This is a genomic window from Thioalkalivibrio sp. ALJ12 (assembly GCF_000378305.1).
Classification (GTDB): Bacteria; Pseudomonadota; Gammaproteobacteria; order Ectothiorhodospirales; family Ectothiorhodospiraceae; genus Thioalkalivibrio.
In genome coordinates, this window is sequence record NZ_KB899538.1 from 900,001 (window position 1) to 1,126,538 (window position 226,538).

The window sequence follows — 226,538 nt, forward strand, 5'->3', positions numbered from 1 at the left end:
CAGGCTGATACTGCCCAAGAGTCCATATCGACGGCAGTGTTTGGCACCTCGATGTCGGCTCATCACATCCTGGGGCTGAAGCAGGTCCCAAGGGTATGGCTGTTCGCCATTTAAAGTGGTACGCGAGCTGGGTTTAGAACGTCGTGAGACAGTTCGGTCCCTATCTGCCGTGGGCGTCGGAGATTTGACAGGATCTGTCCTTAGTACGAGAGGACCGGGATGGACGCACCTCTGGTGTTCCGGTTGTCACGCCAGTGGCATTGCCGGGTAGCTATGTGCGGAAGGGATAACCGCTGAAAGCATCTAAGCGGGAAACCCACCTGAAGATTAGATCTCCCTGGACCCTCGAGGTCCCTAAAGGGCCGTTGAAGACTACAACGTTGATAGGCTGGGTGTGGAAGCGCGGTAACGCGTGCAGCTAACCAGTACTAATTGCCCGTGCGGCTTGACCATATAACACCCAAGGTGTTGATGGTGGTCTCGTCTGACACATCACTGTTGTACACATCACCTAGAATGCATTCCGAATTCAGATGACGCAGCGCACGCGCTGGGTGATCTGGCCAGTTTGTCTGGCGGCAATAGCGAGTAGGAACCACCCGATCCCATCCCGAACTCGGAAGTGAAACTGCTCTGCGCCGATGGTAGTGTGGGGCCTCCCCATGTGAGAGTAGGTCACCGCCAGGCATTAATCCGAAGCCCGGTTCCCAATTATGGGGGCCGGGCTTTTTTTATGGCTGACACGGCAGGCATGATGCTGAGGTGCGTTGTGCGCGGCGACTAGAGACGGTTTTAAGAGATGGCTCGAGGCAAGAAGCGGACAGATGGTGGTTTGGTGACGGTCGGGTTGGTGCTGATCGGGATCGGAGCCTACGCGGTTCTCGGAGGCGAGGTGGCGTTTACTCCGATTGCGCCCCGTGAAGGTTCAGGGTTTGGCGGGCCGGTCGCGACCATTATCGGGCTCGCCTTCATCGCGGTTGGCGTGTATTTCCTGCGGGAGTCGCGCCGTTAGCAATTGGACTGCATTGACGTGCTCCGATGGCGAACAAGTGCTCTTCAGCGGATGCAGCGCCAGTCGAACCCGTGGTCCTGGGAAGCGATCGCGATCTCGTCGCGACTGGCGCCGACCCCCTCGCACAGGGCCTGTTCAGCCAGTTCGGGGCGGTTATTGTCGCTCGAAAGGTGCATGCCGATCAGGTGTTCCAGCTGGGACGTGTCGGCGCGTTGAAGAAGGCGGGTCGCGTCGCGGTTGGGCAAATGTCCGTACCCGTCAGCAATGCGTCGCTTGAGCTTGGGAGGGTAACGTCCGGACGCGAGCATCTCCGGGCAGTGGTTGCATTCAAGAAGGAGGCCGTGGGCGCCGGAGGCCGTCTCGATCATGTGGGGCGAGATGTGGCCGGCATCGGTCATCAGGACGAGGCGCGACGCGCCGTCGGAAAAGGCGAACTGGGTCGGTTCGCGGGCGTCATGCGGGACTGTATAGGGGATGACCAGGGCGTCGTCCAGCTCGACTGGGAGGTCCGGCTGGATCTCTTCGAGGTGTGCAAATGCGCTGTCGCGTGCCGCCAGTCGGGTCCCGACTGAGGCGTAGACGCGCAGGCCATAACGGCGCGAGAGGGCCGGCGCGGACCCCAGGTGGTCGCCGTGTTCGTGGGTCACGAACACCCCATCGAGATCGGTGGCCGCGAGCCCCTGACGTGCGAGGCGCCGCTCGATCTCCTGTACGGAAAATCCGCAGTCCACCAGCAGGCGGGTCGAGCCGATCTCGACCACGAGCGCGTTGCCGCCACTCCCGCTGCCAAGTGAACAAAATCGGATCACGCACTGCTCCGAAGGTGAATGCAGGGTAGACGTGTGGACCACCCGGGCACGCTGTCAGGCCTAAGCGCCAAGGGGGAGCAGGTTGCTTCGCCCCGGCGCTTCTTCGCTGGAGTCGCCCCGGGCTCCGGGTGCCTTACCGCTGCATCTGAGTCTGAATTCGCTCCAGCACGAACTCGGCGTCGCGATCGCTCAGGCGGTCGCCTTCAATGTCGCGTGCCTCGATCAAGAGGTCGCCATCGCCCCGATCCTCCAACCGGACCTGGTAGCGCTCGTTTTCCCTGCGATCTCCACCGCGACCGAAGATGCGGCCGAAGAAACCGGGCTCGTCGCGGTCGCCGGTCATGTCGGGACGGTAGGTGACCTCGTAGATGCCGGCCTGGCGGTCCTGTTCATCCACCAGCAAGCCGGCGCGGTCCAGGAAGGTGCCAAGTTGGCGCCAGACCCGTTCATATTCACCGCCCAGGAGCAGGGCGGGCGAACCATCATGCTCCGTCATCTGCAGTTCGGTCGGGCGGTCGACGAGGGTCTCGGCAACCCGTGCGCCCCCTTCACCCGGATCGCCGGTGGTGAGGTAAACGAGCAGCCGGTTCAGCATCTCGGCTTCGAGCTCCGGGTCCGAGGGGCGCATGGCCCAGCGCCAGGACTGGCCCTCGGCCTGCTCTTCGGCACCTCGATGGGTGATGTAGATTTCCGACTGTCCGTTCACGCGCTCGACGCGCATCCGGTACTGGTCGCGGGTGTTGGCGTCGTATACGTTGCCAAGGGCGCGGGCGAAGATGTTCTGCGTGCCGCGCAGCGGGATGCCGGCTCGGTCTTCGGCCCACTCGGTCTGCATCACGCCCACTTGGGGTTCGTTGCGTTCCAGGCGGAGGTTCTGGCTGTCCCAGAAGGCGACCAGTCGATCCCAGATCTCGCCGGGATCGCCGTCAACCTGGAGCCAGCGCGTGCCTCCGTCGCGCATGAGCTGCACCTCGGCGGACTCCGGGAGTACCTGGGCGGTGCGGGTCGGGGCGCCGGGCTGGGCCTGCGCGGGTTGTTGCTGGCGCTGGGCGGTGTCCTGCTGCATGTCGCGGGCACTGATGCGGCCGCCCGGGTCATCGGGCAGGCGGTAGGCCCGCTCGGTGTCCGGCGCGATCAGATCCGGCGGGACTTCGAGGTCCTCCATCTGCCGGCTCATTTCGTATTCCGGGCCGGACTGGCGATCACCGCCCCAGCCTCCGCAACCAGCGACGGCGAGACCCGTGGCGATCGCGAGGGTGGCGCGCGTGGCGGAGTGATAGGGCTTGAAAGGCAATTTCATGATCGGACTCAGACCTCAATGCCGGCTTGGCGCATCGCGTCCAGTACCGGTGCATGGAACGGTTCGGAAAGGGGTGTCAGGGGCAGGCGAATACCTTCCTCTATCATCCCCATGCGCTGCAAGGCCCATTTTACGGGGATGGGATTGGCTTCGAGGAACAAGGCCGAATGCAGACCATCCAGCTGGCGATTGATTTCGCGGGCTTCGTCCGCGCGTCCCTCGCGCACGGCGCGGCACATGCGGGCCATTAGCGCCGGGGCGACGTTCGCGGTCACCGAGATGACCCCTTGTCCCCCGGCCAGCAAAAAGGCCAGCCCATTCGCATCTTCGCCACTGAACAGGTCGAAGCGGCCGCCCACGCGCTGGACAAGCTCGGCGGTGCGCTCGTTATTGCCCGTGGCCTCCTTGAGGCCGACGATGTTCGGGATTTCGGCCAGGCGTTCGACTGTCTCGGGGAGCATGTCGACGGCCGTGCGCCCCGGAACGTTATAGAGGATCTGCGGGATATCGACGGCCTCGGCGATGGCCTTGTGGTGCAGATACAGGCCCTCCTGCGTGGGCTTGTTGTAGTACGGGGATACCAGCAGGCAGGCATCGGCGCCGGCTTCGTGGGCACAGCGCGTGAGCGCGATCGCCTCGCGCGTGGAGTTTGCGCCGGTGCCGGCGATCACCGGCAGACGCCCGCCCACGGTCTTGACCGTATGGGCAATCGCTTCACAGTGTTCGTCGAAATCGAGGGTGGCGGATTCGCCGGTAGTACCGACCGCTACGATGGCGTCGGTTCCGGCCTCGATGTGGAATTCGAGGAGCCGATCAAGCGCCGGCCAGTCGAGACTGCCGTCCGCGTGCATCGGGGTCGCCAGTGCGACCATGCTGCCTTGAAACATCGACTCCTCCAGCGACGGTAATGGTGCAGTCTAACGGGCGCGCGACAAGGCGTTCAAGAAGCCGTGCGCAGACCCCGTCTGGATGGCGCCCGGACCGTTGGCGCCACCCAGGCGAGGTGGTATGTTCCCAGCCATCATGCCAGTGGATGCATCCAACCCGTCCAGCATTGCCTCAGGCCAGTGGCCGCCCGGCTGCGCTCTGCGCTCCAGGGGCCGGCATGGCTGAGGTCGTCGGGGCCGGCTCGCACACCCATCTGATCCTGAATCTGATCGGACCCGACCAGCCTGGCCTGGTGGCCGGCGTTACGCGTGTCATCGTCGATACAGGCTGCAACCTGGAGTCCAGCCGCATTACGACCCTGGACGGCTATTGCTGCATGGCGCTGAGCGCCAGCGGCAACTGGAAGACCCTCGCCACGCTGGAATCCCGCCTGGAACGGCTGGAGGCCGAGCTGGATCTCGCGATCACCGTGCGCCGTGGGCCGCTGGATGAATCCAGCCAGCCCGCGATGGCCTATGCGGTGGACGTGGTCGCGCTGGACGCCCCGGGGCTGGTCAATGCCCTGGCCGATTTCTTCACCAGCCGTGGTGTGAACCTGCGTGACGTACAGACGCGCGTCTACACCGCTCAGCACACGGGCGCGCGCATGTTCGCCGCCAACATGGTGGTGGACATCCCGGCGGGACAGCACCTGGCCAGCCTGCGCGGCGAATTCATGGATTTTTGCGACGAACTGAACCTGGACGGCGTGCTGGATCCGATCAAGGCCTGATTCCGATCCGGCGCCGTCCGGCCCCACCACGACACGGAGTGACACCTAATGACGATCGCCATTGACCAGACCGTTCCCGAAGACCTTCGCGTGCCCGCCACCGGCGAGCAGACCCTGGGCCCGGGTGATTTTCGCGGCAAGATCGTGGTGCTCTATTTCTACCCGAAGGACAGCACGCCGGGCTGCACCAACGAGAGCCGCGACTTTGCGGCCAACAAGGCCGCGTTCGACGCCACCGGCGCGGTCATCCTCGGGGTCTCGCGCGACAGCGTGAAGAGCCACGAGAACTTCCGCGCCAAGCAGGAGCTGCCGTTCGACCTGCTGAGCGACGCCGACGAGCAGTTGTGCGAGGCGTTCGACGTGATCAAGATGAAGAACATGTACGGCAAGCAGGTGCGCGGCATCGAGCGCTCCACCTTCTTGATCGACGAGCAGGGTGTGCTGCGCCGGGAATGGCGCAAGGTCAAAGTGCCGGGGCATGTGGACGAGGTCCTGGCCGCGGTACGCGAGATGGCCGGCCAGTGAGGCGCCCCGCGAATCCTTCGAGAGTACTGGCAGTAGACGTTCGCCCCATTTGTTTTCGACTCACCCCGGCCGCGGAGGCGCCATGAGCGAAACACCGGAGGACCCGAAACGCCTGTTTGTCCTGGACACCAATGTCCTGATGCATGACCCCACTGCGCTGTTCCGCTTCAAGGAACACGACATCTTCCTGCCCATGGTCGTGCTCGAGGAACTCGACCGTGGCAAGAAGGGGGTCTCCGAGGTCGCGCGCAACGTGCGCCAGGTCTCGCGCTTTATCGACGAATTGATGAGTGGCGCGACCCACGAGCAGATTGCCGCCGGGTTACCGCTACAGGCCGAATCGCTCAGCGAGTCTACGCTTGCACCCTCCGGGCGGCTGTTTTTTCAGACCCGCAATCTGACCTCGCGCCTGCCGGACTCGCTGCCCGGCTCGACCCCGGACAACGACATCCTGGCCACCGCCCAGGCACTCAAGACGGAGTGGTCGGACCTCCCGGTCACCCTGGTCTCCAAGGACATCAACCTGCGCATCAAGGCGGCGGTGATCGGCCTGCACGCGGAGGACTACTACAACGACCAGGTCCTGGACGACGTCAGCCTGCTGTTCTCCGGCATGACCGAGCTGCCAGCGGATTTCTGGGAGACCCACGGGACCAAGATGGACTCCTGGCAGGAGTCCGGCCGGACCTACTACCGAGTCACCGGGCCCCTGGTCAGCGAGTGGCAGCCCAATCAGTTCGTCTACCGCGAGGGGGAGAATCCGTTGTCTGCGATCGTGCTGGAGATCGACCAGCCGAACGAGTCCGCGGTGATCGAGCTGGTGGACGACTATATGACCCCGCGCCACAGCGTCTGGGGCATCAATGCCCGCAATCGCGAGCAGAACTACGCCCTGAACCTGCTGATGGACCCGGAGGTGGATTTCGTCTCCCTGCTGGGGGCTGCCGGTACCGGCAAGACCCTGCTGGCGCTGGCCGCGGGGCTTGCGCAGACGCTGGAGGACAACACCTACAAGGAGATCATCATGACCCGGGTCACGGTCCCTGTGGGCGAGGACATCGGCTTCCTGCCCGGGACCGAGGAAGAGAAGATGACCCCGTGGATGGGCGCGTTGATGGACAACCTCGAGGTCCTGGCCAAGTCCGAAGGTGCGGGCGACTGGGGCCGGGCAGCCACGAACGACGTGCTGACCAGCCGCATCAAGATCCGCTCGCTGAACTTTATGCGCGGGCGGACCTTCCTCAGCCGCTACATCATCCTGGACGAGGCGCAGAACCTGACCTCCAAGCAGATGAAGACCCTGGTTACCCGCGCGGGGCCCGGCACCAAGGTGGTGGCGCTGGGCAACATCGCACAGATCGACACCCCGTACCTGACCGAGACCTCGTCCGGCCTGACCTACGTGGTGGACCGCTTCCGCAACTGGACCCACAGCGGGCACATCACACTGACCCGCGGCGAGCGCTCGCGGCTGGCGGACTACGCCTCGAATCACCTGTAGACGGCGGGTAAGGTACGCTTGGGGGCGGCAACGGAGCGGGAAACGGGCACCGTCATTGCGAGGCCCCGCAGGGGCCGCGGCAACCTCCGGAAGCTGGTGGTGAGCCAGCTATGGAAGCAGATGGTTTCGGACGGAGTTCGCCACGTCGCTTCGCTCCTCGCGATGACGGTGCTTGTGGCGGGGCGTGGGGGTGGTGAAGCGAGGGAGGCTTAGCCGTCCTCGCTGTAGCGTACGCAGGCGCGGTCGGTCTCCCACAGGGTCAGCGCGTGCATGCGCAGGCCCGGGCGGTTCAGGCGCTCCGCCATCTGGCGGAAGAACCACTGTGCGATGTGCTCGGCGGTCGGGTTGACCGTGTCGAACGGCGGGACGTCGTTCAGATAGCGGTGGTCCAGCTGCCCGGCGATCTCGCGCGCGGCGGTCTTGACCACCTTGAAGTCCACTGCCATGCCGGCGTCATCCAGCGTCTCGGCCTGAACCTCGGCCTCTACCTTCCAGTTGTGTCCATGCATGTTCGCGCACTGCCCCGGGTAATCGCGCAGGGTATGCGCGGAGGCAAAGTCGGTCAGGACGCGGAGGGTGTAACGGGCGCTCATGGGTCGATTCCGGCAGGCGACGCTGGTGGTCGCGGGGTAACAGTCAGCCCGCGAAGCCTATCCGGCCGCCGGCGTCCGCGCAATTCTCCTGCCCGCAGGCGTGGCGAATCGCGGCCAGCACGCCCTCGGTGTCGAGGCCGCAGTCGGCCAGGATCTGTTCGCGCGAGCCATGTTCGGTGAAAACGTCCGGGATGCCCAGTACCTGGCAGGGCAGGGTCAGGCCCTCGGCGGAGAGCCATTCCAGCACCGCGCTGCCGGCGCCACCGGCGCGGGCATGATCCTCGAGCGTCACGAAGCCTTCATGGCGGGCGGCCAGCCGCGCCAGCAGTTCGGTGTCGAGCGGCTTGATGAAACGCATGTTCACCACGGTGGCGTCCAGCGCCTCGCCCGCGGCCAGGGCGGTCTCCAGCAGCGCGCCGAAGCTGAGGATCGCCAGGCCTTGGCCCTCGCGTACGACCTCGGCGCGTCCGACAGGCAGGGTCTCCAGGTCCTCGCTGCCCCCTTCCGGCAGGACGCCGGGGCCGCCCCCGCGTGGATAGCGCACCGCCGCCGGGCCCTCGTAGGCGTAGCCAGTGGACAGCATCTGGCGGCACTCGTGCTCGTTGGATGGGGCCATCAGCAGCATATTGGGGACGCTGCGCAGCAGCGCGGTATCGAACGTGCCGGCATGCGTCGGGCCATCGGCGCCGACGATCCCCGCGCGGTCCACCGCGAACAGCACCGGGAGGTTCTGCAGGGCGACGTCGTGGATCACCTGGTCCATCGCCCGCTGCAGGAAGGTCGAGTAGATCGCGACCACAGGCTTCTGCCCCTCGCAGGCCATGCCGGCGGCCAGCGTGACCGCGTGCTGCTCGGCGATGCCGACATCGAAGTAGCGCTCGGGGAACTGCTCGGAGAAGGCCACCAGCCCGGAGCCCTCGCGCATCGCCGGGGTGATGCCCAGCAGGCGGTCGTCGGCCGTGGCCTGATCGCACAGCCACTGGCTGAAGATGTCGGTATACGCGGGCGGCTTCGGCCCGGAGGGCGTCAGCCCGTTCTCCGGCTCGAACTTGGAGACCCCGTGGTAGCGGCAGGGGTCCTCTTCGGCCGGGGCATAGCCCTGTCCCTTGCGTGTGACCACATGCAGCAGTTGCGGACCGTGACCGCCGCGCAGGTTCTTCAGGATCGATACCAGGCCGTTCACGTCATGGCCGTCCACCGGCCCGAAGTAGCGAAAGCCCAGTTCCTCGAACAGCGTGCCCGGCACCAGCATGCCCTTCATGTGCTCCTCGGCTCGCTCGGCAAAGGCCTTCATCGGCGGGACGAACTCCAGCATGCGTTTGGAGCCCTCGCGCACCGAGCTGTACAGCCGCCCGGACAGCAGCCGGGTGAAGTACTGGTTCATCGCGCCGACGTTCGGCGAGATCGACATGTCGTTGTCGTTCAGGATGACCAGCAGATTACAGTCGAGATCGCCGATGTGGTTGAGCGCCTCGAAGGCCATGCCGGCGGTCATCGCCCCGTCGCCGATAACCGCCACATGGCGGCGGTCCAGTCCTGCGTGCTTGGCGGCGAGGGCCATGCCGGCGGCGGCACTGATCGAGGTGCTGGAATGCCCGGCCCCGAAGGCGTCGTACTCGCTCTCGGCGCGTTTGGGGAAGCCGGCCAGCCCGCCGTACTGGCGCAGGCTGGCCATCCCGGTGCGCCGGCCGGTCAGGATCTTGTGGGCATAGGCCTGATGCCCTACATCCCAGACGATGCGGTCGTCCGGGGTATTGAACGCGTAGTGCAGCGCGACCGCCAACTCCACGGTGCCCAGGTTCGCGGCCAGATGGCCGCCGGTGCGCGAGACGCTCTCGATCAGAAACTGGCGCAATTCGCCGGCCAGCCCCGGCAGTTCCGAGGCCGGGTGCGCCCGCAGGTCGGCGGGCCATTCGATTGCATCCAGCAGGGGGGTGGGGGTCATGGGCAGGCCGTGTCAGTTCATGCGGTCGACGATGTACCGCGCGAGGAAGCGAAGCAAGTCCGCCTCCTGGCCAAAGGGTTGCAGCTCGTCCAGCGCCTCGTCGACCAGGGCCACTGCGCGTTCGCGCGAGGCCTCCAGGCCCTGCAGCGAGGGGAAGGTCGCCTTGTCCAGGCGGGCATCCGCCCCGCAGGCCTTGCCGAGCACCTCCGGATCACCCTCCACGTCGAGCACGTCATCGCGGATCTGGAACGCCAGGCCAATGCATTCGGCGTAACGGGTCAGGTGGCCAAGGGTGTCCTCCGAGGCGCCACCGGCGATTGCGCCCAGGCGCACCGACACGCGGATCAGGGCGCCGGTCTTGAGCCGGTGCATGCGCTCCAGTTCCGCCAGATCGATCGGCTTGCCGCAGGCGCCGAGGTCGATGGCCTGGCCGCCGGCCATGCCGTGCAGGCCCGCTGCGTGGGCGAGCTCGGCCAGGGCATTCAGGCCGGCTGTGCCGGGCAGGGTGCGGACGCCGGCGGTCATGATCTCGAAGGCGCGGGCCTGCAACGCATCCCCGGCGAGGATCGCGGTGGCCTCGTCGAAGGCACGGTGGCAGGTGGGCCTGCCACGGCGCAGGTCGTCGTTGTCCATCGCCGGCAGGTCGTCGTGGATCAGCGAGTAGACATGGACCATCTCCACGGCCGCCGCCATCGCATCGAGCGCGTCATCGGGGGCGTTACAGGTGGCCCCGGCCGCGTATACCAGGACTGGGCGCAGGCGCTTGCCACCGGAGAGCGTGGCATAGCGCATGGCCTCGATTAGTCGCGGGTCCGGGGAAGAGTCGGCCGCGAGCCGCTGGTCGAGTACGGTCTCGATACGACGCTGATAGGCCTTCAGCGCCTCGGATGGATCTGGAATGCTCAAGGCCGGGTCCTAGAATGGGACGTCGTCGGGATCGGTGGGGGTGTCCGGTGCGCTCCCGGACGCGGCACCCTCCGCAGAAGGCTCGCTGGCGAGTTTCTCGATGCGTGCCTGGGCGTCGTCCAGCGCCTTCTGACAGCGGCCGACCAGCTCCATGCCGCGCTGGAATTCCTCCAGCGACTGTTCCAGGCCCAGGTCGCCGGACTCCATCCGTGCCACCAGGGCCTCCAGGGCCTCCAGGCTGGCTTCGAACTCGGCGGGGCTGTCGGTGGATGTGTCGGTCATGGTGTCGGATTACGTGTTGGGTTCTTATTGGATCGCGGGGGCTAAAAGGTGAGAAAGTATCCGATCCGCCGCGGCGAGGAAAGAAGCCGGGCGGCCGGGGGCTTGAGTTTCGTGACCGTGCCCCCACGGTCAGCGGGGCAATCGGTTGACATGCGACCGGGTGCTAACTAGAGTTTCGAAGTGTTTTAGACAAAGTCTAAATGCCCGATCCGCACAACGGCCGTACCGGTGTGTGGATCCTAACCAGCAAGAGGAGAGACCCATGGAACTGAAAGGTAGCAAGACCGAAGAAGCCCTCAAGGAGGCCTTTGCCGGCGAATCGATGGCCAACCGTCGTTACCTGTACTTCGCTTCCAAGGCGGACGTGGAAGGCTACAACGACGTCGCGACCGTGTTCCGTTCCACCGCCGAAGGTGAAACCGGCCACGCCCACGGTCACCTCGAGTACCTCGAGAGCTGCGGCGACCCGGCCACCGGCCTGGAATTCGGCCCCACCGCCGCGAACCTGAAGACCGCCGTTGCCGGTGAGACCCACGAGTACACCGACATGTACCCGGGCATGGCCAAGACCGCCCGCGACGAAGGCTTCGACGAAGTCGCCGACTGGTTCGAGACCCTGGCCAAGGCGGAGCGTTCCCACGCCAACCGCTTCCAGAAGGCCCTGGACCAGCTGGACGACTGATTGTCCGGTAGTAACGGAAGCACGCGGGGCCGCTACGCCGGCCCCGTTTTCCGGGAGGTACGGAACAGCCTGTGAAGTCAGCCCTGCGGCTGCGTTCGCATGTTGTTCCGTGTTTCCCTCGAAGCATCGTCACTGATACGGATACCGGAGGGATGCATGTCTGCGCCGACGCACCAACGTGAAGGAAGTCTGGAAGCCCCGACCCGCCATCCGCTGGACTGGAAGAATCCCGAGTTCTACAACGAGGAATCGTTGTTCGCCGAGCTGGAGCGGGTCTACGACATCTGTCATGGCTGCCGGCGCTGCGTCAGCCTCTGCAACTCCTTCCCCACGCTGTTCGACCTGGTCGACGAATCCGAGACCATGGAGGTCGACGGCGTTGATCGGAAGGACTACTGGAAGGTGGTGGATCACTGCTACCTGTGTGATCTGTGCTACCTGACCAAGTGCCCCTACGTGCCCCCGCATGAATGGAACGTCGACTTCCCGCACCTGATGCTGCGTGCCAAGGCCGTGCGTTTCCAGAAAGAGGGAGCGAAGGCCGCGCACAAGTTCATGTCCAGCACCGATACCGTCGGCAAGCTGGCGGGCATCCCGGTGGTTGCCGGCGTAGTCAACGCCGCGAACAAGACCGGCGCGATGCGCAAGGTGCTGGACAAGACTATGGGCGTGCACCCGGATGCCCCGGTCCCTGAATACCACTCGAGCAAGGGTCGCTCGCGCATGGCGAAGGTTGCCAAGGGAGTGAGCAACCCCGAGCCGGCCGGTGCCACCCAGGGCAAGGTAGCGCTCTACGCCACCTGCTACGGCAACTACAACGAGCCGCACCTGGTCGAGGACCTGGTCAAGGTCTTCGAGCACAACGGCATCGAGGTCACCCTGGTCGAGAAGGAGCAATGCTGCGGCATGCCCAAGCTCGAGTTGGGCGACCTGAAGGCCGTCGAGTCCGCGAAGGATGCGAACATCCCGGCGATGAAGCGCATGATCGACCAAGGCTACGACATTGTCGCGCCAGTCCCGTCCTGCGTGCTGATGTACAAGCAGGAACTGCCGCTGATGTTCCCGGACGAGCCCGATGTCGCCGCTGTACGCGATCGTATCTTCGACCCGTTCGAGTACCTGATGGAGCGCCACAAGGAAGGCAAGCTGAACACCGACTTCCCCGAGAAGCTCGGCAAGATCGCCTACCACGCGGCCTGCCACCTGCGGGTGCAGAACATGGGGCTCAAGACTCGCGACCTGCTGAAGCTTGTGCCGGATACCGAGATCGACGTGATCGAACGCTGCTCCGGGCACGACGGTACCTATGGCGTGAAGAGCGAGTTCTACGAGACTGCGGCCAAGATCTGTCGTCCGGTGGTGAACCGGGTGCAGAAGGCCGAGTCCGATCACTACTCGAGTGACTGCCCGATGGCCGGGCACATGATCGAGAACGGACTGCAGGGCAAGGGCGAGGACAAGGCGCCCGAACACCCGCTGACCCTGCTGCGCCAGGCCTACGGGCTGTAGCGCCGGGTATCGGTTACCAGAACACGACGTACGCCCGCCGAGGCGCCGCGGATGGAGACACGAAATGGCCAGTGACAGCTACCACGAACCCGTCGAGGAACTGAGCGACGAGTCGCGCGAGATGCATCGCGCCATCGTCTCGCTGATGGAAGAGCTCGAGGCGGTGGACTGGTATCAGCAGCGCATCGATGCCTGCAAGAACGAGGAACTCAAGGCAATCCTCGCGCACAACCGCGACGAAGAGATCGAACACGCGGTAATGGTGCTGGAGTGGATCCGTCGCCATAACCCGGTGTTCGACCACGAACTGAAAGACAACCTCTGGTCCGACAAGGACTACACGAAGAAGGGACACCACGACCACTGAGGGGTCCCGCGGACCAGTCCGACGTGACGGAGGTATCGAGATGGAGGCAAGTGTGGACAAGCTGAGTCGAAACGACCTGTATTCGCTGGAGAAGTACCACGAGGTGCGGCCCCAGTTTCGCAACGAGGTCATGCAGCACAAGCGCAATCGCGTGGTGCAGGTGGGCCCGGCCGTGACCCTGCACTTCGAGGATCGCAAGACCATGCAGTACCAGATCCAGGAGATGCTGCGGGTCGAAAAGATCTTCGATGCCGAAGGCATCCAGGACGAGCTGGACGCCTACAATCCGCTGATCCCGGACGGTTCCAACTGGAAGGCGACCATGATGGTCGAATACCCGGACGTGGACGAGCGCAAGGTGCAGCTGTCCAAGCTGATCGGGATCGAGCGCAAGACCTACGTTCAGGTCGAAGGCCACGACAAGGTCTACCCGATCGCGAACGAGGACCTGGATCGGGAGACCGACGACAAGACCTCGTCGGTCCACTTCCTGCGCTTCGAGCTGACCCCGGAGATGGTCTCCGCCGCGAAATCCGGTGCGGCCATTGCCATCGGGGTGGAGCACGAGAACTACAGCCACCGGCTGGACGCCGTCGCCGAGGGTGCGCGCGAATCGCTCGCATCCGACCTCGACGCCGTCAACTGACGCGGCCTTTTTGCCCGCTTCACCAAAGGCGCCTCCGGGCGCCTTTTTCGTTTCCGACTTACGTTGTGGCTGTTCAGGCTGGCCCTGGTTCGGCATCCGGTGTTTACGGTGCCTTCGTCCGGCCGCCAGCCTGCGCTGTCTCGGCAGCGCACCCCGAGGTACTTTCTTGCTTGCCCAAGAAAGTACCCAAAGAAGGGCACCCGGATTCCGCCCGGGGACCTTGCTCCAGGGCCCTCGGGCCGGCGGCGCTGAAACTCGCTGCGCTGTCGCTCCGCTCAGACAGTCAGCGCCCCCGTTTTTATTTTGAATCGTCCGTCCCGAGGACCCTTCCGCAAGGGGCTTCATACGGGGGGATAAGGTCAAGACAACGGCTGGCCTGATGTTCTTGCCGATGGATGGAGACAAGTTGTTCCAACATCCTGGGCACGCGCGGCCTTCGGCCCTGGCGTGCCGCGCCCGCAAGCGGGCGCCAGACCCCATCGTAGGATGTGATGAGCGCAGCGAATCGCATCAGGATTGCCACGGCGTCGGAACGGTGCGTTTCGCTGCGCTCAACGCACCCTACAGCGCGGGGCTTACCGCAGAGGCTGTGTTTTGACCTACCCTCCCGATATGAGCCCCTTGTGGAGGGCGTGACAGGCCGGGAGAAGGCGCTGACTGTCTGAGCGAAGTAAAAGGCGTAGCGAGTTTCAGCGCCGCTGGCCTGGCGCGTCCGGAGCAAGGTTCCCGGGCGAATCCCGGGCGTGTTTCTTGGGTACTTCTTTGCACGAGCAAAGAAGCCCGTTTTTGATCAACAACTGGCGCGGCGCGCTGGCGAGACAGCGCTTGGCAGTATGTGGACCGAAGGCACGTAAACACCGGATGACGAACGGTGCCTTGCCACAAGAGGCGGCGGGGCCGGGCGCTAAAGGGCGTCGAGGACTTCGGAGAGGCGCGAGACCGCGACCACCTCCATGCCCTTGATGGGCTTGCGCGGCGCATTGGCCGCCGGCGCGATCGCCCGCGTGTAGCCGTGCTTGGCGGCCTCGCGCAGGCGCTCCTCGCCGTTCGGCACAGGCCGGATCTCGCCGGCCAGCCCGACCTCGCCAAAGGCCAGCATCTCCTGCGGCAGGGGGCGGTCGCGAAAGCTCGACAGGGCGGCGGCGAGCATGGGCAGGTCGGCCGCGGTCTCGGTTACGCGTACGCCGCCGACCACGTTGATGAAGACATCCTGGTCGAACAGCGCGACGCCGCCGTGGCGGTGCAGTACGGCCAGCAGCATGGTCAGGCGGTTCTGCTCCAGCCCCACGGTGATGCGCCGCGGCTGCGGTGCGTGGCTCTCGGAGACCAGGGCCTGCACCTCCACCAGCAGCGGCCGGGTGCCCTCGCGCGTGACCATCACCACGGAGCCGGGCACCGGGCCCTGGTGGCGCGAGAGGAAGATGGCGGAGGGGTTGGAGACGGCCTTCAGCCCGTTCTCCAGCATCGCGAACACGCCCAGCTCGTTGACCGCGCCAAAGCGGTTCTTCACCGCGCGCAGCATGCGGTAGCGCCCGTCCGGGTCGCCCTCGAAATACAGCACCGTGTCGACCATGTGCTCGAGCACGCGCGGTCCGGCCAGCTGGCCGTCCTTGGTCACGTGGCCCACCAGGATCACGGTGATCCCGCGCTGCTTGGCCAGGCGCACCAGGGCGGCCGCACTCTCGCGCACCTGCCCGACCGAGCCGGGGGCGGACTGCAGTGCGGCGGTGTACAGCGTCTGGATGGAGTCGATCACCAGCACGCGCGGGCGTTCGCGCTCGCAGGTGGCGATAACGTTCTCCACCTGCGTCTCGGTCAGCAGGCGCAGCCCGTCGACCTCAAGCCCGAGCCGCCTAGCGCGCATGCTGATCTGCTGGGCGGATTCCTCGCCGGTCACGTAAAGCGTGTCATCGACCGGCAGCATGGCCAGCGTCTGCAGCAGCAGGGTGGACTTGCCGATCCCCGGGTCGCCGCCGAGCAGAACGACCGACCCGTGTACCAGCCCTCCGCCCAGGGCGCGGTCCAGCTCCGACAAGCCGGTGCCGGTGCGCGGGACCTCGCCGGCCTCCACCTCGCCCAGCCGGGTAATGCCGGCGACCTCGCCCGCGTAGCCGCCGCGCGGTCCGGACGGGGTGGCCGGCACGGCCTCCTCCAGGGTGTTCCAGGCGCCGCAGTCGCCGCACTGGCCCGCCCACTTGGGGCTCACCGCGCCGCATTCCCGGCAGACGTACTGGGTCTTGGCCTTCGCCATCAGGCTTCCTTGTGGTCCGGCGTGGCGGGCAGGTCGGGGGCGACCACGCGCACGGTGCGGATGGTGTTGTTCTTGATTTGCACGATGTCCATGACGACGCCGTTAATGCGCACGCTGACTGGCGCTTCGGGGATGCTCTCGAGGTATTCGACGATCAGGCCGCTCAGGGTCTTGGGGCCATCCACCGGGAGCTCCAGGCCCAGCGAGCGGTTGAGCTCGCGCAGGTGGATGCCGCCATCGACCATCGCCGAGCCATCCTCCTGGCGCAGCACGTCGTCGCTCATGGCCGGGGAGTCGGTGGTGAATTCTCCGACGATCTCTTCCAGGAGGTCCTCCAATGTGATCAGACCCTCGATGTCGCCGTACTCGTCCACCACCAGGCCGATCCGTTTTTTCTGTTGCTGGAAGTTAATCAGCTGGCGGTTTAGCGCCGTGCCCTCGGGGATGAAGTAGGGCGGGGTCAGGATCTGGCGCAGGTCTTCGGCGTCAAAGTCATCACGCTCGATCAGTGGGATCACGTCACGCCGGTGCAGGAAGCCGACGATATGATCCAGCTCGCCCTCGACCACTGGCAGGCGGGTGAAGCTGCCGTGCACCAGCTGCTCGACGATCTCGTTCCAGGGCTCGTTCAGGTCCACCACCACGATCTCGTTGCGCGGGATCATGATGTCCTCGACCGTAGTGCGTTCCAGGTCCAGCAGGTTCAGCAGCATGCGCTGGTGGTTTGCCGGGATCAGGGCGCCGGCCTCGGAGACCACACTGCGCAGCTCGTCGGTGTTCAGGGCCGAACGCTGGCCGGGCTTCATGTGCACCCCGAACAGGCGCAGTACGCCGTTGGCCAGCACATTGATCATCCACACCACGGGCCACATCACCTTCAGCAGCCCGCAGTAGATCCAGGCGGCGGGATAGGCGACGCGTTCGCTGTGCAGTGCTGCGAGCGTCTTGGGGGCGGTCTCGGCGAAAATCAGCAGGGTCAGCGTCAGCACCCCGGTGGCGATGGCCACGCCGGTATCGCCGAACAGGCGCCAGCCGATAAAGGTGGCGATCTGGGCGATCAGGATGTTGACGAAGTTGTTGCCGAGCAGGATCAGCCCGATCAGGCGGTCCGGCCGTTCCAGCAGGCGGGCGGCAATCGCGGCGCCACGGTGCCCGGTCTGGGCGCGGTGGCGCATGCGGTAGCGGTTCAGCGCCATCAGCGCCGTTTCCGATCCGGAGAAGAACGCCGACAGCAGGAACAGCACGAGCAGGGCGCCGAACAGGACGGACAGCGGGATCTCTTGCAACGGGATGGCCTGCGGTCAGGTGTGGGCGGGCTGACGGGGCTGCGTAGTCTGAATCATTTCAGGCAAGCGCCGCCGGGCTGTCAAGCCTGTCGGCCGGGAGCACCATCAGACGCGCCCGAGGATGATCTCCAGGACCAGCTTGGAGCCGAAATAGGCCAGAACCAGGGCGACAAACCCGCCCGTGGTCCACGCCAGGGCGCGGGTGCCGCGCCAGCCCAGGCGCCAGCGCCCGACCAGCAGGGTCGAGAAGATCACCCAGGCCAGCAGCGACAGGACGGTCTTGTGGACCAGGTGCTGGGCGAACAGGTCGTCCACAAATACTAAGCCGGAGAGCAGGCTGAGTCCGAGAAACAGCCAGCCGATGAAGATCATGCGGAACAGCCAGACCTCCATCGAGAACAGCGGCGGCAGGTGGCGCACGATCCCGGCCGTGTGATGGTTGTGCAGCGCGCGGTGCTGGGCCGTCATGACCGCGGCCTGGGCGGTGGAGAGTGCCAGGAAGGCCCAGCCCAGCGCCGAGAACAGGATATGCAGGTCGATCCCGGCCGAGGTCGCGTAGGACGTGTCGCCGTCACACAGTACCGCGGTCAGGGTGGCCAGTGCGGTCAGTGGCAGGATCACCACGCCGAGCACGGCTAGTGGGTGGCGTAGCGCGGTCAGCCACAGCAGCCCTGCAACCAGCCACATCGATGCCGACAGGGCGTTGCCCAGGCACAGGTTCAGCCCTGTCTCGGTCGCGACGAGCGGGATCAGGGCCCCGAGGTGCGCGAGCAGGGCCGCCAGCCACAGCATCAGCGGCGCGCGGGGCTGCCCGGCGGCCAGGGGCTGGGTGCGGGAGGCGACGATCAGGTATCCCGTGGTGGCGAGATACAGGGCGACGGCGAGCAGTCCGGCAACGGTGGTCATGGGCGGCGATTATCCCCGCTCCCGAGCCTGAATGCACATTCAGGGCGGCAAACCCGGATCGCGACTGGGGCCGTGCAGGCCGGGTGGCGGGGCCGGTATACTGTGCGGTCTTTCCCGGCATGGGCCGGGCCAGAACGAGCGAGACGAGGACAGACGATGTTCGACGGCCTTTCCAGCCGCCTCCAGGAGACCATGAAGCGCCTGAAAGGCCAGGCGCGGCTCACCGAGGACAATATTCAGGATGCCCTGCGCGAGGTGCGCATGGCACTGCTGGAGGCCGATGTGGCCCTGCCGGTGGTGCGCGAGTTCGTCAAGGACGTCAAGGAAAAGGCGCTGGGCCAGGAGGTCATCGGGAGCCTTACCCCGGGGCAGGCCCTGATCAAGGTCGTCCATGACGAGCTGATCGCGACGATGGGCGGGGAGAACGCCTCGCTGAACCTGGCGGTCCAGCCGCCGGCCGTCGTGCTGGTGGCCGGCCTGCAGGGCGCGGGCAAGACCACCAGTATCGGCAAGCTCGCGCGCCTGTTGCGCGAGCGCGAAAAGAAGAAGGTCGCGGTGGTCAGCTGTGACGTCTATCGGCCGGCGGCGATCCAGCAGTTGGAGACCCTGGCCGGGCAGGTCGAGGTCACGTTCTATCCCAGTGACATCAGCCAGAAGCCCGAGGCGATCGCGAGCGAGGCGGTCACGCGAGCGCGTCGTGACGGCACCGAGGTGCTGCTGGTGGATACCGCCGGGCGGCTGCATGTCGATGAAGACATGATGGCCGAGGTGAAGGCCCTGCATCAGGCGATCGACCCGATCGAGACCCTGTTCGTGGTCGACTCCATGACTGGCCAGGACGCGGCGAACACCGCGCGCGCCTTCGGCGAGGCCTTGCCGCTGACCGGCGTGGTGCTGACCAAGGCTGACGGTGACGCCCGCGGCGGTGCCGCGCTATCGGTGCGCCAGATCACCGGGGTGCCGATCAAGTTCATCGGTATGGGCGAGCGCCCGGATGCGCTGGAGCCGTTCCATCCCGAGCGTATCGCCTCGCGCATCCTCGGCAAGGGCGATGTCCTGTCCCTGGTTGAGGAGGCCAGCCGCCAGGTCGACCAGGACAAGGCCGCAAAGCTCACGCGCAAGCTGAAGAAGGGGCGCGGTTTCGACCTGAACGACCTGCGCGAGCAACTCGGTCAGATGCAGAAGATGGGCGGGATCAGCTCGATGCTGGAAAAGCTGCCCGGGGGCGGCAAGTTGCCGGACGCGGTGAAGAACCAGGCCAACGACAAGGAGATTGGTCGCATGATGGCCGTGATCTCGTCGATGACCGAGCACGAGCGGCGCCACCCGGACGTTATCAAGGGTTCGCGCAAACGCCGGATCGCCGCCGGATCTGGCACTCAGATTCAGGATGTGAATCGCCTGCTCAAGCAACATGCGCAAATGAGCAAGGCGATGAAGAAATTCTCCAAGGGCGGCGCATCGAAGATGATGCGTGCCCTGGGGGGCAAAATGGGTGGCATGGGTGGAATGGGTGGCCCCGGCGGGGGCATGCCGTTTCGCTAGTTAGCCGCTGTCACGGCCGCCGGCACCTTGTGCTGGCGGCGGGATTCGTTATAATCGCGCGTTTTCTCGAGAAAACGGACTCAAACGGGGTTCAACAGAACATATGGTTACGATTCGCCTGCTTCGCCGCGGCGCCAAAAAGCGCCCGTTCTACTCGATCGTCGTCACCGATTCGCGTAAGCGTCGGGACAGCGGTTACAAAGAACAGATTGGCTTCTTCAACCCGGTCGCCCGCGGTCAGGAAGAGCCGCTGCGCATTGATCTGGAACGCGTGGACTACTGGCTGGGCCACGGCGCCGGCATGTCCGAGCGCGTGAACCACCTGGTCAAGGGCTACCGCAAGCAGCAAGCCGCGGCCTGAAGCCGTCGGTTCGCTGATTACGCGTAGTAGACCGAACTCCGGTGATGAACGAGGCGGGTGAACGCATCCGCGTCGGACGCGTCTCCGGGGTGTACGGCGTGAAGGGCTGGGTCCGGATCTTTTCCGAGACCGAGCCGCGCGCCGCGATTGCCGACTTCCCCCGGTTGTGGCTGCGTTCCGGCGCCGGCTGGCGGCTGGCGGATGTCGAAGCGGGCCGGGCCCACGGGCACGGCGTCGTGATGAAATTTGCCGAGACCGCGGATCGCGAGGCGGCCTACGGCCTGATGGGCGCCGAGCTGGCGATCGAGCGCGACTGGCTCCCACCCGCCGAGGATGGCGAGTACTACTGGGCCGACCTGCTGGGCATGGAGGTCGAGCACCAGGACGGGACCGCGCTGGGGCGCATCTCGGGATTCATGGAGACCGGTGGCGCCAATGATGTGCTGGTTGTGCGCGGTGATCGCGAACGACTGATCCCCTGGGTGCAGGGCCAGTACATCCTGGATGTGGACCTGGAGGCTCGGCGGTTGCGGGTCGACTGGGATCCGGAATTCTGAGGCGGACGATGCGCTTCGATATCGTCACGCTGTTTCCGGAGCTGGTTACGGCGGTGGGCGAATCCGGGGTGACCGGGCGGGCGGTGCAGCAGGGCCGGCTCGCGCTGGAGACCTGGAACCCGCGTGACTGGGGGGCCGGTTTCCACCAGGCGGTGGATGATCGCCCCTATGGTGGCGGCCCCGGCATGGTCATGCAGTATGCGCCGCTGGCGTCCGCGCTGGAGGCGGCGCGGGCCGACGCGACGGCGCCCCTGCACGTGATCGCCCTGACCCCGCAGGGGCGGCCGATCCGGCAGGCCATGTTGCGAGAGCTGGTCAGGAAGCCGCGGGTGGCGCTGGTGTGCGGCCGCTACGAGGGCATCGACGAGCGCTTTATCGAGGCGCAGGTCGACGAGGAATGGTCGCTGGGCGACTATGTCCTGTCCGGTGGCGAGCTGGGCGCGATGGTGGTGATCGATGCCTGTGCGCGCCTGCTCCCGGGTGTGCTCGGTCATGCGGATTCCGCCGGGCAGGACTCGTTCAGCGAGGGCCTGCTCGACTGCCCGCACTACACGCGGCCAGAGGTGGTGGCAGGGCGTGCGGTACCGCAGGTCCTGCTGGGTGGCGATCATGGTGCCATCCGACGCTGGCGCCGACGCGAGGCGCTGGGGCGAACCTGGGAGCGGCGGCCGGACGTGCTGGCGCGCGAAGAACTCGGGGCCGAGGATCTGGCCCTGTTGGACGAATACCGTGTGGAACGCCGGAAGGGCGGTCCGCACACCGAAAGCGATGATTGAGGTCGAACGATGAACAGCGTGATTCAGCAACTGGAAGCCGAACAGATGAAGTCCGACGTACCGGACTTTGGTCCGGGCGACACCCTGGTGGTGCAGGTGAAGGTGCGCGAAGGCGAGCGTGAGCGCCTGCAGGCCTTCGAGGGTGTGGTGATCGGCAAGCGCAGCCGTGGCCTCAACTCGGCGTTCACCCTGCGCAAGGTCTCCTACGGCAACGGCGTGGAGCGTACCTTCCAGACACACAGTCCGCAGATTGCCGAGATCAAGGTGAAGCGTCGCGGCAAGGTCCGTCGCTCTAAGCTGTACTTCCTGCGGGATCGCACCGGCAAGGCCGCGCGCATCAAGGAAGATATCAAGGCGAACCGGAACGGCGCCTGATGACCGGGGTGGCCGCGCAGCCCCGCTCGCGCCCACCCGGTTTTCCGTTGTCGGCCGAATCGGCCATGCGAAGCCAGCGCTGTCTCCTGCCGGGAGTCGCGCTGGCTTTTGCGTGGCTGGAGTCCGGGCAGGGCGACCTGCTGGCCTGCGGCTGGCAGCGTCCCGACGATCCACCCGACCTGTCCCCACTGCGGGATATCCCGACCGCTGACCGGTCCCCTCCTGCCTTCGACCCTGCAGACTACGCCCGCGATCCGGGGCAGTGGCGGGCGACGCAAGCCGTACCACCGGGGACGGAGCACGCCCGCCGGGTCTGGGCCGCACTTTCGGCCATCCCCCTCGGCGAGGTGCGGACCTACGCGCAAATTGCCTCCCAGGTCGGCTCGGCCCCGCGTGCCGTGGGCCAGGCCTGCCGCGCCAACCCCTGGCCGTTGTTCATCCCCTGTCATCGCGTGGTGTCCGCGCGTCACCGCGGTACGCGCGACATTGGTGGCTACGCGGGTGATCAGGATGGCCCGTTGGCCGAGGTGAAGCGCGCCCTGCTCGTTCACGAAGGCGTGCTTCAGCTCGACTAGCGCTTTTTACTCCTGTCACTGGCAGTGCGCCGGTAGTGCGAGGCGCGGTTTCCTCCCCTTGTTCAAAGGCTTGCCAGGCATTACGCCTGGCCTGGCTCGTGCCGGCAAGCCGACACCACCGAAAATTCCATCACTCGGTGGAATAGAAGTCGCGTATGCTGCGTCTGCCAGACGGTGCTGGGCTCCGAGAATCCTTGAAAAACAGACTGTTAGAAAACGCTAATATAGCTTTTTGTGTTGACAGCACGGACCCCGGTTCAGCACTCTGCTACACAGGTCCGGGCCGCTCCGGCCACGGACCGTATCGAAAAAACCGTGTGATGGAGGTTTCCATGTTCAAGAAAGCATTGCTTGCGTTGCCCGTAGCAATGGCGGTCGGGGTTGCGGGTACCGCGGCCCAGGCAGAATGGCAGGATCCGAACGATGTCCTGCAAAAGCTGCTCGAAGCGCAGCCCGACTCGAAGTACCTGCATCAGAGTGAAATGAACATCATGATGATGCCGGACAACCCCGCCCTGTGGCTGCTGGATGACGGCGAGCGCCTGTTCTACGAAGAGCGTGGCCCGAACAATGCATCGCTCGAAAGCTGCGATTTCGGCAAGGGCGAGGGCGTCCTGGACGGCGCCTATGTCGAGCTCCCGCGCTACTTCGAGGACACCGGCAAGGTGATGGACTTCGAAATGCGCCTGGTGCATTGCATGAAGGAGATCCAGGGCTTCACCGACGATGATTCCGCTGTCTCCCAGCGTCACGGGTCCGGTTCGGACATCATGCGTCTGACGACCTACATCGCGCATCAGTCCTCTGGTTACGCGTGGAACCCGCCGCTGGATCACCCGAAGGAAAAGGCGATGCGTGACGCCGGCGAAGTCCTCTTCTTCCGCCGTGGCGGCGCGATGGATTTCAACTGCGCGGCGTGCCACGGGTCTTCTGGCAAGCAGATCCGTGCGTCCGTGCTGCCGGAAATGCGTAACTCGCAGGAGTGGACCAAGGCGGTTTCCTGGCCGGCCCACCGCGCGGGACAGGACAATGTCCGCAGCCAGAACCATCGTATCCGTGGTTGCGTATGGCAGATGCGTCATGCCGGTATCCTGCCGGATACCCCGGTGAACACCGCGCTGATCTCCTACTGGAATGACGCGGCGCGTGGCGAACCGGCCATCCTGCCCGACCTGAAGCGGTAACTACGGACGCAATAGGAGACATCAAGTATGTTTAATAAAAACACTGTTGCGGCCGGTGTAGCCGCATTTGCATCCGTCGCCCTGGCCGCTGGCTGTGCGGTCGCCGATGGCAACAAGGCGGATGACGTGGATATCACGGCCATGAGCGCCGAGGAGCTGGCTGAGCATCTCATCTTCGAGACCAACAGCTGGCGTGATCAGGAAATGCAGGAAGGCGGTGGCTGGCGCGACCGCATGACTCAGGACGAGATCCAGAAGGCCTGCTCGTTCGACTCCACCCGCAATGATCTGGACGGCGAGACGGCCGGCAAGGTTGTGGCTCTGGCGCGTGAGCAGTACCAGGCGCCGGAAGGCGACATCGAGCTGGGTGACTGGCGCAAGGGTGCCGAGCTGGCGGATTCCGGCTACGGCTACCGTATCGGCCACAACGTCGATGACCACGGCACCCGCGAGCAGGGTGGCAACTGTTACAACTGCCACGTGATGGATTCGAGCGTTTCGGTCCAGGGCACCATCGGCCCGAACCTCGAGAACTACGGGGCGCAGCGTGGCGACAGCCAGGAGATCCGCCAGTATGTGCATCAGGTGATCTCCAACCCGCATCAGTACTTCCCCTGCGGTGAAATGCCGCGTTTCCAGGGGCTTCTGACCGAAGAGCAGATCAGCCACATCATGGCCTACCTGCTCGATCCGGAGTCCCCGGTTAACAACCGGTAAGTCGTCTTGCACGACAGCTGCTCGGCCCCTTCGGGGCTGGTGCAGCAAGGCAGTAGAGCGGGTTGTCGCGCACGACGCGTGGCAACCCGCTTCCTTACGAATTTCTGCGGTTGGGTGCTTGCACGGCTCTTTTACGAGCGTGCCCGCCGGGCCGCACAGATGGGCTGAACAGGGGAACCGATGGACCGCGGGATTGGTGCGGGCACGGGCTAAGAAAAGCCATCGGTCATGACGGGCGTGAGGGGAGGCTCAGGGATGTTCAATAAGAAAAATCTGACTGCCGCGGTGGTGGTTTCGGCATCGGCGGCGCTGGCGGGTTGCGACCAGTTCTTCCAGGACGCCTCGGACCGCGAGGTCGACATCACCCAAATGAGCCCCGAGGAGCTGGCCGAGCATCTGGTGCTCGAGACCGATAGCTATCGCATGGACCAGGAGGTGCAGGAAGGTGGCACCGGCCGGGAGCGAATGCAGCAGGACGAGGTCCAGGCCTTGTGCTCGCTCGAAGGATCCCCGGACAGCGAAACCGCAGGCCAGGTGGTCGCGGCCGCGCGTGCCTCATACGAACGACCCGATGGCGGAGTGGAGCTGGGCGACTGGCGCCGCGGCGCCGAACTGGCCCGTTCCGGCTATGGCTATCGCGTCGGGCACAACAACGACGACCACGGCACCCGCGAGCCGGGGGCGAACTGCTACGCCTGCCATCAGATGGACCCGGCGGAAACCACCTATGGGACAATCGGTCCGAGTCTTGCAAACTACGGCCGCGAGCGCGGCACCGATGAGTCAGTGCTGAACTACGTCCATGAGGTCGTCAGTAACCCGCACCAGTATTTCCCTTGTACCTACATGCCGCGATTCGGGCGCAATTTCCTGACCGAGGAGCAGATCAGCCACGTCATGGCCTATCTGCTGGATCCCGATTCGCCGGTGAACCAGTAAACCGTTCACACGGTCGCGGGCGGGTCTGAGAGGGCCGGCCCCCTTGGACCACCGCGGGCTGCCCGCGGTGGTTTTTTTGTTTGCAGGGGCCGGGTGCTGGCCACGACTAGAGGACGTCGCGCGGAGCCTGCGGGCTTGAAAATGCGAACGCTGCCCCCAAGGTGCGTGCTGTAGAACCCATCCAAGCGCACGAGAGGAACGTACAGGACCATGACGGACACGCAGACCGCATCGGCCGCCGAGGGCCATACCGAGACCCGCCGCTTCGAGACCGAGGTCAGCCAGCTGCTGCAGCTGATGATCCACTCGCTGTATTCCAACCGCGAAATCTTCTTGCGCGAATTGATCTCCAATGGTGCCGACGCCTGCGACAAGCTGCGCTTCGAGGCGCTGGCCCAGCCCGACGCGATCCCGCAGCCGGCCGAGCTGGCGATCGACGTCGAGGTGGACAAGGAGGCCCGCAGCGTCACCGTGCGTGATAATGGCATCGGCATGTCGCGCGACGAGGTCATCGAGCACATCGGCACCATCGCGCGTTCCGGCACGAAGGCCTTCCTCGACAAGCTGACTGGCGACCAGAAGAAGGACTCGCAGCTGATCGGCCAGTTTGGCGTCGGGTTCTACTCCTCGTTCATCGTGGCTGATCACGTCCGCCTCGAGACGCGTCGCGCGGGGACGCCCGGGGAGGCCGGTACCCGCTGGGAGTCGCGCGGCGATGGCGAGTACACCCTGACCGACTGCGAGCGCCCCGAGGCCGGCACCGAGATCACGCTGACGCTGAAGGAGGATGCCGACGAATTCCTCGAGTCCTTCCGTCTGCGTCACATCATCAGCCGCTACTCCGACCACGTGGCGTTCCCGATCCGTATGCGCAAGGCCGATGACGACGGCAAGCCCACCGACGAGTGGGAGACCGTCAACCGCGCCAGCGCACTGTGGACCCGGCCGAAGAGCGAGATCAGCGACGACGAGTACCGCGAGTTCTACAAGCACGTCGCACACGACTTCGAGGATCCGTCCGCCTGGACCCACAACCATGTCGAGGGGCGTCAGGAGTACACCACGCTGTTCTACATCCCCAAACGCGCCCCGTTCGACCTGTGGGACCGCGACGCGCGCCACGGCGTCAAGCTCTACGTGAAGCGCGTGTTCATCATGGACGACGCCGAGAAGCTCCTGCCCAACTACCTGCGCTTCGTGCGCGGGGTGGTGGACTCGGCCGATCTTCCGCTGAACGTCTCGCGCGAGATCCTGCAGGACAACCGCCTGGTCGACTCGATCCGTTCCGGCTCGGTCAAGAAGATCCTCGGCCTGCTGGAGAGCATTGCGAAGAACGAGCCGGAGAACTATGCCGAGATCTGGCAGAACTTCGGCCGCGTGCTGAAGGAGGGCCCGGGCGAGGACCACGCCAATCGCGAGCAGATCGCGGGCCTGCTGCGCTTCGCCAGCACGCAAAACGATGACGACACCCAGAACGCCTCGCTGGCCGACTACATCGGCCGAATGAAGGACGGCCAGGACGCGATTTACGTAATCAGCGCCGACAACGCCAGCGCGGCGCGCAACAGCCCACACCTGGAGATCTTCCGCAAGCACGGCATCGAGGTGCTGCTGCTGTCCGACCGGGTCGACGAGTGGCTGCTCTCGCACCTGCGCGAGTTCGATGGCAAGCCGATCAAGAATGTCGCCAAGGGTGACCTTGATCTGGACAAGATCATCGGTGAGGACGCGGCAAAAGAGGGTGCCGCGGACGACAGCGCGAAGGCCGACGAGGATCTGGGCGACCTGCCGGAGCGCATCCAGGCCGCACTGGGCGAGCGCGTCGACTCCGTGCGCGCCTCGAAACGCCTGGTCGATTCGCCGGCCTGCATCGTGCTCGGCGAGCACGAAATGGCGCTGTACCTGCAGGAACTTCTGAAGCAGGCCGGGCAGGAGACCTTCTCCAGCAAGCCGGTGCTCGAGATTAACCCGAAGCACCCGCTGGTCGAGCGCCTGCGCGCGGCCGAAGGGGACGACTTCGGTGATCTGGCCTCGCTGCTGTTCGACCAGTCGCTGCTGGCGGAAGGCGGCCAGCTGGAGGACCCCTCCGGCTTCGTCTCGCGCCTGAACCGTCTGCTGCTGCAAAAGGCCTGATCACGGAACCGGGGAGGGTTGCCCCTCCCCCGGAAACCGCCCCGACAAAGGGTGGACCTGACGCCGCGGGGCCATGCGCGTTACCCTGTGCGGTTCACATATCGAGAGGGCGAAGCCCATGCAAGTTGCACAGAACGCCGTGGTGTCCATCCACTACACCCTGACCAACGATGCTGGCGAGACCATCGACAGCTCCGAGGGCCGCGAGCCGCTCGCCTATCTGCACGGGAATGGCCAGCTGGTTCCGGGTCTTGAGCGCGAGCTTGAGGGCAAGGCCGCCGGTGACAAGGTCCAGGCCAAGGTGGCGCCGGAAGAGGGCTATGGCGAGAAGATCGAGGCCATGGTGCAGGAGATCCCGCTGGAGGCCTTCCAGGGCGTGGACTCCGTGCAGCCGGGCATGCAGTTCCAGGCCGAGACCCAGAATGGCCCGCTGACCGTGACCGTGACCAAGGTCGAGGGCGATACCGCGACCGTGGACGGCAATCACCCGCTGGCTGGCGAGAACCTCAACTTCGACGTCGAAGTCGTCGAAGTGCGCGAGGCCTCCGCCGAGGAGCTGGAGCACGGCCACGCCCACGGCGTCGGCGGTCACCAGCACTGAGTTTGTTGTCAGGCCCTCGAGAGGCGCGCGTACGTCGCGTTTCCTGGCCTGCCAAGTGCTTTTTAAGGCCCCGCGAATGCGGGGCTTTTTTCGTCTGGCTGCGTGGAGCGGCGGTGCAGCGCACTTCTGCGGCATGCGAAACCCGTTCAATCGCTAATGGTGTTGCAAACCATTCTCAGTAATCGTATCGTCCGCCTCAGTAGCCAGGTAGACTGAGGAAGGCGATGATCGTCTGTATCTGCAAATCCGTTCGCGAGCGCGATATTCGGGAACTGATCGATTCCAGCCAGGAAGGCCTGCGCATGCGGGATCTTCGCGATCGTCTGGGCGTGAGTTCCGAATGTGGCAAGTGCGCTCGTCGAGCGAATTGCCTGCTGAAGGGGTGCTCCCGTGATACCGCCGCAAATGTGCTGCAGGTGTCGGGAACGCGCACGCCCCCGGAGCCTGCCGCCCGACCCGGCCCCGCCGTGGCCATGTAAGGCTGCCACCCGCTTTGTCGTATTGTATTGGAGCGCGGTGGCGGGTCTGCCGTGCTCGTTTCTTCTAGAGCCGCCGTCCGTTTTGCGGTGCCCTGCCGCGTTGGAGGCCGGGGCGTCGTCGGCATGGGCGGCGTGCATTTTCAGAACGCTCGGAGCTAAGCGATGAATTTCGACCAATGGATTCCATCGGAGCGCCTGGCCGGCTTTCTCGACGCGGGTGGGCCCGTCGTCCTGATCCTGCTGGGCGCCTCGGTGGTCGCACTGGCCTTTGTGCTGGTCAAGCTGTGGCAGTTGTGGCGCATGAGGGTCACCGATGTGCGTCCGGCGGATGAAGCGCTGAACCGCTTCCACCGCGGGGATATCCAGGGTGCGATCCAGTGTGCCGAGGCCACCCCCAATCCCGCCGCGCGGGCGGTGGCGCGGGGCATCCGGGGCCTGCAGGCCGGCGCGTCGGAGTCCATCGTGCGGGAGGAGGTCGTGCGCTACGGTAACGCGACCATCCAGTCCCTGCGTCAGGGGCTGCGGCCACTCGAAGTGATCGGCGCGCTGGCGCCTTTGCTGGGCCTGCTGGGTACCGTGATGGGGATGATCCGCGCCTTCCGAGCGATGGAAGAGGCCGGAAGTCAGGTGGACCCGGCGGTCCTGTCCGGTGGTATCTGGGAGGCCCTGCTGACGACCGCCGTCGGGCTGGCGGTCGCGATCCCGGTCGTGGCGGCACTCAACTGGCTGGAGACGCGGGTGGAGCGGGTCGCGCACCGCATGGATGATGCCGTGACCCGCCTGTTCACCGGGGGGCAGTACGCGGCCGTACCCCTGACCGCCGAGAGCCCGGTCCAACCGAGGCCTTCCGAGGCTGACGAGGCAAACTCGCCTGGGGGCGCTCTGCCCCGAACGGCCGATGCTGGACACTAGCCGCCCGCGCCGACGCAATCTGATCAGCCTCACTCCGCTGATCGATGTCGTCTTCATCCTGCTCGTGTTCTTCATGCTCGCCTCGAGCTTCCTTGAGTGGCGCGCGGTGCAACTCGAGGCGCCGGCCGAGGCCGGTGGGGCCGGCTCGATGGAAGGCGCCATGCTGGTCGAGATCCGGTCGGACGGGCTGCGGCTGGCGGGAGAGATGCTGTCGGAGGGCGACCTGCACGACCGTATCAGCGCGCGCGTGCGCGAAGAAGCGGACACGCGGGTCCTGGTGATGCCGGCCCCGGGGGTCAGCATGCAGGACACCGTCAACGTGCTGGAGGGACTCGCAGATGTTGGGGCGCGCAATCTTTCGGTAATCCGGCAGGCACAGCCATGATCGGACAGCGTCGCCACTTTCAGGTTGCCCATCGCCCGCGCAACGACGACGAGAGCATCCTGCCGCTGATCAACATTGTTTTCCTGTTGTTGATCTTCTTTATGGTGGCTGGCCAGTTGAGCGCGATCGATCCGTTCGAGGTCGAACCGGTGGAGTCGGCCGTGGATGGCCAGCCCGGGCCGGACGAGTTCATGGTGATCATCGGGACCGAGGGCCGGCTGGCGGTTAATCAGGATGAAGTCGATCTTGACGAAATGGCCGGCCTGGTACGCGAACACGTCGAGCGTCACGGAGATGCGGCCCGGGTCCGTGTGAAGTCGGATGGACGGGCGGAAGCCGTCGAGGTCGTCGGGGTGCTTGAACGCCTGCGCGAGGCGGGGATCGAGCGCATTGATCTGCTGACAGTACCGGAAGTCTGATGCAGCCGACGTTTCGACACTGGATGGTGGCCATCGTGCTGGCGGTCGCGTTGCACCTGCTGGTGGCGATGGCCTTCCTGCTGCGCGAGCCGCCGGCGGGCGCCGAGGATGCCGGAGTGGGCGGGCTGGAAATCTCCATGGCGGCCGCTGGTGGTGCTCCTCATGCCCAGCAGGCAGAGCCGGCCGAGACTACGGAGGCCGAGCCTGTAGACGACGAGCCCGTGGAGGCGGAGCCTGTCGAAGCGGTCGACGCGGAACCTGCGGAACCGGAACGTCAGCCCGTCGAAGAGGCCGAGGTTGTCGAACCCGAACCCGAACCCGAGCCCGAGCCCGAGCCCGAGCCCGAGCCCGAGCCAGAGCCAGAGCCAGAGCCAGAGCCAGAGCCAGAGCCAGAGCCAGAGCCAGAGCCAGAGCCAGAGCCAGAGCCAGAGCCAGACTCCGATGCGGACTCTGTGGAGGCCGCGGATGCCTCCCCGACGGATGAGGACGCCGAAGCGGTCGAGGACGACCCTGGCGACGAGGAAGCCGGTACTCCGGGTGCCGGTGCCACTCCTGCGGACGCTGATGCCGAAGGTGGTGGTGAGCCGGGTGTGGATCCCGATTATCTTGCGGAACTGCAGGCTTGGGTGGAGCAACACAAACGCTATCCGCGCCAGGCCCAGCGCCGCAGAGAAGAGGGCACGGCATCGGTCTGGTTGCGGCTCGATGGAGATGGCAACGTCGTCGACTATCGGATCGAGGAGGGATCCGGCAGCCGGATCCTGGATCGGGCGGTCGAGGAGATGGTCGAGCGCGCCGATCCGTTTCCGGCGCCGAGCGCGATCGATCGAGACGAGTTCGAGATCGTGGTTCCCGTAACGTTTTCCATTCGCTGACCAGGAGTGGAGCACCGTCACGGACACCGGCATGAGGACCGATGACCCGGACCTTGGCGGCAGACCCAGTTGAAAACGAGGACTTACCCATGCATTTACCAGGCAGGAGCATCCGGATACTGATCGCGGGCCTTTTCGTATTCGGCCTTTCGGGAAACGCGGCAGCCGAAGCGGACCCCGAGATCAGTGTCCAACTCAACAAGCTGGAAGCCGACGGTGATGACTGTCGTGCCCATCTGGTACTGGAAAATGCCCTGGGTGAAGCGCTGGAATCATTCCAGCTGGATATGGTGGTTTTCGACAAGGAGGGGGTTATTCAGCGCCGCACCGCAGTCGAACTGGCACCGCTGCGGGAGGGGAGCACTTCCGTGCGGGCCTTCCGGATGCCGGACACGGACTGCGACGGCATCGGGCGAATCCTGATCAACGAGATCGCCGCCTGCGAAGGCCCCGAGGGCGCGATAGAGGGCTGCGTCGATCGGCTGGAGATCGAAAGTCTGGCGGATGTGCCCCTGATTCGTTGAGGCAGGTGCCAGGAGATTACCGTGGCCTGTCCAGCCGGTTTCGCTGCAAATATAGATAATGGTGTTGCAAATCGTTCGCATTACCGATATTGTATCGACGCGTTGAGGGTGCCTTGCATCCGGGCGAAGCCGGGCGGGATAGTGGGGACGGACCCTGGCGGTCCCGGGGTCTCTTTAATCAATCCGGCGTTTGACCCGACCAACCCCAAAATATCTTCTCAGGAGAGTTCTGATGCAAGGCGATAAGGATGTAATTCGTTACCTCAACCAGGCCCTCAAGGGCGAGTTGACCGCGATAAACCAGTATTTCCTCCATTCCCGCATGTTCAAGGACTGGGGGCTGGAGAAACTGGCCGCGGCCGAATATGAAGAATCGATCGACGAGATGAAACACGCGGACGAGCTGATCAACCGCATCCTGTTTCTCGAAGGGCTGCCCAACCTGCAGGACCTGGGCACGCTGAGTATTGGCGAGAACACCCGCGAGATCCTGGAAGCGGATCTGGCGCTCGAGCATGCGGGTACCCCCATCTACCGCGACGCCATTGCCCACTGCGAGCAGGTGCGGGACTTCGTGACGCGGGATCTGCTGCAAAAGATCCTGGACAGCGAGGAAAGCCATATCGATTGGCTGGAGACGCAGCTGCAGCTCATCGATCGCATCGGTTTGCAGAACTACGAGCAGAGCCAGGCGAGCTCCGCGTCGTAACCGTTACGAGTACGACCGCCCCCGGGGCGGCCGGGGAGACAAACATGAGTTTCAGTGAAGGCGGGCGCATCCCGGCATCCAAGGCGTTCCCCCCGGCCGGCCGGGGCGTATGCGACGGCCCTGGCGCTGTGCCTAGGGAGGTCGCGTCGAGCGAATTGCTGCGCGACGCCGACCGTCTGTTTATCCGCCACGAGGGGCAGTGTTACACCCTGCGGGTGACCTCCAGCAAGAAACTGATATTGACCAAGTAGTTGTACTGAAGGAGTTTTCAGGCAAGCCAGCCAGCGCCGGAATCAGCCGGAGCCCGCCAGCCAGCCTCCCGTGATGCTGACCAGCCCTATGGTCAGTCGGACGTCTTTTACAGGGAGACTGATCATGATGAAGAAGCAATTGTTGGCTCTGTCGGTGGGGGCGGCGCTGGCAACCCCCGTAGTGTACGCACAGGAGGATCCCTCCAACGGCACAGAGCGCCTCTCGCCGGTCGTCATCACGGCGGGCGGTTTCGAGCAGGACCTCGAACAGGCGCCGGCCAGCATCTCCGTGGTGACGCGCGAAGAGCTGGAGCGCCGCGAGGTCACCAGCCTCGCGGACGCCCTGCGCGGGGTCGAAGGGGTGAACGTGCGCTCGCTGGATGCCCGCAGCGGCAAGACCGGCAATCAGACGATCAGCCTGCGCGGCCTGCCCGAGGAATACACCCTGGTGCTGATCGACGGTGTGCGCCAGAACGTCTCCGGCACCGTGGCCCCGAATGCATTTACGGATGCCTCCAGCGTGTTCATTCCGCCGGTTGCGGCCATAGAGCGGATCGAGGTGATTCGCGGCCCGATGTCCACCCTGTATGGCTCCGACGCGATCGGGGGCGTGGTCAACATCATCACCCGCCAGCCGGGTGACGAGTGGGAGGGCTCCGCAACGCTGGGGCATACGTTCCAGTCGGATTCCGACTTTGGCGGCTACTCCACCCTGGAAGGCTATCTTGCCGGCCCGCTGGTGGACGAACGCCTGTCCATGCAGCTGTATACGCGTCTGTACGAGCGCTCGGCCTCCAGCATCGACATCCCCGGCACCGAGCCCAGCCTGACCGACAACCGCACCATGGGGCAGAACCCGACGAGCGCGAATGTCGAGACCTTTGGCGGTCGCCTGCTGTTCACACCCAATGCGCAGGATGAATTCTCCCTGCGGCTGGATACCACGCGACAAAGCTATGACAACTCGCGCGGACAGCTCGGGCGCCTGACGGGCACGGGCGATTCACGCGAGGACTTCCTGCGCGGCTATTCGCGCGACCTCGAGTTCCAGCGGGATCAGGTGCGTCTCGGCCATCGGGGCGATTACGACTTCGGGACCTGGGAGACCACCCTGACCCAGGATCGGGTGGAGACGCTCGGGCGTACGATCAACGAGGGGGCCGTTCCGGATGCCTCGCGCGAAGGCGCGCCGCGAACGCTCCGGCTGGACACCACGATCCTGGATACTCAGGTGGTCACGTATCTGGATGACCACGTGCTGACGGTCGGGGGGCAGTATCTGCGTCCGAAGCTGGAAGACGGCATCCTGCCGGATTCGCTGTCTTTCTGGCAGTACAGCCTGTTCGTCGAAGACGAGTGGTTCATGACCGACCGGTTCACCCTGACCGGTGGTCTGCGGTTTGACGACAATGAAAACTTCAGCAGTCAGATCACGCCGCGCCTGTACGGGGTGTTCAGTGCGACGGACACCGTCACGCTCAAGGGTGGGATCGGTCAGGGCTTTCGCGCCCCGTATATCGAGCAGATCACCGGCGGGGTGATCGGCTATGGCGACGGTGGCTCCACGCCGCTGTTCGGCAACCCGGACCTGGAGCCCGAGCGCAGCACCAACGTCGAGTTCACTGTCGCCTATGACAACCGCCAGGATTTCTCGGCCCAGGCGACCGTGTTCCGCAACGAGCTCAAGGATAAGATCGAACGTGGCACCGGGGCCAATGAAGGCATCGACGTAAACATTGGCGAGTCCGTAGTGCGGGGGCTCGAGCTCTCGACGCGCTACCGCTTCGCACCCGACTGGGCGTTCTCGGCCAACTACACCTGGACGGACAGCGAGGTAAAACGGGGCGGGACCGCCGCCAGCAACGTCGGCGACCCGCTGGCCAGCGTGCCCGAGCACATGCTGAATGCCCGACTGGACTGGCAGGCGACCCCGCGGGTCGAGGCCTTCGCCGAGGCCGAGTACCGCTCCAGCGCCTTCCGCCCGCGCAATTATCACGAGCCGCAGGACGGTGGCAGCGCGCAAGGCGCCTACGATGCCCTGGGAGATTTCCACGGGTTCACGATGGTGAACGTCGGTGCGGCCTACCACATCTCCGAGAACGTCACGCTGAACGCGACGATCTACAACCTCTTCGACAAGGACTTCAAGGACTACCGGCCGTATGCCCGGGAGGACACCGGAGAAACCACCTTCAGCAATGTCTACAACAACATCTACGAGCCCCGGCGCCTGTTCGTTTCGCTGAATGCCCGTTTCTGATCGGTTGCCAGCGAGCCCGCCGAAAAACCGGACGTCGATCACAGTGTGGCAGGGCAGGTGCCTGGAGCGGCGATCATTCCGGTTTGCCGATGGTCCCAACGCCCGAGTCCAGCAAGCGGCGGTCCTCGACAGAGGTCGCCGATTGGACTATCTACGAGAAGGATCCATTTTCCGGTAAAGGAGCGAACCGATGCTCAACAAGTCTCGACTGACGATTTTCTTCCTGGCGCTGATGCTGGCGCTGGGCGGTGCCAGCCTCGCCGGCTGTGACAACCAGGGCCCGGCCGAAGAGGCGGGCGAAGACATTGATGACGCCATGGATGATGCCGGCGATTCGATGGAAGATGCTGGCGAAGAGATGGAAGACACCTTCGACAACTGATCGTTAGTTGTCAGGTTTTCTGATCCAGGAGGGCAGCGGCCATTGTCGCTGCCCTTTTTGTTTGCGGTGTTCGATGCAGTCGGTCGGACATAAAAAAGGAGGGGCCAGGCCCCTCCTTTTGTGTGCTTCAGGCAGGTGACAGGACTAGAAGTCCTGTTCGCCACCCTCGTCCGCGGGCGGTTCCATGCTGCCTTCTTCATCCGGCATCTGGCCGCCTTCCTGCGGGGGTTGCTGCTGTTGCATGCCCTCATCCGCCGGCGGTTGCATCGGCTCGCCACCACCTTGTTCCTGCTGCTCCATTTGTTGCTGCTCGAACTCTTCCATGTCCATGTCGCCTTCGCCGCAGCCGACCAGCAGGGCGAACGGGGCGATTGCGAGCGTCGCCAGAATTCCAGTGGATCGTTTCATAATGCCTCTCCTTGTTGTCCGAAGGCTTTGGGTGAGTCGTGCGTGAAAACACTCTGCTTTCCGTGCAGGGGACAACAACCGTTTTTATGAGTTCGACCCGATTTTTCGGCGCGTCCCTGGCTGTGCCGGCCGTCACGAAAGACTGTGTGCCAAATCGCCCTCTACATGAGGGGGCGTTAAAGTGAACTCACTACTACCCGGAGGGTCCCGGACAATACCGGGTTCGCAGGACAGACGATGGCTGATACTCCAGAACTGGAAAACCTCGTGGAGCAGGCCCGCAAGGCCTGGGGGCGCGGCGATATCGAGGCCGCGATCGACGGCTGGCGCGCCGGTGCCGCAGCTGGCGATGCCCGCTGCGCCTATAACCTGGGCGTCCTGGCCGACGAGGGGCAATATCAGCCGCGCGATCCGGAAGCGGCCGCGCGCTGGTACCGCCGGGCAGCGGAGGCCGGCTTTCCGGATGCGGCCTTCAATCTCGCCGTCCTCTACGAGCAGGGCGATGGCGTCGCCCCCGATGCCAACGAGGCCGCCCGCTGGTTTCACGTAGCGGCCGAGCGCGGCAATGCCCAGGCGATGTTCAATCTCGGGCTCAAATTCGACGAGGGGCGCGGGCTGCCTCAGGACGCCGAGCAGGCCGCGCAGTGGTATCTGCTGGCAGCCGAGGGCGGCGAGGGCCGGGGTGCTGCGAATCTGGGGCGGCTGTTTGCGATGGGCGAGGGCGTGGAGCGCTCGGACGTATCGGCGTTCAAGTGGTACGCGATCGCCGCCGAGATGGGCGTGGCCAACGCAGCCCGCTATCGCGAGCGCGTGGCCCGAGAGCTGTCTCCCGACGAGCGTTTGCATGCGGGCGAGAAGGCTCGCGAGTGGTTACAAAGCCAGGGGCAGCCGGTGACGCGGCTGCAATAATCGGCGGGGTTGGTGCTTCAGGTGGCGTTACTAGACCACCACGTTAAGTTCGCGCCGTGGCTCCTCGGTGGGGCCTGCCAGGCGCACGGCCAGTTCCACCCGGCGGCGCAAGGCCTCGACGCCGTCCTGTCCCAGCGAACTGCCATCACGAATCGCTGAATCGTCCTGCGTGTCGCCATCGCGGCGCATGCGGGCCGCCTCCTGCTCGGCGCTGATGCGCGCTCGGCTCGACAGTTCCTGTTCGGAACGCGCGCCGAACTCCAGTGAGCGGTCACTCTGATCGCCACCGCGGCGATCGCTATCCTGCTCCGCATCGTCCTCGATCGGGCGGCGGGCCTCGCCGGCCTCGGGGTCGTTCAGCGGGCGGTCAAACTCCGCGGGTGCCGAGGTCTGGCCGAGTCCCAGGCGATCGGAACCGGTCGGCCGCGTGCCGAGCGGGACTGCCGCCGAAGGATTGCTGACTGGGACTTCCATCGTCCGCCTCCCGGATTCCGCCGTCTCAGGCGCGCACGTCCAGCAGCGAGCCGATCATGCGATCTTCGGCCTGAAGGGTTTTCACCGAGGCCTCGACCTGATTCTGGCTCGCGATCATGCCGACCTGTGCGGTTGTGCTTTCGCGCCCGCCGGCCGGTTCGGTGGCCACCGTATGCGCCTGCTGGCGCAGGCTGGTGACACCGTTCTGGATGCCCGTCAGGGACGCGCTGCCATCGATCATCGGGTGAATCCGTTAAATGAACGTCTTGAAGATTATAGATCAATTACTTGGAAGACGCTTCATGCGTTGGCGAGACTGCCGGTCAGGGCATCGCGAACGGTGGAGCGGGCATTGGCCTGGCGCTGCTGCCATTGCGTCAGATCATCGCGTCGATCCTGTGCGGTCCGGCCCTCGGCCAGGCGTGCGAGTACCTCGTCGGCCACCTCTTCCGGCGTGCTGCCGCGCGAGACCAGGCCGGTGTGCTCGGCGGCCATCCGCAGGCGGGTGGCGGCATCCGGCCGAGCCGGGTCGTCCGCCGGGCCGCAGACGACGGCACTGCCGTGGGCCAGGGGCAGCCCGAGGTCCGGCGGCGTCTCGCTGGCGGCCAGTGTGCCGCCAGGCAGGGTGATGTGCGCGCAGCCATAGGCCGAGTGCAGGGTCTCGGGATCCTCGATGTAGTACACCCGGTTCTTGCGCGGCACAAAGGAGGTCATGAAGCGGTTGTGGCGGATGATCGGGAGTGAGTACTTGATCGCGTCGCGGTACACCGGCTCGTGGCGTTCGCGGTCTGCCGGCGCCAGCAGCAGGATCGCGGCGGTCTTGCGCAGCACGGCGAACAGCACCGCGAACGCAAAGGCCTCTTCGCCGGGCCCCGTGTTGGGGGCGAGCAGGATGGGGTGCCCCTTCTCGTGGTATTCGCGAAAGCGTTCGCAGAAGTCCGTGTCGGGCGCCGGGGCCGCGGGCAGCTCGACAGCCCCCGCGATCGGGTCGCCGATCACCTGTGTCCCGGGCGCGTTACAGGCCTGATCGCGCGCGGCGAAGATCCCGGCCCACTCGACGCCGGCAGGTGCGTCGCCCTCGGCGTTCATCCAGAGGCGAGGCGCGGTGATCGCGGCGAGTGGCGAGCCCAGTTTGCCAACCGGGCCGATGACGACCACGGCCCGTGGTTGCAGACGTGCCAGGCGCTCCCGGGCCAGGTCCGGTGGCAGCGCCACTGCGGGCCGGTCATCACCCGGGTCGGACAAGTCTCCATCGCGTTCGGCATCGGTTACGCCGAGCGTTAGCGGGCCCGCCTTGCTGGCCAGGTCGTCCAGCCAGTCGCCGGCGGCCAGCAGGGTCTGTTTCGGGGCCAGCACGACGATGCGACCGGCACTGCCGGCAGGCACGGAGCGGGCGGTGATCCAGGCGGACAAACGTGAGAACATGGCGGGCTGTCATCCGGTGGTCAACGGGAGGGCCGGCATTATACGAGAGCCGGCGCGTCGGGGCCGCCTCGCGTCGGGGAGTGCAAGGCATGCAGATACGCTGGATCGTGGGACTGATCGCGATGGCCGTGATCATGGCGCTGGCGATGTGGGTCTATTCCAACCCGGGCGGTCAGCGTACCCAGCAGTTCACCGACCTGCCCTGGCAGGTACAGGTGATCGACGAACAGCGCACCCGCGTGCTGGGCATTACGCTGGGTGAATCCACCATGGCGGACCAGATGGGCCGTCTGCCGGTGCCGGATATCCGCCTGTTCGTGGACCCGGACGGCAGTCGTTCAGTCGAGGCCTATTACGTGAACGCGCGCATCCCGCCATTCGAGACGAACCTGGTGCTGCGCCCGGATCTGGACGAGGCCGACCTCGATCGCATCGAGTCCCAGACGACCTCCGATCGGCCGATGCCCAGCGGGGCATGGCGCTACGGGCTGAGCGACGAGGCACTCAGTTCACTGGGCAATGTGCCGATCGTCGAGATGAGCTACATCCCCCGCGCGCGCTGGACCCACGACGTCCTGGAGGAACGCTTTGGCGAGCCGGCCGAGCGCATGCAGATCGATTCCGACCACAGCTACTGGCTTTATCCGGATCGTGGCCTGGCCATCATGGTGCCGCGCCGAGGACGTGTATTGATGCACTTCGTGACCCAGGAGCGCTGGGCCCAGACGGTGAGTCGCTTGCGTGATGAAGGACGGCGCATGCTCGGCGAGGATCATGAGTGATCCCGTCGACGGGGCCCCGGTCCCGTTCTGGGAGCGCCCGCTCGAGACGCTGAGCCACGCCGAGTGGGAGGCCCTGTGCGATGGCTGCGGCCGCTGCTGCCTGCACAAATTGGAAGACGAGGACTCGGGCGAACTGGCCTTTACCTGGCTGGCCTGCGATCTGCTCGACTGCGAGACCGGCGCCTGTTCGGACTACGTGAACCGGCGCAACTTCGTGCCCGACTGTATCCAGCTCACCCTGGAAGACCTGCCCAACTACCACTGGCTGCCGCCCACCTGCGCCTACCGGCTGCGCTTCGAGGGCCAGCCGCTGCCCACCTGGCACCCTCTGCTGACCGGCGATCCGGAGACGGTCAAGCGCGCCCGCGTCTCGGTGGCCGGAAGGGTCATCCGAGAGTGTGATGCCCCGGATCTCCCCCTGATCGACTACGTGGTCGACTGGCCCGGCCAGGTGCCGGAGTCCGCGCGCCTGTGGCGCCCGGTGGTACGGCTCTCGCAGGAGTAGGCATCGGTATGGCGGCGTTTGTTGACCTGTTCGTATACGGGACGCTGAAGCAGGGCTTCGCCAACCACCGCGCATTCTGCGCGCGGGCCCTCCGGATTCGTACGGCCAGCATCGCGGGGTCGATCTATGACCTGCCCGTGGGCTATCCCGCCGTGCAGGTCCCTGGCAGCAGCATTCTCCTGAAGGCCGGTCAGGACCCGGCCCGTGACGCGGGGCGTCAGCACCGCTTTCGGGGTCTGACGCAGCCAGTCCCGGAGGGGACGCAGGGGCTTGTGCACGGCGAGTGGATTCGCCTGCCCGATCCGCCACGGACCCTGCCACACATCGATGCCCTCGAGGGCGTGCGCGCGGACGGCCGCGGGGAGTATCGCCGTGCCCTGGTGCCCGCCTGGACCGAGGAAGGCCCGGCGGCCCTCTGGGTCTACTGGATGCCACGCCTGCCGCCCGGCGCGCGCCATCTGGCGGACGGCACCTGGCCGGCGCGGCCCTGAACCGTATGGCCCACTCACTGGTGGTGATTCTGTAGCGTCCGCTCCACGATCCGCGCGGGGTGTAGGATGCGGATGAGCGCAGCGAATCGCATCATTGGGGTTGAAGCAGGTTCCACGCTTGAAGCGATGCGATGCGATGCGCTCATCGCATCCTACGCTTTGCCTTGTGGTCTGAGTGCCGGATTATCCAGCAGCGGCGAGGAGTTCGCGGGCGTGGGTGCGGGTGGTCTCGGTGAGCTGGGTGCCGCCGATCAGGCGGGCCAGGGCCTCCACGCGGCGCTCGTCGTCCAGGGGCTGGATGGCGGTGCGGGTGCCGTCCTTGCCGTGCGACTTCTGCACCTCCAGCTGCTGGTGGGCCTGAGCGGCGACCTGCGCCAAGTGGGTTACGCACAGCACCTGATGGCGCTCGCCCAGGGTGCGCAGCTTGCGCCCGACGACCTCGGCGACCGCGCCGCTGATGCCGCTGTCGACCTCGTCGAAGATCAGCGTGGGCACGGTCTGCTGCTGGCTGGCCAGCACCTGTAGCGCGAGCCCGATACGCGAGAGCTCGCCGCCGGAGGCGACCTTTGCCATCGGCTGGGGGGCAGCGCCGGGGTTCGCGGCGACTCGGAACTCGATGTGATCCACGCCGTGCGCCTGCGGCTTGTCGGCGGGCTCGATCGCGATCTCGAAGTGGCCGCCGGCCATGCCCAGCTCCTGCATGGTGTCGGTGACTGCCTGACCGATGCGGCTGGCGGTCTGCTGGCGGGCCTGGCTCAGCGCCTTGGCGGCCGCATCAAAGGCGGTACGGGTCTCCTGTTCGCGCGCCTCCAGGGCCTCGAGGGTCTGGTCGCCGTTCTCCAGGGCGTCCCGCTCGGTCTGCAGTTCGTCGTGCAGGACCGGTAGGGCCTCGGGATCGACGCGGTGCTTGCGCGCCAGGCGCAGGTACTCGCCGACGCGCTGGTCCAGCTCGGCCAGGCGCTCCGGGTCCAGTTCGATGCCGTCGGCCAGCCGGCGCAGGGTGTCGCCAGCCTCGTCGATCTGGATGCGCGCGGATTCCAGTAACTCGACAGCCGGGTTGACCCGTTCGTCGTGCTGCGCGGCGTCTTGCAGTGCGTGCAGCACATGGCCGATCTGGGCATCGAGTCCGGCGTCGTCCTCGATCTGCTGGCTGGCGGCCTGCAGCGCGCTCAGCACCTCGGTGCCGTGGGCGAGCTGGTTCTGCTCGACCAGCAGTTGTGGGTACTCGTCCTGTACCGGGGCCAGTTCGGCCAGCTCGGTGGTCTGGAAGCGCAGCAGATCGAGGCGGTCGGAGGTGTCGGCCTGGCTCTCGCGGGCCTGCTCCAGCGCACGGGCGGTCTCGCGCCAGGCTTGATGGGCCTCGCGCACGCGGGACACGCGGTCGCCTTCGAGGAAGCCGTCCAGCCAGTGGCGCTGAGTGTCGCGCTGCAACAGCTGCTGATGGGCGTGCTGGCCGTGGATGTCCACCAGCCACTCGCCCAGCGTGCGCAGCTGGCCGACCGCGACCGGGCGGCCGTTGATCCAGGCGCGGCTTTTGCCCTGGCGGGTCAGGACCCGCCGCAGGAGCACCGCGTCGTCATCGGGGTCCGCCAGATCTTGCTCGGCCAGCCACGTGCTGGCCGAGCCCTGCTCGGGCAGGGCGAACTCCGCGGACAGATCGGCCTGCTCGGCCCCCTCGCGCACCATGCCCGCATCCGCACGGTCGCCCAGCAGCTGGCCGATCACGTCGATCAGGATGGATTTGCCGGCCCCGGTCTCGCCGGTCAGGGCGCTCAGGCCCGTGTCCAGCTCCAGTTCCAGCCGGTCGATGATCGCGAAGTCGCGGATGCTGATCAGTCGCAGCATGGCGGGATCAGGGCTGCTCGCCCCAGCGCAGCTTGGTGCGCAGGACGCGCAGGAAGTAGTGCTCGCGCGGGTGGATCAGGGTCAGGTTGCGCTCGCGGCGGCGGATGCGCACCAGATCGCCGGGGGCAAAGTCGATGTTCTCCTGGCCATCCAGCGCAATCTGGGCCGGCGACCGGCTCCCGCTGGACAGGCGAATCTCCACCGTGGAACGGCCGCTGACCACCAGCGGGCGGTGGTTCAGGCTGTGCGGGCAGACGGGGACCATGACCATCGCGTCCAGCTGCGGGGTCAGGATCGGGCCGCCAGCGGAAAGGGCGTAGGCAGTGGAGCCGGTGGGGGTGGCCACGACCAGCCCGTCGGCCCGCAGGCGGCCGATGTCCATGCCGTCGATCGCGGTGTCGAATTCGATGATGCGCACCACGCTCAGCACGTGCAGCACCACGTCGTTGAGCGCGATGCCTTCGTGGATGGTGACACCGTCGCGGATCAGCTCCGCCTCGAGCATCGCGCGCGGTTCCAACTCGTACGCGCCATCGAGGACCTCGCCCAGCTCCTCGCAGGCCGTCTCCGGCGAGACGTCCACCAGGAAGCCCAGTCGCCCGAGGTTGATGCCGAGTACTGGGGTCTCGTTGTCGGCAATCCGCCGGGCTGTGGCCAGCAACGTGCCGTCGCCGCCGATTACGACCAGCAGATCGGCGGCCTCGGCGAGTTCGGCCAGGGGGAGCAGGGCGATGTCGTCCGGACGGTCGAAGCCGGGGATGTCCTGCTCCATGTGGACCTGGCGGCCGCGCGAGTGCAGCAGCTCCACTAGCCGTGCCACCAGTGGGCCCGTGCGCGAGTCGCTGGTCTTGCCCACCAGCCCGATCGTCTTGAATTCCGGCATCATGGCGGCATTATCCGGAAAAGGGCGGGGGACTGCATCCGCGGTTTCTTGACGTCTCCCGGTGCGGATCGAACACTGGGCATTGTTACTCGCCCCCATGGAGCGCTGATCACCGATGGAAAACGCCGCGATCAATCTGGATGCCAGGGCCCGTACCCTGCTGCGGACCCTGATCGAGAGCTATATCCGCGACGGTCAGCCGGTCGGCTCGCGCACCCTCGCGCGCACCTCCGGGCTCAAGGTCAGCGCGGCCACGGTGCGCAATGTGATGGCCGATCTCGAGGACCTGGGCCTGATCCAGGCGCCGCATACCTCCGCCGGGCGGATCCCGACCGCGAGCGGCTACCGCCTGTTCGTCGACAGCCTGCTCGAGGTGCGCGAACCAACGGTCGAGGAGATCCGCGCGATCCAGTCGGGTTTCGACCCGAACGCGACCACCCAGGACTTGATGGGCGCGACCTCCAACCTGCTGTCGCAGGTGACGCGCATGGCGGGCATGGTGCGTCTGCCGCGCCACCGTAACGTGGCGCTCAGCCAGCTCGAGTTCCTGCGCCTGGGCGAGCGCCGGGTGCTGGCGATCCTGGTGATCGACGGCAAGGAGGTGCAGAACCGCGTACTGGAGCTCGAGCGCGACTTCGATCAGGACGACCTCCAGCGCATGGCCAACTACCTGAACGCACACCTGGCTGGCAAGAGCCTGCACGCGGTGCGCGATGCCCTGCTGCGCGAGATGCGCGACGTGCGCGAGAACCTCGATGCGATGATGCTGGCGGCCATTGATCTGGGCGAGAAGGCCGTGGCCGGCGAAGACCCGGACGATGTCGTGGTGGCGGGCCAGACCCACCTGCTCAGCTACGAGGAGCTGGCGGACATCGATCGCCTGCGCCAGTTGCTGGAGGCATTCAACGAGAAGCGCGAGATCCTCGGGATTCTGGATCAGTGCATCCGCAGCGACCGGGTACAAATCTTCATCGGGCGCGAGTCCGGGCTCGACTGGTTCGAGAACTGTTCGGTGGTCACCGCCCCCTACAGTGTCGACGGGGAAGTGGTCGGCGTGCTCGGGGTGATCGGGCCTACGCGCATGTCCTACGATCGCGTGATTCCGATTGTGGATGTGACCGCGCGCCTGCTGGGGTCGGCGCTTGGCGACCCGGTCCATGACACGAAATAGTCGGACGCCCTTGAAACCGCCCAGGGTGCCCCCAGAGTCCCGATAGTCAAACCGAATTGATCCGCGTGTGCCGCCCGTAGGGTCCGGCATGCGTTTTACTTTTTCACCGATTCTACGAGGCAGACATGTCCGATCAGCGTGAACCCCAGGAACCGGCGGAAGCATTCGAGGCCGCGGATTCGGAGCACACCCAGCCCGAGGGCGACGAGGCCGTTGAGGGTGTCGATGCCCGCCTCCAGGAGCTCGAGGCCCTGGCCGAGGAACGCCGCGACCAGGCACTGCGCGCTCAGGCGGAGCTGGAGAACCAGCGCCGGCGCTTCGAGCGCGAGCTGGAGAACGCGCACAAGTACGCGATGGAAAAGTTTGCCTCCGAGATGCTGGAGGTGGGTGACTCCCTGGAGATGGGCCTGCAGGCCGCCCGCGAGTCCAAGGATGTCGAGCGCATCATCGAGGGCGCCGAGCTGACCTTGAAAAACCTGAACCGGGTGTTCGAGAAGTTCGGCATCCAGGCCGAGGACCCGACCGGCGAGCGTTTCGACCCGGAACGCCACCAGGCGATGTCCATGCAGGAAGATCCGGAGAACCCGCCGAATACCGTGGTGGCCACCATGCAGAAGGGCTACCTGTTGCAGGACCGTGTGCTGCGCCCGGCGATGGTCGTGGTCTCCAAGGCGCCCACCTCGCCCAACATCGACGAGAGCGCCTGACCCGGTCTCTCCGGGACGGTTTTCGGGGCGCGTGACAGGGCGTCCCTTGAAAACGCGGCCGGGGGCCCCAGATTCCCGTACAAGTTGGCAGAGAGTTGTTCTCTGCCGCGCAAAAATTTTCGCATCAGGAGAATTCAGCCATGGGCAAGATCATCGGTATCGACCTCGGGACCACCAACTCCTGCGTCGCCGTCATGGAAGGCGACCAGGCCAAGGTCATCGAGAACGCGGAAGGCACCCGCACCACCCCGTCCATCGTCGCGTTCAGTGAAGATGGCGAGGTGCTGGTCGGCCAGTCCGCCAAGCGCCAGGCGGTTACCAATCCGCAGAACACCATCTTTGCGGCCAAACGCCTGATCGGGCGCAAGTTCGATGAAGGCGAGGTCCAGAAGGACATCAAGCTCGTCTCCTACAACATCGTGAAGGCCGACAACGGTGATGCGTGGATCGAGGTGCAGGGCAAGAAGATGGCCCCGCCGGAGATCTCCGCGCGTGTGCTGCAGAAGATGAAGAAGACCGCCGAGGACTACCTGGGCGAGACGGTGACCGAGGCGGTGATCACCGTCCCGGCCTACTTCAACGACTCCCAGCGTCAGGCGACCAAGGATGCCGGCAAGATCGCCGGGCTCGAGGTCAAGCGCATCATCAACGAGCCGACCGCGGCCGCGCTGGCTTACGGCATGGACAAGCAGCGCGGGGATCGCAAGATCGCCGTGTATGACCTGGGTGGCGGTACCTTCGACGTCTCGATCATCGAGATCGCCGAGGTGGACGGCGAGCACCAGTTCGAGGTGCTGGCGACCAACGGCGATACCTTCCTGGGTGGCGAGGACTTCGACAACCGCCTGATCGACTACCTGGTCGAGGAATTCAAGAAGGACCAGGGCATCGACATCAAGGGCGACCCGCTGGCGATGCAGCGCGTGAAGGAGGCCGCCGAGAAGGCCAAGATCGAGCTGTCCTCCAGCCAGCAGACCGAGGTCAACCTGCCGTACATCACGGCCGACAACACCGGGCCGAAGCACCTGGCGCTGAAGATTACCCGCGCCAAGCTGGAAAGCCTGGTCGACGACCTGGTCAAGCGCTCCATCGAGCCGTGCAAGGTCGCGCTGAAGGATGCCGGCCTGTCCGCCTCCGAGGTGGATGACGTGATCCTGGTCGGCGGTCAGACCCGCATGCCCAAGGTGCAGGAAGCGGTGCAGTCCTTCTTCGGCAAGGAGCCGCGCAAGGACGTGAACCCGGACGAGGCCGTTGCGGTGGGTGCCGCGGTGCAGGCTGGCGTGCTGGGTGGTGACGTCAAGGACGTGCTGCTGCTGGATGTGACCCCGCTGTCGCTCGGGATCGAGACCATGGGCGGCGTGATGACCAAGCTGATCGAGAAGAACACCACCATCCCGACCCGGGCCAACCAGGTGTTCTCCACCGCCGACGACAACCAGACCGCGGTGACCGTGCACGTGCTGCAGGGCGAGCGCGACATGGCCAGCGCCAACAAGTCGCTGGGCCGCTTTGACCTGCAGGACATCCCGGCCGCGCCGCGCGGTGTGCCGCAGATCGAGGTCACCTTCGATATCGACTCCAACGGTATCCTGAACGTCTCGGCCAAGGACAAGGCGACCGGCAAGGAGAACAAGATCGTGATCAAGGCCTCCTCCGGCCTGTCCGATGAGGAAGTCGAACAGATGGTCAAGGATGCCGAGGCCCACGCCGAGGAAGACAAGAAGTTCCAGCAGCTGGTCGGCGCGCGCAATCAGGCCGATGCCCTGGTGCACTCGGCCGAGAAGTCGCTGAAGGACCTGAGTGACCAGGTCTCCGACGACGAGCGTTCCGCGATCGAGGCGGCCGTCGCCGAGGTGAAGAAGGCCATGGAGGGTGACGACGTCGAGGCCATCGAACAGTCCACCCAGAAGCTGGCCGAGGCCTCCGGCAAACTGGCCGAGAAGGCCTATGCCCAGGGCGCAGATGCCGCGGGCGAGGCCGGGGCCGAGCAGGCCGGTGGCGAACAGCAGGCCGACGACGTCGTGGACGCCGAGTTCGAGGAAGTCGACGACGACCAGAAGAAGCAGGGCTGATGCCGCAGCCGGCGGGGCTTCGCGTCCTTCCGGTCCTGTTTGAACGCCGCGCCCGGGGTACTCGTGACTCCGGGCGTTTGCGTGAAGGCATTCCGCGTTCGCGCGAACGATCTACCTGGAAATGACCATGTCACAACGCGACTATTACGAGGTGCTGGGCGTCGCCAAGGACGCCTCGGCCGCCGACATCAAGAAGGCCTTTCGCCGCCTGGCGATGAAGTACCACCCCGATCGCAATCCGGGGGACGAGGAGGCCGAGGCCAAGTTCAAGGAGGCGCGCGCTGCCTATGACGTCCTCAGTGACGACCAGAAGCGTGCAGCCTACGACCGCTACGGACATGCCGGCGTCGATGGTGGGGCCGGGGGCTTTGGTGGTGGTGCCGGGGCCTCCAATTTCTCGGACATCTTCGAGGATATCTTTGGCGACATCTTCGGGGGTGGCGGTGGCCGCGCGCGCGGTTCGCGCGCATTCCGCGGCTCCGACCTGCAGTACAACCTGGACCTGACCCTGGAGGAGGCCGTATTTGGCACCGAGGTCAAGATCCGCATCCCGACCACCGTCTCCTGCGAGGCCTGTGACGGCTCGGGTGCCGAACCGGGTACTTCGCCGGAGACCTGTCCGACCTGTAACGGCGTGGGCCAGGTGCGCATCCAGCAGGGCTTTTTCTCGGTGCAGCAGACCTGCCCGCGCTGCGAGGGCTCGGGCAAGATCGTCGCCAGCCCCTGCAAGGCCTGTAATGGCAACGGCCGGGTGCAGGAGCAGAACACGCTGGACGTGAAGATCCCCGCAGGGGTCGACAGCGGTGACCGCATCCGCCTGGCCGGCCAGGGCGAGGCCGGCGTCAACGGCGGTCCGCCGGGGGATCTCTATGTGCAGGTGCGGGTCAAGCCGCACAAGCTGTTCCGCCGCGACGGATCGGATCTGCACATCGAGGTGCCGATCTCGTTCGCCACCGCCGCACTCGGTGGCGAACTGGAGGTCCCCTGCCTGGACGGCCGGGTGAAGCTGAAGGTGCCGGCCGAGACGCAGACCGGCAAGCAGTTCCGCGTCGGTGGCAAGGGCGTGCAGTCCGTGCACGGGGGGGGTGTCGGCGATCTGATCTGCCGGGTGACCGTGGAGACCCCGATCAACCTGACCAAGGAACAAAAAGCGCTGCTGCGCCAGTTCGAGGACTCGACTCAGGCGGGCGGCACCAAGCACAGCCCGCAGGCGCACTCCTGGCTGGATGGCGTGAAGGGCTTTTTCGAGGACCTGAACTTCTGGTCGAAATAGGCTAGGGAAACACTGATTTAATCGCACGTCCGCGTTGGTGCCCCCTGTTCCCCGATCCTGCGTTGCGCCGCTTGCGGGTAGAACCACTACCCGCTGCACGACGCGCCTTGTCTCGGAAAACAGGGGGCACCAACGCGGACGTGCGATTGAATCAGCGTCTCCCTAGGTCAGGTCGCCTCGAAGTCGAACGTCGGTTTGGCCAGGGGCGACTGGATGAAGTACCCCTGCACCAGGTTGACGTTCAGCCCGTACAGTACGGCGAGCACGCTGGCATCCTCGACGTGCGGCACGATCACCTGCTTGCCCTTGGCGTGCGCCGCGTCGACGTACTCGCGGATCGCCTCCTGGTTTTCCTCGTTCTCCGCCAGCCCCTCGACGAACGAGGGGTCGAGCTTGATGTGATCGGCCTCCAGGTGCTGCAGCAACTGGAAAGGGTTCAGGCCATTGCCGAAGTCGTCGATGCACAGGTGGCTGTGCATCTCGACCAGGCCGCGCGATACTTTCATCGCCGGCTTCAGGTTGGTGACCACGGTCGGCTCCTTGAGCTCGACCACGACGTTGTCGGCCGGGATGCGCAGGGCGTGCAGGTCATCGTTGAGCCAGCTGACCACAGTCGGGTCGCCCATTGAGCCGGTGCCCAGCTTCAGGAAAAACTGGGTCTTGGGCTGAGCCTTCAGGCACCCGGCGAGTTCGCCCAGCGCGGTCTTGACGATCCAGCGATCCACCGCCGGGGCCATGCCCGTGCGTTCGGCCGCAGGCAGGAAGGCAGATGGCTCGTGCAGGTGGCCGTCGGCGTCGCGCAGGCGCACGAACACCGAATAGCGCGGCCGGTCGTTGCCGTGCAGATGCACGATCGGCTGGAAGCGAAGCTCCAGGCGGTCATGGTCCAGGGCGTCCTGGATGCGCAGCTTCCACTGCTGGTCGGCCTGGCCCTGGGTCAGCTCGCCTTCGGCCGGGTGGTAGAAGCGATGGACGCCGCCGCCGGCCTCGACCGCCTCCTCCAGCGCCCGGTGGGCCTGGTCGAGCAGATCCTCCGTGCTGGGGGCGCTTTCGTCGGCGATCACGGCGCCGGCCGACAGGGTGCAGTTGGTCGACGACTGGTTGAGTTCGAAGACATGCCCGGTGACGGCCTGCATCAGGCTGTGGATGCGCTCCTCGACCTCCTGGCGGCGGGTCTCCGGCGCCAGGACACCGAAGTGTTCGCCCTCCAGACGTGCGGCAATGGCGGGTTCGGGGAAATGATCCTCGATGACTTTGCCCATGTCGGCCAGGAGCAGGTCGGCGGCCGACATCCCGACCTTCGCGCGGATCTCCGCGAAGCGGTCGACTGCCAAGGTCAGCAGGGCGAAGGGTTTCTCCGTCTCCTCGGCCCGGGTCTGAGCGCTCTCGATTGTGGACAGGAAGTGCTGGCGGTTGTACAGACCGGTGACCAGATCGCGCTGCGATAGGAAGTCGATTCGCTCCGCCAGCTCGGGGTCTTCCTGGCTGGCTTCCAGCTGGAGCTGGGTGCAGGCCTCGCCCTCCACGCTTGCGGCGGACAGGCGCAGGTCGGCCTCGAATGGCAGGCCATCGATACTCTGCAGGTGGAAGTGGGCGCGAGCCGTATCGCCTTCCTCGCCATTCTGGAAGCGGCGCAGCAGCGCCTTCATCTCGCCGCGGTTATCGGCCGTGACCAGGTCCATCAGTGGCAGCCCGTCGACCTCGTCCGGATCCTCGATACCGAAGCGTTCGCGCCAGGAGGCGTTGGCGTACAGGTGCATGCCCTCGTGGACATACGCGATCGCGTCGCGCGAGTTATCGAGCAGCAACTGGCAGCGGTTCTCCGACTCGTGCAGGGAGGCCTCAAGACGCTGGACACGCTGGCGCAGGCGCCGTTGTTCGGCCGCGCGGATGGCCATCAGGCTCGCCAGTTCCACCTGTTCGTGATCGACCACGGCGAAACTCCCGGCCTCGTAGTCCAGGACACGCTCGGGCTCCGGACGCTCGGTCAGCAGGACCAGCGGGATGCGGCGCCCACTGTCGCGCAGGGCCGTATCGACCACCTCTCGCGAGAGCACGAGACCGGGCTCGATCAATACGACCACGTCGTGTCGCGTGTTCTCCAGCGCGTTGATCAGGTCGTCCTGGGTCTCGACCTGCTCCGGGCGTACCGCGCTACCCCGCGTACGAATGCTGCTGATGACTTGCTCGGCGAGGTTCGGATTCGCCGTGACAAAGAGGATTCGGATGGTTTCGCTCATGCGGGTCCATTATTGCGTTCGCGCGGTGTGAGCGACAGCCCGGGCTGGGCCTGGTCAGTCACCGCTTCATTGGCTTCCATGTCATCGGGAGGCGGTTCTCCCAGCGTCAGATCGGTCATCCGGCAGCCAGTTTCGGTAAACAGTGTCGTACCGGTACGCTCGCTGTCCAGTGCCAGGACACGCGGGCGGCCCGCCAGCCAGCATACGACGCGGCTCTCGTGGTCGAACACCTGGGCCGGCATGAACAGCGCCGCCCCGCCACGATCCCTGCGCAGCGAGGCAAACAGACCCGGGTGCGCCGGGCCGGCCGCGCGGCCATTGCGATACTCCTGCAGTTGCACCGGCAGGCCGCGCTCGGCGAGAAATTCCACCCCGATGCTGATCTCGATGTCGCTTTCGTAGCGGATCCAGCGCAGGACCCCGATGGTCCAGTAGTGGTCGTCGGGGTGGCGCAGGGCGGCCAGGTCGCCAATCAGTAGTGACTGGCGGGGCTGGGCCAGCCGCAGGCGCAGTCCGCCCGCCCCGATGTCGTCCACGGTCCATTGCTCGGGGGGGTGCCGCTTGGTGATCGGGGTGCGGGGTTCGCCCGGACGGGCACTCTCCAGCCCGCGGCCGACGTTCTCCCAGGCGGCTGCGGCCGCATCGGGCGGCCCCTCAGCCAGTTTGCGCAGTTCCGACGGTGGCCGGTGTGGGCTCGCGGCATCCACCAGGGCGAAGTCCGAGCCGCGCTCGGCGGCGGTGGACATGTGGTAAACGCCCACTCGATCCGTGTCCCGGGTGACCCCGCTGGGGAGGGGCGTATGCGATGTGTCGCGCTTTCGTTCCTCCAGTTCCTCGCACAGGAAGTGCTGGATGCGCTTGATCCCCAACAGGCACAGGCGGTGCTGGCCCTCGGTGGTTTCGCGCGAATGCTGGCGGGTGGGCAGCTGCGACCAGAGCCGCAGCAGGCGTTCGGTCAGGCTGCGCTCGTCCGGGCGCCGGTGCGGTTCCAGGCGGCGAGGCGCCTCTCGCAGCTGCTCCAGCACCGGCCCGAGTTCGACACAACAGTCACCGTGCAGCCGCGCGTGCTCGCGCAGTGTCAGCCCCGGAGGGTGGGCGCTGTCGAGGGCCGCACACAGGACCGGGAGGTCGGGGTGCGGGGTCGCGGACAGCCCTTCGGCGCAGGACAGCGGCAGACGGTCCAGCCAGCGAGCCAGCAGGTCGACCTCGCCCACCTCCAGGGCATTGGGGTCGCTGCCGCCCAGCAGCATCAGACGTGCCGCCAGGGTCTCGACCGGGGCCATGGACAGGGGCCCATAGCGAGGCTCGTCGCGCGGCTGTGCCTGCGCGAGGTTCTGTGCGCGTGCCCATGACAGGAGGGCGTAGGTACGCTGCCAGAAGTCATCCGGGAGCGGTTGATACAGGCGCCAGTGGTGTACGGCCTGGGCGGCGCTCAAGGCCAGGGCGGCCTGCAGCGCACGCGCACTGCGTTCGCTCTGCCCGTGGTGTTCACGGGCAATCAGGAGCCAGGCGGTAAGCAGGCTGTCCAGTGCCTCGGCCTGTTCGCGCGCGCGCTTCAGGCTGCGCGCTCCCAGGGGGAGCATGCGCTGGGAAAGGGATTTCCCGGTCCGCTGTAGCAAGGGCAGCAGGGGCTCCTCCAGCAGGGTGATCAGCGAGTAACGAACCCCGGGTTGCAGCGCGAAACTGTTCAGTTCTCTCAGGGCCTGACGCAGATGGGAAAAGGCCGAGTCCGGGTCGGCCGACGGGAGCGCTCGACACCACTGGCGCAGGCTGCGCGGCTGGCGATGCGGGAAGCTCTCGGGGCCGGCCGTGCGGGTGGGCAGTTTGGGCAGGGTGTCGGTCATGAGGGGGTCTGGAGGTTGCACCGTTAGTGGCCGGGCATCCGTTCACTGTAGCACCTCCCGAGGGGGCTGCTAATCAAGGCCTCTGTGCGCGCCTTCATAGCCCGGCCCAACGGGGCGTCTTGCCGGGCTCGCCCGGGACCTCGCGGACCAGGCGGGGCACCAGGTAGCCGGGCAGCCGGGCATGCAGGGCCTGGTGCAGCTCCAGCGCGCGCTGTTCCGTGACCTCGAAGTGGGCGGTGCCCCGTGTGCGGTCTAACAGGTGGAGGTAGTAGGGCAGGATACCGTGGCGAAAACCGTCCTCCTGGAGCTCGCACAGGGTGTCCGGGTCATCGTTGATCCCGGCCAGCAGTACCGCCTGGTTCAGCAGTGTGATGCCGCGCGCGCGCAGACGCGCAAGGGCGGCGGCGGCCGGGTCGGCAAACTCCCTGGGGTGGTTGGCGTGCAGGACCAGTACATGATGCAGGCGTCCCTTGCCCAGCCAGTTGAGCAGCTGGTTGTCCACCCGCTCCGGCAGGACGACCGGCAGCCGCGTGTGGATGCGCAGGCGCTCGAGGTGGGGGATGGCCTCCAGCCGCCGGACCAGATCGGCGAGGCGGGGATCCGACAGCGACAGGGGGTCACCGCCGCTCAGGATTACCTCGCGGATGGAGCTGTCGGCGTGGATGTAGGCAAGCGCTGGCGCCCAGTCCTCCTGGGACGCGTTGTGCTCGGCATACGGAAACTCGCGGCGGAAACAGTAGCGACAGTGCACCGCGCAGGCCCCGGTCGTCAGCAACAGCACGCGACCGTGGTACTTGTGCACGAGACCCGGGGCGGCCAGGGCGTCGTGGTCGCCCACCGGGTCCGCCACGAAGCCCGGGTGTTCCTCGCTCTCCTGCTGCTGCGGGAGGACTTGCAGCAGCAGCGGGTCTTGCGGGTCCGCCTTGCGCATGCGTGCGAGGTAGCTCCTCGGCACGCGCACCCGAAACAGGGTATGGCCCGCGTGCAGGCCGGGCAGGTGAGCCGGGTCCAGTTCCAGTTCGCGGGCCAGGGTCTCGGGGTCGCGGATCGCGCGGGCGAGCGCCTGCTGCCAGGCCGGGGTGGTGTCCCCCGTGTGGGTTCGGTCGCTCGGCTGGGTTCCCCGCGGCGTGCGCGTTATCATGATGGGCTTTGTGGGCATGGCGGACTCGTTAGTGGGCGGTCATGTCCGCGCCACGCAATCGCTTGAGGACTGACGCGCAATGGCAACCTACAGTACCAACGAATTCAAGGCCGGTCTCAAACTCCTGCTGGATGGCGACCCGCAGGCCATCGTCGAGAACGAATTCGTCAAGCCAGGCAAGGGCCAGGCCTTCAACCGCGTCAAGCTGCGCAACCTGCGCACGGGGCGGGTGCTGGAAAAGACCTTCAAGTCCGGTGAGTCGGTCGAGGCGGCCGATGTCATGGATACCGAGATGCAGTACCTCTACAACGATGGCGAGTTCTGGCATTTCATGGTGCCGGACACCTTCGAGCAGTACGCGGTCGGCGAGGCCGCGCTCGGTGGCTGCGGTCAATGGCTGAAGGAGCAGGACGTCTGCACCGTAACCCTGTGGAACGGCGAACCGCTGTCGGTGGTGCCGCCGTCCTTTGTCGAGATGAAGATTACCCAGTGCGACCCGGGCGTGCGCGGTGATACCGCCCAGGGCGGCACCAAGCCCGCAACGCTCGAGAGCGGTGCGGTGGTCAAGGTCCCGCTGTTCGTCGAGGAAGGCGAGACGGTCAAGGTCGACACCCGCTCCGGCGAGTACGTCTCGCGCGTCTGATTGCCGCGGGCGGCCGGGCATGACTGACTGGCGACCGGGCGCCGCGGCGGCCCGGGAGGCGCGCGCGCGGCTGCTGGCCGGCCTGCGCGGGTTCTTTGCCGCACGCAATGTGCTCGAGGTGGAGACCCCGATACTGAGCCGTGGCGCGCCTCTGGATCCGATGGTCGAGAGCTGGACTGCAACCAGCCCGGACGGCGCCAGTGGCTATCTGCAGACCTCGCCGGAATACCCGATGAAACGCCTGCTGGCGGATGGCGCACCGGACATCTACCAGCTCGCGCGCGTCTTTCGCGGTGGCGAATCGGGGCCCCGTCACAATCCCGAATTCACACTGCTGGAATGGTACCGCCACGGGATGGATCATCACCGTCTGGCGCGCGAGGTGGTGGCCCTGATCATGAACCAGGCGGCGCTGGATACGCGCTGGAGGCGTCCGGCCCGCCTGCGCGAGATCTCGTATCAGGCGTTGTTTCAGGAGCATCTGGGTGTGGATCCGCTGGTGGCGGATGCCGACGAACTGCAGGCCGTCGCGGCACGGCAGGGGCTGGATATCGAGGGCGAGCTGGATCGTGATGCCTGGCTGGATCTCCTGATCAGTCTGGCGATTGCACCGGCGTTTCCGGGCGACCGGCTCACCGTGGTGCACGACTACCCGGAGAGCCAGGCGGTGCTGGCACGTCCCTGCGAACATGATGCCCGGCTCGCGGCGCGCTTCGAGGTGTACTGGGGTGCGCTGGAACTGGCCAACGGCTACCACGAGTTGAGCGACCTCGCCCAGTTTCGCGAACGTCGCGATCGCGACCAGGCGCTGCGCAGGCAGCGTGGCCAGGTCCTGCCCCAGCCCGATGCCCATCTGGAGGCCGCGCTGGCGTCGGGGCTGCCCGAGTGTGCCGGGGTGGCACTGGGGGTCGATCGTCTGCTGATGCGGCTGCTGGGGGTGGAGCGTATCGAGCAGGTGATCGATTTCCCGTTCGAGTCCGCCTGAGGCGGTTTGCGGGTTTGTCCGGCAGGGCCGGCGTTGCGCCGATCCGGGGCTTGTCAGCCCCCCCGTTGCGGGTGACTATTGTGGCGTCGATCCGGTGTCTGCTTCGGGATGGTAGCTTCGATGCGCAAGTGTTTTTTCTGGTTCTCCCGACGGTCGTTCCGCCGGGCCTTGTCTCCCTGGACGCTGTGTGTCGCGCTGTTGCTGGCCGTGCAGCCGGCGCAGGCGCAGTTCGAACACCTGCCTGCGCCACTACAGCGGGCAATCCAGGCCCAGGGGCTGTCCCCCGACTCAGTGGGTCTCTGGGTGCAGCGGGTCCCGGACGGGGCCGTGCTGGCCCGGCTGAATGCCGATACCCCCTATAACCCGGCCTCCACGGTCAAGCTGGCCACCTCGCTGGCGGCCCTGCACGAACTCGGCCCCAACTACACATGGACGACCGAGATCTGGGCCACCCGCCCGATCCAGGACGGTGTACTGCGTGGGGACCTGGTGATCCGCGGGACTGGCGATCCGGGTATGGTGAGCGAGGAGTACTGGCGCATGATCGGCGAGCTGCGCCGAACCGGGCTCAAGCGCATCGAGGGCGATGTGATCCTGGATGCCAGCCACTTCCAGCTCCCGAATGGGAACCCTGGAGACTTCAACCGTCAGCCACTGCGGGCGTACAACCAGCTGCCGTATGCCCTGCACGTGAATTCCAATTCCCAGCGCTTCCACGTGCGTCCCGAGCGCCGCGGCAACGGCATCGACGTGGTGGTCGATCCGCCGCTGCCCGGGCTCGAGGTCGTCAACCGTCTGCAGCCGACCCGAGGGGGGTGTGGCGAGTGGCAGCGGGGTATCCAGTTCAATGTCGATCAGGACGCCCAGCGGGTGACCTTTTCCGGTCAGTACCCGGTGAATTGTGGCAACTACGAGATGTTGCGCTCGGTACTCTCGCCGGAGGCCAATCATGCCGAGATGTTTCGCATGGCCTGGGATCAATGGGGCGGCGAACTGACGGGCAGGGTGCGTACCGGCGTGCTGCCCGTGCTGCATGACGAGCCGATTGTGCGCCATCGCTCGCGGCCCCTGTCCGATCTGATCCGGGTGTCCAACAAGTGGAGCTCGAATGTCATGAGCGATCACTTGCTGCTGACCCTGGGGGCGCGCAAGAACGGCCCGCCCGCGACGATGGACAAGGGGCGCGAGGCCCTGGTCGACTCACTGCGCGATCTGGGGGTGGATGTCGGCGGTATGGTGGTCGACAACGGTTCGGGCCTCAGCCGCGATGCCCGCATGACCGCGCGCCAGCTCGGCGAGATCCTCGAGGCGGGCTGGAAGCACCCGCATCGGCCCGAGTTCCAGTCGTCCCTGGCCCTGTCGGGGCTGGACGGTACCCTGCGCAACCGTTTCCGCAATGGCGACCTGCGCGGGCAGATGCACCTGAAGACCGGGCACATCAACGAGGTCTCGGCGGTGGCGGGCTATGTCCGCACGTCCAGCGGCGATGACGTGATCGTCACAGTGCTGGTGAATGGGCCGCGTGCGCATATCGGGCATGGGCGCAATCTCCAGGATGCGGTCCTGGAGTGGGCGCACGGGCTCTAGGGAAACACCGATCTCAGGGTTTCCCTGGTTTAGCGGGTTTCGACCTGCCAGTTCGAGAGCACCGGTTTCTTCGATACCTCGACGTCCAGGCTCTCCAGCCACTGGGCGACCACGCGGTTCGAGTTGTGGCGCAGGGTGTAGGCATCCGGATGGTGGACGAAGCTCATGCCCCAGGCCGCGGAGTCGACGCGCTCGTCGGCCCCTTCTTCCCATATGGCCTCCAGCTTTTCGATCAGCGCCTGCGCCCGCGTGGCGGGGACCTCGATGTGGTGGATGTCCTCCAGCGGGACCCGCAGACCCCCGCGCACGGCAGTGTTCAGGTCGGCGCCCTCAAGTTCCTGGCGCCCCAGTGCTGCACGGGTCGAGGCGAAGACGGCCGCGAGCATCGCGCCCGGTCCGGTATTGCGTTCGACATAGAACGACCAGTCGCCATAGGAATAGCGCAGCCAGTGCCCGGGCGGCTCGGTCGGCAGCACCAGGCTGGAGTGGCGGCCGTGGTCGAGCACGGCCACGGTCACCGGGTCTTCGGGCTCCGCCGGGGCCTTGAGGGTGGTCGGGGCGCAGCCGGACAGCAGCCCGGCCAGGCCGATGCCCAGGATCAGGTATAGCCAGTGTGTGGTCTGCCTTGGGCGCATGGTTCGGGGGCCTTTGGCTGTGTGTGTCGACGATCGCGACAGCCGATCGCATCGTTGTCCGTCACCCGTTCGGGCGGGTTCCATTGACGCGGTTCGCGTTGAGCGAGATTAGCATGGCCGGGAATGGGGACGGCGAGTGCGTTCGCGACGGTCGTACGGCACAATGGCGGCCGTGTTTCCTCGCGGAAGGTGACAGTGGAAGATCAAACGGCAGTCGGGCTGTGGACGGCCCTCGGGATTCTGGCAATCGTGGTGGCCGGTCTGGTGGGCTTCTGGGTCGGCCGCGTGACCAGTGACGAACGCAAACTGATCCGCGAGCTGGAGGAAGAGCTGGATCGGCGCATGCAGGAGCTGACGCGCTATCGCGGTCAGGTCAACGATCACTTCGATCGCACCGCTACCCTGTTCGCCACCATGGCCGGTTCCTATCGCGACCTCTACCACCACCTCGCCCAGAGTGCGGAGGAGTTGGCGGACAAGCCGACCCGGGACCGTCTGGAGGATCGTGCAGGACGTCTGTTGTCGAACGTGCCGAATCGTGATTACGGCGACAGTCCGAGTGAGGGCCGCGGTCACCGTGAACGCGACTCGGAGCCGGAGGGCGATGCACCCGACCGGCGCTACGAGAGCGACTACCGCGAGTCCTCCGACACCGAGCAGTCGCCGTCGCGTCCGCGGGTCGATTAGGCGGGCGAATACTCCTTCCGCTGGCGAGGTGTAATCGCGGGAGCGGACGAAAGAAAGGCCGGGCGTATGCCCGGCCTTTCTGTTTGTCGGGGTGGCTATACGGGGGTAACGGGATTAGAGCGCCGAGATTTCCGCGCGGATCTGGTTGTCCAGATTCTGCACCCAGTTGTTGTAGTTCGGGTGAATGCGGCCATCCTCGTAGTCGAGGTTCGAGCTGTCCTTGTAGCGGATGCTGTACGCCCCGTCGCTGTAGGGGATCTCGACCACTGCAATATGGTCGCGCAGCGACAGCCGACCTTCGAGCAGGCCGGGCTCGGTTTCGCTCATCTGCCAGCCCAGTGCCGCGCCGGCATTGCGGATCGCCTGTTGCATCTGCTCAGCGTTCGGGCGCTCGCCGTGCACATCGGTGACTGTGGTGTCGCTGACATCATGCACCGGTGCGGTACCGCGGCAGCCCGCGAGTACGAGTACGCTGGCCACGAGCAGGATCAGCAGGAGTCTTGCAGACATTGGTGTCGTCCTTGATGGTGGATGATCACCTCGCAGTGTAGGCAGCGTGACCGCGAATTGCCATTCCCGCCCTGGAAAAAGGTTTGTGAATCCGACCCTTGCGGTGATTTTCAGGGTCTGCGCAGCAGTCCCAGGTGCCTCAATAGACCGAGCGGGTGCAGGCCACGTGCCAGCAGGCGCAGGGCGACCATCTGGATAATGCGCAGGGTGTCGGTGGCGGCCCGAAAATGGCTGGCGCGGTGCTGGTCCGGATAGATGCAGCGCACGGGCACCAGGGTGACCGGGAAGCCCAGGCGTTCGGCCTCGATCAGGGCCTCGCTCTCGAATACGAAGCTGCGGCGCGCGCCATGGGGTAGTTGCAGTTGCTGCAGCAGTGCTGCCGGATACAGACGAAAGCCGGACTGCGAATCGCGCAGGGGTTGCCCCGAGGCCCAGCCTATCCAGAAGTCGGCGGTGCGGTTGCCGAACAGGCGCAGAGGGGGCGTTGTTTCCCGGCCCTTGAGCCGTGCCCCGATCACCAGATGATGGGGGTGGGCGTGCCCGGCGGCGATCAGGTTCGGGATCTCCGAGGCATCGTGCTGGCCGTCCGCATCCAGCGTGATGATGGCATCCGCTCCCTGTTCCAGGGCGTACTGCATGCCCGTCCACAGCGCGTTCGCCTTGCCACGGTTTTCCGGCAGCCGCAGGACTTCAATCACCCCGGGTTCGGTTGGGACGCGGTCGGCAGTGCCGTCTCGCGAGCCGTCGTCGACCACGAGTACCCGGTCGACATGGGCTCGCGTGGCCGCGACGACCGCGGCGATCGTGGGGGCCTCGTTATGGGCCGGTATCAGTGCGTGGACGGCCGCCATCGTCTCGGGTCAGGCCAGCGCGCCATTGATGCCGATCACCTGGCCGGAGACATAGCCGGCCTGCTCGGAGGCCAGATACGCCACCAGTCCGGCGACCTCCTCGGGGCGTCCGGCGCGCTGCGCGGGCACCATGCGCCTGATCGTCTCGGCGTCGAAGCTGGACTCGCTCATCGCGGTCTCGATAATCCCCGGCGCGACCGCATTGGCCGTGATGCCGCGCGACCCGACCTCCTGCGCCAGCGAGCGGATGGCCCCGTGCAGTCCCGACTTGGCCGCGGCGTAGTTGGCCTGGCCGCGGTTGCCGACCACGCCGGCCACCGAGGAGATCGCAATCACGCGCCCCCAGCGGGTCGTGATCATCGGCAGCAGCAGTGGCTGGGCCACGTTATAGAACCCGTTCAGCGCGACATCGATCGGGCGGGCCCATTGTTCCGGGCTCATGCCGGCCAGCGGGGCGTCGTCGTGCACGCCCGCGTTGTGCACCAGGATCTGCACCGGCTGCGCAGCCGCGACGGGCTCCAGCTGCGCCCGCGCGGCATCGGCGTCGGTGATGTCGAAGACCAGGACATCCGCCTGACCGCCGTCGGAGTGAATCTGTTCGGCCAGATCCCAGGCGGGGCCCGGGTTGCGGTGTGCGTGCAGCAGGACCTCGCAGCCGCTATCGGCCAGAGCCCGCGCGATGGCCTGGCCGATGGCGCCGCTGGCGCCGGTGATCAGTGCGCGATGGCTCATGTCGGGGTGTCCTCGGTTTGCAGGATCACGGTCGCGCGCGCGGACAGGACGGGCTCGCCGTCGGCCGATACCTCGAGATCATAGATGGAGCTGTAGCGATCCGACATCACGCTGTGGGCTGTGATGTCGAGGTCCGCGTTCAGGTCGTCCAGCAGAGTCCGGTGCACGCGCAGGTTGCGGACCGCGGCCAGGAAGCCGGCCTTGGGTGGTCCGGCATCGGCCAGCAGGGCTCCATGCACGGCCATCGCTTGGGCGCCGTACTCCAGCGCCGACAGGGCCGGGAGCCCGGTGGTGTTGCGCAAGGGGTTTTCGGGAGCGCGGTGGCTGATGGCGCGGCAACGGATCGCCTGTTCGTCCCATTCGACCACGGCCTCCAGCAGGCACATCGCGCCTGCATGCGGCAGCAGGCGGCAGATTGCCTCGTGGTTCAGTTGGGGGCTGGCGGCCTTCATGCGGGATCGTCCTGATCCGTTGTTAATGCGAGAGGCGAACCACCGGGAGATCAGGGCGTGACGCGGATCTCCAGTGATCGTCCCAGCGGCGCGGCAAGCGTAACATGACCGCCTTCGCCGCGCGCGAGCACCTCCAGCAGGGGCAGGGCGCGGGCGGCGGGGTTGGTGCCGCGCAGGGCCTCGAGTGAATCCTGGCGGCAGGGGGTGGGATCGCCGCCTTCTCCCAGCGCCAGCTCGAGTGTGGGCCGCCCGGCGCCCGCGGGACTCAGGCGCAGGCCGACGGCAAACGGCTCGGTGATGGGGCGTACACGCCGGAATGTGACCATGGATGCGACATCGTAGGCGGCCAGCAGGACGTCGCCACCCTCGGCCTCCAGCAGCCCTGCCGCCAGCGTCGCATTAAACCCGGAGATGGCCGTTGCCGGGGCCGGATTCGCGGTCGCGATCGACCAGTTGCCGGCCGGTGCGTTGTGGACCGAGTTATGGAACTGCACGGGCGAGACCATGGGCTCCGCCTGTGTCAGGGCCTCGCAGATACGGTCGATGATATCCATATCTCCAGAGGACGAGGCGAACACCGAGCGCAGCTGGCTGCGGTCGCAGTCGGCCGTGGCCTCCTCCGCGACCTTCAGCGCCAGGCGAATCGTGTCCGTCGTGCGGCGGCGCTCGTTGGCCGGCAGCAGGGTGGTCGACGGGATGGCCACCGGCGCCCGCTCATGGGGTTCCTGCCCGGCGAGGATGTGGCGCGCCGAGGCGAAATCGGCCAGCCCCGGGCCCAGCAGGCCGATGGCCGCAATACCAACCTTCATGCGGCCTCCAGCAGCAGGCTGCAGTTGTTGCCGCCAAAGCCGAATGCGTTCACCAGTACGTGCCGGATGTCGCGTTCCTCAGCGGCCCCTCGGGCGTCCAGTTCAAGCCCCGGGTCCAGGTGGTCGAGCCCCGCCGTAGCCGGCACGAAGCCCCGCTCCAGGCTGGCCAGTGCCTGCGCGACCCCGACGGCGCCGGCCGCCCCGAGGGTATGGCCGGTCAGGCCCTTGGTGCCGGTGGCGCGGCTCTTTGCGCCAAACAGGCGCGCCAGGGCGCGCGCCTCGGAGCGGTCGTTGGCCGGGGTCGCGGTGGCATGCATGAGCACATAGTCGATGGCCTCGGCGGACCGCTGTGCCCGCGCGAGGGCCTGCTCCATCGCGCGCGCTGCACCGAGTCCTTCCGGATGCGGGGCAGACATATGGTGGGCATCGCTGGATTCGCCGTGGCCGACCAGTCGAGGGCCGGCGGCGTGGCTGTCGGCCCTCTCCAGCAGGAAGAATCCGGCGGCCTCGCCGATCGAGATGCCGGCGCGTTCGGCATGCAGCGGGCGGCAGGGTCCCGGTGCCACGAGTTGCAGCGCGTTGAACCCGTGCAGCGTCATCCCGCAGAGGGTGTCGACACCGCCGACCACCGCGGCATCGCAGAGCCCGGCCGCAATAAAGCGTTCGGCATCGGCAAAGACCTTGGCGCTGGACGAGCAGGCCGTGGAGACCACCATCGCTGGTCCCCGCAGTCCGAGCCGGGTGCCGACGAAATCGGCCAGCGAGAACATATTCTGGGTGTGCTGGTAGTCGTAGTCCGGTGGCAGGTCCCCGGTGTCCGGGTCGCGGCGGTGGTAGGCCTGCTCCGTCGCGGCGATCCCCGAGGTGCTGGTCCCCATCAAGACCGCAATGCGTCCGGCACCGTAGCGTTCGCGCGCGATCTCGACGGCCTCGATGAAGCCATCCTGGCGCAGCCCCAGCTCGGCCAGCTGGTGGTTGCGGCACTGGAATGGGGCCAGGTGATCCGTCAGCACGATGTCCTCCACACCCGCCACGCGCCCGATGTGGGTGTCCAGCTGTACGGAGTTCAGGTCGCAGGCGCGCAGCCCGCTATGCCCTTTTTGCAGTGCGTCGGCATTGGCCTGGCGGCCAGTTCCGGTGGCGGCGGTCAGGGTGTGGGCGGAGATTACGAGTGGATTCATTCGGCGGGCTGCGATTGGCGGGACTGTTGGCGGTGGGGTCAGGGATTGTTAGTGCCTACTGTACGGCGCGACAGGGGGGGCTGCGCCAGAAGCGCGGCTGCGAGAAAGGAAAATACCACGCCCAACACCACGGTGAGCCCCATGGCCCGCAATACCGGAAGACTGGAAAGGGCCAGCAGGCCAAACACGGCCACGGTGGACAATGCGCAGATGCTGACCGAAGCGGCCGTGTTCTGCCGTGCCTTCAGGTCTCTCAGCGGACGGCTGAAAAATACGGCGTAGTCCAGGCACAGGCCAACGATCAGCAGCAGCGCGATCAGATGGAAAAGGGACAAGGGAATCCCGAGCAGGATCAGCGCAGCCACGGTCAGGACCAGCCCGCTCCCTACCGCGGTCAGGATGCGCAGGCTGCGCCCGGGGGCGCGGGTGACCAGCAGCAGCAACAGGGCGACGGCCACCACGCCGAGGGCCAGCCGCTCCAGTGCCTGATCGCGGAATCCGCTGACCAGGTCCTCCGAGGCGCGCAGGAAATCCACGTGCTGCACGCCCACATCGGCCAGGGCGGGCAGGTCCGCTAGCGGCTCCCGCTGCAGCCATTGCCTCACCGCGGTTGCATCCTCCATGCCGCTTAGCCGTACCCAGGCCATCCAGTCGCCGCGGTCCTCGTCCGGCATCAGCAGGGTGCCTGCCGTCTGACGCAGCGGGCCGTCGGGCAGTGTGCCCGGGCTCAGCGGCTCCAGGTCACGGGTCCGGGCTACATCCTCCAGAAAGGGATCGAAGGCATCCGTGCGAAAGCCCAGCCCGTCGACGGCGGTATCCAGCCGTTCGCGCAGGGTGTCCGTGGTGGGCAGGGAACCCTGGCGTGCGCGCTGCAGTGCCTGGCTCGGCAGGGCCTGGGCCGCATGGTCGTAGGCGGTCAGCGCCCCCTGGTTGCGCAGATCTTCAAGGCCCGGGGTCAGTGCCTCGGCGGCCTGCAGCGCCCGTTCGGGGTCGGGTGCGGTGATCAGCAGGGCATGGCGGATATCCGGAAGCCCCAGGGCGTGGCGCAGTTCGCGGTCGCGGTCGATGTGTTCCTGCGGCACCGGGTGCAGTGCGCCCAGGTTGTCCTCCCAGGGGAACGGGTCGGCGCTGGCGATGACCACCAGCGCCCCCAGCACGGAGGCGGCCAGGATCCAGCGCGCCGTCACTGGCGGCTGCGTCAGAGCGGTCGGTATCGGCAGGCGGGCCGGGGGTACCCCGTCACGCTGCAGCGCCTGCGGCATCAGGCGGGGCAGTACCCAGCGCGTGGTGATCGCGGCCACGCCGACGCCGGTCAGCACGAACAGCCCGAGCTGGGCCATGCCGGAAAACCCCGTGATCGCCATCAGCGCGTAGACCAGTACCGTGCTCCCGGCACCCAGGCCAATCGCCGGCCACAGCTCGCGCGCCACGCCGCGCATCCCGTCACTCGGGGGCTGCCGGCTGTGCGCGAACAGGTGCAATGGGTAGTCGAGCGCGATGCCCAGCACGGTAATGCCGAACGCCAGTGCGATCCCGTGCAGGTGGCCGAATACCACGGTCACGACCGCCGCCCCGGCCAGGATGCCGGTGGCCAGCGGAACGGCCGCGAGCCAGACCGGGTGGGGGTGGCGGAATACGACCAGCAGGAGTGTGGCCAGGGCCAGGCTGGCGGCCAGGCTGAAGGTGGTGATCTCGCCGCGGATGCGCCCGCGTGATTCGACCGCAATCACCGCGGGCCCCGCGACGAGCAGGTCCAGATCGTCCGTGTAGTCGGCAAAGGCCTCGTCCAGTGCCTTCAGGAGCGACTCCTGACCGTCCAGGTCCATGCCTTCGGCCGCGCTGTGCAGGACCAGCAGGGCCCGATCGCGCTCGGGGTCGACCCAGACGCCGTGGCTGTCGCGTTCGCCCCCGCCACCGGCCTGTCCCAACTGCTCGAGCACCACCAGTGATTCGCCCGTGGGGTCGCGGCCGATCAGTTCCCGGGGCATCAGCGGGGCGGCACTACTGAGGTCCTCCCGGCGTTCCCCGAGCCGGTCGCGCAGGGTGTCGACCGAGAAGCGCTCCGGGGTGACCTCGGGGCTCAGGAGATAGCGGTGCTCAAGCAGGAAATCCAGGGCGGGGTCATCCGGGTCGAGACGCCCGTTGTGGATCTCCGCGACCGCGGGGTGGTCGCGCAGCGCCTGGACCAGACGGTCGCTGGCATCCGCGCGTGCCTGGCTGTTCCCGCCTTCGATGCCCAGCAGCAGGACCTGTCCGGCCGGGCCGCCCCCGGGGTCCAGCGCAATCCCGGTCTCGGTGACCGGCTCCGGGGTGAAGCCCTGGAGGTCGGTGACCAGTTCGCCCCGCCACAGCAGGATGCTGGCTGCCACCAGCAGCCCGATCAGCCAGAGTGCCGGTCCCGGTGACAGGGGGAAGCGATTCGGCACCAATCAGTCGCCGTCTTGCGGATCGAGCTGCATGCGGCTGTGGCGCCCTCCGGATTCCTCGGTGTCCAGACGCAGGAGGGCACCGCCCTCGCCCTGGAGGTCGAGTCCGAGGATCATGCGACGAAGGGCGCGGTCACGCGGGGTGAGTTCCAGCCTCCAGGCCTCCAGGTCGCCTTCGGTCTCGACCTCGAAGTGTTCTTCCAGTCCCTCGCGTTCCCCCTTGGCGAGGGAGCGGAACAAGGCGGCAAACGCGGCCAGGCCCGGCTGCTCGTCCAGGTCCACCTCGCGGCTGGAGCCTCGGCGCTCCACGATCACTTCGCGCCCCTCGATCCGCACGCGTTCGCCGCCGTCGCCATCCATCCGGCGCTCCAGGGTGTCCGGTGGCTCGAACACCAGCGTGCCGGTCCGGGTCTCCGGGAATTCGAGCAGGGGGTCCTGGCGGGTTTCGCGAAAGTCGATACGTGAAGGCGGATTGTCGGCCAGTGCCTCCAGGATCTGGTCCAGTGTGTCGCCGGAGGTCTCCGCCTGTGCGAACAGCGGGCAAGTCAGCAGGAGCACCGCCAGGGCCAGTGCCCGGACCCCGGGCAGTTGCCGGAAGCAAGGCTTAGCGAGACGAGTCATTCCAGAAATCATAGAAGTTGAACCAGTTGTACGGGGCCTCGCGCACGCGTGCCTCGAGGCGATCGGCGTAGCGTTGCACCCATTCGGCCAGGGCCTCTTCGCGTCGGCCGCGGGGCGCCTCGATGACGTCGGCAAAGCGTTCAAAGACGATATCGTAGCGATTGCCGCCGCGATAGAGGCCGAAGCACAGGATGACCGGGACCTTCAGAACGGCGGCCATTAGCAGGGGGCCCTGGGGAAAAAAGGCCCGTCCCCCGAGGAAACGACATTCGACCATCTTGTCGCTCTCGGCCACGCGATCGGCCAGGGTGGCCACAATCCCCCCTTGTTCCAGGCAGTCGCGTGCGTGCAGCAGGGTCTCGGTATCGCCCAGGGGGATGACCGTCGCGGCGATCTCGGGGTTGAGCGCCTCCAGCAGTTGGGTGATGCGCTGATTGTGATTGCGGTACATCAGCACGCGAACGGGAAAGTCGTTTTTGCCGACCGCGAGTACCCGCAGGGCTTCGAAACTGCCCAGGTGTGCCCCCAGCAGCAGGGCCCCGTGGCCACTTTCGACATGTTCGAGGAAGATCTCGCGATCGTGAACCTGAAGATCCAGGCACTCGTCCTTGCCGGCCAGCAGGAAGACGCGGTCCAGGATCACGGCCGCGAAGCTGTGGAAGTGCCGGGCAATCTCGCGCAGGCGCGGTTCGCGTCCGAGCACGCGGCGCAGGTAGTCCCGGCTGGACCCCCGGGACTTGGGAGCGAACAGAAGAAAATAGGCGGTTATCGGGTACAGCAGTACGCGCCCGGCCGGTCGCCCGAGATGCAAGGCAACCCACAAGATGATGCGCAGCGCCAGGGGGGACCCTCGCTCCCCCTGGCTGAACCACCCCCGGCTCACGCCGGTTGTCCGGCGTCGTGCAGTTTCAGTTGCCCGCTACACAGGAGTTCGGGGGGCTCCGTACCGTCGCGGATAACGCGGAATGCGCGCAGGCCGCTGGTACCAGGGGGGTCAATCTCCACCCGGAAATCGACCTCCGGGAGCAATGGCGCCAGGAACTTGGCCCGTGGCAGGGCCGCCACCGGCCCCAGGCCGCTTCCGCGCGCGACGGCGTCCACCGAGCCCAGGATGACCACGCCCGGTACGACGGGCTGACCGGGGAAATGCCCGGGCAGTGAGGGGTGGCTGGCCGGGATGCGGCGCGTGGCAATGATTGGGGCCATTGTTCAGGCGCACTGACCGTGCTGATCCAGCAAGTCCAGCAGGACCTGGCGCGGGAGCTTGCCCGTCGCGCTGCGGGGAAGGGCATCCACCATCACCAGGGGGCGCGGAAGGAACAGCGGGTCCGTGGTTTCGGCCAGTGCGGCCAGGATCTCGGCCTCGGAGCGCTCCGGGGCGACCACGATCGCAGCCAGACGGGCAGTCCCGCTGTCCTGTCCGGGGTTGGGCGGGATGAACACGCCGTCCAGTACCCCGGGGATGGCATTCAGGCGCCGGTTCAGCTCGGCAAGAGAGGCGCGCTTGCCGGCGATATTAAGCTGATCCGCCAGGCGCCCGCGCATGCGGAAGCGCCGGGCATCTTCCCGTTCGATGCGGTCGGGCAGGGGGACTGGTGCCGGGTGCTGGGGCCCCTGTACTGCCACCCGGTCGCTGTCCTGGGTTGTCAGGGCAATCCCGTCATAGACCGTCCACAGGAACTCCCGGGCCGTCTCGCGGCTGGCGATGGCCCCGGCCTCGGTGCAGCCGTAGATCTCGCGGACGGTCGTGCCAAACAGTGTTTCCGCGGCCCGTGCGCGGCCTTTTTCCAGTGGGGCGGTGGCGCTGAGGATGCGCGCCGCTCTGGGCCAGGTCAGCCCCGCCCGCAGGCAGGCGTCCAGGTGAAACGGGGTCGTGACGAGGTTTGCCGGGGCATGCTCGGCCAGGGCCTGGCGGATATCGTCCGGGAAGAACGGGCGCTCGGCCAGCAGCGTGCAGGGGCCGAGCAGGGCATACAGCACCGTGGACTCCAGGCCGTACATGTGTTGTGCGGGGACCGTTCCCACCAGTGTTCCCCCGTCGGCATCCAGTCCGAAGCGGCGCAGGGCCTGTGCGGTCACGACGTGAAGGCTGTTCCAGCTCCTGCTGTGGGCAGTGGGCTGTCCGGTGCTGCCCGAGGTATAGGCATGCACCGCCATCTGATTCGACGGGATCTCGGGGGTCGCACCCGCATTGTGGGCGTGCCCTGTCCCGTCCGCGGTGACGGGAATGACGGGGATGGTGACACTGAGGTCGCGCTCGTCCACCAGTGCGTGCGCGCCGGGATGACGCTCGGCGATCTCGCTCAGGGTTGTCCGGGCGCGGTTCGGGGGGAGGATGTTAGTGCCCCCGCGCAGCAGGATCGCGGCAAACGCGACGGCAAAGCGATAGCGATCCTCGCACAGGTTGAAGTGGGCTCCACCGGCCGGGATTCGCCGGGCGAGGGCGCGGACATCCGCCAGAAACGCGGTCCGCGAGACACAGCGTCCTGCCACCCAGGCCAGTGGCGTTGGGTGGTCGGCAATCAGCGCTTGCGTGTTCGAGTCCCTCATCGTTGTCTCAGGATGTGGCGGTGGTCGGCGCGTGCCAGCGCGGCGAGGTAGGGCAGGAAACCCGCCCGTGGTTCGTCGCACAGGAGCCAGCGCCGTAACGGATATTCCAGCATGAACAGCGCCGCCAGGAACAGATAGTTGATCCCATTTGCGAACAAGGCCCAGGTGGTGGTGGATACCGCCACCGCCAGTACCGCCGACAACAGGGCGAGTCCACCGCACAGCAGGGCCCAGGCGGCCGTCAGCCGCCGCGTATAGCGATGCACCGGCGTGCTGTCGGAGGCGCCCATGGCCAGCGCATACCGGGTGATCAGGGGTGTGGAACCCGGGCGCAGAGAGCGGGCAAACAGCCATGCCAAGCCCCCCTGGATAAGCACCGGTACTGCATAGATCAGCCATTTTCCGGCCGGCTCGGTACCCAGAAGCAACACTAGCACGGCCAGCACCAGGGCTATCACCCCCCGGCCGAGCACGGGCAGGGCCGGCCAGGCGAGGACCAGTATGAGCAGCGCCAGCCACGCCAGTGGCAGTCGCGGCAGCTCCAGGAAGCTGCCCGCGATCACGGCCACCGGGTAGCCCAGGGCTACCACGGCGGCGATCCGGGTACTCACGACGTGGCTCGGTGCGCCTCGATATGGGCGGTCAGGGCCCGCAAGGATGCGAAGATCTGGCGGTTGTTCTCGTCATCGGAGCGGATCTGCACGCCATAGGCACGCGAGATGGCCAGCGCCAGCTCCAGTGCATCGATCGAGTCCAGCCCAAGCCCCTCGCGGAACAAGGGGGCCTCCGGCTCGATGTCCTCGGGGCTGACCTCTTCGAGATTCAGACTGTCGACGATCAGCCTGGCGACTTCCTGTTCCATTGCGGTTTGTGCTGCCACGTCTCTCCCCTAAATAGCGGCGTAATCCGAAATCGGCTCTCCCTGTGCGAAGGTGCTGGGCTTCCCGCGCACCTTCCAGCCCGGGGCCGATGATACGCAACCCCAAGGGGGCGTGGTACCCTCCAAATGCAGGGAACAAGCGGTTTTGCGGGGCGGGCCGGCAGAGTGGGCGCTCTCATGGGATGAGACGACTCGGCCGCCAGCGAGCCGCCAGGGGGGGGGATATGGGGGGCAAGTCGTGATCGGCGGCCGAGTAGGACTGCGGCGCGTCGGGCCGGATGGGCTGCTGACGTTTGGGTTGTCCAATCTGGTCATTGTGCTGACGGCGGGGCTTAGCTGGCTCGCGCTGTGGGGTCGCATGCAGCTCTGGGTGCGCGGTCTGCACTGTCCGGGGCGGGCACCCTGGATCATTGTCCTGGGGCAGCAGTTACAAGAGGGGCGTCCTGGGCCGGGTTACCGGCTGCGCCTGTTGCGGGCCCTGCGCTTGCTGCGGCGCGACCCGGAGGCCCGCGTTCTGCTGTTGGGGGGGTATACCTCGCCGGAGGGGCCCAGCGAGTCAGCCGCAGGGGCGGCCTTCCTGCGCCAGCGCGGCATCCGGGCCTCTCGCATCTTCTGTGAAGAGGACTCGCGGCACACCCTGGAGAACCTGCAAAACGCCCGCGACCTGCTCGCCCAGCGTACCGGCGGCAGCCTGCCGAGCTGCGTGCTCGTGACCAGTCGCTTCCATCTGCCCCGGGCGGTGGCCATCGCGCGCGGGGTGGGACTCGAGGTCTGTCCCTGCCCTGCCGAGCACTCGCCGCGAGTGCCGCAGCTGCGGCTGGCACGCGAGATCTGGATGTTGCACTGGTACCACACCGGGCGGCTGTTCGCCCGGCTGATCCGCCATCAGGGGATGCTCGACCGGATCAGCTGACCCGCCCTTTGCAGTAGCGGTCGCAGCCGCTACATCGCGCGGATGCGTTCGCGCTGGGCGGCGAGCTGGTCGCGGGTGGCCTGCATCTCGGCGACGCGGTCGCGTTCCTTCTGCACGACCTCGGCCGGGGCGCGGTCGACGAAGCTCGCGTTGGCAAGGCGCTTTTCGCTCTGCTCGAGGTTCTTGTCGAGCTTGCCGATCTCCTTGTCCAGGCGGGCCAGCTCGGCATCCTTGTCGATCAGCCCGGCCAGCGGGATCAGCAGCTGCATCTCGTCGACTAGGGCCATCGCCGATTCCGGGGCCTCGTCGGCGGCGTCCAGCCAGGTGACGCTCTCGGGTTTCGCGAGGAACTCCAGCAGGCCGCGGTGGCGCGTGTAGCGCTCCTGGTCGGCCTCGCTCCAGTTCTTCACCAGCACCGGCAGCGGCTTGCCCGGGGCGATGTCCATCTCCGCGCGGATGCGGCGCAGCCCGGTGATGAAGTCCTTGACCCAGTCGAGCTCGGCGGTGGCGGTGGCGTCATTCGGGAAGCCGTCCTGCGCCGGCCAGCGGCACTGCACCAGGAACTCGATGTCATCGCCGATCCCCGCATGCGGCTTTACATTGGTCCAGATCGACTCGGTGATGAACGGCATAACCGGGTGCAGCAGGCGCAACAGGGCCTCGAGCACAGTGACCAGCGTATTGCGCGTGGCGCGCTTGACTGCATCCGGGGTGGTGTCGTCGTTCAGTACCGGCTTGGTCAGCTCCAGGTACCAGTCGCAGTAGTCGTGCCAGGTGAATTCGTACAGCGTCTGCGCGGCGAGGTCGAAGCGGTAGGCATCGAGCTGCTGCGTGGCGGTCGCGGCGGTGGCGGCCAGGCGGTCGAGGATCCAGCGATCGGCCAGGGTGCGGTGTTCCGCCGTGTCGGTGGCCGCCGAGCAGTCGTGGCCCTCGACGTTCATCAGCACGAAGCGCGAGGCGTTCCACAGCTTGTTGCAGAAGTTGCGGTAGCCCTCGATGCGGCCGAGGTCGAACTTGATGTCGCGCCCGGTGGTGGCCAGTGCCGCGAGGGTGAAGCGCAGGGCGTCGGTGCCGAACGCGGGGAAGCCGTCGGGGAAGGCCTTGCGCGTGGTCTTCTCGATCTTCGCGGCCATCTGCGGCTGCATCAGGCCCTGGGTGCGCTTGGCCACCAGGTCGTCGGCGCTGATGCCGTCGATCAGGTCAATCGGGTCGATCACGTTGCCCTTGGACTTGGACATCTTCTGGCCTTCCGAGTCGCGGATCAGGCCGGTGACGTACACCTCGCGGAAGGGCACGTCGCCCATGAAGTGCTCGCCCATCATGATCATGCGGGCGACCCAGAAGAAGATGATGTCGAAGCCGGTGACCAGCACGCTGGTCGGGTAGAAGGCGCGCAGCTCCGGCGTCTCCTGCGGCCAGCCGAGGGTGGAGAACGGCCACAGCGCGGAGGAGAACCAGGTGTCCAGTACGTCCTCGTCCTGTTCCAGCGCCACCTCGGCGCCCAGGCCGTGCTTCTCGCGCACCTCGTCCTCGGAACGCCCGACGTACACGTTGCCATCGCTGTCGTACCAGGCCGGGATGCGGTGGCCCCACCAGATCTGGCGCGAGATGCACCAGTCCTCGATGTTGCGCATCCACTCGAAGTAGGTCTTCGACCAGTTCTCCGGCACGAAGCGGATGCGCCCGTCTTCCACCGCCTTGATCGCCGGCGCGGCCAGCGGGCCGGCCTTCACATACCACTGGTCGGTCAGATAGGGCTCGACCACGGTGCCGGAGCGGTCGCCGCGCGGGACCATCAGCTTGTGGTCGTCGATCTTCTCCAGCAGCCCCAGGGCGTCCAGGTCGTCGACGACCTTCTGCCGCGCCTGGTAGCGGTCCAGGCCGCGATAGGCCTCGGGTACGTTGTCGTTCAGGCAGGCGTCGATGGTCAGGATGTTGATCACCGGCAGGTCGTGACGCTGGCCCATCGCGTAGTCGTTGAAGTCATGCGCCGGGGTGATCTTTACGCAGCCGGAGCCGAACTCGGCCTCGACGTAGTCATCGGCGATAATCGGGATCTCGCGCCCGACCAGCGGCAGCTTGATCGTCTGGCCGATCAGGTGGCGGTAGCGCTCGTCCTCCGGGTGCACCGCGACGGCGGTATCGCCCAGCATCGTCTCGGGGCGCGTGGTCGCGACGGTCAGGTGCCCGGAGCCGTCGGCCAGCGGGTAGCGGAAGTGCCACAGGTGGCCGTTTTCCTCCTCCGACAGCACCTCGAGGTCGGACAGCGCGGTGTGCAGCACCGGGTCCCAGTTGACCAGGCGCTTGCCGCGGTAGATCAGGCCCTCTTCATGCAGGCGCACGAAGACCTCGCGCACCGCCGCGGACAGCCCGTCGTCCATGGTGAAGCGCTCGCGCGACCAGTCCACCGAGTCGCCCAGGCGACGCATCTGGCGGGTGATGGTGCCGCCGGACTGGTCCTTCCAGTCCCAGACCGCCTCGAGAAACTTCTCGCGTCCGAGGTCGTGGCGGCCCTTGCCGTCGGCGGAGAGCTGGCGCTCGACCACCATCTGGGTGGCGATCCCGGCATGGTCGGTGCCGCCCTGCCACAGGGTGCGGTCGCCGTGCATGCGGCGGTAGCGGATCAGGGTGTCCATCAGGGTGTGCTGGAACGCGTGCCCCATATGCAGCGTTCCGGTCACGTTCGGCGGCGGCAGGAGGATGCAGTAGCTGGCCTCGCCCGACTCCGGCGGCGCGAAGATGTTCGCAGCCTCCCAGCGTTCGTACTGGGTCTGCTCGATGCTCTTGGGGTCGAAGCTTTTGTCCATGATCGCGGGCGCGCTCGGGTCGGAATGGGCGAAAGCCGCGCATTATAACGGCGCGGCGCGTGCGCCGCCCGCTGCCCGCTCATGTGTTTACATTGGTTTTGTCTGGCCGCCTGCCCAGTAGTGGCTGGGCCTGGTTCGGCCTCGGGTGTTTACGGTGCTTTCGTCCGGCCGCCTGCCTGCGCTGTCTCGGCAGCGCGCCCCGAGTTACTTCTTTGCTCGTGCAAAGAAGTAACCAAGAAACACGCCCGGGATTCGCCCGGGAACCTTGCTCCGGACGCGCCAGGCCGGCGGCGCTGAAACTCGCTGCGCCTTTGGCTTCGCTCAGACAGTCAGCGCCTTCTCCCGGCCTGTCACGCCCTCCACAAGGGGCTCATAACGGGAGGGTAGGTCAAAACAGGCGGTATTCGAGCACCCGCGACAAGCCCGAGCTGTAGGGTGCGTTGAGCGCAGCGAAACGCACCAGCCAACGTCGGGGCAACCCTGATGCGATTCGCTGCGCTCATCAGCATCCTACCTGCCCCCTGGCGCCCGCTCGCGGGCGCGGCACGCCAGGGCCGTAGGCCGCGCGTGCCAAGATGTTGGAACATCTTGCCTCCATCCACTCGCACGAACCTCTGGATCGCCGTTGTCTTGACCTTCTCCCCCCGTATGAAGCCCCTTGCGGAAGGGTCCTCGGGACGGACGATTCAAAATAGAAACGGGGGCGCTGACTGTCTGAGCGAAGCGAGTTTCAGCGCCGCCGGCCCGAGGGCCCTGGAGCAAGGTCCCCGGGCGGAATCCGGGTGCCCTTCTTTGGGTACTTTCTTGGGCAAGCAAGAAAGTACCTCGGGGTGCGCTGCCGAGACAGCGCTTGGCAGGCGGCCGGACGAAGGCACTCGGAACACCCGAGGCCGAACCAGGCCCAGCCTGAAAGCGGTGAGAGCTTGGCTCAGGTGGTGGCGAGCCGGTGGAGCAGCTCGCGATAGCCGGTGCGGTAGTCGGGGTAGCGCAGGCGATACCCGCTGGCATGCAGTCGCCCGTTGCGGCAGCGCTTGCCGCGGACGTCGCCAGCCGGCATCGGCGGCGTCCCCGGCGGATCGAGCTCCATCTCCTGCGCCAGCCAGCCGAGCAGCTCGTGGCGCAGGGCCGGTTCGTCATCGACGCCCAGATAAAGCGGCTCGGGGTCGTCCAGATGAAACAGGTGGGTCAGCAGGCCCACGCAGTCCTCACGGTGGATGCGGTTGGTCCAGACCGGTGCTTCGTGCTGGCCACGCACGCCCTCGCGGACCTTGCGCAGGTGGTACTCGCGCCCCGGACCATAGATGCCGCCAAAGCGCACGACCACGCCGGCAAACGGGCTGTCGGCCAGCAACTGCTCGGCCTCCAGCAGGCAGTGCCCGGAGAAACGGGTGGGCTCGGCCGGGCTGGTCTCGTCCACCCAGCGCCCGTCGTCGGCGCCAAAGACCGAGGTGCTGGAGACGAACGCGATGCGGCGCGGATTTTGTTTGGCCTGCTCCAGAGCGGCCAGAGTGTTGCGCAGGCCGTCGACATAGGCGCGGCGGTACGCGGCCTCGGTGAACTCGCCCGGGGTGGCGATGAAATAGACGGTGTCCAGAGCCGCGGGGAGCGGCGGCAGCGCGTCCGCGCGGGCGAAGTCGCCGGCCAGCGGCTGGATCGGTTCCGGGATGCGCTCTGGCTGACGGCGCAGGCCCCAGACCGCGTGCCCCGCTGCGGCGAGCTGTTCTCCGACGCCGACGCCGAGATCGCCGCAGCCCATGATCAGGATGTTGGCCATGAATCAGTATCTCTCTGGGTGCTTTCGCAACCTAACGTTTCGGCGTACGGAAGACCAGTCCCAAAGTATGGGTTCGACCCGGGGCAATGGCTCGGGCATGCTGGCGGCGACGTCGATCAGGGGAGGTATCGCTTGGGCAAGGCCAGCCGCAGGAAGGGGAATATATGCGCCTGTGGATCCGGGCTGGACCGGGCGGCCTGCTGCGGGCAGTACCTGGACGGCGCGGCTGCGGCCCCGACGGCGCAGGCGCTGATGCGCTCGCGCTATGCCGCCTTCGTGGAGGGGCGCGAGGACTATCTGCTGGCCACCTGGGCCGCCGCGACGCGACCGGAATCCCTGGTGCTGGAGCCGGGCCAGCGCTGGCTCGGTCTGGCGATCCGCGCGACCGAGGCGGGCGGGCCGGAGGATCAGGAGGGCTGGGTCGAGTTCGTCGCCCGCTCGCGGGTACGCGGCCAGGGGGTGCGCCTGCACGAGCGCAGCCGCTTTCGCCGCGAGGACGGGCGCTGGGTCTATGTGGACGGCGAGTTCCCGGGCGCATGATCGATGGGGATCGCCCAGCCGGTTCGCCGGTGGATACGGCACTGCTGGAGCGGGTGCTGGAGGCGCTGCGCGGACATCCGTGCGGATGTACGGAGCATGCGCTGATTGCGCAGCTGCGCGATCTGGAAGTGGAGCCGTTCGCCGCGGCGCGCCTGCAGGAGCCGTTGAGCCTGTTCCAGACCCACTTTGTGCTGTTCCACTGTCTTTACCGGCTGCGCGACATGCTCGCGGGGCAGGGCGAGTGGCTGCGTATCCATTGCCTGGGTATCGGGATCGAGCCGCTACAGGCGGCGGACATGGGGTCGGACCTGCCGGCGCGGGGTGATCCACTGCGGGCCTACTACCTGGATCTGACGCGGCTGGAGGGGATGGATGCGGCCGCGGTGGAGGCGCTACTGGGCGAGTTCTGGGCGCATCTGGCGCGTGACGAGCGGCGCGAGCAGGCGCTCGAGGTGCTGGGGCTGGAGGATCCGGTTGATGCGGCGGCGATCCGGCAGCAGTACCGGCGTCTGGCGCAGCGTCACCACCCCGACCGGGGTGGTGACACAGCCGTCCTGCAGCGGATCAACGCGGCCCGCTGGGTGCTGCTGGCTCAGGGCAGTTAGTCGTCCGAGTCGGACATCGTGGTCACGAAGGCCTGTTCCACGGTGAAGTTGCCGACCCCCTTGTAGTTGGTCTGGGTCCAGCCGTGGTCGACCAGCCACTCGCTCATCTCGCGGTTCATCGCCGGATTGCCGCAGAGCATCACGCGGTCGTGCTCCGGATCCGCCGGGGGCAGGTTCAGGATCTGAAACAGCTCGCCGGAGCGGAACATGTCGGCGCCGCGCTGGTTGTTGTCGTACGGCTGCTGCGCGATCGGGCAGGCGAAGTCGTGGTTCTCGCGGGTCACCGTCGGCACGTAGCGCAAGCGATTGCTGATGCGCGACTCGATCTCCTGGCGGTAGGCCAGCTCCTCGACGGTGCGCACGCTGTGCACCAGTACCGCGTTCTCGAAGTGCTCGAACAGCTCCGGGCTGCGGATCAGCGAGATGAACGGGGCCAGACCCGTGCCGGTGGCCAGCATGTACAGGGTCCGCCCGGGCTGCACGTAGTCGAAGGTCAGTGAACCGGTGACCTTGGTGTTGATCCAGATCGAGTCGCCGGGGCCGACCTGGGCCAGGCGACTGGTCAGCGCGCCGTCGGGAACGTGGATGCTCAGGAACTCCAGTTCCTCGGCCTCGGGTTCGGAGACGATCGAGTAGGCGCGCGGGATCAGTTTGCCCTCGGGGCGCAGACCCAGCGTGACGAACTGCCCGTTCTTGAACTGCAGGCCTTCGGGGCGCGTGGTCTTGAAGCTGAAGGTCTTGTCCGACCAGCGATGGGTCGAGGTGATCTGTTCTTCCGAATACGGCATGGGGTCCCACGGTTGATCAGTTGAGATGGGCCGCACGCTAACAGCTTGCCGCTGGCAAGGCGAAAGCGTCGGCTATCTCAAGGGTTGAGGCGCGCGAGCCGGGATTCAAGCCTGATCAGCGGCCGGCAATTTCCGCGAGGTAGTCGGCCAGCGGAATCGGCCTGGCCAGGTGATAGCCCTGGACGAAGTCGAGCCCGATCTCGCGCAGGTGGTGCATGGTCTCCTCGGATTCCACGCACTCGGCGATGGTGCGCAGCCCGAGCACATGGCCGACGCGGTGGATCGCGGTGACCATCGCCGCATCGACCGCGTTGGTCGCGATGTCGCGCACGAAACTGCCGTCCACCTTGAGGAAGTCGACCGGCAGGTTCTTCAGGTAGCCGAACGAGGACAGCCCGCTGCCGAAGTCGTCCAGGGAGAAGCGGCAGCCCATGTAGCGCAGCGCGCGGATCAGGCCCTGTGCGCGGTCGTGATGACTGATCGCGGCGGTCTCGGTGATCTCGAAAATGATCTGCTGCGCCTGAATGCGGAACTGGCTCATGCGGCTGGTGATGAATTCGAGCATCCCGTCCTGCGCCAGCGACTGCCCGGACAGATTGATCGACACCACGACTGGGGCATGATCCGGGTTCTGGTCCCGGTGATCGGCCAGCTGGCGGAACACGAGTTCGACCACATGGCGATCGATCTCGGGCATCAGGTGGTAGCGTTCGGCAGCCGGGATAAAGGCGCCCGGGGTGATCAGGGTTCCGTCTTCCCCGTGCAGGCGCAGCAGGATCTCGACATGGTCCAGCGGCAGATCGGCGCCGTTCAGGGGCTTGACCGGCTGGGCATAGGCGACAAAACGGGCATCCTCCAGGGCCGCACGCAGACGGCCGACCCATTCCATCTCGCCATGGCGTCGGCGCAGGATCTGGTCGGAGGGCTTCCAGGTATAGAGCCGGTTGCGCCCGAGATCCTTGGCCACGTAGCAAGCGGAATCCGCCTGGCTGAGGACCTCCGGAAGGTTCCGGCCAGGGCCCTCGATCGGGACCAGGCCGATGCTCATGCCCACATCAAAGCGGCGGCCCTCCCAGGAGAAGCGCAGACCCTGGGCCGTGGCCAGTAGTTTCTTGCCGATGGCCTCCGCGCGTTCCACCGGGCAATGCGTCAGTAGCAGGCCGAACTCGTCACCACCGAGACGCGCCAGGGTGTCGCTGTCGCGAATATGGGCGGGCAGCAGGTCGGCCAGTTCGCGCAGTAGCGCGTCCCCGGCCTGATGGCCGCAGGTATCGTTGATGATCTTGAACTGGTCCAGGTCCATATAGAACAGCGCGTGGGGCGTGTCGCCCTCCTCCAGGGTGCGCAGGGCCTCGTCCAGGCGCCGTTCGAACTCGCGGCGGTTGCACAGGCCGGTGAGCTCGTCGTGGGTGGCCTGGTGGTTCAGTTGCTGGGTCATGCGCCACAGCTCGGTGTGGTCATGCAGCACGACCACGACCCCCTCGCTGTGGTGGTCCGGTCGCCGCAGGGGCGAGACCAGCAGGCGGACCACGCGGGCCGCACCGTCCGGGCGGCGCAGCACGCGCTCCGGCGACTCCAGCGTCATACCCGTCTCCAGGCACTGCGTGACCGGGTTCATGACCCGGTGGCCGGTATGCGTGTCCTCGAGCTCCAGCACCTCGTCGAGACGCTGGCCCTGGACCGCCGTGGCGTCCACGCCCAGCAGGTCGCGCGCCGACGGGTTGAGATAGGTCAGGCGCCCGGTGGTGTCCGCGGTCAGCACGCCGTCGCTGATGGAGTGCAGCGTGGTCAGGAGTCGGTCGCGCTCCGAGGCCGTGGTCGCCTCGGCCGCGCGCAGCGATGTGATGTCCCAGGCGACGCCGAGCACGCCCGGCTGAAGTGACTGGGCAATCTCCGACGGCATCCATGAGATGGAGAAGTGGCTGTCGCCGACCTTGACCTCGGTTTGAAAGCGCTCTCCGGCGAGTGCGCGATCGATTGCAGACAGGATGGCCGGGTGGTCGGCGTACAGCCGGCGTGCGTCCTGCCCGACGACCTCGCCGGGTTGCAGCCCCAGGCTGTGCAGTGCAGCCCCCTCGGACAGGGTGAAAACACCATCCGGCCCCAGCCCGAACAGGATCAGCGGCGCGTGGCGGATCGTGGCCGAGAGCTGGGTCTCCAGCTCGTGCAGGGCCTGCTCGGATTGCTGCTGTCGGGTGATGTCGCGGACCGTAGTCAGGACCTCGATATCCTCCCCGGTATGAATCGCGTTGATATTGATCTCGGCCGGAAATTCGCCCCCGTCTCGTCGGCGGTAGCGCGTTTCAAAGCGGGCCGGCAGGCGCTCGTCGGGCTGGCCGTGAGCATGGTCGACGTCGGCTTGCGTGGCCTCGAGGTCGATCGCGGTGATGTGGATGCCGTCGGTCAGTTCGCCTTGGGCGTAGCCGAGCAGGCGCGATGCGGCTTGGTTTGCCGCGACGACATGGCCCGCTCGATTGAGCACCAGCTGCGCCTCCGGTGCCTGGTCAAACAGGCGCTGAAAGCGGGTGCTGTCCGGATGATCGGGCATGGCGACAGGATGAGTCCTTTCTTAGGGTGCCGGGGTCGCAAGTGGGTCCGCTCCCGAGTGTCACCTGTCGCGTGGGTGCTGGCAAGCGCTGGTCGCCGGTTATTGTCCGGGGGCCTGTGTGAGACGGGAGGTGTGGTCCGCGGGCGGCGATGACGCGGGACTGCGCAATCGTTCGAGGGCCCAGCCGACGTGTTCGCGTACCAGGGCGGAGGGGTGGTCGGCGCGGGCGCGAAGGGCCGTCTCGGCCTCCGCGGAAGCCGGGCCATTGCCCAGGGCGACCGCCAGATTGCGCAGCCACTGCTCGTGGCCGATACGGCGGATGGCCATGCCCTCGGTGCGTTGCAGGAAGGTGGTCTCGTCCCAGCCGAACAGTTCCACCAGACTAGCGGCATCCAGTCCGTGGCGGGCGACGAAGTCGGGTTCCGCGGAGACCTCGGCAAAGCGATTCCACGGGCAGACCAGCTGGCAGTCGTCGCAGCCGTAAATACGGTTGCCGATCAGCGGGCGCAGCTCTTCGGGGATCGACCCCTTCAGCTCGATGGTCAGGTAGGAGATGCAGCGCCGGGCATCCAGGTCGTAGGGCCCGCGAAAGGCCTGCGTCGGGCAGATGTCGAGGCAGGCGGTACATGCCCCGCAGTGTTCGCCAACCGGGTCGTCCATCGGTAGCGGCAGGTCCGTAAACAGCTCGCCCAGAAAGAACCAGGATCCACTCTCGCGGGCGAGCAGGTTGGTGTTCTTGCCGATCCAGCCGAGCCCGGCACGGGCGGCCAGGGCCTTTTCCAGAATGGGTGCGCTGTCGGTGAAGGCACGATAGCCGTGCGGTCCTGCTGCGGCCTCGATGCGCCGGCCCAGTTCGGTCAGGCGCTTGCGGATCAGCTTGTGGTAGTCGCGGCCGAGGGCGTAGCGGGAGACATAGGCGCGGTCCCGTTCGGCCAGCTGGATCGCCGGGCGCCGGGTGCGCGGAGGAAAGTAGTCCATGCGCACGCTGATCACGCGTTGTACGCCCGGCATCAGTTGTGCGGGATCGTGGCGCAGTGCGGCGCGTTCGGCCATCCAGCCCATCTCGCCGTGCGAGCCTTTCTGCAGCCAGCGGTCCAGGTGCTGGCGGTCCACCTCCGGGACCGTGGCCGGCGCGATGCGCAGGGCCTGGAAGCCCAGCTCGCGGCCCCAGGCCCGAATCTGTTCGGCCAGCGCGTCACATTGGCGTGGATCGAGAGGCTCAGGCACGATTTCGGCAATCATACGATCGGGGCAAGAAACGTGAATGATGGACCCGGGGTGATCCCCCTGACCAGCGCGCTCTACGACAGCGAGGGCATGCGGGCCCTGGATGCGGCCGGCATGGCCCTGCCGGAGATCGCGCCCGGGGAATTGATGGAGCGCGCCGGGGCGGCCCTGCTGGCGGCTGTCAGGGCCCACTGGCCCGAGGTGCGCCGGCTCGGCATCCTCTGCGGCCCCGGCAACAACGGGGGCGACGGCTATGTGCTGGCGCGACTGGCGGCACAGGCCGGCCTCGATGTGCGGCTCCACGGCGGCCCGTCGCGCGCGCGCCCGGAGTCGGACGGCCGTCAGGCGCATCGACGCTGGATCGAGCACGGGGGGGCGATGGCGCCGCTCGAGGCCTTCGACCCGGCGGACGCCGAGCTGTGGGTCGACTGCCTGTTCGGTATCGGGCTGGAGCGCCCGCTGCACGATGCCTATGGCGAGGTGGTTGAACGCCTGAATGCCTCCGGGCGGCCCGTGCTGGCCGCGGACATCCCCTCGGGCGTCAATGCCGATACCGGCGCGGTGCCGGGACCCGCGGTGCGCGCCCGGCATACCGTGACCATGATTGCCGACAAGCTGGGGCTGCACACCGGCGCGGGCGTGGACTACGCGGGCACCGTCGAGGTGGCGCGGCTGGATCTGCCCGAGCAGATTGCCCGGGGCGTGATGCCGCGGGCCCGGCATCTGGGCCCGGAGGACTGGCAGGATCGTCTTCCGGCCCGCCGGCCGGGGGCGCACAAGGGTAACGCCGGACATGTGCTGGTCGTCGGGGGCGCGCCGGGATTCTCCGGGGCGGCCCGCCTGACGGCGCTCGCGGCCCTGCGTGCCGGGGCCGGGCGGGTGACGCTGGCCACGCACGAGGACCATGCGGCCTGGGCCAATGCCGACCGGCCCGAGATCATGGTGCGGGCGGTGCGCGAGCCGACCGATCTGTTACGCCTGGCCCGTCAGGTGGATGTGATCGCGGCAGGCCCGGGTCTGGGCACGGAGGAGTGGGGGCGCCGCCTGTGGCACGCGGTCGCGGATGCGGGGGTGCCCCTGGTGGTGGATGCCGATGCCCTGAACCTGCTGGCCGCGACGCCCCGTCAGATGGATTCCTGGATCCTGACTCCGCATCCAGGCGAGGCCGGCCGCCTGCTGAATCGTCCGGCGGCGGAGGTGGAGGCAAATCGACCGGCGGCCGTGCTCGAGCTGGCGCAGCGCTTCGGCGGCGTGTCGCTGCTCAAGGGGGCCGGGACGCTGGTCGCCGACGCCGATCCCGGTGTTGAGGTCGGGCCACTGACCTGTGTGACCGGGGGCCACGCCGGCATGGCGGTCCCCGGGAGCGGGGACGTGCTTACGGGGATTATCGTCGCGCTGCGGGCGCAGGGGCTCGAGGCACGCGCCGCGGCCGAGATCGGGGCAGCCTGGCATTGTGCCGCTGGTCGGGTCCTGCGCGCGCGGCTCGGCAGCTGGCGCGGGCTGCTGGCGGGCGAGCTGGCGGATGTGCTGCCGGCCGCCGCCGGGGAGGAGGGGGTGTGAACGAGGGGATCCGGCTACCGGACGCCGCGGCTACAGAGCGGGCCGGTGCGGCCCTTGCGGGGATGGAAGGCCTGCAGATCGTCTCCCTGGAGGGGGATCTCGGCGCGGGCAAGACGACCTGGGCGCGTGGCCTCCTGCAGGCGCTGGGTCATGCGGGCAACGTGCGCAGCCCCACTTACACGCTGGTGGAGTCCTACGAACTCCAGGGACGCAGCGTGCTGCACTTCGATCTGTATCGCCTGGCGGACCCGGAGGAGCTGGAGTATCTGGGGGTGCGCGAGGCCTTTGGCGGGCAAGCGCTCTGGCTGGTGGAGTGGCCGGAGCGCGGGGCCGGCTGGCTGCCGGAGCCGGATCTTCGGGTGCGGCTGGAGCCGTGCGAGCCGGACGGGCGCATGCTCTACGTGTCCGGGCCGGCCGCCGGCGACTATCGCACGCGCCTCCAGCGAAACGCCCCACCCTGATAACCCAATGAAAAGCCGGAATAAATCCAGCCCCCAAGAGGGATTGCGGTTCTTGTGGGGCGAGGTATCAGTTGCAATGCCACACACAAAAACCTCGATATCTCGCTCATAAAGAAAGAATTTTGCTATTGCTTTTCCAGAAAAAGCGTCCACAATGGAGTCAGACCCCCTGAATTAAAAGGGATTCGCCGTGGGCCAAAGCACGATTCCGGATATGCGCCGCCGCCAGGTGCTGCGCGCTCTGACTGCCCTGGGGCTGGTCGGGCTGCCGCTGCCCGCACTGGCGCGCACGGGTGTCGAGCGGGTGCGCATGTCCGTGGATGGTGACACCACGCGCCTGGTCTTCGACATGGATGGCGATGCCGAGTACTCGATGTTCAAGCTCGAGTCGCCCGATCGCCTGGTGGTGGATATCAAGAACGCTCGCGCGGTGGACGAGCTGAAGCTCAGCTCCAATCCGCGTTCGGTCGTGGAGTCGATCCGTCACGCCCCGCGCGACGGCGGTGATCTGCGCGTGGTGTTCGACCTGCGCAAGCCGATCGAGCCGCGCAGCTTCAAGTTGATGCCGGCCCAGGATTCCCCGCATCGTCTGGTGCTCGACCTGACCAGCCGCGAGGGTGCCCCCACGCAGTCGGCCCGGGAGGAATCCCGCGACAACGGCGAACCTCGCCGAGGCCGCTCGCAGGAGGATCTGCGTGATGTGGTGGTGGCCATCGACGCTGGCCATGGCGGGCATGACCCGGGCGCGATTGGCCCTGGTGGTACCCGCGAGAAGGACGTGGTCCTGCAGATCTCCAAGCGGCTGGCCGAGCGCGTCGACAACGAGCGCGGCATGAAGGCGGTGATGATCCGCACCGGCGATTACTTCCTGCCCCTGCGCGAGCGCATCGAGCGTGCCCGCGAGGCGGACGCTGACGTCTTTGTGTCGATTCACGCCGACGCGATCGCCAACCGCAACGTGCAGGGTTCCTCGGTATACATGCTCTCCGAACGCGGGGCCTCCAGCGAGGCCGCCCGTTTTCTGGCGCAGCGAGAGAACCAGGCCGACCTGCGGCTGGGCGGTGTACCGATCAACGGCAAGGATGACTCCCTGACCAACGTGCTGCTGGATCTGGCTCAGAGCGGCAGTCTCGAGGCGAGCAACACCCTGGCCGAGCGCATGATTTCCGAACTGCACCGGGTGGGCAAGGTGCGCAAGCCGGAGGTCGAGCGGGCGAACTTCGCGGTGCTGCGCTCGCCCGATGTCCCGTCCATCCTGGTCGAGGCCGCGTTCATCTCCAACCCGTCCGAGGAGCGCAAGCTGCGCAGCACGGACTTCCAGAATTCTCTTGCGGATGCCCTGCTGACCGGGCTGCGGTCCTATTTCTCGACGCATGCCCGCCCGGGCACGCTGATCGCCGATGGTCAGCCGGACCAGCACATTATTCGCCCCGGCGAGACCTTGTCCGGGATCGCCGATCGTTACAGCCTGTCGCTGGCCGATCTGCGCTCGGCGAACGATGTCAGCGACGATCGCATCTACGCCGGCCAGGTCCTGCGCATCCCGCGCGATTCCTGACGCCCATCGGCGCCTGCCCGTCCCGGAACGGGTGCCCGTCACGGATTCGGACTTTGTACCCACCGCGGTCTGTGCAGGGGCGCCCACCGGCGCGTGCAAATCGAGCTGCGTTTCCCTAGGCTTGTGGACCCATTCCGGCCCATGGATTCGCGTGTGTCCATCGAGAAACTCTCCGAGCAACTGATCAACCAGATCGCAGCAGGCGAGGTGGTCGAGCGCCCGGCCTCGGTGGTCAAGGAGCTGGTGGAGAATGCCCTGGACGCGGGTTCGACCCGCATCGAGATCCGTCTGGAGCAGGGCGGCATCCGTCTGATCCAGATCAGCGACAATGGTTGCGGCATCCATCGCGACGAGCTCCCGCTGGCACTGTCACGCCACGCGACCAGCAAGATCCGCTCGATGGAGGACCTCGAGGCCCTGCACACCCTCGGCTTTCGTGGCGAGGCACTGCCGTCGATCGCATCCGTCTCGCGCCTGTCCATGACCTCGGCGGTGGAGGGCGAGCGCAATGGCTGGCGTCTGACCGGGGATGGTTCGGATGTCTTTCGCGAGGCGGCCCCTGCCGCGCACCCGGTGGGCACGACGGTCGAGGTGCGGGACCTGTTCTTCAATGTCCCCGCAAGGCGCAAGTTCGTGCGCACCGAGCGCACCGAGTTCAACCACTGCGAGACCGTCATCCGTACCCAGGCGGCGGCCTGCCCGGAGGTCGCCTTCATCCTGCGCCACAACGATCGTGTGGTGTTGGACCTGCCCGCCGCAGCGGACCCTGCCCAGCGCGTGCGTGCCCTGCTGGGCGAGGCCTTTATGGACGCGGCGACGCCGGTGGACGAGCAGCGCGCCGGCCTCAAGCTTTCGGGCTGGCTGGGCGCCCCGACCCAGTCCCGGGCCCAGCCCGATCAGCAGTTCTTCTTCGTTAATGGCCGCGCGATTCGCGACCGCGTGCTGGCGGCAGCCGTGCGCAAGGCCTATCAGGACGTGCTCTACCACGGGCGTCACCCGATGTTCGTGCTGGAGCTCGAACTGGACCCCGTGCAGGTCGACGTGAACGCCCACCCCACCAAGCAGGAGGTGCGTTTTCGCGAGTCGCGGATGGTGCACGACTTCATCTTTCATGCCCTGCACAAGGCGCTGGCGGATGTGCGTCCCGGGGATGGCGGGATGCCCGGGCATCTGCCGCCCGTGACCGGGGCCGCGCGGCCGTCACAGGAGCAGGCTGCGCCGGGGTTCCCACGCGAGCGGGCGCTGAGCGGACTGGGGGTGCCCGAGTACCGCGCCGAAGCCCGGTCGCCTGCGGCCGGGTCGGGTGACCGCCGCGAGTATGCGTCTGGAACATCATCGGAGTATGCGGCAGCCTGGGCCGAGTTCCGCGGGCCAGCCGCGGTGGCCGAGCCCGCGCCCCGGGCATTCGAGGCGGCCGCCCGCGCGGATGAGGACGCTGGCACGGAAGGCACGCCCCCGCTGGGCTTCGCGCTGGGGCAGGTCGCGGAGACCTTTATCCTCGCGGAGAATGCAAGCGGCCTGATCGTGGTCGACATGCATGCGGCCCACGAGCGCATTACCTACGAGCGGCTCAAGCGCGAATGGGGTTCGCAGGGCATTACCTCGCAACCCCTGCTGGTACCGGAGACGCTGGACGTGACGCCCACCGAGGCCGCGCTGGCCGAAGAGCATGCCGGTGTGCTGGGTGCTTTGGGTTTCGAACTGGATCGGTCGGGGCCGGAGGCGCTGACCCTGCGCGCGGCCCCGGCGCTGCTGCGCGGGCGTGACACGGCCCAGCTGGTGCGCGATGTGCTCGCGGACCTCGCGGCCGTCGGCTACAGCCACCGCGCCGAGGGCGAGATGAATGCCGTGCTCGGCACCATGGCCTGCCACGGCTCGGTGCGCGCCGGGCGTCGTCTGACGCTCCCGGAGATGAACCAGCTGCTGCGCGACATGGAGGCGACCGAACGCTCCGGGCAATGCAATCATGGCCGCCCGACCTGGGTGGAGCTCGATCACCAGGCGCTGGATCGCTTGTTTCTGCGAGGCCGCTAGCGATCAATGGACGCATTCGGACCCGGCCGCCCGCCGGTGGTGATCCTGGCCGGACCGACGGCCTCGGGCAAGACCGCTTTGTCGCTGGCGCTTGCCGAGGCGCTGGAGGGCGAGATCGTCAGCGTCGACTCCGCGCTGGTCTATCGCGGCATGGATATCGGCACCGCGAAACCGACTGCGGAGGAGCGCGCCCGCGTGCCGCACCATCTGCTGGATATCCGCGATCCGGAGGACACTTACAGTGCCGCCGACTTCGCGCGCGACGCCCGGGAGGCGATCGCCGGGATCCACGCGCGTGGCCGGGTGGCGCTGCTGGTGGGTGGCACGCTGTTGTACCTGCGTGCTCTGCTGGATGGTTTCGACGAGATCCCCGAGGTACCGGATGCGGTGCGCGAACGGGTGCGGGCGCGCCTGGACGTGGAGGGTGGCCTGGCCTTGCATCGCGAACTCGTCAAGGTGGATCCCGAGGCGGCGGCGCGTATTCACCCGAACGACCCGCAGCGCATCCTGCGGGCACTGGAGGTCTTTGAGGCGACCGGGCGGCCGTTGTCCAGCTTCCAGCAGGGTGCGGCGGCCCGCGTGCCGGATGGCTGGGTATCGCTGGCCCTGTGGCCGGAGGATCGCGACGTCCTGCGCGACCGGATCGCCCGTCGCTTCGACGCGATGCTGGAGGCCGGGTTTGTCGACGAACTGATGGCCCTGCAGCAGCGCCCCGGGCTGACGGCGGAGCATCCCTCCCAGCGCGCGGTGGGCTACCGTCAGGGCTGGCAGTGGCTGGCGGGAGAGCTCGACTTTGCGCAGTTCCGCGAGCGGGCGATCGCTGCGACGCGGCAACTGGCCAAGCGCCAGCTGACGGGCTTGCGGCGATTCCCGCTGCATGCGCGATTGAACGCGGCCACGATCGATCGGTCGGAAGTGTTGAACGTGATTCGCCGCGCAGACTTCCAGTAGTGATGTGCTACTCTCTGAGAAGGCGCCGCCGGGGCTTGGTGGAGGAGCTTTTGGCGTGTGGCGAGATGAAGAATAACAACCAAGGAACGCACTGATGGCCAAAGGGCAAATGCTGCAGGAACCCTTCCTGAACGCGCTGCGTCGGGACCGTGTGCCGGTCTCGATCTATCTGGTCAACGGCATCAAGCTGCAGGGGCAGATCGAGTCCTTCGATCAGTTCGTGGTGCTGCTGCGCAGTACCGTTTCGCAGATGGTGTACAAGCATGCGATCTCGACCATCGTCCCGTCCCGCCAGGTGCGCATGAATACCGAGGGCGAAGAGGTCACCACCGCTGAGGCGGAGGCTTGAGCGTGCGCGGGAGGTTCGTCTTTTTTGTTTGAGCGTCCCGACAGCGCCGGCGATCGCGCCGTGCTGGTGGCACTGGCCATCGGCGAAAACCCCGATATCGAGGCCCAGGTCCAGGAGTTCGACGAACTGGTCCGCTCCGCCGGCGCGGATGTCCTGGAACTCGTCCGTGGTTCACGCGACCGCCCGCATCCCCGCTTGTTCGTAGGCGCCGGCAAGGCCGACGAGATTCGTGCCGCGGTCGAGGCCCATGGCGCCGATGTGGTGATCTTCAACCACGCCCTCTCGCCCAGTCAGGAACGTAACCTCGAACGTCAGCTGCAGTGCCGTGTGCTGGACCGTGCGGGGCTGATCCTCGACATCTTCGCCCAGCGCGCGCGTTCGCACGAAGGCAAGCTGCAGGTCGAGCTGGCCCAGTTGCGGCACATGGCCACGCGGCTGGTGCGCGGCTGGACTCACCTGGAACGGCAGAAGGGCGGGATTGGTCTGCGCGGCCCGGGGGAAACCCAGCTCGAAACCGACCGCCGCTTGCTGGCGGCGCGCATCAAGCACATCGAACGGCGTCTGGAGAAGGTCGAGCGCACCCGCGAGCAGGGGCGTCAGGCGCGCCTGCGCAACGAGATCCCGACCGTGTCCCTGGTGGGCTATACCAACGCCGGCAAGTCCACGCTGTTTAACCGCCTGACGCACTCGGATGTGTACGAGGCGGATCAGCTGTTCGCGACCCTGGACCCGACCCTGCGGCGGCTGGACCTGGCCCCGCACCAGTCGCTGATCCTGGCGGACACGGTCGGGTTCGTGCGCGACCTGCCGCACGAACTGGTGGCGGCCTTTAAAGCGACCCTGACCGAGACCCGCGAGGCCGCGCTGCTGCTGCACGTGATCGACGCCGCCGATCCCGAACGCGAGGCGCGCATCCGCCAGGTCGATGCGGTGCTGGAGGAGATCGGCGCGCAGGATGTCCCCTGCTGGCGGGTCTACAACAAGATCGACCGACTGGAGTCGGCCCCGGATGCCGCCGAGGCCCGCTTCGGCTCCGGCGATGACGTCTTCTGGGTGTCCGCGTATACGGGCGAGGGGATCGCCACGCTGGAAGAGCGCCTGGCCGAGACCTTTACCGAGTCGATGATGCGGGGCTGGGTGGAACTGCCGGCCAGTGCCGGCCGTTTGCGCGCCCAGCTGTACGAGGAGAAGGCCGTGGAGGCGGAGCAGACCACCGCGGACGGTCAGATCCAGCTGCGCTTGAGTCTGCCGCAACGGCGCTTCCAGCAACTGGTGCGCGATGCCGGTCTGAATCCGGAGCAGCTCGAGGTCGTATTCGACGCGCCCTCATCGGCCGCGGTGGGACAGTAGGTACCCGGACGGGCGCGCGGCATCAGGGGCCGCGAGCGCCGGCGCGTCAGGCGTCGCGGGCTCGCGCAATGGCCTCTTCGTCGGCCTCGGCCACGTAGAGCGTCAGGGTCTCCCCCGCGCGGATGCCGTCGCCATTGAGCGAGTTCCAGCGGCGCAGGTCGCTTACCGAGACCTGGAACTGACGGGCAATGCTGGACAGGGAATCCCCAGGCTGGACTTCGTAGGCCACGCTGCGGCCGTTATCCGACGCGCTCCCCCCATTGGCTTGGGCGACCTGCAACGTGTCGCCCGGACGCAGGATGGCGTCGCGCTCCAGCTCGTTCGCCGCGCGCAGTTCGCTGATGGTCATGCCCGTACGTTCGCTGATGGTCCACAGGCTGTCGCCTTCCTGGATCTCGTAGGTGTCGAGCTCGCCCGCCTCGGCAGCGGCCGCGACCTGGATCTCGGCGTCTTCCTGTCCGGTTACCGGCAGTTTCAGCGTCTGTCCGGCGCGGATGTTGTCGCCGTTGAGACCATTCATTTCGCGCAGCACGGCCACGCGGGTACCGGCGCGCTGGGCGATGGAACCGAGGTTGTCACCACTGGCCACGGTGTATTCGCGGAAGCGGATCAGCGGGTCGTCGCCGTGTTCGGCCAGGGCGACTTCCAGGGTCTCGGCCGCATCGTGCGGAATGAACAGGTGCTGGGCATGAGCCGGATGGGTGGCGTGGCGCTGATACCCCGGGTTCAGGCGCTTCAGGTCATCCGCCTCGAGCCCGATCATCTCGGCGATCAGGGCGAGATCGGCCTGGCGACCGGGCTCGATCCGCTCCAGCGCCGGTTCGTTGGCGATCGGGGTGATCTGTGTCCCGTGTTCGTCGGGCTTCAGAAACAGCTCGCGCAGGGCCAGGAGACGGGGCACGTAGGCGGTCGCCTCGGCCGAGAGTTCGAGGCTCCAGTAGTCGGTCGGCTCCCCGCGCGCGGCGTTGCGTTCCATTGCCCGCGTCACGTTGCCCTGGCCGAAGTTGTAGGCGGCCAGGGCCAGGTACCAGTCATCGAAGCGCTGATACAGCGCCTCCAGGTAGTCCAGCGCGGCGAGGGTGGACTGATAGACATCGCGGCGCCCGTCGTACCAGTGGTCGCGCGTCAGGTCGAAATGGTCGCCAGTCGCCGGGATGAACTGCCAGATGCCGGCTGCACGACCGCTGGAGGTCGCCTCGGCGGCAAAGCCACTCTCCACGATCGGCAGCAGCAGCAGCTCGGTTGGCATGTCGCGCTGTTCGATCTCCGAGAGGATGAAGTACGCAAACGGCTCGGCGCGCTCGGTCGAGAGCTGGATGATGCGCGGGTTGGCGCGGTAGTGCTCGATGTACTGCTCCACGCGCTCGTGGTGCAGGTCATCTTCAAAGCCGAAGCCCAAGCGGGTGCGCTCCCACAGGTCGTCGGTCTCCGCGGCCTGGTCGGCGGCCTCGAGGGCCTGCCGCTCCATGGCGGCCTGGACGTCGGCCTGGGTCGGACCCTCCACCACGGGCTTGTCGACCTGGGAGGTATCCAGTGCGCGTTCGGAGTCGTGTAGGCTACAGGCAGAGGCCAGCAGGGTCGCCAGGCCCAGGATAATGCCAAGCGGCAGTCGGGAGCGGGGTCGGATCATCATGGCGCTGAAGGATAAACCACACTCGGAGTATCACCAAGACCCTTTTTTGCGCTGGCTTTCTCACTGGTACGAGAAGCCGCAGGGCCGGCGCGTTCGCGAGCGGCTTTTGCAACGGATTCGACAGCACGCCGCCCCCGGCCCGGGGGAGGTCGCGATCGAGCTCTCCCCGGTCCCGATGCTGGAAGATTCCGACACCCTGGGCGGTCCAGTCGTGCGCATGGACTCCTCGCGTCCAGGCCTGTTGATGGAGCCGGAATCCTGGCCACTGGAGTCGGATTGCGCGCGCCGCATCGTGCTGGCCCATCCCTGCTCTTACAGCGATCTGCCCGCCGCCGTGGTTGCCGAGGCCGCGCGCGTGCTGGAGCCGGAGGGCATGGTCTTCATGCTCGAGGGCAACCGCCTGCAACTGGGCGATCAGGGTGGGGTGCGCGTGTCTCCGCTGCCGGAGGGGCTCCGGCGTCGCCAGTACCGCGAGTTCATGGAATCGGCCGATCTGGAGGTGCTGGAGCAGTGGAGCCTCAGCCTGCTGCCGCCCGGACTGTCCGAGGCCTGGCAGCAAAGGCTGGCCCCGGTGGACGCCTGGACCCGCCGGGGGCTGCCGCCGCTGGCCAGCGTGATCCTGACCGTTGCCCACAAGCGCGTGGATCTGCCCTTGCGCCCGGCGCCGCAATATCGCTTCGCCACCCCGGGTCCCCGCCTGCGGCCCGGACTGGTATCCTCGCGCTCCCCTCATTCCGGAGTCCGCCGAGCGCATGGCTGACGAACGCGTGTACATCTATACCGACGGCGCCTGTCGCGGTAACCCGGGCCCTGGTGGCTGGGGCGCAATCCTGCGTTACCAGGGCACTGAGCGGGAGTTGTACGGGGCAGAGGCCGAGACCACCAATAACCGCATGGAGATGACCGCCGCAATCCGCGCCCTGGAGACGCTCAAGCGCCCCTGCAAAGTGGAACTGGTCACGGATTCGAAATACGTCAAGCAGGGGGTGACCGACTGGCTGCCCGGCTGGAAACGGCGTAACTGGAAATCCGCCAGCGGCTCCCCGGTGAAGAACCGCGACCTGTGGGAGGCCCTGGACGCCCAGGCCGCGCGTCACGACATCGAGTGGTACTGGGTGCGTGGGCACAGCGGTCACCCGGAGAACGAGCGCGCCGACCAGCTGGCCAATGCGGGGATCGACGCCCTGCTGGCGGGCGAGCCGACGGAGAACTGAAATGCGACAGATCGTGCTGGATACCGAGACCACCGGCCTGGAGCCGGCCGAGGGGCACCGCATCATCGAGATCGGTTGCCTGGAGCTGGATAACCGCCGGCCGACCGGACGCAAGCTGCACGAGTACCTGCAGCCGGATCGCGAGATCGATGCCGGCGCGATCGAGGTCCATGGAATTACCAACGATTTCCTCGCGGACAAGCCGCGTTTCGCCGATGTGGTCGGCCAATTCATCGAGTTCGTGCGCGGCGCCGAGCTGATCATCCACAATGCCCCGTTCGATGTCGGCTTCATCAATCATGAGTTGCGTCTGCTGGGTGCCGCCGCGCCGGTGACGGAGCTGGCGGAGGCCTGCACCGTGCTGGATTCGCTGGTGATGGCGCGGCGCATGCACCCGGGGACACGCAATTCGCTGGACGCGCTGTGCAAGCGCTACGAGATCGATGCCTCCGGGCGCACGCTGCACGGCGCGCTGCTCGATGCCGAGCTGCTGGCGGATGTCTATCTGGCGATGACCGGTGGTCAGGTTGCCCTGGGCCTGGACGCCGAGGGCGAGGGCGGTGCCGAGGCCGGTGCCCCGGTGCGCGCGCAGCGCTCCGGCAAGCCCCTGCCGGTGATCGAACCGAATGCCGACGAACAGGCCGCGCACGAGACCCTGTTGCGCACGCTGGACGAGGCCGCGGGCGGGGCCTGCCGCTGGCGCGCGACGACGTCCTGACGTAGGGAAACACTGATCAATGTACACACTCGCGTTGGCACCCCAGGTTTTCCGAGACAAGGCGCGTCGGGCAGCGGGTAGTGGTTCTACCCGCAAGCGGCGCAACGCAGAATCGGGGAACCTGGGGTGCCAACCCCTACAAGCTACTGAGAGACGGGGCTCGGCCGCCCGTTTTAGATGACAACGGGCGCGCGCACGGCGTTGCGGTTCCCTTGTGCAGAATGACTGCACGGCAGTTACCGCGCCTTGTTCGCACGCAAAAGCGACTCGAGCGCGAGCGTGTACATTGATCAGTGTTTCCCTTTGGCCTTCCGGCGCGGCCGGTCGCGGTCAGAAGACCAGATTGATCACCACCAGCGAGACGACCATGAACAGCAGGGTCATCAGCGCGCCGGCGCGCAGGTAGTCGGCTACGCGGTAGCCGCCCGGGTCCATGATCAGGGCATTCACCTGGTGGGTGGGTAGCAGGAACGAGTTGGACGCGGCAATCGCGACGATCAGGGCGAATACCCGCGGGTCGGCGTCGATGCCCACGCCCTGGGCGACGGTCGCGAAGCTGACGGCCAGTGGCACCAGCAGCACGGTGGCCCCCACGTTCGACATCACCAGTGTGAAGAAGGTGGTCAGCAGGAACACCGCGACCTGCAGGACCCAGACCGGCATCCCCTCCAGCTGCGCCATGCCGTTGGCCGCGATCCACTCGCCGGCCCCGGAGTTCTCCACCGCGAGCCCCAGCGGGATCAGCGAGGCCAGCAGAAACACCGTCTTCCAGCTGATGCCCCGGTAAGCCTCGTCCATCGCGATCACGCCGGTCAAGATCATCCCCAGCGCGCCCCCCAGCAAGGCCAGCGCCAGTGGCAGATCGGTGAACAGCACCAGCCCCAGGCCCAGCGCCAGCGAGCCGAGGGCCGCCAGTGGCCGGTGAGTCGCGGGCTCCTCGCGCCGGCGGCGCGGGTAGCGGCTGGTGACCACCACGAAGTCGCGGTCGTCCTCCAGCGCCTGCAGGTTCTCCCATGGGGTGTGCACGACCAGGGTGTCGCCGGCCTTGAGTGGGGTCTCCGGGACCTCGTCGACGATGCGGTCGTCCCCGCGCTGGATACGCAGCACCGAGATCCCGTAGGTACGGCGCATGCCCTTGTCGCGCACGGTCTGGCCGATCAGGTCGGAGCCGGGTGGGATGATCACCTCGGCAATCCCGCCGTAACGGGCCGACATCGCACGCGCGAACACGTCCAGTTCGTCCTTGAGGATCGTGCCGGTGCTGTCGCAGGTCTTCTCGATGGTGGTGACCGGACCGAGGATCGCCAGATGCGCGCCGCGTTCCAGTTCGATCTCGCGGTTCGGTTCGATGCGCGTCTCGTCACCCGTGGTCACCCCCACCACATGCACCCCGAAGGCCGCCTCGAAATCCCCCACCCGCATACCGGCCAGCGAGCTGTTCTCGCCCAGGCGCGCCTCGCGCACGCCGAAATCCATACCGTAGACATCACGGAACCAGGCCGAGGTGGTCTGCACCCGGCTCTCCTCCGGGTCCTCGGCCTGCGGATCGCGGGCCGGCAGGACCCAGTGCCCGAGAATCGCGAAGTAGAGGATCAGGGTGGCCAGCAGCGCCAGCCCGATCGGGGTCACGTCGAACAGCCCGAAGTCGTCCAGATGCCCGGGCATCAGGTCATTGAGCAGGATCAGCGGGCTGGAGGCGACCAGCGTCAGGGTGCCGCCGACGATCGCGGCAAAGCCCATGGGCATCAGCAGCCGCGAGCGCGGGATGCGCGCGGCCGCGCCGATGCGGTTAATCACGGGCATGAACAGGGCGGCGGCCCCGATGTTCTGCATGAAGCTGGTGATCACCCCCACCGCGCCGGAGGTTGTGGCCATCACCCGGCGTTCGGTCTGACCGCCAAAGCGCAGGATCAGGTCCGCCAGGCGGTTCATGACGCCGGAACGGTCGAGGCCCGCGCCGATGATCATCACCGCGATGATCGCGATCACCGCGTTCGAGGCAAAGCCCGAGAACAGTTCGTCGCCCTCGACGATCGGGGCCACGCCCGGTACCAGCGCCACCATGCCGAGCAGGAACAGCACGCTCAGCGCCGCCAGGTCGATCCGGATGATCTCGGTGACGAACAGCAGGATCGTCAGGCCCAGCAGGCCGAACACGATCCCCATCTCCAGGGTGAAGGCGACCTCGTCCATCGTGGTCGCCCGGGTTCAGCCGAGCAAGCGCTCGCGCAGGGCGTCGAGCAGGCCGTCCATCGGGAGGTGTTCGGCTTCGCTGGAGGTGCGCGCCTGGTATTCGAGTTCGCCGGCGTCGAGGCCGCGTTCGCCGATGACCAGGCGGTGCGGGATGCCGATCAGCTCCATGTCGGCGAACATCACGCCGGGGCGCTGTTCGCGATCATCCAGCAGGACCTGGAAGCCGGCGGCCTCCAGCTCGTCGTGCAGTCTCTCCGCGGCCTCGCGCACGCGCTGAGACTTCTTTGCGCCGATCGGGCACAGGGCGATGTCGAAGGGGGCGATCGCCGTGGGCCAGCAGATGCCGCGCTCGTCGGAGTTCTGCTCGATTGCGGCCGCGACCACGCGCGAGACGCCAATGCCGTAGCAGCCCATCGTTACCACCTGTTCGCGGCCGTCCTCGTCCAGCACGCGGGCGCCCAGGGCCTGCGAATACTTGTCGCCGAGCTGGAAGATGTGGCCGACCTCGATACCGCGGCGGATCTCGATCGGGCCGGAGCCGTCCGGGGCCGGTTCGCCCTCGGTGATGTTGCGCAGGTCGGCGCTCTCCGGCTGCGGCAGGTCGCGTTCCCAGTTCACGTGCTTCAGGTGGTGGCCGTCCTCGTTGGCCCCGACCACCATGTCCGCCATGCCCAGCACGGCCTGATCGGCCAGCACGGGGATCGGGCTGTCCACCGGCCCCAGCGAGCCGGGCTCGGCGCCGAAGGCGGTACGGATCTCGGCCGCCTCGGCCATGCGCAGGGGGTCGGCTACCCATGGGTGCTTCTCGGCCTTCACCGCATTGAGTTCGTGGTCCCCGCGCAGGACCAGCGCGACCAGATCGGCATCGATCGCGTCGGAGGCGGCCACGACCAGGGTCTTGACGGTCTGTGCGGCTGGGATGCCGAGGGAGTTCGCCAGATCCTCGATGGTATGCACCCCGGGGGTGGCAATTTTTTCCATGGCACCGCTGGGGGGCGGGGCCTGGGCCGGCTGCGGACACATGGCCAGCTCGACGTTGGCGGCATAGCCGCCCGGCGAGAAGGCGATCGCGTCCTCGCCGGAGCTGGCGAGCACGTGGAACTCGTGCGAGGCGTTGCCACCGATCGCGCCGGTGTCGGCCTCTACCGCGCGGAAGTCCAGGCCGCAGCGCTCGAAGATGCGGCAGTAGGCGTCGTGCATTTGCTGGTAGGTCTGCCCCAGCGACTCGGCATCCAGGTGGAAGGAGTAGGCATCCTTCATCAGGAACTCGCGGGCGCGCATCACGCCGAAGCGCGGGCGGCGCTCGTCCCGGAATTTGGTCTGGATCTGGTAGTAGTTGACCGGCAGTTGGCGGTAGCTACGGATCTCGCGGCGCACGAGATCCGTGATGACCTCCTCGTGGGTCGGGCCGAAGCAGAAGTCGCGTTCGTGGCGATCCTTCAGGCGCAGCAGCTCGGCCCCGTAGAAGTCCCAGCGACCGGACTCCTGCCACAACTCGGCCGGCTGCACTGCCGGCATCAGCACCTCCAGCGCTCCGGCACGGTTCATCTCTTCGCGAACGATGTTTTCCACCCGGCGCAGCACACGCAGCCCCAGCGGCAGCCAGGTGTACAGCCCGGCGGCCAGGCGCCGGACATAGCCGGCGCGCAGCATCAGCTGGTGGGAGATGATCTCGGCGTCGGCCGGGGTTTCTTTCAGGGTGTTCAGCGGGAATTGCGAGACGCGCATCGGGGCAGTCCGTTATCAAGTGCGTGAGAGAAGTGACGGCCCACCGGGCCGCGATGATTCAGAACGTCGTGCTGTTGGTGCCCCAGAAGTGGCGCGGGGCGTCGGAGAATTCGATATAGACCCGGGCTGGGTCCAGGCCCAGCTCGGTTTGCAGGGCGTCGCAGAGTTTGCGTGACAGCTCGCGGGTCAGCCCCTCGGGCAGGTCGATGCTTTTCAACTCGCAGTAGGCGAGTGGGTCGGTGCTGCCGGCGAAGCACATCGCCGGGTTGTGCGTGCAGGTGACCATCACGTAGCCCTCGGGCTTGCCCAGCCAGTCGGCCACCTGTGCGGACAGGTGCTGGCACAGCCCCGAAGGATCGTCGGGCAGGACGGTGTTGGTCTCGACTCGCAGCAGCGGCATCTCGGTTCCCCATCGGTTAGCTACGGCGCCACATGATACGGCCAGCGGACGGACCGTGCAGTCCGGGGTGCGTTGGCTGACGATATAGCTATACTCACCGCAAGGTATTTCCGGGCGTCGGCGTTGCCGTCGGCGCGCAATCGGCGTATAAATTAGAAAACGCTAATATATGTCGAACCCGCTTGATCCCGACCCAATGGGCTCGATAGCACGCAAGGAACCGAAGCCGATGACACTCAAGTGGATGCGCCCGGCCCTCTGGGGTCTGTTGTTGTTGCCATTTTCCGCCCAGGCGGACTTCCCGTTCGACACGGCGACCGCGGAGCGACAGACGCTCGCGCAGGAGCGCATCCTGGATGGCCGAGTCGAGGCCGTTCAGCGTTCCACGATCTCGGCGCAGACCTCCGGCCGGGTGCGCGAGATCTACGTCGACGTAGACGACTTCGTCGAGGCGGACGAGCTGCTGTTGCGCATTAGCGATTCGGAGCAGCAGGCGCGTGTGAGTCAGGCCGAGGGCGATCTGGCCGAGGCCCGTGCCCGCTTTGGCGAAGCACGCTCCGAGTTCAATCGTATCCAGGACGTATTCGATCGCGGCGTGGTATCGCGTTCGGAGTTCGAGCGCGCGGAGGCCGAGCTGGAATCGGCCCGGGCGCGTTTGCGCTCGGCCGAGGCCCGCGTCGAGGAGGCTCGCGAGCAGCTCGGTTACACCGAGGTGTTCGCGCCGTTTTCCGGAATCGTTACCGAGCGCCACGTGGAGTTCGGGGAGTCGGTCAGCCCCGGCTCGCCGCTGCTCTCGGGGATTAGCCTGGACCGTCTGCGCGTAGAGGTGGATATCCCGCAGCGGCTGATCCACGCGGTACGCGAGCGCCGCGAGGCCGAGGTGCTGCTGAATGACGACCGTCGCCTGGCGGCCGAGAGCCTGACCATCTTCCCCTATGCCGATCCGGCGAGCTCCACCTTCCGTATCCGCGTGAATCTGCCGGAGCAGGAGGACCTGGGGCTGTTCCCCGGCATGTTCGTGAAGACGGCGTTCTTCCTGGATGACGTCGAGCGCCTGACGGTCCCGCGCGAGGCCGTCGTCTATCGCAGTGAGGTCACCGCTGTGTACGTGATCGACGACGAGGACCGGGTACGTTTCCGTCAGGTCCGTGTCGGGCGCACGCATGACGGATACATTGAGATCCTCGGTGGCCTGAGCGAGGGCGAGCGCGTGGCGCTGGACCCGGTGCATGCGGCGATCTACCTGAAGGAACATCAGCAGGTGGGCGCCGATGAGTGATGCCAGCACGGACGCGGCATCCGGCCGCATGGGGATCTCCGGGCGTATCGCCAAGGCTTTTCTGACCACCCAGATCACGCCGCTGCTGGCCCTGGTGGGGCTTCTGCTGGGGCTGTTCGCGATCCTCGTGACCCCACGCGAGGAAGAGCCGCAGATCAACGTGACCATGGCGGATGTGTTCATCCCGTTCCCCGGGGCGAGCGCCGAGGAGGTCGCGCAACTGGTGGCGACACCGGCCGAGCAGGTGCTCTCGGAGATCGAGGGCATCGACGACATCTATTCCACCTCGCGCCCGAACATGGCGCAGGTCACCATCCAGTTCGAGGTCGGCGAGGACCGCACCGCGGCGCTCGTGCGCCTGTACAACCAGGTGTTCTCCAACCAGGACTGGTTGCCCGAGGGCCTGGGGGTCGGCGAGCCGATCATCAAGCCGATGGGCATCGACGACGTGCCGATCGTCAACGTGACGCTGTGGACCGAGGACGGGGATCGCGGCGGTCATGACCTGCTGCGCGTGGCACATGCGCTGGAATCGGAACTCAAGCGCGTCCCCGGGACCCGTGATATCTATACCGTCGGTGGTCCGGATCATGTAGTGCACGTACGCTTCAAGCCGGAGACGCTGGCGGCCTACAACCTGTCGGTGGACGACCTGCGCGACAGCCTGCAGGCCTCGAATTTCTCGCGCGATGCCGGCCGGCTCTACCAGGACGACCAGGAGATCCTGATCCAGGCCGGCGATTTCATCACCGAACCAGAGGCCTTCGCTGGCCTGGTGGTCGGGATGCACGACGACCGCCCGGTCTACCTGTCCGATGTCGCCGAGGTGATACAGGGCCCGGCATATGCGACCGAGCATGTGCGCTTTGCCCATGGCGCGGCGGCCGGGGATCACGCGCGTGTCGGCGAGAGCCACCCGGCGGTCACCGTGGCGATCGCCAAGCAGCCGGGCACCAACGCCCCGGACATCGCCGATGCCCTGATCGAGCGGCTCGAGCAGCTGCGCGGGACGTACATCCCCGACGGCATCGAGACCACGATCACCCGCAACTATGGCGCGACCGCCGACGACAAGGCGAACACCCTGATCCAGAAGCTGATCCTCGCGACGGCCTCGGTGGTGATCCTGGTCTGGATCGCGCTCGGCTGGCGCGAGGCCTTCATCGTTGGCGTGGCGGTGGTGATCACGCTGGCGATCACGCTGTTCGCCTCCTGGGCCTACGGCTTCACGCTCAACCGCGTGTCGCTGTTCGCGCTGATCTTCTCCATCGGGATCCTCGTGGACGACGCGATAGTGGTGGTGGAGAACATCCACCGGCACATGGTCCAGGGCGGCAAGAAGTTCCTCGAGGCGATCCCCCATGCGGTCGACGAGGTGGGCGGGCCGACGATCCTCGCCACCTTCACCGTGATCGCGGCGCTGTTGCCGATGGCCTTCGTCACCGGTCTGATGGGGCCGTACATGAGCCCGATCCCGATCAACGCCTCGATGGGGATGATCATCTCGCTGGCCGTGGCTTATGTGGTCACGCCGTGGCTAACCTACAAGGTCTTGCGGCGCCAGGCCGAGCAGTATGAACACGCGGCCCCGGCCGCCGGCGGCCACGCCGCGCAGGGCGAGAGCGCCTCCGCCGGGCTAATGAAGATCTTCAACACCCTGCTGCTGCCGTTCCTGGGGACCGGTGGGCGCAAGAAGGCCAATCGTCTCGCGCTGTGGGTCGGCACGCTGGTGCTGATCCTGGGCTCCGTCTCGCTGGCGTACTTCCAGCTGGTGGTGATGAAGATGCTGCCCTTCGACGACAAGTCGGAGTTCCAAGTGGTGCTGGACATGCCGGAAGGGACCAGCCTGGAGCGCACCTCCATGGTGCTGTCCGAGATGGCCGACTACCTCAAGACCGTGCCCGAGGTCGACAACGTGCAGACCTATGCGGGTACGGCCGCACCGATCAACTTCAACGGCCTGGTGCGGCAGTACTACCTGCGCGAGGGTTCACATGTCGGGGACATCCAGGTGAACCTGACCCATGAGTCCGAGCGCTCGCGCAAGAGCCACGACATTGCTCTCGGCGTGCGCGAGGCAATCAACGCGATCGCCGACCGCCACGACGCGGCGGTGAAGGTGGTCGAGGTGCCGCCGGGGCCACCGGTGATGTCGCCGATCGTGGCCGAGATCTACGGCCCGGACTATGCGGGCCAGATCGAGGTCGCCAAAAAGGTGCGCGAGTTATTCGAGAACACCGAGGGCATCACCGACATCGACGACTCGGTGGAATACCCGGGGCCGAAGAAGATCCTGCAGGTGGACCGCGAGCGGGCTGCACGCCTGGGCGTGTCGCAGCAGGCGGTGGTCAAGGCGATCGAGACCGCGCTGTCCGGCGAGGACGTGACCTACCTCTACGGTTCCAACGTGAAGTACGCGGTCCCCGTGCGGCTCGAGTTCGAGCAGGCCGAGAAGGGCAGCCTGGACCCGGTGCTGGGGCTCAAGGTGCGCTCGCGCGACGGCGCCCTGGTGCCACTGTCCGAGGTCGTCAACGTGGTGGACTCGACCCTCGAGCACTCGATCCACCACAAGAACCTGCTGCCGGTGGTCTACGTGATGGGCGACCTGGCCGGCGGGCTGGACAGCCCGTTGTACGGCATGTTCGACATGTTCTTCGGCCTGCGCGACACGCCGATGGCCTACGACGAGCCGCTGGAACAGCTGTTCATCAACCAGCCGGACAACCCGTACAACTTCTCGCTGAAGTGGGATGGCGAGTGGCAGGTGACCTACGAGACCTTCCGCGACATGGGTATCGCCTACTCGGTGGGTCTGATCCTGATCTACCTGCTGGTGGTCGCGCAGTTCCGTTCGTACATGGTGCCGCTGATCATCATGGCGCCGATCCCGCTGACGGTGATCGGGGTGATGCCGGGCCATGCGTTCATGGATGCCTTCTTCATGGACGCCAAGTTCACCGCGACCTCGATGATCGGGATGATTGCGCTGGCCGGGATCATTGTACGCAACTCGATCCTGCTGGTGGACTTCATCAACGACGAGATCCGCCGTGGCGTGGAGGTGATCGAGGCGGTGGTGCACGCGGGTGCGGTGCGCGCCAAGCCGATCATCCTGACCGGGCTGGCGGCGATGGTCGGCGCCGGGTTTATCCTCGACGACCCGATCTTCTCGGGCCTGGCGATCTCGCTGATCTTCGGCGTGTTCGTCTCGACCCTGCTGACGCTGGTGATCATCCCGGTGCTGTACTACCTGTACGTGCGCAACCGGGTCGATCTGATCCGCGCCCAGACGGCGTAGGCCGGCCCCTTCATTGCGAGGAGCGTAGCGACGAAGAATTGCCACGGTGGACTCCGGGCCCCAGCGCGCTGCCAGCGTCAACCGATTGCCGCGACGCCTTCGGCTCCTCGCAATGACGCCGGCCGGGACGGGCGCTGTGTCTCGGCGCGTTGCTGCACGGCAATGCCCGAGCTCGGGTCCGGCGTTTTCGCGGCGGGCGCGCGAGCCGCTACAATCCCGGCTTTGACCGAACTGGAGTGACCCGATGGATGTCGAGATGGGAGAAGAGGGCCTGAACGTCCTCGGGATCAGCCGCGAGCAATGCGCAACGCTGGTCGAGGTGCTGAAGGCCAGCGAGGACCAGCGCTTCATGGACGATCCGGAGCTGCGCAAGCTGTTCAAGCTGCTGGCCGTGCTGCAGAGCGACCTGTGGGACGACATGACCGCCGGGCAGTTCGACTTCGCCCCCTACAAGAAGCAGTAATCGCCTGCCGCGCAGGCCCGGAGCCCCCCGATGCCCGAAAACGGATCCCGCCGTCCCTCGAACTTCGTAATCGGCAATATCTTCCTCGGCGCGGCCGCGTTGATGCTGTTCTTCTTCGTCACCCTGTGGGAGATCCTGGGCGTGGTGGCCCTGGTCCTGTGGATGGCACTGGCGGCCATCGGGGTCTACTTCATCGTGAAGGACAAGGACATCAATCCCGGTGGCCCGCCCAATTAGGGAAACACTGATTTCAGTGTTTCCCCGGGAAGGTGACCGCCATGCCCGTCCGTTTCGGTACGGGATGTGATTCGGCCGGTGGCTGTGCCCGGCGTTTGACCCCCGTCAACCGGGCATGCGACCCGATCACTGAGGACAGCCGCCATGAACCTGCGTGAGCAGCACCCGACCGGCGCGCGCCTGCAGGCCGAGTTTCTGCAATCCCTCCCGGAACACGTCACCCGTCTGCGCGAACTTGCCCGGAACCTGGAGGAAGCCGCTTCGCCGGCCCAGGCACGCGACCTACTGGGGCAGCGGATCAGCGAGCTCCGGCACTCGGCCGAGGTGTTCGGGATTCCGGTGGTCGGGGCAGCGGTGGCAACCCTGGCCGACTCGCTCGATGCCTCCACCGGAGACTCGGATCTGGTCGATCGTGACCAATGGGACAACGCCCTGGACCGGCTCGCGGCGATTGCCGCCCAGCATGCGCGTGGCGACGCCCTCGCCATCGCCAGCCGGGTGCAGCCGTTGTCCGGCGCGCGTGCGGACGGGCGGGTGCTGGTCGTCGTGGATGATGACGCCCTGGCGCGCGATATCGTGCTGATGCTCCAGGACCACGGGTTCCGGACGGACCAGATCCCGGTCCGTGATTCGCAGGCCCCGCAGCCCCCCGACGACGACCCCTACACCGCGGTCGTCCTCTGCGCCGGTGTGGTGATGCCCGGCACCGTGATTACGAATGATTTTGCTGGGTGCCTGGCGCCGGGGCACGCGCGCCTTCCGGTGCTGGCGGTAGCGCGGGAATGGAATCCCGGTGCACGGCTGGATGCCGTGCGCCAGGGGGTGGCCCGCTGCCTGGATTATCCACTCGACGGGGATACCCTGATCGAGCAGTTGGTCCAGATCGGGGGTGTGATAACCGAGAGCGACTACCGGGTCCTGTTAATCGCCGGTGCCGAACAAGAAGGCGTGGAGCGCACGCTGCTCGATGCAGGCTATCGTGTGGAGCGGGCGGAAGAGCCGGACCGCCTGGTGGAGGTCATGGACGAGCTCGACCCCGAGGTGGCCATCCTTGATGTCGAATCCCTGGACTGCTCGGCGCTCGAGGTGGCCGCGGTTCTGCGGACCCGGCAGAGCGGGGGCTCGATTCCACTGGTGATCCTGACCGCGGATGCCTCGCGTACCAATGCCCTGATGACGCTTCATCCGGGCGTGTGCGGTGTACTCCTGAAGCCGCTGGAGGCCAGCCGGGTCCTCGCGGTGGTGACCAATCGGGCGCGCCAGTTGCGCGAGATGGACAGTGTCAGCCGTTCCTACCGCGAAACCCTCTACGAGCGCGAACGGGAGCATCTCGCCGTCAACGAGCATGCCCTCGTCAGCATTGCCGATGCCCGGGGCGACATCATTTATGCCAACAGGCGGTTCGCCGAGGTCAGCGGATACATGGTCGAAGAGCTGCTCGGGCAAAATCATCGAGTGGTGAAGTCCGGGCAGCATCCGCCGCACTTCTACACCCGCATGTGGGAGACCATCACGGCGGGCCAGGTCTGGCAGGACGAGATCTGCAACCGGGCACGTGACGGTTCGCTGTACTGGGTCGACACCACGATCGTGCCGTACCTGGATGCCGAAGGCGTGCCCTATCAGTTCGTGTCCATCCGCACGGAGATCACCACGGTCAAGCGCCAGGAACAGCGCCAACGCTCGAGCCAGATCTTCGCCAATATGGGCACTTGGGAATGGACGCCCGACCAGGAGCGCCTCGAATGGTCCGAGCGGATTCCACCGCTGCTGGGTTACCGCGACGGTGCGGTCGAACCGACGGTTACCAACTTCATGCACGCCGTGCATCCGGAGGATCGCGATCGGATGCGCAACGCCATCTCGAGCAGCCTGCGTCGGGGCGCGCACTTCGAACTGGAGCACCGGGTGCTGTGGCCCGACGGCTCCGAACACTGGCTGCTGCAACGGGGCGACGCCGTTCGGGACGCCGATGGCAGCGTGCTGTACATGCTGGGCGTGATGCAGGACATCACCAAACGCAAGCACTCCGAGCTGGCGCTGTCGGAGCTGTCGACACGGTTGCTGGAGGCACAGCGACTGGCCCGGCTCGGTCACTGGGAATACGAAGTGCGCAGCGACCGACTGACCTGGTCGAAGGTGATTTACGAGATGTTCGAGATGATCGCCGGGAACGGCCATCTCGCCCGGGATGACTATCAACGCCTAGTGCATCCGGACGACCGCGAGCGGGTGCAGGCATTCGAGGCCGGTCTGGCCGACTCCGGACACGGCGAGATCACCCATCGCGTGCAGCTCCCGGACGGCATGGTCCGCTACGTTCATCAGATCGCTACGGCTACGTTCGACGACGGCGGTGAGGTGGTCCGCCTCTCGGGCACGCTCCAGGATCTGACCGAATTGCACGAGGCTCAGGATCGGCTGACCCTGTTCGGGCGAATCATCGAATCAGCCGAACAGGGCGTTGCGGTGGTGGACCGGGAAGGTTGTTTCGTGTACGTCAATCCGGCAGCGCTGGATCTGGTCGGTTATCGCCTGGATGAGATGGTCGGCCGCAGCTTCCGCGCAATGGGCATTATCCCCGAGGAGGCGCGCGAGGAGGCTCAGGAGATCGATCGGGTGCTGGCGGAGGGCGGGGTATGGACTGGGCTGTTGCCTCACCGCTGCGCCAACGGGGCCGTATTCGTCACCGCAAGCACCATCAGTGTTGTGCGCGACGAGCACGGTGATCCGCAGTATGGCTTCAATATCTTCAGTGATTACACCGATGAGTTGCGGCGGCGCGAAGAGCTCCGTCAGGCGCGTGATGCCTCAGAGCGTGCGAACCGGGCGAAGTCGGAATTCCTGTCCAGCATGAGTCACGAGCTGCGCACGCCAATGAATGCCGTGCTCGGCTTCGCCCAGTTGCTGGAGCGCGACCCCGGACTGGGCGAGCGCCAGCATTCGCATGCGACCGAGATCCGCCGCGCCGGCTCGCACCTGCTGGACCTGATCAACGAGGTCCTGGATCTGGCCCGGATCGAGGCCGGGCGGCTGAAGATCGACCTGCAGCCGGTCTTCGTCGCGCCGGTGGTCACCGACTGCCTGTCCCTGACCCGTGCCCTGGTCGATGAACATGCGGTGCACTGCGAGGCCGAAGTGGCTGATGATGTGCAGGTGCAGGCGGACCCCCTGCGCCTGAAGCAGGTCCTGCTGAACCTGGTGGGCAACGCGATCAAGTACAACCGCCGCGGCGGCGAAGTCCGTGTCGGTGTCACGCCGCAGCGGGATGTCGTCGAGATCGCGGTAAGCGATAGCGGACCCGGGATCGCGCTGGAGGATCAGGCGCGGCTGTTCGAACCCTTTGAGCGGCTGCATGCCGATGGCGGTCGCGTCGAGGGTGCGGGCGTCGGACTCGCGGTCTCGAACAGCCTGGTCAAAATGATGGGGGGCGAGCTTGCGGTGGAATCGGAGCCGGGTGTCGGCAGCCGCTTCTGGTTCCGGCTGCCGCGTGCCGGGGCGGAGCCCCACGTGATGGATGACTCAACCGTCGAGTCCGGCGTGGACAAGGACCCGCATGTCCTGTTGATCGAGGCCGACCCCGAACACCTCGCGAGGCTCCAGACCATGTTCGAGGGGCAGGTGGGGCTGCAGCCGTTGTGCGCGACCTCGGCGGTGGAGGGTCTGGACCTGGCGCTGCGCCATGTGCCGGCCCTGGTGGTGCTGGCACTGGACCTGCCGGTGATGGATGGCTTCCAGGTCCTGCGCGCGCTGCAGGCGGACCCCGCCCTGGCGCCAATCCCTGTAGTTGCGGTCGGGGGGGGCGAGGATTCAGAGAGGACTGAACGCGCCCGCCATGCACCCTTCCGGCGCGTGCTGACCCGGCCGGTGTCGGCGGACGATCTGGCCGCGTTGCTGGACGATCTCGCGATCTGTCAGAGGTAGAGGAAGCCGACGATCGCGACCGCCGCGATCACGGCCACCGCATCGGCGCTCAGCGCCGCGGCCAGGGTGTGGCGTACGCGCTTGACGCCGATCGCGCCGAAGTACACGGCGAGCACGTAGAAGGTCGTCTCGGTCGAGCCCTGCAGGGTGGAGACCAGGATGCCGACATGGGTGTCCGGGCCGGTGGCCGGGTCCTGCATGATGCCGGCCATGATGCCGTAGGCGCCGGAGCCGGACAGCGGACGCAGCAGGGCCATCGGCAGGGCCTCGGCCGGCAGGCCGAACGGGGTCGTCAGTGGCCCGACCAGCCCGACGAACATGCCCAGCGCACCACTCTCGCGCAGCATCCCCACCGCGACCAGGATCGCCACCAGATAGGGGATGATGCGCAGGGCCACGTTGAAGCCCTCCTTGGCCCCCTCGACGAAGACCTCGTAGACCGGCACCCCGCGGATCACCCCGTAGGACAGGAACCCCACCACCAGCCCGGGGATGATCCAGGGGGCGATTGCCTGGCCGTACACGATCGTCAGCGGGATGATCGCCAGCACCCCCAGCAGGACCAGGATCGAGACCCAGGCCGGGTAGCCCTCGGTGGGGACCTCGATGTTCATCGGCTGCTGATCGGGCTGGGCGCTGTCCTGCTCGCGATTCTCGGCCTTCGCCGGTTCGGTGCTGTCCTGGCTCGCTTCCCGGATCGTGTCTTCCAGTTCGTCGGAGCCGGCGGAGGCATCCGCGTCGATCGAGCGGGTGGGGGCCGGGCTGCGGAAATAGCGCTGCAGGATCAGGGCACTGGTGATGCCGGCGATGGTCGCGAACAGCGTGGCGAACAGCGTGGTCGGCAGGATCGCCGCCGGGGCCTCGGAGCCGAGCGAGGCACGCAGCGCGATCACCCCGGTGGGCAGCAGCGTAATGCTGGAGGTGTTGATTGCCAGGAACAGCGCCATCGCATTGGTCGCGGTGCCCGGGTGCGGATTCAGCTTCTCCAGCTCCTGCATCGCGCGGATGCCGAACGGGGTCGCGGCGTTGCCCAGCCCCAGGATGTTGGCGGAGAAGTTCAGGATCATCGCGCCCATCGCCGGGTGCTCCGGCGGGACCGACGGAAACAGGCGGGTCATCAGCGGGCGCAGCAGGCGGGCGAGCACGGTCAGCAGGCCGCCGGCCTCGGCGATCTTCATCAGCCCGAGGAACAGCGCCATTACCCCGACCAGCCCCAGCGCCAGTTCGACCGCCGAGCCGGCGGCATCGATCGCGCCCTCGGACAGGGCCTGCATCGGCTGTTCGTCGGGGTCGGTGGACTGGAACTCGCGGATCGCGGCCGTAGCCACGGCGATCACGATCAGCGCGAGAAAGATCAGATTCATGCGGCGCCCGCCCCTGGCCGCGCGCGCATCAGCGGTTCTCCCCGCGCGATACCCCGCGCAGCACGGCGTCCATCGCGCGCGCCGGCAGCAGCCACTTCAGGAAGGCGAACAACTTGGTCGGGAAGGTGATGCGGTAGCGCACCCGCGGGCGGCGGGCCTCCAGGGCATGCATCACGCAGCGGGTGACGGCCTCCGGGCCGAGGGTGAACGGGGCATCGGACTCGGCATTGGCCATGCGCGCCTCGGCCGCGCGGTAGGTCTCGGCCCAGGGGCTGTGCTCGCGGTGGATGTGGCGGCGGAAGGCCTTCAGGGCGTTGGCGCGGAAGGCACTGCGGATCGGGCCGGGCTCGACCAGGCTCACATGGATGCCCGTGCCGTGCAGCTCCTGGCGCAGGGTGTCGCTCATGCCCTCGATCGCGAACTTGGACGTCACATAGGCCCCGCGCAGGCGCAGGGCGGCAAAGCCCAGCACCGAGGAGTTCTGGATGATTCGTCCCTCCCCGGCACGGCGCATCGCGGGCAGTACCGCATTGGTCAGCTCCAGCCAGCCGAGTACGTTGGTCTCGAGCTGGGCGCGCAGGGTGGCGCGCGAGAGGTCCTCCACCGCGCCGGGCTGGCCATAGGCGCCGTTGTTGAACAGGCCGTAGAGATGCCCGTCGGTGCGGTGCAGGATCTCGGTGACCGCGCTGTGGATGCTGGCGGAGTCGTCCAGATCCAGCTGCAGGGCCTCGAAGCCCTCCTTCTTCAGGCGCGCAACATCCTCGCCGCGACGGGCGGTAGGGAACACGCGGTAGCCGCGCTCGCGCAGCGCACGTGCGGCGTGCAGCCCGATCCCGCTGGAGCAGCCGGTAATCAGGACGGCACGGGGCCAGGACTCGCTCACCGGTCGCGGCTCAGTAGGTCAGGGTGGCCACATCGTCCTCGACCACCTCGCCGATAAAGGCGCCTCCGCCGCGCATGCCGTCCAGTTCGGGGATCGCGTTGTCCAGGGTCAGGCCGTTCTCGTCCATCGCCCCGGCGCAGGCGTAGAAGCGGCAGCCGGCCTCGTGGGCATCCTGCATGAAGCTGTAGACCGATTTCTCCTTCGCCTCGCCGGGGTAGATCTTGTCCGCCACGCCCTGGCGCAACAGGCGCGTGGTGCCGGCGGCGAAGTACATCTCGACTTCCAGATCCATCGCGGCGGCGACGGTCGCCTGGAAGAACGGGGCCCCCAGCGTGCCGGGGCGGTCCAGGTCCAGGTTCAGCAGCATGATCACGATCTTTTCGGCCATGACGGGTCCTTGCGGGCAGTACGTTCGGGTATGGGGCGAATGATCGGCGCTGCGGCCTCGCGGCGCAAACACGGATTGCCACCGGGGAAAGCCTTTTATTCCCGGGAAACGCCCGCATAATACGCCTCGAACCGTTTTGTTGCGGCCGTTGTCGCGGACGCGAAGCCTGAGGAATACACGCATGCCCATTTACGAGTATCAGTGCAAGGACTGTGGCGAGATTTCCGAGATCCTGCAGAAGATCTCCGATCCGCCGGCCACCACCTGTCCCGAATGTGGCGCCGAGGCCCTGACCAAGCAGGTCTCCGCTGCCGGCTTTCGCCTGGCGGGGGGCGGCTGGTACGAGACTGACTTCAAGAAAGACGGCAAGCGCAATCTGAAGGATGGCGGTGGTGCTGGCAGCGGTTCCGGCAAGGGCGATTCCACGGCGACCTCGAAAGCGGCAGCGACCGGAACCTGATCGATGCTGGTCTCCCTGCGCCGCTACCTGATTGCAGGGCTGCTGGTCTGGCTGCCGCTGATCGTCACCGGCTTCGTTATCAAGCTGCTGGTCGATCTGCTGGACTTCACCATTCTCCTCCTGCCGCCGGCCTGGCGGCCGGAGGCCTTGCTTGGCTTTTCGATCCCCGGTGCCGGGATCGTGGTCGCGATCGTGGTTGTGTTCGTCACCGGCGTGATCGTGGCCAATATTGTCGGGCGCAAGCTGGTCTCGGTGGGCGAATCCATCGTGCACCGCATCCCGCTGGTCAGCTCGATCTACGGGGCGGTGAAGAAGGTCACCGAGACGGTGCTGACCGATGGTGGCCAGGCCTTTCGCAAGGTCGTGATGATCGAGTACCCGCGTCGCGGGCTGTGGTCGGTCGGTTTCATGACCGGCGTTGGTTACGGCGAGGTGCAGGAGCGTACCGAGCGCGAGGTGATTACCGTGTTCGTCCCCACCACCCCCAACCCGACCTCCGGCTTTGTGCTGCTGGTTCCGCGCGACGAGGCGGTCGAGCTCGACATGACGGTGGAGGACGGGCTCAAGTTCGTGATGTCCATGGGCGTGGTCACGCCGCTGTCGAGCCCGTCCGAGGCCCCGGCTCCGGTTGCGCGAGAGCAGGGCAAATCGTAAGATTTCCGGCCTTTTCGCGGGCGCAGGCGCGACGTTTGCCCCGTTTTCCCGACTAACCGTGCAGGCCCTTTCGGGCGTGCCCTTCGGCTGGAACAGCGTAATGCGAACTCATCTGTGTGGACGTGTCACCGAGAACGAACTCGACTCGGAGGTGACCCTTTGCGGCTGGGTGAATCGCCGGCGTGACCACGGGGGCGTGATCTTCGTTGACCTGCGCGACCACACGGGGCGGGTGCAGGTGGTGTTCGACCCCGACCGCGAGGACGTCTTCGCCCGCGCCGAGCAGCTGCGTAGCGAGTTCGTGATCCGCATGACCGGCCGCGTGCGCCGCCGCCCCGAGGGCACCGAGAACCCCGACCTGTCCACCGGCGCGGTGGAGATCCTGGGTCTGGAGCTCGAGGTCCTGAACGCCGCGAAGACCCCGCCGTTCCCGCTGGACGACGAGGACGTCGGCGAGGACACCCGCCTGCGCTATCGCTACGTGGACCTGCGCCGCCCGGTTATGCAGGAGCGCCTGCGCCTGCGTGCGAAGGTCTCCGCGGCCATGCGCCGCTTCCTCGAGGAGCGCGACTTCCTCGACCTCGAAACCCCGATGCTGACCAAGGCCACGCCGGAGGGCGCACGCGACTACCTGGTGCCCAGCCGTACGCATCCGGGCAGCTTCTTTGCCCTGCCGCAGTCGCCGCAGCTGTTCAAGCAGCTGCTGATGATGTCCGGCATGGACCGCTACTACCAGATCACCCGCTGCTTCCGCGACGAGGACCTGCGCGCCGATCGCCAGCCGGAGTTCACCCAGCTGGATATGGAGATGGCCTTTGTCGACGAGGCCGACGTGATGGACGTGACCGAGGGCCTGATCCGCCACCTGTTCCGCGAGGTACAGGGTGTCGAGTTGCCCGATCCGTTCCCGCGCATGGCCTACGCCGAGGCGATGGCCCGCTTCGGGTCGGACAAGCCCGATCTGCGCATCCCGCTGGAGTTCACCGAGCTGACCGAGGTGATGCAGGCGGTGGAGTTCAAGGTGTTCAACGGCCCGGCGAACGACCCCGAGGGCCGCGTGGCCGCGCTGCGCGTGCCGGGCGGGGCGAAACTGACGCGCAAGGAGATTGACGTCTACACCGAGTACGTCGGTCGCTACGGCGCGAAGGGCCTGGCCTACATCAAGGTCAACGACCCGGCGGACCTCGAGGGCGGGCTGCAGTCGCCGATCCTGAAATTCCTGCCGGAGGATGTGACCCGGCAGATCCTGGAGAAGACCGCGGCCGCCGCCGGCGACCTGATCTTCTTCGGTGCGGACAAGGCCTCGGTGGTCAACGAGGCGATCGGCGCGCTGCGTGTGAAGCTCGGCCACGACCTCGAGCTGGTCGAGGCGGGCTGGCAGCCGCTGTGGGTGGTCGACTTCCCGATGTTCGAGTACGACGACGAGGACAAGCGCCTGTACGCCCTGCATCACCCGTTCACCGCCCCGGCGGTGGACAGCCCGGACGCGCTGCGCAATAACCCGCGCGAGGCCCTGTCCCGTGCCTACGACATGGTGCTCAACGGCACCGAGGTGGGCGGTGGCTCCATCCGTATCCACAACCCCGAGATGCAGCAGGCCGCGTTTGAGGCCCTGGGCATCGGCGAGGACGAGGCGCGCGAGAAGTTCGGCTTCCTGCTGGATGCGCTGGAGTTCGGTGCCCCGCCGCACGGTGGCCTGGCCTTTGGCCTGGACCGCTTGGTGATGCTGATGAGCGGCGCCCACTCCATTCGCGACGTAATGGCCTTCCCCAAGACCCAGACGGCCGCCTGCCTGCTGACCGATGCCCCGGCGCCGGTCGGCGAGAAGCAGCTGCGCGAGCTGGGCATCCGTCTGCGCGCCAGCGCCACACAACAGGCCGGGTAGGCAACGGGCCGGTCGTTTACCATGGCCGGCATGCGCGCCAGCGTGGTTACGGTCCATGGCTGGCATATGCCGGGCCTGGAGCTGGCGCTGCTGGAACGCCGGCTGCGTGCGGCCGGGCTGGAGGTCCATCGCTTCCACTATGCCTCGCGCCGCCAGACCCCGGAACAGGCGGCGCGCGCCCTGGCCGCCTTCATTGAGGCAGTGCCCGGCGACCTGGTGCACCTTGTGGCCCATAGCCTCGGCGGCATCATCGTCCGCCATCTGTTTACCGTTGCCCCGGTCCAGCGCCCCGGTCGGATCGTGATGCTGGGTTCGCCGCTGGCGGGCAGCCGGGTGGCCGCGCGTCTGGCACGCAACCGGCTCGGCCGCTGGTGGTTGGGGGCCGCGCTGGACCGCGGTCTGCTGGGGGGCAGCCCCGTCTTGCGCGGACGCGAAATCGGGATGATCGCCGGCAGCCGCCCACTGGGTCCGGCACCGCTGTTCGCGCAGATGCCGCCCCCGCATGATGGCTTCGTGGCCGTCGACGAGACGCGCGGCCCGGATGTCACGCGCCATCTCACGCTGCCGGTCTCGCATACGGGGATGCTGTTCAATGCCACGGTGGCCCGCGAGACCCTGCACTTTCTTGATCGCGGCGACTTCCTTCCCTGAGCGGCCCCTTTCAGCGTTTCCCTCAGGCGGCGCCTCGCCGGGTCTCCAGCAGTTCTTCGATCTGGCGCCGCCATTGCGGTTCCACCCCCTTGCTGTGCCACTGGCCGATATCGGGGACGGGCGGTCGCGCGCCGGTCAGCCATGCGCCGAGACGCGTGGCCAGTGCTTGGGTATCACCGGCGGGGTAACGGCAGGTGGCCGGGTATTGCTCGGGGTATACCAGGCCATCGGGCACCAGTGGCAGTACGCCCGCGCGGGTGGCCTCCAGCAGCGAAAGACCCTGGAACTCGTGGCGGGCAGTGCTGACCACGATCCCCGCCCGGCACAGCCAGTATTCGTATTCGTCGCGCGAGCACTTGGCGTCCACGATGATGCGGTCAGCCAGATGCGTGCGGAGTCGTGTGAGGGCGTCCGGAATCCTGGCGGGCCGAGGGCCTAGCAGGGCCAGTCGGAAATCGATTCCCTCACGGGCCAGTTGCAGCAAGGCTTCCGCGAAGTCGTCCGGGGCCTTGTCGTACTCCCAGCGGTGATTCCACAAAATCAGGTTCGGGTCGCGCTCTGCGTAGTCGGTGGTGGTGATGGCCTGGATCGGAACGGGCAGGATCTCGCTGCGCTCGTCGAGCGTCGTGCGCAGACCCGGGGGTACCTTGTCTGGCATACGTGCAAGCAGGCGGTCGACGCCGTCGAGAAAGGTATCGCGGTTGTAGTGCGAGTTGAACGCGATGCGGTCGGCCGCCAGGGCGCCGTAGAGCTGGACCATCTGCGGATCCACCGAGGGGTTCTGGCCGGGGCTGGTCGGGTAGGCGAACTGGTTTTCGTGGAAGTAGTACAGCGCAGGTGATTGCGCGAGTGCCGGGTGCAGGCCGCGCAGTGTGGCGAGATCGACCATGGAGGTCGCAACGATGGCGTCGGGTTGGGCGTCGCCGAGGCTGCGGAGCCAGGAGAGCGGGTTGCCCCGTATGCGCCAGCGGAAGTGGCGCCCCGGTAATTCCCGGCGATCCCAGTCGAACTCGGGGAATTGCCGGGTCAGCCAGTCGGCCCAGGCGGCGTGGCTGTCCGCACGGTAGGCGGACAGTAGCAGGATGCGGGGTGCCGCGGGCTGCACACCTACGGGGCCCGGTCCGGCGGGAAGTCCGGCGAGGGGCGATTCAGATGGTAGCCCTGGACCATGTCGACCCCCAGGTCGGCCAGCATCGCAAGGGTGTCGCCGTCTTCGACGCACTCGGCCACGGTCCATTTTTCCAGTCCGCGAGCGACGTCGACCATCGCGCGGATGAATGCCTGGTTGTCGCGGTTGTTCGGCAGATCCCGCACGAACATGCCGTCGATTTTGAGCACCTGTACGCCCAGGTACTTGAGGTAGGCAAAGGTGGAGAAGCCGGAGCCAAAATCGTCCAGGCAGACGAGGCAGCCGGCCTGCTGCAACGCTTCGATGAAGCGCTGGGCGTCCTGCATCTCGGAGACGGCTGCCGTTTCGGTCAGTTCGATGATCAGCCGCCGGGGATTGACACCCTGCTGGCTCAGCTCGTTGGTGATGTATTGCGGCAGCCCGGGTTCGTCGAAGCTGCGACCGGAGATGTTGATCGCGATCCCCGGGAGTTCAGGGTGGCCGGCCAGGTGCGCGATGCTCTCGCGGATCACCCAGCGGTCGATATCGAGGATCTGCCCGGTCTTCTCGGCCACAGGGATGAACTGCCCCGGCATCACGACCTCGTCGGACGCCAGCGGGTCGCGCATGCGGACCAGGGCCTCCATGTGATTGAGCGCCCCGCTGTCCAGGTGGTAGATCCCCTGGAAATGCAGCTCGAACTGCCCGCCCTCCAGCGCGTTGCCAATGCGCTGGCTCCAGCTCATCCGCTCGAGCATGCGCTCGGCCGTATTACGGCTGGCGTCGAATACGGCCCAGGTATTCTTGCCCGAGTCCTTGGCCTGGTACATCGCGGCATCGGCATGCGCCACCAGGTCTTCGACGTTGTCTCCGTGCTCGGGGTAGCGGGCGATCCCGATGCTCGCGGTCAGGCGGTAGTTTTGGCCGCGGAAGCGGAACGGAATCGCGGAGATCGCGCGGGCCACGCGTTCGGCCAGCCCTTCAGGTTCCCGTTCGGATGCCTGGTCGACGAGGATCGCGAACTCGTCGCCGCCAAGGCGGGCAAAGATCTCCTCCTCGCGTACGAGGCTTGCGATCTCGCCCGCCGCGCGCACCAGGACCGTGTCCCCGGCGCGGTGGCCGAAGGTGTCGTTGATGGTCTTGAACTCGTCGAGGTCGAAGTAGATCAGTGCGAGCTGGGTCTCGCGACGGCGGGCGTTGTGGATCGCATGCTCCAGCTGGCGCTGGAAGCGGTGGCGGTTGTACAGGCCCGTGAGCGGGTCGTGCTCGGCCAGATAGACCAGTTGCTGAGCGGTCTGACGCTCGTGGGTGACATCCTCGTACAGCCACAGCCGGCCAATGGAGCGCTCGTCGGCATCGTGTACCGGATAGGACAGCTGCGTGAGAATCCGGCCATCGTAGAGATCCACCTCGAAGCGTTCGCTGATCTCGTGGGTGTCGAGGACGTGCAGCACGTGGCGCGAGGCGTGATCAGGCCGGGCAAAGCGATGGGTGGAATGTTCCAGCATTGCACGCGAGGGCTGGCCGACCAGGTCGATTTCGTCGGCGATCGCCCACATGCGGCGAAATGCCGGGTTCACGTACTCGATGTACCCCTCGCGATCCTCGAACAGGATGCCGATGCTCATGGCCGACAGCAGCGAGGCCATGCGTCCCTGCTCGCGCCGCGTAAGTTCCAGCAGCCGGGCCTGCTCGTCGCGCGAGGTCTCCAGGCTTTCCAGTGCCTCCAGAAGTGCTTCTTCATTGCGCCTGCGCTGGCTGATGTCGTGCACGATGGCGACATAGCGCGGGCGTTCACCCCGGGGGGCGACCAGCTGCAGGGAGATGTGTACGGGGATCAGATGGCCGGCGATGTGCTGGTGCGTGGTCTCGAACAGCAACTGGTCGCGCTCCCCTCGCCGCAGGGGTTCCAGCATGCTGCGGAAACGGGTCTCGGGGAACTCCGGTTTGATGTCGTAAGGGTGCAGTTGCAAGAGCTCGTCGCGAGTACGCCCGGTCTGGTCCATTGCGCCCTGGTTGACATAGATGAACTGCAGGCTGTCCACGTCGAACAGGAAGACGCCATCCAGCGTCAGGTCCAGCGTGCTGCGAAAGGCCTCGAGCTCCTCGCTGCGGCGTTCGAGTTCGTGGGAGGTGGTGACCAGCTCGTGGGCGTCGATCACATGACCCTGAAGATAGATGAGCCGCCCGTGTGCGTCGTACACGCCGGTCCCGCGTTCGAAGACCCAGCGCAAAGATCCGTCCCGGTTTACCGCTCGATACTGGATCTGATAACTGCCGTCTCGCTTGAGCCCTTCCTGCACGCCCTCCCAGGTATAGTCGGTATCGTCCGGGTGGACCCAGGCGGCGAAGGTGATGTCGCCACGATAGAAGTCGCGGGCCTCGTAGCCGGTCAGCTCATGCACCCCACCGTCGACGAAGATCACGTCCCACTGCGGGTTGTTGCGGCAGCGGTAGACAAAGCCATTGACCGTGTCCAGCACCCGTAGCAGGTCGTCGCTGTGCTGCGCGCCGAGACTGCGTGCGAGGCTGATCAGCGCCAGGGTGAAGAGCATCGCGGCACCGGTGCGCAGTGACTGGATCGGGACCCCGGTTGCGGCCAGGAAATCGCCCTGCGTGGGCAGCCATGGGGGGAGGCCGAAATCAACCTGTGCCGGGAAAGGCAGAAACGCGGCATAGGCCAGGAACGCGAAGGCTGCGATCCCCAGCGCCGGGATATGCCGCTGCATCTCCGGCTGCGCCTCCGGGGGGCGAACGTGCAGCAGGAACGCGAGCCCTGTGAGGAGCGCGCCGGGGAATCCGATCAGGTAGCGGGCGCCATTGGCGAGGCCCGTTGCCGGCTCAACGACGACCAGGAGCATTGTGCTCAGGCCGATAGCGAGACCCCCGTATATCCCCCAGGCTGGCAGGTGCAGGCCGGGGCGGATATCGAGCAGCGCGCGCCGACCGAACTCCAGCAGGGGCAGATAGGAGATCGCGAGCCAGGTGGCCATGAACCAGCGATCGGACACTATGCCCAGTTCTTGATGCAGGCCGATCGCGTTGAGGAAACCATAGGTCCCGTGCAGCAGACCGAACGGCACCAGCCACCCGACATGAGCGGCGAAAGGTACAAACCGTTCGCGGCGCGGCAGCATCAGCGCCACGATGCCGAGGGTGAAGAACGCGAGCCCGTTGAGCGCGTACAGCAGCGTCAGTGGCGTGGTGTCCAGGCCCACTGGCTAGAGGGGGGCTCTGATTGGAGAACGATGTTGCTCGGGGCCGGGGCAGGCGCTCGAACGGGAGTGGGGCACGCGGAGCTCCTTAAACGGGCGGTTCATCGTCCGATAACGTCCAGAAGGCCAAAAATTTGAGGCGCTGCGGCGTAAGCGTGACCGGTTTGTGACCCAGTCCGCAAGTCGTACCGTTCAATTGCGGAGGCTATAAACGTGAACACCGCCCGGAGGCGGTGTTCGCAGGTGCCGTCAGGCGGTGTGGTGATCAGCCGCCACGGACATGGGCATCGCACCAGCCGTCGGCGTTGACCAGGACGTCCTGGAAGGCCTGGTGGTGGCAGCCACCCCAGCCGTTGTCCTCTTCGCCCGCCCAGAAGGCGCAGTTGTCGCACACGGCACCGTCTTCGTAGGCGTCGTGGCCGGATGCGTCGGACGCATCGTTCACGTAGTCATGGGCGTGACCGTCTTCGGCCTTCGGCTTGGCATAGGCAACGCCGAAGGTGGTCAGACTTGCGAGCGGGACGGCTGCCACAGCCATGGAGGCGCGGCGGAGAAAGGCTCGGCGGTTCGCGTTCGGTTGATCGGACATGGAGTGACCTCCGTAGATCATATGAATTTTTTAGCGCTTAATTTGACCCGAGGCATGGTTGAAGCATGCCGGACGGATCGCTGGATTAGAGCGAGGGAATATCCAGATGTTCCCGTGGTGGGCAACTTCTGCCTGATTCAAAGACACGCTCCGCACCCTTCGATGCATCGGGCGGCGAAAAAATTCCGTTCCCTGGTGGCCCGCCCCGGTTTCTATGGGCTCGGGGATCAACTAATATCAGCAGGTGCTGAAGTTCCTGCTGGCGGTGGCGGCACGACGCGCCAGCGGAGCTTCAGGTCCCCGTCAATGACTCACTGGAGGTGTCCCATGCTCAAGCTACGTACGTCCCTTGCTATGTTGGCCGCTGGTTCTCTTGCGCTGGCCGGAACGACGGTCCAGGCGCAGGAACGCGTGGGCATGGAACCCAGTATCGCCGTCATGCTCGGCTCGGTCTCGCCGGACGCGTCGGGGGCCTCGACGGACTGGGGCTATGGCATCGAGCTGGGTGCAAATTGCCAGCTGCTCCAGCCGCGCACCGGTGTCCTGCGCCACCAGCTGAGCGTTTCCCGATACTCCGAGAGCCCGCTGCGCATGACCAGCACCGAGCTGAATACCCACTGGATGTTCGAGACCGCACCGAACCTTGAGCTGGGTTTCGGTCCCGGCCTGGGCTATGTGCGTGCGGAATTGGGTGATGACACCAACGGCCTGTGGGCGGCTCAGTTCGGCGGCAGCCTGAAGTACACCATGGACAACAATATGTTTCTTGGCGTCGAGGCCCGCTATCAGTTCACGGAGAGTGATCGCTTCCGTAGCGGCCGCGGTCGCGAGGACGTCGACAATCTGCGGGTGATGGCCAAGCTGGGCGTGCATTTCTAGCCGCCCACCGGCTGAACGGCGGGGCTGAATCAGGCCCCGCGACCTGCCCGCCGAGGCTTGCCGGTCGCGGGGTCTTGTTCGAGGATGGGGGTTCATCTCTCGGCACCGATACCGAATGGACGAATCGCAAAACGCGCAGTCCCCCAGGGACGAGACCATCGCCTGGCATGCTCTTGATCCCGATGCCGCCCTGAGCGAGCGCGACAGTCGCCGCGAGGGGCTGTCCACTGACGCGGCCCGGGAACGCCTGGACCAGTACGGCAGGAACCAGCTGCGCCCGCCGGAGCAGGCGGGCCTGATCCGGCGTTTCTTTCGCCACTTCCACAACATCCTGATTTACATCCTGCTGGCCGCGGCGGCCGGTACGGCCCTGCTCGGTCACTGGGTCGACACCGGCGTGATCCTGGCCGTGGTCCTGATCAACACGCTGATCGGCTTTGTCCAGGAGGGCAAGGCGGAAAAGGCGCTGGATGCGATCCGCAAGATGCTCTCGCCGCACGCGCTGGCCCTGCGCGATGGGCACCGGCGCGAGATTCCGGCCGAGGAGCTGGTCCCGGGCGATATCGTCTATCTGCAGGCGGGCGACCGTGTGCCGGCGGACCTGCGCCTGCTCGAGGTCAAGAACCTGCGGGTCGAGGAGGCGGTGCTGACCGGGGAGTCGGTCGCGGTGGAAAAATCCCCCGAAGCCGTGGACCGCGAGGCGGACCTGGGGGACCGCACCGGCATGGCCTTTTCCGGCACGCTGGTCGCCTTCGGGCGCGGGCACGGCGTGGTGGTGGCCACCGGCGAGCACACCGAGATCGGTCGCATATCTTCGATGCTGGGCGAGGTCGAAAGCCTGCAGACGCCGCTGGTACGCCAGATGGAGCAGTTCGGCCGCTGGCTGGCCGGCGTCGTCGTGGTTATCTCCGCTGCGACGTTCGCCTTCGGCTACTGGGTGCGCAGTTACCCGCTGGACGAGATGTTCCTGGCAGCGGCCAGTCTGGCGGTCTCTTCCATCCCCGAGGGTCTGCCGGCGATCATGACCATCGCCCTGGCGATCGGCGTGCAGAAGATGGCGCGGCGCAATGCCATCATCCGTCGCCTGCCGGCGGTGGAGACGCTGGGCTCGGTCTCCACGATCTGCTCCGACAAGACCGGCACGCTGACCCGCAACGAGATGACGGTGCAGACCGTGTGCACGGCGGGCGAAGAGTACGGCGTCTCCGGCGTGGGCTATGCCCCGCACGGGCATTTCTCCGTGGGCCAGCAGGAAGTGGAGGCCGACGAGCAGCCGGCGCTGCTGGAGGTGCTGCGCGCGGGCCTTTTGTGCAACGACGCCCAGGTGTTCGAACGCGAGGGCGAGTGGGTGATGGAGGGCGACCCGACCGAGGGGGCGCTGGTGGTGGCCGCGCGCAAGGCGGGGCTCGACCCGCACCTGGAGGCGGAGCGGCTTCCACGTGCCGATGTGATCCCGTTCGAGTCCGATCATCGCTACATGGCGACCCTGCACCATGATCACGACGGGCATGCGCAGATCTTTCTGAAGGGGGCCCCGGAGCGGGTGCTGGAGCTGTGCGACCGGGTGCGTGCGGGTGAGGATACCGATGACCTTGACCGCGAAGCCTGGCACCAGGCGCTGGAAGCCATCGCGGCTCGCGGCCAGCGTCTGCTGGCCATTGCGAGCCGCGAGGTGGGGCCCGATCAGCGCGAACTGAATTTCGATCATGTCGAGCAGGGCGGGTTCGCCCTGCTCGCCCTGGTGGGGATTATCGACCCGCCGCGGGAAGAGGCAATTCAGGCCGTGGCCGAGTGCCGGGAGGCCGGTATTCGCGTGAAGATGATCACCGGGGACCACCTGGCGACCGCGCGGGCCATCGGCGAGCAACTGGGACTGGGGCGCGATGCCGAGGCGCACGCGGGACACGAGCTGGATGATGTAGACGACGAGCGCCTGGCGCAGATGGCCGAGGCCACCGATGTGTTCGCACGCACCTCGCCCGAGCACAAGCTGCGTCTGGTGCGGGCCCTGCAGGGCCGCGGCCGGATCGTCGCCATGACCGGGGATGGGGTGAACGATGCCCCGGCACTCAAGCGCGCGGATGTCGGCGTCGCGATGGGCGGCAAGGGCACGGAGGCCGCCAAGGAGGCCTCGGAGATGGTGCTCGCGGACGACAACTTTGCCTCGATCGCCCACGCGGTCGAGGAGGGGCGCACGGTCTACGACAACATCCGCAAGGCCATCCTGCACATGCTGCCGACCAACGCCGGGCAGTCGCTGACCATCATGATGGCGATCCTGATGGGGCTGGCCCTGCCGCTGACACCGGTGCAGGTACTGTGGGTGAACATGGTGACCTCGGTGACCCTGGCGATGGCGCTGGCCTTCGAACGTGCCGAGCCGGGGGTGATGCAGCGTCCGCCGCGTGACCCCGACACGCCGCTGTTGTCCGGTTTTCTGCTATGGCGTATCCCTTTTGTTGCGGTCCTGCTGTGGCTCGGGACCTTCGGACATTTCGTCTACATGGAGACGGTGGTCGGCGTAAACGAGGAGCTGGCGCGTACCATTGCGATCAATACCCTGGTGGCCGGGCAGGCCTTTTATCTCCTGAATCTGCGCCTGATCCACCAGCCGGTGCTGCCGGGATTCGAGCTGTTTCGCTCGCACAGCATGTGGATCGCGATTGGGGTCCTGATCCTGCTTCAACTGGCCTTCACCTATGCCCCGGTGATGCACACCCTGTTCGGCACGACCACGATCGGCCTGGGCGACTGGCTGCGCATCCTGGCCTTCGGCCTTGCGGTGTTCGTGATCGTGGAGCTGGAGAAGCTGGTGGTGCGCCAGGTGCTGGCCCGCCGTCGAGGAATTGCCCCGACGGCGGTGTAGCCTCCAGGCCGGCCGCTGGGCTCAGGTGGTGACCAGCGGGAGCTGATCGGCAACCAGGAGGTCGCCGGCCCGGTCGGCGGGTACGGGGCGGGAGTAGTAGTACCCCTGGGCTCGGGTGCACCCCAGTGCGCGCAAGGTGGCCGCGTGGGTATTGCTCTCGACGCCCTCGGCGACCGCCTCCAGGCCGAGGTTGCGCGCCATGTTGATCACGGTCTGCACCAGGCGCTGGCTGTACTCGTCGCGGTCCAGCCCGGCCACGAAGGCGCGATCGATCTTCAGGATATCCAGCGGCAGGCGGTGAAGATAACTGAGCGACGAGTAGCCCGTGCCGAAGTCATCCATCGCCAGACTGACGCCGAGGGCCTTCAGTCCCTTCAGGGTGGCGATCAGTTCTTCGAGGTTGCCCAGCGTTGCGGTCTCGGTGATCTCCAGGCGCAGTTGTTCCGGCGGGGTGTCGGTACCGCACAGGATCGTGGCGACCTCGTCCACCAGCTCGGGGCGGGTGAGCTGCCGCGCGGAGAGGTTGGTGCTGATCGTCAGCGGCGGGCCGCTGCGTTGTGCATTCCAGGCTTGTAGCTGGCAGCACGCGGTATACAGCACCTGCATGTCGATCAGGTGGACCAGCCCGGCATCCTCCGCGATCGGGATGAAGCGATCCGGGGGCAGGAGTTCGCCTTCCCGTTCCCAGCGCACCAGGGCCTCGAACCCGGTAATGCGATTGTCCGCCAGGGACATGATCGGCTGGTAATGCACGACAAAGGCATTGCGCTCCACCGACTCGCGCAGGCTGGTCTCCAGACGCAGGCTCTCGAGCGCCTGCGTCTGCATGCCCGGGTCGCAGAACTCGCAGCGGGCCTTGCCGAGCGATTTGGCGCGATACATCGCCATATCCGCCTCGCGCATCAGATCCTCGGCACAGCTCGGGCCGTCCTGATCGGGACTGGCGACTGGGCAGGCCTGGCCATAGGGGCGCGTGGCGATGCCGATACTGACCGTGACATACACCGTCTGGCCGGCGACCGCGAAGGGCTCGTGCAGGACGGCCTGCAGGCGCTCGGCGACGCGCAGCGCATCCACCGGTTCGTGCAGGCCCTCCAGCAGGATCGTGAATTCGTCACCGCCCAGTCGGGCGAGGGTGTCGTCCGGTCGCGCATTGTGGTCAACGCCGGGACGAGAAACCGTGTCGTTCTGGCGTAGCGTCGTCAGCAGACGCTGGCCGACCTGGGCCAGCAGCTCGTCGCCGGCCGTGTGGCCGAGGCTGTCGTTGACGAGCTTGAAGCGGTCGAGATCGACGAACAGCACGGCGAACAGTGACTCCGGCTCGCGCGCATAGCGCGCGATCGCGTGCTCCAGACGGTCGTGAAAGAGCCGCCGGTTCGGCAGGCCCGTCAGCGGATCATGGGAGGCGTGGTGGATCAGCCGTTCGGCGTGGCGGTTGCGCTCGACCACGCGCCCCAGTTGCACACCGGCCTGTGCCAGCAGGGCCAGTACCTCCGGCTGCTCGGGCGTGGTCTCGGCGGCGAAAAATTCCAGTACGCAGGCGGCCTCGTGCCCGACCATGACCGGGAAGGCGAAGCCCGAGCGCAGGCCGCTCAAGGCCGCCGCCGCGCGCCGGGGGAAATGGGGGTCCTGATCCAGGTGCTCGATCCACACCGGGGCACGCTGTTCGAGAACGCGGCCGGGCAGGCCCTGGCCGGAACGGAAGATCGTGTCTTCCGTACATTCACGAAAGGCCTCGACCGGGTCGAGTGTCCGCAGGTGCCAGATGCCCGTCGGGCCCAGCTCCAGTTCGCCATCTGAACTCTTGCGCGCAAGGTAGGCATGGCCGACCGGCCAGTCGAGAAACTCCCCGATGGCATTCAGGGCCGTGCGCAGGACTTCGGCGATGGAGTCGGACTGATTGGCTGCGAAGGCAATCGTGTTGAGCAGTTCGATCTGCTGCTGCTTCGCGTAGAGGTCCTGCAGGCGGGTGTCGGCCAGGGATTCTGCATGTCGTCGGGCCTCGCGTTCCTCGCGAATCAGGCCCTCGAGGCGCGCGCGCTCCTCGTCCGGGAGGACGTCGCTACGGCGGCGATTCATTGGTGGTTTCCGTGTTCGCGGCGACCACTGGCTGCGTCATGCATGGGCTTCCCCGGTCTTCCATACCCTGGGTGTGAACGCGGCGGATCATAACCCGTTTGAGGCTTGCTATCTCGGCAGACGCCGTGGCGCTAGCGGCTATTCCCGAGTGAGCGTAATTCCTGGGGGCGGTGTGGCTTGCGTGAGGTCCCGGTTGAGCACTGTTTAGTGATGTTCGTGCCCGGTCGAAGGGTTGCGCGGATCGGATACGTGAGTGACCCAGGGCTCGCCCATCTCTTCCTCCCAGGCCTCCTGGGTCGGGTGGTTCTGGTCGTAGCGGATCCATGCCTCGAAGATCTCGTCGGGCCACTGCGCCTGTATGAAGGCGATAATCGCTTCTACGTCGTCGTAGGACAGGGTGTCCTCGAAACTGGGCATGGCCCCGCCGCGCGCTTCGGCGCCGTAGCGGATCATGTCCTTGAGCTGCCAGTAGGGGTGGTGCCAGGTGTGGGCGCTGCCATCCAGGGGCGGGGGCGGCATGTAGCCGTCCGCGTCGCGCTGGCGCCAGTTCTCCGCGCCCTCGCGATTCTCGCCGTGGCATACCGCGCAGTTCTGCATGTACAGCCGTTCGCCGTATTGCAGGGTCTCGTTGTCCCAGTCGCGCTGGTGGTGTTCCGGGGTCGCGTCCAGGCCTGGCAGACCGTCGCAACCGACCAGGACCGCGCCGGCGAGCAGCGCGGCCAGGGCCGGAAGGAACATGACGGGCCGGCGTCCGTGTCGGCTTGGCTTCATTCAACCCTCATTGTGACGAGTACCATTTCAGTCCGTCCGTTGGTTCAATTCGTCTGCATCGCCGGGTCGTCCGGGTCCGCGGGATTTTCCTGCGTGCCCGGTTCGCCTTGCTCGGCCGGCGGGCGATCCCCGCGGACGGCATCACGAACGGAGCCCCAGGCCTTGCGCGAGCCATCGCGAACGCCACCCCAGGCATCGCGGGCGCCTTCGCGCACACCCTGCCAGGCACCGGAGGAACGTTCGCGGGTCTCGGCGGACCATTCGGCCAGGTTGTCGCGTTCGCGTACCAGTCCGTCGTAGGCCCGTTCTCGGCGCTCGCGGGTGGCATCGCTCAGGTCATCCCAGCCCTCGCGCGTGCGTTCGCGCAGGGTGGTGAGCTGCTGGTCCATTGCATCCAGGGTTTCGCGGGTGCGCGAGCGGGTTGCTTCGTCGTCGCGTTCGGCATCGGCCTGGATTTCTTCGCGGGTCTGCGCCCAGTCGTCGCGCAGCTCTTCCATTTCGGTTGCGGTTTCGTCCTCGGCGGCCTGCTCCTCGGCCAGCACGAGCGGCGCACTGAGTGCCAGCGCGGCCGCGGCCACCAGGGCGAGTCCTGTCGTGCGGATGTGGTCCATCATCGTATCCCCCGTGGGAATGGGCTTGTGGTCATGTGATGATAAGACGTTCGTGCGGTGGAATTTGTTGCAGTGGATGATGGATTTGCGACGCGAGACACGTGATGGGGTACCAGCCATGATAGACAGACGACTAATCGGGGCGCTTCTGCTGGGCGGGCTGCTGGCGGGTTGTGCGCCATTCCCTTCTGAGCAAAAGCGAGCGACGGACGTGTTCCAGCCGCAGCCGACCGAGCGCAAGACGCTCGAGATCCCGGAGCTCGAACCGGCCGCCACGCCGGGGGGCGCGGTGATGGACTGGGTGGAGGCCAGCGGCTGGCGCGAGGGCCTGGGTACGGACTACTCCAGTCTGGAGATCCACCATCAGCGCCGCGAGCGGGCCGAGGTCTTCGTCAAGAACCTGCGCGATGACGCCGTGCGCGACCATGAATACCGGCTGACACTTCGTGAACGCGACGATGGCTGGGCGGTGACCGGGGTGGAGCGGCGCGTGATCTGTCGCCGGGGGTTGTCTGGCGACGGGCTTTGTCGCTGATCGCCTGATTCGCGCGCGGCCTGACGATCAGCGGCGGCGCGCCAGGGACAGGCCGTCACCAATCGGTACCAGCGAGAGGTCGATGCGCTCGTCGCGATGCAGCGCCTGGTTGAAGTCGCGGATGGCCCGGGTGTCTTCGTCATCGCAGTCGCGGTCGGCCACCTGACCATGCCAGAGGGTGTTGTCCACCATGATCAGTCCGCCCGGGCGGACCAGTCGCAGGCAGGCCTCGAAGTACTCCGGGTAACCGGTCTTGTCGGCGTCGATGAACGCAAGATCGAAGCGATCGCTCTGTCCTTCAGCCTCCAGCTGGCGCAGGCTGGCGCGCGCATCGCCCAGGCGCAGGTCCATGCGCGCGGCCAGACCGGCCCGGTCCCAGTAGCGCCTGGCGATCGCGGTCCAGGCCTCGCTGTGATCCAGGCAGACCACCTCGCCGTCGTCGGGGAGAGCTTGCCCCACCGCCAGCGCGCTGTAGCCGGTAAAGGTGCCGACTTCCAGGTAGCGCCGGGCCCCGACCAGGCGCGCCAGCAGGGCCATGAACTGTCCCTGTTCGGGGGCGATCTGCATGTTGTGCTCCGGCAGCCCCGCGGTCTCGGCGCGCAGCTCCGCAAGCAGGCTGGACTCGCGCAGCGAGCGATCCAGTACATAGGCCTGAAGGCGGTCATCGAGCCCGATTGAACGGTTGGACATCACGGCTCCTTAGGCATGGGCAGGCAGGCGCCAGCGTAGCGGATGCAGGGCGAGCACCACCAGCACGGCCAGCGCCACCCATTCGACGGTGGGCGGTATCCATTCGGTGGCCTTGCCCGGGGTGATCGCGGGGCTCAACCCGCTCATGCCCAGTCCGGCATCCAGTGCCAGCCCGAGCGCCACGGTGCTGGCGCCGATCCCCAATAGATAAAGACTCAGGGCCGCGTTGCCCAGTTCCCGCCGGAACACCCCCAGGGTCGCCAGGCTGGTGATCGGGGCGGCCAGCAGGAACACCAGCACGGCGCCAGGAGAAACTCCAGCCGCCAGCAGGGCGACCGCGATGGGGGTGGCCGCGGTCGCACACAGGTACATCGGGATGCCGATCACGGCGAGCAGCAGCATTGCCGGCAGCCCGCTGCCATATTCCGCCAGTGCGGCCGGTGGCACCAGGGCCAGCAGCGCCCCGGCAACGAACAGTCCGATCACCAGCCAGAGACGGATGTCATCCAGCACGTCGCCGAATGCGTAGCGCTGGCCCTCCAGCAGGCGCGTCCATGGGCCCGGCGCCGTGGCGGATGGTGAGCCCCCTCCATCGCAGGAAGCCGCGGTGCAGCAGTCTTGTGACGTCCGCGTATTGTCCGCATGCGCCGCGGGAGCGCGCGTGCGCCCGACCAGCAGGCCCGTGGCGATGGCCGTCACCACGGCGCCGGCGACCCGGGCGACGGTCATCAGGGGGCCGAGCAGGGCATAGCTGATCGCCACCGAGTCGACGCCCACGCCCGGGGTACCGATCAGGAACGCCGTGGTCGGGCCCCGTCCGGCGCCGCCCCGGTGCAGTGCCAGGGCGGTCGGGATCGCCCCGCAGGAGCAAAGCGGCAAGGGTGCCCCGGCAATGGCGGCGCGGGCGGTCGGTGCCAGACCCGTGCCGCCCAGCCAGCGCTGCAGCACCGCCTCTGGCAGGAAGGCCTTGACCAGTCCGGCCGCGGCCAGGCCCAGCAGCAGCCACGGGGCGGCCGTCAGGGCGAGTTCCAGCGTAGCGCTCAGGATCGCGGCGATCATTGGTCGATCGTCGTCTTGGGACGTCGCCGCTGCAAGAGTCCGCGAGGGCAGCGCCGGATGGTGACTGGCGAGACAGGGGTCGGCAGAGTCCGCTGTGCCCGGCTACACTGCGCCACGGAATCATCCGAAACGGACAAGGAGCGGAATATGGAAGGGTATGCACTGGCCACCGTGGTGCACGTGCTGGCGGTCGTGATCTGGGTTGGCGGGATGTTCTTCGCCTGGATGTTCCTGCGGCCGACGGCGGCACGGCAGCTCGACGACATGGCGCGGCTGCGCCTGTGGGAAGAGGTGTTCCAGCGCTTCTTTCCCTGGGTGTGGGCGGCGGTCGTGGCGCTGCTGATCACCGGCTTCCACATGATCTTCCTGGTGTTTGGCGGCATGGACAGCGTGCATCCCAGTGTGCACACGATGCTGGCGCTGGGCCTCATCATGATGGCGATCTTCGCCCATGTGGTATTCGCCCCGTACCGCCGTATGCGCCAGGCGATCGCGGCCAGTGACACCGCGGAAGGCCTGCGCCGTCTGGGCCAGATCCGCCGGCTGGTGGGTATCAACACCCTGATCGGGCTGGTCACCATCATCGTGGCCTCCGGTGGTCCGCTGATGCCGCAGTAGGGTCATTGCCGGTCGGGCAGTCGGGAGAGGCCGGGGCTCAGCCGGCCGATCGCAGGGCCGGGTGCCAGACCAGACGCGGCGTGCCGGGAGGTTCGATTACCACAGCCGCGTTCTGGTCGAACCCGACCATCCAGGTATCCAGCTCGGCGGCGCCCATCCCCAGCACACAGCAGCCGGGTTCGTCGGCCCAGCGGCCGGCCGGGTCCCGGTGGACCGTGGGCCAGCAGCGCCAGCCGGCCTGCGCCAGCTCGCGCTCGAGACGGGCCTGGCGTGCGCGGTTCTCCGGTTCCGGCAGGGGGTCGCTGCGCGGGTTCCATGCGGTCAGCAAGCTGGCCTGCTTCACCCCCTGTGCCTGCACGGCGGCCTCGAGACGCGGATCGCGCTGACCGATGCGCAGGAGCAACGTCTGCCCGGGGGCCTCGATGCAATAGTGCGTGGCAGTGTAGGCCCGGGACAGCGCCGCCCGGGTCTCGGGGTTATCGATGGGTGTCCCGTCCCCTCTTGAGTTTGGCGCCATCCCGGGGCACTCTCGCGTGTGGTCGTGCGGACTCACGATCACACAGGGAGACAGCATGCGCGTCAAGGACTGGACTCAGACCTGCCGGACGGTCGGTGACGATCCGACGATCACGCGGGCGAAGGCACTGGCAGCCGGAAGGTCGGTGGGCTGATCGTGTCCGTCGATCGCCCGCGTGTCCCGGGAATCACCAGCGTGTTTGCGCTGGTGATTCTGCTGGTCGCGGCGATCGCGGTGTTCAGTTGGCTGCGGGTGCAACACCTGCAGCAGGATATCCAGACCCTCACCGAAGAACACATCCAGAGGGTTGATCATGTCCACCGCATGCGCAGCCTGGTGCGCGAGCGTGTGCTGCGCGCATCGCTGGTGGTGAGCGCGGAGGACACCGCCCTGCAGGAGCGCTATCACCGGGAGTTTCGCGACCTCGCGCCCCAGTTCGTGGAGACACTGGCGGCGGCGGAGGCCCAGACCACCGAGACCGCGGAGCGCCAGCGCATGCAGGAATTGCGCGAGCTGACTTCCATCGGCGCCCCGCTTCTGGAAGACATCGTCGATCTCGCCCTGGTCGGGGACCGTAACGAGGCCCTGGGCATGCTGTATGCCGACTTGATGCCGGTGCAGGAAGAAGTCCTGGGTCAGATGGAGCGCATACTGGAGGCTTTCCACCGGGACAATACGCGTGCGATCGAGGTCATGGCGCAACGCCATGAACAAAGCCAGGAATGGATGCTGTGGGCCACCGGTCTGGCGGCGTTGCTGATCATGCTGCTGGGGGCTCGCGTACGCCACCGCCTGCAGCGCAATCACCAGGCACTACAGGACGAGTTGCGCGAGCGCGAACGAGTGGAGGCGCGCCTGCGCGAGACCCAGGGGGGTCTCGAGGCCGCCGTGGCGCGTCGAACGGCGGAGCTCGAGGAGACCACGGCGCGCCTGGAGGAGGCGCAGCGCAGTGCGGGCGCAGGGTTCTGGGACTGGGACATACGCAATGGGCAGCTGAACTGGTCCGCTCATGTGTTCGAGCTGTTCGGGCTGGACCCCGGGTTGGACGAGGCGGGTTTCGAGTCCTACATCCACGCCGTGCACCCGGATGACCGCACCCGCGTGCGCCGGACCATCAACCAGGCCCTTGCCAGCGAAGCGGTCTATCGTGTCGATCACCGGGTCGTGCGGCCGGATGGCGGGGTGCGCCATGTGCGCGTGGAAGGCGAGATCGCCCGTGACGACACCGGCCGCCCCCTGCAGGTCCTGGGGATGGTGCGGGATGTCACCCTGGAAAAGGCCTCGGAGGAGCGCCTGTGGCATCAGGCCCATCATGACTCGCTGACCGGGCTGGCCAATCGCAGTCTCTTTAACGAGCACCTGTGCCATGCGCTGCGCCGTGCCCAGCGCAACAACACGGGGCTGGCCCTGGTGGTCTGCGATCTGGACGGGTTCAAGCCAATCAATGACCGGCTTGGCCATGACGCGGGCGATGTGGTGCTGGTGACGGTGGCCGGGCGTCTGCGCGAGGGGGTGCGCGAGTGCGATGTGGTCGCCCGCATGGGGGGAGACGAGTTCGTGATTCTGCTGGAAAACATGGATGGCCCGGATGCCTTGCTCGGGGTCGGTCTGAAGCTGATCGAACGCTTTGCCGAGCCCATCGAGGTCAACCACGAGGCCGTGCAGGTGGGCTTGAGCATGGGAGCAGCTCTGTACCCGCATGACAGTGCCGACGCGGAAGGTCTGCTGCTGCAGGCGGATCGTGCGATGTATGCGGCCAAGGAGGCCGGGGGCGGCGGGATCGTGTTGTACGAGCAGGTCGATACCAGCCTCGCCAGCCGGTCGAACACACGGCATCGGCGGCGCGGGCCGCTGGGCTGCGGTCTTGGGCTGGAAGCCCCGTAGTCAGCGCTGGGTCAGCTCTGGCGTTGCGCTGCCTGGCTGGAGTTTCGTTCCAGCCAGGCCGGGAACTCGTCTTCCGCGATCGGCTGGCCGTAGAGAAATCCCTGGAAATGCGTGCAACCCAGTGCCAGGAGCCGCTGGCGCTGGGTCTGTTGGGCCACGCCCTCGGCGATCACGCGCAGGCCCATGTTGTGGCCGATATCGAGGATGTTCTCGATGAGCATCTGCTCGCCCTTGTCCACGAGTTCATCGATGAACGACTTGTCGATCTTGAGTTCGTCCAGTGGCAGATCGCGCAGGTAGGCCAGAGACGAATACCCCGTGCCGAAGTCATCCAGTGCCACCTGGACGCCGAACTCGCGCAGCACCCGAAGTTTCCCAATGGCATCGGACAGGTCACGCAGCAGTCCCGACTCGGTCACTTCCAGGGTGATGCGGCTGGGTTCCAGGTCGGCGGCCTGCACGCGCTCCCTGAGCTGCTCGACGAAATCGGGGCGGGCCAGCTGCCAGGGCGAGATATTGATGGCCACGTGGGGCGGAAGCGGCAGACCCCGCGCGCGCCAGTCCCGCAGATTTTCCAGTACATGTTCGACCACCCAGGTCCCGATAGGGTGGATCAGCCCGGTCTCCTCGGCGATCGGGATGAACAGCGCCGGCCCGACCGAGCCCAGCTCGGGGTGTGTCCAGCGCAGCAGCGCCTCGGCACCGATCAGGTTCTCCTGGGCATCGAACTGCGGCTGGTAACTCAGGTGCATCTCGTGATTCGCCAGGGCCTGGCGCAGCCCCTCCTCGATCTGCAGCCGTGCACGGGCCTCGTCCTGCAGCGCATGGCGGTAGAACTGCACCCCGCCGCGTCCGGTCCGTTTCGCCTGGTACAGCGCGATGTCGGCATGGCGCAAGGCATCCGATGAGGTCTGCCCCGCGTCCGGGAACAGCACGCAGCCCAGGCTGGCGCCGACACTGAAGGTGCGCTCTCCCACCACGATCGGGTGCTGCAGGGCATCCAGCAGCCGTTGGGCCGCGTCGTTGACCGTCGCCTCGATCGCCTGGCGCGATGCGCGCCGGGGATGGATCAGGGTGGCGAACTCGTCCCCGCCCAGGCGCACCACCAGGGCCTGTGCGGGCGCGTTCTGTCGCAGGCGGTCGGCGACCGCGGCCAGCACGGTGTCACCGACCGCGTGCCCCAGGGCATCGTTGATCGTCTTGAAATGGTCCAGATCGATCAGGATGAGCCCGCCATGCTGGCCCCCGTAATGTGCCAGGTCCAGATCCTGGGTTAGGGCGTCGTGCAACTGGATCCGATTGGCCAGTCCGGTCAGCGGATCGTGATAGGCGAGCCGCCGGATGTGCTCCTCACCTTCCAGTCGCTCGAGTTCGGCCGCTGCCCGGTCGGCAAAGATCTCGAGGATGCCCGCTGCCTGTTCGGTTTCGTCCAGCGGGTAGCGGTTCAGGACCGCGATGTGTCCGAGTTCGCGTCCCTGACTGTCGAGCATGGGGGCCCCGAGATAGCTGCGTGCCTCCATCTCGACGAGGAGGTGGTCGTGTGGGAACAGTTCCTGAACGCCATCCGGGTAGACGCACAGACCGCTCGTTAGTGTTTCATCGCAAGGGGTGTTGGCCAGGGCATAGTGGATGTTCTGCCCGAGTTCTCCATCTTGGGAAAGCGCGACGGTTTCGACGTAACCGGGCCTGTCCGCCATGTTGATGCCCACCAGGGCATAGTTGGCGCGAAAGACCTCGCTTAGCCGAAGCACAAGGTTCTGGAAGAAGCTCTCCCGGTCGTGGGCGCGAAAACCCTGAGCGATCACGCGCAGTGCGTCTTCGCTGCGGCGCGCCAGTGTGATGTCTTCCTGCATCACGACGATGTCCTGCACCTCGTCGCGGTGGTTCTTCAGGGGATAGACGCAGCCCTTCAGCCAGCGGTTGCCCGCCTGTTTGGCCGCGGGGTCGGAGCTCGCGTGATACGCGAACGGGCCGACGAGCTGCCGCTCGCCCAGCGCGGCGGCGCGGATCGCGTCGGTGATGCGTCCGTCGATAGTGTCTGGGAGATGCAGCACGCTGGAATCTTGCACGCGCTTGCCCTTGCGGCCGTGCATCGCCTCCCAGGCCGCGTTGACCTGGCGCACCCGGCCCTCGGGCGTGAGGACCTCCACGGCCATCGGGGCCTGGTGCACCAGGTCGCGAAAGCGGTGCTCGGATTCGCGGATGCGCTCCTGAGTCTCCCGGTGCAGCACCAGGCTCATCACCAGGATCATGCCCAGATAACCGAACACCCCCAGTGGAACGGACTCGATGATGCCGAGGCGTACCAGTGCGCCCTGAACGGTGGCCGCGAGGAAGACAATGATCGCTGCGAAAAGGATCAGCGGGCCGCTGCCTCCTTCACGTCGCCACTGCCGCAGCAGTGCCCAAAGGGCGAAGCCGAACACCAGTAGCAGGCCCGCCAGAGCCAGCAGGAACCAAGGGCTCGGCGGCCCCATCCCAAGCGACAGTGTTTCGCCCCAGGGCATGGCGACTGTACGTAGCTCGGAAATCTCGCTCAATTGCAGCCCGTACGGTTGGCGCGTGTTCGCGATCCAGACGGCGAGCATTAGCACGCCCAGGACTGCGAGCAGGCCGCGTGCCGGGGTCTCGGTATAGCGGGCGATAAAGGCCGCGAACAGTACATACACGGGGGCAATCAGGGCGTAGTACACCTTGATTGGGCCAGCATAGGCCTCGATGGACGTCGCCTGGTAGGACAGGGCAATGCTGAACGCGGCGCCCGTCATCAACAGGCACATCGCGGCGAACAGCAGGTGTTCCACGCGGCGCAGGCTGTGGGCCGCATGCAGGAGGTGGCTGGCTGTGGCGTAGACACACAGCCCGGCAAGCAGGTACAGCGCTGCGATCAGTGGACCACTCATGGCCGCCCCCCTGTTGCGACGGAAATCCCTTTCCTTATCGACAAGTTAAGCACAACCGCGAGTGGGTTGCGCGCAGCCGGGGGGCTACAGGTATGGAGTCAGCAGGCGGGCGGCGCCATCGCGCAGGCGGGCGGGGAGGGTGCGCGCGTGGACATCTTCCAGGCTCAGCGCGTGGGAGCGCGAGCGCAGATCCTCGGCCCAGTCGGCTAGCTGCTGCCCCAGGTCGCGGCCCACGCATTCCAGGTTGCACTCGAAGTTGAGGCGCAGGCTGCGCGGGTCCCAGTTGGCCGATCCCACCAGGGCCCATTCCCCGTCGACGAGCATCAGCTTGGAGTGATTGAACGGGGGCGGCGTCAACCAGATGCGGCAGCCGCGGGTCAGGAGTTCGCCGTGCAGCGGACGGGCGGCCCACTCGACCAGGCGCAGGTTGTTGCGTTCCGGCAGCAGTAGATCGACCTCGATGCCGCGCAGGGCCGCGGCCTTGAGCGCCCCCAGCAGTTCCAGGTCAGGCAGGAAGTAGGGCGTGACCACGGTAACGTGCTCGCGCGCCTCCGCGATCGCGGCCAGCAGGGTGAACTTGAGCACCTCGAAGTCTTCATCGGGGCCGTCCGGCAGGGCGCGGCACAACTGGGCACCTGCCAGGCGCGTCTCCTCCGGGAACCAGGGCGGGCCCTCCAGCGCCTCCTGCGTGCTGAACTGCCAGTCTTCCGCGAACACCCGCTGCAACTGCAGGCAGATCGGACCGCGGACCTCGAAGTGCAGGTCCTGAATCGGGTGTGGGCCCGGGTCGCTCGCGCTGTGGCCGCGACGGATATTCATGCCTCCGGTAAAGCCGTGCTCGCCATCCACCAGCAGCATCTTGCGGTGATTGCGCAGATTGAACGCCGCAAGCGTCCGCGGCAGGTGGTGTACGGGCATGAAGGCGGCGGCCGGGATGCCGGCCCGCTTGAGGAAGCGCAGGGTGTTGCGGCGGCTGTAGCGGGCGCCGATCCCATCGATCAGGACGCGCACCTCGACGCCGCGGTCGTGGGCGGCCTTCAGGTGGCGCACGAATCGCTGCCCGACCACGTCGTAGTCAAAGATATAGGTCGCCAGGGTGATGCTGCGGGACGCGCGGTCGATTGCCTCGAGCATCGCCGCATAGGCCTGGTCCCCATCGGTCAGCGGTCGGACCGAATTGCCGGCGCTGGCGCGAAACGGCGCGAGCCGGTCGCCACAGCCCAGCAGGCGACTCCAGCGGGGCGGAATGCCCGGGCCGTCGGCGTCGCGCGCCGCGGGGTCGACCAGCAGATGGCCCTCGCGCAGGGCGTGGGCGCGGCGGCGGATGCGGTTGACCCCGAACATCCAGTACAGGATCGAGCCCCCCACCGGCAGCAGTACGATCAGCCCGACCCAGGCGATCACGGTCCCGGTCTCGCGGCGCTGGAGCAATGCGTGCATCACACTGGCGGCGGCCAGTGCAAAGGCGGCGACGGCAGTGATACTGGCAATCCAGCCGGTACCCAGCACGGCATTCTCCCCGGGAATGGAATGGTGGCGGTGTGATCGCTACAGTACGCGGGCCGGGCGAGCGGTAAAAGGCCGCCATGGTGATCCATTCGCCCTTCGAGAGAGCCGATGACCGATATCGAGACCCCCAGCCTGTTCGCCAACAGTGGCGAGCAGCTGCCGCTGAAGGACTTCACCGAGAAGGCGTACCTGGACTACTCCATGTACGTGATCCTGGACCGTGCGCTACCGCACATCGGCGATGGGCTCAAGCCCGTGCAGCGCCGCATCATCTACGCGATGAGCGAGCTGGGGCTCTCGGCCACGGCCAAATACAAGAAGTCCGCGCGCACCGTCGGTGACGTCCTCGGCAAGTTCCATCCGCACGGCGACTCGGCCTGCTATGAGGCGATGGTGCTGATGGCGCAGCCCTTCTCCTACCGCTACCCGTTCGTCGACGGGCAGGGCAACTGGGGCTCGCCGGACGATCCCAAGTCCTTCGCCGCGATGCGTTACACCGAATCGCGCCTGTCGCGCTATGCGCAGCTGCTGCTCTCGGAGCTGGGGCAGGGCACGGTGGACTGGGTGCCGAACTTCGACGGCGCGCTGGACGAGCCGAAGGTGCTGCCGGCCCGGCTGCCGAACGTGTTGCTGAACGGTGGCTCCGGGATCGCCGTGGGCATGGCCACCGACATCCCGCCGCACAACCTGCGCGAGGTGGCTGCGGCCTGCGTGCATCTGCTGGAGCACCCGAAGGCGACTGTCGCGGAGCTGTGCGAGCATCTGCCGGCGCCGGACTTTCCCACCGAGGCCGAGATCATCTCCCCGCCCGCCGAGCTGAGCCGGGTCTACGAGACCGGCCAGGGCTCGATCCGTGCGCGGGCGCGCTATGAACGCGAAGGTGACGACATCGTGGTGACCGCGCTGCCGCATCAGGTCTCCGGGGCCAAGCTGCTGGAGCAGATCGCCAGCCAGATCCGCGCGAAGAAGCTGCCGATGGTCGAGGACCTGCGCGACGAGTCCGACCACGAGCACCCGACCCGCCTGGTGATTACCCCGCGCTCGAACCGCGTCGATGTCGAGGCGCTGATGGCGCATCTGTTCGCGACCACGGACCTGGAAAAGACCTACCGCGTGAACATGAATGTGATCGGCCTCGACGGCCGTCCGCAGGTGCGCGACCTGGCCGGGCTGCTGGGCGAATGGCTGACCTTCCGCATCGAGACCGTGCGCCGGCGCCTGCAATGGCGCCTGGAAAAGGTGCAGGCGCGGCTGCATGTGCTGGAAGGCCTGCTGATCGCCTATCTCAATATCGACGAGGTGATCGCGATCATCCGCGAGTACGACCAGCCGAAGCCCGAGCTGATGAGCCGCTTTGGCCTGTCCGACATCCAGGCCGAGGCGATCCTGGAGCTGAAGCTGCGCCACCTGGCCAAGCTCGAGGAGATGAAGATCCGCGGCGAGCAGGACGAACTGGCCAAGGAGCGCGATCAGCTGGAGAAGACCCTTGGGTCCGAGCGTCGCCTGCGCACCCAGGTGCGCCGCGAGATCGAGAAGGACGCCGCGGACTACGGCGACGAGCGCCGCTCGCCGCTGGTCCAGCGCGCTGCCGCGCAGGCACTGGACGAGTCCGCGCTGGTGCCCACCGAGCCGCTGACCATTGTGCTGTCGGAGAAGGGCTGGGCACGCGCGGCCAAGGGTCACGACGTGGATGCCCAGGGGCTCAGCTACAAGGCCGGGGATGCCTTCCAGGCCGCGGTCACCGGGCGCAGCAACCAGCCGGTCGCGTTCATCGACTCCACCGGCCGCACCTATACCATCCCCGCTCACACCCTGCCGTCCGCGCGCGGGCAGGGCGAGCCGCTGTCCGGCCGTGTGAACCCGCCGGAGGGTGCGCGCTTTGTCGGCCTGGCCACCGGGGCGGAGGAAGATCGCTGGCTGCTGGGTTCGGATCACGGCTACGGCTTCGTCGCGAAGCTGGGTGATCTGCTGGGCCGGCAGAAGGCGGGCAAGAACGTGCTCACGGTGCCCGACGGGGCGGCGGTGCTACAGCCGGCCTCGGTGCGCAACCCGCACGAGGATCACATCGCCGTCGTCACCACGCGTGGCTACCTGCTGCTGTTCCCGGCCACCGAGCTGCCGGAACTGGCGCGCGGCAAGGGCAACAAGCTGATTGGCATCCCGTCCGCCGCCCTCAAGGACGGCTCCGAGCGGGTGCTCGGCGTGGCCGTGCTGGGCCCGCAGGACACCTTGGTCGTGCATGCCGGCAAGCGCTTCAAGGCGCTGGCCCCGACGGAGTGGGCGGAGTACGTGGGCGAGCGCGCCCGGCGCGGGCGCCAGCTGCCGCGCGGCTACCAGAACGCCGATCGCCTGGAAGTGCGCAGCGCCTGATTGGCAAGCGTGGCCGTCTACCGCCAAGCGCGGGGGAGCGGCTGGATGTCAGGCGCAGGCTCGGCCCAGCAGACCGCTTGCGTCCGTCTCGGCGAGCGGGCGGTGGTAGAGGTATCCTTGGCCAATCGGGCATCCGAGCTTCGCCAGGTGTCGTGCGTCGGCCTCGGTCTCGATGCCCTCGGCGACGGTGGTCAGGCCGAACCCGCGCCCCACCGACAGGATGGCGCGGGCCAGAGTGTCCATGCTCGGGTTCGCGGATACGCCGTCTATCAGGCTGCGGTCGATCTTGATGGCCGTAACCGGCAGGCGACGCAGGTACGCCAGCGATGAGTAGCCGGTACCGAAGTCATCAATCGCGATCGATACCCCGAGGGCCCTAAGGGCCCGAAGTTCCTCTACTGCCGCGTCCACGTCGTGCATTACCGCAGTCTCGGTAATCTCGATCTCCAGTGCGCTGCCGTTCAGGCCGTTGGCCTTCAGCGCGCTTTCCACTGCATCCACCAGCGATCTGCCGGATCGGGTCAGGGCGGCGAATTGCTGGGTGGAGACATTGACCGCGATCGGCGGGCAGTGCCCGCTGGCCTCGCGCCAGCGGCGGGCGGCGGCCAGTGCCTCGTGCAGGGCCCATTCTCCCAGCTCGGCGATACGCCCGGTGTTCTCCGCCAGCGGGATGAACTCCGCCGGCGAGATGAGCCCAAGACGCGGATGCTCCCAGCGCATCAGGGCCTCGAACCCGACCAGGCAGCCGCTGGCGAGCTCGATCTTTGGCTGGTAAAGCAGGTGGAACTGGTCTTGCTCGCGGGCGACCGTCAGACCGTATTCCAGTTGGTGGCGTCGGCGTGCAGCCTGCTCCAGTACGGGGTCGAAGCTGAGCCACTCGCTCCCGCGGCGTTCGCCCTTGGCCAGGGTCAGCGAGACCCGGCGGATCAGTTCCTCAGTGTCGCGACCATGATCGGGGGCCCGGACGTGTCCGGCGGAGGCACTGGGGGTGATCTCGTAGCGCCCCAGGCGCAGGTGCGCCATCGAGGCATCCAGGCAGTCCTGCAGGGTGCTGGTGGCAATGCTCTCGCTGCTGGCCACGGCGAGCAGCAATGTGGAACTGCCCCAGATGCCGCACAGTACTCGCCCCGGGGTCTGATCTTCCAGGGCCAGGCGCAGCCGCTGGCCGATCTCGCGCAGCATCAGGTCGGCCGCGGCATAGCCCTCAAGACGTTCCACTGCCTCGTGACCACGGACGTGCACCATGACCAGGTCCAGGGCGCTGCCGGTCTCGATGGTCCCGTCAATGAAACGCAGCAGTGAATGCCGGTTTGGCAGGCCGGTAGCCGGGTCGTGGTGGGCCAGGTGCTCGAGGTCCTGTTCGGTGCGTTGCAGGGTGCGCACACGGTCGGCCAGGCTGCGCGACAGGTCTTCGGCGCGATCGTGGGCGGCGTTGTGCAGCGCCCGGACCCGCAGGAGATTGTCGATCCGCTGCACCACCTCGGTGGTGTTGAACGGCTTGGTAATGAAATCCAGCGCCCCGGCGGCGAGGGCCTGTTCCCGGGTCTGGGGGTCGATCTGCGCGGTCAGGACGATGACCGGCAGCCAGTCGCCCTCCGCCAGGTCGCCGTTCAGTTGGCGCATCACCTCGTGGCCGTCGATACCGGGCATGCGGATGTCCAGCAGCACCAGGTCGAAGGGTTCTTCGCGCCAGCGCTCCACCGCGCGTTCCCCGCTGGTTTCGCTGGCGACATCCCGGAACCCGGCCCCCTCGAGGATGGCCCCGAGCAGATCCACGTTCATCCGGTTGTCGTCCACGATCAGAATGCGGGCATCGCGGGGGCTGTCAGCGGGTGTAATCATCGGCGTCCGTGCGACTCGCGGAAGGCTCGAGCAGTGGGTCGAGGGCCGCGAGGAACCGCGCTATATCCAAGGGCTTCGTGAAGTAAGTCACAAAATCCGGGTTTTGGTTCCCGTCATCGACGGCCTCACGCGTGGCATCGGCACTCAGGGCGATGATCGGGACCTCCCGGGTCTCCGGACGCGCGCGCAGGAGGCGGGCGGCCGCGGTCCCGCTCATCCCGGGCAGGTGGATGTCCATGATCACCAGATCCGGGGGGTTCTCCCGGGCGAGCATCAGGCCCTCCTCAGCGCTTCCCGCCGTCTGTAGTTCGATCCCGTCGCGAAGCGCCAGGATCTCTTGCATCAGGCTGACATTGGCTGGATTGTCCTCGACATACAGCACCCGCCGGCACAAGTCCGTTCTCGGTGCATCGTCGAGCGACCGGGTTGTGTGTTCCTGGGTCGCTGGACGCTCGGCGGCGCTGGTCATGGGCAGGGTGAAGAAGAATTCCGTGCCTTCGCCCTCCTGGCTTCGGTATTCGAGTTCGCCACCCATGTGTCGCACCAGCTCCCGAGTGATGACCAGTCCGATTCCGGAGCCCTGGATGGCGCCGGTCTCGTGCCCGAGGCGGCTGAAGGGCCGGAACAGTTCGGCGCGGCGGTCTTCGGGGATCCCCAGGCCGGTGTCCCGGACACGGAATTCCACGCGTCCGTCGGGCATGGGGGTCACGTGGACGCGCACGATGCCCTCGTCGCGGTTGTACTTGATCGCATTGCTGAACAGGTTCAGCAGTACCTGCTTGAGCCGTGTGCGGTCGGCCTGTACGGCGGGCAGGGCGGGTTCCGGAGGCGGAAAGTCCAGCTGGATGCCCCGTTCGCTGGCCGCGCCCTCGATCATGCCGCGGCACTCCGCGAGGGTCATGGCGGGATCCGTAGGCTCCAGTGACAACGCGATTTGCCCTGCCTCGATGCGGGACAGGTCCAGGATGTCATTGATAAGGGCCAGAAGGTGGTGTCCGCTGCGCTCGATGTGCTCGACCTGGCGCTGCTGGCGCTCGGGCAGTGGGTGGGCCCGGTCGGCCCGCATCAGCTGGGAGAACCCCAGGATGGAGTTCAGTGGGGTGCGCAGCTCGTGGGACATGTTTGAGAGAAACTCGGACTTGGCACGATTGGCCCGTTCGGCCTCCGCCAGTTCGCGGCGCTGGCTCTCGCGCAGGTCGGTGAGGTCCGTGACGATACCGATGTAGTGGGGCTGCTCTTCGATTCGAACCTCGCTGACCGCGAGCTGCATCGGAAAGGTGGAACCGTCGCGGCGCAGCCCTTCGACCTCGCGCCCGCTGCCGATCACCCGCGCTTGCCCCGTTTCGCGGTAGTGACGCAGGTAGTCGTCGTGTTCGTGGGCCCAGCGTGACGGCATCAGCATGGATACGTTGTGCCCGAGGACTTGATCCGCCGGGTAATCGAACAGTCGTTCGGCCGCCGAATTGAACTGCTCGATATGGCCAGTGTGGTCGATCTGGATGATGCCGGCCGCGGCCGTTTCGAGTACGGCGGCGAGACGCTGGCCCTGAGCATCCAGTGCGCTGCGGCTGTGCCCCAGGTCGCGGCGCGCGAGGTACTCGCGCAGCAACGAGGTGGCGATTTCGCCGAATTCGCGCAGATCCGTCGCCTCCTCTGAACGGAAGCGGCGTGGTTGCGTGTCGATGATGCACAGATTGCCGACTGCAAGCCCGGGCTCGGGTGTCAGCGGGATCCCGGCGTAGAAGCGGATGCCGGGCTCGTCGAGGACCAGCGGGTTGTCGGTAAAACGCGGGTCTGCGGTGGCATCCTCGATGATCAGGAGTTCATCCGGCCGGGCCAGAGCGTGTGCACAAAAGGAGATGCTGCGCTCCGTGCCGGCCCCGAGCGGACCCTGTGGCGCGATGAAGCACTGGCATTGCTCGTCGACCAGCGTGACCGTGGCCATGGGGACGTCGAAGTGGCGCGCGACGAGCCGCGTCAGCGGCCGAAACAGGTCGTGGTCGCTGGTTTCCAGGGGCAGGCGGTGCACTGCCTCCAGACGTGCCTGCTCGTTTTCGGGCAAGGGTGCGGAGGGCATCGGCCGGGACCGTAGGAATGGCCTGGCAGTATGCGGGAAGAATGGCGTTGATGGGAGGGGGCCGGCAGGGTTGGGGGCTGGGAACCGCAGCGCCGGAATGTGGTCCTTAAGGAAATACTGATGAATATACACGCTCGCTGCTTCGTCGCTTTTGCGTGCGAACAAGGCGCGGTGACTGCCGTGCAGTCATTCTGCACAAAGGAGGCGCAACGCCGCTGTTCCCACGCTTCGGGGTTGGCACCCCAGGTTCCCCGATCCTGCGTTGCGCCCCGAATCAATCAAAAGCGGGCGGGTAGAACCACTACCCGTTGCACGACGCGCCTTGTCTCGGAAAACCTGGGGTACCAACGCGAGCGTGTATATTCATCAGTGTTTCCTTAAAGCGGCGCGGTATCCCGCCGGTGGTGATGAAATACCGCCGGCGAGCCTTGAATTCCGGCGCGTGGCAACCATTTAATACGCATCCACCGATTCCGACTGATGGGGTACAGGAAGGCTTCATGAAACGTATTGCGCTGTTTCTGGCGACAAACTTCGCCATCATCATCGTGCTCAGTATCACCCTGCGCCTGCTGGGTGTGGAGCGCATTCTCGACGAGGAGGGGGTCCACCTCGACCTCAATGCGCTTCTGATCTTTGCCGCGGTGTTCGGCTTTGGCGGGTCCTTTATCTCGCTGGCCATCTCCAAGTGGATGGCCAAGAAGACCATGAAGGTCCACGTCATCGACAAGCCGCGCAATGCCACCGAGCAGTGGTTGCTGGAGACCGTTCAGCGCCAGGCCCGTGAGGTCGGGATCGGCATGCCGGAGGTGGGCATCTATGACTCGCCGGACCCGAATGCCTTCGCCACTGGCATGAGCAAGAACAATGCGCTGGTTGCGGTCAGCACCGGGCTGATGCAAAGCATGGGTCAGGGCGAGGTCGAGGCGGTGCTGGGCCACGAGGTCGGGCACGTGGCCAACGGCGACATGGTCACGCTGGCGCTGATCCAGGGCGTGGTGAATACCTTCGTGATCTTCCTGGCGCGTGTGGCTGGGCATTTCGTCGACCGCGTGGTTTTCAAGAACGAGTCCGGTCATGGCCCGGCGTTCTGGATTACCACCATCGTGACGGAGATCATCCTGGCGATCCTGGCCTCGATCATCGTCATGTGGTTCTCGCGCCAGCGCGAGTTCCGGGCCGACGAGGCGGGAGCGAAGCTGGCCGGACGCGAAAAAATGATCGGTGCACTGGAGTCGCTGGCGCGCGCCTCCGGGCGCCAGGTGGACATGCCCGATCAGATGGCGGCCTTTGGCATTCGCGGGGGCATGGCCCAGGGGCTGAAGAAGCTGTTCATGAGCCACCCGCCGATCGAGGAGCGCATCGCGTCGCTGCGTGCGAACAGCTGATTCACCTCCAGCACCAGGGGCAGGAACGCGGAAGGCCGCCGACAGGGCGGCCTTCTTCGTTGGGAGGCTGGTTACTCGTAGGATGCGTTGAGCGCAGCGCGACGCATCAATAATAGCGTCCGCGCCCGGGCTGACCGCCAGCAGCGAGAGCGGCATCGCCCACAAAAGGGTTGCTGCGGCGCTCTTCCCCGAACGTCGACTCCGGGCCGTGGCCGGGCACAAAGCGCACATCGTCGCCCAGCGGCCAGAGGCGCCGGGTGATGGATTCGATCAGTTGCGGCCCGTTGCCGCGCGGGAAGTCGCTGCGGCCGATGGCGCCATGGAACAGGACATCGCCCACCAGGGCGAGGCGGCTCTCGCGGTCGAAGAATACGATATGACCCGGGGTGTGCCCCGGGCAGTGCAGCACCTCGAGCGTGACCTCGCCCAGCTGCAGATTCTCGCCGTCGTGCAGCCAGCGATCCGGAACCAGCGCAGGCATCTCGGGAAAACCGAACATCTGGCACTGCATCGGCAGCTGATCGAGCCAGAAGGCATCTTCAACCTGAGGGCCCAGGATCGGGATATTGCAGCGGCGCGCCATCTCGGCGGCGGCCCCGACATGATCGAGGTGGCCATGGGTCAGCAGGATGCAGTCCAGCCGGACATCCTGCCGTCGTGCGATCTCGATCAGCGTGTCGGCCTCGGCCCCGGGGTCTACCCAGGCGGCGGCGCGGGTCTGGTCGCACCAGATCAAGGTGGCGTTCTGCGCGAGTGCGGTAACGGGGTGGCTCAGGTGCTGGAGCATATGGGCTGTGCAGATCGGTGACGAGAACGCGGATTGTGCCCGTTTTGGATTCGTGACGGGAATTCGGGAATAGAACGCGCGCGCCTGCGTCTTAAAGGGTGTGCAGATCTTTAGAAAAAGCGGTCGAGCGGAGCAGCCCAAGAGTACGACCCCCTGCGTACGAGGCTGCTTGACAAGAAGATCGCTATATTAGAAGATTTGCATATGCTGATTGCTGCCCCCCCTGGTAGCGTCAGCAGACTCCTCCATCCTCCTTTGGTGGTTTTCTTGGCGCGGGCTTCGACCCGCGCTTTTTTTTGCCCGGAATTCGCATCCCGACAAAGCCCTGCCTAACATGACGGCGATGTCCGGATCCCCGAACGCCTGATGCCCACACGTCTGAACAGTCTGCGCAATGCGGTGTTGCTGTTTGTCCTGCTGCCCCTGTTGCTGGTGGTCGGCGGCACGGTGACGCTCGGGCTGCAGGAGTTCCAGACGCAGATGGAAAATCGCATGCAGGCCGATATCGAGCTGGTTGCGCGTTCCATTCGCCTGCCTGTGGCCACCGCGATGATTGACCAGGACGTGACCACGGTGCAGCAGTCGCTGGACTCGTTGTTCCAGATCGATCAGGTGTTCGGCGTCTACGTCTACGACGCCCAGGGCGACATGGTCGCCACCAGCGGGCCGCCCAGCCCCACCATTCGCCACCCGGGCGAGGCCCAGGCGATCAGCGAGACGGGCAGCCTTGGCGCCTTCGACGAACATCAGGGGCGCGAGGTCTTCTCGTTCTTCCTGCCACTGTCGGATTCCGCCGGGCGGATCGTCGGCCTGTTGCAGGTGACGCGTGACGTCTCGCCGTTCCGGGCCTATGTCTCGCAGCTGCGCTGGCAGGGGGGCATGGTGATGCTGGCGGTCAGCGTGCTGTTCTTGCTGGTGGTCCTGATTGGGCACCATCGAGCGGTCGGGCGTCATGTAGCGCGCCTGATCGGTGCCATGCGAGATATTGGCGACGGGCAGCGGGGGCTGCGCGCCCCGGAGAAGGGACCCTGGGAACTGCGCCGTCTGGCGATCACGATGAACGGGATGCTGGAGCGCCGCGAGGCCTCAGAGGCGGCATTGCAGGCGCAGCGCGAGGAGCAGGCACGGCTCGAGGAAAAGCTGCGCCACTCGGAAAAGCTGGCTGCCATTGGTCAACTGGCGGCCGGGGTCGCGCATGAGCTGGGGACACCTCTGGGTATTATCGCCGGCCGGGCCCAGCGTGCCGCGCGGCGCTTGCCCGCGGACGACCCCGCGCACAAGGAGATGAAGGAGCTGCAGGCGGAGCTCGAGCGCGTGGAGACCATCGTCCGCCAGCTCCTGGATTTCGCGCGCCGGAATCCGTTGCAGCAGCGCCCGCTGGAGCTGCAGGGCCTGGTCCGCGAGATCGTGGCGCGCGTACAGGAACGTGGCAAAGGGCGCGAACAGGTGCGCTTTGATCTGGATGGCGGGGCGTTGACGGTGGCGGCGGACCGGTTGCGTCTGGGGCAGGCGCTGGAGAATCTGATCGACAACGCTGCGCAGGCTGCTGCCGAATGTGTGCGGGTGAGTTGGCGCTGCCAGGGCGACACGCTCGAATGTGTGATTGCGGACGATGCCCCGCGCGCGGGGCGCGGAATCTCCGATGAGCAGGCTGACCGCTTGTTCGAGCCCTTTTTTACGACCAAGCCGACGGGCGAGGGGACCGGCCTGGGGCTGGCGGTCGCACAAGTGGCGCTGGAGGACCATGGTGGCCAGGTAAGGCTGGATCGCAACGATCCGCAGCTCACGCGTTTTGTGGTCACGCTCCCGCTCGCGTCCGGCGCCTGTCGCGACAGGCAATCGGAACCGTCCGGGGCGGAGTCGGTCCAGGACGGGCACGCAACAGGTGGAGGAGCGGAATGAGCATGGCCCGGGGTGACGAGCTGAACAATCGCGTGCTGGTCGTCGAAGACGACCGGGGCCATCGCGAGCTCCTGGCCGAAGAGCTGGCCGAAGTGGGCTACGCGGTCACTGCGGTGGAGACGGCCGAGGAGGCCGAGCAGGTCCTGCGGCAGCAAACGGTTTCCCTGGTGGTCAGCGATCTGCGACTGCCCGGTGCCGATGGCTTCCATGTGCTGGAGGTGGCGCGCGACACGGTGCCGGTGCCCGGGTTCATCATGCTCACGGGCTTCGGCACGATCGATCAGGCCGTGACAGCGCTGAAGGCGGGTGCGGACGACTTCCTGACCAAGCCCGTCGATCTGGAGCATCTGCGTCTGGCGGCCGAACGGGTGGCCGAGGCCCGCCGCCTTCGGGCCGAGGTACGCCAGTATCGCGAGGTCCTTGCGGGCGACGAGAGCTTTCATGGCATGCAGGGCAAGAGCCCGGCGATGCTCAAGCTGCATGACCTGATCCGTCGGATCGCCGCGGCCGATGGCAGCGTACTCATCACCGGCGAATCGGGGACGGGCAAGGAGCTGGTGGCCCGCGCGCTGCATGCGGAGAGTGCCCGCGCCGATGGCCCATTCATCGCGCTGAACTGTGCGGGCATCCCGGAGACCTTGCTGGAGTCGGAGTTGTTGGGGCATGTCGCCGGGGCGTTCAGTGGCGCCAAGGGCGCGCGGCGTGGCCTGTTTACCGAGGCCGACGGCGGCACACTGTTCCTCGACGAGATCGCCGAGATGCCGGTGGCCATGCAGAGCAAGCTGCTGCGTTTGCTGCAGGACGGGCGTGTCCGGCCGGTGGGTTCCAACGAGGAGATCGAGACGGACGTGCGCATTGTGGCCGCCACCCACCAGGATCTGCAGGAGCGTATTCGTCACGAGCAGTTCCGCGAGGACCTCTATTACCGTCTCGAGACCTTTCGTATCGAGATCCCGCCCCTGCGCGATCGCGGTGATGACATCGAGCGCCTGGCGCAGCAGTTCCTGCGCGAGCAGGCGCTGGCGCGCGGGCTGCCCGTGCGCGAACTCAGCCCGGAGGCCATGCGTGCCCTGCTGCGCTACGGCTTCCCCGGGAACGTCCGCGAACTGGCCAGCCTGATGGAACGCGCGGCGACGCTCGCATCCGGGGAGGTGATCGAGCTACGCGATCTGCCCGAGCGTGTGCGCCAGTCCGGGGCCGCTAGCGGCTCGGGTGAATCGTCCGGGAATGTCTCTGGAGCCGACCTGCCGATACCCGGCGCCGGTGATGACAGCCACTGGCCCAGCCTCGCCGAGGTGGAGCAGGCCTATCTGCATCGGGTCCTGGAGCATGTCGAGGGCAACAAGCAACGCGCCGCGCGTATCCTGGGGATCGGCCGCAAGACGCTTTATCGCAAGCTGGGCGAGAGCGAGTCGGATTCCTGACCGGCGTTATCTGCTGCGCGCCGCGCCTGGTCTCGGAAAACCTGGGGTACCAACGCGAGTGTGTACATTAATCAGTGTTTCCCGAGTGCCTCTGCTCGGCGCCTCTCCACCGTTCACGGTCGGCTCTATCGTGACCCTTTTCACCCCTCCCAGCCCCTGATGGGCCGTACTGACCCGGGTCGCCCTGACCCATGTGTCGTTTTGACCCGCATCTCATTGTGACCCAGGCCCACCTGCAGGCCCTTTGGGTATTCGTAACACATTGAAGATTATAGTTTTGTTCTCTTTTGGTCGTTTTTGGCACGGCTTCTGCTAATTCCTTGGGTGCAGTCAACCGAAAGCCAATCGAGCCGTTCCGTTGACTGTGCTGAAACCTTAAATGAAGGAGAGAAGCACAATGTCGACTTTTCGTAAATCTGCTCTAGCAATCGCGATGAGTTCCCTTTTTGCCCTCGGTGGTCTGAGCGCCGCCCAAGCCATGGGCGAAGGTGCCGAGGCGCCGGATGAAGAAGAGGCGCAGGAAGAACAGGGTGGTATGCCGCCCCAGATGATGGTCCAGGCGGGTGAGCCTGCCGCGCCGCCGGCCGATGATGACGACGAGGATCGGGACGGCGGTGGCATGCCTCCGCAAATGGCCCAGGCCGGTGAACCGGCTGCTCCGCCCGCGGATGACGACGAAGACGAGGGCAACGGCGGTATGCCTCCGCAGATGACTCAGGCTGGTGAGCCGGCTGCCCCGCCCGCGGACGATGATGATGACGACCGCGAAGGCGGTATGCCGCAGATGGCCCAGGCGGGCGGCGCTGAAGCCCCGGCTGGCGATGATGACGACGACGAAGACGACGCCCCGGATTGGTAAGGGGCTAACGGGCAAGCCGGGCAGTGTTCGTCTGCCCGGCCCCCATCTCTGAGGCAGGAGCCTCGAGTTTTTTCACCCAGAGGAAGAGGTAGACATTATGAGCTTTCGCAAGACCGCACTCGCATTTGCTTTGACTTCCATGTTCGCGATCGGTGGCGTGGCGACCGCGCAGACCGGCGACATGGGTGGTGCCCAGGGTGGCGCTGAGGGTGCCCCGCCGCAGGGTGGTGCCGAAGGTGGTGCTCCGCCGCAGGGTGGCCAGCCGCCGGAAGGTGGTGCCCAGGGTGGTCAGCCGCCTGAAGGTGGCGCTCCGCCGGAAGGTGGTGCTGCTGGTGCGCCGCCCGCTCAGCAGGCCCCTGAAGTGGACCTGAGCGAAGAAGATATCGACACGTTCGTAGGTGCCTTTGTGGCCGTCCAGGAAGTGCGCGAAGACTTCGCCAACCGCCTGCAGGAAGCCGAGGATGAAACCGAGGCCCAGTCCATGCAGCAGGAAGCCCAGGACGAAATGGTCAGCGCTGTTGAAGACGCCGGCATGTCCGTCGAGGAATACAATGAAGTGGCCATGGCTCTGCAGAACGATCCCGAGTTGATGCAGGAAGTCCAGGAGCGCGCCGAAGCGGAGATGTAATCCATCCCCGCTCCGGACCCCGGGCCTCGCGCCCGGGTCCAGAAAGGGCCGGCCTTCGTGCCGGCCTTTTTATTGTTTTCTATTACGGGATATCTCATGGGTGTGATCGCGCACAGGTTCTCGTGGGGCGTGCAGATTAATCCGCGCGCCGCTTGAATCAGACGCCGGGAAGCGCTATTCTTGCGCGCTTTCTGAATCGCCCCGACATCGGAGCATCAAGACATGAGCACCATCAGCGCCAAGCCGGCTGAAGTCGAACGCGACTGGTTCCTGGTCGACGCCGCGGACAAGACCCTCGGCCGCCTCGCCACGGAAATCGCGCGTCGCCTGCGCGGGAAGCACAAGCCCGTCTACACGCCGCACGTGGACACTGGCGATTACATCGTCGTGATCAACGCGGAAAAAATTCGCGTGTCCGGCAACAAGGCCAGCGACAAAATGTACTTCCGCCATACCGGCTACCCGGGTGGTATCAAGGAAGCCAATTTCAACCAGATGATTGACCGTCATCCGGAGAAGGTGCTCGAGCTCGCCGTGAAGGGCATGCTGCCGCGCAACCCGCTGGGCCGCGCCATGTTCAAGAAGCTCAAGGTGTACTCCGGTACCGAGCATCGCCACACCGCGCAGCAGCCGCAGCCGCTCGACATCTGACGGCTCAACAGCAAGGGAAATCGATCCGTATGGCTACCAATCAATACTACGGCACTGGCCGTCGCAAGACCTCCTCGGCCCGCGTGTTCCTGCGCCCGGGTACGGGCAACATCACGGTCAACGACAAGCCGCTGGACGAGTTCTTCGGCCGTCAGACCTCGCGCATGGTCGTGCGTCAGCCGCTGGAGGCCACCGAGTCCACCGAGAACTTCGACGTGATCGCGACCGTGGAAGGCGGGGGTGGCAACGGCCAGGCCGGCGCCATTCGTCTGGGCATCGCTCGTGCGCTGGTGCAGTACAACGAAGAGATGCGCCCGTCGCTGCGTCGTGGGGGTCATCTGACCCGTGACGCCCGCGAGGTCGAGCGCAAGAAGGTCGGCCTGCGCAAGGCTCGCCGCGCGACCCAGTACTCGAAGCGCTAAACCGCGCTCGAGTGCCGGCGCGTACGGCACCCGGTTTACTGGGGGATCGTCTAGCGGTAGGACTACGGACTCTGACTCCGTCAACCCAGGTTCGAATCCTGGTCCCCCAGCCATCCATAGAGAAGGGCCCCCTCGCGGGGCCCTTTTCTATGGATATTTGAGCGAGTCCGGGGTTCGAACCTGGAAGGTTCGGCGCAGCGAGGCGGAGCACTGCACGCGCGCTGCGCGTGCAGCCCCGAAGGGGTGAGGCGGCGTAGCCGCCGAATCATCCTGGTCCCCCAGCCATGGCGGTGTGCCCCTCGACGGGGCTCACCGCCATTTGCTTTGGACTGGTCGTTACTTCAGGGAAGGCCCCCTCGCGGGGCCCTTTTCTATGGATATTTGAGCGAGTCCGGGGTTCGAACCTGGAAGGTTCGGCGCAGCGAAGCGGAGCACTGCACGCGCGCTGCGCGTGCAGCCCCGAAGGGGTGAGGCGGCGTAGCCGCCGAATCATCCTGGTCCCCCAGCCATCCCCGCCTGGAGCCGCTATCGGCCCTTGCGGGTCGAGCATGGCGATGCGGCGATCTCTGCCGCTGGCTTTCCCTCCCCGCGCTCCAAACTCGCTACACTCCCCTGATCGGCGCCCCGCCACCCGCATCCAGCGGGAATTCTTGCGGCCCCTCTGCGTCGAACCCTTCAGGAATGGCGCGAACGTCGACTCGATGTGCGCCAGATAAAACCAAAAAACAGGAGAGGAGAGAGTCCATGTCGGTACCTGACAACCCCTACGAGCCGGTCAGCGTCGATACCACCGCCCACGAGGTCGAGGGCGCGGATACCTGGTACATGATCGGGATATCCGGAATCCCGGACCCGGACAACGAGGGGCATACCTCGAACGCCGGCTTTGTGGTGACGGACGAGGGTGTGGTGGTCTACGACGCCCTGGGGACGCCGCCGCTCGGGTTCGAGATGATCCGGCGGATCAAGGAGGTGACGGATCAGCCGATCAAGTACGTGATTGCCGGGCATTACCACGCGGATCACATCTATGGCCTGCAGGCCTTCGCCGATCACACGGACGCGAAGATCATCGGCCAGTCGCGCGCGCAGGACTATCTTGACAGCCCCGGGGCCTCCGCACGGCTCGAGCAGCGCCGAGGTGTGCTGGCTCCCTGGGTCGACGAGGACACCCAGATCATCCCGCCGGACGAGTTCTTCGATGACGAGTACGTGATCAAGCTGGGCGGCAAGACGTTTCGTTGCGTGCACGCAGGCCCGGCCCATTCACCGGATGACATCATCATGGTGGTGGAGGAGACCGGCGTGGTCTTTGCCGGCGATATCGTGTTCGACGGCCGCATCCCGTTCATGGGTGATGACGCGCTGGACTCGGAAAACTGGGTCAAACGTCTGGAAGAACTGATGGAGATGGACCTGAAGTTCCTGGTCCCGGGGCATGGCGACGCCACCGACGAGGCAGCTCGCGCGGTGAAGTTCACCCGTGACTATATCGCCTATCTGCGTGAACACATGGGCGCGGCAGTCGAGAATATGGATTCCTTCGACGAGGCCTATGCGGCGATGGACTGGTCCGACTATGAGGACCTGCCGGCCTTCGAGCAGACCAATCGCAGCAACGCCAATGCCGTTTATCTGGAGATGGAAGAAAAACTCTTCTGATCTCGATCACTCGCGGTATGCCGGGCCGTAGCGCCCGGCAAAGGAGTATCCGCATGACACTGCATATCGACCCCGGCCTGCTGACGGCCATCCTCTCGCTGGGTGCGGGCATCCTGATTCTGGTTTGGCCCCGGCTGCTGAACTACATCGTGGCAATCTACCTGATCGTAATCGGTGCGGTGGGGCTGCTGACCTACCTGTAACGCCGGGTAACCAGAAGCCGGGTACCGAACGGCGCGGGGATCGGCAGGTACTTTGGTGCCCAAAAGCATGGACGAAGAGTGCGACTTCGTGCGCATCCCGCACGGAGCCGTTACTCTTTGCGCTCATTCTGATCGGGGGGCCAAGCCTCAATGACCGCCGAACGCGTTCGAGAAATACCCTATAACTACACTTCATTCTCCGACCGCGAAATTGTCATCCGCTTCCTGGGTTCCGATACCTGGGACCTCCTCAACGAACTGCGTGGGGAACGCCAGACGGGTGTCTCTGCGCGCATGCTGTTCGAGGTGCTCGGCGACATGTGGGTGGTCGCCCGCAACCCGTATATCCAGGACGACCTGCTGGACGACAAGAAGCGCCGCAAGTCGCTGATCGATGCGATGCAGCATCGCCTGGACCAGATTCGCAAGCGTGCTGACGGCAACGAGAAGGCGCTGACGCTGGCGCGCCGTGCCCAGGCCGCGGTCACGGCCTTTTCCGACGAGTTCCAGCAGACGCTGGAGCTGCGCGAGCGTGTGCGCAAGCGCCTGAAGGGCCTGACGCACAAGGACAACATCCAGTTCGGTGGCCTGGCCCGCGTCTCCCACGTCACCGACGCCACCGACTGGCGCGTGGAACTGCCGTTCGTCGTGCTGACGCCGGATTCCGAGGACGAAATGGGGCCGCTGGTCGCCGCGTGTATCGAACTCGGCCTGACCGTGATCCCGCGTGGTGGTGGTACCGGCTATACCGGCAGTGCGGTGCCGCTGTCCAAGCGTTCCGCCGTGATCAATACCGAAAAGCTCGAAGGGATCGGTCCGGTCGAGCGACGTCCGCTCCCGGGTGTCGATCAGGACGTGGCTGTCGTGCGTGTGGAGGCCGGCGTGGTGACCAAGCGCGTCTCCGAGCTGGCCGCCGAGAATGGACTCGTGTTCGCGGTGGATCCCACTTCGCAGGACGCCTCCACCATCGGCGGCAACGTCGCCATGAACGCGGGGGGCAAGAAGGCCGTGCTCTGGGGGACCGCGCTGGACAACCTCGCCTCCTGGACGATGGTCACCCCCGAGGCCGACTGGATGCGGGTCGAGCGCCTGGACCACAACCTCGGCAAGATCCATGATGCCGAGACCGTGCGCTTTCGCATTACACGTTTTGGCCCCGACGGCCGCACCCCCAAGGGCGAACCCGAGACGCTGGAGATGCCGGGTGCACGCTTCCGCAAGCTCGGTCTGGGCAAGGACGTGACCGACAAGACCCTGATGGGCGTGCCGGGCATCCAGAAGGAGGGCTGTGACGGCCTGATTACCTCGGCCGAGTTCATCCTGCACCGGATGCCGGACAACATCCGCACCGTGTGCCTGGAGTTCTACGGGACCGATCTGCATCAGGCGGTTCCGGCGATCGTCGAGATCAAGGATGCGGTGGATGCCGAGGACGACGTCCTGCTGGCGGGTCTGGAGCACCTGGACGAGCGCTACGTGCGCGCCGTCAAGTACACCCCCAAGGGCGCCCGTGGCGAGCAGCCGAAAATGGTGCTGATCGCCGACATCGTCTCCGACAACGAGGATGCCCTGGGCAAGCTTGCCGCCAAGATGGTGCGCGCGGCCAACGCCCGCAACGGCGAGGGCTTCATCGCCGTGAGCCCGGAGGCACGCAAGCGCTTCTGGGCCGATCGCGCGCGCACTGCCGCGATAGCCCACCACACCAACGCGTTCAAGATCAACGAGGACGTGGTGATCCCGCTGGAGCGGCTCGCCGAGTACACCGAGGGGATCGAGACCCTGAACGTGCGCGAATCGCTGAAGAACAAGCTGGCGATGATCGACGAGGTGCTGGAGTGCATGCGCGGCGACCACCCCGAGCTGCGCGAGCTACTGGAGGACACCGGTGGCGAAGGGCAGCAGTGGTTCGAGGCCAAGCGCGAACGCGCGGTCGAGAAGCTCGAGGCGGTGCAAAAGCGCTGGAAGGCGATCGCGGACAACTACTTTACGCTGGCCTCCGAGTGCGACGAGCTGCTGGACGAACCCGCCCGCGCCGATCGCCGTGACCACGACAAGCTGATCAACCTGCTACTGCGACGCAGCCTGCGCATCTCCTATCGTGCGGAGGTGGAGCGCCCGCTGTTCGAGATCTTCGACGGTCACCAGATGGAGTCGGTGCGCAAGCGCCTGGGCGCGATCCACGACCGCGTGCTGACCAGCCGGTTGTTCATCGCCCTGCACATGCACGCCGGGGATGGCAACGTGCACACCAACATCCCGGTCAACTCCAACGACTACCAGATGATGCACCAGGCGGAGCGTCTGGTGGATGACGTGATGCGCCTGGCGCGCGAGCTGAATGGCGTGATCTCCGGCGAGCACGGGATCGGGCTGACCAAAATGCAGTATCTCGAGCCCGAACGCATCGAGTCGTTCGCGAAGTACAAAAAGCAGGTCGACCCCAATGGCGTGTTCAACGCCGGCAAGCTGCTCGAGGGCTCCGGGCTGTCCAACGCCTATACGCCGTCCCTGCGCCTGGTGAAGCAGGAGGCACTGATCCTGGAGCAGAGCGAGCTGGGCGATCTCAACGACGAGATCAAGGACTGCCTGCGCTGCGGCAAGTGCAAGCCGGAGTGCAACACGCATGTCCCGCGCGCGAACCTGCTCTACTCGCCGCGCAACAAGATCCTGGCCACCGGGCTGATCGTCGAGGCCTTCCTCTACGAGGAGCAGACCCGGCGCGGGCTGTCGCTGCACCACTTCGACGAGATGAACGATGTGGCCGACCACTGCACGATCTGCCACAAGTGCCTGAATCCGTGCCCGGTCGACATCGACTTCGGCGACGTGACCATGCACATGCGCTCGATCCTGAAGAAGAAGGGCAAGCGCAAGGCCACGCCGGCGACGATGATGTCCATGGCCTTCTTGAACACCAAGGATCCGTCCAAGATCAAGGGCATCCGCAAGGGGGCGATCCAGATGGGCTATGCCGCCCAGCGCCTCGGCCACTACGCGTTCAAGAAGCTCAACCTGACCGGCGAGGGCAAGCGCCCGCGCTCGACCACCGGCAAGGCCCCGATGCACGAACAGGTCGTGCACTTCGTGAAAAAGCCGATGCCGGCCGGTCTGCCGAGCCAGACCACCCGTCAGATGCTGGGGCTGGAGGATTCGCGCTATGTGCCGATCCTGCGCGACCCGGTGAAGACCGATCTCGACTCGGACGCGGTGTTCTATTTCCCCGGCTGTGGCTCCGAGCGCCTGTTCAGTCAGGTCGGGCTGGCGACACTGGCCATGCTCTATGACGTCGGGGCGCAGACGGTGCTGCCGCCGGGCTACCTGTGCTGCGGCTATCCGCAGAACTCCAATGGCGACTTCGACAAGGGCTCGCAGATCACCACCGAAAACCGGGTGCTGTTCCACCGCGTGGCGACCACGCTGAACTACCTGGACATCAAGACCGTGGTGGTCTCCTGCGGCACCTGCATGGATCAGCTGCTCAAATACGAGTTCGAGCGCATCTTCCCGGGCTGCCGACTGCTCGACATCCACGAATACCTGATGGAGAAGGGCGTGAAGCTGGAGGGGCTCAACGGGGTGCAGTACATGTACCACGACCCCTGCCACTCGCCGATGAAGTCGCACAAGCCGACCGATGTGGCCGCCAAGCTGCTGGGGCAGGAGGTGCTGCAGTCCAACCGCTGCTGCGGCGAGGCGGGCACGTTCGCGGTCAGCCGTCCGGATATCGCGACCCAGGTACGCTTCCGCAAGCAGGAAGAACTGCACAAGGGGATTCGCCAGCTTACCGGCGAGGACAAGGCCGAAAACGGCAACGTGAAGCTGCTGACCTCCTGCCCGGCCTGCCAGCAGGGCCTGTCGCGCTACCGCGAGGACACCGGCATGGATACCGACTACATCGTGGTCGAGATGGCCAATCGCCTGATGGGCGACGGCTGGCAGAAGGACTTCATCGACCGGGCGCGCGAGGGCGGCATCGAGAAGGTTCTCCTGTAGGGGCGACGCTGCGGCGCCAGGACGGGCGGAAAGGCCCGCGCCTGGAAAGCCGCGTATGGTTGGCTACAATCGGGGCAACCGGGTACCCTGCCAAAACGTGCATCGTGCGATGTGCGTTCCGGGTCGGGACCCGGAGGGCTAAAGGGGCGATTCGTGGGCCGCAGTTCGCGGACGCCCATCGTCAACCAAGGGAGTTCGCATGATCGTTCGTTTCGCTCGCCCCCGAGTGGCCCTGGTGGCCCTGTGCCTGAGTCTGGCCGGAGCGCCCATCGTGGCCTCGGCCCAGCAACCTTTTGTGGAATTCCCTGGCCGCCCGCTCTATGAGCGCTTTGGGGTCGAGGCGGTGGATCTGTTCGACCTGCGCGGCCAGTTGTCGGGCTCCACCTTGGTCGACGTTCGCCCCCGGCTGGAATACGACATCCTGCATATCGAGGGCGCTCATCACGTCGATCTCGACAGCGAAGACTTCGATCAGCAGATCCTGGCGCTGGAAGAGGAACATGGCAGCCCACTGGTGTTCTACTGCAACGGACGCCAGAGCTACGCCGGCTATCGCGCCGCCGCGCGCGCCAACGAGCTCGGCGTGGCTTCGGCCCAGGCCTATGACGCCGGGATGCAGGACTGGGTCGAGCGCTACCCAGGGCTGGCTCGTTTCCGTGGTGAGCCGGCCAACGAGGCCGAGGACGAACTGATCAGCGGGGACGACTTCGAGGCCCGCGTGCTGGCGGCCGACGCCTTCTCCCGGCGCGCCCGCCAGGGTGAGGATGTCGTGGTCGTGGATATCCGCAGCCGCGGCGAACGCGACGAGATCTCGCTGTTTGGTGGCCGCGAGGTCGGCGCGCCCTTGTCGGACATCAGCGCCCTGGACCGTATCGTGGACCAGGCCCGGCGCAACGAGCAGACCCTGCTGATCTTCGACCAGTACGGGCAGCAGGCTCGCTGGCTGCAGTACCACCTGGAAGAACGCGGGGTGGATGACTACTACTTCCTGGAAGGCGGCCTGCAGCGCTTCTACGACGAGGTCATGGCGCGCTAGCGACTGTGGCCGAGAGCCGCTTTGCATGGCTCTCACAAACAAAAAGGCCGGGGACATCCCCGGCCTTTTTGTTGCGTGGCTAACGCCGAAACAGTGCGAGAATAATCGAGATCACCACGCTTACGATGATCATCGTCGTGATCGGGAAATAGAAGCGGGCATTTTCGCGTTCGATCACGATGTCGCCCGGCAGACGACCCCAGGGGACCTTGCCCAGCCAGGGCCACAGCAGGCCGATCAGAACGATCAGCCCGCCGATGACGATCAGCCACTTGCCGGTTTCGCTCACTAGGCGGTCATTTCCTCGACGCCAGAGGGCGAGCCGACCAGCATCACGTCCGCCGGGCGGCGGGCGAACAGGCCGTTGGTGACCACGCCGGCGATGTGGTCCAGCTCGGACTCCAGTTCCACCGGGTTCATGATGCGCAGGTTGTGCACGTCCAGGATGACGTTGCCGTTATCGGTCTTGAAGCCCTCGCGCAGCTCCGGATTGCCGCCCAGCTTCGAAAGCGCACGGGCCACGTGGCTGCGCGCCATCGGAATCACCTCGACCGGCAGCGGGAATGCGCCGAGGTAATCCACGACCTTCGTCTCGTCGACGACGCAGACGAAGGTCTTCGAGGCCGCCGCGACGATCTTCTCGCGGGTCAGCGCGCCGCCCCCACCCTTGGTCAGGTGCAGGTGGCGCGTCGCCTCGTCGGCCCCGTCGACGTAGATGGGCAGCGGGCCGGCGGAGTTCAGATCCAGGACCTCGATCCCGTGGCCGCGCAGGCGCTCTGCACTGGCCTCGCTGGAGGCCACCGCGCCGTCAATTTTGCCCTTGATACCGGCCAGGGCATCGATGAAGTAATTCGCGGTCGAGCCGGTGCCGACCCCCACGATCCAGCCACTTTCGATGCGCTCGAGCGCGGCCTCGGCGACCGCCTTCTTCATTTCGTCCTGAGTCATTACGCTGTCTCGTCTTTGATGTCTATAACCCGCCGAGGATACCGACTGGCGCGCAAGCGAGACAAGCATGATTCGCGCCGTGCTATCGTTCCGGCCATGACAGTCCCCTACCTCGAGAAGATCCTCACGGCGCGTGTCTACGATGTCGCGCGCGAGACGCCGCTGGAGCCGATGCCGACGCTGTCGCAGCGCCTGGGGTCCAGCATCTGGCTCAAGCGCGAGGACCTGCAGCCGGTGTTCTCGTTCAAGCTGCGCGGGGCCTACAACAAGATCGCGCAGCTTACGCCCGAGCAGCGCAAGAAAGGCGTGATTGCCGCCTCCGCAGGTAACCATGCCCAGGGGGTGGCGTTGGGCGCGGCCCATCTGGGGATCAAGGCGGTGATCGTGATGCCGGTGACCACGCCGTCGATCAAGATCGCGGCCGTGCGCCGTTATGGCGGGAAGGCGGTATTGCACGGCGATTCTTTCGACGAGGCGGCCGCGCATGCGCGGACCTTGCAGGAAAAGCACGGCTATACGTTTATCCACCCGTTCGACGATCCGGACGTAATCGCCGGCCAGGGTACCGTGGCGATGGAACTGTTGCGCCAGCACTCCGCGCCGCTGGATGCGGTGTTCGTCTGCATCGGTGGCGGAGGTCTGGCGGCGGGCATGGCCGCCTACATCAAGCGCTTGCGTCCGGAGATCAAGGTAATCGGGGTCGAGCCGGACGACGCCCCGTCCATGTACAAGGCGCTGCAGCAGAATCGTCGCGTCACGCTGAAGCAGGTCGGGATCTTTGCCGACGGCGCCGCCGTGCGCCAGGTGGGCAAGGAGACCTTTCGCCTGGTGCGCGAGCTGGTCGACGAGGTCCTGCTGGTGGATACCGACTCGATCTGCGCCGCGATCAAGGATGTGTTCGACGACACCCGCGTACTGGCGGAGCCGGCGGGCGCGCTGGCGGTGGCCGGGATGAAGCAGTACATCGCGCGCGAAGGGATCACGGGGGGCGACTTCGCCGCCGTGCTGAGCGGTGCCAACATCAATTTCGACCGTCTGCGCCACGTGGCCGAGCGCGCCGAGATCGGCGAGCACCGCGAGGCCCTGTTCGCGGTGACCATCCCCGAGCGCCCGGGGAGCTTTCGCCAGTTCTGCCAGGCCATCGGCAAGCGGGGCATCACGGAGTTCAACTACCGCTACGCGGACGACGAGCGTGCGCACGTGTTTGCCGGCATCAAGCTGGAAGGCGGCGACAGCGAACGTCAGGCGATCCGCGAGACGCTGGAGGCGCAGGGCTATGAGGTCATGGACATGACCGAGAACGAGGTAGCCAAGCTGCACCTGCGGCACATGGTCGGTGGTCATGGCGGCGAGGTCCGCAACGAACGCCTGTACCGCTTCGAGTTTCCCGAGCGTCCCGGGGCGTTGCTGAACTTCCTGACCCACATGGGCCAGACCTGGAACATCAGCCTGTTCCACTACCGCAACCACGGGGCCGCCTACGGGCGCGTGCTGGTGGGGATGCAGATTCCGGCCGAGGATCGCGCGCGCTTTCGCGATTTCCTGAAGGAAGTTGGCTACCCCTGGCACGAGGAGACGGCCAACCCGGCCTACTCGCTGTTTCTGCGCTGATTGCGTTCCCGGCTAAGGCGGCTATGGGGGCACATCCTTGTGCCGCCCGTGTCCACTAAAGCCCGAAGATCTCGGACTTCAGGTTCCACTTCGAGGCGAGGGTTTCCGTTGCGTTGAGGAATTCCTCGGCGCGGGCCGGGTGGTTCCACTGGCCGCGGGCGAGCCAGGCCAGTGCGGTGTCGCGGTCGGGGGCCAGCGAAAGGATGTGAATCAGTTCGCCGGCGTCGCTGCCGATGACCTCGCCGCCCAGCAGGGCGCCGGTGTCCATGTCGCCGATCAGGCGTACGAAGCCCTCCGGCTCGTCCTGGCCCAGCGCGCGCGGGGAGGTCTCGAACGCGGCGAAGCCGACCGCCGGCTCCAGCTCATCGTCCTCGGCGTCGTCCTCGTCCATCCCCAGGCGCGCCATCTCCACCGCGGAGTAGATCGCGATCGGCACGAAGCGCTCGTCCTGCTCGCGGGAATTGCCGTTCTGGATGTTTTCCACCGCGATGGTGGCGTCCGCCAGCGCGTGGTTCGCGGTCTGCCATTCGCTCGCGACATCGCCGATGGCGTAGATGTTGTCGACATCGGTCTGCAGGGTGGGGCGGCGCTTCACGAAGCCGCGGGCATCGATCTTCACCCCGATTTCGTCGAGGTTCAGGCCCTCGGTATGCGGGGTGCGCCCGGTGCCGAGCAGGACCCAGTCGACCTCGAAGCTGTTGCCCTCGCTGTCGGTGATGGTGACGCCGTTATCGGAGGTCTCGACCTGGTCATATCCCTTGACCCGCACCGGCTCGATGCCGTCCGCGGCCAGCTGTTCCTTCAGCGTACCCAGCGCCTGAGGGCTGAATTTCTGGGTGGACAGGGGCTTGGAGCGCGACAGCCAGGTCACCTTCTTGCCGAGGTGATGGAAGATCCAGGCGAACTCGGTGGCGACCACGCCGGAGCCGATGATCGCGACGCGCTTGCCTGCCGGCGGCTTGTCGTCGAACAGCATGTCGGTGGTCAGTACGCGCCCGGGTTCGGTCGTGAACGGGGCCGGGACAGTAGCGGTGGCGCCGGTGGCGATAATGGTATGGCGGGCCTGGATGGTCTCGGTTCCATCCTCCGTCGCGACCTCGAGGGTTTCGGCATCGCGGAAGCGGGCAGTGCCGTGACGGTACTGGATCTTCAGGTGCTTCATGTAGCCGAGGTAGGAGTTGCGGACCTCGGTGACCACGTCCTTCTGGTGGTCCCAGGCGCGGTCCATGTCGGCCGTGAGGCTGCCGCTGATGCCGCGGCCCTCGAAGTGGCGCTGCGCGGCGACGGTGCGTGCGGTGTGGTACCAGTCCTTTTTCGGCACGCAGCCGCGGTTCAGGCAGCAGCCGCCCCAGTCGCCCTTTTCGACGATGACGACGTTGAGCCCGCGCAGGGCGCCCAGAACGGCGGCACGATAGCCCCCGGGGCCACTTCCGATGATGGCCAGGTCAAAGGTCTCGCTCATGGTGTCTACTCGGTCAGGTCAATGATCGGGTCGTGCCACTCCAGCCGGGTCAGCTTCAGTTCGAACACGCGGCCGTCGGCCTCGTAATCGAACCTTACCGGCAGGTGGCTGAGGTCGGGGGCGAACCAGGCAGAGAGTTCGATGTCACTGTCCTGGCTCTTGCGCACGACGCGCACCGTCTCGATACGCCCCATCGGGGATTCGATCGTCTCCGTATCGGCGTACTCGAAGCGATACTCGCGCAGGCGGTCGCGTTCCAGGGTCTGTACCGTTTCGCCGTCGCCCTCTCTGGCGAGGTCGCCCGCTTCCAGGCGCTGCATCATGAAGTACAGCGAGCCGAGGAAGTCGAGGGTATGCGGGGGAACCTCGATATCGAATCGCTCGTTGTCTACGTGTCCGATCGCACGGTCTTCTTCCCAGTCGAAGCGCGTCTCGACCTTGCGTTCGCGGCGGGGTGTCACCTCGCGGCTGCGCGAGGTGACCAGTTGAAGCCCGACGTCGTTGGCGTTCATCAGGGCCTCGCGGCTCAGCTCGAAGCGCCCGAGGATCCGCAGGAAGCCGGATACATGGGCATCCATGGCCATGCGTGTTTGTACGTCTTCGTGGTTCAGGGTGATCCTGGCATTCAGGGTGTTGCCCATGGCCTGGGCCTCGTAGCTGGCCGTGAATGGCGGCAGGCGCGGACCCTCCTGGGGCTCATTGGCGGCAGCGGACGCCAGCAGGACCTGTCCCAGCAGGAGCAGGGCGGTCAGCAGGCTAGTCCGCGTCGCGCGGCACAGGGCTCCGTTCCTCGGGAGCTTCAACATCGGGTACTACCTCATTGGTTTCGAGCTGCAGCGGGACCGTCAACGGGGTGTTGTCCCCGGTCACGATGCGGTCGCGCCACTGAATTTCCCCTGAACACAGGCGCCGCACGACCTCGGGATACAGCCGGTGTTCGGCGCGCTGGACGCGGGTGGCGAGGCTCTCGGGCGTGTCATCGGGCAGGACCGGCACGCGGGCCTGCATGATCACCGGGCCGCCGTCCAGTTCGGGGGTGACAAAATGCACGCTGGCGCCGTGTTCGTCCTCCCCGTCGGCCAGCGCGCGGGCATGTGTGTCCAGCCCACGGTACTTCGGCAACAGGGAGGGGTGAATGTTCAACAGCCTTCCCGTGAAGCGATCGACGAAACCGGGGGTCAGGATGCGCATGAAGCCGGCCAGGATCACGAGATCGGGGTCAAAGGCCTCGATCGCCTCGGCCAGATCTGCATCGAAGGCCTCGCGCGAGGGGTAGTCGCGGTGGTTCAGAACACGTGCGGGGATCGCGTGCTCTTCCGCGTAGGCAAGCCCCCCTGCATCGGGGCGATTGCTGATGATGCCGACGATCCGGGCCGGGATGTGGCCAGTGTTGCAGGCCTCGATCATGGCGCCCAGATTGCTGCCGCGCCCCGAGATCAGGACGACCAGGCGTGGCAGGGAATCCGGGCTGGAGGGGCCGGCGTTGCTGCTCATCGTGCGGCGTAGACCACCCCGGGGGCCGTGTCTTCGCAGTTCACGATCACGCCGATCGGCCAGCTCGGGATGCCCGCCCGGGCCAGTGCCGAGCTGGCGGCCTCGACACGGTCTTCGGGCAGGATCACGGTCATGCCGATCCCGCAGTTGAACGTGCGCAGCATCTCTTCAGGCGCGATGTCGCCGGCCTGTTGCAGCCAGTCGAACACGGGTGGCCATTGCCAGGCCTGCGGATCAATGCGGGCGCACAGCTGCTCCGGCAGCACTCGCGGGAGGTTTTCGGTCAGGCCGCCACCGGTGATGTGGGCCGCCGCGTGTACCGGAAACTGCTGCATCAGATCCAGCAGCGGGCGCACGTAGATCGTGGTCGGGGCCATCAGGGCGTCGCCCAATGTGGTGCCGTCGGCTCCGGGAAGCGGGGCATCCAGGGCCGCGCCGGAGTGTTCCAGGACGCGCCGGATTAGAGAATAGCCATTGGAGTGCGGGCCGCTGGCGGCCAGCCCGAGCACGACATCGCCCGCGCTGACCCGGGTGCCGTCGATCAGGGCCTCCTTTTCGGCAATGCCGACCGCGAAGCCCGCGACGTCGTAGTCCTCGCCCTGGTACATGCCCGGCATCTCGGCCGTTTCGCCCCCGATCAGGGCGCAGCCGGCCTGTTCGCAGCCGGTGGCGATACCGGTGACGACATCCGCGGCGATATCGACGTCCAGGTGTCCGGTGGCGTAGTAGTCGAGGAAGAACAGCGGCTCGGCTCCCTGCACCACGATGTCATTCACGCACATCGCCACCAGATCGATGCCGATGCTGTCATGGCGCCCCGTCTCCTGGGCCAGGCGCAGCTTGGTGCCTACGCCGTCGGTGCCGGAGACCAGCACAGGCTGCTTGTAGCGGTCCATCGGGAGCTCAAACAGGGCACCAAAGCCGCCCAGCCCGGCCATGACGCCAGGGCGCTGCGTGCGGGCGGCATGCGGTTTGATGCGTTCGACCAGCTCGGCGCCGGCCTCGATGTCGACACCTGCCTCGCGGTAGGTCAGGCCTGAACGGGTTTCGGACATGGGTACCCTGGGTGGTTGATGGCCGCATCCGGTATCCGGCGGCGCTCGCGGAATCCGGCATGGTAGCGAGGCGCCGGGGGGCGTGCAAAAAGCCGGGCGCTGCAGGTTAGGGAAACACTGATGAATGTACACGCTCGCGCTCGAGTCGCTTTTGCGTGCGAACAAGGCGCGGTGACTGCCGTGCAGCATTCTGCGCAAGGGAGCCGCAACGCCGTTCCCACGCAAAAGAGGCCGAGCCCCTTCGGGGTTGGCACCCCAGGTTCCCCGATCCTGCGTTGCGGCCCTTGCCGGTAGAGCCACTACCGGCTGCGCACCGCGCCTTGTCTCGGAAAACCTGGGGTGCCAACGCGAGCGTGTACATTCATCAGTGTTTCCCTGGGGCGCTGTGGTATTTTGGGCGCCTGTCGAAAACGCCATTCAACCCTATGCTGCGCCTCTTTCGCCCGTCCCGCGCCCTGGCTGCGTGCCTACTCCTGTGTCTGCTGTTGGGGGTCTCTCCATTGCTGGCGGATGATGCCGTGGTGGTGAACGTCCATGCGGAGGACGAAACGGCCGCGCTGGCGCAGGGCCTGGAACAGGCGCTGGTGCGCGTGGCCGGGCAGCGTTCGCCGGAGCTGAGCGAACTGGCGCAGCTCCTGTTGCTGGAACTGGACGAGGAGGGGCGTATTGAGGCCCTGCGTCGGCGGCAGGAGGTGGATAACGGCGAATATCGCCTGGAGTTCGATCGGGGCCGCCTGCGCAACGCTCTAAATGCCGCCGAGGTGCCCGTGGTGCTGGGCGCGCGCCCGCAACTGCTGGTCTGGGCGGTGTACGAGGCGGACGGGCGCCGCCACCTGCTGGGCTCCACCCAGGACGAGGCCGATGTGCTGGCCGGGATTGACGCGCTGGGGCGCGATCGCGGGATGCCTTTCGTGCTGCCACTGGGGGATCTGGAGGATCGCCGGGCCGCGCAGGCGGGGGATGTGATTGGTGGCGTGACCGAGCCGCTGCAGGAAGCGGCCGGGCGCTACGGGCCGACGGGTATCGTGGCGCTGCATGTACGCTCGGTTGGGGGCGGCGCCGAGGCGCGTGCCATTACCGTGCATGGTGGGCGCGAGTACCGTAGTGAGGGCCGCGGTGAATCTCCGGCCGCCGCGGCGCGCGCGGCGGTCGAGGATGGCTTTGACCAGGTCGTGGCACCGCTGGCCCGCGTCGCCGCCGAGCCCGAGTGGGTGAAGCTGGGCTTTGTCGGGGTCGAGGGTTTTCCCGCGTTCGAGGCGTTGCGGCGGGAGCTGGCGCAGATCGAGGCCATCGAGAGTGCAAGGCTGGATTCGCTGGGCGGTAACGCGGTGACGCTCGAGGTGCGCACGGGGTTGGCCCCGGATGACCTGGTAGACCTGCTGCGCGCCAGCGGCTACGGCGTGGCGCAAGACCCGCACGGCGATTCCGAGGCGAAGGCTTGGCTGCGTCGCGAGTGAACCCGCTGGCGCCGTTCTCCGCTGCCACGCTGGCGGCCCTGGTTGGGCTGGTGGTCCTGGGTGTGGCGCTTTATCTGCTGGCTCCGATCCTCACGCCCTTTCTGATTGCACTGCTGATTGGCTACCTGTTTAACCCCCTGGTGACACGCCTGGCGGTGCGCACGGGCGGTTCGCGCACCCTGGCCACGCTGGTGATCTTCGTGCTGGTAATGCTGGGGCTGGCGGGGCTGGTGCTGGTCCTGATCCCGCTGGCCATGGCCCAGTTCGAGCGCCTGATGCTGCTGTTGCCCGAGGTGATTGCCTGGTTCGACGAGCGGGTTCGTCCCTGGATCGAGCAGCAGGCGGGCGATCGCCTGCCGGCCCTGGAGCCGGCGGCACTGCAGGAGCTGCTGGCCGAGCACTGGCGCGAGGCCGGCGGGCTGGCGGGCGGGTTGCTGCACTGGCTGGGCAGCTCGACCGGCGCCCTGGTCCTGGGCGTGCTCAATCTGGTGCTGATCCCGGTGGTCAGCTTCTATCTGCTGCGGGACTGGCCGCGGCTGGTCGCGGGACTGCATGACCTGCTGCCGCGCGCCTGGCGCGACCCGGTCAGCCGTTTTGCGGTGGAATCGGACCATACCCTGGGGGCATTCCTGCGCGGCCAGCTGCTGGTGATGCTGGCGCTGGGGCTGTTCTACGCGATCACGCTCAGCGTGGCGGGCGTGCAGATGGGCCTGGCCATTGGCCTGATCGCGGGTCTGGTCAGCTTTATCCCCTATGTCGGCGTGATCGTGGGCATCGTGCTGGCCACGGCGGCCGTGCTGTTCCAGGGCGATGGCTGGACGCTGTTGCTGGTGGTGCTGGTGATCTTCGCGGTGGCGCAGGTGCTGGAGTCGGTGGTGCTGACCCCGTGGCTGGTGGGGGACCGGACCGGGCTGCATCCGGTGGCGGTGATCTTTGCCGTGCTCGCCGGCGGTCAGCTGTTCGGGTTCTTCGGGGTCCTGCTTGCGTTGCCGGTGGCGGCAGTGCTCGCAGTTGCGGTGCGTCAGGCAATGGCGCGCTATCGGGACATGAACGCAGCCGGGGCCGATACCCCGTGAGACCCGAAGGCAACAGCCCGCTGGAGCGCCAGATGCCGCTGGACCTGCGCCTGCGCGACGCCTCGCGTTTTTCCGGTTTTTGCGTGGCAGGCAATGCCCTGGCGCGGGATGCCGTGCGGGCCTTGAGCGTCGGGACCGGGATACAGGAGCCGCAGATCCTGCTGCACGGGCCTTCCGGCTCCGGCAAGACGCACCTGCTGCAGGCTGCCTGTCACCAGGGACACGAGCGCGGGGAACCGGTCAGCTACCTGCCGCTTGGCGAGGTACGTGATGCGCCACCGATGGCCGTGCTCGATGGTCTGGAGCGCTCGCGTCTGGTGGCGCTGGATGATCTGGAGGCCGTGGTGGGCCGCGGGGACTGGGACGAGGCCCTGTTCGGGCTGATCAACCGGCTGCGTGATGCCGGCTGCCGCGTGCTGCTGGCGGCCGCGGCACCGCCCGAGGGGCTACCGGTCCAGTTGCCGGATCTGGCCTCGCGCCTGGCCTGGGGCCCGGTGTTCCGCATGCAGCGGCCGGATGATGCGGCCTGCAAGGAGATCCTGGCACAGCGTGCGGCCCTGCGCGGGCTGGAGCTGCCGGAGCCGGTGGCGGATTACCTGCTGCGCCGCTGCTCGCGTGACCTGTCCACGCTGCTGGCGCTGCTGGACCGCCTGGATCTGGCTGCGCTAGCCCAGCAGCGGCGCCTGACCATCCCGTTCGTGCGCGAACAGCTGGCCCGTATGGGCTGAACCCGGGGTTGCTTGAGGTTACTCGGCCGCCGCGCGGGCCCGCCGGGCGTCCAGTTTCACGAACAGCAGGCTGCCCGCGAACCAGGCGAGGCTGGCTCCGGTCATCAGGAGGCCATAGAGCCGGTCCTCCGCGGCCGCGCCGATGGTGATCCCGAGCGTGATGTAGGCGAGCGCCAGCAGGCTGGACCAGGCGTGGGTGTAGCGCCTTCCGTGCAGCATCCCGCGCAGCGGAAACAGCAGCGGCATGACCAGTACGATCAACGCCAGCCAGACCGGGACGATCTCCGGCGGGGCGATCCAGGTGGTCCAGACCAGGATTAGCAGCAGCAGTCCAAGAAAGCCGGCCAGAGCCAGGGCACGGGACAGCGCGATCATGCCGGGGCGCCAGGTGCTGCTTCGAGGCGCAAGGCGATGCGCGCGACGCGTTCCCCAAGGGCTGCTGCGATGCGCTGTTCGTCGCGGGTGACCGCCTGCTCGCCCTGGGTGCCGGCCACATGGCTGGCGCCGTAGGGCGTGCCGCCGCTGGTGGTGCTGTTCAGCTCCGGCACGGTATAGGGCACGCCGACCCACAGCATGCCCTGATGGATCAGCGGCAGGGCCATGCTGAGCAGGGTGGTCTCCTGCCCGCCATGCTGGGTGGCCGTGCTGGTGAAGACGCCGAAGGGCCGGTCCACCAGCCCGCCGCTGGCCCACAGCCCGCTGGTGCCGTCGAGGAAGTATTTCAGCGGCGCGGCCATGTTGCCGAAGCGGGTCGGCGAACCCATGACCAGCCCCGCGCATTCCTCGAGATCGCGCAGTTCGGCATAGGGTGGCCCGTCCTCGGGTACTGCCGGGCGGTCCTCGTCGATATTCGTGGAGACTGGGGGTACGGTGCGCACCCGCGCGGTGGCGCCAGCCTTTTCGACGCCGGTTGCGACCTGGCGGGCCAGCTCGGCGGTCGCCCCGTAGCGGCTGTAGTACAGCACCAGGATCTCCGGTGCCGTGCTCACGACACGATCTCCAGCACCTGTTCCGGCGGGCGCCCGATGCGGGCCGCGCCCCCGACGATCAGGATCGGTCGCTCGATCAGTTTCGGGTGCTGGACCATGGTCTGGATCAGCGCCTCGTCATCCATCTCCGCGTCTTTCAGGCCCAGCTCGCGGTACTCCGCCTCGCCGGTGCGCAGCAGGTCGCGGGGGCGGATGCCCAGCTTCTCGATCACGCCCTTCAACGTCGCGGCATCCGGTGGCGTCTTCAGATACTCCACGATCTCGGGCTCTACACCTTGCTCCCGCAGCAGGGCGAGGGTCGCGCGCGACTTGCTGCAGCGCGGGTTGTGATACAGCGTAGGGGCATCGGACATGAATCGACTCCGGAGGTCATCGATGGCAAAGGCCCATGATACCCATGCCCGCCGCTGGCATGTCAGGGGGCGTGTGCAGGGCGTGTTCTTTCGCGCCTCGACCCGGGAACAGGCGCACGCGCTCGGGCTGACGGGGTATGCGCGCAACCTGCCGGACGGCCGCGTGGAGGTGCTGGCGGTCGGCGACCCGGATGCCCTGGAGCGGCTGGAGGCATGGCTTTGGGAGGGACCGCGCATGGCGCACGTGGAGGAACTGGATAGGGAGGTTGTGAGCCCGCCGGAGCCGTTGCCCGCAGGCTTTGATACGGGTTGAATCGGGAGCTTTTGAGACGCTTCCTTTAAAGTTGTACGGGGGTCTATAAACGCCATCGCGACGGATGCATACTGCGGGGTCATGGAATCACGCCTGGTCGATATGCAGAGTCAGTCGGAGGACACGCGGGTGGAGGTCAGCCTGCGTCCCAAGCGGCTGGACGACTACACCGGACAGCCCCGGGTGGTTGAACAACTGGGCCTGTTTATCGAGGCGGCGCGCGGGCGCGGGGAGGCCCTGGACCATACGCTGGTGGCCGGCCCCCCGGGGCTGGGCAAGACGACCCTGGCCCATATCGTGGCGAACGAACTCGGGGTGGGGCTGCGCCAGACCTCGGGCCCGGTACTGGAGCGCGCTGGCGACCTGGCCGCGATCCTGACCGCGCTGGAGCCCCAGGACGTCCTGTTCGTTGACGAGATCCACCGCCTGCCGACCGTGGTCGAGGAGATCCTGTATCCGGCGCTGGAAGACGGTCAGCTCGACATCGTGATTGGCGAGGGACCGGCGGCGCGCTCGATCAAGGTGGACTTGCCCCCGTTCACACTAGTGGGCGCGACTACGCGCGCGGGCCTGCTTTCGGCGCCGTTGCGTGACCGGTTCGGCATCGTTCAGCGACTCGATCATTACACTGTCACAGACCTCGCCCATATTGTCGGGCGCGCCGCCGGATTGCTGGGTGTCGGGATCGAGCCTGAAGGGGCGGCGGAGATCGCGCGCCGCGGGCGGGGCACGCCGCGCCTGGCGAATCGCCTGCTGCGGCGGGTTCGCGACTATGCCGAGGTCCGTGCCTCCGGCGTGATTACCGCCGAGGTCGCGGGTCAGGCGCTGGACCTGCTGGCGATCGATGCCTCGGGCCTGGATGCCCAGGACCGCCGGTTGCTGGAGGTGCTGGTCGAGAAATTCGACGGCGGGCCGGTCGGCGTGGAAAGCCTGGCGACGGCGCTGAACGAGGATCGCGGTACCCTGGAGGATGTGGTCGAGCCGTTTCTGATCCAGCAGGGGTACCTGCAGCGAACCCCGCGCGGGCGTCAGGCCACGCGGCGGACGCTGGCGATGTTCGGCCTGACCGGGTCGGTGGAACCCGACCTGCTGGCGCCGGTCGACAGCCAGGGCGGAGGCCGTCCGTGACGGAAGGCGACGCCCCGTTCGACTGGCCGGTGCGAGTCTATTACGAAGACACTGACGCCGGCGGCGTGGTCTACCACGCGAACTACCTCAAGTTCATGGAGCGCGCGCGCACCGAGTGGTTGCGCGCGCTGGGGTTCGAGCAGGATGCATTGCGCGAGGAATACGGGATCGTTTTTGCGGTGCGCCGCTGCTGTCTGGATATGCGGCGCCCGGCGCGCTTCAACGATGCCCTGACGGTGACCTGCCGGCTGCACTCGTTGCGCCGGGCGAGCCTGGAGTTCCATCAGGGTGTGGAGCGCGACGGCGAGACCCTGGCCAGCGGCGAGGTGGGGATTGCCTGCGTCGAGGTGGCGCGCCAGGCGCCCGCCGCGATCCCCGGTCCGGTACTGGAGGCCCTGCGCCGACATCATGATCATGGGCCGGCTGACCGCGTAGCCGGAACCAAGTAACGCTGTAACGGGAGACGGACAAGTGGCAGTCGACTTTTCAATGTACCAGCTGGTGATGGAGGCGACCCTGGTGGTCCAGCTGGTGATGGTGATTCTGGTGCTCGCCTCCGTACTCTCCTGGTTGGCGATCGTCGTCAAGGCCAGGTCCCTGAATGCGGCGCACCGCGCCTGCGACGATTTCGAGGAGCGCTTCTGGTCGGGGGCCGACCTGTCCCATCTCTACGAAGGGGTGCGGCGCAAGCAGGAAATGACGGGCATGGAGCACGTCTTCTCCTCTGGGTTCAAGGAATTTCTGCGTGCGCGCCAGCATGGCATCCCGGCCGGTGAGCCCGCCCAGCGTGCCATGCGTGTGGCGATCGCGCGCGAGATTGACGAGATGGAGCGTTATCTGCAGTTCCTCGCCACGGTGGGGTCAACCAGCCCGTATATCGGCCTGTTCGGCACGGTCTGGGGCATCATGCATGCCTTCCTGGGGCTGTCTGGGGTGCAGCAGGCGACCCTGGCGATGGTCGCTCCCGGGATCGCCGAGGCCCTGATCGCGACCGCGCTGGGTCTGTTTGCCGCGATCCCGGCCGTGATCGCCTACAACCGCTTTGCGGGGGATGTCGACCGCGTGGCCGTGCGCCTGGAGAACTTCAATGACGAGTTCGTGGCTCTGCTCAACCGGCAGGTTCACGCCAAGTCCACGGATACGGCCTCCGAGGCCACGGCCTGACCCATGTCCGAGCAGCGCCGCAACAGTCGCCGCCTGCGGCGGCCCATGTCCCAGATCAACGTCGTGCCGTTTATCGACGTGATGCTGGTGCTTTTGATCATCTTCATGATCACCGCGCCCATGCTGCAGCAGGGTGTGGAAGTCGACCTGCCGGAGGCGGACGCCGAGGCCCTGGACCGGGACGAACAGGCGGCCGAGCCGCTGGTGGTGACCGTGGACGCCAGTGGGGCCATGAGCCTGAACCAGGGGCCAATCATCGATGAGCCGCTGGCGCCTCAGGAGATGACCGAGATCGTGCGCGAGTTCCTGGCGGAGCATCCGGGCACCCAGACCTTCGTGCGTGGCGACCGTAATGTGGACTACGGGCGTGTGATCGACGCTATGATCGCCCTGCAGCGCGCGGGCGGCGGGCGTGTCGGGCTAATCACCGAGCCGCCGCGCGAAACCGGCGACTGACGCACGCTGCCGTGTTCGAGCTTGTCCGCCGCCACCCTGTCAGCTTCCTCCTCGTGCTCCTGTTGCACGGGGCGCTGTTTGCGGCGTTGATGTTCAATATCAGCCTGATATCCCCCACCTCATCGCAGGCCGCGGTGGAGATCTCGGTGCAGGAGGATATTGAGGTGATCGACGCGGTGGCCGTGGATGCCGAGGCGTTCGATCAGGTCGAGCACCAACGCGAGGTCGCTCGCCAGGAAGAAGTCGCCGAGCAGCTGCGCGAGGAAGAGGAGCAACGGCGCGCCGAAGAAGAGGCCCGCCGCGAGGAAGAGCGCCGACAGGCCGAAGAGCAACGCCGCCAGGAAGAGGAAGAACGGGCGCGGCAGCAGGCGATCGAGGAAGCCGAGCAGGCACGCCGAGAGGCCGAAGAGGAGCGTCAGCGCGCACAGGAAGAGGCCGAGGCCGAGCGTGAACGGATCCGTGCCGAACGCGAGGCGGCGGAGCGTGAACGACAGGAGGCCGAGGAGGCTCGCGAGCGCGAAGAGGCGGAGCGGCGCGAGCGTGAAGAGGCCGAACGCCAGGCCCGCGAAGAGCAGGAGCGCCGCGAGCAGGAAGAGGCCGAGCGCCGGGCCGAGCAGGAGCGCGAACTGGAGGAGCAGCGCCGCCGCGAGGCAATGGAGCGCGAGCAGGAGCGCCTGGCGGAGGCGCGCGAACGGCGCGAGGCCGCCGAGCGCCAGGCGCAGATGGATCGCGAAGTGGATGAGTGGCGTGCCCAGGTGCAGTCGGTGGTCCAGCGGCGCTGGCGTCAGCCGTCGGATATTGACTCCTCGGACCGTGCCATTGTTCTCGTGCGCGTAAACGAGACCGGGCGTATCATCGACTTCGATATCGAAAGCTGTTCCGGCGACAGCCGGTTCTGCGACTCCGTGCGCCAGACCATGGACCGTCTGAGTTCGCTGCCACGCCCGCCGGATGCGAGCGCGGTGCGGGGCGGGGTGCGGATCCGATTTGAACCGGACTGATTCGCGGGCCACGCCCGCTTGACGAGGAGCTCATGCGACGACTGATTCACTGGATGCTGCCGGCCATGCTGCTGATGTGGGCAGCGCAGGCACAGGCCGTACTGGAAGTCACGGTCACCGAGGGGGTCACCGGGGCGATACCGGTGGCCGTTGCGCCGTTTACCTACGAGGGGGAGGGTGAGCTCGACGAGGACATCTCCCAGATCGTCGCGGCCAACCTGGCCCGCAGCGGGCTGTTCAATGTCGAACAGGATGATCTGCCTTCGGCCCCGTCCGGACCGGCCGACTTTCTTGCCGAGCCCTGGGCCGACACCGGGGTCGAGTACCTGGTCGTGGGCAATCAGCGCCGCGATGGCGATGACGTCCTCGTGGAGTTTCACGTATTCGATGTGCTGTCCGAGGAACGCCTGGGCGGCTGGCGCATTCCGGTGCCCGGCGACATGCTCCGGCGCGGGGCGCATCGTATCTCGGACATCATCTACGAACAGATCACGGGTGACCCGGGGGCATTCAGTGCGCGCATCGCGTTCGTGAGCGTGGAGCGTAACGGCGACGAGCGCCGCTTTGCCCTTGAGGTCGCCGATTCCGACGGGGCCAATCCGCGCACCCTGTTTCGTTCCGCGAAGCCGATCATGTCGCCGGACTGGTCGCCGGATGGACGCGAACTGGTGTACGTCTCGTTCGAGAACCGCCGTTCCGAGGTCTATCGCCAGAATGTCGAGACCGGCAGTCGGGAACGGGTGGCCAGCTTCACGGGTATCAACAGCGCGCCCGCCTGGTCGCCCGATGGCCGCTATCTCGCGCTGAGCCTGTCACGCGATGGGGCGCCGAATATCTACCTGATGGAGCTGGAGACGGGCGAGATGCGCCAGATGACCCAGACCAGCTCGATCGAGACCGAGCCGGTCTGGTCGCCCGATGGCGAAACCCTCTACTTTACGTCCGACCGCGCAGGTGCGCCGCAGATCTATGCGCTGCCGCGAGAGGGGGGCAGCCCCCGGCGTCTGACATTCGAGAGCGGCTATGCGGCCGCGGCGACGGTGTCCCCGGATGGGCGTTATCTGGTCTACGTGCACGGTGGTGATGGCGGATTTCAACTGGCCCGTCTCGATTTGAACGACCGCCGTGTGACCCGCCTCACGGATGGGCGGGATGCGGAATCGCCAAGCTTTGCCCCGAATGGCAGCATGATTATCTATGCGATGACAGATGGCGGGCGTGGCGTGCTGGGCTCGGTGAGCCAGGATGGGCAGGTCCATCAGCGTCTCGCTGCCAGGGAGGGCGAGGTCCGTGAGCCGGCCTGGTCACCCTTGAATTGATCTTCCTAATAACAACCGCTTTTCGAGGATAATGACGTGATGAGCACGATCTTTCGCTGGTTTTTTGTGGCCATGGTGATTGGGGCGCTGTCGGCGTGTGCGACGCCGACGCGTGATGCCGAGGATGCCGAACGCGAGGCCGAGCGGGCTGCGGCCGAGCAAGCGGAGCGCGAACGCGCCGAAGCCGAGGCCCGCGAGGCCGAGGCCCGCGCGCTGGGCCGCGATCGGCAGTTCGATGCCGATGCGCTGGATGATCCGGACAGCCCGCTGGCCGAGCGCCTGGTCTATTTCGAGTTCGACCGTGACGAGGTGCAGTCGCAGTACATGGATATGCTCGAGGCGCATGCGGCCTATCTGTCGCAGAACTCCGGGGCCCGCCTGCGGCTGGAGGGCCATACCGACGAGCGAGGTACTCGCGAGTACAACCTGGGGCTGGGCGAGCGCCGCGCACAGTCGGTGCGCCGTATCCTGACCCTGAACGGGGCCTCGGATGACCAGATCGAGGTCATCAGTTATGGTGAAGAAATGCCGGTCGCCTTTGAGCAGAACGAGGAGGCCTGGGCCAAGAATCGCCGGGTCGAATTGGTCTACGAATCCCGGCGCTAGACGACGGGAGGCGCCATGCGGCGTTTGACAGGTAGCAGTAACCGAAATGCCCCCCCGGGGGCATTTCTCTTTCCACGGGTGGGTGTGGCGGTCGCCGCCGGGGTGTTGGTCCTGGCGATGGGGTCGTGGGGCCCGCTTGCCAGCGAAGCCGTCGCCCAGGACGACGTGTTCGCGACCCAGTCGCAGATCCGCGACCTCTCGCGGAGGCTGGACCGCATCGAGCGGACGCTGGACTCCAGCGCCATGCAGGAACTCCTGCGGGGTGCGGAAACCATGAACCGGGAGATGCGCGAGCTGCGGGGCGAAGTGGAGACGCTGCGCCACGAGCTGGAGCGTCTGAACGCCCGTCAGCGCGATCAGTTCCGTAACCTGGACGAGCGTGTGGCCACGTTCGAGACCGGCGCGGCCGCGCCCGCGGATACCGCTGCCCCGGCGGACGAGGTCATTGAGTTCGACCTTCCCGAGGCGGACGAGCAGGCGGCCTACCAGGAGGCCTTCGAGCAGTTGATGGCGGGTGACTACAACGCCGCGATGAGCGGCCTTGAACGCTTCATCGAGAGCTATCCCGACAGCGACTATTCCGCCAATGCCTGGTACTGGCTGGCCGAGGCCAAGTATGCCAGTGGCGACTTCGAGGCGGCCCTAGAGGATTTCGAGCATTTGCGCGAGCAGTACCCGGAGAGCGACAAGTCCGGGGATGCCCTGCTCAAGATCGGCTATGCGCATTACGAGCTGGGCAACGAGGACGAGGCCCGCGAGGCGCTGGAGGCGGTGCGCGCCGATTACGGCGGCACGACGCTGGACCGCCTGGCACGCGAGCGGTTGCGGCGGCTCGACGGGCAATGACCGAGATCCCCGTGCGTGCCCGGCGCGCACCGACCACGGGCGATTCGCATGGCCCGACCCAGGTCCGTATCACCGAGATGTTCGTTTCGCTGCAGGGCGAGGCGGCGGATTCCGGCTGGCCCACCGCATTTGTGCGGCTGACCGGGTGCCCGCTGCGTTGCCGCTGGTGCGACAGTGCTTACGCCTTCGAGGGTGGCGAGGCACGCGCGCTGGACTCGATCCTCGCGTGGGTCGGTCAGACGGGCGTCCGTCATGTCTGTGTCACGGGTGGGGAGCCACTGGCCCAGCCCGGTTGTCGCGACCTGCTGGCGCGGCTGTGTGATGCAGGCTATCGGGTGTCGTTGGAAACCAGCGGCGCCCTCGACATCGGCGGGCTCGATTCGCGCGTCACGGTCGTGATGGACTGGAAGGCGCCGGGCTCCGACGAGCAGGACCGCAACCTGGAGGCCAATATCCCTCACCTTGCTGCCGGCGATCAGCTGAAGTTCGTACTCGCGAACCGAGCGGATTTCGATTGGGCCCGCGCGGAACTCGGGCGCCTGGATCTTGCGCCCGAGGTCGAGGTCCTGTTCTCGCCGGTATTCGGCGAGCTCGCCCCGCGCGAGCTGGCCGACTGGATCGTGGCCGAACGGCTGCCCGTGCGGTTTCAGCTTCAGCTCCACAAGCTCCTGTGGGGCGATCAACCAGGTCGTTAGTCGATGTCGCAACCGGAAAAGGCGGTGGTGTTGCTCTCGGGCGGGCTGGATTCTGCAACCTGCCTGGCAATGGCGCTGGCCGACGGGCTCGACTGTCATGCCCTGTCGATCGACTATGGCCAGCGACACCGTACCGAGCTCGACGCGGCGCGCCGCGTGGCTGCCGCCCAGGGCGTGCAGGACCACCGAGTGGTCCGGGTCGACCTGACCGCGATCGGCGGCTCCGCGCTCACCGATGACGCGATCGCGGTCCCCACCGAGTCGAGCGAAGGCATCCCGGTGACCTATGTGCCCGCCCGTAATACGGTGTTCCTGTCTCTGGCGCTGGGGCTGGCCGAAACGCTTGATGCCCGGCTGCTCTATGTCGGTGCGAATGCGGTCGACTACTCCGGGTACCCGGATTGTCGCCCGGCCTTTATCGACGCCTTCCGCGACCTTGCGCAGGTCGCTACCCGTGCCGGGGTGGAGGGCGTACGCTGGGAGGTGCGTGCACCCTTGATGCACATGAGCAAGGCCGAGATCATCCGTGCCGGCGCGCGCCTGGGGGTCGATTACGCCCAGACGGTGAGCTGCTATCAGGCCGACCCCGAGGGCCGGGCCTGCGGGCGATGCGACAGCTGCCGTATCCGTCGCGAGGGTTTTGCGGCCGCTGGTGTCCCCGACCCGACTCTCTACCGGACGGCCTGACGGCGGACGGTTCGCCCTCGTCAGACAGCCCCGGGTCCGGAATGAATTGGGGGTCGATCTCGTCTTGCGTCCGATGTATGCTGCGCACCCCATGGGTGCAGGCGTGCCCGACAACCGATCAGTGAGAGGATACGTTGATGGAATTCTCCAGCTTTTCAACCGCCGCAATGATGTTCCTGGGCGGCACGTTCGTCCTCGCCTTCATCATGGGTGCGGTCGCGAACAAGACCAACTTCTGCACCATGGGAGCCGTCTCCGACTGGGTGAACATGGGTGATACCGGGCGCATGCGCTCCTGGCTGCTGGCGATTGCCGTGGCGATGCTGGGTGTGGCGGCGCTCGAATTCTTCGGGGTGCTGAGCGCCGAGGGTTCCTTCCCTCCCTACCGCGGCGAAAACTTCAACTGGCTCGGGCACGTCCTGGGTGGCTTCCTGTTCGGCATCGGCATGACCTATGCGTCCGGCTGCGGTAACAAGACGCTGGTGCGTGTGGGTGGCGGCAACATCAAGTCGGTGATGGTGATGATCATCATCGGTGTGATCGCCTTCTGGCTGACCAGCCGCGCCACTGTCTTCGGCACCGGCCAGACGCTGTTCCAGCTGCTGTTTGGCTGGATGGACGCGGTGTCCATCCAGATGGAAGGCGGCCAGGATCTTGGCTCCATTATCGCTGGCGAGAACGCCCTGGGCGCCCGCCTGGTGATGGGTCTGGTGATCGGTGTGCTGCTGCTGGCCCTGATCTTCAAGGCCGCGGATTTCCGCAAGAGTTTCGACAACATCCTGGGCGGTCTGGTGATCGGCCTGGTGGTGATCGGGGCCTGGTGGCTGACCAGCAACATCCAGATCGACGACGGCATGGGCGGCGTGTACAGCGCCCAGGAATACATACAGGAATGGGATTTCGTCGCCGATGACGACGATGGCGAGCGTCCGGCGCTGTCCGGTCCCTGGGCCAACCAGTCGTTTACCTTTATCAACCCGATGGGCCAGAGCGTGGGCTACGTGTCCAGCGGCTTTGACCGCACCATGCTGTACTTCGGTGTGCTGGCGCTGGCCGGCGTGATCCTGGGTTCGTTCTTCTGGGCTCTGGTGTCGCGCAGCTTCCGAATCGAGTGGTTCTCGTCCTTCCGTGACTTCGTGAACCACTTCATCGGCGGCATCCTGATGGGTGTCGGCGGCATCCTGGCGCTGGGTTGCACCATCGGTCAGGCGGTCACCGGGATTTCCACGCTGGCGCTGGGTGGCTTCTTTACCTTTGCGTTCATCGTGTTCGGGTCCGCGCTGACCATGAAGATCCAGTACTACAAGATGGTCTATGAAGACGAGGCGACCTTCGGCAAGGCCCTGGTCACCTCGCTGGTGGACATGAAGCTGCTGCCGGGTGGCATGCGCAAGCTCGAGGCCATCTGATCGCCGGCCGCCGGGGGAGCCTTGCGTTTTCCCCGGCGGGCCGTAAACTACGCGGCGCGGTGATTCAGGTGCTGCCGCGTAATGACAAGGCCGGCGGACCCCTGCGGGGGTGCCATGCGGGCCTCAGACATGGGTCGTTAGCTCAGTTGGTAGAGCAGTTGGCTTTTAACCAATTGGTCGTAGGTTCGAATCCTACACGACCCACCATTATTCCCGGGCGCGTGCGAGCGCGGCCGGCACAAGGGCCCGCCTACGCGGGCTTTTTGTGTTTATGGGGCGCGAACAGGCTAGAATGCGCGCCTTTATCGAACCATTGAATGCACACGCGAAAGTGGCGGAACTGGTAGACGCGCTGGGTTTAGGTCCCAGTGGGGTAAAACCCGTGAGAGTTCGAGTCTCTCCTTTCGCACCAATGTCCCGTGAACGCCCAGGCAGGCAGCCGGCGAGTGCTGCGGTCGGCAGGGATGACCGATTTTTGAACTATTGCGAGGCCCTTCATGCAAGTTTCCGTTGAAGCCACCGGCAACCTGGAACGCAAGATGACCATCCAGGTCCCCCCCGAGCGCGTCGAGACCGAAGTCGACAACCGTCTGAAATCGCTGGCCAAGCGCGTCCGGCTCGACGGCTTTCGCCCGGGCAAGGTCCCGCTGAAGGTCGTGCGCCAGCGTTACGGCGCCGGGGTCTATCAGGAGGTGCTGAGCGAAGTCCTGCAGGAGAGTTACCGCGAGGCCGTGCAGCAGGAAGGGCTGGAGCCTGCGGGGAACCCGAGTATCGAGCCGCAGAGTGTGGAAAGCGGGCAGCCGATCGAGTTCGTTGCGAGCTTTCAGGTCTTTCCCGAGGTCGAGGTGGCCGATTTCTCCGATGCCGAGATCGAACGCCCGGTGGCCGAGATTGGCGACGAGGACATCGATCGCGTGATCGACTCCCTGCGCGAGCAGAACAAGGAATGGGCGGAGGTCAAGCGCAAGGCGAAGAAGGGCGATCGCATCACGCTGGACTTCGTCGGCAGCATCGATGGCGAGGAGTTCGAGGGTGGTAAGGCCGAAGACTTCCAGGTGGAAGTGGGTGCCGGCCGTCTGATCGAAGACTTCGAGAAGCAGCTCAAGGGCGTGAAGACCGGCGAAGAGCCGACCATCGACGTCACCTTCCCCGATGACTACCCGGCCGAGAACCTGAAGGGCAAGACCGCGCAGTTCGCCCTGACCATCAAGAAGGTCGAGGGGCCCAAGCTGCCTGAGGTGGACGAAGAGTTCGCGAAGAAATTCGGCATCGAAGACGGCTCGGTCGAGAAACTTTGCGCCGACGTGCGGTCCAATATGGAGCGCGAGTTGAACCAGGCGCTGAAGGGCAAGGTCAAGAATCAGGTCATGGAGCTGATTATCGAGCGCCATGGGTTCGACCTGCCGGATGCCCTGGTGAAGTCCGAGATCAATCGCCTGCGCGAGGAGGCCGAGAAGCGCTTCGGCGGTGCCCAGCAGACCCAGCCGCTCCCCGACAGTCTGTTCGAGGAGGAGGCCAAGCGCCGCGTGCGCCTGGGTCTGTCCCTGCGCGCCATCATCGACCAGAAGGGGTTCGAGGTGGACGCGGAGCGGGTCGAGCGTGACCTGGAAGACATGGCGGCCACCTACGAGGACCCGGAAGAGGTCAAGCAGTACTACCGCTCCAACCCGCAGGCGAAGAGCAACCTGGAGTCGCTGGTGCTCGAGGACCAGGTGGTCGACTGGATCGTCGATCAGGCCAAGGTCACCGAGAAAAAGACCAGCTTCCAGGACGTCATGAATCCGAATAAGGAGTCGACTGAATGAGCCACGACATGGCCGGTCAGGGGGCGCAGCATGCCCAGGGGCTGAATCTGGTCCCGATGGTGGTCGAGCAGACCGCCCGCGGCGAGCGCGCCTATGACATCTACTCCCGGTTGCTGAAGGACCGGGTCATCTTCTGTGTGGGTCCGGTCGAGGACTACATGGCCAACGTGATCGTGGCCCAGCTGCTGTTCCTCGAATCGGAAAACCCGGACAAGGAGATCAGCCTGTACATCAACTCCCCGGGCGGGGCCGTGACCGCGGGCATGGCGATCTACGACACCATGCAGTTCATCAAGCCCCAGGTGAGCACCCTGTGTGTCGGCCAGGCCGCGAGCATGGGCGCGGTGCTGTTGGCCGGTGGTGCCCCGGGCAAGCGTTACTCCCTGCCGCACTCGCGGGTCATGATCCACCAGCCGCTGGGCGGGTTCCAGGGGCAGGCATCGGATATCGACATCCACGCCCGCGAGATACTGAAGATCCGCGAGGAGCTCAACCGCGTACTCGCTCACCACACCGGGCAGACCGTGGAGCAGGTGGAGCAGGACACGGATCGTGACCGTTTCATGACCGCAGTGGAGGCTAAGGACTACGGCCTGGTGGACAACGTCCTCTCCAGCCGCGGCGCGCCGGACACCGGCGACAAGGAAGCCGGCAAGAAGGACAAGTCCTGATCGAAGCCAGGCTGGGTGCGAGCGGGATATACCGGACTCGCGCCCGGTCCGTTTGCAACGTGGCTGCAAACGGGGCATGTTCTGAGAAACCCTGATAGCGCAACCGAGGCATACGGATGAGCGACGACAAGACCCCCTCCGCCGACGGCAAGCTTCTGTACTGCTCTTTCTGCGGGAAGAGTCAGCACGAAGTGCGCAAGCTGATCGCGGGTCCCTCCGTGTTTATCTGCGACGAGTGTGTCGAGCTTTGCAACGACATCATTCGCGAGGAGATGCAGGAGGCGGGGCATACCGAGCGCGATTCGCTGCCCAAGCCGCGCGAGATCCGCGAGATCCTCGACGACTACGTGATCGGGCAGAACTCCGCGAAGAAGATCCTCTCGGTCGCGGTGTACAACCACTACAAGCGCCTCGAGGCCCGAGCCGGCAAGGACGACGTCGAGTTGTCCAAGTCCAACATCATGCTGATCGGCCCGACCGGTTCCGGCAAGACGCTGCTGGCCGAGACGCTGGCGCGGGTGCTCAACGTCCCGTTCACCATCGCCGACGCGACCACGCTGACCGAGGCCGGTTACGTGGGCGAGGACGTCGAGAACATCATCCAGAAGCTGCTGCAGAAGTGCGACTACGATGTGGAGAAGGCCGAAAACGGCATCGTCTACATCGACGAGATCGACAAGGTCTCGCGCAAATCGGACAATCCCTCGATCACCCGCGATGTCTCGGGCGAGGGTGTGCAGCAGGCCCTGCTGAAGCTGATCGAGGGCACCACGGCCTCCGTGCCGCCGCAGGGCGGGCGCAAGCATCCACAGCAGGAGTTCCTGCAGGTCGATACCCGCAACATCCTGTTCATCTGCGGCGGTGCCTTCTCCGGCCTGGAGAAAATCATCCAGCAGCGCGCGGAGAAGGGTGGTATCGGTTTCTCTGCCGAGGTCAGCTCCAAGGACGAGAGCAAGAGCGGCGGCCAGTGGCTGAAACAGCTGGAGGCCGACGACCTGGTGCGCTATGGCCTGATCCCCGAGTTCGTCGGTCGTCTGCCGGTGCAGGCGACGCTGGACGAGCTGGACGAGGACGCGCTGATCACCATCCTGACCCAGCCGAAGAACGCGCTGGTCAAGCAATACGCCCGTCTGTTCGATATGGAAGGCGTGGAGCTCGAGTTCCGGGACGATGCCCTGGCCGCGATCGCCCACAAGGCGATGGAGCGCAAGACCGGCGCCCGGGGCCTGCGCACCATCATGGAGAACATCCTGCTCGACACCATGTACGAGCTGCCCTCGATGGAGGGCGTCAGCAAGGTGGTGATCGACGAAGCCGTGATCCGCGGAGACGCCGAGCCCTACCTCATCTACGAGAACGCATCGTTCTCCAAGCAGGCCGCTGCGGATTCCTGAAACTTCGCGGTCATGCACAGGGGGCGGGCATGGGGCTGGCCCCGGCTTGAAAAACGGTCAGGGCGCCCCCATCTCTCCCGTACATTCGTCAAGCCCTGAGGGGGCCACATGACCGACCAACACTCCTCCCAGAACGAGGTGGATTCCCCCGTGAAGCGCGTCGCGGTCCTGCCGCTGCGCGATGTCGTGGTGTATCCGCACATGGTCATCCCGCTGTTTGTGGGTCGCGAGAAGTCGATCCGCGCGCTGGATTCCGCCATGGCCCAGAACAAGCAGGTCCTGCTGGTGGCGCAGAAGAGCGCCGAGGTGGACGAGCCCGAGGCCGGCGATCTGCACGAGATCGGTACCCTCGGCAACATCCTGCAATTGCTGCGCCTGCCCGATGGCACGATCAAGGTGCTGGTCGAGGGCGCCCAGCGCGCGCGCGTGATGGACGTCTCCACGACCGGCAATGCCGAGAAGGAAGAGGACTACTTCACCGCCGATATCCGCATGATCGAGGAGGAGTACGACACCGAGGAGAAGGAACTCGAGGTCCTCGGCCGCTCCGCGCTCAATCAGTTCGAGCAGTACATCAAGCTGAACAAGAAGGTCCCGCCGGAGATCCTGACCTCGCTGGCCGGGATCGACGATACCTCGCGTCTGGCTGACACCATTGCCGCGCACATGTCGCTGAAGCTCGAGGAGAAGCAGCAGGTCCTCGAGATCGCCAACGTGCGTGCGCGTCTCGAGCACCTGGTCGCCAAGATCGAGGGCGAGATGGACGTGCTGCAGATCGAGAAGAAGATCCGCGGCCGCGTGAAGCAGCAGATGGAGAAGTCCCAGCGCGAGTACTACCTGAATGAGCAGATGAAGGCCATTCAGAAGGAGCTGGGCGATCTCGAGGATGCGCCAAACGAGCAGGAAGACCTGGCCGAGAAGATCGAGCAGGCCGGCATGCCGGCGGAGGCCAAGAAGAAGGCCACCGCCGAGCTGAACAAGCTGAAGATGATGTCGCCGATGTCGGCCGAGGCCACCGTCGTGCGCAGCTACATCGACTGGCTGGTCAATGTCCCGTGGAAGAAGAAGACCCGGGTCAGCAAGGACTTGGCCCGTGCCGAGAAGATCCTCAACGAGGACCACTACGGCCTGGAAGAGGTCAAGGAGCGCATCCTTGAATACCTCGCCGTGCAGTCGCGTGTGCGCAAGCTGAAGGGCCCGATCCTCTGCCTGGTCGGTCCCCCGGGGGTCGGCAAAACCTCGCTGGGTCAGTCCATCGCGCGCGCAACCAACCGCAAGTTCTCGCGCATGGCCCTTGGCGGTGTCCGTGACGAAGCCGAGATCCGCGGTCACCGCCGGACCTATATCGGCTCGCTCCCGGGCAAGATTGTCCAGAACCTGTCCAAGGTCGGGGTGCGCAACCCGCTGTTTTTGCTCGACGAGATCGACAAGATGGCGATGGATTTCCGCGGCGATCCGGCCTCGGCGATGCTCGAGGTCCTGGACCCGGAGCAGAACCATACCTTCAGCGACCACTACCTGGAGGTCGATTACGACCTCTCCGACGTGATGTTCGTGGCCACGGCCAATTCGATGAACATCCCCGGTCCGCTGCTGGATCGTATGGAGGTCATCCGCCTGTCCGGCTACACCGAGGACGAGAAGGTCAACATCGCCCATACCTACCTGGTACCGAAGCAGATCAAGACCAACGGCCTGAAGCCGGACGAGATCAATATCTCCGATGCCGCGGTGCGCGACGTCGTGCGCTACTACACCCGCGAGGCGGGTGTGCGCGCCCTGGAGCGCGAGATCGCCAAGATCTGCCGCAAGGTGGTCAAGCAGCGTCTCCTGGCCAAGGGCAAGGAGCGTGACCGCACCACGTCGGTCACCCCGAAGACCCTGGACAAGTACCTGGGTGTGCGGCGCTTCCGCTTCGGCCTGGCCGAGGAGAACGATCAGATCGGCCAGGTGACTGGCCTGGCGTGGACCGAGGTCGGTGGCGAACTGTTGACCATCGAGGCGACGGTCGTCCCGGGCAAGGGCAAGACCCAGCAGACCGGCAAGCTCGGCGACGTGATGCAGGAGTCGATCCATGCGGCCCTGACCGTCGTGCGCTCGCGTGCCGAGTCCCTGGGGGTCGAGGAGAACTTCCACGAGAAGAAAGACCTGCACATCCATGTCCCCGAGGGCGCCACGCCCAAGGACGGCCCCTCGGCCGGTATCGCGATGTGCACGGCCATCGTCTCGGCGCTGACCGGCATCCCGGTACGTGCCGACGTGGCGATGACCGGCGAGATCACCCTGCGGGGTCAGGTGCTGCCGATTGGCGGGCTCAAGGAGAAGCTGCTGGCGGCCCATCGTGGCGGGATCCGCACGGTGCTGATCCCCGAGGAGAACGAAAAGGACCTGGTGGACATCCCGAAGAACATCAAGAACAAGCTCGATATCCGCCCGGTACGCTGGATCGACGAGGTGTTCGAGGTGGCGCTCACGCACCTGCCGGAGGCCAAGGGCGGCGAGACACCGGCCAAGGTCGAGGAGGCCGTGAAGCCGGCCAAGGAATCGGGCCGACGCCGGGTCCGGCACCACTAAGCAACGGATTTGCAATCAAAACCGCGGCTTCGGCCGCGGTTTTTTTGCGCCGTGGCGTACAGTGAACCGCAGGGGTTGTGTAACGCTTGTTTGACACTTTTTCGAGCCCCTTGATATAACCCCAATCGCATTATTTGATTCCCGGCTGGGCAAGCCCGCGACAGGATGGAGAACCCTCCCCGCGCTGGTGTAAGCTTGGCCTTCATCGGGCCGTAAGCCTGAGTCACCACTGAGATAAGGAAGCGCTTCATGAATAAATCCGAACTGATCGACGCGATCGCCGCAGAAGCCGATGTCCCGAAGGCCCAGGCCGGCCGCATGCTGGACGCCATGGTGACCGTGGTGGGCGATACTCTGGCCAAGGGCGACCAGGTCTCCCTGGTGGGCTTTGGCACCTTCCTCGTCCGCGAGCGCGAAGCCCGCACCGGCCGTAACCCGCGTACTGGCCAGTCCATCCAGATCGCTGCCTCCAAAACGCCTTCTTTCAAGGCTGGTAAAGCGCTCAAGGATCGCGTAAACTAGTGCGCTTTATCGGGTGCTTAGCTCAGTTGGTAGAGCGTCGCCCTTACAAGGCGAATGTCGGCGGTTCGAACCCGTCAGCACCCACCATGCAGCCTGACTGGCTGCATGAAGAAAATTTGGAGCGGTAGTTCAGTTGGTTAGAATACCGGCCTGTCACGCCGGGGGTCGCGGGTTCGAGTCCCGTCCGCTCCGCCATATCTGAGAAAGGCGCCTTCGGGCGCCTTTTTCTTTGCCTGTCGTACAGCCCAAGGCGCTCCCCCACCCGTTCCCGAGAAGCGACCCTTTGTCTTTTGGTGCACAGGAAAGAGGGGCTGCCGCGGCGCATACGGCCTGGCTTGAGCTCGGTACGCGGTCGGCGCTGTTGCTGCGAGCGCACCTTGGGGCGCGCGCGAGAGGGAGCCGTAGCGCTCAGGTGTCGCTTGGGCTAGTTTCGTCGATGGGCGCTTGGGGATCGATCGGTGTGCCCGGGCCGTTCTCGCTCTCAGGGGAGGGGGTGGATTCTGGTGCGTAGGTCTCGCCCTCAAGGCTCTTGCGCATCGCTTCTTCGGCCTCCTGGTTGAGCACGATGATGGAGATGCGTCGGTTGATGGCCGCCTCCGGGTCGTCGCGGGTGAACGGTACGCTGTCGGCCAGGCCCACGACCCGCGCGACCTGTCCCGATTCGGCCCCGCCCGCAATCAGCGCACGGCGTGCGGCATTGGCGCGGTCGGTCGAAAGCTCCCAGTTGGAATAGTCCGGACGCAGCAAGGGGCGGGCATCGGTGTGGCCGGTGATCGAGATGCGATTCGGCACCTGGTTGATCAGGCTTGCGAGCTCGCGCAGGATCGCGTCGGCGTGCGGAAGAGGAGTGGAGCTGGCGGTGTCGAACATCGGGCGATTCTCGCGGTCGATGATCTGGATGCGCAGTCCCTCGGGAGTGATATCCAGCAGCAACTGGTCCTTGTAGGGCTCCAGGGCCTGGCTCTGGCCCAGGGCCTCCTCCAAGGCTTCCTGAAGTGCCTCCAGGGCCTCGCGGTCGCGGGCTTCGGCCAGCTCGTCCAACGCCTCTCCATCCAGGCCCATGGGTGCCTCCATGGCCTCGGGGTCCTGGATCAGCTCGGGCATGCCCTCGAAGTCGATCAGCGATGGATCGACCCCGGTCCCATCGCCCGGTGCCTGGCCGGGCGCGGCGGCCTCGCCGACGAATGCGGAAGGGTTCTGGAAGTACTCGGATATGCCGGCGCGTTGTTCGTCGTCCAGCGCCACGAGCAGCCATAACACCAGGAAGAAACCCATCATCGCGAGGGTGAAGTCGGCAAACGCGATCTTCCACGCGCCACCGTGGTGGCCGCCCTTGACCACCTTCTTTTTGACGATGATCGGCTGGGTCTTGTCCTCGACGCCCATGTGGCTGATCCGGAGGCGGTCAGGCCCCCTTCACGTGCTCCTCGAGCTCGGTAAAGCTCGGGCGCATGGCGCCTTCCATGGTCTTGCGGCCAAACTCGACGGCGACCTGCGGGCTGTAGCCCTGGACATTGGCCAGGATGCAGGCCTTGATGCACTGCAGGAACTTGGCTTCTTCCTGGGCGCGGGTCTCGAGCGCCGTCGAGGTCGGTCCGGCAAAGCCGTAAGCCAGCAGGATCCCGAGGAATGAGCCGACCAGCGCGGCCGCCACGCTCGAGCCGATCTCCTCGATCGAGCCGTCGAGCCTGCCCATGGTCATTACGATCCCCAGCACCGCGGCGACGATCCCGAAGCCGGGCAGGGCCTCCGCAACGCGGTGCACGGCGTGGGCGGGCTTGTGGGATTCCTCGTGATGGGTCTCGAGGTCCAGATCCATCAGGGCATCGAGTTCATGCGGGTTCATGCTGCCGGAGATGATCAGGCGCATGTAATCGGTGATGAACTCCATCGCGTGGTGATCCTGCAGGATCCGCGGGTGGGCCTGAAAGATCTCGCTGTTCTCCGGCTCCTCGATGTCATTCTCCACCCCCATCAGCCCTTCCTTGCGGGCCTTGGTGAAGAGCTTGTACATCAGTGCGAGCAGGTCGAGGTAGTCGTCCGACTTGTACTTGCTACCCTTCATCAGGCTGGGGATGGACTTGAAGACGGTGATGACGACTCGAGGCGGGTTGGCGATCAGGAATGCGCCCAGCGCTGCACCCCCGATGATCCAGTATTCGTATGGCTGCCACATGACCCGAAGGTCGCCGCCATGAAAGTAGTACCCCCCGAAGACCGACGAGAATACGACGACGATGCCAAGAAAATACTTCACGAAACGGGAACCCCGAGCTGGTCGATGGGCGAAAGTGACGCCGGTCACGCTTTCGCTGTTGATATAGTGACGGCCATAACGATAACGACTCCCCCGCGCGAGGTACAGCATGGCCAAGGATGAGGGCGCGCCCTATAGCGACCAGGCACGTCGCCTGGCTGGACTCGACTGGCCGATTCTGGAAGCCAGTGCAGTCGCCTTTTCCCAGCCGGACGCGCTGGTGCAGCGCTCCTTGCGGGATTTGGGCCAGTGGGCGGAGCGCGACCCCGGCCTTGCACTGCGTCTGGTCCTGCGGGCGAACGGCTCGCGCCGCGGTATGCGCCAGGAGGTGCATTCGGTGCCCGATGCCATCGCCATGCTCGGTCTGCAGAACGTCTGCGATGAAGTCCGCACGGCCCCGCCGGTTGGTGAGGTCGTGCGTGAACCGCAGCGATATCGGCAGGTGGCGGCCCAGTCGCGGCTGGCGGCGATGATCGCGGCCGACGTGGCCCAGCGTCGACGCGACTCCGAGCCGGCGGAAGTCGGTCTGGCCGCCCTGCTGAATCAGCTGGGCCTGCTCGGTCTCCTGGTGGCTGGTGAGCCACGCCTGGGCCGCCTGCTTGCCATGCTGGAGCTCAACGCCCTTCCCGACGAGGCCAGCTATACCGCGCTGGGCTACGCGACCGACGACCTGTCGCGTGCGATGACCGAGGCGATGGAGCTGCCCGAACTGGTCGTGGGGACTCAGCGCGCGGTCAACGCCGCGCATCCGCGCGCCTTTGAGGTCATGGTCGCCAGTGCGGTGGCCTGGCAGATCATGCGCGGGATGGACACGGTGCGGGGCGATCGCGATCTGCGCCTGTTGGCCGGCCTGACCGGAGTCAACGAGAAGGTCGTCGCGGACCGGCTGTCGGAGATCATCGATCGCTTCAATGAAGACGTCGACCTGTATCACATCGAGCCCCTGAATCCCGCGACACCCGGGTCGGTCTGGCTCGGCGCGCGCCACCGCACGCGGCTCGCGCTTTGCCCACGTGCGGATGTGCTGGAGGAGGGGCTGGCGCGACTACAACAGGACACCAACCGCGTGTCGCGGCTGCGGCGCATATTGCGCGTGATGCAGTTCGGGCTGGGACTGAACCGGGTGGTGTTCGCCCGGCTTGCGCGTGATGGCGAATCACTGCGAGCCGAGCACATGGTCGGGACCCTGCACGAGCCGGAATTTAGTCACTTCGTGATCCATCGTTCGGCCCTGGGCCCGCTGGAGGCCGTGCTGGAGGATGACATGCCGACCTGGTGGGGGCGCCACTACCCGGGCGTGGCGCTGCCGGAGGCGGTCCAGGCCCTGACAGGAGGGGTCGATGCCTTTTATGCGCCGGTGCGGGACCAGGGGCAGGTGGTCGGTCTGGTGTATGCCGATCGCCGCAGCCGCCAACATGCCCTCGACGACCGCGCGTTCAAGGGTTTTTGCCGCGTGGTGCAGGCAGCTTCGAGCGGCGGTTAGTCTTTTCTCGTACACGAGAGGCCGGCCCGTGCCTCAAGCTACGACGGCCCCGGCCGTTATATCGGGTGGTGCATATATGGTCGCGCATGAAGGCGAGGCCATGTGTCTGCCGCTTCGGCCCCACCCTGACACTGGAACAATAGGACATCGTCCCTTATGCGCAAGAACCTTCCCGTTACTCAGACCGAGTATTCCCTGGAGGCCCACGGAGACCTGATCTCGGCCACCGACGAGAAGGGCCGGATCCGCTATGCCAACGATGACTTCGTGACGGTCAGTGGTTTCGACTGTGAAGAGCTGGAGCATTCGCCGCACAACATCGTGCGCCACCCGGACATGCCGGAGGCCGCCTACGCGAACATGTGGGAGACCCTGAAGGCGGACCACCCGTGGATGGGTATCGTCAAAAACCGGCGCAAGGACGGTGACCACTACTGGGTGGATGCCTTTGTAACACCTGCCTACGAGCACGGCCGCAAGACCGGTTACGAGTCGGTGCGGGCCATCCCGGAGCGCGAGCATGTCGCCCGCGCGGAGCAGGTTTATGCCGCGCTCAACCGGGGCCGGAGTTTTGCGCGGCGCTGGTATCACAGCCTCACCTGCCGTCTTGCGGGGACGTGGATCGCGGGCTTTCTGCTGGCGCTGGCCGCTGTGTCCCTGGCACCCCCGCCACTGGTCCTGGCCGGCCTGCTGGCGCTGGTCTTCGTCGCCGGTGGGGTGGTGTCGCTGGCGTTGACCTCGGGTATCCGGCAGGCGGTTAACCGCGCCCGCGAACAGTTCGACAACCCCGTGATGGAGGCGATCTATACCGGGCGTCGCGACGACAGCGCGTCGCTGGAGTTGATCCAGCATTTCAACGAGGCGAAGCTGCGCACGGTGCTGGGCCGTATCGAGGACAAGGCCGATGCGGTGGCCGGTGACGCGCAGGCGATGGCCAGCAGCGTCGATCAGACGGCCTCGGGCGTGGAGCGCCAGCAAAACGAGATCGACCAGGTCGCCACTGCGATGAACGAGATGAGCTCGACTATCCAGGAGATGGCCGGCAATTCCGCGCGCGCGGCCGAGGCCGCGAACCACGCCGAGCAGGAGACCGGGGCCGGGCAGGAGGTCGTGAACGACACGGTTGCCGTGATCAACCGCATGGCGGCCGAGGTCGAATCGACTGCCGAGAAGCTGGGCAAGCTGGAGGCGAGCACCGAGGAGATCGACAAGATCCTGGGTGTGATCCGCGAGATTGCCGAACAGACCAACCTGCTGGCGCTGAACGCCGCGATCGAGGCCGCGCGCGCGGGCGAGCACGGCCGCGGCTTTGCGGTGGTGGCCGACGAGGTGCGCTCACTGTCGCAGCGCACCGACGAGTCCACGGTGACCATCCGCAACATGATCGAGAGCCTGCAAAACGGTGCCCGCGAGGCGATGTCCGCCATGCGCGCCAGCCAGGAACAGGCGGCCGACGGGGTTGAAAAGGCCCGTGCGGCGGGGGATTCGTTGACTACCATCCGCGAGGCCGTCGCCCAGATCACCGAGATGAACACCCAGATCGCCACGGCGGTCGAGGAACAAAGCGCGGTCTCCGAGGAGATCAACCGCAACGTGACCTCCATCCGCGATGTCGCCAGCGAAACCGGTTCGGTCTCCGCACATGCGCGCGACGCCAGCGCGCGCATGCTGGCCGAGGCCGCCGAACTCAAGGCGCTGATCCAGCGTTTTGAACAAAAGGCCGTATAAGAATTTTATTTTCGGGGTTGCGAAAGTGAATGGTCGTCACTACAATCGCGCCCATCTTGAGTAGCAGAGGTCTGTCAATGGACTGTTGTCGATGGATGCATGAGCGTCGGGCCGGTAGCCGGTACGAGCATGCATATCGTTGCCAGCGGGGTCCCGCCACCCGGTAGTGCGGTGGTGTCCCCCGGTGTCAGCGATATGCGTGACTCCGGGGGGTGGCAGAAAGCCTTTCCCCTTGCGCCCCTCGCGGGTGCCCCCCCAGCCCCTCAGCCCGTATTGCGCCCGCCCTTGCGCGTGGCGCGCTGCCCCATGCCATTCGATGATATTCCGCCTCTGCCCGGATTCCGGGCCGATGCGCACGTTGCCGTGCGCGTAACGGATTGGACTGTATCCATGAATAACCAGCAGGAGGCCGCCATGCCAGCGCCTGAAGACGACGACCCCGGGTCTAGACCCGGAACATCACTGCGGGGCAGTGAGAAAAGTAAAAGTGTGTTCGTCTCGCTGATGGGGGTTTTGTAAGAGACCGCCACCAGCGGTCACGGGATTCTTTTGTCTTTTGTAATGCCCCGCGTGCGTTTTTTATTTTTTAAGCACAAGGAGCATTGCAATGAACGACAAGATTCTGGAAATGATTCATGCCGGTGACGTGGGTGCTGCCCGCGACGAGGTGATCCATCCGGTCCCGGCCATTACCGCCAACCGCCTGTCCGAGCTGGACCCGCGTTCGCGCTGGGTGATCCTGGAGGGCGTGGATACCAACGAACGTCGCGCCATCTTCCTGGCGATGGATGACGAAGAGCAGGCGATCCTGTTCGAGCACATGCCCGAGCCGGAGGCCCGCGAGCTGGTCCAGAGCCTGCCGGCCTACACCCTGGCGCGGTCTCTGACGCTGGTGGGCAAGTCCCTGGCGGACGAACTCCTGGATGCCCTCCCCGGGGCCAAGCGCGACAAGGTGCGCGCCCTGTGGCGTCAGGACGAGGACACCGTGGCTCGTGTGATGCGTCGCCCGGTGTTCTGGGTGACCCCGGAAGAGACCGTCAGCGAGGTCACCGCCCGCCTGCGCGACGATCGCAATATGCCGGACGATGTCGGGGCCGCACTGCTGATTACCGATCGCGACCACCACTACAAGGGGCTGGTGCGCCTGGGCCGGATGTTCCGCGCGGAGTCCGGCCAGACGGTTGGGGATCTGATCGAACTGGAGGACTTCTGCACCACGCCCGACGGCGACAAGGTCGAGGCCGCCCGCCTGCTGCAGCGCACGGATCTGCCGTATCTGCCGGTGGTGGATGCCGACGGCGTGCTGGTGGGGGTGCTGCGCATCGACGACGCGATGGACGTGCTCGAGGAAGACACCTCGGAGGACTTCTACAAGAAGGCCGGGATCGGCGACCTGCTGCACCAGAAGGATGTCGTGCGCTCGGAGAAGCTGACCTCCGGCGGGATCGGCTATGCGGTCAAGGTGCGCATGGCCTTCCTGATGGTGACGCTGGCGGGTGGTCTGGCCGTAGGCGGGGTGATCGACTTCTTCGAGGACACCCTGGCGGCGGTGGTCGCGCTGGCCATCTTCATCCCGCTGGTGATGGACATGGGCGGCAACGTTGGCACGCAGTCGACCACGATCTTCGCCCGCGGGCTCGCCCTGGGGCATATCAACCTGGGCCGCTTCTTCCGCGCGCATCTGGTCCGAGAGGGGGGCGTAGGCCTGGCCATGGGGGTTGTGATGGCCGTCATCGCCGGTACCATCGCCCACTTCTGGCAGGGTGCGCCGAACGGCATCCCGGAGCTGGGCATCGTGGTTGGCGTGGCACTGTTTGTCTCGGTGTTTACCGCGTCGATCCTGGGCTTCCTGCTTCCGTGGGTACTGCTGAAGATCGGTGTGGACCATGCGCCAGGCGCGGACCCGTTCATCACGACCATCAAGGATTTCACCGGGCTGGCCGTGTACTTCGGCATGGCCGCCTGGCTGCTGAGTGCGCACATGCCGGCCTGAATGCCGGGGAATCCGAACCGTGTTGCCGGAGACAGAATCCGGCAACACGCCCGTAACGAACGTTTGATAGAAGAGGAATTGACATGAACCATCGAAACTTCCATCGCGGCGTGCTGGCCGCAGCCAGTGTATTCGCCTTCGGCATCTCGGCGGCCCAGGCCGCCGAGGCCGAATTCAACATCGGCGTGTTCACCGACTACATCGACGACGGTGCCTCCAAGTCCGACAACGACCCGGTGGTGCAGGGCGGCTTCGAGCTGGGCTTCCCCACCGGCGTGTTCACCGGTGTGCAGGCCTCCAGCCTGGGCAGTGGCCGTGGCACCGAGATCGTCCCGTTCGTCGGCTATGGCTTCGACGCTGGCCCGATCGGCATCGAATTCGGTTACGAGTACTCCCATTACTCCAGCCTGGATGACGAAGACGAGGGTGAGCTGTTCCTGGGCGCCGATTGGGGGCCGCTGTTCGCCGAGGTGGCGTATGTCGCGCACGCCGACGATCGCGATGCCGAGGGCAGCCGCGTCTGGTTCGTCGGGGCCGGGCACGAGGTGGCCCCGCGTACCGAGCTCTTCGGCGGGCTCGGCTATGACGATCCGGCCGATGACAACGGCGCGAAGTTCTGGGAACTGGGCGCGGCGCACGCGACCGACTTCGGCACCTTCTCGCTCACCTACGCCTCGCGCGACGAGAGCGGTGCTCAGGACCTCTTCGTGGCCGGCTACACTCTGAGCTTCTGACGCGTCCGCTCCGGACACTGACCAGCGGGCCGTCTTCCGGGACTCCGAGCCGGGAGGCGGCCCGTTTTCTTTTGCAGGATCCGAGTCCGGAAAGGAGCGTTGTGACTGCCAGGGCGGGCCCGTAGCTGCCGTTCAGATTGCGCAGCGTTCCCTGCTGCCCGAACGGCTGGCAGATAACCAGCCGCCTGGCAGCGGTGAGCAGACCCGTTTCCCAAAACCGAAGCTCCGGGACAGGGCCCCGGAGCCTGCAAGTACACAAACTGAGCGCGAACCGCTGCACAGGTGCCGCGATGGAAATGATCAATCTCGTAGCAGGCGTCCTGCTGATCCTGTTCGGCCTGCGCTTCCTGCGCAAGGGCTTCGCGCGGGCGATGGGCGGTGACCTGATCGACTGGCTGCAGGGCTTTACCCGCACTCGCCCCCGCGCATGGGTCGGTGGTGTCGCGGGCGGGGTCGTAATGCCCTCGTCGACGGCCGCGGCCCTGCTCTCGGTGCAGATGACCCGCCGCGGGAATGTCGCCTGGGAAAACGTGCTCGCGGTTCTGCTGGGGGCGCAACTGGGCACGACGGCGCTGATCCAGGTGTTGTCCTTCGACCTGCAGGCATTCGCGGGCCTGTTCGTCGCCCTGGGCGCGGCGTTGTTCCTGTACGTCGAGGCCCCACGGCCGCGGGGAATCGGGCAGGCGCTGCTGGCGTTCGGTTTCATGCTGCTGGGGATGGGGCTGCTGGGCGAGGCCGCTCGCTCGCTGGGCAATGATCCCGCCGTGGTCAATCTCTTCGCCGCGCTGGGGCAGCTCCCCCTGCTGTTTCTGATCGGCGCTGCGCTGCTGACGCTGCTGATGCAGAGCGCCACGGCGTCGATTGCGCTCGCGCTTGCGCTGGTCGCAAGCGGGCAGGTGGACCTGACGATGCTTCTGCTGTGGGTACTGGGCGCGAACATCGGTCTGGTGCTGACGGTGTTGGTTGCCGGCTGGGGCGATCGCCAGGGGCGCCGGCTCGGTCTGGCCAATTTTCTGGTCAAGGGGCCGCTGGTGGTCGCGCTCACCGCCGTGTTGCTGACCGTTCCGCTGGCATCGCTGGAGTCGCTGCCCGGTACCCTCCCGCAGCAGGCGGCCTGGGGCCATACCCTGTTCAATCTGGCTGCCTGTGCGGCGATCCTGTTCGCGCCTCTGCTCGGGCGCTGGGTCCGTGTCCTGGTTCCCAAGCCCGCCGCCGAGCCCTCCGCGGCGACCAGTCTCGACCCGCTGCTCCTGCAGAATCCAGCCCTGGCCCTGAACGCCGTGCTGCGTGAGACACTGAAGGTGTTCGATCAGCTGCACCTGATCCGCGAGCGGGCGATGCTCGCGCTGTCCGAGGGTGCGCTTCCGCCCGGGCTCAAGACGGAGATGGATCATCGGCGCTGGCAGATCCTGGAGGTTCGCGACGAACTGGTGGAGTTCCTGGACGGCATCCCCGACGACGCGCTGGATGAGGACGACCAGGTCCTGAAGGAGACTCTGGACGACTTCATGCGCGAACTGCCGGTCATCGTGCGCACGCTGGGTCCGAACCTCTACGAGGATGTCGAGCGCCTCGTGCGGACACATCCCAACGCGCTGGACGCCGCGCGCCCGGTGTTGGCCGAGGCCGCGACGCGGCTCTCGCAGCAGATGAACACCGTGGCGCGGATGCTGATGCGCGAGCGCCCCGAGTTCGGGCGCAAGATCCTGGAACGCAAGCAGGAGAACAGCCGCTGGCTGATCCAGGCGAAGCGCACGCAGATCGGCCTGCCGTACCCGGTCTGGGAGATCCTCGATGACTTCCAGCAGCTCAATCGCCGTCTGAGCGGTGTCGCGTACGTCTACTGCCGCAACGAACCGGAGGTCGAGGCGCTGGACACGTAAGTATGCTTGTTACCGAGCTGATGCGATTCAGGCACCGAGGCACTGGCCAAACAGAAAGGAGAATCCGGATGACGCCGAACAGCTTGCCTCCAATTCAGGCCCCTGCGGTGCCCGAGTTTCGCTCTTTTACGGATGCCGACCAGGCGGTCGCCTGCCTGGAAGAGCTCTACGCGACCGCAACACGATTTCTTGTCGAAGCGTTTGATGGTGTTTCCAGAGGTGAGCTGCCGGCGGCCCGTTTCAGGGCTTGCTATCCGGAAATCCGTTTTTCCACCTCGCGCTTCGATCCGATCGATTCGCGCCTGAGCTTCGGCCACGTAACGGAGCCGGGAACGTATACGACAACGGTGACCCGCCCGGACCTGTTCCGGGATTACCTGCATCAGCAGATCACGTTGCTAATGCAGAACCATGGCGTCCCGGTCAGCGTGGGTCCCTCCACAACGCCGATACCCCTGCAATTTGCCATGGCCGGCAGGGGTGAGGTGAAGCCGCTGGAGCATGACGGGCAGGAGCGCTCGCTGCGCGACCATTTCGATGTGCCGGATCTGGCCACCATGAATGACGAGGCCGCCAATGGTGACGCCGTGGCGCGCGAGGACGGCTCCCTGCCGCTGGCCCTGTTCAGCGCGCAGCGGGTGGATTACTCGCTGGCGCGGATTGCGCATTACACGGGCACTGCGCCCGAGCATTTCCAGAACCACGTCCTGTTTACCAATTACCAGTTCTACATGGACGAGTTCGAGGCCTTCGCCCGTGCACAGCTAAGCGATCCCGGCAGCGGCTACACCGCGCTCGTGGCGCCGGGGGATGTCGTGATCACCGACCCTGACGCGCCGATCCCCGCACGGCCCCGCTTGCCGCAGATGCCGGCCTTCCACCTGCAGCGTCCGGGCGGGGCGGGGGTGACGCTGGTCAATATCGGTGTGGGGCCATCGAATGCGAAAACTGCCACCGACCATATCGCCGTGCTGCGCCCGCGTGCCTGGCTGATGGTGGGTCATTGCGCCGGGCTGCGAAGCTCTCAGGCGCTGGGGGATTTCGTTCTCGCCCATGCCTACCTGCGCGAAGACCACGTGCTCGATGCCGATCTGCCCGTATGGGTGCCGATTCCGGCTTTGGCCGAGATTCAGATCGCGCTTCAGGATGCCGTGGCGGAGATCACGCAGCTCGAAGGCTACGACCTGAAGCAGATCATGCGCACCGGCACGGTAGCCACCATCGACAATCGGAACTGGGAGTTGCGGGAGCAGTCCGGGCCGGTGCAGCGCCTCAGCCAGTCTCGGGCGATCGCCCTGGATATGGAAAGCGCAACCATCGCGGCCAATGGGTTCCGCTTTCGCGTCCCCTACGGGACGCTGCTGTGCGTATCCGACAAGCCGCTTCACGGTGAACTGAAACTGCCAGGCATGGCGTCGAGCTTCTACCGAACACAGGTGTCGCGCCACCTGCAGATCGGGATTCGCGCAATGGAGTCGCTGCGCGACATGCCCATCGAGGAAATCCACAGTCGCAAGCTGCGTTCCTTCAACGAAACGGCGTTCCTGTAGCGCCTCGAGATAGTGGTGCGTCAGGCGGTCTGGCCGTAGCGGCGTTCGATGTAGGCCTCGACGCGGGCCTGGAATTCCTCGGCGATGCGTTCGCCCTTGAGCGTCACGGTCTTCTCGCCGTCCTCGTAGACCGGGGCCACGGGTTGCTCGCCGGTGCCGGGGAGGGAGATGCCGATGTTGGCGTGCTTGCTCTCGCCGGGGCCGTTGACCACGCAGCCCATTACCGCGACGGTCATCTCCTCCACGCCCGGGTACTGTTGCTTCCAGTTGGGCATCTGCTGGCGGATGTAGGACTGGATGTCCTGTGCCAGGTGCTGGAAATACTCGCTGGAGGTGCGGCCGCAGCCGGGGCAGGCCACCACCGACGGCAGGAAGCTGCGCAGCCCCATGCTCTGCAGGATCTCCTGGGCGACCAGGACCTCCTTGGTTCGGTCGCCGCCGGGCTCCGGGGTCAGCGAAATACGGATGGTGTCGCCGATGCCCTGCTGCAGCAGCACGGCCAGGGCGGCGGTGGAGGCGACGATGCCCTTCGTGCCCATGCCGGCCTCGGTCAGCCCGAGGTGCAATGGGTAGTCGCAGCGCGCGGCCAGGTCCTGGTAGACGCTGATCAGCGGCTGCACGCCACTGACCTTGGCCGAGAGGATGATGCGGTCATGGGCCAGACCGATGCGTTCGGCCTCGGCCGCGCTCTCCAGTGCCGAGGCGATCAGCGCCTCCTGCATCACCGCCTCGGGTGCCGCCGGCTCGGCGCGCTGGCTGTTCTCGTCCATCATGCGTGCGAGCAGGGCCTGGTCCAGACTGCCCCAGTTCACGCCGATCCGCACCGGCTTGTCATAGCGGATCGCGGCCTCGATCATCGCGGCGTACTGGGCGTCGCGCTTCGAGCCGCGGCCGACATTCCCGGGATTGATGCGCAGCTTGGCCAGCGCCTCGGCGCACTCCGGGTACTTCGTCAGCAGCTTGTGCCCGTTGAAGTGGAAGTCCCCGACTAGCGGCACGTCCAGCCCCATGGCCTCCAGCCGCTCGCGGATCTCCGGCACCGCCTTCGCCGCGTCCTCGGAGTTCACCGTTATGCGCACGACCTCGGAGCCGGCGCGTGCCAGTTCCGCCACCTGCACGGCGGTGCGCAGGGCGTCGGCAGTATCGGTGTTGGTCATCGACTGCACCATCACCGGGGCATCGCCACCGACGGTGACGTGGCCAATGCGAACGGGGACGGTCTTGCGGCGGGTGGGGGTCGTGTTCATGTTGAGCTATGCGGGGGCGGTATAACGGTGCGCGGAGTGTAACGCAGGCCCCGCCCGCTGCCGAGACGCCGCAGGCGGGACGGGGTTGCCGTAGCTGCTGCAGTTCACGGATTCAGGGCCGCCTTCCACGGCTGGAAGGTCCGGTCGATTGCCTCGCGGCTGGCCGTGTGGCGTGCCTCGACATGCTCGGCGATGGCCTGTTGCCAGGTCATGCGGGTCTCGGTGTGCAGGGCGTCCAGGGCCTCGTGCAGGGCGGCCTCGAGATCCTCGCGGTGGCGCGCCTCGTCGATCCGCAGCAGCACCCAGTCGGTTCCGACCCAGGCGGCGCCGGCGGCCGCGATCCCGCAGCCGAGCGAGACTGGGCCGCTCCAGGCGCAGACCCCCGCGCCCAGGGCCCCCGCACGCCCGGCCCGGGTCAGTGCCGCGCCGCCACTGCGCGCCGCCTGGGCCGCCAGACGGGCCTGGACCGCACGGGCGATCAGCGGGGTGGCCAGCCCCGTCCCGGCGGCGGCCGTGGCTGCCAGGCCCGCGCGCTGTTCCAGCCGGGCGAGATCCGCATCCATTGCACTGGCCAGTTGCTGGGCGCGTTCGATGCGTGCGTGCTGTTCGGTCGGCGACTGCAGGGCCGCCGGCGTGGCGGGTACGCGGGCGTCGGCCATCTCGCGCGTCAGGGCGATGCGCCAGGCATCCCGGACCTTGCGCTGATCCTCGTCCAGGCCCCATTGCGCCCGTTCGGCAAGCGCCTGCAGAGGACCGTCCCAGAGGTCTTCCGGCAGGAGTCGGTCGCGCAGGGCCCGTGTGGCCGCGTCGTCTTCGGCCGTGCCCAGCCACTGGGCGCCGCGGAGCAACAGGCGCTGATACTCCGCACCCAGCGAGAAGTACCAGTCCGCGACCTCGGGCACGCGGTCATGCAGGGTCTGGAAGTGCTGGTCCAGTTCGTGATCGATCCGGGTCTGCCACTGGCTTCGGACCTGCTCGTCACCGGCCTCCAGCCACTCCAGCGAGAAGCGCTCCAGGCGGCTCAGCCGGTCGCGGTCGAGCCGATAGCGCTCGCCCTCGAACTCCAGCTCGACATGTGCCTGGTCATCCCACTGGCGCGGTTCGTGGCGATCGACCTGGGCCAGGAACGCGGCCGCCGCGAGGGCAGTCAGCGCGAACCAGACCAGGGTCCGCAGGAATCTACGGTTGCGCGGGGTCATCGCCGGGATCACGGGGCGGGAGCAGCCCGTTGGCCAGCAGCAGGAAGCCGGCGGCCAAAAATGCCTGTTCGATCAATAGCAGCGACCAGGCCACCAGCACCGGCAGCGGCTGGGCGCCAGGCGGCAGCCACTGCTGGCCAAGCCACAGGCGCAGCCCGTCCTGGGCCGCGGCCAGTTGCAGCCCGATCTCCAGCACGGCGCTTCGGGCCCCTTCGTGCTCCACCATGAACCAGATCACCTGTTCCAGCGAGGCGCCGGAAAGGTCCGGATACCAGCCACGCAGGGCCAGCATCAGCAACGCCAGTGTCAGCCCGCCGCCGGTGATCCACAAGGCGCCGCGCCGGGCCAGCTCCGGGGCCAGCCGCGGGTGCGCATGACCGGCGATCAGCCGGGCAAAGGCGGCCTCCAGCACGACCAGTGCCAGCGCGCCCGCGACCAGGACCGCCCACACCGCCGGGGTCTGGATGCGGGCCAAGGCCAGGACCAGCAGCCCGCCCAACAGAGCCCCCACGACCAGGTGGCGCAATGCCATCAGCGGGCCCCCGCGCAGGCGTTCGCTCCACGGGCTGCCCGCATCCAGATAGCCGCGCAGGAACGCCGCCCGGCGCAACCGGTGGCGGCGAAAGCCGCCGTAGCCGATCAGCAGGGTCGCCCCGATCCACAGGGCCAGGATCACCGCTTCGGGCGCCACGCGCAGGTTCAGGTGGAGCAGCCACAGCCCCATCAGCAGGAGCACCAGCGTGAACAGCTGGCGGGCGGCATTGGCCGGCGCCCGGGTGGGCACCGCGGCGGCGGGGGCAGTGGCGGACATGCGTGACTCCGCAAGGGATGTCTCCCGATGGTAGCAAGCGCGGGCGTCGCGCGATGCAGGAAGAAGCCGTTCTGGTGCGGTTCAGGTGGTCAGGGTATAACCGGGGCATGCCACGCATCGCCGTCATTATTCTCCTTTGTCTGCTCGCCGCGCCGGTAGCGGCGGAGGACTGGCAACTGCATGCCGTGTTCGGCAATCAGGTCGTGCTGTCGGTCGACGGCGAGCGCGCGCTGGTCGGCGAGGGCGAGACCGGGCCGGGCGGGGTGCGGGTACTGCGCATCTCCGGCAGTGGCGCGGTGGTCGAGCGCGCCGGCGAGCGTCGCGAACTTCAGGTGGAAAGACGCCCCCGCGGCGCCGGTGCGCCCCAGGTCGACCGGCGTGGCGCCGGGGTCAGCGTACATCGGGATTCGGCGGGCGAGCACGCGGTTACCGGCGGGGTCAACGGTCAGGCGGTGACCTTCGTGATTGATCCCGAGGCCGAGTGGGTGCTGCTGCGCGAACGCGATGCCCGGCGCGCGGGTCTCGATCCGGATCGCGGGGAGTCGGTCCGTGTTGGACGCGCCCGCGGAAGGGTAGAGGGGCGTTCGCTGCGCGTTGACCGCTTGCAACTGGGGCATCTGGCCCGCGATGACGTCCCGGTGATCGTCCTGGCCGACGAGGACCTGCCGCGCTCGCGTCTGGGTCAGGCGTTCCTGGATGCCTTCGAGGTCGAGTTCGATGGCGGGGCTTACACCATCCGGCCGTAAGCTCCCTGCCAGGTGGATTCGCGTTAGGATGCCGCAAGTCCACCACTGCTGATCCCCTATGCCGCTGATCCGGCGTCACCCCGTCGATGCCCCCGCCCCGCGCCGCGAGATCTTTGGCTGGGCGATGTTCGACTTCGCCAACCAGGCCTACACGCTGCTGATCATCACGGTGATCTTCGGCGATCTGTTCACCCGCATCATCGTCGGTGACGGGCCGGACTACCGGCTGGGCAATCTGCTGTGGAGCCTGGCCCTGGCGATCAGCTACGGGATGGTGGTGATCGCTGCCCCGTTCGCCGGTGCGATCATGGATGCCACGGCCTCGCGCAAGCGCTTCCTGATGGCCTCCTGGATGCTGACCGTGATCGCCACGGCGATGCTCTACTTCGTCGAGCCGGGGCTGGTGGTCTTCGGCATGGCGCTGATTATCGCCTCCAACTTTGGCTACGCGATTGGAGAGTCCTTTATCGCCAGCTTCCTGCCCAGTCTCGGGCCGCCGGAGAAGCTTGGCTGGATCTCCGGGCTCGGCTGGGGCATGGGCTATGTCGGCGGGCTGATTGCCACCGCCTTTGCCCTGGGCCTGCTGGGTGACGTCAGCGAGGAGAACTTCGAGCGCATCCGCTGGGTGGGACCGTTCGCCGCGGCCTTCTTCCTGATCTCCGCGATCCCGACCTTCCTGTTCCTGAAAGAGCGTGGTACGCGTCGGCGCATGCGCCGACGGCTGCAACTGGGGCTTGGCTGGCGCCGCGTGCGCGAGGCGCTGGTGACCCTGGGCCAGCGCCGCGAGCTGCGCGCGCTGTATGTGTCCATCTTCTTCATGATGGCCGGGATTTACATCATCATCTCCTTCACCTTCATCTACGGCTCGCAGGTGATCCAGTGGGAGGAGTCGGTGCGCATCGCGATGTTCGTGATCACCCAGGTCACGGCGATCATTGGGGCGATCGGGTTTGGCTTCCTGATGGACCGCGTCGGACCGGTGCGTATCTACCGCATCACCCTCGTGCTGTGGGCGCTGGCGGTGCTGGCGATCTTCGGCACCTCGGCCATTGCACAGTGGCTGAGCGCGTTGCTGGGCCAGCCGGTCGAGGCGCAGATGGTGTTTCTCGGGGTCGGGATTATTGCCGGGCTGTGTCTTGGGGCTGCACAGTCGGCCGGGCGCGCTCTGGTGGGCATGATGGTGCCGGTACGCGAGGCGGGGCGCTGGTTTGGCTTCTGGGCGCTGTCGGCGCGGGCGGCCGCGATCTTTGGCCTGGTCGGGATTGGCCTGTTGCAGGCCTGGCTGGGGCTGGCCAATGCGATCCTGTTCTGTCTGTTCTTGTTCGTGGCCGCGCTGCTGGCCTCGATTCCGTTGCATCTCGCCCGGCGCAACCGCGAGCCCGATACGGCCTGACTCGAAGGGCAGTCGCGCTGCCCTAATCGTGGTCACGGGCCGGGATGCGCGGGTCCTCCACCTCGTTTTCGTCCAGCATTTCGGTGTCCAGCATGAAGCCGATTGCGGCGTCGCTGATGCCGTTGATCACGAATTGCACGGCCAGTACCGCCAGGATCAGGCCGAAGACCTTGGTCAGGATGTCCTTCCCGGTGTCGCCCAGGTACTGGACGATGTAGCGCGAATAGATCATCGCGTAGTAGCAGGCCACCATGCAGGCCAGTACGCCGAGGAACACGAGCCCCGTGTGATAGACCGTCGGGGCCTCGCTGGTCAGGATCATCACCGTGGCGATCGCACCCGGACCGCTCATGAACGGGATCGCCAGCGGGATCACCGAGATATCCTCGGTCACGTGCCCCTTGTCGGCCTTCACCTCTTCGGCGGTCTCCTTTTCGGTCGCTCCCTTCTGCCGAATCATGCCGATCGCGATGCCGAACAGGATGATGCCGCCGGCGATGCGAAACGCGGCCAGGGTGATTCCGAACAACTGGAAGATCACCCCGCCCAGCAGGGCGAAGGCGAACAGCAGGGAGGTGGCTACCTTCACCGAACGCAGCGCGATCGCGCGCCGTTTCTCCTCAGAGGCGCGTGGCAGCATCGCCGTGAAGATGAACGCTGTGGTCAGCGGGTTCACGATCACGAACACCGCCAGGAAGGTGACGACGAGGTATTCCAGCAGTACGAGCATGACTGGATCTTAGGCCGGAAGCCGGAAGGTTGCGAGATAAGCTTGCGCAGGCGGCCTGATCACACCGATCGCCACGGCACTGCGCACCTCGCGATGACGGTGCCCTTTTGGTGTCATTGCGAGGAGCCAAGCGACGAAGCAATCACCTGACGCTTGCGGGGCGCCCGAAATTCGGTTCCGGTGGTTCCGGACGGAAGTTGCCGCGCCCCCGGCGGAATCTCGCGATGACGGTGCCCCCTTCGCGTCATTGCGAGGAGCAGCGCGACGAAGCAATCTCCATGGGAAGCCCCGACGCCGGACCGTCGCGTGCATGGGCAGGGACAGGGCCCGGTCGTTATACTCTGCGCGCATGAAGAAACGCCTGCACCCTGAATCCTTCCCGACCCTCGAGCATTTTGTCGGCAATACGCCGCTGGTGCGCCTGCAGCGCATGGCGGCGGATCTGCCGTCCACCGTGCTGGTGAAGCTCGAGGGCAACAATCCCGCCGGTTCGGTCAAGGACCGGCCCGCACTGAACATGATCCAGGCAGCCGAGCGCCGCGGCGACATCCAGCCCGGCGATACCCTGATCGAGGCCACCAGCGGCAATACCGGCATCGCGCTGGCGATGGTCGCGGCGATGAAGGGCTATCGCATGATCCTGGTGATGCCGGACAACATGTCCGCCGAGCGCCGCGCCTCGATGAAGGCCTTTGGCGCCGAGCTGGTGCTGGTCTCGCGCGAGGAGAGCATGGAGGGCGCGCGCGATCTGGCCGACCGCATGGAGGCCGAGGGCAAGGGCCGAGTGCTGAACCAGTTCGGCAACCCGGACAACCCCGAGGCCCACTACATCGGCACCGGGCCGGAGATCTGGCGCGACACCGAGGGCACGGTGACCCATTTTGTTTCCGCTATGGGGACCACCGGCACCATCATGGGCGTGTCGCGCTATCTGAAGGAGCGCGACCCCAGTGTGCAGATCGTCGGCGTGCAGCCCACCGAGGGATCGTCGATCCCCGGTATCCGGCGCTGGCCGGAGGCGTACCTGCCGACGATCTTCGAGGCCTCGCGGGTGGACCAGACCGTGGACGTGACCCAGGAGGAGGCCGAGGACACCATGCGCCGGCTGGCCGCCGAGGAGGGCATCTTCGCGGGTGTCTCCTCCGGGGGTTCCGTGGCCGCGGCCCTGAAGCTTGCGGCCGCGATCGAGGGCGGCACCTTCGTCGCGATCATCTGTGACCGCGGCGACCGCTACATCTCCACCGGCGTGTTTCCGTCATGAGTGCCCCGGTCCTGATCTTCGACCTCGAGACCGTCCCCGACATCGACGGCGCCCGGCGCCTGCACGACTTCGAGGGCCTGAGCGATCACGAGGTGGCGGAGGCGCTGTTCGCCCTGCGCCGCGCGCAGGCCGGCACGGAGTTCCTCAAGCACCCGCTGCACCGCATCGTCTCCATCGGCGTGCTCTATCAGGGCGGCGACGCGCTGAAGCTCTCCGCCTTCGGGCGCGAAGGCGAGGACGGACAGGCGCCCAGCGAGGCCGATCTCCTGCGCCAGTTCTTCGACGTGATCGACAAGCGTACGCCTCAGCTGGTGAGCTGGAACGGCGGTGGCTTCGACCTGCCGGTGCTGCACTACCGCGCGCTGGTCAACGGCGTGCAGGCCCCGCGCTACTGGGAGCAGGGCGACGACGACCGCGAGTTTCGCTACAACAACTACCTGTCGCGCTTCCACTGGCGACACGTGGATCTGATGGACGTGCTCGCGGGCTTTCAGGGCCGCGCGGTTACCAGCTTGGACATGATGGCTAGCCTGCTGGGCTTCCCCGGCAAGCTGGGCATGGATGGCTCGAAGGTCTGGCCGGCCTGGCGTGACGGTCGCCAGGCCGAGATCCACGACTACGTGGAGCACGACGTGCTGAACACCTATCTGGTCTGGCTGCGCTTCGAGTACATGCGCGGCAACCTGACCGACGCCGCGCTGGCCAGCCGTCAGCAGCAGCTGGCCGAGTACCTGGGTAGCACCGATACCGCACACCACCACGAATTCCTCGACGCCTGGCAGCCGGCCGGACGCGCGGACTGATGGCGCGCATCGACAAGACCCCGTTCGAGGCCACCATCGAGGAGGTCACGCTGGACGGTCAGGGCGTGATCCGCCGTGATGGCAAAGCCTGCTTCATCCACGGGGCGCTGAAGGGCGAGCGGGTGATGGCCGTGCAGACCGGGCGCAAGCGCCGTTTCGATTCCGCCGAGGTGGTCGAGGTGCTGGAGCCGGCCCCGGGCCGGGTCGAGCCGCCCTGCGAGTTCTTCGGCCTGTGCGGCGGCTGCAAGCTGCAGCATGCGTCGATCGAGACGCAGCGTGCGATCAAGGAGCAGGCCCTGTTCGATGCCCTGGAGCGTATCGGCCACGTGACTGCCGAGGCCCGCTTCGAGCCGCTGACCGACACGACCCTCGGCTACCGGCGCACCGCGCGGCTGGGGGCGAAGTACGTGCCGAAGAAGGGCGGGGTGCTGGTCGGCTTTCGCGAGCGCGGCAGCCCGTATCTGGCCGAGATGACCCACTGCGAGGTGCTGCACCCGGCGGTGGGGCAGCGCATCCGGGCCCTGCGGGAGCTGATCGGTGGTCTGGAGGCACGCGATCGTCTGCCGCAGATCGAGGTCGCGGTGGACGATGACGAGCGCGTGGCGCTGATCTTCCGCAACCTGGATCCGCTGTCGGAGGCGGACAGCGCGCGCCTGTCCGCCTGGGCGGAGGCCGAGGGCATTCAGGTGTATCTGCAGCCCGGCGGCCCGGACACGGTGGAACCGCTGGCCGGGCCGATCGAGCCGCTGGTCTATCGCCACCCGGACTACGACGTGTCGGTCCCGTTCATGCCGACGGACTTCATCCAGGTGCATGCCGGGATCAACCGCAAGATGGTCCCGCAGGCGCTGGCCGCGCTGGACCTGCATCCGGGCCAGCGGGTGCTGGATCTGTTCTGCGGGCTGGGCAACTTCACCCTGCCGCTGGCGCGCAGCGTGTTGGATGGCGAGGTGGCCGGCGAAGTAGTTGGCGTCGAGGTGGACGACGCGATGCTGGCACGGGCGCGCGCCAATGCCCGCGACCAGGGCATCGCCAACACCCGCTACGAACGCGCCGACCTGGACGACGTGGAGGCCCTGAAGAACGCCGCATGGCTGCACGAGCGCGCCGACCGCGTGCTGCTGGACCCGCCGCGCACCGGCGCGGCTGCGGCGATCGAGGCGCTGGCGCCGCAGGGCATCGAGCGCATGGTCTATGTTTCCTGCAACCCGGCCACGCTCGCCCGTGACGCCGAGCGCCTGGTGCATCATCATGGCTATCGCCTGGAGCGGGCCGGGATCATGGATATGTTCCCGCATACCGCCCATGTGGAATCCATGGCCGTGTTCCGGCGCGACTGACGCGCCGGCCCGACGAGCCAAGAGGGAGAGACTGAATGCTGGAGATCGTACAGGCGGGCGGCTGGCTGATGCTGCCGATCCTGCTGTGTTCCGTACTCGCGGTGGCCATCGTGCTGGAGCGGCTGTGGACGCTGCGCCGCTCGCGCGTGGTCCCGCCGCGCCTGCTGACCTCGGTGTGGGAGCAGATGCGCACGCAGGGCCTCAAGCTCGACGACATCCAGCGCCTGCGCGCGGGTTCGCCGCTGGGCGCGATCCTGGCCGCCGGTCTTGCCACCCATGACCGTGCGCGCCAGATCACCCAGGAGAGCATCGAGGAGGCCGGCCGTCGGGTGGCCCACGAACTCGAGCGCTACATGAATACGCTGGGCACCATCGCGATGATCACCCCGCTGCTGGGCCTGCTCGGCACCGTGGTCGGGATGATCGAGGTCTTCACCGTGATCACCGAGATCGGCGTGGGCAGCCCGCGTGATCTGGCCGGGGGCATCTCCCAGGCCCTGATCACCACCGCCGCCGGCATCGGCGTGGCGATCCCGGCACTGGCCTTCCATCGCTACTTCCGGGGCCGCATTGACGAGCTGGTGCTGGAGATGGAGCAGGAGGCGACCAAGCTGGTCGAGGTGATCCACGGCGAGCGGGACGCAACCGCCGCCACGCCGGAAGGCGGAGTCACCGCGTGAACTTTCGCAGGCCGCACCATGACGAGCCGGGCGTCAATCTGACGCCGCTGATCGATGTGGTGTTTCTGCTGCTGATCTTCTTCATGGTCTCGACCACCTTCGATCAGCACGCGGACATCGAACTGACCCTGCCCTCGGCCGACCGCGAGGCCGAAGTGGTCGAGCGGGCCTGGCTGGATATCGTGGTGGATGCCGACGGCAACTACTTCGTGGATGGCCAGGAGCTGGTCAACCGCCGCGCCGAGACCCTGGAACGCGTGCTGTCCGAGGCGCGCGAGGGGCGCGAGGATGATCCCGTGCTGATCCGCGCCGACGCCAATACCTCGCATCAGTCGGTGGTGCGCGCGCTCGACGTGGTCGGGCGCCTGGGCATTACCTCGGTCTCGATCGCGACCCTGGGTGAACGCGACGACGATGACTGAGGGGCCACGCGAAGATGCCGCCTTCGGGGCTGCGCATGGGAGATGAGGCGGCGGGCTACGGTGATCGCCCGCTGCCGGTCTGGCGTGCCGTCTGGCGCGATTATCGCCAGGGCAACGGAGCGCGGGCGCGGGCGCGCCGCGGTTTTCTGAGCCCGCCCGCCGAGCGCGGGCGTCTGGTCTGGATCAAGGCTGGTGGCACCGCCGAGGATGTACGTCTGGGCATCGAGCTGCTGGGTGCGGTGCGCGACAAGCGTCAGGACGTGCGCATCGTGCTGACCTTCGAGCAGGACTACCCCGAGCTGTTCGAGCGCCACATGCAGCCATTCAAGAAGGTCGGCGTGGGCTATGGGCCCAGCGATCGCCCGCGCGTGGTGCGCCGTGTCCTGGATCGCTTCCAGCCCCACGGCATCCTCCTGGCCGGGGGCGGTGCCCCGCGCAGCCTGCTGGCACAGGCCCGATGCCCGGTGACCGCAGTCAATACGCGACCCCCGCAGTGGCAACCCGCGCGGCCAGTGGACCAGTGTTGGCCCCTGAACACATCCACGAGCTGGGCGGACGGTGCGGCGGCCGATGTCCTGCCGGTCGCCGACCCCCAGGCGCGTTTTGTCGAGGCTCAGGCGGACGTGGTCCTGCGCGCCCTGGTCGGCGGGGAGGTGCAGCGGCTTTGGTGGTGGCATGGACGTGACGACCAGTGGTCGGCATGGCGCGCGGCCTGGGAGGCATCCGGCATGGGGGCGACCGATATCCTGCTGGCCAGCCGCCGGGGTGGGGCGGCGGCGACCGCGCGCGATCTCCCGGGGGCCGGGCTGCGGGTCTCGGACTGGGATCGCTCGGCTCTGGCGCCGGGGACCGTCCTGCATCTGGATGACCGGCGCTGGTTTGCGGCAGCGGCCAGCGCCGCGCATGCGATACACCTGGCCGCCCCCGACCGTCAGGCCCTCTGGCAGGGACTGGCGGGGGGTGCGGCCGTGAGCCTGGGAGAGGCGCCGGCCACCGAGGTGCCATGCCCGGTGCTGGAAGATGCCTCCGCCGTGCTGGAGGCCTGGGCGCGCCTGCGGGACGACCCTGCCGCCCGGCGCCAGCAGGGTGACGCGGCCCGTCGGCGCTTCTGGGAGGAGCGCCGGCAGGTGGACGCCAACTTCGATGCCGTGCTGCGGCGGGTCTGGGACTGGTAGCCATGGGCCGGTTCAAGGCGTGGCTGGGCGCCCGCATCTGGGATCAGTGGTGTCATCGCGGGCCGTTCGCGGCGGCGATGTATCCGCTGTCGCTGGCCTATGCCGGAGCGGTGGAGTGGAATCGCCATCGGCTGGAGCAGGCCCGGCGGGGCATCACGATCCCGGCCAAGGCCGTGATCGTGGTCGGCAACCTGACGGTGGGTGGCAGCGGCAAGACCCCGATGACCATCTGGCTGGCGAAACGGCTGGCGGATGCCGGGTATCGGCCGGGGATCGTCAGCCGGGGCTACGGCGGGCGCGGGGATGTCGCAGGGATTCGCGTGACCCCGCTTTCCGACCCCGTGGTGGTCGGGGACGAGCCCCTGCTGATCGCACAGCGCACCGGGGTTCCGGTACAGGTCGACCGCGATCGCGTGCGCGGGGCTCAGGCGCTGACCGACCAGGGCGTGGATGTGGTGATCGCGGACGACGGGATGCAGCATCACCGTCTGCCGCGTGACATTACTATCCTGATGATCGACGGCAAGCGCCGGCTGGGCAACGGTCTGTGCCTGCCCTCCGGGCCGTTGCGCGAGCCGAAGACCGCACGGGAGCGGGCGGACTTTGTGCTGGTGACCAGTGGCGAGCCTGGCCCCGGCGAGTTTGCGATGGAGCTGGTGCCGTCCAGTCGCCTGCAGCGCGTGGATGGCCAGGGCGAGGGCTACAAGCCGCACCGCTTTGCCCGTCGCGATGCCCATGCGATTGCCGGCATCGCCGACCCGGAGCGTTTCTTTCGCATGCTCGAGGCGGCCCATATCGACATCATCCGCCACCCGTTTCCGGATCATCACCGCTTTCGTTCGCACCAGATCCGCTTCGGTGACGGGTTGCCGGTTCTGATGACCGAGAAGGATGCCGTAAAATGCCGGGCGTTCGCGCAGGAGAATCACTGGTACTGGCCGATTGCGGCCCGCGTGCCGTCCGCCTTCGAGTCGGCTTTGCTGGCCCGTCTGGAGACGGTCGCCCGAATCAAGAAGACGCTGATCTGACCGCGTCGCAACTACTATTGGGGTATTACATGGACAAGCGTCTGCTCGATATTCTCGTCTGCCCGGTGACCAAGGGCCCGCTCAAGTACGACCGCGAGAACCAGGAACTGATCTCCGTCTCCGCCGGTCTTGCCTATCCGATCCGCGATGAGATCCCGGTGATGCTGGAGGACGAGGCCCGCGCGCTGTCGGACGAGGAAAAGGAACGCTGGCGCGAGGCCTGAGGGTTCCATGGCCGCCTTCCACGTCGTGATCCCGGCCCGGATGGCCTCCAGCCGCCTGCCGGGCAAGCCGCTGGCAGCCGTCGCCGGGCGCCCCCTGATCGCCCATGTGATCGCCCGGGCGAAGGAGAGCCGGGCCTCGCGGGTGATCGTCGCGGCGGACGACGAGCTTATCCTCGATGTCGCGCGCCAGTGCGGGGTCGAGGCGTTTGCCACCGAGGCGGATCTGCCCTCCGGTACCGACCGCATCGCGGCAGTGGCGGCCGCCGAGGGCTGGGGCGACGAGTCCATCGTGGTCAATCTGCAGGGTGACGAGCCGCTGACTCCGGGACCGCTGCTGGATGACCTGGCCCGCCTGCTGGCTGACACCCCGGACGCGGACATGGCGACCTTCGGCGTTCCGATCGTCCGCCCAGAAGACCTTGCCGACCCGAATCAGGTGAAGCTGGTCACCGATGCGTCAGGGCGCGCCCTGTATTTCTCGCGTGCCCCGATCCCCTGGGATCGCGAGGCCCATCGGGAAGGCCGTGCCCCGGCGCTGGATCAGGCGACCCGGCATCTCGGCGTCTATGCCTACCGTGCCGGCTTTTTGCGCCGAATGAGTGCGGAGGCACCCGCTGCACTCGAGCAGCTCGAGCAACTCGAGCAACTGCGGGCCCTGGCCATGGGTGCCTGGATCCAGGTCGGCCGTCGCGGCGAGGCGCATCCGCCGGGTGTCGATACCCCGGAGGACCTCGACCGGGTAGATGCCCTGCTGTCGGGGCGGGCGCGTGTCTGACCACGGATTCTCCGGGTTTCCGCAGACTTGGGGCGCCGCTCCTGCTACCATCGTTGATTGATTCTGAAACCCCCGGCACCAAGCGCCGGGGCGACCCCGGAGCACGCAGAGACCACCATGCTGCAAGCAATTCGCGACCGGGCGAGCGGCTGGCTCGCCTATGTGATTATCGGCCTGATTACCATCCCCTTTGCTGTCTGGGGGCTCGGGGAATATTTCGGTGGCTCCGGCCCGCTCGTCGCGGCCGAGGTCAACGGGACCGATATTCAGGTACGTGACGTGCACAACGAGGCGCGTGCACAGCGGGACCAGATGGCCCGCATGTTCGGTGGCCAGATCCCGGATGACCTGCTCGACGAGGAGGGCATCCGCATGCAGGCGCTGGAGACCCTGATTCGCCAGGAACTGCTGCGCCAGGCAGCCGATTCGGCGGGCTTCAAGGCCGCAGGGGACAGCATCTTGCGCGAGATTCGCGGGATGCCGGTGTTCCAGGAAGGTGGCCAGTTCAGTCGCGAGCGCTATGCCCAGTTGCTCAATGCCCAGCGCCTGAGCCCGTCGGACTTCGAGCGCGACATCGGCCGGTCGATCATCCTGTCGCAGCTCCAGGGTGGCATCCAGGCCACCGGCTTCCCGGCCGATGCAGTGGTGGACGACTTCAGCCGCTTGCGCAACCAGACGCGTGTGGCCAGCTGGCGCCTCTTCCCGGTCGATGACTTCGACCAGCCGGACGTGGTCGACGACGAGGCGATCGAGGCCTATTACGAGGCCAACCAGGACGATTTCACCACCGAAGAGCGCGTGCGCATCGCCTACCTGCAGCTCGACCCCGAGTCCCTGGAAGACGCGGTGGATGTGTCCGAGGACGATATTCGCCAGCACTACGAGGTGAACCGCAGCCGCTACGAAGAACCGGAGCTGCGTGCGGTGCGCCAGATCCGGATTCAAGACACCGGCGAGGAAGGCGAGGCGAAGATCAACGAATTGCGCGATCGCCTGGACGACGGCGAGGACTTTTCCGAGCTGGCCGAAGCGTATTCCGAGGACAGCCTCAGTGCCGACCGAGGCGGCAGCCTTGGCGAGATCGCCCGGGGCGACCTGGATCGCACGCTCGAGACCATCATCTTTACACTGCCCGAGGGGCTGATCAGCCGCCCGGTGCGTACCGACCGGGGCTGGTTCATCCTCGAGGTGACCTCGATTCAGGAGGCCCGCCCGCAACCGTTCGAGGACGTGCGGGACGAGGTTGAACGCGATCTGCGCGACCGCAGCGCCGAACAGATGCAGATCGACGCCCTGGATGACCTGATGGGACAGGCCGCCGAATATCCGGACAGCCTGGAGCCGGCCGCCGAGGCGACCCGTCTGGAGATCCAGACCAGCGACTGGTTTACCCGCGGCTCCGGCGACGGTATCGCTCAGCACCGTTCGATCCGCAATGCGGCCTTCGATCCCCGCGTGCTGGAGGATGGTCACAACAGCGAGGCGATCGACCTGCAGGATGGTTCGACCATCGTGCTGCGCATCGAGGAGCACGAGCCGTCCGAGGTCCGTCCGCTGGCCGAGGTCGAGGACGAGATCCGCGAGCGTCTGCGGCGGGAGGCGGCCGCCGATGCCGCCCGCGAAGCGGGTGAGGAGCTGATCGCACGGCTGCGCGACGCCGACGACTGGGCGGATGCCATCGAGGACGACGACGCCTGGCAGATGGAGCGCGAGGTGCGCCGGGATTCGCCGGTAGATGGCGATAACGGCGTGCCCGGTGGCTTGCAGCAGCACCTGTTCCGCCTGTCGGCTCCGGGCGAGGACGCCGTCGAGATCAGCGGCACGAGGCTGGGGAGTGGCGACTTTGCCGTCGCGATCCTGCATGAAGTCCGGCTGGACGAGCAGGAGGCGGACGAGGCGATGCGCCAGCAGGCCCGCGAGCTGATGCGCAATGCCTATGCCAGCGCCGAGTTCCGCGCCTATCTGGCCTGGCTGGAGTCCGAGGCGGATATCAAGCGTTATCCGGAGAACCTGGACTAGTCGCGCCCAGCGGGCGGTTCACCGGAACCGCCGAACGTAAAAAGGCCCGGTCCGCGAAAGCGGGCCGGGCCTTTTTCGTGGGTCGCGTACCCCGCCAGCCGGCCGGGGCGGGAGCTTAACTGTCCTTGTCGAGTCCGATCTCGGCGGCGCCCAGGCCGACGGTGTTGTAGCCCGAGTCGACGTACATCACCTCGCCGGTGATGCCGGAGGCCAGGTCGGAGCAGAGGAAGGCCCCGGCATTGCCGACCTGCTCGGTGGTCACGTTGCGGCGCAGCGGCGCGTTCGCCTCGACGTGGTCGAGGATGCGCTTGAATTCGCCGATGCCCGAGGCGGCCAGCGTGCGGATCGGGCCGGCGGAGATCGCATTCACGCGCGTGGTTTCCGGGCCCAGGGTGTAGGCGAGATAGCGGACATTGGCCTCGAGGCTGGCCTTGGCCAGGCCCATCACGTTGTAGTTGGGCATGGAGCGTTCGGCGCCGAGGTAGCTCAGGGTCAGGATGGAGGCGTCGCGGTCCTTCATCATGCCGCGTCCGGCCTTGGCCAGGGCCGCGAGGCTGTAGGAGCTGACGTCGTGGGCGATGCGGAAGCCGTCGCGGGTCATGTTGTCGAGGAAGTCGCCGTCCAGTTGCTCCTTCGGGGCGAAGGCGACCGAGTGCACCAGGATATCGACGCCGTCCCAGTAGTCGTCCAGGCGCTCGAAGACCTGTTCGATCTCGCGGTCGTCCTCGACGTTGCAGGGCACGAGGATGTCGGAGTCGAAATCGGCGACCAGTTTCTCCACGCGGTCACGCAGCCGCTCGTTCTGATAGGTGAACGCGAGCTCGGCGCCCTCGCGATGCATGGCCGACGCAATGCCGTAGGCGATGGAGCGGTTACTGGCTACGCCGACAATCAGCGCGCGCTTGCCCTTCAGAAAACCCATGTGAATCTCCTTGAATCTGGTTCGTGCCGGCGCCCTTGAAAAGGACCGCCCCGTGGCGGCCGGACCGGGCGGGAACCCAGTGCCGACGCGACTGTCTCGGGATCATACCGATGTGCCGCGGGTCGGGCCAGCAAGAATGGGACAACGCCGGTGAGACCGGCTGACGGGATTGCTATAGTGCGCGAAGTGCGGTCTGCATCGTTTGTCCCTGGGGGAGTGCGGACGTCGGTGCCACTCAAGAGCGGAGGCCTTGTGAGTCGTCATTTTGGTTGGATTGTCACCCTGATCGTGCTGGGCATCCTGCTGTTGCTGGTCATGGTGCAGGTGGATCGCCAGTGGCAGCGCATGGCCGCCATGCAGAACATGATGAGCGAGCAGGCGCGCGACCTGCGCGCTCTCCGCCGCAGTCTGCAGAGCCTGGAATCGGATCTGGCCGAGGGACGTTTTACGACCGGCGACGGCGAACGCGCACCGCGGGTTACGGAAGTGCCCTCGGCATTCGAGCGGGCGGCCGAGGTGGCGGGGCGCGAGGATTACGCGGAGGGCGACTGGCTGGTGCAGGCCTTCGGTACCGGGCTGGCGACGATCACGCCCTACGTCTCAAGCGACGCCTATGCCTCCGAGGTCCAGAACTACGTTCTGGAGTCGCTGGTGCAACGCCATCCGGAGACACTGGAATGGCAGGGCCTGCTGGCCGCGTCCTGGGACTTTGATGAATCCGGTCAGGAGCTGACCTTCCAGCTGCGCTCGGGCCTGCAGTTCTCCGACGGAGAGCCGCTGACTGCCGAGGATGTGGAGTTCACCTTCAACTTCCTGATGACCGATGCAATTGCGGTGCCGCGCGCGCGGGCGTTTCTGGAGAAGGTCGAGAAGGTGGAAGCGGTGGACGAGCGCACCGTCGTATTCACCTTCGAGGAACCGTACTTCGACGCCCTGCGAGTCGCCGGTGGCCTGGATGTCCTGCCGAAGCATTTCTACCAGCGCTATCTTGACGAGCCCGAGACCTTCAACGAGTCGCGCGGGATCCTGCTGGGTTCCGGCCCCTACCGGCTCGAGGACCCGACCGGCTGGACGCCGGATGCCGGGCGGATCGAACTGGAGCGCAATCCGCGCTACTGGGGGCCGGTGGAGCCCTCGTTCGACCGGCTCGTCTGGCGCGTGATCCAGAATGACTCGGCGCGCCTGACGACCTTTCGCAACCGCGATATCGATGTCTACGGCGCCCGGCCGCGCGAATATGCCCGGTTGCGTGATGACGAGGCCCTGCGCGAGCGGGCGGATACCCATGAGTACATGAGCCCCACCGCCGGGTATTCCTACATCGGCTGGAACCAGAAGCGCAATGGCGAGCCGACCCGCTTTGCCGATCCCCGTGTGCGCCGGGCGATGAGCTATCTGACGGATGTCGATCGCCTGATCGAGCAGGTGATGCTGGGGTATGCCGAGCGCGCGATCAGCCCGTTCAGCCCGCGCAGTGACCAGCACAACCCCGACCTCGAGCACATCCCCTTTGACGTCGATCGCGCGCTGGAGCTGCTGGCCGAGGCCGGCTACTCCGAGAAGAACCGCGACGGGGTGCTGGTCAACGAGGAGGGTGAGCCGTTCTCGTTCGACCTCGTGTACTTCCAGGACAACGAGGACACCCGCCGCATCGCCTTGTTCCTGCGCGATCTGTACGCGCGCGCAGGGGTCCATATGCGGCCGCAGCCGACCGAGTGGTCGGTGATGCTGGAGAAGCTCAGCCGCCAGGACTTCGATGCCATTACCCTGGGCTGGACCAGCGGCGTGGAGGTGGATATCTACCAGATGTTCCACTCCAGTCAGACGGTCTCAGGTGGTGACAACTTCATCAACTACGAAAACCCCGAGCTGGATGCCGTGATCGAGGCCGCGCGCGGCGAGGTGGACGAGGACGCGCGCATGGAACACTGGCGCGAGGCCGAGCGGATTCTGGTGGAGGATCAGCCGTATACCTTCCTGATGCGGCGCCAGACCCTCGCCTTCATCGACCGACGCATCCAGAACCTGGAGCAGACGGCGCTCGGCCTGAACCTCGGGTTTGTGCCGGTGGAGATCTACGTCCCGTTCGACCAGCAGCGGTACGGGCAGTAGCCGCATGCCAACCGGGGCCGGAGTGCCAGAGAACCCGTGCACGCCATGCTGACCTACATCCTGCGCCGCCTGATGCTGATGGTGCCGACGCTGTTCGGCATCACGATCGTGGTCTTTGCCGTGATGGCGGCCGCGCCCGGTGGCATCAGCGCGCTGACCCTGATCGAGGGGCAGGGCCTGGAGCCGCAGGCGCAAAAGGCGATGGAGGAGTACTACAACCGCCTCTATGGCCTGGACCAGCCACCGCCGGTGCAGTACGGGCGCTGGTTGAACAACATCTCGCCGGTCGGCTTTGCCCAGGATGAGGACGGCTCGCTGACCGGCTGGCCCAAGCTGAAGGCCCCCAATCTCGGGACCAGCTTTCGCTTTGGCCGGCCGGTGTCCGACCTGATTGCCGAACGTCTGCCGATCACCCTGCTGTTGAATGTGCTGTCGATACCACTGATCTACATCGTGGCGGTGGCTGTCGGGGTGCGGGCGGCCACCCAGCAGGGACAGGCCTTCGATTCCCAGTCCGGGGTGGTGCTGCTGGCCCTGTGGTCGGTGCCCACGATGCTGGCGGGCGTTCTGCTGATCGGTTTCTTCGCCTCCGATCAGTTCTGGCAATGGTTCCCGACCGGGGGGTTGAGCCAGCGTGCGGCGCTGGACATGACCTTCCTGCCAACGGTGGAGGTGGCCTGGGCCATACCGCTGCTGCTGGTGCTGCCGTTTCTGGGGGCGGCGCTCGGCATTTATCTGGCGCGCTACCTGCCGGCGCTGATCCGGGGCGGGCTCGGTGCGGCTGTCGGGGCCTTCTGCGGTTGGCTGATGTTCAGTGACCTGGCGCCTGCGGGCTGGATCAGCACGACGGTTGCCATGGCGATCGGTGTGGTGCTGGGCTGGCTGATGGCGCACAGTGACTGGGGCGTGCTGCGTGGCTTCTACCTGGGCACGGTGGGCCTGGCCGCGGGGTTCGCGATAGCGCTGGGCCTGGCGCCGGGCAGCATGGTCCCGGGTTTCCTGCTCGATCGCGCCTGGCACCTGGTGCTGCCGGTGCTGTGCCTGTCCTATGGGGGGCTCGCCTTCCTGGCCAAACTCTCGCGTTCGTCGGTGCTGGAAAACCTGAACTCGGACTACGCCCGCACCGCGCGTGCCAAGGGCGTGCCCGAGCACGAGGTGCTGTGGCGGCATGTGTTCCGCAACAGTCTGTTACCGCTGATCACCGTCTCGGCCACCCTGCTGCCGTCGCTGCTGGCCGGCTCGGTGATCGTGGAGGCAATCTTCTCGATCGACGGGATGGGCAAGCTCGCGGTGGAGGCGGTGCAGACCCGCGACCGTGAACTGGTGCTGTCGATCACCCTGATCTCCGGCGTGCTGACCCTGGTTGGCTATCTACTGGCGGACCTGGCCTATGCCATTGTCGACCCGCGGGTGAGCTATGACTGAGTCGGTGCAGCAGGTCGAGGGCCGTCGCAGCCGCTCCTGGGCACGCCGCGTGGTCGGAGAGGTACTGCTGCGCTGGGGGGCGCGGCTGGGGATCGGCTGGATCGCGCTGCTGACGCTGGTCGCGATCCTGGCGCCCGTGCTGGCCAGCTCGCACCCGCTGCTGGTACAGACGGCGGACGGCTGGTCCATGCCGTTTCTGCGCTACCTGACCGCGGCGGATGTCACGCTGTTCGGGATGCTGGTACTGGCGGGCGTGTTCTGGCTGTTGCCCGGCCGGCCCTGGCGGCGCTTTGTGCTCTGGGGGGTGCTGAGTGCGATTCTGGGGGCGGTCGCCTGGCAGACGGTCTCGCCCCCCTCGCTGGTGATCTACGAGCAGTACCGCGAGGCCGAGGCGCAGGGCGAATACCAGACCGTGATCCGAGCGCCGATCCCGTATTCGCCGCGCGACTACCTGCGGGATTACGCGGACACCGGGCTCGAGGCCCCGCGCGAGGCCCCCGATCGCGTGCACTGGTTCGGTACCGACGACAATGGCGCGGATGCCCTTTCGCGCATGATCCATGCCTCGCGCATCGCCCTGTCCATCGGCTTCATCGCCACCGGGATCGCACTGGGGATCGGGGTGATCCTGGGCGGGTTGATGGGCTATTTCTCGGGAATCGTGGACATCATCGGCATGCGCCTGGTGGAGATCTTCGAGGCCATCCCGACGCTGTTCCTGCTGCTGACCTTTGTCGCCTTCTTCGGGCGATCGCTGTACCTGATGATGCTGATCATCGGCCTGACGTCGTGGTCCGGCTATGCGCGCTATGTGCGCGCGGAGTTCCTGCGCCTGCGCCAGCAGGACTTCGTGCAGGGGGCGATCGCCTCCGGGCTGTCGCTGCCCTCGATCCTGTTCCGCCATATGCTGCCGAACGGGATCGCGCCGATCCTGGTGGCGGCCAGCTTTGGCGTGGCCTCCGCGATCCTCGCCGAGGCCACGCTGTCGTTCCTGGGCCTGGGGCTGGTGGACGAGCCCTCCTGGGGGCAGATGCTGAACCAGGCGGTGCAGAGCTCGACCTTCAATTGGTGGATGGCGGCCTTCCCGGGGGGCGCGATCTTCCTGACCGTGTTTGCCTACAACCTGATTGGCGAGGCCCTGCGCGATGCGGTGGATCCGCACTCGCGCTCGGCTGCCAAGGCGGCCAGCCATGCCGCGCCGGCCCGCCCGGCCGCCTCGGGCGCCACCAGCGGGGGGGTGCGCTAGGCCATGCTCGAGGTACGCAACCTCCGCATTCGGCATCGCGACAGCGAGGCACCGCTGGTCGAGGACATCAGCTTCTCGATCCGCGCGGGCGAGCTGTTCGCGCTGGTGGGCGAGTCGGGGTCCGGCAAGTCGATCACCGCGCTGGCGATCATGCGGCTGCTGGATGGGGGCTTCGAGCCTTCCACGGGGGAGGTCTGGCTGGCCGGCCACGGCACTCGTCAGGAACTGCTGGGCCTGCCGGACCGCGTGATGCAGCAGGTCCGTGGGGACCGGGTAGGCATGATCTTCCAGGAGCCGATGACTTCGCTGAATCCGGTGCTGACCGTGGGCGACCAGATCGACGAGGTCCTGCGCCTGCACCGTCCGCAGATGACCCCGGCCGAGCGCGAGGCGCGGGTGCTTGAAGTGCTGCGCGAGGTCCAGCTTCCGAACCCGGAACAGCGGCGTCACGACTATCCGCACAAGCTCTCCGGGGGTCAACGTCAGCGCGTGATGATCGCGATGGCGCTGGTGGCGGAGCCGGATCTGCTGATTGCCGACGAGCCGACCACCGCGCTGGACGTGACCATCCAGGCCGAGATCCTGAAGCTGATCGATCAGCTTCGCGAAAAGAACGGGATGGCCGTGCTGCTGATCACCCACGACTTCGGCGTGGTGGCCTCGGTGGCGGATCGCGTGGCGGTCATGCACAAGGGCCGGCTGGTGGAACAGGGCGAGTGCCACCCGCTGCTGCGCGATCCACAGGATGCTTACACACGCAAGCTGATCGGGGCCCTGCCGGAGAACCTGCCGGCCTTGCCCTCCGTGCCGGGGGCCGGGCGCGAGACGCTGCTGGACGTGCACGATTTGCAGGTGCACTTCCCCGTGCTCAAGGGCCTGATGCGCCGCCAGGTGGATGTCGTGCGTGCAGTGGACGGCGTGTCGTTTCAGCTCGAAAACGGCGAGGTGCTGGCCGTCGTGGGGGAGTCCGGCTGCGGCAAGACCACACTGGGCCGCGCCATCCTGCGCCTGATCGAACCCACCGGCGGCGAGATCCGCTATCGCGACCAGCCGCTGACCGGGATGCCGCGCAAGCCTTTGCGGCGGCTGCGCCGTCATTTGCAGGTGGTATTCCAGGACCCGGCCTCGTCGCTGAACCCACGCCTGAATGTGATGACCCTGCTGACCGAACCGATGGCCGTCCACGGGATCGGCGAGGATCAGGAAGATCGCATCGAACGTGCCCGGGCGACCCTGGACCAGGTCGCGCTGCCGCCGGATACGCTGTGGCGCTATCCGCACGAGTTCTCGGGCGGTCAGCGTCAGCGTATCGGCATCGCCCGGGCCCTGGTGCTGGATCCGGACGTGATCATTTGCGACGAGGTGACCAGCGCGCTGGATGTCTCGGTGCAGGCGGAGGTCCTGCAGATCCTCGGACGGCTGCGGGTCGAGCGCCGCCTGGCGCTGATCTTTATCACCCACGACATGGGGGTGGTCGAGTATTTCTCCGATCGCATGCTGGTGATGCACGATGGCCGCATGGAGGAGATCGGCAACACCGCCGAGGTGCTGGCCAATCCGCGTGCCGATTACACCCGGCACCTGCTGGAGGCCGTCCCCCGGGTCTCGCGCTACGTGCAGTAACCTGCGCCGCGTCGGAGGGTGTTTAACTCGCCTCGTGGGTGCCGAAGGCGCGGGCGCGCAGGGTGTTGTCCAGCAGCATTGCCACGGTCATCGGTCCGACCCCGCCGGGCACCGGCGTAATCCAGGCGGCCTTCTCGGCGGCCGCGTCGAACTCCACATCACCGCACAGGGTGCCGTCCTCGCGACGGTTGATGCCGATGTCGATCACCGTGGCGCCGGGCTTGACCCAGTCACCCTTGACCAGGCCCGGCTTGCCGGCCGCCGCGATCAGGATGTCGGACTGGCGCGCGATGCCGGCGGTATCCGGTGTGAAGCGGTGGCAGATGGTCGGGGTGGCCCCGGCCAGCAGGAGTTCCAGGGCCATCGGGCGGCCCACAATATTGGAGGCGCCGATCACGCAGGCGGTGCGGCCCTTGAACGGTTCGTCCAGGTGGCGCAGTAGCTGGATCACGCCCCAGGGGGTGCAGGGGCGCAGGCGCGGGATCCGGGCGACGAGCCGGCCGACGTTGTAGGGGTGGAACCCGTCGACGTCCTTGGCGGGCGATATGCGCTCGATCACCGTCTCCGGATCGATATGGCTGGGCAGGGGGAGCTGCACCAGGATGCCGTCGATGGTGCGGTCGGCATTGAGCTGGTCGATCAGGGCCAGCAGGTCCGTCTGCGGTGTGCCCGAGGGCAGATCATAGGAATGCGAGACCACCCCCACCTGCTCGCAGGCCTTGCGCTTGTTGCGCACATAGACCTGGGAGGCGGGATCGGAGCCGACCAGCACCACGGCCAGGCCCGGCGGACGCAGGTCGCGGGCGGTCATGGATTCGATCTCGGTGGCGATGCGGGCGCGATGGGTCTGGGCAATCGCGCGGCCGTCGATGAGCTGGGCGGTCATGGGAGGCTCTGTCTCGGAAACTGGCCGCGATCATCCCACGCGCGCGGGAGCGCCTCAAGCCGGGCGGGTTGTGTACCGCGTCGGAGCGGCCTCAGCCGACCGCCGTGAGGTTCGATCGGTCATTGCCCGCTTCGCAGCGATTGCGGCCGCCGGCCTTGGCACGGTAGAGGGCATCGTCCGCCCGCTGGATCAGGAAATCCGCGTTGTCGCGGGAGTCGGGCGCAGTATCGAGACTGGCGGTCCCCACCGAAACCGTTACGTACAGTTCGTCCGGGGCGCAGGGCGGTACATGTTCATGGCCCTTGAGTACGACCGGAGTCCGGGCGATCTCGTTGCGCAGCTTCTCGGCCAGTTGCAGCGCAGCATCCAGGTGGGTGTGTGGGGCGATGACGACGAATTCCTCGCCGCCGAAGCGTGCTGCCAGGTCTACGCGGCGAAGGTTTTGCTGCAGGCGCAGGGCGATCGATTGGAGGATGTAGTCGCCCGCCAAGTGCCCCAGGCGGTCGTTGATGGCCTTGAAATGGTCGATGTCCAGCATTATCACCGATAGTGGCTGGCCGTAGCGCCGCGCGCGCGCGACTTCGTCGTCCAGGCGCCGGTCCATTTGGCGGCGGTTGCACAGGCCGGTCAGGGGGTCGGTAATCGACTCGTGCTCGAGTCGGGTGATGCGGCGGATACTCTCGACCGAGCTGTAGGACAGACGCACCACGCTGCAGACGAAACAGCCCCCGAGGAGGAAGATGATCGGCACCAGCAGGTCGGGGATGGCCTGGTACATCCCCCAGTTCAGCGGGATGTACCCGAGATAGCCGAGGGTGAAGACGGGGATCAGCAGGAACATCAGCAGCCAGCCCGTACGGACGCGGCTCTCTGGCAGCTCGCGCAGCAGGCGGGCGAGGTTCCACTGGGCATAGATCAGCCCCGCTGCACCCAGCACGATGGCCCCGTTGGCGATCCAGTTGAGCATGTCCCTGTCCCCTGCACGCAATCCCGGCTTGCGTGCGTCAACGTACCACGGAAACGTGTATGAAAGAACAACGTTTCTAACCCCTTGTACCTTGACCGCGGGCGGTGGCAGCGCTACCATCCTGCGCTCGCTGTGTAGGCCCTTTAGCGGGGACGGCTCGACGGGGTATAGCGCAGTCTGGTAGCGCGCCTGCTTTGGGAGCAGGATGTCGGGGGTTCGAATCCCTCTACCCCGACCACCCCTCCCGGCCAATGGTTTGCAGGCAGGCTCGAGATCAGGCGTGGCACCTCGACGTTCGGCGGTAACGCGCTCGTAGCTCAACCGGATAGAGCATCGGCCTTCTAAGCCGACGGTTGCAGGTTCGAGTCCTGCCGGGCGCGCCAGAGCCGCCCTGTGGCAGTTGCCTGGACAGTGACACGGTGGTGACCGTAGCTCAGTTGGTAGAGTCCCGGATTGTGACTCCGGTTGTCGTGGGTTCGAGTCCCATCGGTCACCCCATCCCCTTTTTCTTGGGGGCCGTTAGCTCAATTGGTAGAGCAGTGGACTCTTAATCCATTGGTTGTAGGTTCGATTCCTACACGGCCCACCATCTCCAAGTCTGACCTTCCGCGTTTGGTCCGTATTTTGTGTTCCCTCGGGCGGTCTCGTCTGTTTGGGTCCGGCTGTGCCTGTCGGTGCTGACCCGCACTCGATTGTCGGGTGTATCGGGCGGTATTCGGTCAACCTTTTTCGGCTGATTTCGTAGCGATCTACCGACAGCGTGATGGCGCCCTCAGTCGTTCGTCTGACAGCGTGATTTCCCCCCCAATTAGCCTGCCATTCAGGTGCTAGCCTCCCCACACGTTTGCGGTGCAAGGCGAGCCGAAAGGTTCGGCAAGTACACCGCGCCCGGTTGCTGACACATTGGAGGCCTGAATCATGGCGGTACTGGATCGTAGTCTGGAGAACTTGCTGCGACTGCCGCGCGGCAAGAAGCAGGGATTGATGGTGCTGGCGGACATCGTGATGCTGCCGCTGGCGCTGTGGCTGGCCTTTGTGATTCGCACGGGACAGCCGCTGCCGCCCATGATGGTCGAGGCCTGGTGGCTGTTTGCCCTGGTCCCGGCGGTTGGTGCGCTGGTGTTTGCGCGCCTCGGCCTGTATCGAACGGTCGTGCGTTTCATGGGGGCCCGGGCGGTACGTGCGGTGATCGTCGGGGTCTCCGCGCTGGCGCTGATGATCTGGGCCTCCGCCGAGCTGACGCAGACGCCCGGATTCTTCGGGGCGGTCGCGGTGAACTTCGCCCTGCTGGCCTTTGCCCTGGTGGCGGCGGGCCGATTTGCGGTGCGCAGCTGGTACCAGGCCGTGTCCGATGCGCGTACCGGCAGTGAGCGCGTGGTCATCTTTGGCGCCGGCGAGGCAGGAGTTCAGCTGGCCTCCGGGCTGCAGTCCAGCGGGCGTTTCCGGGTGATGGCCTTCATCGACGAGGACCCGGCGGTCCAGGGCCGCTCGATCGATGACATCCCGGTCTGTGGCCGCGAGTCCCTGGGTACTCTGGTGGAGCAGTGTGGCGTGGGCCGGGTGTTGCTGGCGGTGCCGTCGGCGAGCCGTGCCGACCGCCGGCGCATCCTCGAATGGCTGGAGCCCTATCCGCTGCATGTGCAGTCGGTGCCCTCGCTGGAGGCAGTCGTCTCGGGCCGGGCCCCGCTGGATCAGCTGGAGGACCTGGATGTCGCCGACCTGCTGGGCCGCGATCCGGTGCCGCCCAACGAGGCCCTGCTGGCGCGGAGCATTCGCGGACGCGTGGTGATGGTCACCGGGGCCGGGGGTTCTATTGGTTCGGAGCTCTGCCGCCGCATCCTCAGTCTCGAGCCGGCCGCCCTGGTACTGTTCGAGCGTAACGAGTTCGCGCTCTACCGGATCGAACAGGAGATCACGCAGCGCCGGTCGTCCATGCAGTCGGGTGTCGAGGTGCACGCGGTGCTGGGCTCGGTCGCCAACCAGGCGCGAGTCGAAGAGGTCCTGCACCAGTATGGCGTGCAGACGCTCTACCACGCGGCGGCCTACAAGCATGTGCCGCTGGTCGAGGGCAATCTGCTGGAAGGCCTGCGCAACAACAGCCTGGGTACCGCCGTGGTGGCCGATGCGGCGATCGCGGCCGGCGTCGAGCGATTTATCCTGGTGAGCACGGACAAGGCTGTGCGGCCCACGAATGTGATGGGCGCGAGCAAGCGCCTGGCCGAGATGGTGCTGCAGGACCGCGCACGCCGTCAGAACACAACGGTGTTCAGCATGGTGCGCTTTGGCAACGTCCTGGGTTCTTCCGGATCCGTTGTGCCCCTGTTCCATCGCCAGATTCGCGAAGGCGGGCCGGTCACGGTGACTCACCCGGAGATTACCCGCTACTTCATGTCGATCCCGGAGGCCGCCGAGCTGGTGATTCAGGCCGGGGCGATGGCGCAGGGGGGCGAGGTCTATGTGCTCGACATGGGCGAACCCGTGCGCATCATCGACCTGGCCCGACGCATGATCCGTCTGCATGGCCATCAGGTCCGGGAGGACGAGGCCGAAGGGGAAGGCATCGCCATCACCTGTACCGGCCTGCGTCCCGGCGAGAAGCTCTACGAGGAACTGCTGATCGGGGATAACGTGGAAGAGACCCCGCACAGCAAGATTATGCGTGCACGCGAAACCTGTGCGGAGCCGGCGGTTCTCGCCCGCGCCCTGCGCACGCTGGAGAAGGCCGACCGCGAGCGCAATGCCCAGGCCGCGTTCGAGGTGCTTCGCGAGATCGTCGATGGTTACGAGCCGGGCCACGACGAAGAGGCCACGCATAGTACCCCCGCACCGGTCGGTCGGCCCCGTCCGGCTCCGGCGCCGACCGTGCGTCCGGCGGCAGTCGCCTATGCACGGGTGGCCGATTCGGTTCCACGCTAGGGCAAGTGAAGTCCTCTGGAGGAGAGGCGGATGATCCGGGTTTCCCTGGGCGAAACCCGGATCAGTCGCGTCCGGCGCGTAGGGCGATGGCCAGCAGGAGCAGGGGCAGGTAGCCGATCACGACACCGGCAGCACCCGGTAGCTGGTTGGCAACGACCAGGACCGCAATGGGGAGTAACCAGAGCAGGTTGATCGCGGCGACACCCAGGGCCACCGGGATATGGGACCCGAACCGGTGGGCGGCATGCTGGTAGGCATGGCTGCGATGGGCCTCGTAGACCCGCATTCCCCGAAACAGGCGTACGGCCAGTGTCGTGGTGGCGTCGACAATGAACACGCCCAGCAGGATCAGCCAGGCGGCCAGGAAGTTCGTGTCCAGCCCCGCTGCTTGCATCGACAGCAGACCCAGCAGCAATCCGAGCGTGCCACTCCCGACATCCCCCATGAAGATCCGCGCCCGCGGAAAGTTCCAGACGAGGAATCCCGTACTTGCCGCGGCCAGCAGCGCCGGCAGCCACCAGGCGTGCGCATCCCCCCACCCAAAGAGCAGGCCGGCCATGGCCAGACAGGCCGTGACCGCCTGAATGCCGGCCAGACCGTCGATGCCGTCCATGAAGTTGTAGAGGTTCAGCAGCCAGACAACGTAGAAAAGCGCGAGTACATGGCCGATCCAGCCGGCATCGATCTGGACGCCGACAATCGCCACCGTTGGCAGCCCGCCTAGCCAGGCCAGGCCCCAGGAGGCCGCAAGAAAATGCACCAGCAGTCGCCAGCGTGCGGCCAGGTGACCGTGGTCGTCCAGCCAGCCGACCCAGGCGACGGCGCCCGCAGCCCCGATCAGGGCGGCGGCGGTCGGCAGGTCGACCCAGCCGATCCCGGCGGAGAGCAGGATTCCGAGCAGAAAGACCAGTACCAGTGCCAGGCCGGCACCGCGTGGTGTGGGGGTCTGGTGAGAGCTGCGTGCGCCGGGGATGTCGACCAGCTGCTGCGCCAGGGCGTAGCGGCGAATCCAGCCCGTGATTACCACCACCAGCGCGAAGGCGGTCAGCAATCCGATGGTCTCGATCACGTAAGGCATCCCCCATGGGTCCCGGCTGGCGGCCCCGGGCGGGCAATCGGATTGATGCCGCCCCGGGCCGGATGCCGCGCATTGTGGGGGAAGGGGAGATGGGACTCCAGCGCTTGGCTGGTAACCGTCGAGCTGGTAACCGCCGACCTAGTAACCAGCGACCGGGTCGACCGGGGTCACCGGGGGCTCGCCTTGCGCCATCGCGCGGGCATTGCGGATGAAGATCTCCAGCGCACGTTCCATATAGTGCGGCGAGGTGCCCGAGACATGGGGTGTGACGAGGACGTTCTCCCGGTTCCACAGCGGTGACTGGGCGGGAAGAGGCTGCTGCTCGAAGACATCCACCGCCGCACCGCGCAGGTGTCCGGCATCCAGCGCCCGGGTCAGCGCCTGCTGATCCACAACCCCGCCGCGGGAGATGTCCACCAGCACGGCGCCCGGCTGGAGCCGCTGGAACTGGGCTTCGCCGATCCGGTGCCGGGTGTCCCGGGTGAGCGGCAGGCATACGATCAGGTCGTCCACCTCCGGCAGGCGGTCCTCCACGCTATCCAGGGCAATGACCTCGTCGGCGCAGTCATGGGGGCGCGGGTTGCGCTGGACACCGATCACGCGCATGTCGAACGCCCGGGCCCGGCGCGCCACCTGGGTACCGATATGCCCCATGCCAAGCACCATGGCGGTGCGCCCGGTCAGCTCCCCGAGCCAGCAGCGCTCCCAGCGCTTCTCGCGGCTTTGTGCGTTGAAGCGGTCGAAGTGCTTGGCGAAATAGAGCATGGCCCCGATCGCATACTCGCTCATCGGGGCGCCGTGGACGCCACTGCTCTTGGTCATCAGCAGGCCATCCTTGGGGAATGGCATGTCCCAGATCTTCTCGACCCCGGCGGACAGAAAGTGCACCCAGCCATAGCGCGACAGGCGGTCCAGGGCGTCGGGCAGCCAGGGCAGGGTGGGGGCGATCACGGCATCGACCTCAAGCCCCTCGGGTATGGCCTCGGGCTGGCCGGCGAAGGTCAGCGTGGTGCCGGGCAACGCCTGCTGCAGGCGGGCCTCGATCGTGTCCTGCTGCTTCTCCAGAACCTCCGGTTTCTGCAGGAACAGGGTGTGGCTCAGGCGCATGCACGGCTCCGGTTGTGCATGCGGGCGGCCAGCCGGAAGATGCGGCTGCGGACCTCGTCGCGGTTCTCCAGCAGTGCTTCCGCGGGGGCTGCGCGAAACTGCTGTTCCGCGGCCTGTAGCCGCTCCAGCTCGCCGCGCAGGCGCGCCGTCCCGGTGGCCGGGTCTTCCTGGCTGACCACCTCGCGGAAGGCGCGCGAAAGGATGACCCATTCGGACCCAAGGCGCACGTGTTCGCCCAGGATGGACTCGGCCGGGACCTCGCCCTTGCCCACCGCGCCGACACCCCCGAACCCGAACGCGATGCCCGCCTCGCGGCACAGGGCGGCCGGCACCTCCAGCATGCCGCCGGCCAGCGGTTCGAACAGGAAATCGAGCCCGGACGCCAGGCTGAGATCGTTCAGGCCGATATGAATCTGGTCCTGTGGCCCGAGCAGGGGCAGGTAGGACGGCAGTCGGATCAGGGCCTGCGGGGTCTCGACCAGCAGGGTCACCGGCACCTGTCCGCCGACGGCGTCGAGAAAATGCTGCACCTCGTCGATGCGGGTGAACATCGGCAGCATCAGCCGGTCGGCGCCGGCCTCGATCGCCTGACGGACCTCGGAGGGCGTTTGTGGTGCCGGCGGATTGATGCGGACCATCAGCTCTGCGCTCGTGAGCACGCTGGAGATGCGCCGGACATCGTCGAGCGTGTGGCGCGCCTTGTGGGTATCCAGATGGCCCTGGCGTTCGGCCTTCCCGCGGGTCTCCATGTCGACAAAGATCCGTGCGATCCCCGCTGCCTCGGCCTGCCGGGCCACATCGGCGGAGGCCGTAATGAACATGTGTTTCAGGGTGGAAGTCATTCCATGTTCCCTTGCTGTCGGTTACGCAACGAATCGCGATAGGTACGCCAGTTGATCCCGGCCTCGCCGTAGATCCCCTGACCGGTCAGGACGACGTAGACCGTCTTGATGATGAGCCCCAGGTCGTACAGCAGGTTGTGCTGCGCGGCGTATTCGGTGTCGGCCTCGAGCTGCTGGATCCAGCCCAGCGTGCGGCGACCGCGGACCTGGGCCAGTCCGGTCAGGCCGGGACGCACCGAAAACCGGGAGGCGTAGGAGGGGGGCACGACCTCTACCTGTTCCGGCAGGATCGGGCGGGGACCGACCACGCTCATGTCGCCGCGCAGGATGTTCCACAGCTGCGGCAGTTCGTCGAGACTGGTCGCCCGCAGCCAGCGCCCTACGCGGGTAATGCGCGGGTCGACCCCGGTGCTGACCACCTGTTCCTGGTGCTGGTCGATCGCGTCCGGATCGCGATCCACCATGGTGCGGAACTTCAGTACCCGAAACGGCTGTCCGTTGAAGCCGATGCGTCGCTGACGAAAGAGGGTCGGCCCGGAGCTGTCGAGGCGAATCGCAATGGCGATCAGCAGCAGCAACGGGGCCAGCACGAGCAGCACCGCCATGCTGGACAGGATGTCGAACAGGCGTTTGAGGGTGGCGTTCATGCGAGCTCCATCGTTCGAAGAATGACGCGGTTGACCTGCCCCACCTCGTACTTTGCCTCCACCCGATCGCGCGAGGCCCGGGCCATGCGGGGCAGCAGCTCAGGGTGGTCGAGGAGCCTCTGCATGGCATCCGCCAGGGGCGCGGAGGTCCGGGGCGGGACGAGGAGGCCGTTCTCGCCGTCGACGACGGTCTCGCGGCAGCCCGGGGCATCGGTGGTGATGATCGGGCGGCCCACGCTCATCGCCTCCAGCACCGAACGCGGGGTGCCTTCGCGGTAGGAGGGCAGGACGAACGCGGAGGCCTTCTGGAGCCAGGGTCGAACATCGGCCACGCCGCCGACGAACTCGACGATGCCTTCGCGCTTCCAGGACTCGACCTGCTCCGCCGAGATCGTGTGCGGAAGGTCCGGGTTATGGGGGCCGACCACCACGAAGCGGGCATTGGGGTGTTGCGTGTGAACCTGGCGCGCGGCCTCCACGAACTCGAGGATGCCCTTCTCGGTGAGCAGCCGGCCGACAAACAGGAACAGCGGGTCGCCTTTGGGAAGGGGATGCTGGGCGAAGCGGTCCACGTCCACCCCGGAGCCGTTAATGCGGACGACCCGCTCGGTATCCGGCAGCACACCTCGATCGAGGAAATCCTGGAGGTCATCCGGGTTCTGGAAGAACACGCGATCGCAGCGGGCCAGGGCCTGGCGATACAGGCCGGAACTGATCGTGCGCAGGATGCGCGTGCGCCAGGACTCGGTGG

Annotated in this window: 206 protein-coding genes, 9 tRNA genes and 2 rRNA genes (2 of these 217 only partly in view); 135 read left to right on the top strand and 82 right to left on the bottom strand. The window is 66.5% G+C overall.

Going from position 1 to position 226,538, the window contains the following annotated elements; all coding sequences use genetic code 11:
- The 3 genes from F467_RS0104300 to F467_RS0104310 all read left to right on the top strand — a co-directional run.
- A 23S ribosomal RNA gene (locus F467_RS0104300) occupies positions 1-453 on the top strand; it begins 2,427 nt to the left of the window's first position.
- A 118-nt stretch (positions 454-571) separates the two neighbouring features.
- Positions 572-687: ribosomal RNA gene (rrf, locus tag F467_RS0104305) — 5S ribosomal RNA — on the top strand.
- Positions 688-799: 112 nt separating this feature from the next.
- Complete coding sequence (locus F467_RS0104310; protein WP_018875228.1) at positions 800-1,012, top strand: hypothetical protein; 213 nt, start codon at positions 800-802, stop codon at positions 1,010-1,012.
- Positions 1,013-1,056: 44 nt separating this feature from the next.
- Here F467_RS0104310 and F467_RS0104315 read toward each other — a convergent pair whose 3' ends face one another.
- The 3 genes from F467_RS0104315 to dapA all read right to left on the bottom strand — a co-directional run bounded on the left by F467_RS0104315 (position 1,057) and on the right by dapA (position 4,008).
- The gene (locus F467_RS0104315) at positions 1,057-1,773 is read right to left on the bottom strand and encodes an MBL fold metallo-hydrolase (RefSeq protein WP_018137827.1); all 717 of its coding nucleotides are present in this window, start codon (positions 1,771-1,773) and stop codon (positions 1,057-1,059) included.
- A gap of 181 nt (positions 1,774-1,954) precedes the next feature.
- Entirely contained in the window at positions 1,955-3,121 is a 1,167-nt protein-coding gene (gene bamC, locus F467_RS0104320) for an outer membrane protein assembly factor BamC (RefSeq protein WP_038038411.1), read from the bottom strand.
- Positions 3,122-3,129: 8 nt separating this feature from the next.
- Positions 3,130-4,008: a 4-hydroxy-tetrahydrodipicolinate synthase gene (dapA, locus tag F467_RS0104325; RefSeq protein ID WP_018137825.1), complete on the bottom strand. Its 879-nt coding sequence runs from the start codon at positions 4,006-4,008 to the stop codon at positions 3,130-3,132.
- A gap of 218 nt (positions 4,009-4,226) precedes the next feature.
- On the opposite strand from dapA, the gene F467_RS0104330 reads away from it, so the two are divergent.
- The 3 genes from F467_RS0104330 (at position 4,227) to F467_RS0104340 (ending at position 6,807) form a co-directional block, all read left to right on the top strand.
- Positions 4,227-4,781 (top strand): glycine cleavage system protein R, encoded by a 555-nt coding sequence (locus F467_RS0104330; RefSeq protein ID WP_012981824.1) that lies wholly within the window; start codon positions 4,227-4,229, stop codon positions 4,779-4,781.
- Positions 4,782-4,829: 48 nt separating this feature from the next.
- Positions 4,830-5,306: a peroxiredoxin gene (locus F467_RS0104335; RefSeq protein WP_018137824.1), complete on the top strand. Its 477-nt coding sequence runs from the start codon at positions 4,830-4,832 to the stop codon at positions 5,304-5,306.
- Between the two features lie 82 nt (positions 5,307-5,388).
- A complete protein-coding gene (locus F467_RS0104340; RefSeq protein WP_018137823.1) occupies positions 5,389-6,807 on the top strand; it encodes a PhoH family protein in 1,419 nt (472 codons plus the stop codon).
- 209 nt (positions 6,808-7,016) lie between these two features.
- Here the strand turns inward: F467_RS0104340 and queD are convergent, their stop codons facing one another.
- The 4 genes from queD to F467_RS0104365 are packed head-to-tail and all read right to left on the bottom strand — an operon-like array spanning position 7,017 to position 10,533.
- On the bottom strand, positions 7,017-7,400 hold the full coding sequence (gene queD, locus F467_RS0104350; protein WP_018137821.1) for a 6-carboxytetrahydropterin synthase QueD: 384 nt from the start codon (positions 7,398-7,400) through the stop codon (positions 7,017-7,019).
- A 43-nt stretch (positions 7,401-7,443) separates the two neighbouring features.
- Positions 7,444-9,345 carry a 1-deoxy-D-xylulose-5-phosphate synthase gene (gene dxs, locus F467_RS0104355; RefSeq protein WP_018137820.1) on the bottom strand — a complete coding sequence of 634 codons (1,902 nt, stop codon included), beginning with the start codon at positions 9,343-9,345 and terminating at the stop codon, positions 7,444-7,446.
- Positions 9,346-9,357: 12 nt separating this feature from the next.
- Entirely contained in the window at positions 9,358-10,251 is an 894-nt protein-coding gene (gene ispA / locus F467_RS0104360; RefSeq protein WP_018137819.1) for a (2E,6E)-farnesyl diphosphate synthase, read from the bottom strand.
- A gap of 9 nt (positions 10,252-10,260) precedes the next feature.
- Positions 10,261-10,533 carry an exodeoxyribonuclease VII small subunit gene (locus tag F467_RS0104365; RefSeq protein ID WP_018137818.1) on the bottom strand — a complete coding sequence of 91 codons (273 nt, stop codon included), beginning with the start codon at positions 10,531-10,533 and terminating at the stop codon, positions 10,261-10,263.
- Between the two features lie 262 nt (positions 10,534-10,795).
- On the opposite strand from F467_RS0104365, the gene F467_RS0104370 reads away from it, so the two are divergent.
- The 4 genes from F467_RS0104370 (at position 10,796) to F467_RS0104385 (ending at position 13,737) form a co-directional block, all read left to right on the top strand.
- Positions 10,796-11,215, top strand: coding sequence for a rubrerythrin family protein (locus F467_RS0104370; RefSeq protein ID WP_018137817.1), 420 nt, complete (start codon positions 10,796-10,798; stop codon positions 11,213-11,215).
- A gap of 156 nt (positions 11,216-11,371) precedes the next feature.
- Positions 11,372-12,724: a heterodisulfide reductase-related iron-sulfur binding cluster gene (locus tag F467_RS0104375; protein ID WP_018137816.1), complete on the top strand. Its 1,353-nt coding sequence runs from the start codon at positions 11,372-11,374 to the stop codon at positions 12,722-12,724.
- 64 nt (positions 12,725-12,788) lie between these two features.
- A complete protein-coding gene (locus tag F467_RS0104380) occupies positions 12,789-13,091 on the top strand; it encodes an encapsulin-associated ferritin-like protein (protein ID WP_018137815.1) in 303 nt (100 codons plus the stop codon).
- A 40-nt stretch (positions 13,092-13,131) separates the two neighbouring features.
- Entirely contained in the window at positions 13,132-13,737 is a 606-nt protein-coding gene (locus F467_RS0104385; RefSeq protein WP_018137814.1) for a DUF3501 family protein, read from the top strand.
- 904 nt (positions 13,738-14,641) lie between these two features.
- Here the strand turns inward: F467_RS0104385 and radA are convergent.
- From radA to F467_RS0104400, 3 genes are all read right to left on the bottom strand, one after another.
- On the bottom strand, positions 14,642-15,988 hold the full coding sequence (gene radA / locus F467_RS0104390) for a DNA repair protein RadA (protein ID WP_018137647.1): 1,347 nt from the start codon (positions 15,986-15,988) through the stop codon (positions 14,642-14,644).
- Entirely contained in the window at positions 15,988-17,274 is a 1,287-nt protein-coding gene (locus F467_RS0104395; RefSeq protein ID WP_018137646.1) for an HlyC/CorC family transporter, read from the bottom strand. The genes radA and F467_RS0104395 overlap by 1 nt, the downstream gene beginning before the upstream one ends.
- 105 nt (positions 17,275-17,379) lie before the next feature.
- Positions 17,380-18,180, bottom strand: coding sequence for an inner membrane protein YpjD (locus F467_RS0104400; RefSeq protein ID WP_018137645.1), 801 nt, complete (start codon positions 18,178-18,180; stop codon positions 17,380-17,382).
- Between the two features lie 156 nt (positions 18,181-18,336).
- On the opposite strand from F467_RS0104400, the gene ffh reads away from it, so the two are divergent.
- From ffh to F467_RS0104505, 21 genes are all read left to right on the top strand, one after another.
- On the top strand, positions 18,337-19,725 hold the full coding sequence (gene ffh, locus F467_RS0104405) for a signal recognition particle protein (protein WP_018137644.1): 1,389 nt from the start codon (positions 18,337-18,339) through the stop codon (positions 19,723-19,725).
- Positions 19,726-19,828: 103 nt separating this feature from the next.
- Complete coding sequence (gene rpsP, locus F467_RS0104410; protein ID WP_012981840.1) at positions 19,829-20,086, top strand: 30S ribosomal protein S16; 258 nt, start codon at positions 19,829-19,831, stop codon at positions 20,084-20,086.
- Between the two features lie 44 nt (positions 20,087-20,130).
- Positions 20,131-20,643, top strand: a complete 513-nt coding sequence (gene rimM, locus F467_RS0104415; protein WP_018137643.1) for a ribosome maturation factor RimM — start codon at positions 20,131-20,133, stop codon at positions 20,641-20,643.
- Between the two features lie 8 nt (positions 20,644-20,651).
- On the top strand, positions 20,652-21,419 hold the full coding sequence (trmD, locus tag F467_RS0104420) for a tRNA (guanosine(37)-N1)-methyltransferase TrmD (protein WP_018137642.1): 768 nt from the start codon (positions 20,652-20,654) through the stop codon (positions 21,417-21,419).
- Positions 21,420-21,428: 9 nt separating this feature from the next.
- Complete coding sequence (gene rplS / locus F467_RS0104425; RefSeq protein WP_018137641.1) at positions 21,429-21,794, top strand: 50S ribosomal protein L19; 366 nt, start codon at positions 21,429-21,431, stop codon at positions 21,792-21,794.
- The gene (locus tag F467_RS0104430) at positions 21,794-22,369 is read left to right on the top strand and encodes a methylated-DNA--[protein]-cysteine S-methyltransferase (RefSeq protein ID WP_018137640.1); all 576 of its coding nucleotides are present in this window, start codon (positions 21,794-21,796) and stop codon (positions 22,367-22,369) included. Before rplS ends, F467_RS0104430 begins: the two co-directional genes overlap by 1 nt.
- Positions 22,370-22,737: 368 nt before the next feature.
- Positions 22,738-23,553: a sulfur oxidation c-type cytochrome SoxA gene (gene soxA / locus F467_RS0104435; protein ID WP_018137639.1), complete on the top strand. Its 816-nt coding sequence runs from the start codon at positions 22,738-22,740 to the stop codon at positions 23,551-23,553.
- 27 nt (positions 23,554-23,580) lie between these two features.
- The gene (soxX, locus tag F467_RS0104440) at positions 23,581-24,270 is read left to right on the top strand and encodes a sulfur oxidation c-type cytochrome SoxX (RefSeq protein WP_018137638.1); all 690 of its coding nucleotides are present in this window, start codon (positions 23,581-23,583) and stop codon (positions 24,268-24,270) included.
- A 255-nt stretch (positions 24,271-24,525) separates the two neighbouring features.
- Positions 24,526-25,209 (top strand): sulfur oxidation c-type cytochrome SoxX, encoded by a 684-nt coding sequence (gene soxX, locus F467_RS0104445; protein WP_018137637.1) that lies wholly within the window; start codon positions 24,526-24,528, stop codon positions 25,207-25,209.
- Positions 25,210-25,419: 210 nt separating this feature from the next.
- Positions 25,420-27,342 (top strand): molecular chaperone HtpG, encoded by a 1,923-nt coding sequence (htpG, locus tag F467_RS0104450; RefSeq protein ID WP_018137636.1) that lies wholly within the window; start codon positions 25,420-25,422, stop codon positions 27,340-27,342.
- A 118-nt stretch (positions 27,343-27,460) separates the two neighbouring features.
- Positions 27,461-27,943, top strand: coding sequence for a peptidylprolyl isomerase (locus F467_RS0104455; protein WP_018137635.1), 483 nt, complete (start codon positions 27,461-27,463; stop codon positions 27,941-27,943).
- A gap of 224 nt (positions 27,944-28,167) precedes the next feature.
- A complete protein-coding gene (locus tag F467_RS0104460) occupies positions 28,168-28,422 on the top strand; it encodes a bacterioferritin-associated ferredoxin (protein ID WP_018137634.1) in 255 nt (84 codons plus the stop codon).
- Between the two features lie 162 nt (positions 28,423-28,584).
- Positions 28,585-29,334: a MotA/TolQ/ExbB proton channel family protein gene (locus F467_RS0104465; RefSeq protein WP_018137633.1), complete on the top strand. Its 750-nt coding sequence runs from the start codon at positions 28,585-28,587 to the stop codon at positions 29,332-29,334.
- Positions 29,321-29,719: a biopolymer transporter ExbD gene (locus F467_RS0104470; protein WP_012981852.1), complete on the top strand. Its 399-nt coding sequence runs from the start codon at positions 29,321-29,323 to the stop codon at positions 29,717-29,719. Before F467_RS0104465 ends, F467_RS0104470 begins: the two co-directional genes overlap by 14 nt.
- A complete protein-coding gene (locus F467_RS0104475; RefSeq protein WP_012981853.1) occupies positions 29,716-30,138 on the top strand; it encodes a biopolymer transporter ExbD in 423 nt (140 codons plus the stop codon). The genes F467_RS0104470 and F467_RS0104475 overlap by 4 nt, the downstream gene beginning before the upstream one ends.
- On the top strand, positions 30,138-31,013 hold the full coding sequence (locus F467_RS0104480) for an energy transducer TonB (protein WP_018994328.1): 876 nt from the start codon (positions 30,138-30,140) through the stop codon (positions 31,011-31,013). Before F467_RS0104475 ends, F467_RS0104480 begins: the two co-directional genes overlap by 1 nt.
- An 89-nt stretch (positions 31,014-31,102) precedes the next feature.
- The gene (locus tag F467_RS0104485) at positions 31,103-31,537 is read left to right on the top strand and encodes a hypothetical protein (RefSeq protein ID WP_012981855.1); all 435 of its coding nucleotides are present in this window, start codon (positions 31,103-31,105) and stop codon (positions 31,535-31,537) included.
- Between the two features lie 232 nt (positions 31,538-31,769).
- The gene (gene bfr, locus F467_RS0104490; RefSeq protein WP_018137661.1) at positions 31,770-32,246 is read left to right on the top strand and encodes a bacterioferritin; all 477 of its coding nucleotides are present in this window, start codon (positions 31,770-31,772) and stop codon (positions 32,244-32,246) included.
- Between the two features lie 44 nt (positions 32,247-32,290).
- Positions 32,291-32,497, top strand: a complete 207-nt coding sequence (locus F467_RS0104495) for a hemin uptake protein HemP (protein ID WP_018137662.1) — start codon at positions 32,291-32,293, stop codon at positions 32,495-32,497.
- A gap of 124 nt (positions 32,498-32,621) precedes the next feature.
- Complete coding sequence (locus F467_RS0104500; protein WP_018137663.1) at positions 32,622-34,757, top strand: TonB-dependent receptor domain-containing protein; 2,136 nt, start codon at positions 32,622-32,624, stop codon at positions 34,755-34,757.
- A 190-nt stretch (positions 34,758-34,947) separates the two neighbouring features.
- Positions 34,948-35,139 carry a hypothetical protein gene (locus tag F467_RS0104505; RefSeq protein ID WP_018137664.1) on the top strand — a complete coding sequence of 64 codons (192 nt, stop codon included), beginning with the start codon at positions 34,948-34,950 and terminating at the stop codon, positions 35,137-35,139.
- 144 nt (positions 35,140-35,283) lie between these two features.
- Here F467_RS0104505 and F467_RS0104510 read toward each other — a convergent pair whose 3' ends face one another.
- Positions 35,284-35,547: a hypothetical protein gene (locus F467_RS0104510; RefSeq protein ID WP_018137665.1), complete on the bottom strand. Its 264-nt coding sequence runs from the start codon at positions 35,545-35,547 to the stop codon at positions 35,284-35,286.
- Between the two features lie 237 nt (positions 35,548-35,784).
- Between F467_RS0104510 and F467_RS0104515 the strand changes: the two genes are divergently transcribed.
- Positions 35,785-36,456: a tetratricopeptide repeat protein gene (locus F467_RS0104515; protein WP_018137666.1), complete on the top strand. Its 672-nt coding sequence runs from the start codon at positions 35,785-35,787 to the stop codon at positions 36,454-36,456.
- Positions 36,457-36,486: 30 nt separating this feature from the next.
- Here the strand turns inward: F467_RS0104515 and F467_RS0104520 are convergent, their stop codons facing one another.
- The 3 genes from F467_RS0104520 to F467_RS0104530 are packed head-to-tail and all read right to left on the bottom strand — an operon-like array spanning position 36,487 to position 38,355.
- Positions 36,487-36,930: a hypothetical protein gene (locus tag F467_RS0104520; RefSeq protein WP_018137667.1), complete on the bottom strand. Its 444-nt coding sequence runs from the start codon at positions 36,928-36,930 to the stop codon at positions 36,487-36,489.
- A 25-nt stretch (positions 36,931-36,955) separates the two neighbouring features.
- Complete coding sequence (locus F467_RS0104525; protein ID WP_018137668.1) at positions 36,956-37,171, bottom strand: hypothetical protein; 216 nt, start codon at positions 37,169-37,171, stop codon at positions 36,956-36,958.
- A 59-nt stretch (positions 37,172-37,230) separates the two neighbouring features.
- Entirely contained in the window at positions 37,231-38,355 is a 1,125-nt protein-coding gene (locus tag F467_RS0104530; RefSeq protein WP_018137669.1) for a hypothetical protein, read from the bottom strand.
- 89 nt (positions 38,356-38,444) lie between these two features.
- Here F467_RS0104530 and F467_RS0104535 point away from each other — a divergent pair, with 89 nt between their 5' ends.
- Genes F467_RS0104535 through F467_RS0104545 form a run of 3 tightly spaced genes read left to right on the top strand, consistent with a single transcriptional unit; the run spans position 38,445 to position 40,133 of the window.
- The gene (locus F467_RS0104535; protein WP_018137670.1) at positions 38,445-39,137 is read left to right on the top strand and encodes a hypothetical protein; all 693 of its coding nucleotides are present in this window, start codon (positions 38,445-38,447) and stop codon (positions 39,135-39,137) included.
- Positions 39,130-39,642: a YcgN family cysteine cluster protein gene (locus tag F467_RS0104540; protein ID WP_018137671.1), complete on the top strand. Its 513-nt coding sequence runs from the start codon at positions 39,130-39,132 to the stop codon at positions 39,640-39,642. Before F467_RS0104535 ends, F467_RS0104540 begins: the two co-directional genes overlap by 8 nt.
- 8 nt (positions 39,643-39,650) lie before the next feature.
- Positions 39,651-40,133: a gamma-glutamylcyclotransferase gene (locus F467_RS0104545; protein ID WP_018137672.1), complete on the top strand. Its 483-nt coding sequence runs from the start codon at positions 39,651-39,653 to the stop codon at positions 40,131-40,133.
- A gap of 183 nt (positions 40,134-40,316) precedes the next feature.
- On the opposite strand, the gene recN is transcribed toward F467_RS0104545, so the two are convergent.
- Both recN and F467_RS0104555 read right to left on the bottom strand, forming a co-directional pair.
- Positions 40,317-41,978, bottom strand: a complete 1,662-nt coding sequence (recN, locus tag F467_RS0104550) for a DNA repair protein RecN (protein WP_018137673.1) — start codon at positions 41,976-41,978, stop codon at positions 40,317-40,319.
- Positions 41,979-41,985: 7 nt separating this feature from the next.
- Entirely contained in the window at positions 41,986-42,864 is an 879-nt protein-coding gene (locus F467_RS0104555) for an NAD(+) kinase (protein WP_018137674.1), read from the bottom strand.
- A gap of 112 nt (positions 42,865-42,976) precedes the next feature.
- On the opposite strand from F467_RS0104555, the gene hrcA reads away from it, so the two are divergent.
- The 4 genes from hrcA (at position 42,977) to dnaJ (ending at position 48,084) form a co-directional block, all read left to right on the top strand.
- Entirely contained in the window at positions 42,977-44,032 is a 1,056-nt protein-coding gene (hrcA, locus tag F467_RS0104560) for a heat-inducible transcriptional repressor HrcA (protein ID WP_018137675.1), read from the top strand.
- A 125-nt stretch (positions 44,033-44,157) separates the two neighbouring features.
- A complete protein-coding gene (gene grpE / locus F467_RS0104565; RefSeq protein WP_018137676.1) occupies positions 44,158-44,739 on the top strand; it encodes a nucleotide exchange factor GrpE in 582 nt (193 codons plus the stop codon).
- A gap of 140 nt (positions 44,740-44,879) precedes the next feature.
- Positions 44,880-46,811, top strand: coding sequence for a molecular chaperone DnaK (dnaK, locus tag F467_RS0104570; RefSeq protein WP_018137677.1), 1,932 nt, complete (start codon positions 44,880-44,882; stop codon positions 46,809-46,811).
- Between the two features lie 121 nt (positions 46,812-46,932).
- Positions 46,933-48,084, top strand: coding sequence for a molecular chaperone DnaJ (gene dnaJ / locus F467_RS0104575; RefSeq protein WP_018137678.1), 1,152 nt, complete (start codon positions 46,933-46,935; stop codon positions 48,082-48,084).
- Between the two features lie 167 nt (positions 48,085-48,251).
- On the opposite strand, the gene F467_RS0104580 is transcribed toward dnaJ, so the two are convergent.
- From F467_RS0104580 to epmB, 3 genes are all read right to left on the bottom strand, one after another.
- Positions 48,252-50,324, bottom strand: coding sequence for an EAL domain-containing protein (locus F467_RS0104580; protein WP_018137745.1), 2,073 nt, complete (start codon positions 50,322-50,324; stop codon positions 48,252-48,254).
- The gene (locus F467_RS0104585; protein WP_018137744.1) at positions 50,321-52,168 is read right to left on the bottom strand and encodes a hypothetical protein; all 1,848 of its coding nucleotides are present in this window, start codon (positions 52,166-52,168) and stop codon (positions 50,321-50,323) included. The genes F467_RS0104580 and F467_RS0104585 overlap by 4 nt, the downstream gene beginning before the upstream one ends.
- 94 nt (positions 52,169-52,262) lie before the next feature.
- On the bottom strand, positions 52,263-53,327 hold the full coding sequence (gene epmB, locus F467_RS0104590; RefSeq protein ID WP_018137743.1) for an EF-P beta-lysylation protein EpmB: 1,065 nt from the start codon (positions 53,325-53,327) through the stop codon (positions 52,263-52,265).
- Positions 53,328-53,388: 61 nt separating this feature from the next.
- Between epmB and efp the strand changes: the two genes are divergently transcribed.
- From efp to dacB, 3 genes are all read left to right on the top strand, one after another.
- Entirely contained in the window at positions 53,389-53,952 is a 564-nt protein-coding gene (efp, locus tag F467_RS0104595) for an elongation factor P (protein ID WP_018137742.1), read from the top strand.
- Between the two features lie 19 nt (positions 53,953-53,971).
- Complete coding sequence (gene epmA / locus F467_RS0104600; protein ID WP_018137741.1) at positions 53,972-54,937, top strand: EF-P lysine aminoacylase EpmA; 966 nt, start codon at positions 53,972-53,974, stop codon at positions 54,935-54,937.
- A 120-nt stretch (positions 54,938-55,057) separates the two neighbouring features.
- Positions 55,058-56,524, top strand: coding sequence for a D-alanyl-D-alanine carboxypeptidase/D-alanyl-D-alanine-endopeptidase (gene dacB / locus F467_RS0104605; RefSeq protein ID WP_018993775.1), 1,467 nt, complete (start codon positions 55,058-55,060; stop codon positions 56,522-56,524).
- A 29-nt stretch (positions 56,525-56,553) separates the two neighbouring features.
- Here dacB and F467_RS0104610 read toward each other — a convergent pair whose 3' ends face one another.
- The gene (locus tag F467_RS0104610) at positions 56,554-57,159 is read right to left on the bottom strand and encodes a DUF2459 domain-containing protein (RefSeq protein ID WP_018137739.1); all 606 of its coding nucleotides are present in this window, start codon (positions 57,157-57,159) and stop codon (positions 56,554-56,556) included.
- Between the two features lie 195 nt (positions 57,160-57,354).
- Here F467_RS0104610 and F467_RS0104615 point away from each other — a divergent pair, with 195 nt between their 5' ends.
- Positions 57,355-57,846: a YhcB family protein gene (locus tag F467_RS0104615; protein WP_018137738.1), complete on the top strand. Its 492-nt coding sequence runs from the start codon at positions 57,355-57,357 to the stop codon at positions 57,844-57,846.
- Positions 57,847-57,960: 114 nt separating this feature from the next.
- Here F467_RS0104615 and F467_RS0104620 read toward each other — a convergent pair whose 3' ends face one another.
- From F467_RS0104620 to F467_RS0104680, 13 genes are all read right to left on the bottom strand, one after another.
- Positions 57,961-58,356, bottom strand: coding sequence for a hypothetical protein (locus tag F467_RS0104620; protein ID WP_018137737.1), 396 nt, complete (start codon positions 58,354-58,356; stop codon positions 57,961-57,963).
- 110 nt (positions 58,357-58,466) lie between these two features.
- Entirely contained in the window at positions 58,467-59,207 is a 741-nt protein-coding gene (locus F467_RS0104625) for a glycosyltransferase family 2 protein (protein WP_018137736.1), read from the bottom strand.
- Positions 59,208-59,216: 9 nt separating this feature from the next.
- A complete protein-coding gene (gene fabG / locus F467_RS0104630) occupies positions 59,217-59,939 on the bottom strand; it encodes a 3-oxoacyl-ACP reductase FabG (protein ID WP_018137735.1) in 723 nt (240 codons plus the stop codon).
- Entirely contained in the window at positions 59,936-60,391 is a 456-nt protein-coding gene (locus F467_RS0104635) for a hypothetical protein (RefSeq protein WP_018137734.1), read from the bottom strand. The genes fabG and F467_RS0104635 overlap by 4 nt, the downstream gene beginning before the upstream one ends.
- A gap of 50 nt (positions 60,392-60,441) precedes the next feature.
- On the bottom strand, positions 60,442-61,200 hold the full coding sequence (locus tag F467_RS0104640; protein WP_018137733.1) for a beta-ketoacyl synthase chain length factor: 759 nt from the start codon (positions 61,198-61,200) through the stop codon (positions 60,442-60,444).
- Positions 61,197-62,381 carry a beta-ketoacyl-[acyl-carrier-protein] synthase family protein gene (locus F467_RS0104645; protein ID WP_018137732.1) on the bottom strand — a complete coding sequence of 395 codons (1,185 nt, stop codon included), beginning with the start codon at positions 62,379-62,381 and terminating at the stop codon, positions 61,197-61,199. Before F467_RS0104645 ends, F467_RS0104640 begins: the two co-directional genes overlap by 4 nt.
- A gap of 38 nt (positions 62,382-62,419) precedes the next feature.
- Positions 62,420-64,810, bottom strand: coding sequence for an MMPL family transporter (locus F467_RS0104650; RefSeq protein WP_018137731.1), 2,391 nt, complete (start codon positions 64,808-64,810; stop codon positions 62,420-62,422).
- Positions 64,811-65,365 carry a LolA-related protein gene (locus tag F467_RS0104655; RefSeq protein WP_018137730.1) on the bottom strand — a complete coding sequence of 185 codons (555 nt, stop codon included), beginning with the start codon at positions 65,363-65,365 and terminating at the stop codon, positions 64,811-64,813. It lies immediately after the preceding gene.
- A gap of 46 nt (positions 65,366-65,411) precedes the next feature.
- On the bottom strand, positions 65,412-66,311 hold the full coding sequence (locus F467_RS0104660) for a lipid A biosynthesis acyltransferase (RefSeq protein ID WP_018137729.1): 900 nt from the start codon (positions 66,309-66,311) through the stop codon (positions 65,412-65,414).
- Positions 66,308-66,634: a hypothetical protein gene (locus F467_RS0104665; protein WP_018137728.1), complete on the bottom strand. Its 327-nt coding sequence runs from the start codon at positions 66,632-66,634 to the stop codon at positions 66,308-66,310. The genes F467_RS0104660 and F467_RS0104665 overlap by 4 nt, the downstream gene beginning before the upstream one ends.
- 3 nt (positions 66,635-66,637) lie before the next feature.
- The gene (locus F467_RS0104670) at positions 66,638-67,978 is read right to left on the bottom strand and encodes an AMP-binding protein (RefSeq protein ID WP_018137727.1); all 1,341 of its coding nucleotides are present in this window, start codon (positions 67,976-67,978) and stop codon (positions 66,638-66,640) included.
- Positions 67,975-68,589 (bottom strand): hypothetical protein, encoded by a 615-nt coding sequence (locus F467_RS0104675; protein WP_018137726.1) that lies wholly within the window; start codon positions 68,587-68,589, stop codon positions 67,975-67,977. The genes F467_RS0104670 and F467_RS0104675 overlap by 4 nt, the downstream gene beginning before the upstream one ends.
- Positions 68,586-68,858 carry a phosphopantetheine-binding protein gene (locus tag F467_RS0104680; RefSeq protein ID WP_012981895.1) on the bottom strand — a complete coding sequence of 91 codons (273 nt, stop codon included), beginning with the start codon at positions 68,856-68,858 and terminating at the stop codon, positions 68,586-68,588. The genes F467_RS0104675 and F467_RS0104680 overlap by 4 nt, the downstream gene beginning before the upstream one ends.
- Before the next feature lie 238 nt (positions 68,859-69,096).
- On the opposite strand from F467_RS0104680, the gene F467_RS0104685 reads away from it, so the two are divergent.
- Positions 69,097-69,771, top strand: coding sequence for a YdcF family protein (locus F467_RS0104685; protein WP_018137725.1), 675 nt, complete (start codon positions 69,097-69,099; stop codon positions 69,769-69,771).
- Between the two features lie 29 nt (positions 69,772-69,800).
- Here F467_RS0104685 and F467_RS0104690 read toward each other — a convergent pair whose 3' ends face one another.
- On the bottom strand, positions 69,801-72,578 hold the full coding sequence (locus F467_RS0104690) for a valine--tRNA ligase (RefSeq protein ID WP_018137724.1): 2,778 nt from the start codon (positions 72,576-72,578) through the stop codon (positions 69,801-69,803).
- A 928-nt stretch (positions 72,579-73,506) separates the two neighbouring features.
- A complete protein-coding gene (locus tag F467_RS0104695) occupies positions 73,507-74,352 on the bottom strand; it encodes an SDR family oxidoreductase (protein ID WP_018138603.1) in 846 nt (281 codons plus the stop codon).
- Positions 74,353-74,484: 132 nt separating this feature from the next.
- Between F467_RS0104695 and F467_RS13155 the strand changes: the two genes are divergently transcribed.
- Positions 74,485-74,892, top strand: coding sequence for a YchJ family protein (locus F467_RS13155; protein ID WP_018174601.1), 408 nt, complete (start codon positions 74,485-74,487; stop codon positions 74,890-74,892).
- The gene (locus tag F467_RS0104705) at positions 74,889-75,497 is read left to right on the top strand and encodes a DNA-J related domain-containing protein (RefSeq protein WP_018138601.1); all 609 of its coding nucleotides are present in this window, start codon (positions 74,889-74,891) and stop codon (positions 75,495-75,497) included. Before F467_RS13155 ends, F467_RS0104705 begins: the two co-directional genes overlap by 4 nt.
- Here the strand turns inward: F467_RS0104705 and F467_RS0104710 are convergent.
- The 3 genes from F467_RS0104710 to queG all read right to left on the bottom strand — a co-directional run bounded on the left by F467_RS0104710 (position 75,494) and on the right by queG (position 80,075).
- The gene (locus tag F467_RS0104710; protein WP_018138600.1) at positions 75,494-76,285 is read right to left on the bottom strand and encodes a ferredoxin--NADP reductase; all 792 of its coding nucleotides are present in this window, start codon (positions 76,283-76,285) and stop codon (positions 75,494-75,496) included. The genes F467_RS0104705 and F467_RS0104710 overlap by 4 nt on opposite strands.
- A gap of 115 nt (positions 76,286-76,400) precedes the next feature.
- The gene (locus F467_RS0104715; protein WP_018138599.1) at positions 76,401-78,833 is read right to left on the bottom strand and encodes an EAL domain-containing protein; all 2,433 of its coding nucleotides are present in this window, start codon (positions 78,831-78,833) and stop codon (positions 76,401-76,403) included.
- Positions 78,834-78,932: 99 nt separating this feature from the next.
- The gene (gene queG, locus F467_RS0104720; RefSeq protein ID WP_018138598.1) at positions 78,933-80,075 is read right to left on the bottom strand and encodes a tRNA epoxyqueuosine(34) reductase QueG; all 1,143 of its coding nucleotides are present in this window, start codon (positions 80,073-80,075) and stop codon (positions 78,933-78,935) included.
- Positions 80,076-80,093: 18 nt separating this feature from the next.
- On the opposite strand from queG, the gene F467_RS0104725 reads away from it, so the two are divergent.
- The 7 genes from F467_RS0104725 (at position 80,094) to hflX (ending at position 88,323) form a co-directional block, all read left to right on the top strand.
- On the top strand, positions 80,094-81,620 hold the full coding sequence (locus F467_RS0104725) for a bifunctional ADP-dependent NAD(P)H-hydrate dehydratase/NAD(P)H-hydrate epimerase (protein WP_018993765.1): 1,527 nt from the start codon (positions 80,094-80,096) through the stop codon (positions 81,618-81,620).
- Positions 81,617-82,081: a tRNA (adenosine(37)-N6)-threonylcarbamoyltransferase complex ATPase subunit type 1 TsaE gene (gene tsaE / locus F467_RS0104730; RefSeq protein WP_018138596.1), complete on the top strand. Its 465-nt coding sequence runs from the start codon at positions 81,617-81,619 to the stop codon at positions 82,079-82,081. Before F467_RS0104725 ends, tsaE begins: the two co-directional genes overlap by 4 nt.
- 214 nt (positions 82,082-82,295) lie before the next feature.
- Complete coding sequence (locus F467_RS0104735) at positions 82,296-83,639, top strand: N-acetylmuramoyl-L-alanine amidase (protein ID WP_018138595.1); 1,344 nt, start codon at positions 82,296-82,298, stop codon at positions 83,637-83,639.
- 153 nt (positions 83,640-83,792) lie between these two features.
- The gene (gene mutL / locus F467_RS0104740; RefSeq protein WP_018138594.1) at positions 83,793-85,673 is read left to right on the top strand and encodes a DNA mismatch repair endonuclease MutL; all 1,881 of its coding nucleotides are present in this window, start codon (positions 83,793-83,795) and stop codon (positions 85,671-85,673) included.
- A 6-nt stretch (positions 85,674-85,679) separates the two neighbouring features.
- Positions 85,680-86,624 (top strand): tRNA (adenosine(37)-N6)-dimethylallyltransferase MiaA, encoded by a 945-nt coding sequence (gene miaA / locus F467_RS0104745; RefSeq protein WP_018138593.1) that lies wholly within the window; start codon positions 85,680-85,682, stop codon positions 86,622-86,624.
- Between the two features lie 94 nt (positions 86,625-86,718).
- The gene (gene hfq, locus F467_RS0104750) at positions 86,719-86,973 is read left to right on the top strand and encodes an RNA chaperone Hfq (RefSeq protein ID WP_018138592.1); all 255 of its coding nucleotides are present in this window, start codon (positions 86,719-86,721) and stop codon (positions 86,971-86,973) included.
- A gap of 24 nt (positions 86,974-86,997) precedes the next feature.
- Positions 86,998-88,323 (top strand): ribosome rescue GTPase HflX, encoded by a 1,326-nt coding sequence (gene hflX / locus F467_RS0104755; RefSeq protein ID WP_018138591.1) that lies wholly within the window; start codon positions 86,998-87,000, stop codon positions 88,321-88,323.
- A gap of 46 nt (positions 88,324-88,369) precedes the next feature.
- Here the strand turns inward: hflX and F467_RS0104760 are convergent, their stop codons facing one another.
- A complete protein-coding gene (locus tag F467_RS0104760) occupies positions 88,370-89,956 on the bottom strand; it encodes a LysM peptidoglycan-binding domain-containing protein (RefSeq protein WP_018138590.1) in 1,587 nt (528 codons plus the stop codon).
- Between F467_RS0104760 and F467_RS0104765 the strand changes: the two genes are divergently transcribed.
- The 3 genes from F467_RS0104765 to dnaQ are packed head-to-tail and all read left to right on the top strand — an operon-like array spanning position 89,955 to position 91,888.
- Entirely contained in the window at positions 89,955-90,716 is a 762-nt protein-coding gene (locus F467_RS0104765) for a hypothetical protein (RefSeq protein ID WP_018138589.1), read from the top strand. The genes F467_RS0104760 and F467_RS0104765 overlap by 2 nt on opposite strands.
- Positions 90,709-91,170, top strand: a complete 462-nt coding sequence (rnhA, locus tag F467_RS0104770; protein WP_018138588.1) for a ribonuclease HI — start codon at positions 90,709-90,711, stop codon at positions 91,168-91,170. Before F467_RS0104765 ends, rnhA begins: the two co-directional genes overlap by 8 nt.
- Position 91,171: 1 nt before the next feature.
- The gene (dnaQ, locus tag F467_RS0104775) at positions 91,172-91,888 is read left to right on the top strand and encodes a DNA polymerase III subunit epsilon (RefSeq protein WP_018138587.1); all 717 of its coding nucleotides are present in this window, start codon (positions 91,172-91,174) and stop codon (positions 91,886-91,888) included.
- Positions 91,889-92,218: 330 nt separating this feature from the next.
- Here dnaQ and F467_RS0104780 read toward each other — a convergent pair whose 3' ends face one another.
- The 3 genes from F467_RS0104780 to F467_RS0104790 are packed head-to-tail and all read right to left on the bottom strand — an operon-like array spanning position 92,219 to position 96,209.
- Positions 92,219-94,081, bottom strand: a complete 1,863-nt coding sequence (locus F467_RS0104780) for an SLC13 family permease (RefSeq protein ID WP_018138586.1) — start codon at positions 94,079-94,081, stop codon at positions 92,219-92,221.
- Between the two features lie 15 nt (positions 94,082-94,096).
- A complete protein-coding gene (locus F467_RS0104785; RefSeq protein ID WP_018138585.1) occupies positions 94,097-95,809 on the bottom strand; it encodes a proline--tRNA ligase in 1,713 nt (570 codons plus the stop codon).
- Positions 95,810-95,867: 58 nt separating this feature from the next.
- A complete protein-coding gene (locus tag F467_RS0104790; RefSeq protein ID WP_018138584.1) occupies positions 95,868-96,209 on the bottom strand; it encodes a phenylpyruvate tautomerase MIF-related protein in 342 nt (113 codons plus the stop codon).
- Positions 96,210-96,438: 229 nt separating this feature from the next.
- Here F467_RS0104790 and F467_RS0104795 point away from each other — a divergent pair, with 229 nt between their 5' ends.
- The 5 genes from F467_RS0104795 to F467_RS0104815 all read left to right on the top strand — a co-directional run bounded on the left by F467_RS0104795 (position 96,439) and on the right by F467_RS0104815 (position 105,410).
- Positions 96,439-97,488 (top strand): efflux RND transporter periplasmic adaptor subunit, encoded by a 1,050-nt coding sequence (locus F467_RS0104795; protein ID WP_018138583.1) that lies wholly within the window; start codon positions 96,439-96,441, stop codon positions 97,486-97,488.
- The gene (locus tag F467_RS0104800; protein WP_018138582.1) at positions 97,481-100,786 is read left to right on the top strand and encodes an efflux RND transporter permease subunit; all 3,306 of its coding nucleotides are present in this window, start codon (positions 97,481-97,483) and stop codon (positions 100,784-100,786) included. Before F467_RS0104795 ends, F467_RS0104800 begins: the two co-directional genes overlap by 8 nt.
- Positions 100,787-101,030: 244 nt before the next feature.
- Complete coding sequence (locus tag F467_RS0104805; RefSeq protein ID WP_012981920.1) at positions 101,031-101,249, top strand: hypothetical protein; 219 nt, start codon at positions 101,031-101,033, stop codon at positions 101,247-101,249.
- A 30-nt stretch (positions 101,250-101,279) separates the two neighbouring features.
- Positions 101,280-101,486: a hypothetical protein gene (locus F467_RS0104810; RefSeq protein WP_018138581.1), complete on the top strand. Its 207-nt coding sequence runs from the start codon at positions 101,280-101,282 to the stop codon at positions 101,484-101,486.
- Between the two features lie 144 nt (positions 101,487-101,630).
- Positions 101,631-105,410, top strand: coding sequence for a PAS domain-containing protein (locus F467_RS0104815; protein ID WP_018138580.1), 3,780 nt, complete (start codon positions 101,631-101,633; stop codon positions 105,408-105,410).
- Here the strand turns inward: F467_RS0104815 and F467_RS0104820 are convergent.
- From F467_RS0104820 to F467_RS0104830, 3 genes are read right to left on the bottom strand one after another with little or no spacing between them, the layout of a single operon-like run.
- Positions 105,401-106,774 carry a nucleoside recognition domain-containing protein gene (locus F467_RS0104820; protein WP_018138579.1) on the bottom strand — a complete coding sequence of 458 codons (1,374 nt, stop codon included), beginning with the start codon at positions 106,772-106,774 and terminating at the stop codon, positions 105,401-105,403. The two genes, F467_RS0104815 and F467_RS0104820, sit on opposite strands and share 10 nt — an antisense overlap.
- A gap of 28 nt (positions 106,775-106,802) precedes the next feature.
- Entirely contained in the window at positions 106,803-107,657 is an 855-nt protein-coding gene (locus F467_RS0104825; RefSeq protein WP_018138578.1) for an SDR family oxidoreductase, read from the bottom strand.
- A 10-nt stretch (positions 107,658-107,667) separates the two neighbouring features.
- Positions 107,668-108,045, bottom strand: a complete 378-nt coding sequence (locus F467_RS0104830) for a DsrE family protein (protein ID WP_018138577.1) — start codon at positions 108,043-108,045, stop codon at positions 107,668-107,670.
- A 181-nt stretch (positions 108,046-108,226) separates the two neighbouring features.
- Here F467_RS0104830 and F467_RS0104835 point away from each other — a divergent pair, with 181 nt between their 5' ends.
- The 4 genes from F467_RS0104835 (at position 108,227) to F467_RS0104850 (ending at position 111,695) form a co-directional block, all read left to right on the top strand.
- Positions 108,227-108,505: an FmdB family zinc ribbon protein gene (locus F467_RS0104835; protein WP_018138576.1), complete on the top strand. Its 279-nt coding sequence runs from the start codon at positions 108,227-108,229 to the stop codon at positions 108,503-108,505.
- 3 nt (positions 108,506-108,508) lie between these two features.
- Positions 108,509-109,159: a DUF502 domain-containing protein gene (locus F467_RS0104840; RefSeq protein ID WP_018138575.1), complete on the top strand. Its 651-nt coding sequence runs from the start codon at positions 108,509-108,511 to the stop codon at positions 109,157-109,159.
- Between the two features lie 100 nt (positions 109,160-109,259).
- Positions 109,260-111,044: an aspartate--tRNA ligase gene (gene aspS, locus F467_RS0104845; protein ID WP_018138574.1), complete on the top strand. Its 1,785-nt coding sequence runs from the start codon at positions 109,260-109,262 to the stop codon at positions 111,042-111,044.
- A gap of 21 nt (positions 111,045-111,065) precedes the next feature.
- A complete protein-coding gene (locus F467_RS0104850) occupies positions 111,066-111,695 on the top strand; it encodes a triacylglycerol lipase (RefSeq protein WP_018138573.1) in 630 nt (209 codons plus the stop codon).
- A 22-nt stretch (positions 111,696-111,717) separates the two neighbouring features.
- Here the strand turns inward: F467_RS0104850 and F467_RS0104855 are convergent, their stop codons facing one another.
- The 3 genes from F467_RS0104855 to F467_RS0104865 all read right to left on the bottom strand — a co-directional run bounded on the left by F467_RS0104855 (position 111,718) and on the right by F467_RS0104865 (position 116,607).
- The gene (locus F467_RS0104855; protein WP_018138572.1) at positions 111,718-112,800 is read right to left on the bottom strand and encodes a DUF3524 domain-containing protein; all 1,083 of its coding nucleotides are present in this window, start codon (positions 112,798-112,800) and stop codon (positions 111,718-111,720) included.
- A gap of 2 nt (positions 112,801-112,802) precedes the next feature.
- On the bottom strand, positions 112,803-116,021 hold the full coding sequence (locus F467_RS0104860; protein WP_018138571.1) for an EAL domain-containing protein: 3,219 nt from the start codon (positions 116,019-116,021) through the stop codon (positions 112,803-112,805).
- A gap of 262 nt (positions 116,022-116,283) precedes the next feature.
- Positions 116,284-116,607, bottom strand: a complete 324-nt coding sequence (locus F467_RS0104865; protein WP_018138570.1) for a high-potential iron-sulfur protein — start codon at positions 116,605-116,607, stop codon at positions 116,284-116,286.
- 327 nt (positions 116,608-116,934) lie between these two features.
- Here F467_RS0104865 and F467_RS0104870 point away from each other — a divergent pair, with 327 nt between their 5' ends.
- Together F467_RS0104870 and F467_RS0104875 are read left to right on the top strand one after the other, a co-directional pair.
- Positions 116,935-117,486 carry an outer membrane beta-barrel protein gene (locus F467_RS0104870; RefSeq protein WP_038038639.1) on the top strand — a complete coding sequence of 184 codons (552 nt, stop codon included), beginning with the start codon at positions 116,935-116,937 and terminating at the stop codon, positions 117,484-117,486.
- A gap of 115 nt (positions 117,487-117,601) precedes the next feature.
- A complete protein-coding gene (locus F467_RS0104875; protein WP_018138568.1) occupies positions 117,602-120,352 on the top strand; it encodes a cation-transporting P-type ATPase in 2,751 nt (916 codons plus the stop codon).
- Positions 120,353-120,373: 21 nt separating this feature from the next.
- Here the strand turns inward: F467_RS0104875 and F467_RS0104880 are convergent, their stop codons facing one another.
- From F467_RS0104880 to F467_RS0104890, 3 genes are all read right to left on the bottom strand, one after another.
- Positions 120,374-122,431 carry a bifunctional diguanylate cyclase/phosphodiesterase gene (locus tag F467_RS0104880; RefSeq protein WP_018138567.1) on the bottom strand — a complete coding sequence of 686 codons (2,058 nt, stop codon included), beginning with the start codon at positions 122,429-122,431 and terminating at the stop codon, positions 120,374-120,376.
- A 204-nt stretch (positions 122,432-122,635) separates the two neighbouring features.
- Complete coding sequence (locus tag F467_RS0104885; RefSeq protein WP_018138566.1) at positions 122,636-123,169, bottom strand: cytochrome c; 534 nt, start codon at positions 123,167-123,169, stop codon at positions 122,636-122,638.
- A 77-nt stretch (positions 123,170-123,246) separates the two neighbouring features.
- A complete protein-coding gene (locus F467_RS0104890; protein WP_018138565.1) occupies positions 123,247-123,816 on the bottom strand; it encodes a hypothetical protein in 570 nt (189 codons plus the stop codon).
- Positions 123,817-124,024: 208 nt separating this feature from the next.
- Here F467_RS0104890 and F467_RS13160 point away from each other — a divergent pair, with 208 nt between their 5' ends.
- The gene (locus tag F467_RS13160) at positions 124,025-124,348 is read left to right on the top strand and encodes a hypothetical protein (protein WP_018138564.1); all 324 of its coding nucleotides are present in this window, start codon (positions 124,025-124,027) and stop codon (positions 124,346-124,348) included.
- A 27-nt stretch (positions 124,349-124,375) separates the two neighbouring features.
- Here the strand turns inward: F467_RS13160 and F467_RS13790 are convergent, their stop codons facing one another.
- Both F467_RS13790 and F467_RS13795 read right to left on the bottom strand, forming a co-directional pair.
- The gene (locus F467_RS13790) at positions 124,376-125,038 is read right to left on the bottom strand and encodes an O-methyltransferase (protein WP_018138563.1); all 663 of its coding nucleotides are present in this window, start codon (positions 125,036-125,038) and stop codon (positions 124,376-124,378) included.
- Positions 125,039-125,047: 9 nt separating this feature from the next.
- Positions 125,048-126,097, bottom strand: coding sequence for an SO_0444 family Cu/Zn efflux transporter (locus F467_RS13795; protein WP_018138562.1), 1,050 nt, complete (start codon positions 126,095-126,097; stop codon positions 125,048-125,050).
- 147 nt (positions 126,098-126,244) lie between these two features.
- On the opposite strand from F467_RS13795, the gene F467_RS0104910 reads away from it, so the two are divergent.
- Positions 126,245-126,715 carry a CopD family protein gene (locus tag F467_RS0104910; protein ID WP_018138561.1) on the top strand — a complete coding sequence of 157 codons (471 nt, stop codon included), beginning with the start codon at positions 126,245-126,247 and terminating at the stop codon, positions 126,713-126,715.
- Positions 126,716-126,752: 37 nt separating this feature from the next.
- Here the strand turns inward: F467_RS0104910 and F467_RS0104915 are convergent, their stop codons facing one another.
- Complete coding sequence (locus tag F467_RS0104915) at positions 126,753-127,118, bottom strand: DUF3293 domain-containing protein (protein WP_018138560.1); 366 nt, start codon at positions 127,116-127,118, stop codon at positions 126,753-126,755.
- Between the two features lie 270 nt (positions 127,119-127,388).
- Between F467_RS0104915 and F467_RS0104920 the strand changes: the two genes are divergently transcribed.
- A complete protein-coding gene (locus F467_RS0104920; protein ID WP_018138559.1) occupies positions 127,389-129,116 on the top strand; it encodes a diguanylate cyclase domain-containing protein in 1,728 nt (575 codons plus the stop codon).
- Positions 129,117-129,127: 11 nt separating this feature from the next.
- Here F467_RS0104920 and F467_RS0104925 read toward each other — a convergent pair whose 3' ends face one another.
- Positions 129,128-132,019, bottom strand: a complete 2,892-nt coding sequence (locus F467_RS0104925) for an EAL domain-containing protein (protein WP_018138558.1) — start codon at positions 132,017-132,019, stop codon at positions 129,128-129,130.
- A gap of 84 nt (positions 132,020-132,103) precedes the next feature.
- On the bottom strand, positions 132,104-133,528 hold the full coding sequence (locus tag F467_RS0104930) for a phospholipase D-like domain-containing protein (RefSeq protein ID WP_018138557.1): 1,425 nt from the start codon (positions 133,526-133,528) through the stop codon (positions 132,104-132,106).
- A 108-nt stretch (positions 133,529-133,636) separates the two neighbouring features.
- Here F467_RS0104930 and parC point away from each other — a divergent pair, with 108 nt between their 5' ends.
- Positions 133,637-135,898 (top strand): DNA topoisomerase IV subunit A, encoded by a 2,262-nt coding sequence (gene parC, locus F467_RS0104935; protein ID WP_018138556.1) that lies wholly within the window; start codon positions 133,637-133,639, stop codon positions 135,896-135,898.
- 48 nt (positions 135,899-135,946) lie between these two features.
- On the opposite strand, the gene F467_RS0104940 is transcribed toward parC, so the two are convergent.
- Together F467_RS0104940 and F467_RS0104945 are read right to left on the bottom strand one after the other, a co-directional pair.
- Positions 135,947-137,740, bottom strand: coding sequence for a bifunctional diguanylate cyclase/phosphodiesterase (locus tag F467_RS0104940; protein WP_018138555.1), 1,794 nt, complete (start codon positions 137,738-137,740; stop codon positions 135,947-135,949).
- Positions 137,724-139,817, bottom strand: coding sequence for an ATP-binding protein (locus tag F467_RS0104945; protein ID WP_018138554.1), 2,094 nt, complete (start codon positions 139,815-139,817; stop codon positions 137,724-137,726). Before F467_RS0104945 ends, F467_RS0104940 begins: the two co-directional genes overlap by 17 nt.
- Positions 139,818-140,317: 500 nt before the next feature.
- Between F467_RS0104945 and htpX the strand changes: the two genes are divergently transcribed.
- On the top strand, positions 140,318-141,205 hold the full coding sequence (gene htpX, locus F467_RS0104950) for a protease HtpX (RefSeq protein WP_018138553.1): 888 nt from the start codon (positions 140,318-140,320) through the stop codon (positions 141,203-141,205).
- Positions 141,206-141,311: 106 nt separating this feature from the next.
- Here htpX and F467_RS0104955 read toward each other — a convergent pair whose 3' ends face one another.
- Positions 141,312-141,992, bottom strand: a complete 681-nt coding sequence (locus tag F467_RS0104955; RefSeq protein ID WP_018138552.1) for an MBL fold metallo-hydrolase — start codon at positions 141,990-141,992, stop codon at positions 141,312-141,314.
- 366 nt (positions 141,993-142,358) lie between these two features.
- Here F467_RS0104955 and F467_RS0104960 point away from each other — a divergent pair, with 366 nt between their 5' ends.
- From F467_RS0104960 to F467_RS0105010, 11 genes are all read left to right on the top strand, one after another.
- Positions 142,359-143,894 (top strand): ATP-binding protein, encoded by a 1,536-nt coding sequence (locus tag F467_RS0104960; RefSeq protein ID WP_018138551.1) that lies wholly within the window; start codon positions 142,359-142,361, stop codon positions 143,892-143,894.
- Positions 143,891-145,318 carry a sigma-54 dependent transcriptional regulator gene (locus F467_RS0104965; RefSeq protein WP_018138550.1) on the top strand — a complete coding sequence of 476 codons (1,428 nt, stop codon included), beginning with the start codon at positions 143,891-143,893 and terminating at the stop codon, positions 145,316-145,318. The genes F467_RS0104960 and F467_RS0104965 overlap by 4 nt, the downstream gene beginning before the upstream one ends.
- Positions 145,319-145,715: 397 nt before the next feature.
- Positions 145,716-146,177 (top strand): hypothetical protein, encoded by a 462-nt coding sequence (locus tag F467_RS0104970; protein ID WP_017925836.1) that lies wholly within the window; start codon positions 145,716-145,718, stop codon positions 146,175-146,177.
- A 97-nt stretch (positions 146,178-146,274) separates the two neighbouring features.
- Positions 146,275-146,805 (top strand): DUF4168 domain-containing protein, encoded by a 531-nt coding sequence (locus tag F467_RS0104975; RefSeq protein ID WP_018138549.1) that lies wholly within the window; start codon positions 146,275-146,277, stop codon positions 146,803-146,805.
- Between the two features lie 222 nt (positions 146,806-147,027).
- Positions 147,028-147,456: a 50S ribosomal protein L13 gene (rplM, locus tag F467_RS0104980; RefSeq protein ID WP_018138548.1), complete on the top strand. Its 429-nt coding sequence runs from the start codon at positions 147,028-147,030 to the stop codon at positions 147,454-147,456.
- 29 nt (positions 147,457-147,485) lie between these two features.
- Positions 147,486-147,878, top strand: a complete 393-nt coding sequence (rpsI, locus tag F467_RS0104985) for a 30S ribosomal protein S9 (protein WP_018138547.1) — start codon at positions 147,486-147,488, stop codon at positions 147,876-147,878.
- Positions 147,879-147,917: 39 nt separating this feature from the next.
- A tRNA-Gln gene (locus F467_RS0104990) sits at positions 147,918-147,991 on the top strand.
- 631 nt (positions 147,992-148,622) lie between these two features.
- Positions 148,623-149,540: an MBL fold metallo-hydrolase gene (locus tag F467_RS0104995; RefSeq protein ID WP_018138816.1), complete on the top strand. Its 918-nt coding sequence runs from the start codon at positions 148,623-148,625 to the stop codon at positions 149,538-149,540.
- Positions 149,541-149,593: 53 nt separating this feature from the next.
- On the top strand, positions 149,594-149,743 hold the full coding sequence (locus F467_RS13380) for a DUF3096 domain-containing protein (protein WP_018138815.1): 150 nt from the start codon (positions 149,594-149,596) through the stop codon (positions 149,741-149,743).
- Positions 149,744-149,893: 150 nt separating this feature from the next.
- Positions 149,894-153,736 (top strand): DUF3683 domain-containing protein, encoded by a 3,843-nt coding sequence (locus F467_RS0105005; RefSeq protein ID WP_018138814.1) that lies wholly within the window; start codon positions 149,894-149,896, stop codon positions 153,734-153,736.
- A 199-nt stretch (positions 153,737-153,935) separates the two neighbouring features.
- Positions 153,936-154,772, top strand: a complete 837-nt coding sequence (locus F467_RS0105010) for a rhodanese-like domain-containing protein (RefSeq protein WP_018138813.1) — start codon at positions 153,936-153,938, stop codon at positions 154,770-154,772.
- Positions 154,773-154,851: 79 nt separating this feature from the next.
- On the opposite strand, the gene F467_RS0105015 is transcribed toward F467_RS0105010, so the two are convergent.
- Together F467_RS0105015 and rpiA are read right to left on the bottom strand one after the other, a co-directional pair.
- On the bottom strand, positions 154,852-155,061 hold the full coding sequence (locus F467_RS0105015) for a DUF2905 domain-containing protein (protein ID WP_018138812.1): 210 nt from the start codon (positions 155,059-155,061) through the stop codon (positions 154,852-154,854).
- On the bottom strand, positions 155,061-155,720 hold the full coding sequence (gene rpiA / locus F467_RS0105020) for a ribose-5-phosphate isomerase RpiA (RefSeq protein ID WP_018138811.1): 660 nt from the start codon (positions 155,718-155,720) through the stop codon (positions 155,061-155,063). The genes F467_RS0105015 and rpiA overlap by 1 nt, the downstream gene beginning before the upstream one ends.
- 96 nt (positions 155,721-155,816) lie before the next feature.
- On the opposite strand from rpiA, the gene ilvA reads away from it, so the two are divergent.
- Entirely contained in the window at positions 155,817-157,331 is a 1,515-nt protein-coding gene (gene ilvA / locus F467_RS0105025; RefSeq protein WP_018138810.1) for a threonine ammonia-lyase, biosynthetic, read from the top strand.
- A 55-nt stretch (positions 157,332-157,386) separates the two neighbouring features.
- Here ilvA and F467_RS0105030 read toward each other — a convergent pair whose 3' ends face one another.
- The 4 genes from F467_RS0105030 to purM are packed head-to-tail and all read right to left on the bottom strand — an operon-like array spanning position 157,387 to position 161,342.
- Positions 157,387-158,793 carry an NAD(P)/FAD-dependent oxidoreductase gene (locus F467_RS0105030; protein WP_018138809.1) on the bottom strand — a complete coding sequence of 469 codons (1,407 nt, stop codon included), beginning with the start codon at positions 158,791-158,793 and terminating at the stop codon, positions 157,387-157,389.
- Positions 158,794-158,798: 5 nt separating this feature from the next.
- Positions 158,799-159,599: a DUF3108 domain-containing protein gene (locus F467_RS0105035; protein WP_018138808.1), complete on the bottom strand. Its 801-nt coding sequence runs from the start codon at positions 159,597-159,599 to the stop codon at positions 158,799-158,801.
- The gene (purN, locus tag F467_RS0105040) at positions 159,550-160,287 is read right to left on the bottom strand and encodes a phosphoribosylglycinamide formyltransferase (RefSeq protein WP_018138807.1); all 738 of its coding nucleotides are present in this window, start codon (positions 160,285-160,287) and stop codon (positions 159,550-159,552) included. Before purN ends, F467_RS0105035 begins: the two co-directional genes overlap by 50 nt.
- A complete protein-coding gene (gene purM, locus F467_RS0105045) occupies positions 160,284-161,342 on the bottom strand; it encodes a phosphoribosylformylglycinamidine cyclo-ligase (RefSeq protein WP_018138806.1) in 1,059 nt (352 codons plus the stop codon). The genes purN and purM overlap by 4 nt, the downstream gene beginning before the upstream one ends.
- Before the next feature lie 425 nt (positions 161,343-161,767).
- On the opposite strand from purM, the gene F467_RS0105050 reads away from it, so the two are divergent.
- The 3 genes from F467_RS0105050 to hda are packed head-to-tail and all read left to right on the top strand — an operon-like array spanning position 161,768 to position 164,603.
- A complete protein-coding gene (locus F467_RS0105050; protein WP_038049649.1) occupies positions 161,768-162,799 on the top strand; it encodes a DUF2066 domain-containing protein in 1,032 nt (343 codons plus the stop codon).
- Positions 162,796-163,875: an AI-2E family transporter gene (locus tag F467_RS0105055; protein ID WP_018138804.1), complete on the top strand. Its 1,080-nt coding sequence runs from the start codon at positions 162,796-162,798 to the stop codon at positions 163,873-163,875. Before F467_RS0105050 ends, F467_RS0105055 begins: the two co-directional genes overlap by 4 nt.
- Positions 163,876-163,907: 32 nt before the next feature.
- A complete protein-coding gene (gene hda / locus F467_RS0105060) occupies positions 163,908-164,603 on the top strand; it encodes a DnaA regulatory inactivator Hda (protein ID WP_018138803.1) in 696 nt (231 codons plus the stop codon).
- 18 nt (positions 164,604-164,621) lie between these two features.
- Here hda and F467_RS0105065 read toward each other — a convergent pair whose 3' ends face one another.
- From F467_RS0105065 to arsC, 3 genes are read right to left on the bottom strand one after another with little or no spacing between them, the layout of a single operon-like run.
- Positions 164,622-164,978, bottom strand: coding sequence for a DUF2069 domain-containing protein (locus F467_RS0105065; protein ID WP_018138802.1), 357 nt, complete (start codon positions 164,976-164,978; stop codon positions 164,622-164,624).
- Positions 164,975-165,592 carry an NAD(P)H:quinone oxidoreductase gene (wrbA, locus tag F467_RS0105070; RefSeq protein ID WP_018138801.1) on the bottom strand — a complete coding sequence of 206 codons (618 nt, stop codon included), beginning with the start codon at positions 165,590-165,592 and terminating at the stop codon, positions 164,975-164,977. The genes F467_RS0105065 and wrbA overlap by 4 nt, the downstream gene beginning before the upstream one ends.
- A complete protein-coding gene (arsC, locus tag F467_RS0105075) occupies positions 165,589-165,945 on the bottom strand; it encodes an arsenate reductase (glutaredoxin) (protein ID WP_018138800.1) in 357 nt (118 codons plus the stop codon). Before arsC ends, wrbA begins: the two co-directional genes overlap by 4 nt.
- A 22-nt stretch (positions 165,946-165,967) precedes the next feature.
- On the opposite strand from arsC, the gene F467_RS0105080 reads away from it, so the two are divergent.
- The 21 genes from F467_RS0105080 (at position 165,968) to F467_RS0105180 (ending at position 182,730) form a co-directional block, all read left to right on the top strand.
- On the top strand, positions 165,968-166,258 hold the full coding sequence (locus tag F467_RS0105080; RefSeq protein WP_018138799.1) for an acylphosphatase: 291 nt from the start codon (positions 165,968-165,970) through the stop codon (positions 166,256-166,258).
- Between the two features lie 81 nt (positions 166,259-166,339).
- Positions 166,340-167,386, top strand: a complete 1,047-nt coding sequence (ruvB, locus tag F467_RS0105085; RefSeq protein WP_018138798.1) for a Holliday junction branch migration DNA helicase RuvB — start codon at positions 166,340-166,342, stop codon at positions 167,384-167,386.
- Positions 167,383-167,835 carry a tol-pal system-associated acyl-CoA thioesterase gene (gene ybgC / locus F467_RS0105090; protein WP_018138797.1) on the top strand — a complete coding sequence of 151 codons (453 nt, stop codon included), beginning with the start codon at positions 167,383-167,385 and terminating at the stop codon, positions 167,833-167,835. The genes ruvB and ybgC overlap by 4 nt, the downstream gene beginning before the upstream one ends.
- 40 nt (positions 167,836-167,875) lie before the next feature.
- The gene (tolQ, locus tag F467_RS0105095) at positions 167,876-168,550 is read left to right on the top strand and encodes a protein TolQ (protein ID WP_018138796.1); all 675 of its coding nucleotides are present in this window, start codon (positions 167,876-167,878) and stop codon (positions 168,548-168,550) included.
- Positions 168,551-168,553: 3 nt separating this feature from the next.
- Positions 168,554-169,006, top strand: coding sequence for a protein TolR (gene tolR, locus F467_RS0105100; RefSeq protein WP_018138795.1), 453 nt, complete (start codon positions 168,554-168,556; stop codon positions 169,004-169,006).
- An 11-nt stretch (positions 169,007-169,017) separates the two neighbouring features.
- Positions 169,018-170,007: a cell envelope integrity protein TolA gene (gene tolA / locus F467_RS0105105; protein WP_018138794.1), complete on the top strand. Its 990-nt coding sequence runs from the start codon at positions 169,018-169,020 to the stop codon at positions 170,005-170,007.
- Between the two features lie 32 nt (positions 170,008-170,039).
- Positions 170,040-171,326, top strand: a complete 1,287-nt coding sequence (tolB, locus tag F467_RS0105110; RefSeq protein WP_018138793.1) for a Tol-Pal system beta propeller repeat protein TolB — start codon at positions 170,040-170,042, stop codon at positions 171,324-171,326.
- A 39-nt stretch (positions 171,327-171,365) separates the two neighbouring features.
- Positions 171,366-171,932 carry a peptidoglycan-associated lipoprotein Pal gene (gene pal / locus F467_RS0105115; protein ID WP_018138792.1) on the top strand — a complete coding sequence of 189 codons (567 nt, stop codon included), beginning with the start codon at positions 171,366-171,368 and terminating at the stop codon, positions 171,930-171,932.
- 78 nt (positions 171,933-172,010) lie between these two features.
- Entirely contained in the window at positions 172,011-172,778 is a 768-nt protein-coding gene (ybgF, locus tag F467_RS0105120) for a tol-pal system protein YbgF (RefSeq protein ID WP_018138791.1), read from the top strand.
- The gene (queE, locus tag F467_RS0105125; RefSeq protein ID WP_018138790.1) at positions 172,775-173,473 is read left to right on the top strand and encodes a 7-carboxy-7-deazaguanine synthase QueE; all 699 of its coding nucleotides are present in this window, start codon (positions 172,775-172,777) and stop codon (positions 173,471-173,473) included. Before ybgF ends, queE begins: the two co-directional genes overlap by 4 nt.
- 3 nt (positions 173,474-173,476) lie before the next feature.
- Positions 173,477-174,160, top strand: a complete 684-nt coding sequence (queC, locus tag F467_RS0105130) for a 7-cyano-7-deazaguanine synthase QueC (protein ID WP_038048905.1) — start codon at positions 173,477-173,479, stop codon at positions 174,158-174,160.
- 137 nt (positions 174,161-174,297) lie between these two features.
- Complete coding sequence (locus tag F467_RS0105135) at positions 174,298-175,569, top strand: YeeE/YedE family protein (RefSeq protein ID WP_018138788.1); 1,272 nt, start codon at positions 174,298-174,300, stop codon at positions 175,567-175,569.
- A 131-nt stretch (positions 175,570-175,700) separates the two neighbouring features.
- A tRNA-Lys gene (locus F467_RS0105140) sits at positions 175,701-175,776 on the top strand.
- A gap of 118 nt (positions 175,777-175,894) precedes the next feature.
- Positions 175,895-175,981 (top strand) — tRNA-Leu (locus F467_RS0105145).
- Positions 175,982-176,066: 85 nt separating this feature from the next.
- Positions 176,067-177,374, top strand: coding sequence for a trigger factor (gene tig, locus F467_RS0105150; RefSeq protein WP_018138787.1), 1,308 nt, complete (start codon positions 176,067-176,069; stop codon positions 177,372-177,374).
- Entirely contained in the window at positions 177,371-178,045 is a 675-nt protein-coding gene (clpP, locus tag F467_RS0105155; protein WP_018138786.1) for an ATP-dependent Clp endopeptidase proteolytic subunit ClpP, read from the top strand. Before tig ends, clpP begins: the two co-directional genes overlap by 4 nt.
- 116 nt (positions 178,046-178,161) lie before the next feature.
- Positions 178,162-179,439, top strand: a complete 1,278-nt coding sequence (gene clpX, locus F467_RS0105160; RefSeq protein WP_018138785.1) for an ATP-dependent Clp protease ATP-binding subunit ClpX — start codon at positions 178,162-178,164, stop codon at positions 179,437-179,439.
- 108 nt (positions 179,440-179,547) lie between these two features.
- Complete coding sequence (gene lon, locus F467_RS0105165) at positions 179,548-182,013, top strand: endopeptidase La (RefSeq protein ID WP_018138784.1); 2,466 nt, start codon at positions 179,548-179,550, stop codon at positions 182,011-182,013.
- Between the two features lie 249 nt (positions 182,014-182,262).
- Positions 182,263-182,535: an HU family DNA-binding protein gene (locus tag F467_RS0105170; RefSeq protein ID WP_012981989.1), complete on the top strand. Its 273-nt coding sequence runs from the start codon at positions 182,263-182,265 to the stop codon at positions 182,533-182,535.
- An 11-nt stretch (positions 182,536-182,546) separates the two neighbouring features.
- Positions 182,547-182,622 (top strand) — tRNA-Val (locus F467_RS0105175).
- A gap of 31 nt (positions 182,623-182,653) precedes the next feature.
- A tRNA-Asp gene (locus tag F467_RS0105180) sits at positions 182,654-182,730 on the top strand.
- Positions 182,731-182,943: 213 nt separating this feature from the next.
- Here F467_RS0105180 and motB read toward each other — a convergent pair.
- Both motB and motA read right to left on the bottom strand, forming a co-directional pair.
- Complete coding sequence (gene motB / locus F467_RS0105185; RefSeq protein ID WP_018138783.1) at positions 182,944-183,921, bottom strand: flagellar motor protein MotB; 978 nt, start codon at positions 183,919-183,921, stop codon at positions 182,944-182,946.
- A 19-nt stretch (positions 183,922-183,940) separates the two neighbouring features.
- Positions 183,941-184,792 carry a flagellar motor stator protein MotA gene (gene motA, locus F467_RS0105190; protein WP_018138782.1) on the bottom strand — a complete coding sequence of 284 codons (852 nt, stop codon included), beginning with the start codon at positions 184,790-184,792 and terminating at the stop codon, positions 183,941-183,943.
- Positions 184,793-184,901: 109 nt separating this feature from the next.
- On the opposite strand from motA, the gene F467_RS0105195 reads away from it, so the two are divergent.
- The 6 genes from F467_RS0105195 (at position 184,902) to F467_RS0105220 (ending at position 194,163) form a co-directional block, all read left to right on the top strand.
- Positions 184,902-186,275: an HDOD domain-containing protein gene (locus F467_RS0105195; RefSeq protein WP_018138781.1), complete on the top strand. Its 1,374-nt coding sequence runs from the start codon at positions 184,902-184,904 to the stop codon at positions 186,273-186,275.
- A gap of 156 nt (positions 186,276-186,431) precedes the next feature.
- Complete coding sequence (locus tag F467_RS0105200) at positions 186,432-188,003, top strand: PAS domain-containing methyl-accepting chemotaxis protein (RefSeq protein WP_018138780.1); 1,572 nt, start codon at positions 186,432-186,434, stop codon at positions 188,001-188,003.
- 607 nt (positions 188,004-188,610) lie between these two features.
- Complete coding sequence (gene mgtE, locus F467_RS0105205) at positions 188,611-189,996, top strand: magnesium transporter (RefSeq protein ID WP_018138779.1); 1,386 nt, start codon at positions 188,611-188,613, stop codon at positions 189,994-189,996.
- 83 nt (positions 189,997-190,079) lie between these two features.
- Positions 190,080-190,730 carry a TorF family putative porin gene (locus F467_RS0105210; RefSeq protein ID WP_018138778.1) on the top strand — a complete coding sequence of 217 codons (651 nt, stop codon included), beginning with the start codon at positions 190,080-190,082 and terminating at the stop codon, positions 190,728-190,730.
- 290 nt (positions 190,731-191,020) lie between these two features.
- Positions 191,021-192,613, top strand: a complete 1,593-nt coding sequence (locus F467_RS0105215; protein WP_018138777.1) for a Na/Pi cotransporter family protein — start codon at positions 191,021-191,023, stop codon at positions 192,611-192,613.
- Positions 192,614-192,681: 68 nt separating this feature from the next.
- Entirely contained in the window at positions 192,682-194,163 is a 1,482-nt protein-coding gene (locus F467_RS0105220; RefSeq protein WP_018138776.1) for an AMP nucleosidase, read from the top strand.
- Positions 194,164-194,183: 20 nt separating this feature from the next.
- Here F467_RS0105220 and ispG read toward each other — a convergent pair whose 3' ends face one another.
- The 3 genes from ispG to F467_RS0105235 form a co-directional block, all read right to left on the bottom strand.
- Positions 194,184-195,410, bottom strand: a complete 1,227-nt coding sequence (ispG, locus tag F467_RS0105225) for a flavodoxin-dependent (E)-4-hydroxy-3-methylbut-2-enyl-diphosphate synthase (protein ID WP_018138775.1) — start codon at positions 195,408-195,410, stop codon at positions 194,184-194,186.
- 104 nt (positions 195,411-195,514) lie between these two features.
- Positions 195,515-196,609 (bottom strand): hypothetical protein, encoded by a 1,095-nt coding sequence (locus tag F467_RS0105230; RefSeq protein WP_020404935.1) that lies wholly within the window; start codon positions 196,607-196,609, stop codon positions 195,515-195,517.
- The gene (locus tag F467_RS0105235; protein WP_018138773.1) at positions 196,590-197,420 is read right to left on the bottom strand and encodes a hypothetical protein; all 831 of its coding nucleotides are present in this window, start codon (positions 197,418-197,420) and stop codon (positions 196,590-196,592) included. Before F467_RS0105235 ends, F467_RS0105230 begins: the two co-directional genes overlap by 20 nt.
- Before the next feature lie 107 nt (positions 197,421-197,527).
- On the opposite strand from F467_RS0105235, the gene F467_RS0105240 reads away from it, so the two are divergent.
- Together F467_RS0105240 and F467_RS0105245 are read left to right on the top strand one after the other, a co-directional pair.
- Complete coding sequence (locus tag F467_RS0105240; RefSeq protein WP_018138772.1) at positions 197,528-198,166, top strand: TIGR02281 family clan AA aspartic protease; 639 nt, start codon at positions 197,528-197,530, stop codon at positions 198,164-198,166.
- 58 nt (positions 198,167-198,224) lie between these two features.
- Entirely contained in the window at positions 198,225-199,559 is a 1,335-nt protein-coding gene (locus F467_RS0105245) for an MFS transporter (protein WP_018138771.1), read from the top strand.
- A 22-nt stretch (positions 199,560-199,581) separates the two neighbouring features.
- On the opposite strand, the gene F467_RS0105250 is transcribed toward F467_RS0105245, so the two are convergent.
- On the bottom strand, positions 199,582-200,289 hold the full coding sequence (locus F467_RS0105250; protein WP_018138770.1) for a MarC family protein: 708 nt from the start codon (positions 200,287-200,289) through the stop codon (positions 199,582-199,584).
- 349 nt (positions 200,290-200,638) lie between these two features.
- Between F467_RS0105250 and cysM the strand changes: the two genes are divergently transcribed.
- The 10 genes from cysM (at position 200,639) to F467_RS0105300 (ending at position 210,016) form a co-directional block, all read left to right on the top strand.
- On the top strand, positions 200,639-201,550 hold the full coding sequence (gene cysM / locus F467_RS0105255; protein ID WP_018138769.1) for a cysteine synthase CysM: 912 nt from the start codon (positions 200,639-200,641) through the stop codon (positions 201,548-201,550).
- Complete coding sequence (locus F467_RS0105260; protein WP_018138768.1) at positions 201,547-202,353, top strand: 3'-5' exonuclease; 807 nt, start codon at positions 201,547-201,549, stop codon at positions 202,351-202,353. Before cysM ends, F467_RS0105260 begins: the two co-directional genes overlap by 4 nt.
- Positions 202,353-203,693, top strand: coding sequence for a 23S rRNA (uracil(1939)-C(5))-methyltransferase RlmD (rlmD, locus tag F467_RS0105265; RefSeq protein WP_018138767.1), 1,341 nt, complete (start codon positions 202,353-202,355; stop codon positions 203,691-203,693). Before F467_RS0105260 ends, rlmD begins: the two co-directional genes overlap by 1 nt.
- A gap of 35 nt (positions 203,694-203,728) precedes the next feature.
- Positions 203,729-204,373, top strand: coding sequence for a MotA/TolQ/ExbB proton channel family protein (locus F467_RS0105270; protein WP_018138766.1), 645 nt, complete (start codon positions 203,729-203,731; stop codon positions 204,371-204,373).
- Complete coding sequence (locus F467_RS0105275) at positions 204,370-204,795, top strand: biopolymer transporter ExbD (RefSeq protein WP_018138765.1); 426 nt, start codon at positions 204,370-204,372, stop codon at positions 204,793-204,795. The genes F467_RS0105270 and F467_RS0105275 overlap by 4 nt, the downstream gene beginning before the upstream one ends.
- A 35-nt stretch (positions 204,796-204,830) precedes the next feature.
- The gene (locus tag F467_RS0105280) at positions 204,831-205,970 is read left to right on the top strand and encodes a glycosyltransferase N-terminal domain-containing protein (RefSeq protein ID WP_018994331.1); all 1,140 of its coding nucleotides are present in this window, start codon (positions 204,831-204,833) and stop codon (positions 205,968-205,970) included.
- 2 nt (positions 205,971-205,972) lie between these two features.
- A complete protein-coding gene (gene lpxK, locus F467_RS0105285; protein ID WP_018138763.1) occupies positions 205,973-206,998 on the top strand; it encodes a tetraacyldisaccharide 4'-kinase in 1,026 nt (341 codons plus the stop codon).
- A 29-nt stretch (positions 206,999-207,027) separates the two neighbouring features.
- Positions 207,028-207,222 (top strand): Trm112 family protein, encoded by a 195-nt coding sequence (locus F467_RS0105290; protein ID WP_018138762.1) that lies wholly within the window; start codon positions 207,028-207,030, stop codon positions 207,220-207,222.
- Between the two features lie 7 nt (positions 207,223-207,229).
- The gene (kdsB, locus tag F467_RS0105295) at positions 207,230-207,997 is read left to right on the top strand and encodes a 3-deoxy-manno-octulosonate cytidylyltransferase (RefSeq protein ID WP_018138761.1); all 768 of its coding nucleotides are present in this window, start codon (positions 207,230-207,232) and stop codon (positions 207,995-207,997) included.
- 117 nt (positions 207,998-208,114) lie between these two features.
- Positions 208,115-210,016 carry a SurA N-terminal domain-containing protein gene (locus F467_RS0105300; protein WP_018138760.1) on the top strand — a complete coding sequence of 634 codons (1,902 nt, stop codon included), beginning with the start codon at positions 208,115-208,117 and terminating at the stop codon, positions 210,014-210,016.
- Between the two features lie 115 nt (positions 210,017-210,131).
- Here the strand turns inward: F467_RS0105300 and F467_RS0105305 are convergent, their stop codons facing one another.
- Positions 210,132-210,938 carry an enoyl-ACP reductase gene (locus F467_RS0105305; protein ID WP_018138759.1) on the bottom strand — a complete coding sequence of 269 codons (807 nt, stop codon included), beginning with the start codon at positions 210,936-210,938 and terminating at the stop codon, positions 210,132-210,134.
- A 252-nt stretch (positions 210,939-211,190) separates the two neighbouring features.
- Here F467_RS0105305 and F467_RS0105310 point away from each other — a divergent pair, with 252 nt between their 5' ends.
- The 4 genes from F467_RS0105310 to F467_RS0105325 are packed head-to-tail and all read left to right on the top strand — an operon-like array spanning position 211,191 to position 217,344.
- A complete protein-coding gene (locus tag F467_RS0105310; protein ID WP_018138758.1) occupies positions 211,191-213,050 on the top strand; it encodes a peptide-binding protein in 1,860 nt (619 codons plus the stop codon).
- Positions 213,051-213,095: 45 nt separating this feature from the next.
- Complete coding sequence (locus F467_RS0105315) at positions 213,096-214,475, top strand: ABC transporter permease (protein WP_018138757.1); 1,380 nt, start codon at positions 213,096-213,098, stop codon at positions 214,473-214,475.
- On the top strand, positions 214,468-215,721 hold the full coding sequence (locus F467_RS0105320; RefSeq protein WP_018138756.1) for an ABC transporter permease: 1,254 nt from the start codon (positions 214,468-214,470) through the stop codon (positions 215,719-215,721). Before F467_RS0105315 ends, F467_RS0105320 begins: the two co-directional genes overlap by 8 nt.
- A gap of 3 nt (positions 215,722-215,724) precedes the next feature.
- The gene (locus F467_RS0105325; protein WP_018138755.1) at positions 215,725-217,344 is read left to right on the top strand and encodes an ABC transporter ATP-binding protein; all 1,620 of its coding nucleotides are present in this window, start codon (positions 215,725-215,727) and stop codon (positions 217,342-217,344) included.
- A gap of 22 nt (positions 217,345-217,366) precedes the next feature.
- On the opposite strand, the gene folD is transcribed toward F467_RS0105325, so the two are convergent.
- Complete coding sequence (gene folD, locus F467_RS0105330) at positions 217,367-218,230, bottom strand: bifunctional methylenetetrahydrofolate dehydrogenase/methenyltetrahydrofolate cyclohydrolase FolD (RefSeq protein ID WP_017925872.1); 864 nt, start codon at positions 218,228-218,230, stop codon at positions 217,367-217,369.
- A 91-nt stretch (positions 218,231-218,321) separates the two neighbouring features.
- Positions 218,322-219,197 carry a GGDEF domain-containing protein gene (locus F467_RS0105335; RefSeq protein WP_018138754.1) on the bottom strand — a complete coding sequence of 292 codons (876 nt, stop codon included), beginning with the start codon at positions 219,195-219,197 and terminating at the stop codon, positions 218,322-218,324.
- Positions 219,198-219,358: 161 nt separating this feature from the next.
- On the opposite strand from F467_RS0105335, the gene F467_RS0105340 reads away from it, so the two are divergent.
- The 5 genes from F467_RS0105340 to F467_RS0105360 all read left to right on the top strand — a co-directional run bounded on the left by F467_RS0105340 (position 219,359) and on the right by F467_RS0105360 (position 222,113).
- Positions 219,359-219,435, top strand: a tRNA-Pro gene (locus F467_RS0105340).
- A 68-nt stretch (positions 219,436-219,503) separates the two neighbouring features.
- Positions 219,504-219,580 (top strand) — tRNA-Arg (locus F467_RS0105345).
- A gap of 39 nt (positions 219,581-219,619) precedes the next feature.
- Positions 219,620-219,695: transfer RNA gene (locus F467_RS0105350), tRNA-His, on the top strand.
- 15 nt (positions 219,696-219,710) lie between these two features.
- A tRNA-Lys gene (locus F467_RS0105355) sits at positions 219,711-219,786 on the top strand.
- Positions 219,787-220,115: 329 nt separating this feature from the next.
- Complete coding sequence (locus F467_RS0105360) at positions 220,116-222,113, top strand: nucleoside-diphosphate sugar epimerase/dehydratase (RefSeq protein ID WP_018138753.1); 1,998 nt, start codon at positions 220,116-220,118, stop codon at positions 222,111-222,113.
- Positions 222,114-222,174: 61 nt separating this feature from the next.
- Here the strand turns inward: F467_RS0105360 and F467_RS0105365 are convergent, their stop codons facing one another.
- The 5 genes from F467_RS0105365 to F467_RS0105385 all read right to left on the bottom strand — a co-directional run.
- Positions 222,175-223,191: a glycosyltransferase family 4 protein gene (locus tag F467_RS0105365; RefSeq protein WP_018138752.1), complete on the bottom strand. Its 1,017-nt coding sequence runs from the start codon at positions 223,189-223,191 to the stop codon at positions 222,175-222,177.
- Between the two features lie 138 nt (positions 223,192-223,329).
- Positions 223,330-224,298, bottom strand: coding sequence for a D-2-hydroxyacid dehydrogenase (locus F467_RS0105370; protein WP_018138751.1), 969 nt, complete (start codon positions 224,296-224,298; stop codon positions 223,330-223,332).
- Positions 224,289-225,140 (bottom strand): aldolase/citrate lyase family protein, encoded by an 852-nt coding sequence (locus F467_RS0105375; RefSeq protein WP_018138750.1) that lies wholly within the window; start codon positions 225,138-225,140, stop codon positions 224,289-224,291. The genes F467_RS0105370 and F467_RS0105375 overlap by 10 nt, the downstream gene beginning before the upstream one ends.
- The gene (locus F467_RS0105380; RefSeq protein ID WP_018138749.1) at positions 225,137-225,787 is read right to left on the bottom strand and encodes a sugar transferase; all 651 of its coding nucleotides are present in this window, start codon (positions 225,785-225,787) and stop codon (positions 225,137-225,139) included. Before F467_RS0105380 ends, F467_RS0105375 begins: the two co-directional genes overlap by 4 nt.
- On the bottom strand, positions 225,784-226,538 hold the 3' portion of the coding sequence (locus tag F467_RS0105385; protein ID WP_018138748.1) for a glycosyltransferase family 4 protein. 460 nt of this gene lie beyond the right edge of the window; the window shows 755 of its 1,215 coding nt (coding positions 461-1,215); its start codon lies beyond the right edge, outside the window — the gene reads right to left on this strand; the stop codon is at positions 225,784-225,786. Before F467_RS0105385 ends, F467_RS0105380 begins: the two co-directional genes overlap by 4 nt.

Excerpts from the sequence above, each read along its gene's own strand:
- htpG (WP_018137636.1), top strand. The coding sequence starts at position 25,420 with ATGACGGACACGCAGACCGCATCGGCCGCCGAGGGCCATACCGAGACC.
- F467_RS0104475 (WP_012981853.1), top strand. The coding sequence starts at position 29,716 with ATGATCGGACAGCGTCGCCACTTTCAGGTTGCCCATCGCCCGCGCAAC.
- F467_RS0104645 (WP_018137732.1), bottom strand. The coding sequence starts at position 62,381 with ATGAATCCACTCGTAATCTCCGCCCACACCCTGACCGCCGCCACCGGA.
- F467_RS0104545 (WP_018137672.1), top strand. The coding sequence starts at position 39,651 with ATGGCGGCGTTTGTTGACCTGTTCGTATACGGGACGCTGAAGCAGGGC.
- F467_RS0105210 (WP_018138778.1), top strand. The coding sequence starts at position 190,080 with ATGAACCATCGAAACTTCCATCGCGGCGTGCTGGCCGCAGCCAGTGTA.
- tolQ (WP_018138796.1), top strand. The coding sequence starts at position 167,876 with ATGTACCAGCTGGTGATGGAGGCGACCCTGGTGGTCCAGCTGGTGATG.
- F467_RS0105315 (WP_018138757.1), top strand. The coding sequence starts at position 213,096 with ATGCTGACCTACATCCTGCGCCGCCTGATGCTGATGGTGCCGACGCTG.
- F467_RS0104665 (WP_018137728.1), bottom strand. The coding sequence starts at position 66,634 with ATGGCCCCAATCATTGCCACGCGCCGCATCCCGGCCAGCCACCCCTCA.
- mgtE (WP_018138779.1), top strand. The coding sequence starts at position 188,611 with ATGAACGACAAGATTCTGGAAATGATTCATGCCGGTGACGTGGGTGCT.
- F467_RS0104960 (WP_018138551.1), top strand. The coding sequence starts at position 142,359 with ATGCCCACACGTCTGAACAGTCTGCGCAATGCGGTGTTGCTGTTTGTC.
- F467_RS0104535 (WP_018137670.1), top strand. The coding sequence starts at position 38,445 with ATGCAGATACGCTGGATCGTGGGACTGATCGCGATGGCCGTGATCATG.
- efp (WP_018137742.1), top strand. The coding sequence starts at position 53,389 with ATGGCAACCTACAGTACCAACGAATTCAAGGCCGGTCTCAAACTCCTG.
- F467_RS0104970 (WP_017925836.1), top strand. The coding sequence starts at position 145,716 with ATGTCGACTTTTCGTAAATCTGCTCTAGCAATCGCGATGAGTTCCCTT.
- F467_RS0104460 (WP_018137634.1), top strand. The coding sequence starts at position 28,168 with ATGATCGTCTGTATCTGCAAATCCGTTCGCGAGCGCGATATTCGGGAA.
- F467_RS0104500 (WP_018137663.1), top strand. The coding sequence starts at position 32,622 with ATGATGAAGAAGCAATTGTTGGCTCTGTCGGTGGGGGCGGCGCTGGCA.
- parC (WP_018138556.1), top strand. The coding sequence starts at position 133,637 with ATGACCGATATCGAGACCCCCAGCCTGTTCGCCAACAGTGGCGAGCAG.
- F467_RS0104455 (WP_018137635.1), top strand. The coding sequence starts at position 27,461 with ATGCAAGTTGCACAGAACGCCGTGGTGTCCATCCACTACACCCTGACC.
- F467_RS0105290 (WP_018138762.1), top strand. The coding sequence starts at position 207,028 with ATGGACAAGCGTCTGCTCGATATTCTCGTCTGCCCGGTGACCAAGGGC.
- F467_RS0104735 (WP_018138595.1), top strand. The coding sequence starts at position 82,296 with ATGCGCCGCCGCCAGGTGCTGCGCGCTCTGACTGCCCTGGGGCTGGTC.
- hfq (WP_018138592.1), top strand. The coding sequence starts at position 86,719 with ATGGCCAAAGGGCAAATGCTGCAGGAACCCTTCCTGAACGCGCTGCGT.
- F467_RS0104610 (WP_018137739.1), bottom strand. The coding sequence starts at position 57,159 with ATGCGCCCAAGGCAGACCACACACTGGCTATACCTGATCCTGGGCATC.
- radA (WP_018137647.1), bottom strand. The coding sequence starts at position 15,988 with ATGGCGAAGGCCAAGACCCAGTACGTCTGCCGGGAATGCGGCGCGGTG.
- F467_RS0105195 (WP_018138781.1), top strand. The coding sequence starts at position 184,902 with ATGGCCAAGGATGAGGGCGCGCCCTATAGCGACCAGGCACGTCGCCTG.
- F467_RS0104705 (WP_018138601.1), top strand. The coding sequence starts at position 74,889 with ATGATCGATGGGGATCGCCCAGCCGGTTCGCCGGTGGATACGGCACTG.
- F467_RS0104965 (WP_018138550.1), top strand. The coding sequence starts at position 143,891 with ATGAGCATGGCCCGGGGTGACGAGCTGAACAATCGCGTGCTGGTCGTC.
- F467_RS0104805 (WP_012981920.1), top strand. The coding sequence starts at position 101,031 with ATGGATGTCGAGATGGGAGAAGAGGGCCTGAACGTCCTCGGGATCAGC.
- F467_RS0104370 (WP_018137817.1), top strand. The coding sequence starts at position 10,796 with ATGGAACTGAAAGGTAGCAAGACCGAAGAAGCCCTCAAGGAGGCCTTT.
- F467_RS13795 (WP_018138562.1), bottom strand. The coding sequence starts at position 126,097 with ATGATCGCCGCGATCCTGAGCGCTACGCTGGAACTCGCCCTGACGGCC.
- queG (WP_018138598.1), bottom strand. The coding sequence starts at position 80,075 with ATGATTGCCGAAATCGTGCCTGAGCCTCTCGATCCACGCCAATGTGAC.
- F467_RS0104670 (WP_018137727.1), bottom strand. The coding sequence starts at position 67,978 with ATGAGGGACTCGAACACGCAAGCGCTGATTGCCGACCACCCAACGCCA.
- F467_RS0105030 (WP_018138809.1), bottom strand. The coding sequence starts at position 158,793 with ATGAGCGAGACCTTTGACCTGGCCATCATCGGAAGTGGCCCCGGGGGC.
- bamC (WP_038038411.1), bottom strand. The coding sequence starts at position 3,121 with ATGAAATTGCCTTTCAAGCCCTATCACTCCGCCACGCGCGCCACCCTC.
- F467_RS13790 (WP_018138563.1), bottom strand. The coding sequence starts at position 125,038 with ATGTCCAACCGTTCAATCGGGCTCGATGACCGCCTTCAGGCCTATGTA.
- F467_RS0104940 (WP_018138555.1), bottom strand. The coding sequence starts at position 137,740 with ATGATTACACCCGCTGACAGCCCCCGCGATGCCCGCATTCTGATCGTG.
- F467_RS0105365 (WP_018138752.1), bottom strand. The coding sequence starts at position 223,191 with ATGCCTTACGTGATCGAGACCATCGGATTGCTGACCGCCTTCGCGCTG.
- ispG (WP_018138775.1), bottom strand. The coding sequence starts at position 195,410 with ATGAACACGACCCCCACCCGCCGCAAGACCGTCCCCGTTCGCATTGGC.
- F467_RS0105010 (WP_018138813.1), top strand. The coding sequence starts at position 153,936 with ATGATCGTTCGTTTCGCTCGCCCCCGAGTGGCCCTGGTGGCCCTGTGC.
- dxs (WP_018137820.1), bottom strand. The coding sequence starts at position 9,345 with ATGACCCCCACCCCCCTGCTGGATGCAATCGAATGGCCCGCCGACCTG.
- trmD (WP_018137642.1), top strand. The coding sequence starts at position 20,652 with ATGCGCTTCGATATCGTCACGCTGTTTCCGGAGCTGGTTACGGCGGTG.
- F467_RS0104375 (WP_018137816.1), top strand. The coding sequence starts at position 11,372 with ATGTCTGCGCCGACGCACCAACGTGAAGGAAGTCTGGAAGCCCCGACC.
- F467_RS0104820 (WP_018138579.1), bottom strand. The coding sequence starts at position 106,774 with ATGAATCTGATCTTTCTCGCGCTGATCGTGATCGCCGTGGCTACGGCC.
- recN (WP_018137673.1), bottom strand. The coding sequence starts at position 41,978 with ATGCTGCGACTGATCAGCATCCGCGACTTCGCGATCATCGACCGGCTG.
- F467_RS0104385 (WP_018137814.1), top strand. The coding sequence starts at position 13,132 with ATGGAGGCAAGTGTGGACAAGCTGAGTCGAAACGACCTGTATTCGCTG.
- F467_RS0104430 (WP_018137640.1), top strand. The coding sequence starts at position 21,794 with ATGACCGGGGTGGCCGCGCAGCCCCGCTCGCGCCCACCCGGTTTTCCG.
- F467_RS0104865 (WP_018138570.1), bottom strand. The coding sequence starts at position 116,607 with ATGTCCGATCAACCGAACGCGAACCGCCGAGCCTTTCTCCGCCGCGCC.
- F467_RS0104620 (WP_018137737.1), bottom strand. The coding sequence starts at position 58,356 with ATGTCTGCAAGACTCCTGCTGATCCTGCTCGTGGCCAGCGTACTCGTA.
- aspS (WP_018138574.1), top strand. The coding sequence starts at position 109,260 with ATGCGAACTCATCTGTGTGGACGTGTCACCGAGAACGAACTCGACTCG.
- F467_RS0104625 (WP_018137736.1), bottom strand. The coding sequence starts at position 59,207 with ATGGCGGCCGTCCACGCACTGATACCGGCCCATAACGAGGCCCCCACG.
- dacB (WP_018993775.1), top strand. The coding sequence starts at position 55,058 with ATGCGCAAGTGTTTTTTCTGGTTCTCCCGACGGTCGTTCCGCCGGGCC.
- F467_RS0104690 (WP_018137724.1), bottom strand. The coding sequence starts at position 72,578 with ATGGACAAAAGCTTCGACCCCAAGAGCATCGAGCAGACCCAGTACGAA.
- rlmD (WP_018138767.1), top strand. The coding sequence starts at position 202,353 with ATGGCGCGCATCGACAAGACCCCGTTCGAGGCCACCATCGAGGAGGTC.
- epmB (WP_018137743.1), bottom strand. The coding sequence starts at position 53,327 with ATGCCCACAAAGCCCATCATGATAACGCGCACGCCGCGGGGAACCCAG.
- F467_RS0104400 (WP_018137645.1), bottom strand. The coding sequence starts at position 18,180 with ATGACCACCGTTGCCGGACTGCTCGCCGTCGCCCTGTATCTCGCCACC.
- F467_RS0104540 (WP_018137671.1), top strand. The coding sequence starts at position 39,130 with ATGAGTGATCCCGTCGACGGGGCCCCGGTCCCGTTCTGGGAGCGCCCG.
- F467_RS0105065 (WP_018138802.1), bottom strand. The coding sequence starts at position 164,978 with ATGATCGCGCTGTCCCGTGCCCTGGCTCTGGCCGGCTTTCTTGGACTG.
- F467_RS0105250 (WP_018138770.1), bottom strand. The coding sequence starts at position 200,289 with ATGCTCGTACTGCTGGAATACCTCGTCGTCACCTTCCTGGCGGTGTTC.
- F467_RS0104715 (WP_018138599.1), bottom strand. The coding sequence starts at position 78,833 with ATGCCCGATCATCCGGACAGCACCCGCTTTCAGCGCCTGTTTGACCAG.
- bfr (WP_018137661.1), top strand. The coding sequence starts at position 31,770 with ATGCAAGGCGATAAGGATGTAATTCGTTACCTCAACCAGGCCCTCAAG.
- F467_RS0104910 (WP_018138561.1), top strand. The coding sequence starts at position 126,245 with ATGGAAGGGTATGCACTGGCCACCGTGGTGCACGTGCTGGCGGTCGTG.
- hda (WP_018138803.1), top strand. The coding sequence starts at position 163,908 with ATGCCGCTGGACCTGCGCCTGCGCGACGCCTCGCGTTTTTCCGGTTTT.
- F467_RS0105300 (WP_018138760.1), top strand. The coding sequence starts at position 208,115 with ATGCTGCAAGCAATTCGCGACCGGGCGAGCGGCTGGCTCGCCTATGTG.
- F467_RS0104875 (WP_018138568.1), top strand. The coding sequence starts at position 117,602 with ATGGACGAATCGCAAAACGCGCAGTCCCCCAGGGACGAGACCATCGCC.
- F467_RS0105375 (WP_018138750.1), bottom strand. The coding sequence starts at position 225,140 with ATGACTTCCACCCTGAAACACATGTTCATTACGGCCTCCGCCGATGTG.
- F467_RS0104830 (WP_018138577.1), bottom strand. The coding sequence starts at position 108,045 with ATGGCCGAAAAGATCGTGATCATGCTGCTGAACCTGGACCTGGACCGC.
- F467_RS0105270 (WP_018138766.1), top strand. The coding sequence starts at position 203,729 with ATGCTGGAGATCGTACAGGCGGGCGGCTGGCTGATGCTGCCGATCCTG.
- F467_RS0104330 (WP_012981824.1), top strand. The coding sequence starts at position 4,227 with ATGGCTGAGGTCGTCGGGGCCGGCTCGCACACCCATCTGATCCTGAAT.
- F467_RS0105245 (WP_018138771.1), top strand. The coding sequence starts at position 198,225 with ATGCCGCTGATCCGGCGTCACCCCGTCGATGCCCCCGCCCCGCGCCGC.
- F467_RS0104510 (WP_018137665.1), bottom strand. The coding sequence starts at position 35,547 with ATGAAACGATCCACTGGAATTCTGGCGACGCTCGCAATCGCCCCGTTC.
- F467_RS0104555 (WP_018137674.1), bottom strand. The coding sequence starts at position 42,864 with ATGATGCCGGAATTCAAGACGATCGGGCTGGTGGGCAAGACCAGCGAC.
- purM (WP_018138806.1), bottom strand. The coding sequence starts at position 161,342 with ATGTCCGAAACCCGTTCAGGCCTGACCTACCGCGAGGCAGGTGTCGAC.
- F467_RS0104795 (WP_018138583.1), top strand. The coding sequence starts at position 96,439 with ATGACACTCAAGTGGATGCGCCCGGCCCTCTGGGGTCTGTTGTTGTTG.
- rnhA (WP_018138588.1), top strand. The coding sequence starts at position 90,709 with ATGGCTGACGAACGCGTGTACATCTATACCGACGGCGCCTGTCGCGGT.
- rpsP (WP_012981840.1), top strand. The coding sequence starts at position 19,829 with ATGGTTACGATTCGCCTGCTTCGCCGCGGCGCCAAAAAGCGCCCGTTC.
- F467_RS0104955 (WP_018138552.1), bottom strand. The coding sequence starts at position 141,992 with ATGCTCCAGCACCTGAGCCACCCCGTTACCGCACTCGCGCAGAACGCC.
- F467_RS0104925 (WP_018138558.1), bottom strand. The coding sequence starts at position 132,019 with ATGAGTGGTCCACTGATCGCAGCGCTGTACCTGCTTGCCGGGCTGTGT.
- F467_RS0104580 (WP_018137745.1), bottom strand. The coding sequence starts at position 50,324 with ATGAGCGAAACCATCCGAATCCTCTTTGTCACGGCGAATCCGAACCTC.
- queC (WP_038048905.1), top strand. The coding sequence starts at position 173,477 with ATGTCGCAACCGGAAAAGGCGGTGGTGTTGCTCTCGGGCGGGCTGGAT.
- F467_RS0104530 (WP_018137669.1), bottom strand. The coding sequence starts at position 38,355 with ATGTTCTCACGTTTGTCCGCCTGGATCACCGCCCGCTCCGTGCCTGCC.
- F467_RS0104890 (WP_018138565.1), bottom strand. The coding sequence starts at position 123,816 with ATGATGGACCACATCCGCACGACAGGACTCGCCCTGGTGGCCGCGGCC.
- F467_RS0104335 (WP_018137824.1), top strand. The coding sequence starts at position 4,830 with ATGACGATCGCCATTGACCAGACCGTTCCCGAAGACCTTCGCGTGCCC.
- F467_RS0104815 (WP_018138580.1), top strand. The coding sequence starts at position 101,631 with ATGAACCTGCGTGAGCAGCACCCGACCGGCGCGCGCCTGCAGGCCGAG.
- rpsI (WP_018138547.1), top strand. The coding sequence starts at position 147,486 with ATGGCTACCAATCAATACTACGGCACTGGCCGTCGCAAGACCTCCTCG.
- F467_RS0105230 (WP_020404935.1), bottom strand. The coding sequence starts at position 196,609 with ATGACCCCGCGCAACCGTAGATTCCTGCGGACCCTGGTCTGGTTCGCG.
- F467_RS0104790 (WP_018138584.1), bottom strand. The coding sequence starts at position 96,209 with ATGCCGCTGCTGCGAGTCGAGACCAACACCGTCCTGCCCGACGATCCT.
- F467_RS0105220 (WP_018138776.1), top strand. The coding sequence starts at position 192,682 with ATGACGCCGAACAGCTTGCCTCCAATTCAGGCCCCTGCGGTGCCCGAG.
- dnaQ (WP_018138587.1), top strand. The coding sequence starts at position 91,172 with ATGCGACAGATCGTGCTGGATACCGAGACCACCGGCCTGGAGCCGGCC.
- queD (WP_018137821.1), bottom strand. The coding sequence starts at position 7,400 with ATGAGCGCCCGTTACACCCTCCGCGTCCTGACCGACTTTGCCTCCGCG.
- F467_RS0105170 (WP_012981989.1), top strand. The coding sequence starts at position 182,263 with ATGAATAAATCCGAACTGATCGACGCGATCGCCGCAGAAGCCGATGTC.
- F467_RS0105035 (WP_018138808.1), bottom strand. The coding sequence starts at position 159,599 with ATGTTGAAGCTCCCGAGGAACGGAGCCCTGTGCCGCGCGACGCGGACT.
- ilvA (WP_018138810.1), top strand. The coding sequence starts at position 155,817 with ATGACAGTCCCCTACCTCGAGAAGATCCTCACGGCGCGTGTCTACGAT.
- F467_RS0104835 (WP_018138576.1), top strand. The coding sequence starts at position 108,227 with ATGCCCATTTACGAGTATCAGTGCAAGGACTGTGGCGAGATTTCCGAG.
- F467_RS0105200 (WP_018138780.1), top strand. The coding sequence starts at position 186,432 with ATGCGCAAGAACCTTCCCGTTACTCAGACCGAGTATTCCCTGGAGGCC.
- F467_RS0104995 (WP_018138816.1), top strand. The coding sequence starts at position 148,623 with ATGTCGGTACCTGACAACCCCTACGAGCCGGTCAGCGTCGATACCACC.
- motB (WP_018138783.1), bottom strand. The coding sequence starts at position 183,921 with ATGGGCGTCGAGGACAAGACCCAGCCGATCATCGTCAAAAAGAAGGTG.
- purN (WP_018138807.1), bottom strand. The coding sequence starts at position 160,287 with ATGAGCAGCAACGCCGGCCCCTCCAGCCCGGATTCCCTGCCACGCCTG.
- F467_RS0105370 (WP_018138751.1), bottom strand. The coding sequence starts at position 224,298 with ATGCGCCTGAGCCACACCCTGTTCCTGCAGAAACCGGAGGTTCTGGAG.
- F467_RS0104485 (WP_012981855.1), top strand. The coding sequence starts at position 31,103 with ATGCATTTACCAGGCAGGAGCATCCGGATACTGATCGCGGGCCTTTTC.
- F467_RS0104310 (WP_018875228.1), top strand. The coding sequence starts at position 800 with ATGGCTCGAGGCAAGAAGCGGACAGATGGTGGTTTGGTGACGGTCGGG.
- F467_RS0104465 (WP_018137633.1), top strand. The coding sequence starts at position 28,585 with ATGAATTTCGACCAATGGATTCCATCGGAGCGCCTGGCCGGCTTTCTC.
- arsC (WP_018138800.1), bottom strand. The coding sequence starts at position 165,945 with ATGTCCGATGCCCCTACGCTGTATCACAACCCGCGCTGCAGCAAGTCG.
- dnaK (WP_018137677.1), top strand. The coding sequence starts at position 44,880 with ATGGGCAAGATCATCGGTATCGACCTCGGGACCACCAACTCCTGCGTC.
- F467_RS0105235 (WP_018138773.1), bottom strand. The coding sequence starts at position 197,420 with ATGTCCGCCACTGCCCCCGCCGCCGCGGTGCCCACCCGGGCGCCGGCC.
- F467_RS0104710 (WP_018138600.1), bottom strand. The coding sequence starts at position 76,285 with ATGCCGTATTCGGAAGAACAGATCACCTCGACCCATCGCTGGTCGGAC.
- lon (WP_018138784.1), top strand. The coding sequence starts at position 179,548 with ATGACCGACCAACACTCCTCCCAGAACGAGGTGGATTCCCCCGTGAAG.
- tolB (WP_018138793.1), top strand. The coding sequence starts at position 170,040 with ATGCGACGACTGATTCACTGGATGCTGCCGGCCATGCTGCTGATGTGG.
- F467_RS0104810 (WP_018138581.1), top strand. The coding sequence starts at position 101,280 with ATGCCCGAAAACGGATCCCGCCGTCCCTCGAACTTCGTAATCGGCAAT.
- F467_RS0104365 (WP_018137818.1), bottom strand. The coding sequence starts at position 10,533 with ATGACCGACACATCCACCGACAGCCCCGCCGAGTTCGAAGCCAGCCTG.
- dnaJ (WP_018137678.1), top strand. The coding sequence starts at position 46,933 with ATGACCATGTCACAACGCGACTATTACGAGGTGCTGGGCGTCGCCAAG.
- rplS (WP_018137641.1), top strand. The coding sequence starts at position 21,429 with ATGAACAGCGTGATTCAGCAACTGGAAGCCGAACAGATGAAGTCCGAC.
- htpX (WP_018138553.1), top strand. The coding sequence starts at position 140,318 with ATGAAACGTATTGCGCTGTTTCTGGCGACAAACTTCGCCATCATCATC.
- F467_RS0104850 (WP_018138573.1), top strand. The coding sequence starts at position 111,066 with ATGGCCGGCATGCGCGCCAGCGTGGTTACGGTCCATGGCTGGCATATG.
- F467_RS0104880 (WP_018138567.1), bottom strand. The coding sequence starts at position 122,431 with ATGAATCGCCGCCGTAGCGACGTCCTCCCGGACGAGGAGCGCGCGCGC.
- pal (WP_018138792.1), top strand. The coding sequence starts at position 171,366 with ATGAGCACGATCTTTCGCTGGTTTTTTGTGGCCATGGTGATTGGGGCG.
- F467_RS0104470 (WP_012981852.1), top strand. The coding sequence starts at position 29,321 with ATGCTGGACACTAGCCGCCCGCGCCGACGCAATCTGATCAGCCTCACT.
- queE (WP_018138790.1), top strand. The coding sequence starts at position 172,775 with ATGACCGAGATCCCCGTGCGTGCCCGGCGCGCACCGACCACGGGCGAT.
- ffh (WP_018137644.1), top strand. The coding sequence starts at position 18,337 with ATGTTCGACGGCCTTTCCAGCCGCCTCCAGGAGACCATGAAGCGCCTG.
- miaA (WP_018138593.1), top strand. The coding sequence starts at position 85,680 with ATGGACGCATTCGGACCCGGCCGCCCGCCGGTGGTGATCCTGGCCGGA.
- clpX (WP_018138785.1), top strand. The coding sequence starts at position 178,162 with ATGAGCGACGACAAGACCCCCTCCGCCGACGGCAAGCTTCTGTACTGC.
- F467_RS0105135 (WP_018138788.1), top strand. The coding sequence starts at position 174,298 with ATGGAATTCTCCAGCTTTTCAACCGCCGCAATGATGTTCCTGGGCGGC.
- F467_RS0105050 (WP_038049649.1), top strand. The coding sequence starts at position 161,768 with ATGCTGCGCCTCTTTCGCCCGTCCCGCGCCCTGGCTGCGTGCCTACTC.
- F467_RS0104495 (WP_018137662.1), top strand. The coding sequence starts at position 32,291 with ATGAGTTTCAGTGAAGGCGGGCGCATCCCGGCATCCAAGGCGTTCCCC.
- soxX (WP_018137637.1), top strand. The coding sequence starts at position 24,526 with ATGTTCAATAAGAAAAATCTGACTGCCGCGGTGGTGGTTTCGGCATCG.
- rplM (WP_018138548.1), top strand. The coding sequence starts at position 147,028 with ATGAGCACCATCAGCGCCAAGCCGGCTGAAGTCGAACGCGACTGGTTC.
- F467_RS0105325 (WP_018138755.1), top strand. The coding sequence starts at position 215,725 with ATGCTCGAGGTACGCAACCTCCGCATTCGGCATCGCGACAGCGAGGCA.
- F467_RS0104780 (WP_018138586.1), bottom strand. The coding sequence starts at position 94,081 with ATGGACGAGGTCGCCTTCACCCTGGAGATGGGGATCGTGTTCGGCCTG.
- F467_RS0104525 (WP_018137668.1), bottom strand. The coding sequence starts at position 37,171 with ATGATCGATGGCAGCGCGTCCCTGACGGGCATCCAGAACGGTGTCACC.
- fabG (WP_018137735.1), bottom strand. The coding sequence starts at position 59,939 with ATGAGCCATCGCGCACTGATCACCGGCGCCAGCGGCGCCATCGGCCAG.
- F467_RS0104515 (WP_018137666.1), top strand. The coding sequence starts at position 35,785 with ATGGCTGATACTCCAGAACTGGAAAACCTCGTGGAGCAGGCCCGCAAG.
- tig (WP_018138787.1), top strand. The coding sequence starts at position 176,067 with ATGCAAGTTTCCGTTGAAGCCACCGGCAACCTGGAACGCAAGATGACC.
- F467_RS0105335 (WP_018138754.1), bottom strand. The coding sequence starts at position 219,197 with ATGCTCAACTGGATCGCCAACGGGGCCATCGTGCTGGGTGCAGCGGGG.
- soxX (WP_018137638.1), top strand. The coding sequence starts at position 23,581 with ATGTTTAATAAAAACACTGTTGCGGCCGGTGTAGCCGCATTTGCATCC.
- F467_RS0104785 (WP_018138585.1), bottom strand. The coding sequence starts at position 95,809 with ATGCGCGTCTCGCAATTCCCGCTGAACACCCTGAAAGAAACCCCGGCC.
- kdsB (WP_018138761.1), top strand. The coding sequence starts at position 207,230 with ATGGCCGCCTTCCACGTCGTGATCCCGGCCCGGATGGCCTCCAGCCGC.
- dapA (WP_018137825.1), bottom strand. The coding sequence starts at position 4,008 with ATGTTTCAAGGCAGCATGGTCGCACTGGCGACCCCGATGCACGCGGAC.
- F467_RS0105305 (WP_018138759.1), bottom strand. The coding sequence starts at position 210,938 with ATGGGTTTTCTGAAGGGCAAGCGCGCGCTGATTGTCGGCGTAGCCAGT.
- F467_RS0104885 (WP_018138566.1), bottom strand. The coding sequence starts at position 123,169 with ATGTTCCTTCCGGCCCTGGCCGCGCTGCTCGCCGGCGCGGTCCTGGTC.
- F467_RS0104585 (WP_018137744.1), bottom strand. The coding sequence starts at position 52,168 with ATGACCGACACCCTGCCCAAACTGCCCACCCGCACGGCCGGCCCCGAG.
- F467_RS0104480 (WP_018994328.1), top strand. The coding sequence starts at position 30,138 with ATGCAGCCGACGTTTCGACACTGGATGGTGGCCATCGTGCTGGCGGTC.
- F467_RS0104800 (WP_018138582.1), top strand. The coding sequence starts at position 97,481 with ATGAGTGATGCCAGCACGGACGCGGCATCCGGCCGCATGGGGATCTCC.
- F467_RS0104840 (WP_018138575.1), top strand. The coding sequence starts at position 108,509 with ATGCTGGTCTCCCTGCGCCGCTACCTGATTGCAGGGCTGCTGGTCTGG.
- cysM (WP_018138769.1), top strand. The coding sequence starts at position 200,639 with ATGAAGAAACGCCTGCACCCTGAATCCTTCCCGACCCTCGAGCATTTT.
- F467_RS0105005 (WP_018138814.1), top strand. The coding sequence starts at position 149,894 with ATGACCGCCGAACGCGTTCGAGAAATACCCTATAACTACACTTCATTC.
- F467_RS0104340 (WP_018137823.1), top strand. The coding sequence starts at position 5,389 with ATGAGCGAAACACCGGAGGACCCGAAACGCCTGTTTGTCCTGGACACC.
- F467_RS0104945 (WP_018138554.1), bottom strand. The coding sequence starts at position 139,817 with ATGCCCTCCGCACCCTTGCCCGAAAACGAGCAGGCACGTCTGGAGGCA.
- F467_RS0104505 (WP_018137664.1), top strand. The coding sequence starts at position 34,948 with ATGCTCAACAAGTCTCGACTGACGATTTTCTTCCTGGCGCTGATGCTG.
- F467_RS0105260 (WP_018138768.1), top strand. The coding sequence starts at position 201,547 with ATGAGTGCCCCGGTCCTGATCTTCGACCTCGAGACCGTCCCCGACATC.
- F467_RS0104760 (WP_018138590.1), bottom strand. The coding sequence starts at position 89,956 with ATGATGATCCGACCCCGCTCCCGACTGCCGCTTGGCATTATCCTGGGC.
- tolR (WP_018138795.1), top strand. The coding sequence starts at position 168,554 with ATGTCCGAGCAGCGCCGCAACAGTCGCCGCCTGCGGCGGCCCATGTCC.
- grpE (WP_018137676.1), top strand. The coding sequence starts at position 44,158 with ATGTCCGATCAGCGTGAACCCCAGGAACCGGCGGAAGCATTCGAGGCC.
- F467_RS0105280 (WP_018994331.1), top strand. The coding sequence starts at position 204,831 with ATGGGAGATGAGGCGGCGGGCTACGGTGATCGCCCGCTGCCGGTCTGG.
- rpiA (WP_018138811.1), bottom strand. The coding sequence starts at position 155,720 with ATGACTCAGGACGAAATGAAGAAGGCGGTCGCCGAGGCCGCGCTCGAG.
- lpxK (WP_018138763.1), top strand. The coding sequence starts at position 205,973 with ATGGGCCGGTTCAAGGCGTGGCTGGGCGCCCGCATCTGGGATCAGTGG.
- F467_RS0105360 (WP_018138753.1), top strand. The coding sequence starts at position 220,116 with ATGGCGGTACTGGATCGTAGTCTGGAGAACTTGCTGCGACTGCCGCGC.
- clpP (WP_018138786.1), top strand. The coding sequence starts at position 177,371 with ATGAGCCACGACATGGCCGGTCAGGGGGCGCAGCATGCCCAGGGGCTG.
- ruvB (WP_018138798.1), top strand. The coding sequence starts at position 166,340 with ATGGAATCACGCCTGGTCGATATGCAGAGTCAGTCGGAGGACACGCGG.
- rimM (WP_018137643.1), top strand. The coding sequence starts at position 20,131 with ATGAACGAGGCGGGTGAACGCATCCGCGTCGGACGCGTCTCCGGGGTG.
- F467_RS0104380 (WP_018137815.1), top strand. The coding sequence starts at position 12,789 with ATGGCCAGTGACAGCTACCACGAACCCGTCGAGGAACTGAGCGACGAG.
- F467_RS0104695 (WP_018138603.1), bottom strand. The coding sequence starts at position 74,352 with ATGGCCAACATCCTGATCATGGGCTGCGGCGATCTCGGCGTCGGCGTC.
- F467_RS0105240 (WP_018138772.1), top strand. The coding sequence starts at position 197,528 with ATGCCACGCATCGCCGTCATTATTCTCCTTTGTCTGCTCGCCGCGCCG.
- soxA (WP_018137639.1), top strand. The coding sequence starts at position 22,738 with ATGGCGGTCGGGGTTGCGGGTACCGCGGCCCAGGCAGAATGGCAGGAT.
- epmA (WP_018137741.1), top strand. The coding sequence starts at position 53,972 with ATGACTGACTGGCGACCGGGCGCCGCGGCGGCCCGGGAGGCGCGCGCG.
- folD (WP_017925872.1), bottom strand. The coding sequence starts at position 218,230 with ATGACCGCCCAGCTCATCGACGGCCGCGCGATTGCCCAGACCCATCGC.
- F467_RS13380 (WP_018138815.1), top strand. The coding sequence starts at position 149,594 with ATGACACTGCATATCGACCCCGGCCTGCTGACGGCCATCCTCTCGCTG.
- F467_RS0104640 (WP_018137733.1), bottom strand. The coding sequence starts at position 61,200 with ATGAAGGTTGGTATTGCGGCCATCGGCCTGCTGGGCCCGGGGCTGGCC.
- F467_RS0104870 (WP_038038639.1), top strand. The coding sequence starts at position 116,935 with ATGCTCAAGCTACGTACGTCCCTTGCTATGTTGGCCGCTGGTTCTCTT.
- F467_RS0105215 (WP_018138777.1), top strand. The coding sequence starts at position 191,021 with ATGGAAATGATCAATCTCGTAGCAGGCGTCCTGCTGATCCTGTTCGGC.
- F467_RS0105320 (WP_018138756.1), top strand. The coding sequence starts at position 214,468 with ATGACTGAGTCGGTGCAGCAGGTCGAGGGCCGTCGCAGCCGCTCCTGG.
- F467_RS0104520 (WP_018137667.1), bottom strand. The coding sequence starts at position 36,930 with ATGGAAGTCCCAGTCAGCAATCCTTCGGCGGCAGTCCCGCTCGGCACG.
- F467_RS0105380 (WP_018138749.1), bottom strand. The coding sequence starts at position 225,787 with ATGAACGCCACCCTCAAACGCCTGTTCGACATCCTGTCCAGCATGGCG.
- F467_RS0104975 (WP_018138549.1), top strand. The coding sequence starts at position 146,275 with ATGAGCTTTCGCAAGACCGCACTCGCATTTGCTTTGACTTCCATGTTC.
- hrcA (WP_018137675.1), top strand. The coding sequence starts at position 42,977 with ATGGAAAACGCCGCGATCAATCTGGATGCCAGGGCCCGTACCCTGCTG.
- F467_RS0104635 (WP_018137734.1), bottom strand. The coding sequence starts at position 60,391 with ATGAAGGCCGCCAGCCCCCAACTGAACCACGAGGCAATCTGCCGCCTG.
- F467_RS0105080 (WP_018138799.1), top strand. The coding sequence starts at position 165,968 with ATGGCAAAGGCCCATGATACCCATGCCCGCCGCTGGCATGTCAGGGGG.
- F467_RS0104765 (WP_018138589.1), top strand. The coding sequence starts at position 89,955 with ATGGCGCTGAAGGATAAACCACACTCGGAGTATCACCAAGACCCTTTT.